General features: G+C 65.3%; 203 protein-coding genes and 6 pseudogenes (2 of these 209 running past the window's edge). 116 read left to right on the forward strand and 93 right to left on the reverse strand.

Annotation, left to right across the window (positions count from 1 at the left end; genetic code table 11):
- Positions 1-797 carry the 5' portion of an IS21 family transposase gene (gene istA, locus BJ997_RS05620; RefSeq protein ID WP_035840902.1) on the reverse strand. It extends 793 nt beyond the left edge of the window, so only the first 797 of its 1,590 coding nucleotides appear in the window; the start codon lies at positions 795-797; the stop codon falls past the left edge of the window.
- Positions 798-976: 179 nt separating this feature from the next.
- Complete coding sequence (locus tag BJ997_RS05625; RefSeq protein ID WP_035840779.1) at positions 977-1,522, reverse strand: hypothetical protein; 546 nt, start codon at positions 1,520-1,522, stop codon at positions 977-979.
- A 273-nt stretch (positions 1,523-1,795) separates the two neighbouring features.
- Here BJ997_RS05625 and BJ997_RS05630 point away from each other — a divergent pair, with 273 nt between their 5' ends.
- On the forward strand, positions 1,796-2,776 hold the full coding sequence (locus tag BJ997_RS05630; RefSeq protein ID WP_052542829.1) for a diacylglycerol/lipid kinase family protein: 981 nt from the start codon (positions 1,796-1,798) through the stop codon (positions 2,774-2,776).
- Positions 2,777-3,074: 298 nt separating this feature from the next.
- On the opposite strand, the gene BJ997_RS05635 is transcribed toward BJ997_RS05630, so the two are convergent.
- The 6 genes from BJ997_RS05635 to BJ997_RS05660 all read right to left on the reverse strand — a co-directional run bounded on the left by BJ997_RS05635 (position 3,075) and on the right by BJ997_RS05660 (position 10,629).
- The gene (locus tag BJ997_RS05635; protein WP_035840773.1) at positions 3,075-3,683 is read right to left on the reverse strand and encodes a hypothetical protein; all 609 of its coding nucleotides are present in this window, start codon (positions 3,681-3,683) and stop codon (positions 3,075-3,077) included.
- The gene (locus tag BJ997_RS05640; RefSeq protein ID WP_052542831.1) at positions 3,670-4,239 is read right to left on the reverse strand and encodes an RNA polymerase sigma factor; all 570 of its coding nucleotides are present in this window, start codon (positions 4,237-4,239) and stop codon (positions 3,670-3,672) included. Before BJ997_RS05640 ends, BJ997_RS05635 begins: the two co-directional genes overlap by 14 nt.
- A 503-nt stretch (positions 4,240-4,742) precedes the next feature.
- Positions 4,743-5,492 carry an ATP-binding protein gene (locus tag BJ997_RS05645; protein ID WP_183323283.1) on the reverse strand — a complete coding sequence of 250 codons (750 nt, stop codon included), beginning with the start codon at positions 5,490-5,492 and terminating at the stop codon, positions 4,743-4,745.
- Complete coding sequence (istA, locus tag BJ997_RS05650; protein ID WP_035841013.1) at positions 5,489-7,039, reverse strand: IS21 family transposase; 1,551 nt, start codon at positions 7,037-7,039, stop codon at positions 5,489-5,491. Before istA (BJ997_RS05650) ends, BJ997_RS05645 begins: the two co-directional genes overlap by 4 nt.
- Positions 7,040-7,681: 642 nt before the next feature.
- Positions 7,682-9,559, reverse strand: a complete 1,878-nt coding sequence (locus BJ997_RS05655; protein ID WP_052542237.1) for a glycoside hydrolase family 2 protein — start codon at positions 9,557-9,559, stop codon at positions 7,682-7,684.
- A 56-nt stretch (positions 9,560-9,615) separates the two neighbouring features.
- A complete protein-coding gene (locus BJ997_RS05660; protein WP_084141204.1) occupies positions 9,616-10,629 on the reverse strand; it encodes a LacI family DNA-binding transcriptional regulator in 1,014 nt (337 codons plus the stop codon).
- 223 nt (positions 10,630-10,852) lie between these two features.
- Here BJ997_RS05660 and BJ997_RS05665 point away from each other — a divergent pair, with 223 nt between their 5' ends.
- From BJ997_RS05665 to BJ997_RS05695, 7 genes are all read left to right on the forward strand, one after another.
- Positions 10,853-12,160 (forward strand): ABC transporter substrate-binding protein, encoded by a 1,308-nt coding sequence (locus BJ997_RS05665; protein ID WP_035836613.1) that lies wholly within the window; start codon positions 10,853-10,855, stop codon positions 12,158-12,160.
- 3 nt (positions 12,161-12,163) lie between these two features.
- The gene (locus BJ997_RS05670) at positions 12,164-13,174 is read left to right on the forward strand and encodes a carbohydrate ABC transporter permease (RefSeq protein WP_084141203.1); all 1,011 of its coding nucleotides are present in this window, start codon (positions 12,164-12,166) and stop codon (positions 13,172-13,174) included.
- Positions 13,171-14,049: a carbohydrate ABC transporter permease gene (locus BJ997_RS05675; RefSeq protein ID WP_236628950.1), complete on the forward strand. Its 879-nt coding sequence runs from the start codon at positions 13,171-13,173 to the stop codon at positions 14,047-14,049. The genes BJ997_RS05670 and BJ997_RS05675 overlap by 4 nt, the downstream gene beginning before the upstream one ends.
- Before the next feature lie 6 nt (positions 14,050-14,055).
- Positions 14,056-15,042, forward strand: coding sequence for a glycoside hydrolase family 43 protein (locus BJ997_RS05680; protein WP_052542236.1), 987 nt, complete (start codon positions 14,056-14,058; stop codon positions 15,040-15,042).
- A 48-nt stretch (positions 15,043-15,090) separates the two neighbouring features.
- The gene (locus tag BJ997_RS05685; protein ID WP_035836612.1) at positions 15,091-16,020 is read left to right on the forward strand and encodes an aldose 1-epimerase family protein; all 930 of its coding nucleotides are present in this window, start codon (positions 15,091-15,093) and stop codon (positions 16,018-16,020) included.
- A 424-nt stretch (positions 16,021-16,444) separates the two neighbouring features.
- Positions 16,445-17,158 (forward strand): GAF and ANTAR domain-containing protein, encoded by a 714-nt coding sequence (locus BJ997_RS05690; protein WP_035836611.1) that lies wholly within the window; start codon positions 16,445-16,447, stop codon positions 17,156-17,158.
- 380 nt (positions 17,159-17,538) lie between these two features.
- Positions 17,539-18,891, forward strand: a complete 1,353-nt coding sequence (locus BJ997_RS05695) for an EAL domain-containing protein (RefSeq protein ID WP_268871364.1) — start codon at positions 17,539-17,541, stop codon at positions 18,889-18,891.
- 127 nt (positions 18,892-19,018) lie between these two features.
- Here the strand turns inward: BJ997_RS05695 and BJ997_RS05700 are convergent.
- A pseudogene (locus BJ997_RS05700) lies at positions 19,019-19,144 on the reverse strand (ATP-binding protein); the annotation flags it as partial.
- Between the two features lie 261 nt (positions 19,145-19,405).
- Here BJ997_RS05700 and BJ997_RS21380 point away from each other — a divergent pair.
- Both BJ997_RS21380 and BJ997_RS05710 read left to right on the forward strand, forming a co-directional pair.
- A pseudogene (locus BJ997_RS21380) lies at positions 19,406-19,783 on the forward strand (transposase); the annotation flags it as partial.
- Between the two features lie 289 nt (positions 19,784-20,072).
- Positions 20,073-20,600 carry a hypothetical protein gene (locus tag BJ997_RS05710; protein ID WP_244962575.1) on the forward strand — a complete coding sequence of 176 codons (528 nt, stop codon included), beginning with the start codon at positions 20,073-20,075 and terminating at the stop codon, positions 20,598-20,600.
- A gap of 299 nt (positions 20,601-20,899) precedes the next feature.
- Here BJ997_RS05710 and BJ997_RS05715 read toward each other — a convergent pair whose 3' ends face one another.
- The 3 genes from BJ997_RS05715 to BJ997_RS05725 form a co-directional block, all read right to left on the reverse strand.
- Positions 20,900-22,801, reverse strand: coding sequence for an ABC transporter ATP-binding protein (locus BJ997_RS05715; protein ID WP_183323285.1), 1,902 nt, complete (start codon positions 22,799-22,801; stop codon positions 20,900-20,902).
- 352 nt (positions 22,802-23,153) lie between these two features.
- Positions 23,154-24,959 carry an acyl-CoA dehydrogenase family protein gene (locus tag BJ997_RS05720; protein WP_052542233.1) on the reverse strand — a complete coding sequence of 602 codons (1,806 nt, stop codon included), beginning with the start codon at positions 24,957-24,959 and terminating at the stop codon, positions 23,154-23,156.
- Between the two features lie 155 nt (positions 24,960-25,114).
- Positions 25,115-25,462, reverse strand: coding sequence for a hypothetical protein (locus tag BJ997_RS05725; RefSeq protein ID WP_035836609.1), 348 nt, complete (start codon positions 25,460-25,462; stop codon positions 25,115-25,117).
- A gap of 432 nt (positions 25,463-25,894) precedes the next feature.
- On the opposite strand from BJ997_RS05725, the gene BJ997_RS05730 reads away from it, so the two are divergent.
- Entirely contained in the window at positions 25,895-26,770 is an 876-nt protein-coding gene (locus tag BJ997_RS05730; protein WP_035836608.1) for a helix-turn-helix transcriptional regulator, read from the forward strand.
- 119 nt (positions 26,771-26,889) lie between these two features.
- Here BJ997_RS05730 and BJ997_RS05735 read toward each other — a convergent pair whose 3' ends face one another.
- The 7 genes from BJ997_RS05735 to BJ997_RS05760 all read right to left on the reverse strand — a co-directional run bounded on the left by BJ997_RS05735 (position 26,890) and on the right by BJ997_RS05760 (position 31,991).
- Positions 26,890-27,579 carry a lipoate--protein ligase family protein gene (locus tag BJ997_RS05735; protein ID WP_152602179.1) on the reverse strand — a complete coding sequence of 230 codons (690 nt, stop codon included), beginning with the start codon at positions 27,577-27,579 and terminating at the stop codon, positions 26,890-26,892.
- 14 nt (positions 27,580-27,593) lie between these two features.
- Positions 27,594-28,481: a DUF808 domain-containing protein gene (locus BJ997_RS05740; RefSeq protein WP_035836607.1), complete on the reverse strand. Its 888-nt coding sequence runs from the start codon at positions 28,479-28,481 to the stop codon at positions 27,594-27,596.
- A gap of 64 nt (positions 28,482-28,545) precedes the next feature.
- Entirely contained in the window at positions 28,546-29,562 is a 1,017-nt protein-coding gene (locus tag BJ997_RS05745) for an NYN domain-containing protein (RefSeq protein ID WP_035836606.1), read from the reverse strand.
- A gap of 136 nt (positions 29,563-29,698) precedes the next feature.
- Positions 29,699-30,133, reverse strand: a complete 435-nt coding sequence (locus BJ997_RS21175) for a hypothetical protein (protein ID WP_035836605.1) — start codon at positions 30,131-30,133, stop codon at positions 29,699-29,701.
- A 6-nt stretch (positions 30,134-30,139) separates the two neighbouring features.
- Positions 30,140-30,658: an alpha/beta fold hydrolase gene (locus tag BJ997_RS21180; RefSeq protein ID WP_052542231.1), complete on the reverse strand. Its 519-nt coding sequence runs from the start codon at positions 30,656-30,658 to the stop codon at positions 30,140-30,142.
- 43 nt (positions 30,659-30,701) lie between these two features.
- Positions 30,702-31,811 (reverse strand): PspA/IM30 family protein, encoded by a 1,110-nt coding sequence (locus tag BJ997_RS05755; RefSeq protein WP_152602178.1) that lies wholly within the window; start codon positions 31,809-31,811, stop codon positions 30,702-30,704.
- The gene (locus BJ997_RS05760) at positions 31,812-31,991 is read right to left on the reverse strand and encodes a hypothetical protein (RefSeq protein ID WP_152602177.1); all 180 of its coding nucleotides are present in this window, start codon (positions 31,989-31,991) and stop codon (positions 31,812-31,814) included.
- 362 nt (positions 31,992-32,353) lie between these two features.
- Between BJ997_RS05760 and BJ997_RS05765 the strand changes: the two genes are divergently transcribed.
- Positions 32,354-33,175, forward strand: a complete 822-nt coding sequence (locus BJ997_RS05765; protein WP_035836603.1) for a TIGR03084 family metal-binding protein — start codon at positions 32,354-32,356, stop codon at positions 33,173-33,175.
- Between the two features lie 4 nt (positions 33,176-33,179).
- Positions 33,180-33,779 (forward strand): TetR/AcrR family transcriptional regulator, encoded by a 600-nt coding sequence (locus BJ997_RS05770; protein WP_052542229.1) that lies wholly within the window; start codon positions 33,180-33,182, stop codon positions 33,777-33,779.
- A 63-nt stretch (positions 33,780-33,842) separates the two neighbouring features.
- Here BJ997_RS05770 and BJ997_RS21910 read toward each other — a convergent pair whose 3' ends face one another.
- Positions 33,843-34,994: an acyl-CoA dehydrogenase family protein gene (locus BJ997_RS21910; RefSeq protein WP_035836602.1), complete on the reverse strand. Its 1,152-nt coding sequence runs from the start codon at positions 34,992-34,994 to the stop codon at positions 33,843-33,845.
- Positions 34,995-35,090: 96 nt separating this feature from the next.
- Between BJ997_RS21910 and arfB the strand changes: the two genes are divergently transcribed.
- The 3 genes from arfB to BJ997_RS05790 all read left to right on the forward strand — a co-directional run bounded on the left by arfB (position 35,091) and on the right by BJ997_RS05790 (position 36,751).
- Positions 35,091-35,513 (forward strand): alternative ribosome rescue aminoacyl-tRNA hydrolase ArfB, encoded by a 423-nt coding sequence (gene arfB, locus BJ997_RS05780; RefSeq protein ID WP_035836616.1) that lies wholly within the window; start codon positions 35,091-35,093, stop codon positions 35,511-35,513.
- 69 nt (positions 35,514-35,582) lie between these two features.
- Complete coding sequence (locus tag BJ997_RS05785; protein ID WP_035836601.1) at positions 35,583-36,371, forward strand: GNAT family N-acetyltransferase; 789 nt, start codon at positions 35,583-35,585, stop codon at positions 36,369-36,371.
- Positions 36,368-36,751, forward strand: coding sequence for a DUF1801 domain-containing protein (locus tag BJ997_RS05790; RefSeq protein WP_035836600.1), 384 nt, complete (start codon positions 36,368-36,370; stop codon positions 36,749-36,751). Before BJ997_RS05785 ends, BJ997_RS05790 begins: the two co-directional genes overlap by 4 nt.
- A 36-nt stretch (positions 36,752-36,787) precedes the next feature.
- Here the strand turns inward: BJ997_RS05790 and BJ997_RS05795 are convergent, their stop codons facing one another.
- The gene (locus BJ997_RS05795; protein WP_035836599.1) at positions 36,788-37,855 is read right to left on the reverse strand and encodes an NAD(P)-dependent alcohol dehydrogenase; all 1,068 of its coding nucleotides are present in this window, start codon (positions 37,853-37,855) and stop codon (positions 36,788-36,790) included.
- Between the two features lie 167 nt (positions 37,856-38,022).
- Complete coding sequence (locus BJ997_RS05800; protein WP_035836598.1) at positions 38,023-39,924, reverse strand: FAD-binding monooxygenase; 1,902 nt, start codon at positions 39,922-39,924, stop codon at positions 38,023-38,025.
- Positions 39,925-40,143: 219 nt separating this feature from the next.
- Here BJ997_RS05800 and BJ997_RS05805 point away from each other — a divergent pair, with 219 nt between their 5' ends.
- From BJ997_RS05805 to BJ997_RS05840, 8 genes are all read left to right on the forward strand, one after another.
- A complete protein-coding gene (locus BJ997_RS05805; RefSeq protein ID WP_052542228.1) occupies positions 40,144-40,917 on the forward strand; it encodes an MOSC domain-containing protein in 774 nt (257 codons plus the stop codon).
- A gap of 68 nt (positions 40,918-40,985) precedes the next feature.
- Positions 40,986-41,306: a nucleotide pyrophosphohydrolase gene (locus BJ997_RS05810; RefSeq protein ID WP_035836597.1), complete on the forward strand. Its 321-nt coding sequence runs from the start codon at positions 40,986-40,988 to the stop codon at positions 41,304-41,306.
- Positions 41,293-43,125 (forward strand): DUF2075 domain-containing protein, encoded by a 1,833-nt coding sequence (locus tag BJ997_RS05815; protein WP_052542227.1) that lies wholly within the window; start codon positions 41,293-41,295, stop codon positions 43,123-43,125. The genes BJ997_RS05810 and BJ997_RS05815 overlap by 14 nt, the downstream gene beginning before the upstream one ends.
- A 147-nt stretch (positions 43,126-43,272) precedes the next feature.
- Complete coding sequence (locus tag BJ997_RS05820; protein WP_152602176.1) at positions 43,273-44,019, forward strand: hypothetical protein; 747 nt, start codon at positions 43,273-43,275, stop codon at positions 44,017-44,019.
- Positions 44,020-44,210: 191 nt separating this feature from the next.
- A complete protein-coding gene (gene malQ / locus BJ997_RS05825) occupies positions 44,211-46,346 on the forward strand; it encodes a 4-alpha-glucanotransferase (protein WP_035838956.1) in 2,136 nt (711 codons plus the stop codon).
- A 176-nt stretch (positions 46,347-46,522) separates the two neighbouring features.
- A complete protein-coding gene (locus tag BJ997_RS05830) occupies positions 46,523-47,014 on the forward strand; it encodes an FBP domain-containing protein (RefSeq protein ID WP_035838959.1) in 492 nt (163 codons plus the stop codon).
- Positions 47,015-47,136: 122 nt separating this feature from the next.
- Positions 47,137-47,337, forward strand: a complete 201-nt coding sequence (locus BJ997_RS05835; RefSeq protein WP_035838962.1) for a hypothetical protein — start codon at positions 47,137-47,139, stop codon at positions 47,335-47,337.
- Positions 47,338-47,365: 28 nt separating this feature from the next.
- Positions 47,366-48,283, forward strand: a complete 918-nt coding sequence (locus BJ997_RS05840) for a pseudouridine synthase (RefSeq protein ID WP_035838965.1) — start codon at positions 47,366-47,368, stop codon at positions 48,281-48,283.
- Positions 48,284-48,291: 8 nt separating this feature from the next.
- Here BJ997_RS05840 and BJ997_RS05845 read toward each other — a convergent pair whose 3' ends face one another.
- A complete protein-coding gene (locus BJ997_RS05845; RefSeq protein WP_035838968.1) occupies positions 48,292-48,915 on the reverse strand; it encodes a LysE family transporter in 624 nt (207 codons plus the stop codon).
- An 84-nt stretch (positions 48,916-48,999) separates the two neighbouring features.
- Positions 49,000-49,887: a 1,4-dihydroxy-2-naphthoyl-CoA synthase gene (locus BJ997_RS05850; protein WP_035838970.1), complete on the reverse strand. Its 888-nt coding sequence runs from the start codon at positions 49,885-49,887 to the stop codon at positions 49,000-49,002.
- A gap of 16 nt (positions 49,888-49,903) precedes the next feature.
- Here BJ997_RS05850 and BJ997_RS05855 point away from each other — a divergent pair, with 16 nt between their 5' ends.
- The 3 genes and pseudogenes from BJ997_RS05855 to BJ997_RS05865 all read left to right on the forward strand — a co-directional run bounded on the left by BJ997_RS05855 (position 49,904) and on the right by BJ997_RS05865 (position 51,029).
- A complete protein-coding gene (locus tag BJ997_RS05855; protein ID WP_035838974.1) occupies positions 49,904-50,134 on the forward strand; it encodes a hypothetical protein in 231 nt (76 codons plus the stop codon).
- Between the two features lie 43 nt (positions 50,135-50,177).
- Positions 50,178-50,535: pseudogene (locus BJ997_RS05860) on the forward strand (ArsR/SmtB family transcription factor).
- A complete protein-coding gene (locus BJ997_RS05865; RefSeq protein WP_035838976.1) occupies positions 50,532-51,029 on the forward strand; it encodes an SRPBCC family protein in 498 nt (165 codons plus the stop codon). The pseudogene BJ997_RS05860 and the gene BJ997_RS05865 overlap by 4 nt, the downstream one beginning before the upstream one ends.
- A gap of 33 nt (positions 51,030-51,062) precedes the next feature.
- On the opposite strand, the gene BJ997_RS05870 is transcribed toward BJ997_RS05865, so the two are convergent.
- Entirely contained in the window at positions 51,063-52,070 is a 1,008-nt protein-coding gene (locus BJ997_RS05870; RefSeq protein WP_035838995.1) for a TerC family protein, read from the reverse strand.
- A gap of 199 nt (positions 52,071-52,269) precedes the next feature.
- Here BJ997_RS05870 and BJ997_RS05875 point away from each other — a divergent pair, with 199 nt between their 5' ends.
- From BJ997_RS05875 to BJ997_RS05885, 3 genes are read left to right on the forward strand one after another with little or no spacing between them, the layout of a single operon-like run.
- Complete coding sequence (locus BJ997_RS05875) at positions 52,270-52,809, forward strand: hypothetical protein (RefSeq protein WP_035838980.1); 540 nt, start codon at positions 52,270-52,272, stop codon at positions 52,807-52,809.
- 44 nt (positions 52,810-52,853) lie between these two features.
- Positions 52,854-53,525 (forward strand): haloacid dehalogenase type II, encoded by a 672-nt coding sequence (locus tag BJ997_RS05880; protein WP_035838985.1) that lies wholly within the window; start codon positions 52,854-52,856, stop codon positions 53,523-53,525.
- Between the two features lie 58 nt (positions 53,526-53,583).
- Positions 53,584-54,261 (forward strand): NUDIX hydrolase, encoded by a 678-nt coding sequence (locus BJ997_RS05885; protein ID WP_035838987.1) that lies wholly within the window; start codon positions 53,584-53,586, stop codon positions 54,259-54,261.
- A gap of 45 nt (positions 54,262-54,306) precedes the next feature.
- On the opposite strand, the gene BJ997_RS05890 is transcribed toward BJ997_RS05885, so the two are convergent.
- Positions 54,307-55,257, reverse strand: a complete 951-nt coding sequence (locus BJ997_RS05890) for a cytochrome b/b6 domain-containing protein (RefSeq protein ID WP_035838990.1) — start codon at positions 55,255-55,257, stop codon at positions 54,307-54,309.
- Positions 55,258-55,354: 97 nt separating this feature from the next.
- Here BJ997_RS05890 and BJ997_RS05895 point away from each other — a divergent pair, with 97 nt between their 5' ends.
- Entirely contained in the window at positions 55,355-57,028 is a 1,674-nt protein-coding gene (locus BJ997_RS05895; RefSeq protein WP_035838997.1) for an alkaline phosphatase D family protein, read from the forward strand.
- A gap of 9 nt (positions 57,029-57,037) precedes the next feature.
- Here the strand turns inward: BJ997_RS05895 and BJ997_RS05900 are convergent, their stop codons facing one another.
- Positions 57,038-57,214, reverse strand: coding sequence for a hypothetical protein (locus tag BJ997_RS05900; RefSeq protein WP_160175908.1), 177 nt, complete (start codon positions 57,212-57,214; stop codon positions 57,038-57,040).
- 295 nt (positions 57,215-57,509) lie between these two features.
- Between BJ997_RS05900 and BJ997_RS05905 the strand changes: the two genes are divergently transcribed.
- The 4 genes from BJ997_RS05905 to BJ997_RS05920 all read left to right on the forward strand — a co-directional run bounded on the left by BJ997_RS05905 (position 57,510) and on the right by BJ997_RS05920 (position 61,213).
- On the forward strand, positions 57,510-57,974 hold the full coding sequence (locus BJ997_RS05905) for a VOC family protein (protein ID WP_052542583.1): 465 nt from the start codon (positions 57,510-57,512) through the stop codon (positions 57,972-57,974).
- Between the two features lie 108 nt (positions 57,975-58,082).
- The gene (locus BJ997_RS05910) at positions 58,083-58,682 is read left to right on the forward strand and encodes a DnaJ family domain-containing protein (RefSeq protein WP_035838992.1); all 600 of its coding nucleotides are present in this window, start codon (positions 58,083-58,085) and stop codon (positions 58,680-58,682) included.
- Positions 58,683-58,968: 286 nt separating this feature from the next.
- The gene (locus BJ997_RS05915) at positions 58,969-59,631 is read left to right on the forward strand and encodes a CG0192-related protein (RefSeq protein ID WP_084141588.1); all 663 of its coding nucleotides are present in this window, start codon (positions 58,969-58,971) and stop codon (positions 59,629-59,631) included.
- Between the two features lie 166 nt (positions 59,632-59,797).
- Positions 59,798-61,213, forward strand: coding sequence for an IS1182 family transposase (locus tag BJ997_RS05920; protein ID WP_152602377.1), 1,416 nt, complete (start codon positions 59,798-59,800; stop codon positions 61,211-61,213).
- Positions 61,214-61,562: 349 nt separating this feature from the next.
- Here the strand turns inward: BJ997_RS05920 and BJ997_RS05925 are convergent, their stop codons facing one another.
- Positions 61,563-63,335, reverse strand: a complete 1,773-nt coding sequence (locus BJ997_RS05925) for a DEAD/DEAH box helicase (protein WP_035840080.1) — start codon at positions 63,333-63,335, stop codon at positions 61,563-61,565.
- A 165-nt stretch (positions 63,336-63,500) separates the two neighbouring features.
- Between BJ997_RS05925 and BJ997_RS05930 the strand changes: the two genes are divergently transcribed.
- The 9 genes from BJ997_RS05930 to BJ997_RS05970 all read left to right on the forward strand — a co-directional run bounded on the left by BJ997_RS05930 (position 63,501) and on the right by BJ997_RS05970 (position 71,676).
- Positions 63,501-63,821 (forward strand): DUF6507 family protein, encoded by a 321-nt coding sequence (locus BJ997_RS05930; protein WP_035840077.1) that lies wholly within the window; start codon positions 63,501-63,503, stop codon positions 63,819-63,821.
- Positions 63,818-64,984 (forward strand): hypothetical protein, encoded by a 1,167-nt coding sequence (locus BJ997_RS05935; protein WP_035840074.1) that lies wholly within the window; start codon positions 63,818-63,820, stop codon positions 64,982-64,984. Before BJ997_RS05930 ends, BJ997_RS05935 begins: the two co-directional genes overlap by 4 nt.
- On the forward strand, positions 64,981-65,289 hold the full coding sequence (locus tag BJ997_RS05940; RefSeq protein ID WP_035840071.1) for a hypothetical protein: 309 nt from the start codon (positions 64,981-64,983) through the stop codon (positions 65,287-65,289). Before BJ997_RS05935 ends, BJ997_RS05940 begins: the two co-directional genes overlap by 4 nt.
- Positions 65,286-65,771 carry a hypothetical protein gene (locus BJ997_RS05945; RefSeq protein WP_152602351.1) on the forward strand — a complete coding sequence of 162 codons (486 nt, stop codon included), beginning with the start codon at positions 65,286-65,288 and terminating at the stop codon, positions 65,769-65,771. The genes BJ997_RS05940 and BJ997_RS05945 overlap by 4 nt, the downstream gene beginning before the upstream one ends.
- Entirely contained in the window at positions 65,771-66,562 is a 792-nt protein-coding gene (locus BJ997_RS05950) for a hypothetical protein (protein WP_035840065.1), read from the forward strand. Before BJ997_RS05945 ends, BJ997_RS05950 begins: the two co-directional genes overlap by 1 nt.
- Before the next feature lie 131 nt (positions 66,563-66,693).
- Positions 66,694-68,340, forward strand: coding sequence for an ABC transporter substrate-binding protein (locus BJ997_RS05955; RefSeq protein WP_035840062.1), 1,647 nt, complete (start codon positions 66,694-66,696; stop codon positions 68,338-68,340).
- Entirely contained in the window at positions 68,337-69,305 is a 969-nt protein-coding gene (locus tag BJ997_RS05960; protein WP_236629137.1) for an ABC transporter permease, read from the forward strand. The genes BJ997_RS05955 and BJ997_RS05960 overlap by 4 nt, the downstream gene beginning before the upstream one ends.
- Positions 69,302-70,147 carry an ABC transporter permease gene (locus BJ997_RS05965; protein WP_035840060.1) on the forward strand — a complete coding sequence of 282 codons (846 nt, stop codon included), beginning with the start codon at positions 69,302-69,304 and terminating at the stop codon, positions 70,145-70,147. Before BJ997_RS05960 ends, BJ997_RS05965 begins: the two co-directional genes overlap by 4 nt.
- Positions 70,144-71,676, forward strand: a complete 1,533-nt coding sequence (locus tag BJ997_RS05970; RefSeq protein ID WP_183323286.1) for a dipeptide ABC transporter ATP-binding protein — start codon at positions 70,144-70,146, stop codon at positions 71,674-71,676. Before BJ997_RS05965 ends, BJ997_RS05970 begins: the two co-directional genes overlap by 4 nt.
- A 27-nt stretch (positions 71,677-71,703) precedes the next feature.
- Here BJ997_RS05970 and BJ997_RS05975 read toward each other — a convergent pair whose 3' ends face one another.
- Positions 71,704-72,576, reverse strand: coding sequence for a hypothetical protein (locus tag BJ997_RS05975; RefSeq protein WP_035839132.1), 873 nt, complete (start codon positions 72,574-72,576; stop codon positions 71,704-71,706).
- A 29-nt stretch (positions 72,577-72,605) separates the two neighbouring features.
- On the opposite strand from BJ997_RS05975, the gene BJ997_RS05980 reads away from it, so the two are divergent.
- The 6 genes from BJ997_RS05980 (at position 72,606) to BJ997_RS06005 (ending at position 76,908) form a co-directional block, all read left to right on the forward strand.
- Positions 72,606-72,794, forward strand: a complete 189-nt coding sequence (locus BJ997_RS05980) for a helix-hairpin-helix domain-containing protein (RefSeq protein ID WP_035839134.1) — start codon at positions 72,606-72,608, stop codon at positions 72,792-72,794.
- Positions 72,794-73,048, forward strand: a complete 255-nt coding sequence (locus BJ997_RS05985) for a toxin-antitoxin system YwqK family antitoxin (RefSeq protein ID WP_236629107.1) — start codon at positions 72,794-72,796, stop codon at positions 73,046-73,048. The genes BJ997_RS05980 and BJ997_RS05985 overlap by 1 nt, the downstream gene beginning before the upstream one ends.
- Positions 73,049-73,194: 146 nt before the next feature.
- The gene (msrA, locus tag BJ997_RS05990; RefSeq protein ID WP_035839137.1) at positions 73,195-73,716 is read left to right on the forward strand and encodes a peptide-methionine (S)-S-oxide reductase MsrA; all 522 of its coding nucleotides are present in this window, start codon (positions 73,195-73,197) and stop codon (positions 73,714-73,716) included.
- A 156-nt stretch (positions 73,717-73,872) separates the two neighbouring features.
- Positions 73,873-74,865, forward strand: a complete 993-nt coding sequence (locus BJ997_RS05995) for a DUF389 domain-containing protein (RefSeq protein ID WP_084141612.1) — start codon at positions 73,873-73,875, stop codon at positions 74,863-74,865.
- 96 nt (positions 74,866-74,961) lie between these two features.
- Positions 74,962-75,984, forward strand: a complete 1,023-nt coding sequence (gene ligD / locus BJ997_RS06000) for a non-homologous end-joining DNA ligase (protein WP_035839140.1) — start codon at positions 74,962-74,964, stop codon at positions 75,982-75,984.
- Between the two features lie 114 nt (positions 75,985-76,098).
- A complete protein-coding gene (locus tag BJ997_RS06005; protein ID WP_035839144.1) occupies positions 76,099-76,908 on the forward strand; it encodes a DUF1206 domain-containing protein in 810 nt (269 codons plus the stop codon).
- Here the strand turns inward: BJ997_RS06005 and BJ997_RS06010 are convergent.
- Positions 76,905-77,786 carry a hypothetical protein gene (locus BJ997_RS06010; protein WP_052542597.1) on the reverse strand — a complete coding sequence of 294 codons (882 nt, stop codon included), beginning with the start codon at positions 77,784-77,786 and terminating at the stop codon, positions 76,905-76,907. The two genes, BJ997_RS06005 and BJ997_RS06010, sit on opposite strands and share 4 nt — an antisense overlap.
- A gap of 56 nt (positions 77,787-77,842) precedes the next feature.
- On the opposite strand from BJ997_RS06010, the gene BJ997_RS06015 reads away from it, so the two are divergent.
- Entirely contained in the window at positions 77,843-79,531 is a 1,689-nt protein-coding gene (locus BJ997_RS06015; RefSeq protein WP_035839147.1) for a long-chain-fatty-acid--CoA ligase, read from the forward strand.
- Here the strand turns inward: BJ997_RS06015 and BJ997_RS06020 are convergent.
- Positions 79,528-79,968 (reverse strand): SRPBCC family protein, encoded by a 441-nt coding sequence (locus BJ997_RS06020; protein ID WP_035839150.1) that lies wholly within the window; start codon positions 79,966-79,968, stop codon positions 79,528-79,530. The two genes, BJ997_RS06015 and BJ997_RS06020, sit on opposite strands and share 4 nt — an antisense overlap.
- A gap of 119 nt (positions 79,969-80,087) precedes the next feature.
- Between BJ997_RS06020 and BJ997_RS06025 the strand changes: the two genes are divergently transcribed.
- The 3 genes from BJ997_RS06025 (at position 80,088) to BJ997_RS06035 (ending at position 84,236) form a co-directional block, all read left to right on the forward strand.
- Positions 80,088-80,501 carry an ankyrin repeat domain-containing protein gene (locus BJ997_RS06025; RefSeq protein WP_035839152.1) on the forward strand — a complete coding sequence of 138 codons (414 nt, stop codon included), beginning with the start codon at positions 80,088-80,090 and terminating at the stop codon, positions 80,499-80,501.
- Positions 80,502-80,592: 91 nt separating this feature from the next.
- Positions 80,593-82,827, forward strand: coding sequence for a glycoside hydrolase domain-containing protein (locus tag BJ997_RS06030; RefSeq protein ID WP_052542598.1), 2,235 nt, complete (start codon positions 80,593-80,595; stop codon positions 82,825-82,827).
- Between the two features lie 2 nt (positions 82,828-82,829).
- Positions 82,830-84,236 (forward strand): glycosyltransferase family 4 protein, encoded by a 1,407-nt coding sequence (locus tag BJ997_RS06035; protein ID WP_236629108.1) that lies wholly within the window; start codon positions 82,830-82,832, stop codon positions 84,234-84,236.
- Here BJ997_RS06035 and BJ997_RS06040 read toward each other — a convergent pair.
- The 4 genes from BJ997_RS06040 to BJ997_RS06055 all read right to left on the reverse strand — a co-directional run bounded on the left by BJ997_RS06040 (position 84,194) and on the right by BJ997_RS06055 (position 87,724).
- The gene (locus tag BJ997_RS06040) at positions 84,194-85,693 is read right to left on the reverse strand and encodes a cellulose binding domain-containing protein (protein ID WP_183323289.1); all 1,500 of its coding nucleotides are present in this window, start codon (positions 85,691-85,693) and stop codon (positions 84,194-84,196) included. The genes BJ997_RS06035 and BJ997_RS06040 overlap by 43 nt on opposite strands.
- A gap of 143 nt (positions 85,694-85,836) precedes the next feature.
- Positions 85,837-86,322, reverse strand: a complete 486-nt coding sequence (locus tag BJ997_RS06045) for a 2'-5' RNA ligase family protein (RefSeq protein ID WP_183323290.1) — start codon at positions 86,320-86,322, stop codon at positions 85,837-85,839.
- 171 nt (positions 86,323-86,493) lie between these two features.
- The gene (locus BJ997_RS06050; protein WP_035840594.1) at positions 86,494-87,060 is read right to left on the reverse strand and encodes an HdeD family acid-resistance protein; all 567 of its coding nucleotides are present in this window, start codon (positions 87,058-87,060) and stop codon (positions 86,494-86,496) included.
- Positions 87,061-87,166: 106 nt separating this feature from the next.
- Positions 87,167-87,724, reverse strand: a complete 558-nt coding sequence (locus BJ997_RS06055; RefSeq protein ID WP_052542806.1) for a flavin reductase family protein — start codon at positions 87,722-87,724, stop codon at positions 87,167-87,169.
- Between the two features lie 177 nt (positions 87,725-87,901).
- On the opposite strand from BJ997_RS06055, the gene BJ997_RS06060 reads away from it, so the two are divergent.
- Positions 87,902-88,900, forward strand: a complete 999-nt coding sequence (locus BJ997_RS06060; protein ID WP_035840597.1) for an LLM class flavin-dependent oxidoreductase — start codon at positions 87,902-87,904, stop codon at positions 88,898-88,900.
- A 9-nt stretch (positions 88,901-88,909) separates the two neighbouring features.
- Entirely contained in the window at positions 88,910-89,227 is a 318-nt protein-coding gene (locus BJ997_RS06065; protein ID WP_035840610.1) for an MmcQ/YjbR family DNA-binding protein, read from the forward strand.
- A gap of 86 nt (positions 89,228-89,313) precedes the next feature.
- Here the strand turns inward: BJ997_RS06065 and BJ997_RS06070 are convergent, their stop codons facing one another.
- A complete protein-coding gene (locus tag BJ997_RS06070; protein WP_035840600.1) occupies positions 89,314-89,607 on the reverse strand; it encodes a putative quinol monooxygenase in 294 nt (97 codons plus the stop codon).
- A gap of 32 nt (positions 89,608-89,639) precedes the next feature.
- Entirely contained in the window at positions 89,640-90,302 is a 663-nt protein-coding gene (locus BJ997_RS06075; protein WP_035840613.1) for a histidine phosphatase family protein, read from the reverse strand.
- Between the two features lie 43 nt (positions 90,303-90,345).
- Between BJ997_RS06075 and BJ997_RS06080 the strand changes: the two genes are divergently transcribed.
- The 3 genes from BJ997_RS06080 to BJ997_RS06090 all read left to right on the forward strand — a co-directional run bounded on the left by BJ997_RS06080 (position 90,346) and on the right by BJ997_RS06090 (position 93,228).
- On the forward strand, positions 90,346-91,320 hold the full coding sequence (locus BJ997_RS06080) for an NAD(P)-dependent alcohol dehydrogenase (RefSeq protein ID WP_201771761.1): 975 nt from the start codon (positions 90,346-90,348) through the stop codon (positions 91,318-91,320).
- Positions 91,321-91,389: 69 nt separating this feature from the next.
- A complete protein-coding gene (locus BJ997_RS06085; RefSeq protein WP_035840604.1) occupies positions 91,390-91,716 on the forward strand; it encodes an antibiotic biosynthesis monooxygenase family protein in 327 nt (108 codons plus the stop codon).
- Between the two features lie 120 nt (positions 91,717-91,836).
- Positions 91,837-93,228, forward strand: a complete 1,392-nt coding sequence (locus BJ997_RS06090) for an IS1380 family transposase (RefSeq protein ID WP_035841060.1) — start codon at positions 91,837-91,839, stop codon at positions 93,226-93,228.
- A 158-nt stretch (positions 93,229-93,386) separates the two neighbouring features.
- On the opposite strand, the gene BJ997_RS06095 is transcribed toward BJ997_RS06090, so the two are convergent.
- The 4 genes from BJ997_RS06095 to BJ997_RS06110 all read right to left on the reverse strand — a co-directional run bounded on the left by BJ997_RS06095 (position 93,387) and on the right by BJ997_RS06110 (position 98,911).
- A complete protein-coding gene (locus BJ997_RS06095) occupies positions 93,387-96,716 on the reverse strand; it encodes a glucodextranase DOMON-like domain-containing protein (protein ID WP_160175907.1) in 3,330 nt (1,109 codons plus the stop codon).
- A 198-nt stretch (positions 96,717-96,914) separates the two neighbouring features.
- A complete protein-coding gene (locus BJ997_RS06100; protein ID WP_052542571.1) occupies positions 96,915-97,361 on the reverse strand; it encodes a hypothetical protein in 447 nt (148 codons plus the stop codon).
- A 39-nt stretch (positions 97,362-97,400) separates the two neighbouring features.
- Entirely contained in the window at positions 97,401-98,417 is a 1,017-nt protein-coding gene (locus tag BJ997_RS06105) for an MAB_1171c family putative transporter (protein WP_035838864.1), read from the reverse strand.
- Positions 98,417-98,911, reverse strand: coding sequence for a hypothetical protein (locus tag BJ997_RS06110; RefSeq protein WP_035838861.1), 495 nt, complete (start codon positions 98,909-98,911; stop codon positions 98,417-98,419). The genes BJ997_RS06105 and BJ997_RS06110 overlap by 1 nt, the downstream gene beginning before the upstream one ends.
- Positions 98,912-99,190: 279 nt before the next feature.
- On the opposite strand from BJ997_RS06110, the gene BJ997_RS06115 reads away from it, so the two are divergent.
- From BJ997_RS06115 to BJ997_RS06130, 4 genes are all read left to right on the forward strand, one after another.
- On the forward strand, positions 99,191-99,826 hold the full coding sequence (locus BJ997_RS06115; protein WP_035838858.1) for a hypothetical protein: 636 nt from the start codon (positions 99,191-99,193) through the stop codon (positions 99,824-99,826).
- 161 nt (positions 99,827-99,987) lie between these two features.
- A complete protein-coding gene (locus BJ997_RS06120; RefSeq protein ID WP_084141573.1) occupies positions 99,988-101,091 on the forward strand; it encodes a FecCD family ABC transporter permease in 1,104 nt (367 codons plus the stop codon).
- The gene (locus BJ997_RS06125; RefSeq protein ID WP_035838855.1) at positions 101,088-101,897 is read left to right on the forward strand and encodes an ABC transporter ATP-binding protein; all 810 of its coding nucleotides are present in this window, start codon (positions 101,088-101,090) and stop codon (positions 101,895-101,897) included. The genes BJ997_RS06120 and BJ997_RS06125 overlap by 4 nt, the downstream gene beginning before the upstream one ends.
- A complete protein-coding gene (locus tag BJ997_RS06130; protein WP_035838852.1) occupies positions 101,894-102,907 on the forward strand; it encodes an ABC transporter substrate-binding protein in 1,014 nt (337 codons plus the stop codon). Before BJ997_RS06125 ends, BJ997_RS06130 begins: the two co-directional genes overlap by 4 nt.
- A 124-nt stretch (positions 102,908-103,031) precedes the next feature.
- On the opposite strand, the gene BJ997_RS06135 is transcribed toward BJ997_RS06130, so the two are convergent.
- The 7 genes from BJ997_RS06135 to amiA form a co-directional block, all read right to left on the reverse strand.
- Entirely contained in the window at positions 103,032-104,681 is a 1,650-nt protein-coding gene (locus BJ997_RS06135) for an ABC transporter ATP-binding protein (protein WP_035838849.1), read from the reverse strand.
- Positions 104,678-106,327, reverse strand: coding sequence for an ABC transporter ATP-binding protein/permease (locus tag BJ997_RS06140; RefSeq protein WP_052542570.1), 1,650 nt, complete (start codon positions 106,325-106,327; stop codon positions 104,678-104,680). Before BJ997_RS06140 ends, BJ997_RS06135 begins: the two co-directional genes overlap by 4 nt.
- Positions 106,327-107,586 carry a hypothetical protein gene (locus BJ997_RS06145; protein ID WP_183323292.1) on the reverse strand — a complete coding sequence of 420 codons (1,260 nt, stop codon included), beginning with the start codon at positions 107,584-107,586 and terminating at the stop codon, positions 106,327-106,329. The genes BJ997_RS06140 and BJ997_RS06145 overlap by 1 nt, the downstream gene beginning before the upstream one ends.
- Before the next feature lie 15 nt (positions 107,587-107,601).
- Entirely contained in the window at positions 107,602-109,005 is a 1,404-nt protein-coding gene (locus tag BJ997_RS06150) for a YcaO-like family protein (RefSeq protein ID WP_052542569.1), read from the reverse strand.
- Entirely contained in the window at positions 109,002-109,895 is an 894-nt protein-coding gene (locus tag BJ997_RS06155) for a CocE/NonD family hydrolase (RefSeq protein WP_052542568.1), read from the reverse strand. The genes BJ997_RS06150 and BJ997_RS06155 overlap by 4 nt, the downstream gene beginning before the upstream one ends.
- Entirely contained in the window at positions 109,892-110,728 is an 837-nt protein-coding gene (locus BJ997_RS06160; RefSeq protein WP_183323294.1) for a hypothetical protein, read from the reverse strand. Before BJ997_RS06160 ends, BJ997_RS06155 begins: the two co-directional genes overlap by 4 nt.
- 97 nt (positions 110,729-110,825) lie before the next feature.
- The gene (amiA, locus tag BJ997_RS21395; protein WP_244962576.1) at positions 110,826-110,930 is read right to left on the reverse strand and encodes a streptamidine family RiPP; all 105 of its coding nucleotides are present in this window, start codon (positions 110,928-110,930) and stop codon (positions 110,826-110,828) included.
- Between the two features lie 121 nt (positions 110,931-111,051).
- On the opposite strand from amiA, the gene BJ997_RS06165 reads away from it, so the two are divergent.
- From BJ997_RS06165 to metH, 3 genes are read left to right on the forward strand one after another with little or no spacing between them, the layout of a single operon-like run.
- Entirely contained in the window at positions 111,052-112,278 is a 1,227-nt protein-coding gene (locus tag BJ997_RS06165; protein ID WP_221243929.1) for a hypothetical protein, read from the forward strand.
- A 12-nt stretch (positions 112,279-112,290) separates the two neighbouring features.
- A complete protein-coding gene (locus BJ997_RS06170; RefSeq protein ID WP_183323296.1) occupies positions 112,291-113,919 on the forward strand; it encodes a prolyl oligopeptidase family serine peptidase in 1,629 nt (542 codons plus the stop codon).
- A 53-nt stretch (positions 113,920-113,972) separates the two neighbouring features.
- Positions 113,973-117,623 (forward strand): methionine synthase, encoded by a 3,651-nt coding sequence (gene metH, locus BJ997_RS06175; RefSeq protein WP_084141823.1) that lies wholly within the window; start codon positions 113,973-113,975, stop codon positions 117,621-117,623.
- Positions 117,624-117,699: 76 nt separating this feature from the next.
- Here metH and BJ997_RS06180 read toward each other — a convergent pair whose 3' ends face one another.
- Positions 117,700-118,767: an IS110 family RNA-guided transposase gene (locus BJ997_RS06180; protein WP_183323240.1), complete on the reverse strand. Its 1,068-nt coding sequence runs from the start codon at positions 118,765-118,767 to the stop codon at positions 117,700-117,702.
- Positions 118,768-119,355: 588 nt separating this feature from the next.
- A complete protein-coding gene (locus tag BJ997_RS06185) occupies positions 119,356-120,798 on the reverse strand; it encodes an HNH endonuclease signature motif containing protein (RefSeq protein WP_183323298.1) in 1,443 nt (480 codons plus the stop codon).
- Positions 120,799-120,890: 92 nt separating this feature from the next.
- Here BJ997_RS06185 and BJ997_RS06190 point away from each other — a divergent pair, with 92 nt between their 5' ends.
- The gene (locus BJ997_RS06190) at positions 120,891-121,820 is read left to right on the forward strand and encodes an ornithine cyclodeaminase family protein (RefSeq protein ID WP_035836119.1); all 930 of its coding nucleotides are present in this window, start codon (positions 120,891-120,893) and stop codon (positions 121,818-121,820) included.
- Here BJ997_RS06190 and BJ997_RS06195 read toward each other — a convergent pair.
- The 5 genes from BJ997_RS06195 to BJ997_RS06215 all read right to left on the reverse strand — a co-directional run bounded on the left by BJ997_RS06195 (position 121,786) and on the right by BJ997_RS06215 (position 127,817).
- Positions 121,786-122,598 (reverse strand): ECF transporter S component, encoded by an 813-nt coding sequence (locus tag BJ997_RS06195; protein ID WP_169743167.1) that lies wholly within the window; start codon positions 122,596-122,598, stop codon positions 121,786-121,788. The genes BJ997_RS06190 and BJ997_RS06195 overlap by 35 nt on opposite strands.
- Entirely contained in the window at positions 122,595-124,676 is a 2,082-nt protein-coding gene (locus BJ997_RS06200) for an ATP-binding cassette domain-containing protein (protein ID WP_052542121.1), read from the reverse strand. Before BJ997_RS06200 ends, BJ997_RS06195 begins: the two co-directional genes overlap by 4 nt.
- Positions 124,676-124,876 carry a hypothetical protein gene (locus tag BJ997_RS06205; RefSeq protein WP_052542120.1) on the reverse strand — a complete coding sequence of 67 codons (201 nt, stop codon included), beginning with the start codon at positions 124,874-124,876 and terminating at the stop codon, positions 124,676-124,678. Before BJ997_RS06205 ends, BJ997_RS06200 begins: the two co-directional genes overlap by 1 nt.
- A 356-nt stretch (positions 124,877-125,232) precedes the next feature.
- Positions 125,233-126,561 carry an O-acetylhomoserine aminocarboxypropyltransferase/cysteine synthase family protein gene (locus BJ997_RS06210; RefSeq protein ID WP_052542119.1) on the reverse strand — a complete coding sequence of 443 codons (1,329 nt, stop codon included), beginning with the start codon at positions 126,559-126,561 and terminating at the stop codon, positions 125,233-125,235.
- A gap of 80 nt (positions 126,562-126,641) precedes the next feature.
- Positions 126,642-127,817 (reverse strand): MalY/PatB family protein, encoded by a 1,176-nt coding sequence (locus tag BJ997_RS06215; protein ID WP_035836118.1) that lies wholly within the window; start codon positions 127,815-127,817, stop codon positions 126,642-126,644.
- Positions 127,818-128,000: 183 nt separating this feature from the next.
- On the opposite strand from BJ997_RS06215, the gene BJ997_RS06220 reads away from it, so the two are divergent.
- Complete coding sequence (locus BJ997_RS06220; RefSeq protein WP_236628892.1) at positions 128,001-128,759, forward strand: DUF4386 domain-containing protein; 759 nt, start codon at positions 128,001-128,003, stop codon at positions 128,757-128,759.
- Between the two features lie 14 nt (positions 128,760-128,773).
- Here BJ997_RS06220 and BJ997_RS06225 read toward each other — a convergent pair whose 3' ends face one another.
- From BJ997_RS06225 to cls, 4 genes and pseudogenes are all read right to left on the reverse strand, one after another.
- Positions 128,774-129,262, reverse strand: coding sequence for a UPF0158 family protein (locus BJ997_RS06225; RefSeq protein ID WP_183323299.1), 489 nt, complete (start codon positions 129,260-129,262; stop codon positions 128,774-128,776).
- Between the two features lie 144 nt (positions 129,263-129,406).
- Positions 129,407-130,789, reverse strand: a complete 1,383-nt coding sequence (locus BJ997_RS06230; RefSeq protein ID WP_052542118.1) for an MFS transporter — start codon at positions 130,787-130,789, stop codon at positions 129,407-129,409.
- A 115-nt stretch (positions 130,790-130,904) separates the two neighbouring features.
- Positions 130,905-131,762: a LuxR C-terminal-related transcriptional regulator gene (locus tag BJ997_RS06235; RefSeq protein WP_035836116.1), complete on the reverse strand. Its 858-nt coding sequence runs from the start codon at positions 131,760-131,762 to the stop codon at positions 130,905-130,907.
- A 69-nt stretch (positions 131,763-131,831) separates the two neighbouring features.
- A pseudogene (gene cls, locus BJ997_RS06240) lies at positions 131,832-133,282 on the reverse strand (cardiolipin synthase).
- Between the two features lie 294 nt (positions 133,283-133,576).
- Here cls and BJ997_RS06245 point away from each other — a divergent pair.
- On the forward strand, positions 133,577-134,284 hold the full coding sequence (locus BJ997_RS06245; protein ID WP_035836128.1) for a FadR/GntR family transcriptional regulator: 708 nt from the start codon (positions 133,577-133,579) through the stop codon (positions 134,282-134,284).
- Positions 134,285-134,318: 34 nt separating this feature from the next.
- Here BJ997_RS06245 and BJ997_RS06250 read toward each other — a convergent pair whose 3' ends face one another.
- A complete protein-coding gene (locus tag BJ997_RS06250) occupies positions 134,319-135,101 on the reverse strand; it encodes an alpha/beta fold hydrolase (protein WP_035836115.1) in 783 nt (260 codons plus the stop codon).
- A 94-nt stretch (positions 135,102-135,195) separates the two neighbouring features.
- Here BJ997_RS06250 and BJ997_RS06255 point away from each other — a divergent pair, with 94 nt between their 5' ends.
- Genes BJ997_RS06255 through BJ997_RS06270 form a run of 4 tightly spaced genes read left to right on the forward strand, consistent with a single transcriptional unit; the run spans position 135,196 to position 141,796 of the window.
- A complete protein-coding gene (locus BJ997_RS06255; protein WP_052542117.1) occupies positions 135,196-136,698 on the forward strand; it encodes a DUF3375 domain-containing protein in 1,503 nt (500 codons plus the stop codon).
- Positions 136,691-137,389 (forward strand): DUF4194 domain-containing protein, encoded by a 699-nt coding sequence (locus BJ997_RS06260; RefSeq protein ID WP_052542116.1) that lies wholly within the window; start codon positions 136,691-136,693, stop codon positions 137,387-137,389. Before BJ997_RS06255 ends, BJ997_RS06260 begins: the two co-directional genes overlap by 8 nt.
- The gene (locus BJ997_RS06265) at positions 137,386-140,751 is read left to right on the forward strand and encodes an ATP-binding protein (RefSeq protein WP_035836114.1); all 3,366 of its coding nucleotides are present in this window, start codon (positions 137,386-137,388) and stop codon (positions 140,749-140,751) included. Before BJ997_RS06260 ends, BJ997_RS06265 begins: the two co-directional genes overlap by 4 nt.
- A 34-nt stretch (positions 140,752-140,785) precedes the next feature.
- Entirely contained in the window at positions 140,786-141,796 is a 1,011-nt protein-coding gene (locus BJ997_RS06270; protein WP_035836113.1) for an isopenicillin N synthase family dioxygenase, read from the forward strand.
- Between the two features lie 11 nt (positions 141,797-141,807).
- On the opposite strand, the gene BJ997_RS06275 is transcribed toward BJ997_RS06270, so the two are convergent.
- Both BJ997_RS06275 and BJ997_RS06280 read right to left on the reverse strand, forming a co-directional pair.
- On the reverse strand, positions 141,808-142,014 hold the full coding sequence (locus BJ997_RS06275) for a DUF6186 family protein (RefSeq protein ID WP_183323301.1): 207 nt from the start codon (positions 142,012-142,014) through the stop codon (positions 141,808-141,810).
- On the reverse strand, positions 142,011-142,598 hold the full coding sequence (locus tag BJ997_RS06280; RefSeq protein WP_152602130.1) for a hypothetical protein: 588 nt from the start codon (positions 142,596-142,598) through the stop codon (positions 142,011-142,013). Before BJ997_RS06280 ends, BJ997_RS06275 begins: the two co-directional genes overlap by 4 nt.
- A gap of 83 nt (positions 142,599-142,681) precedes the next feature.
- Between BJ997_RS06280 and BJ997_RS06285 the strand changes: the two genes are divergently transcribed.
- From BJ997_RS06285 to BJ997_RS06295, 3 genes are all read left to right on the forward strand, one after another.
- Positions 142,682-144,307 carry an MFS transporter gene (locus BJ997_RS06285; RefSeq protein WP_052542115.1) on the forward strand — a complete coding sequence of 542 codons (1,626 nt, stop codon included), beginning with the start codon at positions 142,682-142,684 and terminating at the stop codon, positions 144,305-144,307.
- A 104-nt stretch (positions 144,308-144,411) separates the two neighbouring features.
- On the forward strand, positions 144,412-145,329 hold the full coding sequence (locus BJ997_RS06290) for a magnesium transporter CorA family protein (protein ID WP_236628889.1): 918 nt from the start codon (positions 144,412-144,414) through the stop codon (positions 145,327-145,329).
- Positions 145,330-145,386: 57 nt separating this feature from the next.
- Complete coding sequence (locus tag BJ997_RS06295) at positions 145,387-147,621, forward strand: HelD family protein (RefSeq protein WP_035836110.1); 2,235 nt, start codon at positions 145,387-145,389, stop codon at positions 147,619-147,621.
- On the opposite strand, the gene BJ997_RS06300 is transcribed toward BJ997_RS06295, so the two are convergent.
- The 4 genes from BJ997_RS06300 to BJ997_RS06310 are packed head-to-tail and all read right to left on the reverse strand — an operon-like array spanning position 147,618 to position 151,899.
- Entirely contained in the window at positions 147,618-148,502 is an 885-nt protein-coding gene (locus BJ997_RS06300; RefSeq protein WP_084141136.1) for an MIP/aquaporin family protein, read from the reverse strand. The genes BJ997_RS06295 and BJ997_RS06300 overlap by 4 nt on opposite strands.
- A 34-nt stretch (positions 148,503-148,536) precedes the next feature.
- Positions 148,537-149,055 (reverse strand): hypothetical protein, encoded by a 519-nt coding sequence (locus BJ997_RS21400; protein WP_236628887.1) that lies wholly within the window; start codon positions 149,053-149,055, stop codon positions 148,537-148,539.
- Positions 149,052-150,893: an arylsulfatase gene (locus BJ997_RS06305; RefSeq protein ID WP_236628885.1), complete on the reverse strand. Its 1,842-nt coding sequence runs from the start codon at positions 150,891-150,893 to the stop codon at positions 149,052-149,054. Before BJ997_RS06305 ends, BJ997_RS21400 begins: the two co-directional genes overlap by 4 nt.
- A gap of 10 nt (positions 150,894-150,903) precedes the next feature.
- Positions 150,904-151,899: a formylglycine-generating enzyme family protein gene (locus BJ997_RS06310; protein WP_476695900.1), complete on the reverse strand. Its 996-nt coding sequence runs from the start codon at positions 151,897-151,899 to the stop codon at positions 150,904-150,906.
- Positions 151,900-152,363: 464 nt separating this feature from the next.
- Between BJ997_RS06310 and BJ997_RS06315 the strand changes: the two genes are divergently transcribed.
- Positions 152,364-153,281: an NADP-dependent oxidoreductase gene (locus BJ997_RS06315; protein WP_035836109.1), complete on the forward strand. Its 918-nt coding sequence runs from the start codon at positions 152,364-152,366 to the stop codon at positions 153,279-153,281.
- On the opposite strand, the gene BJ997_RS06320 is transcribed toward BJ997_RS06315, so the two are convergent.
- On the reverse strand, positions 153,271-153,621 hold the full coding sequence (locus tag BJ997_RS06320; protein WP_035836108.1) for a hypothetical protein: 351 nt from the start codon (positions 153,619-153,621) through the stop codon (positions 153,271-153,273). The genes BJ997_RS06315 and BJ997_RS06320 overlap by 11 nt on opposite strands.
- Before the next feature lie 177 nt (positions 153,622-153,798).
- Between BJ997_RS06320 and BJ997_RS06325 the strand changes: the two genes are divergently transcribed.
- Positions 153,799-154,419, forward strand: a complete 621-nt coding sequence (locus BJ997_RS06325) for a biliverdin-producing heme oxygenase (protein ID WP_052542114.1) — start codon at positions 153,799-153,801, stop codon at positions 154,417-154,419.
- Positions 154,401-156,416, forward strand: a complete 2,016-nt coding sequence (locus BJ997_RS06330; protein WP_052542113.1) for a bifunctional diguanylate cyclase/phosphodiesterase — start codon at positions 154,401-154,403, stop codon at positions 156,414-156,416. Before BJ997_RS06325 ends, BJ997_RS06330 begins: the two co-directional genes overlap by 19 nt.
- 32 nt (positions 156,417-156,448) lie before the next feature.
- Here BJ997_RS06330 and BJ997_RS06335 read toward each other — a convergent pair whose 3' ends face one another.
- Entirely contained in the window at positions 156,449-157,780 is a 1,332-nt protein-coding gene (locus BJ997_RS06335) for an ATP-grasp domain-containing protein (RefSeq protein WP_160175855.1), read from the reverse strand.
- A gap of 186 nt (positions 157,781-157,966) precedes the next feature.
- Here BJ997_RS06335 and BJ997_RS06340 point away from each other — a divergent pair, with 186 nt between their 5' ends.
- On the forward strand, positions 157,967-158,365 hold the full coding sequence (locus BJ997_RS06340) for a hypothetical protein (protein WP_035836106.1): 399 nt from the start codon (positions 157,967-157,969) through the stop codon (positions 158,363-158,365).
- Positions 158,358-160,406 (forward strand): hemopexin repeat-containing protein, encoded by a 2,049-nt coding sequence (locus BJ997_RS06345; protein WP_084141135.1) that lies wholly within the window; start codon positions 158,358-158,360, stop codon positions 160,404-160,406. Before BJ997_RS06340 ends, BJ997_RS06345 begins: the two co-directional genes overlap by 8 nt.
- A 54-nt stretch (positions 160,407-160,460) precedes the next feature.
- On the opposite strand, the gene BJ997_RS06350 is transcribed toward BJ997_RS06345, so the two are convergent.
- Positions 160,461-160,961 carry a DUF427 domain-containing protein gene (locus tag BJ997_RS06350; RefSeq protein WP_084141134.1) on the reverse strand — a complete coding sequence of 167 codons (501 nt, stop codon included), beginning with the start codon at positions 160,959-160,961 and terminating at the stop codon, positions 160,461-160,463.
- Positions 160,962-161,024: 63 nt separating this feature from the next.
- The gene (locus BJ997_RS06355) at positions 161,025-162,101 is read right to left on the reverse strand and encodes an AI-2E family transporter (RefSeq protein WP_236628883.1); all 1,077 of its coding nucleotides are present in this window, start codon (positions 162,099-162,101) and stop codon (positions 161,025-161,027) included.
- Between the two features lie 283 nt (positions 162,102-162,384).
- Here BJ997_RS06355 and BJ997_RS21725 point away from each other — a divergent pair.
- Both BJ997_RS21725 and BJ997_RS21730 read left to right on the forward strand, forming a co-directional pair.
- A pseudogene (locus BJ997_RS21725) lies at positions 162,385-162,594 on the forward strand (SulP family inorganic anion transporter); the annotation flags it as partial.
- Between the two features lie 52 nt (positions 162,595-162,646).
- Complete coding sequence (locus BJ997_RS21730) at positions 162,647-164,035, forward strand: SulP family inorganic anion transporter (RefSeq protein ID WP_268871360.1); 1,389 nt, start codon at positions 162,647-162,649, stop codon at positions 164,033-164,035.
- A gap of 31 nt (positions 164,036-164,066) precedes the next feature.
- Here the strand turns inward: BJ997_RS21730 and BJ997_RS06365 are convergent, their stop codons facing one another.
- Positions 164,067-164,441 carry a DUF1622 domain-containing protein gene (locus tag BJ997_RS06365; RefSeq protein WP_035836103.1) on the reverse strand — a complete coding sequence of 125 codons (375 nt, stop codon included), beginning with the start codon at positions 164,439-164,441 and terminating at the stop codon, positions 164,067-164,069.
- A gap of 133 nt (positions 164,442-164,574) precedes the next feature.
- Between BJ997_RS06365 and BJ997_RS06370 the strand changes: the two genes are divergently transcribed.
- Genes BJ997_RS06370 through BJ997_RS06380 form a run of 3 tightly spaced genes read left to right on the forward strand, consistent with a single transcriptional unit; the run spans position 164,575 to position 165,889 of the window.
- Positions 164,575-165,012 (forward strand): DUF6325 family protein, encoded by a 438-nt coding sequence (locus BJ997_RS06370; RefSeq protein WP_035836102.1) that lies wholly within the window; start codon positions 164,575-164,577, stop codon positions 165,010-165,012.
- A 13-nt stretch (positions 165,013-165,025) separates the two neighbouring features.
- Positions 165,026-165,343, forward strand: coding sequence for an SHOCT domain-containing protein (locus BJ997_RS06375; protein WP_035836101.1), 318 nt, complete (start codon positions 165,026-165,028; stop codon positions 165,341-165,343).
- Between the two features lie 39 nt (positions 165,344-165,382).
- Positions 165,383-165,889, forward strand: coding sequence for a DUF1269 domain-containing protein (locus tag BJ997_RS06380; RefSeq protein WP_035836100.1), 507 nt, complete (start codon positions 165,383-165,385; stop codon positions 165,887-165,889).
- A gap of 55 nt (positions 165,890-165,944) precedes the next feature.
- Here the strand turns inward: BJ997_RS06380 and BJ997_RS22050 are convergent, their stop codons facing one another.
- Together BJ997_RS22050 and BJ997_RS06385 are read right to left on the reverse strand one after the other, a co-directional pair.
- Positions 165,945-166,193, reverse strand: a complete 249-nt coding sequence (locus BJ997_RS22050; RefSeq protein WP_420827175.1) for a three-helix bundle dimerization domain-containing protein — start codon at positions 166,191-166,193, stop codon at positions 165,945-165,947.
- Between the two features lie 22 nt (positions 166,194-166,215).
- Positions 166,216-167,615 (reverse strand): IS3 family transposase gene (locus BJ997_RS06385; RefSeq protein WP_183323773.1). Its coding sequence is split into 2 segments (ribosomal slippage): positions 166,216-167,294 and positions 167,294-167,615, totalling 1,401 coding nucleotides; the frame shifts between segments, so codons are not numbered across the junction.
- Positions 167,616-167,879: 264 nt separating this feature from the next.
- Here BJ997_RS06385 and BJ997_RS06390 point away from each other — a divergent pair.
- Positions 167,880-168,380 (forward strand): VOC family protein, encoded by a 501-nt coding sequence (locus tag BJ997_RS06390; RefSeq protein WP_035838014.1) that lies wholly within the window; start codon positions 167,880-167,882, stop codon positions 168,378-168,380.
- A 5-nt stretch (positions 168,381-168,385) separates the two neighbouring features.
- On the opposite strand, the gene BJ997_RS06395 is transcribed toward BJ997_RS06390, so the two are convergent.
- A complete protein-coding gene (locus BJ997_RS06395; protein ID WP_052542474.1) occupies positions 168,386-169,873 on the reverse strand; it encodes a maltokinase N-terminal cap-like domain-containing protein in 1,488 nt (495 codons plus the stop codon).
- A 126-nt stretch (positions 169,874-169,999) separates the two neighbouring features.
- Here BJ997_RS06395 and BJ997_RS06400 point away from each other — a divergent pair, with 126 nt between their 5' ends.
- Positions 170,000-170,836, forward strand: a complete 837-nt coding sequence (locus tag BJ997_RS06400) for an ACT domain-containing protein (protein WP_035838003.1) — start codon at positions 170,000-170,002, stop codon at positions 170,834-170,836.
- Here BJ997_RS06400 and BJ997_RS06405 read toward each other — a convergent pair.
- The gene (locus BJ997_RS06405) at positions 170,833-172,050 is read right to left on the reverse strand and encodes an acyl-CoA dehydrogenase family protein (protein ID WP_052542475.1); all 1,218 of its coding nucleotides are present in this window, start codon (positions 172,048-172,050) and stop codon (positions 170,833-170,835) included. The genes BJ997_RS06400 and BJ997_RS06405 overlap by 4 nt on opposite strands.
- Positions 172,051-172,125: 75 nt before the next feature.
- Here BJ997_RS06405 and BJ997_RS06410 point away from each other — a divergent pair, with 75 nt between their 5' ends.
- Both BJ997_RS06410 and BJ997_RS06415 read left to right on the forward strand, forming a co-directional pair.
- The gene (locus BJ997_RS06410; RefSeq protein ID WP_035838005.1) at positions 172,126-172,734 is read left to right on the forward strand and encodes a TetR/AcrR family transcriptional regulator; all 609 of its coding nucleotides are present in this window, start codon (positions 172,126-172,128) and stop codon (positions 172,732-172,734) included.
- Positions 172,735-172,776: 42 nt separating this feature from the next.
- Positions 172,777-173,283: a MarR family winged helix-turn-helix transcriptional regulator gene (locus BJ997_RS06415; protein ID WP_035838007.1), complete on the forward strand. Its 507-nt coding sequence runs from the start codon at positions 172,777-172,779 to the stop codon at positions 173,281-173,283.
- Here BJ997_RS06415 and BJ997_RS06420 read toward each other — a convergent pair.
- The gene (locus BJ997_RS06420; protein ID WP_035838008.1) at positions 173,280-174,056 is read right to left on the reverse strand and encodes an enoyl-CoA hydratase; all 777 of its coding nucleotides are present in this window, start codon (positions 174,054-174,056) and stop codon (positions 173,280-173,282) included. The genes BJ997_RS06415 and BJ997_RS06420 overlap by 4 nt on opposite strands.
- Positions 174,057-174,216: 160 nt before the next feature.
- Here BJ997_RS06420 and BJ997_RS06425 point away from each other — a divergent pair, with 160 nt between their 5' ends.
- Positions 174,217-175,911 (forward strand): AMP-binding protein, encoded by a 1,695-nt coding sequence (locus tag BJ997_RS06425; protein WP_035838018.1) that lies wholly within the window; start codon positions 174,217-174,219, stop codon positions 175,909-175,911.
- A 20-nt stretch (positions 175,912-175,931) separates the two neighbouring features.
- Here BJ997_RS06425 and BJ997_RS06430 read toward each other — a convergent pair whose 3' ends face one another.
- Together BJ997_RS06430 and BJ997_RS06435 are read right to left on the reverse strand one after the other, a co-directional pair.
- Positions 175,932-176,762: a TIGR00645 family protein gene (locus BJ997_RS06430; RefSeq protein ID WP_084141430.1), complete on the reverse strand. Its 831-nt coding sequence runs from the start codon at positions 176,760-176,762 to the stop codon at positions 175,932-175,934.
- Positions 176,763-176,822: 60 nt separating this feature from the next.
- The gene (locus tag BJ997_RS06435; RefSeq protein WP_035838009.1) at positions 176,823-177,581 is read right to left on the reverse strand and encodes an AfsR/SARP family transcriptional regulator; all 759 of its coding nucleotides are present in this window, start codon (positions 177,579-177,581) and stop codon (positions 176,823-176,825) included.
- Between the two features lie 264 nt (positions 177,582-177,845).
- On the opposite strand from BJ997_RS06435, the gene BJ997_RS06440 reads away from it, so the two are divergent.
- Positions 177,846-179,384: a flotillin family protein gene (locus tag BJ997_RS06440; RefSeq protein ID WP_052542476.1), complete on the forward strand. Its 1,539-nt coding sequence runs from the start codon at positions 177,846-177,848 to the stop codon at positions 179,382-179,384.
- A gap of 29 nt (positions 179,385-179,413) precedes the next feature.
- Here BJ997_RS06440 and BJ997_RS06445 read toward each other — a convergent pair whose 3' ends face one another.
- The gene (locus tag BJ997_RS06445; RefSeq protein WP_035838010.1) at positions 179,414-180,508 is read right to left on the reverse strand and encodes a carboxylate-amine ligase; all 1,095 of its coding nucleotides are present in this window, start codon (positions 180,506-180,508) and stop codon (positions 179,414-179,416) included.
- 143 nt (positions 180,509-180,651) lie between these two features.
- On the opposite strand from BJ997_RS06445, the gene BJ997_RS06450 reads away from it, so the two are divergent.
- Positions 180,652-182,844, forward strand: a complete 2,193-nt coding sequence (locus tag BJ997_RS06450; RefSeq protein ID WP_160175900.1) for a transglycosylase domain-containing protein — start codon at positions 180,652-180,654, stop codon at positions 182,842-182,844.
- Positions 182,845-182,856: 12 nt separating this feature from the next.
- Here BJ997_RS06450 and BJ997_RS06455 read toward each other — a convergent pair whose 3' ends face one another.
- On the reverse strand, positions 182,857-186,273 hold the full coding sequence (locus BJ997_RS06455) for a DNA polymerase III subunit alpha (RefSeq protein ID WP_052542478.1): 3,417 nt from the start codon (positions 186,271-186,273) through the stop codon (positions 182,857-182,859).
- Between the two features lie 9 nt (positions 186,274-186,282).
- The gene (locus tag BJ997_RS06460) at positions 186,283-186,555 is read right to left on the reverse strand and encodes a hypothetical protein (RefSeq protein WP_035838011.1); all 273 of its coding nucleotides are present in this window, start codon (positions 186,553-186,555) and stop codon (positions 186,283-186,285) included.
- A gap of 167 nt (positions 186,556-186,722) precedes the next feature.
- Here BJ997_RS06460 and BJ997_RS06465 point away from each other — a divergent pair, with 167 nt between their 5' ends.
- The 3 genes from BJ997_RS06465 (at position 186,723) to fdhA (ending at position 191,384) form a co-directional block, all read left to right on the forward strand.
- Positions 186,723-188,813 carry a PhoX family protein gene (locus BJ997_RS06465; RefSeq protein ID WP_052542479.1) on the forward strand — a complete coding sequence of 697 codons (2,091 nt, stop codon included), beginning with the start codon at positions 186,723-186,725 and terminating at the stop codon, positions 188,811-188,813.
- Positions 188,814-188,852: 39 nt separating this feature from the next.
- On the forward strand, positions 188,853-190,001 hold the full coding sequence (locus BJ997_RS06470) for a glycerate kinase (protein ID WP_035838012.1): 1,149 nt from the start codon (positions 188,853-188,855) through the stop codon (positions 189,999-190,001).
- 165 nt (positions 190,002-190,166) lie between these two features.
- On the forward strand, positions 190,167-191,384 hold the full coding sequence (gene fdhA, locus BJ997_RS06475) for a formaldehyde dehydrogenase, glutathione-independent (protein WP_183323303.1): 1,218 nt from the start codon (positions 190,167-190,169) through the stop codon (positions 191,382-191,384).
- A gap of 74 nt (positions 191,385-191,458) precedes the next feature.
- Here the strand turns inward: fdhA and BJ997_RS06480 are convergent, their stop codons facing one another.
- Positions 191,459-192,241 (reverse strand): hypothetical protein, encoded by a 783-nt coding sequence (locus BJ997_RS06480; RefSeq protein ID WP_052541995.1) that lies wholly within the window; start codon positions 192,239-192,241, stop codon positions 191,459-191,461.
- Positions 192,242-192,359: 118 nt separating this feature from the next.
- Here BJ997_RS06480 and moaA point away from each other — a divergent pair, with 118 nt between their 5' ends.
- Positions 192,360-193,478 carry a GTP 3',8-cyclase MoaA gene (gene moaA / locus BJ997_RS06485; RefSeq protein WP_052541994.1) on the forward strand — a complete coding sequence of 373 codons (1,119 nt, stop codon included), beginning with the start codon at positions 192,360-192,362 and terminating at the stop codon, positions 193,476-193,478.
- A 5-nt stretch (positions 193,479-193,483) separates the two neighbouring features.
- The gene (gene fdhD / locus BJ997_RS06490; RefSeq protein WP_035835580.1) at positions 193,484-194,314 is read left to right on the forward strand and encodes a formate dehydrogenase accessory sulfurtransferase FdhD; all 831 of its coding nucleotides are present in this window, start codon (positions 193,484-193,486) and stop codon (positions 194,312-194,314) included.
- A 35-nt stretch (positions 194,315-194,349) separates the two neighbouring features.
- Here fdhD and BJ997_RS06495 read toward each other — a convergent pair whose 3' ends face one another.
- Positions 194,350-196,665 carry an FdhF/YdeP family oxidoreductase gene (locus BJ997_RS06495; protein ID WP_035835579.1) on the reverse strand — a complete coding sequence of 772 codons (2,316 nt, stop codon included), beginning with the start codon at positions 196,663-196,665 and terminating at the stop codon, positions 194,350-194,352.
- 161 nt (positions 196,666-196,826) lie between these two features.
- Between BJ997_RS06495 and BJ997_RS06500 the strand changes: the two genes are divergently transcribed.
- The 10 genes from BJ997_RS06500 to BJ997_RS06540 all read left to right on the forward strand — a co-directional run bounded on the left by BJ997_RS06500 (position 196,827) and on the right by BJ997_RS06540 (position 208,782).
- Positions 196,827-198,221: an OFA family MFS transporter gene (locus BJ997_RS06500; protein WP_035835578.1), complete on the forward strand. Its 1,395-nt coding sequence runs from the start codon at positions 196,827-196,829 to the stop codon at positions 198,219-198,221.
- Position 198,222: 1 nt separating this feature from the next.
- Positions 198,223-198,324: an MFS transporter small subunit gene (locus BJ997_RS22055; protein ID WP_420827176.1), complete on the forward strand. Its 102-nt coding sequence runs from the start codon at positions 198,223-198,225 to the stop codon at positions 198,322-198,324.
- 229 nt (positions 198,325-198,553) lie between these two features.
- On the forward strand, positions 198,554-200,758 hold the full coding sequence (locus BJ997_RS06505; protein ID WP_035835577.1) for a glycosyltransferase family 4 protein: 2,205 nt from the start codon (positions 198,554-198,556) through the stop codon (positions 200,756-200,758).
- Complete coding sequence (locus BJ997_RS06510; protein WP_035835576.1) at positions 200,755-202,068, forward strand: glycosyltransferase; 1,314 nt, start codon at positions 200,755-200,757, stop codon at positions 202,066-202,068. The genes BJ997_RS06505 and BJ997_RS06510 overlap by 4 nt, the downstream gene beginning before the upstream one ends.
- Positions 202,069-202,278: 210 nt before the next feature.
- Complete coding sequence (locus BJ997_RS06515) at positions 202,279-203,247, forward strand: acetamidase/formamidase family protein (RefSeq protein WP_338042552.1); 969 nt, start codon at positions 202,279-202,281, stop codon at positions 203,245-203,247.
- Entirely contained in the window at positions 203,240-204,472 is a 1,233-nt protein-coding gene (locus tag BJ997_RS06520; RefSeq protein WP_052541993.1) for an amidase family protein, read from the forward strand. The genes BJ997_RS06515 and BJ997_RS06520 overlap by 8 nt, the downstream gene beginning before the upstream one ends.
- A gap of 71 nt (positions 204,473-204,543) precedes the next feature.
- On the forward strand, positions 204,544-205,314 hold the full coding sequence (locus BJ997_RS06525) for a VOC family protein (RefSeq protein WP_035835574.1): 771 nt from the start codon (positions 204,544-204,546) through the stop codon (positions 205,312-205,314).
- Between the two features lie 164 nt (positions 205,315-205,478).
- Positions 205,479-206,669, forward strand: a complete 1,191-nt coding sequence (locus BJ997_RS06530; RefSeq protein ID WP_052541992.1) for a pyridoxal-phosphate-dependent aminotransferase family protein — start codon at positions 205,479-205,481, stop codon at positions 206,667-206,669.
- Entirely contained in the window at positions 206,666-207,934 is a 1,269-nt protein-coding gene (locus tag BJ997_RS06535) for an allantoate amidohydrolase (protein WP_052541991.1), read from the forward strand. The genes BJ997_RS06530 and BJ997_RS06535 overlap by 4 nt, the downstream gene beginning before the upstream one ends.
- Positions 207,931-208,782, forward strand: a complete 852-nt coding sequence (locus tag BJ997_RS06540; protein ID WP_035835572.1) for a MurR/RpiR family transcriptional regulator — start codon at positions 207,931-207,933, stop codon at positions 208,780-208,782. Before BJ997_RS06535 ends, BJ997_RS06540 begins: the two co-directional genes overlap by 4 nt.
- 3 nt (positions 208,783-208,785) lie before the next feature.
- Here BJ997_RS06540 and BJ997_RS06545 read toward each other — a convergent pair whose 3' ends face one another.
- Both BJ997_RS06545 and BJ997_RS06550 read right to left on the reverse strand, forming a co-directional pair.
- Positions 208,786-211,380, reverse strand: a complete 2,595-nt coding sequence (locus BJ997_RS06545; protein WP_035835571.1) for a hypothetical protein — start codon at positions 211,378-211,380, stop codon at positions 208,786-208,788.
- Between the two features lie 84 nt (positions 211,381-211,464).
- Positions 211,465-212,079, reverse strand: a complete 615-nt coding sequence (locus BJ997_RS06550) for a nucleotidyltransferase family protein (RefSeq protein WP_035835570.1) — start codon at positions 212,077-212,079, stop codon at positions 211,465-211,467.
- A 94-nt stretch (positions 212,080-212,173) separates the two neighbouring features.
- On the opposite strand from BJ997_RS06550, the gene uraD reads away from it, so the two are divergent.
- Positions 212,174-212,665 carry a 2-oxo-4-hydroxy-4-carboxy-5-ureidoimidazoline decarboxylase gene (gene uraD / locus BJ997_RS06555; RefSeq protein WP_035835569.1) on the forward strand — a complete coding sequence of 164 codons (492 nt, stop codon included), beginning with the start codon at positions 212,174-212,176 and terminating at the stop codon, positions 212,663-212,665.
- The gene (uraH, locus tag BJ997_RS06560; protein ID WP_035835568.1) at positions 212,662-213,000 is read left to right on the forward strand and encodes a hydroxyisourate hydrolase; all 339 of its coding nucleotides are present in this window, start codon (positions 212,662-212,664) and stop codon (positions 212,998-213,000) included. The genes uraD and uraH overlap by 4 nt, the downstream gene beginning before the upstream one ends.
- On the opposite strand, the gene BJ997_RS06565 is transcribed toward uraH, so the two are convergent.
- The 3 genes from BJ997_RS06565 to allB are packed head-to-tail and all read right to left on the reverse strand — an operon-like array spanning position 212,997 to position 216,667.
- Positions 212,997-214,421: an amidohydrolase family protein gene (locus tag BJ997_RS06565; protein ID WP_236628825.1), complete on the reverse strand. Its 1,425-nt coding sequence runs from the start codon at positions 214,419-214,421 to the stop codon at positions 212,997-212,999. The two genes, uraH and BJ997_RS06565, sit on opposite strands and share 4 nt — an antisense overlap.
- A gap of 31 nt (positions 214,422-214,452) precedes the next feature.
- Entirely contained in the window at positions 214,453-215,358 is a 906-nt protein-coding gene (gene pucL, locus BJ997_RS06570) for a factor-independent urate hydroxylase (protein ID WP_035835567.1), read from the reverse strand.
- A 46-nt stretch (positions 215,359-215,404) separates the two neighbouring features.
- Positions 215,405-216,667, reverse strand: coding sequence for an allantoinase AllB (allB, locus tag BJ997_RS06575; protein WP_084141074.1), 1,263 nt, complete (start codon positions 216,665-216,667; stop codon positions 215,405-215,407).
- Between the two features lie 29 nt (positions 216,668-216,696).
- Between allB and BJ997_RS21415 the strand changes: the two genes are divergently transcribed.
- The 3 genes and pseudogenes from BJ997_RS21415 (at position 216,697) to BJ997_RS06595 (ending at position 220,293) form a co-directional block, all read left to right on the forward strand.
- A complete protein-coding gene (locus tag BJ997_RS21415) occupies positions 216,697-218,154 on the forward strand; it encodes an ATP-binding cassette domain-containing protein (protein ID WP_236628827.1) in 1,458 nt (485 codons plus the stop codon).
- Positions 218,155-218,467: 313 nt separating this feature from the next.
- Positions 218,468-219,025, forward strand: a pseudogene (locus tag BJ997_RS22060) (ABC transporter permease); the annotation flags it as partial.
- A gap of 113 nt (positions 219,026-219,138) precedes the next feature.
- Complete coding sequence (locus BJ997_RS06595) at positions 219,139-220,293, forward strand: XdhC family protein (protein WP_035835565.1); 1,155 nt, start codon at positions 219,139-219,141, stop codon at positions 220,291-220,293.
- Positions 220,294-220,297: 4 nt separating this feature from the next.
- Here the strand turns inward: BJ997_RS06595 and BJ997_RS06600 are convergent, their stop codons facing one another.
- The 4 genes from BJ997_RS06600 to clpS all read right to left on the reverse strand — a co-directional run bounded on the left by BJ997_RS06600 (position 220,298) and on the right by clpS (position 224,939).
- Positions 220,298-223,072, reverse strand: a complete 2,775-nt coding sequence (locus tag BJ997_RS06600) for a molybdopterin-dependent oxidoreductase (RefSeq protein ID WP_035835564.1) — start codon at positions 223,070-223,072, stop codon at positions 220,298-220,300.
- Entirely contained in the window at positions 223,069-223,911 is an 843-nt protein-coding gene (locus BJ997_RS06605; protein ID WP_035835563.1) for an FAD binding domain-containing protein, read from the reverse strand. The genes BJ997_RS06600 and BJ997_RS06605 overlap by 4 nt, the downstream gene beginning before the upstream one ends.
- A gap of 195 nt (positions 223,912-224,106) precedes the next feature.
- Positions 224,107-224,664 (reverse strand): DUF2017 family protein, encoded by a 558-nt coding sequence (locus BJ997_RS06610; protein ID WP_035835562.1) that lies wholly within the window; start codon positions 224,662-224,664, stop codon positions 224,107-224,109.
- The gene (clpS, locus tag BJ997_RS06615; protein ID WP_035835561.1) at positions 224,661-224,939 is read right to left on the reverse strand and encodes an ATP-dependent Clp protease adapter ClpS; all 279 of its coding nucleotides are present in this window, start codon (positions 224,937-224,939) and stop codon (positions 224,661-224,663) included. Before clpS ends, BJ997_RS06610 begins: the two co-directional genes overlap by 4 nt.
- A 99-nt stretch (positions 224,940-225,038) precedes the next feature.
- Here clpS and BJ997_RS06620 point away from each other — a divergent pair, with 99 nt between their 5' ends.
- From BJ997_RS06620 to BJ997_RS06630, 3 genes are all read left to right on the forward strand, one after another.
- Positions 225,039-226,349, forward strand: a complete 1,311-nt coding sequence (locus tag BJ997_RS06620; RefSeq protein ID WP_035835560.1) for a cysteine desulfurase — start codon at positions 225,039-225,041, stop codon at positions 226,347-226,349.
- A complete protein-coding gene (sufU, locus tag BJ997_RS06625) occupies positions 226,346-226,831 on the forward strand; it encodes a Fe-S cluster assembly sulfur transfer protein SufU (protein ID WP_035835559.1) in 486 nt (161 codons plus the stop codon). Before BJ997_RS06620 ends, sufU begins: the two co-directional genes overlap by 4 nt.
- A 100-nt stretch (positions 226,832-226,931) precedes the next feature.
- Positions 226,932-227,321 carry a hypothetical protein gene (locus tag BJ997_RS06630; RefSeq protein WP_052541987.1) on the forward strand — a complete coding sequence of 130 codons (390 nt, stop codon included), beginning with the start codon at positions 226,932-226,934 and terminating at the stop codon, positions 227,319-227,321.
- Between the two features lie 144 nt (positions 227,322-227,465).
- Here the strand turns inward: BJ997_RS06630 and BJ997_RS06635 are convergent, their stop codons facing one another.
- On the reverse strand, positions 227,466-227,516 hold the end of the coding sequence (locus tag BJ997_RS06635) for an SDR family oxidoreductase (protein WP_035835558.1). The gene runs 705 nt beyond the window's last position; only the last 51 of its 756 coding nucleotides appear in the window; its start codon lies off the right edge, out of view; it ends in the stop codon at positions 227,466-227,468.

Consider the following 227,516-nt stretch of genomic DNA (forward strand, 5'->3'; position numbering starts at 1 on the left):
TAGCCGATGACTCGTTTGTTGACCACGTTCACCGCGTTCTCCGCAGCCGCCTTATCGCGGGGTTTCTTCACTCGGGCCGGGACAATCGCGGTCTGGTAGTGATCCGCGAGCTGCTGATACCTCGCGTTGACGACCCGCTCCGCATCGCCCTTATGTGTCTGGTGAGTGGAGGTCGTCGGGTTGTCCGGCACGACGATCTGCGTCACGCCGCCGAAGAATGCGAACGCTCGAACGTGCGCATCGAGCCACGCCGGGGACTTCATATCCGCGTAAGCTCGGCAGAACAGAAGCCCTGAAAACGGCAACACCGCGACGAACAAGATCGCTCGGACCACCTCGCCGGTGATCGTGTCAACGATGTCCATCGTGTCGCCGGCCCAGTCGACCAGCATCGCCCGACCCGGCTCATGGCGCAGCACCGCGACGAGATCGTGGGTGCGGAGGTAGCCGGTGAACAGGGCGCAGAACTGCGAGTACCCGTACTTTTTCCCGGCGTCCTTGGCGTCGACGTACCGACGCCACGCCAGCAGCAACGTGAAGTGCCGGTTCGCCTTCATTGATGCCAGAACCCGAGACAAGTCGGGCTGGTCATACTCCGCCGACACTTTCCGGCGCCCGTCGGGGAACCATTCCGTCAGCTCGGCGTCGCTGACCGCGACCGCCGAGGTGACACCTCGTTCCTGGACCTCTTGCCGGACCCGGGCGACGTCGCGATGCGAGCACCCAGCGATCTCTACGACTTCGCGGTAGCTCCGCCCCTCGAGCAACAACCCCAATATTTTCCGATAATCCGCCATGACCCGCCCTTAACAATGGAACGACAACGCCTTGCGCGTTGTCCTTCCACAGCCCAGCAGTTCATTAGCGCCAGCGCTACCGTGTTCCCGGAATCCTGCTACCGAGTCGCTGGACTACCGCTACCTACAAGCGCTACTCGCCACAAACGATCTAGGGAGAAACCGTTCTGTCTGCGTTGTTAGTGGTTGGTGAGGCTTTTGAGCCAGCCGGCACGGGGTCGCTGCTGCTCGCCCTGCTGGGCGGCCAAGATCACCAGAACAAAAGTGACGGCTGGGGTAATCCATTGCAGCACTCGCTGTTGCGTCTGAGCAGATGCCAATTCCGCAGAGGTATCCGACGACGGTTCGGTCACGCCCGCGCTTCTTTCGTTCGTGTGCTCGGCCATCCGAGTGCCGAGGATTCCCGAGTACATGGACGACCCAATGGAGACGAGGGTCAGGACTAATTTCACCCCGGTATTAGCGCGGGCGCCTGGTTGTCCGGCGAGTCGGGCCTTGTTTGCCGCGATCAGCCCGGCGCCGCCAATACCGTGCGCAGCCAACGCCGCCAGCTGCACTGGAGCCCACCTCTTCCACCCCACCGAAGCCAAGGCCACTCGTTCGCGAGGATTATTCGCAGCAGCGGCAGCGCCGTTAAGCCCCACAGCCCCCATGAGAGAGCCGCCAAACCATGCGGCCAATCCGATGTCGTGCAGACTGCGTACGAGAGTATTTCGAGATGACATGTACGTGCTCCTTAACTTGTCCATTCCGGGTCGAGTGCTTAAAAATAGGACGTGTTTTCATCCACAAACGTCACGGATATCCCATAAGAATCGCGGCGGCTCGCAGCGTGGCGGCGATAGGCAACCGGCTCTGCGGCACCGAGCGGTTATCTTTTCGTTATCGAGGCGCACTCGGCATGAACGCTTGAACGCGTTTTTTTCGCTTCACTGTGGTTTGTACCGCCGCAGGCCGTGCACCCTGCGGATACGCCGATATGGGCCTACACTGACGCCGTGAGTGAAGCCAAACTGCGGACTGCAGCGGTCATCTATAATCCTGTGAAGGTCGATATTGACGTGCTTCGGGAAGCCGTGAATAAGGAATCGGCTGCCGCCGGGTGGGCGGAGAGCGTCTGGTTTGAGACATCCGTCGACGATGTTGGTCAAAATGTGACCGGCCAAGCGCTTGCCCACGGCGTGGATCTGGTCATCGTTGCTGGTGGTGACGGAACCGTTCGTGCTGTTGTGGAAGCTGTCCGGGGCCATGACGTGGCCGTCGCCCTTCTGCCTTCAGGTACGGGCAACCTTCTTGCCCGCAACCTGAAAATGACGCTGAACGACCTGCCCGATAGCGTTCGTTCCGCGTTCACGGGGGAAGACCGCACCATCGACTTGGGCATGATTCGTCTCGAGCGGGAGGACAAGACTCGGGAAGAGCATGCGTTCGTCGTCATGGCCGGTGCCGGTCTCGATGCAAAAATGATCACTAACACCGACGAAGATTTGAAGAAGAAGGCCGGATGGTTGGCTTATGTCAGAGCGATCGTTGCGTCGTTACGCGACCCTGACGAACTGCATGTACAGTTCTGCCTCGATAACGGCCTCGCCAAGCGAGCCACCGTGCACACCCTGATCCTCGGCAACTGCGGGTCGCTGCCCGCCAATATCTTGCTGATGCCGGAGGCAGTCCTTGATGACGGACTCTTCGACGTGATGATGACTCGGCCAGGGGGCGCACTCGGGTGGATTCGCGTGTGGGTGAAAGTGGCCTGGACCAACGGCATCGTCCGCCGAACCAAAGCAGGCAAAGCCCTCGCCGGAGAACATCAAAACGATACCGACCTCCACTACGAAACCGGAGCGGAATTCACCGCACGCTTCTCCCGGCCCGAAGAGATCGAACTCGACGGTGACGCATTCGGCAAAGCCGTCGCGTTCAAAGCCTGGATCGAGCCCAGCAAGCTCCGCATGCGCATCCCCAGAACCAGCGAATAACGCCATGGCGGCATTGCCCCTTGGGTCGTAGGCATCTCTGAGCAGATTTTTGTTTATGCTGGTCAGAGCAATTTCTGTGTTGGCGTCTCCGCGAGTCACAAGTCACTCAAAGACTTGACTTTAGTCGCCGTGTCGCAGGATCAAATCTACTGAATATGTCTATTACCGGGACTTTTCCATCGGTTGTCGGATTTCTGAATACAGCCGCCACCGACTGTCTTGATGACTTTCTGGGGGAGTGCTGGTCCCTGCCTGGACGATTCCACGCACTCTTTCCGACCGCTCTCGCGGACCTGGATCAGCCGGGGAACGCTGCGTCGTAGACAGCTCGCAGCTCGGCACTGTCGGCCCCGGTCACGCCGCATCCCGTGATCGTTCCATTGATTGCGCCGACGAGGTAGCTCTGGCCGACTTGGAAGGGCACGCCCGAGAAGTCCGAGGCCGTCTCGTCGACCTGCGCCACCTCCACGCGGTCGGCGACCTCGCCGACAAAGCGCTCCGTGACCTCCAGCACAACGGTGTTCCCCTGTATCTGCAGCACCGTCGCTGCGAACGCCTGATCCTGCGCCGCGACGGTAGCCGGCTCGAGCACGAGGCAGCTGCCACTCGCCAGGCCTCCGCCCATGGACGGCTGCAGCGACTCGACAGTGGGTTTCGGACCACCGAGAACGAGGGGCGCGACGATTGCAGCGGCGATGGCGAGGCCCGCGGCGACGCCGGCCACGGGCATCCACCGCCGGAACGCGCGTCGTGGCTCCTCGGGGGTGACAGCCGGGGTGGTGACGGACTGGTCGGTCATGATCTGCTCCATTCTGTGGTCGATCCATGTGGGCGAGGCAGGGGGCAACGCGCGGGCCGGATCGGCGGCGCGCAGCTCATCGCGCAGCGCATGGTCATCGTCGTGCATCGTCGCTCCCTTCGTTGTGAGTTATATGTCCGGTCGGGTGGCCGGATTTCAGTAGCTCCTGCTTGAGGCGCGCCTTCGCTCGGTGTAGGCGGATGGCCGCTGCGTTCGCGCTGATGCCGAGCACAACGGCAAGCTGCGGGCTCGTCAACTCGTCCCACGCCCACAGCCGGAGGATCTCGGCGTCGTTTCGACGCAGGTGGGTGAGGGCTGCGGTCACGCGGGCCGCCACGGCGGTGCCTGCATCGACGGTGGATGCTGCGGGGTTCTCGTCCGCAGTGGCCGGCGGCGGGTCAAGGGCGATGATGCGGCCGATGAGGCGCGTGCGGCGACGCTGGGCGCGTTGGACGTTGCTGAGGCACTGTCGCGCGACGACGATCGCCCACGGGAGAGCGTCATCGGGCACCTCGTCGAGGCGGCGCCAGCACACGAGCAGGGTGTCGCCGATCACGTCGTCGGCCGTCGCGGCGTCGGTGCGGCGGCGCAGATAACGGCGCACAGGGTCGCCGACGAGCACGACAAGGTCACGCATACGCTTCTCGCGCTCGGTGTCGGTCACAACTCTCATACTGAGGCATGTCCGGCACGGGCGCGAGGATTTCAGGCGAGGTTGCTCCCGCACCGTTTCACCTTGTTGGTTTCCGGCCTGGGCCACGTCTATGTCTCTCTACGTGGGCCTTGCAGAAGGGCGTGGTTTGGATGCTGGCTGCGGTGTCGACGGCCGCCTCATCGTGACTTTGTTGCCACCCCTCACTGACATCCGTGCATAGGGAGGTGATTGCTGGTGGTTCATGCGAGCGCGCAGGGCTGCGCGACGCGCTGCGGTCATCCGAATCCCCGCGAAGAAGTGAGTGCTGAATTCAGCGAACGGGAGGAAATTCGCGCGCGTTGCGGAGGAAAATCATTCCCTGGTTCCCTCTCGACCCAAGCCTGACTTGGTTTCGCGAAGGTGAGTATTCGAGCCGTTGAGCCCCACCCGATCGTGCCGTTGAGCCCCACCAGTCGTGCGGAAGAGCACCAGGGGTGGTGTGGCTCAGCCCCACTGGTGCTCCCCGTCACCGATTACGCGGTCGCGAGGGCGGCTTGTTCTCTCATGTTGTAGGTGCCAGTGTCGACCCAGGTCGTGTTGTGGATGATGCGATCCATGATGGCGTCGGCGTGAACGCCGGCGCCGAGGCGTTGGTGCCAGTCCTTCTGCTGATACTGGGTGCAGAACACCGTCGACGTCTCGCCGTAACGGCGCTCCATCAGCTCCAGCAGCATCGTCCGCATCGATTCCGTCGGCTTATCCAGCAGCCACTCATCGATGACCAAGAGCGTGAAGGCGGCATACTTCCGCAGGAACTTTCCCGCCCCACCGGTTGTATCCTGGGCGGCGACCCAAGCTTCCTCGAGGTCGGGCATTCGGACGTAATGGGCGCGGATGCGATGCTCGCAAGCACGTTTGGCGAGAGCGCATCCTAGATACGACTTTCCCGACCCGGTGAAGCCTTGGAAGACGACGTTCTGTTGCCGGGTGACGAACGAGCAGGTCCCGAGCTGGGTCAGCACCTGCCGGTTGAGGCCGCGCTCGTCAAGGAGGTCGATGCGGCGCAGATCCGCGTTCGGATAACGAAGTCCCGCCCGCCGGATCAGCCCGTCAACCTTGGAATGCATGAACGTCGAGTAGGCGTCGTCAACAACGAGCCGGACCCGTTCCTCGAAGGTCAGGCTGATCGAGAGAATCTCGTCCTGCAGGTCGATGGCCTGCAGGAGCTCGCCGGCGTTCATCTCGCGGAGCTTGCGTTTGGTCTCACCGTCCAGAGCGCTCAACGGTTCCCTCCGGCGTAATAAGCGCTGCCACGAACGTAACCGCCATGGTCCGGTTCCGGTTCAGGGGCCTGTCCGGTTTTGTCTTGCCCGGTATCGAGGATCGGTCGCAAATGCGCATAACGCGGAGAGCGGACCGGGCCCCGCAGCGCGAGTGCGCAGGCGGCCTCGACCCGGGCCGACGGGAAACGGCGCGAGAGTTTCAGCACGGCCAGTGCGGCGTCGAAGCCGGCCTCGTCGATGAAGACGGTCTCGAAGATCTTGGCCGTCACGGTGAGTGTTGCCGGCCCGATCCGCGCGGCCCATTCCTCGATCCGAGGTCGGTCCCAGGCCTGGAAGCTGCGCCCCTCGGGCAAGTCCGCATCGTTGGTCCGATACTGGTTGCTGGTCGTTGCTGGCAGCAGCAAATGGCTGGCCAGACGCTCATCGCGCCGATAAACCTCTAACACCGTCTCGGTGAGGCGAAGGTCCACCAGGGCGCCGATGTGGCTGAAGGGAACGGAGTAGAAATTCTTGGCCCAGACCACGTGGGCGTTGGCGTTGACCTTGCGTTTATAGGACCACGTGCTGATTTCAAACGGTGCCGCCGGCAGCGCCTGCAACAACGGCTTCTCCTCGGTGGTGAACACGCTGAGGCGGGACCCGACACGTTTCTGGAAAGGCTCCCGGTTGTAGGCCTCCATCTGTTCCCGGATTCGCCGGCGCAACTGCGCCAGCGAGGTGAACGTCTCCTTCCTCAAACCGGCGATGACCCAGGTCGCGACATGGGCCACCGTGTTCTCAGTGCTACTTTTGTCGCGCGGGTGCCGAACCCTCCCGGGCAGCACCGCCGCCGAGTAGTGCGCCGCCATTTCCCGGTAGGCATCGTTGAGAACGACTTCGCCCTCCTTGGGGTGGGAGATGACTCCGGTCTTCAAGTTGTCCGGCACCAGGCGCGGGACGCTGCCGCCGAAGAAGGCGAACATCGCCGTGTGCGCACGCAACCACGCCTCCTGCCGCATATCCAGGGTCGCTTCAACAAACGCATAGCGGCTGAACGGCAGGCACGCGACGAATAAATACACCTTCGACATCTCGCCCGTCGTCGGGTCGAGCAGTTGCATCGTCGGCCCGGACCAGTCGACCTCGATGCTGCGGCCGGCTTTGTGGCCGACCCGGGATGTCGCCCCCGAGACTGCGGCGTGCTCGGCATAGAGCCGGCAGAACCGGTCGTAACTCATCGTCGCCTGCGCCATCGCTGCCTGGTCGACATACTCCTGGTGCAACAGCTTCAACGTCACTCCCACCCGCGCGAGTTCGGTATGCACCCGGCCCCAGTCCGGCTGCGCGAAGACAGACTCGTGGACGCCGCGGCCGGGGAACAACGTCGAATACACCGCGGCCTCCGACAACTCGGCGACGTCATCCCAGCCGAGCCCGAGCCGCTCTGCAGCATCGAGCACCGCTCGAATGCTGTGCCGGGACATGCCCTGGGCGGACTCGATCGCCCGTCGCGACAAGCCCTGATTACGAAGCTGCAGGATCTGCTTCGCTTTGATCTTCCGTACCATTACCGGTACTCCTTCCACCAGGTGGCGCTCACCTGGTGGAAGGAGCTTTTCAGGTGGGGCTCAACCACGCCGGTAGTGGGGCTGAACGATGCAAGTCACGCATCTGAACAGTGGGGCTCAACCGCACCATAGGTGGTGTCCATCGAAGCCAATATTCAAAGGGCCACAAAAGTGAAAAGCCCGGGTGAAAGATACTTTTTTCGCCGGGGCTTTTCTGCGGTCAGAAAGCGTGTCGCTTGCATGGTTGGAAAATAACCAGAAGCAAGCTGAGCAAACACAAGCGGCGGGAATCTGTAGCGAGCATGTCGTTCCTCTCGCCCACGGACACCGTAAAGGCTCCACCGGACCACGCGGGGCGTACTAGATGCGCGCGACCGGACGCAGGAATGGCGGAGTCGATCCATATCACCAACGAAATCGCCATCTCCGAGCATGACCCGCATTTGAGAACAGCACGGGGGCTCGGCGCGGTCCAGACCGGCTAGAACGGAAACCGGCCGGTGCATGAAGCCGGCGCTCAATCGTCTCGTTTACATCCAATCCAGTCGAGTCGCGATCCTTCGCTGAGCTGGGACAGATTCGCTCCGGTTGTCGGTTCCTAACGTGTGGTTGCTGGGACCGAGTGCGGAGGTGTGGTCATCCTCACTCGGTGGCCGAGTGCAGACTGAACGCAGTGTCCGCCGTCGGTACGGTGAGGGGTGTGTGCTCTCCGGACACAATGTCGCGGATGACGGCGATCGGCAGTTTTGGCTTACGGTTCGCGTCGGTCAGCCCGTTGGTTTCCTGCATCGTGTCCGTCAGCTGGGTGTAACAAAAACCGGAGAGAATTGAGTTGTCCCGAAGACTGCCCACGAGGCCAGACACGCGACGCCTAAAGTCCTCAGGGCTCGTTGCTGTTGTGTAGCCCCAGGAATCATCGACATCATCTAGTGCGAAGCTGACCCCGCCGAATTCAGTGACCATGATCGACTGGCCGTCGATCTCGCGGGGGACGAGCTGCAGGCGACGGCCTGCAGGCCCCATGCCCGAAACAAGGGCACGGACGGCGTCGATGTCTCGGTAGTGCGCGTCGAGCTTTTCGGCAGTGCTGGCATAGTCGTGGATCGTAAGGATGTCAGAAACGGCGTGTTCCCAGCCGTCATTGGAAATAACGGGACGGGTCGGGTCGAGCGCTCGAGTCAAGTGATACAGCGACTGGGCGAAGCTCAACTGCGCGTCGTCGTGTGCGATCTGTTGGACACCCCAACTTTCGTTGAGGGGGACCCAAGTGACGATTGACGGATGCGATCGGTCGCGGCGCACGACTTCGGTCCATTCGCGGGTTACTCGCGACACTGCCTCCGAAGAGAACTCGTAGGTGCTGCCCATTTCTCCCCAAATGAGCAAGCCGAGCCGGTCCGCCCAGTAGAGGAATCGAGGGTCCTCGACCTTTTCATGGATACGCGCGGCGTTGAAACCGAGGGCCTTGATCAGTTCTACCTCGGCTCGGAGAGCTTCCGCCGAAGGCGCAGCGAGGTGCGACTGTGGCCAGTAGCCCTGCTCCAACACTGAACGTACGAAGTACGGCCGGTCATTCAGCAAGAACCTACCGCCCGCGACGCCGACGCTACGAAGCCCGAAATAGGAGAAGGACTCGTCGAGAATGGTCCCATCCTCAGCAATTATCGAGACGTGCGCGTCAATCAGTTGCGGGTTTTCCGGGGACCACAGGAGGGTTTCATAGGACTGGCCGTTCGCCTGTCCAGCAATCTGGATGGTTGCTTGTGATCGCGGTTCCCGGGTCAGGAACGACTGTCGGGCGAGAATTTCGCCTGCAACGGAGAGCTCCACCTGAACGGTTACGCTCGCCGCCGGTCGTCGGATCAGCTCTACCTCGATCGCTACGCTCCCGGCTGGTACGTTCGGAGTCCAGGTCAGTGCCTCGATGTGCTGATCTGGCACGGACTCGAGCCAGACCGGCTGCCAAATCCCGGTGGTGCGGTGATACCAGATGACGTGCGGATCTTCCAGCCAATCCTGCTTGCCTCGTGGCTGAGTGACGTCGTGGGGATCGTCCTCGGCACGAACCACGAGCACGCAGGTCTTTTGGGCCAGGAGAGCTTCGGTGACGTCAAAAGAGAACGGCGTTTGGCCGCCCTCGTGTGACCCGATGAACTGTCCATCGATCCACACGGATGCGCGGTAATCGACCGCCCCAAAATGGAGGATCACCCGGTCACGTGCGCGGGACCGACCACTCGCGGCCACGTCATCGGGTGTGATGAGGCGGGAATACCAGACGACGGGGTGGAAGCCTGGATCTGCAATTCCGGACATCTCGGATTCCGGCGGGAATGGAACCGTGATGACCCGGCCAAAGTGCTCAGCGTTCTCGAACCACTTCTCGCTTCTGCCGAGGTCGTGATCGTCGTGTTCGAATGCCCACTCGCCGGCGAGATCGTGCCAATCCGGGCGAACGAGTTGGGGGCGGGGATAAACGCCACCCTGAGTGCTGGCAGAAATCGGGAGAGATCGGGACATACCGCAATCATGCCCATAAATTACAGCGCTGTAAAGTCTGAGTGATATCTGAGCCCTCAAGGAGCGATGGGAGCGCTCTCCCTCACCTCGAGTGAATGCCCCACGATCATGTGGCGGCCAACGCCCCGATACCCCGCGATTCTTTCCTCGAGGAGGCTGAAGGCAGCCGCGGCAATAGCAGCCTTGTCCGGCGCCACCGAGCTAAGCGTCGGGGACGTGTATGCACCCAAAAAGGTGTTGTCCCAGCCAACCACGGCCACATCTCCGGGTACCGATCGCCCGGAATCGTGGAGGGCTTTCAACGCTCCAATCGCAAACCGGTCGTCGCGACAGACCACGCCGTCAAAAAGTGCCCCACGCTCAGTCGCCTCGACGACCGAACGAAGGCCCGCTTCAGCCGTGAACTCCGACGCCGTGAAAACCAATCCAGGATCGAGTTGAACCCCCGCCTCTAGAAGTCCCTGTTGGTAGCCGAGAAGACGCTGATTCGTCGAGCCCGTGATGTCTGCCGCGACGACTCCGAGAAAAGCGATGCGTCGACATCCTCTCGCTAGGAGATGCCTCGTGGCGTCGAGAGCAGCCGAAACGTTGTTGATCATCACGTGATCTGTCATCACAGGCATAGCCGCCTCACCAAGCAAGACCAGCGGAGTGCCGGAATCGAGCTTCGCAATGTCAAGGGAGTCCATGCGCACGGGGTGAAAGATAACGCCATCGACTAGTCCCGCCTCCCGATCACTGAGTACCGACCGCTCCGCGACGGGATCACTCAAAGTTTGTTCGATCAGGACTCGGTATCCCCGTCGAGTGGCCTCTTCGGCAATGTGACGGGAAAGTTCCGAAAAGTACGGGTGGTCGATTTCGGGGATTGCCAGGGCTATCATTCCGGTTCTTCCGGTAGCTAGACGCCGCGCCGTCAGATTCGGGCGATAGCCGAGCTGGTCGATGGCTGTTTGCACCCTTTTGCGAAGTGCTGGGGCCACGTGGGGGTAATTGTGAACCACGTTCGAGACGGTCTTCATGGACACGCCCGCGAGCTCCGCGACATCAATCAGTCGAACCCTTGCCATGTCTGTCCTGTCCCATCCAGTTTGGTCCTGTCCATCCTAAGGTGGTTGCGGTCAGGCCCTGTTAGAGACATTGGTCGCGGATTCTCGAGGAGTGGACAAACATCTTTCCAGCGCTGTACATTTGCGGAAGGTGCTCACGACCACTCCGAAAGGGTCGGGGATGGGTGGCCTGCTTCGCGCATGAGTCTCGGAGCGTTGTTTTCAATGAGGAGGACGAACGATCATGAACCAGAAAGATTTCTCGGGGCGGCGAGCAATTGGGGTCACCGCTCTTGGTGCCGCACTGATGCTGGTACTTGCCGGATGCTCTGCGGGCGGAGCCGGGCAGGCGGCGAGCGAGCCCTTCACTGGTGAATACACGGGTCCCGAAGTGGAGCTGTCCTACTGGAATGGCTTCACCGGCGGGGACGGTCCGTTCATGGAGAAGATGGTTTCCGAGTTCAATGCGGATCATGACAACATCAAGGTTGTCTCGAATACGATGCAGTGGACCGACTTCTACCAGCGTCTGCCCGCAGCGGTGACCGCCGGTGAGGGGCCCGACGTCGGCGTGATGCACCTGGACCAGCTCGCGTCGAATGCCGCGCGGAACGTCATCGTACCGATCGACGATCTCGCCGAGGACCTGGGTCTGACGGGGGCAGACTTCACCGAAGAAGTCTGGGATGCCGGCGTCTATAAAGACGCCCGATACGGCATTCCCCTTGATGTGCATTCCCTGGCTATGTACTACAACACCGAACATTTCACCGCCGCTGGGATCACAGAAGCCCCGACCGATGCGGCTTCTTTTCAAGATGCGCTCGGCAAGCTCAAAGCAGCTGGCTATGAAACTCCATTCTGGATGCCGACGAGATGGCCTAGTCACCTCATGAACCTCTCCCTTCTGTGGCAGAACGGTGGTGAACCATATGGTGCCGACGGAGCCACGTTTGATTCAGCAGCCGGGGTCGAAGCCCTTGAATGGCAGCGTTCCATCGTGGAGGACGGTTACAGCCCGAGTGACGTCGCCATTGACTCTCAGTACGTTGCCTTCAAGAACGGTGAGACCTCGATCACCTGGGACGGCATTTGGCAGATCAACGATCTCGCGGAGTCTGGTCTTCCGTATGCCGTCGCCCCGGTCCCCACGATCGGCGACACGGATGCAGTATGGGCCAACTCCCATAACTTCTTCCTTCCTCGCCAGGCCAACGCCGACCAGAACAAAGTCAACGCGTCTAAGGTATTCATCGCTTGGATGAGTGAGCAGTCTGCCGAGTGGGCAGGATCGGGCATGATCCCGGCTCGTCAATCTGTGCGCGATGCGGGTGCCCTCGTGGGCCTGCCGCAAAAGGCAATCGCGGAGACAATCGACTCGATGCGCTTCTTGCCGCCCATCCCCGGCATTGGTGGGGTACAGGCCGAGACCCTCGAAATCGCAGTGGCCGACGGGGTTCAGGGAGCGACGTCGTCGAGTGAGGCGCTCAAGAAAGCCGCCAGCACAGCGACGAAACTCATGGACGACAACAAAGCTTCGTTCGGAGAATGACGGATGTCGACGAAGGTTGGTGAGCGCGTCCTCCCCGCGGGGAGGGCGCGCCGCCCCTCGGCTCTCGACCAGGAGTCGCAGAAGAATCGTGGAGTGCGAGCAGGCACTCGGCAGGAAGGAATAGCAACACCCTGGCTATTTCTTGCCCCCTACCTGCTGCTTTTTGGCAGCTTCGTCATCCTCCCGGCAGTTCTAGGCGTGTGGATCAGTCTTCATTCCTGGGACTACACACTTCCAAACAAACCCTTCGTCGGCCTCGACAACTACATCGCCTTGTTCTCGCCCGGATCGACGGTTTTTGGCCCGTTCTGGGGATCCATGCGGGCCACCGGAATCTTCACGGCACTCAGTGTGCCACTGCTCCTGATTGTCCCCCTTGCTGTCGCTCTACTCATGAGCAAGAAGTTTCCGGGACGGGACTTTCTCCGAGCCATCTACTTCGCCCCCTACGTACTCGGCGTCGCTGTCATCTCGGTGCTCTGGCGATACCTGCTCGACAACAACATCGGGCTCGTCAACCACTATCTGGGACTTCTCGGGCTTCCCGACGACACGGCGTGGACAACCACGACGCCCGCCGTATGGGTCGCGCTCGTGGGAGTGACCGTTTGGTGGACCCTCGGATTCAACGCCGTCATCTACCTCGCCGGTCTTCAGGACATCCCGATCGAACTCTATGAAGCGGCACGTGTTGATGGAGCCGGACCGTGGATGCAGTTCCTGCACGTGACGATTCCCGGGCTCAAGCCCATCCTCTCGTTCATCACGATCATCACTCTGCTTGCGTCCGCCAACATGTTTGGCCAGTCCTATCTCATGACTCAGGGCGGCCCCGGACGTGAAACGCGCACGGCCATTTATCAGATCGCTGACACGGGTTTGCGCAACTTTCAAATGGGCAGCGCCGCGGCTATGAGTTACGTACTGACCATCTTCCTCATGGCGATCAGTGCTTTTGTCTTCTACCTGTTTCGCGAGAAACAGCCCAAGAAACGTAGGGGGGTGCGCTCGTGAGCAATTTCACGACCATGATCACTGCCAGATCCCGTGCACGCCGCGCACGCCGGCGGAGTGTCACAATTGCTCGAGTCGTCGTGCTCGGCGCGATCGCGATCGCGTTCATCAGCCCGATCATCTTCATGATCGTGACCAGCCTCAAGACCCGGGCGGACGCGACGGCTATTCCACCATCGTGGATTCCCAATCCGATTTCTCTGCAAGCTTTCGCGGCTATCCTCGCTCCCGGGACCTCGACTCCGGTGCTGCAGTGGTTCGCGAACAGCATGATCGCCGCTGCCCTCAATGCCACGCTTGTCGTCATCACGGCGTCACTGGCGGCGTATCCACTGGCGCGAATGCAGTTTCGCGGCAAGAACTTCGTCTTCGTCATCATCGTCGCGACGCTACTGGTGCCGCCGGTCATCCTGGTCATCCCCAACTACCTCATCGTGAGCGAACTGGGGTGGCTCAACTCGCTCGTCGCGATCATCATTCCACCGGCGGCATCCGCCTTCGGAGTGTTCTTCATGCGACAGTTCTTCGTGGGACTGCCGATCGAGTTGGAGGAGGCCGCCCGGCTCGATGGGGCGAACCGATTCGTTATCTTCATGCAAGTGGTTCTGCCGCTCGCGAAGCCAGCTCTTGCAACACTCGCGCTGCTCGCTTTCCTCGGCAATTGGAATGACTTCCTCTGGCCTGTCTACGTTTTGTTCAGCCCGGAGGTGCAGACACTGCCAGCCGGCCTGTCGACACTTCAATCCGCAAATGCGGTGCGGTACGACCTCCTGATGGCCGGCGCGGTCGTCGCTAGCGTGCCCGTGCTGGCACTGTTCATTTTTCTCCAACGCTTCATCATCGAGGGCGTTTCTCGCTCCGGTGTGAAGGGATAGATTCCGATGAATTCCGCTCGCCGCGCAGCGATAGCGTGGATACCTGTAGCCCTCATCGTTGCCTTCTTGGTCAGCGGCTGCACGGCGGCTGCGAAGCAGCCGGCACCCCCGGTGCCTGCCGTAATCGGCGCCCCGGTGCTCAACGCGAACTTCCCCGACCCCGACGTGGTGGAAGTAGACGGCACGTACTTCGCTTACGCGACCAACGACAACAACCGCAATGTGCAGGTCGCCTCCTCCAGCGATCTTCTCGACTGGGAGGTATTGCCTGACGCGTTGCCGAATCTCCCGAGCTGGGTTATTCCGGGCAAGACCTGGGCACCTGAGGTAACGAGACTCACCGATGATTCTTTCGTCATGTACTTCACGGCGACGAATTTTGCGCCAACGCTGCAGTGCATCGGCGTCGCCACGGCCAGCGACCCGGCCGGACCGTTCACCGTTCAGGGCGACGCCATGATCGTTTGTCCCGAAGACGAAGGCGGCGCGATCGATGCGAGCACAGTGGTCATCGACGGCGTCTTGCACCTCGTCTGGAAAAACGACGGAAACTGTTGCGATCTCGACACCTGGATTCAGACGGCCGCGCTGTCTCCAGACGGGCTCAGCATGACGAGCGACCCCCTCAGAATCTTGAAGCAAACGGAGCAGTGGGAGGGCAGCCTTGTCGAGGCTCCGACCATCATTGCTCGAGGTTCAGGACTCGTGCTGCTTTGCTCCGCGAATTCCTATAGAGACGACAGCTATGCGGTCGGTGCTGCAACGGCAGCATCAGTCGACGGGCCGTGGACGAAGGAAAAGGGTCCGATCCTCTCGACAGAGGGTTCGGGAAATCTGTATCGCGGCCCCGGTGGCCAAGACCTCGTCCAAGGCCTCAGAGGCAAGGATTATCTCGTTTTCCACGGGTGGGACCAGGACTATACGTACCGCGGACTGCACGTGGCGGAAGTCGAATGGAACGCCAACATTCCTCGGGTGGTGATCCCCGAGTAGCTCAGTCTTCGCCCGAAATCCCATGTTCGTCCAGTGAATGGTGTCTCTATGTCTCTCGCTCCGCTGTCGGGAACCCAATTCGTTCTCGAGGGTTACGGCTACACCGCCTCGATCGCGAGCATTGGAGCGAGCGTACGATCGCTTCAATATCACGGACGGAACCTCATCGTGCCGTTCGACGCAAACCAGGTGCGTCCCTTTTTCCGCGGCGCTATTCTCGCGCCGTGGCCGAACCGAGTCGTGGGTGGAAGGTATACATTCGGAGGCGTCGAGCAACAGCTCAGCATCACTGAGCCGTCGAGGGGACACGCTCTCCATGGTCTCGTGTCGTGGTTGAATTTCGCCTTAGTCAGGCAGGCGTCCGATCGGCTCGCTCTGGAGGCTACCGTCGAGGCGCAGCCTGGCTACCCCCACCGAGTTACGTTGGAAGTTGAGTTTGCACTTGACGCCGGGGGCCTTCGAACGGTGGTGACCGCAGTCAATACCGGTGGCAATGATGCCCCTTTTGGCGTCGCACCACACCCCTACCTTGTCGCCGGCGAGGGTCGCGTCAACGACTGGACGCTTGAAATCCCCGCCAGGCGAATTCTGACCGTGACTCCTGACCGTCTCATTCCGCTTCACCTTCGTGACGTCGGTGCTGGAGGTCTTGCTGCCTTTGACTTTCGCGCTCCGCGAACTATCGGTGACACCTTCATCGACCACGCCTTCACGGGTCTCGATCGTGACGAAGAAGGAAAATCCACAGTTCGATTGACGACGAACGCAGGCAGTGGAGTGGAACTGAGCTGGGGTGGCGAATGCCCGTGGGTGCAGGTGCATACGGCTGACCAACTCGAACCTTCGACGGACAGGATTGGACTAGCCGTCGAACCAATGACCTGCCCGCCGGATGCCTTCAACTCAGGGGTCAACGTGAACGTCCTTGAGCCAGCAGACTCCGCGCGCGCCTCCTGGACCATCCGAGCAATTGACTAAGCGTGCAAGGCGGCTGCAGATTTGAAGAGACATGGATCGGACGGATCATTCTGTCTTGATTCCATCCCTCCACGTTGATTCTGGGCACGCAGGTCAAGCCCTTCGCTGCCACATCAGGACGACGTTAACCACCGCCTCTAAAACTGAGCTGCGAAATTCCGGACGAGAATCTTCGGCGCAGGCGCATGTGCCGGGCCCGACAATGCCGCACTTCAGTCTGGTTCGGGAAGGACGCCGCCGCCTGGCCCAACTGCGTACGGTCGAGATACATAGCTTCGAGGCTGCCTCAGCTCAGGCCGAGGTGACAGGGTTGGCCCTCATTGACGGCAGGTGCGTTGCGGCGGCGCGCTGTCCAGCGGCCAAATATTCGCAGGTTTGTCCCATTTGGGTGGTGTGAATGCGAGTTCAGATTTATCATGTTGCCATGAAAAGCAAGAAACATGATGTGCTGTTGAGCACGGCTTTCGTAGAAATTGCTGATCGTTTGGTGTCGAAGTACGACACGTTTGATGTGCTGCGAACCCTTGTCGATCATTGCGTTGCGTTGCTTGATGTCACCGCGGCAGGGATCGTGTTGGCGGACAAATTCGGGGACCTGCAGGTTTTGGCTTCCACGAGTGAGGCGAGCCAGCACGTGGAGTTGTTGCAGCACCGAGCCGGGGCTGGTCCGTGCGTTGATGCGTATCGCTACGGCAGGGTCATCACGTTGAGTGATATCAAGGCGGAGGGCGACAGATACCCTGCCTTTCGAGCGGCGGCGTTGTCTCAGGGGTTCCAGTCTGTTCATGCCATTCCGATGCGGGTTCGTCCCGACACCATCGGGGCGCTGAATCTCTTTCGAAATGACACGGGCTCGTTGACTGTGGAAGACGCGAGGATAGGTCAGGCTCTGGCCGACATGGCGACTGTCAGCATTCTCTACGAGCGAACCGTACGAGAAGATGCCGCGATGAAGGAACAGTTGGAGCGGGCCGTGGGTAGTCGTGCCTTGATTGAGGAGGCCGAGGGCATCATCGCCCAGCGTCACAACGTCGATTTGGATGAAGCTTTCAGGATTCTTCGCGCCTACTCTCATGCACAGGAGCAGACGCTGCACATGAGCGCTGCACAGATCATCACCAACCGCAGTCTGGTCTAGCGACCGCACCGTCCACACGGCCATGAAAAGAAGGCAGTCACAGAGTCGCGAACGGCCCCGTGTGGTGGCTCCCTGTCACGCCGGGCCTGCTGCCGGCGCCAGGGGCCGATGAGGATCGGTACGGAAAACTAGACTCGGTCTCGCCCGGCGCAAAACCGAACTAACGGGCGGGTTTGGTCACGTCCCGCCGGTGGCGTAATTCATCGTCACCGGGCAAATCAATGGCGGGTTGCCCACCATTTACCTAGCTGAATCAACCGGGATCGACCAAGAGTGTCCGGCTATGATCGGAGGTAGTGAGCCGTTCGGTTTGCTGCAAAGACATGGGAACCCGTGAGGTTCCGAGAGACGAGCCGGCGGTCCCGATGATGCGCACCGAGATGTCCTTGCGTACGGCTATGTACAACAACGAGCTCGTCCTGCATTACCAGCCTGTCGTGGACCTGACCCTGGGGGCGGTCGTCGGCGTCGAGGCCCTGGTCCGCTGGATGCACCCGAGCGATGGCTTGATCGGACCCGACCAGTTCATTCCCGTCGCCGAGGCCAGCGGCTTGATCGTCGCGCTAGGCACGTGGGTCTTGGACCAGGCGGCTACGCAAGCGGTGCGTTGGCGGGCCGAGGGTCTCAGTCTTGATATGGCGGTCAACTTGTCCACCCGTCAGGTCGCCCACCTCGACCTGGTCCCAACCGTCGCGCGGGTCCTGCGAGAGACCGGTCTCGACCCCCATCGCCTGGTGTTCGAGGTCACGGAGTCGGCGGTGATGGAAGACGCCGAGGCTGCGGCTGCGGTGCTAAATCGTATTACCGAGATGGGCGTCTCGCTGTCCATTGACGACTTCGGGACCGGGTACAACTCATTGGTCTATCTCAAGCGCTATCTGATCCGCTCACTGAAGATCGACCGCTCGTTCACGGCGGGGATGGGTGTCAATGCCGAAGACGACGCAATCGTCGCGAGCGTCATCGGGCTAGCCAAAGCGGTCGGCGGCTCCTGCATAGCCGAAGGCATCGAGACCCAGGAGCAGTACGTTGCACTGCGCTCCCTCCGTTGCGGTTTCGGGCAGGGCTGGCTGTTCGGCAGGGCCGTGCCCGCAGAGGAGTTGCCTGAGCTCATTGCGGAGTGCGAAGCGAAGCTGGCCGCCCTAGCGCTGACCTTCCCCCAGGAGAACGAGCACCGTGATCAGACCGCTGACCGGCGTGACCAGGTCGCTGACCGGCGTGACCAGGTCGCTGACCAGCGTGACCAGATCGCTGACCAGCGTGACCAGATCGGCGACCAGCGTGACCAGACCGGTGACCAGGCCAGCGACCAGCGCGACGAGCGCGACCAGGCCAGCGACCAGGCCAGCGACCAGCGCGACCAGGCCAGCGACCAGCGCGACCAAGCCAGCGACCAGCGCGACGAGACTGGCGACCAGCGCGACCAGACCGGCGACCAGCGCGACCAGACCGGCGACCAGCGCCGCGACCAGACCGGCGACCAGCGCCGCGACCAGACCAAGAACCAGCGCGACCAGACCAAGAACCAGCGCGACCAGACCAAGAACCAGCGCGACCAGACCAAGAACCAGCGCGACGAGACCAGGAACCAGCGCGACCGGGCCGGCGACCAGCGAAATCAGGCCAGCGACCAGCGCGACCAAGCCAGCGACCAGCGCGACCAAGCCAGCGACCAGCGCGACCAAGCCAGCGACCAGCGCGACCAAGCCAGCGACCAGCGCGACCGGGCCTAGTTGTATTGACCTCGATAGCTCGGGTGGATTGGCCGGCTGATCCTTTCATCGCCCTGACCCTCGAAGGAACGGTGTTTACGGTGGCCCGACCGGCTCCACGATCGAGGTCGACCGGGCCGGTTGGGGGCTATTTCATGAGGGCGCGCTTGACGCGGTAGGACCCGACACGAAACTGGAGAAGCCGGCCGTGGTGCACGATGCGGTCGATGACAGCAGCGGCCATGTTGTCGTCACCGAACACCGTTCCCCAGCGAACTGAGGTTCCCATACGTTCGTCAGGCCGCTGAGTGCCGCAATCCCTGTGGGGAGAAGTCAAGCATGGTCGGCGCGGCGGGGTGCGATCTCCTCGATCGAGGAGCGAAATATGAGGCAACGCCTCACGAATCGAGGCGGGCGGGAGGTATGCGAAATGACGCCGAAAGCCCGGCTGCGCGTGGTGAGCGACAACTCCCCAGGCGAGCGGCTGGCCGATGTCATTGAGACGATGGTATTCCAGCGGCAGTGCGTAGACGGATTCATCGCGAGCCAGGGGGCACGCGGATTCAGCGCCCTGACCATCGACAACGGCACGTGGGCCCACACCGGGCTGAAGAAGGCCATCGGGACGGTCTTTCAAGGCGCCGGCTGGCAGAGATGCCGCGTGCACGTCATGCGCAACGTCCTCGCCATGGTCCCGAAAGGATCCCAAGAGATGGTCGCGTCGATCATCCGCACCATCTTCGCTCGGCCCGACCGTGAGCACATCGAGAAGCAATTCCGTGAGGTCGCTATGATGCTCGGCCGATCGTACCCGAAGGTCGCGGCGATGCTCACCGATGCCCAGCCCGACCTGCTGGCTTTCGCTGCTTTTCCACGGCGTCACTGGCGACAGATCTGGTCGACAAACCCGTTATCTGTTTACCGGCTCTCGAACGACACGTCCCTCTCGGCACTGCGAATGATGAGGGCTCCGCGCTCGTTGGGGTGGAAGCTATTGCAGACCGGCCGACAGATCGTCTCCTAACGGCAGGCATCCGGCGAACAGTATGGCTAGATGGGTCGATCGAACCGGCGGCAGTCCCAAGGGGCGTGTTGTGGGATAGCGTCGCATCTACTTCGCGGTTCGCGGGGCTTGTCCATCTGTGGAGGTGCGCACGCACTTCCATGGCTACGGTTGTAACGAGCAGAGTGATTGAGAGCGCATGATGACGTACAGCGTAATTCGAGTTCCCGCGACGCCTGGTGCCTCGCGCTCAGGGCGCGTCGGTCGCGTGGTCGTGGTTGCTGGTATTGCTGTGGCCGCGTGGATCTCTTTCGGCCGCCACCTCTTCGGGCTCGGTGGCGACCTCACCATCATCTACGCGGCAACGCTGGGTCTGATCTTTGCCGCCCTCCTGGTGTCCACAGGGCTCGCAGTACGACGCACGGCACGTCTAGGATTCGAAACTCGCGTGATGACATACGCGTTTCTCATTGCATCAGGCCTTATCGGAATCTTGTTGGGACTCACGCTTCCAGATTCAACACCTCGCGGTTTGCAGACAATCATCAGCGGCGCCACACAGCCTGGGTTGGATATCGCTATTGGTATCGCGAACCCCCTGGGCGTTATCGGAATCGCGACCGCGATCATTGCGCTCGTGTTTTCGATTCGCGATTCGCGCGGGCGAATCACTCTTGTTGAGTCCTGGAGCGACGAGGACGACGTCGACCTTGTCGAACCCGCGTAGCGGCGATTCGCTGCATCGATGCCGCTTCCGCCCGACCCACGTCCAGCGCGTCAGGCCGGAAACACCGTCCAAGAGACGGCCCCAATTCTTGGACGCCCTGATCGTCGAGCGCGGCCGGCCACGAGACATGCCGAATCATGGTCGCCAGCGAACCTGTCATCGAAGTTAGAGCGTGCCGCCGACAGTATGCAGGAATGCGGCAAAGGCCGCTTGGTGAAGCGCAAATCGCGGAGACCTCCGCCCATCCGGTCACAAGACGGCTTTGCGAGACGCTCGGGGCGGGGCACCGAGCTCAGTTACTAGATCGTGCTCAGCGCTTCCTCATCCGCAGCAACATTCTTCTGCACGGCGAACTGGGTCCGGTGCAATTCCTCGTACCGTCCACCCGCAGCCAGCAGTTCTTCGTGCGTACCGCGCTCCACGATCGAGCCGTCCTCAACCACGAGGATCAGGTCCGCGCTGCGGATGGTGGAGAGGCGGTGTGCGATCACCATCGCCGTGCGTCCCTCGAGCGCTTCGCTGAGTGCCGCCTGCACGGCGGCCTCAGACGTCGAGTCCAGCGCCGCCGTCGCCTCGTCGAGGATGACGACGCGCGGCTGGGCGAGCAGGAGCCTCGCGATGGTCATCCGCTGGCGCTCGCCCCCGGACAGCCGGTAGCCACGCTCTCCCACCATGGTGTCCAGCTGGTCGGGCAGGGAGCGGATGAGCGGCTCGAGCCGCGCACGTCGCACGGCGTCCCACACCTCGTCGTCTGTCGCCTCGGGTCTCGCGAGGCGTAGGTTGGAGAGGATGGTCTCGTGGAACAGGTGGCCGTCCTGCGTCACCATGCCCAAGGTATGCCGCATGGAGGTGAAAGTGACGTCGCGGACATCCGTCCCCGCGAGGCGCACGGCACCGCTGTCGACGTCATACAGGCGCGAGAGGAGCTGCGCAATCGTGGACTTGCCGGCACCGGACGTACCAACGAGGGCAACGGTCTGCCCCGGCTCGATCCTGAAGGACACGCCATGCAGCACCTCCTCGCCGCCGCGGGTGTCCAGCGTGGCAACCTCCTCGAGAGAGGCGAGGGACACTTTGTCCGCGGACGGGTAGGCGAAGCGCACGTTGTCGAACTCGACGGCCACCTGGCCTTCGGGGACGGCGACGGCGTTGGGCTTTTCCTTGATGAGCGGGTCGAGGTCCAGCACTTCGAAGACGCGCTCGAAGCTGACCACCGCGCTCATGATCTCCACCCGTGCGTTTGCGAGGCTGGTCAGCGGCGCGTAGAGGCGGGTGAGGAGGAGCGCCAGGGTGACCACGTCACCGGTATTCAGCTGGCCGGCGAGTGCGAGGGAGCCGCCGAGCCCGTAGACGAGCGCGAGGGCGAGAGCGGAGACGAGCATGAGTGCGGTGAAGAAGACGAACTGCAGCATCGCGGCCCGGACCCCGATGTCGCGGACACGGGCGGCGCGGACGCGGAACTCCTCGGCCTCCTCGTCGGGGCGGCCGAACAGCTTGACGAGGGTGGCGCCGGGCGCCGAGAAGCGCTCGGTCATCTGGGTGCTCATGGCGGAATTGTGATCGGCGGCCTCGCGGCGCAGCGCGGCGAGGCGGCTACCCATGCGGCGGGCGGGTATCAGGAAGATGGGGAGCATGATCACTGCGAGAACTGTCACGAGCCAGGACGTGCTGAGCATGACGATCAGGGTGAGGATCAGCGCTACGAGGTTCGTGACCACGCCGGACAGCGTGCCGCTGAAGGCCTGCTGAGCGCCGATTACATCGTTGTTGAGGCGGCTCACGAGGGCGCCTGTCCGTGTGCGGGTGAAGAACGCGATCGGCATCTTCTGCACGTGGTTGAAGACAGCGGTGCGCAGATCCAGGATCACGCCTTCGCCGATCCGCGCCGAGTACCAGCGCGTCACGAGTGACACGGCGGCGTCGGCCACGGCTACGAGGGCGATGACGACGGCGAGCCAGGCGATTGTGGTGACCTCGCCCTGGGCGACGATGACGTCGACCACCTGGCCGGCGAGTACCGGCGTCGCGACCGCGAGGAAGGCTCCCACGGTGGAGAGTGTGATGAAGATCAGCAGCTTGGACCGGTAGGGCACCGCGAACGTTAGGATCCGCCGAACGGACTCACGGGAGAAGCCGTGCTTGCCGTCCCTGGCGGTGGAGATCTTGTGGAGCGAGCTCCAGGCCGCGCCTTCCATGCTCATTGTGGTTCCTTCCGTGGGTACCAGGCCAAGTTTAGATGGCGAGTTGCCAGAGCTTGGGGTTCTCGCCAGCGGTGGCGAGCCGGGGTCTTTTCATGAAACAGCACGGCCGACAATGAACGTGTGGGCGGTGTTTGCAACGCGGCTGCCGAGCTGCTGCGGGCTGCGCCGGTCAGCGTCGGCAATGACGTACGCTAGCCCAAAGCTGTTCAGAGAGTCATCATTTACTCATCACATTCATCACTGATTAACCCAGGACAAAATTAAGGCCTGAACCTTCAGGGAGTCGCAGGTTGAAATCCTGTCGGCCCGAGCATAGGTCCGGGTCATCCGCCCGGGCTGAGCGGATGACGGATCAACGCTGAGACGACACTGTGCTGCGCCCGGCGCCGGAGAGCTGCGCCACGTCGAGTGCGAACAGGTCGTCGGCGCCGGCGGTCGCGGCGCCGAGCAGACCGGCGCACGCCGGCAGCAGCTGCTGTGCGTAGAACCGGGCCATCACGAGCTGGGTTTCTGCCTGCTCTGAGTCGGCCACAGCTGCGCCGGCGAGAGCCGAACGAGCCAGTAGCCAGCCTCCGACGCAGAGCCCCCACATGCGCAAGTACGGCACGGAACCGGCGAGCACCGCGTTCGGGTCCGCGCGACCGGTGCGGAGCATCCACTCGGTCGCGGTGTCTAGTGCGCCCAGTTGCGCATCGAGGCCGTGACGGATGGACTCGAACTCGCCACCGGCAGCGGCCAGTTCCGGCAGTATGCCGCGCATGGTCGCGATAAGCTCCCGTGCGGAATCGCCACCACGCACCCCCAATTTGCGACCGACGAGATCCGCGGCCTGGATGCCGTTAGTGCCCTCGTAGATCGCCATGATGCGCACGTCTCGATAGTGCTGGGCCGCGCCGGTTTCCTCGATGAAGCCCATTCCTCCATGAATCTGCAGGGCGAGAGAGGTGAGCTCGTTGCCGAGGTCGCTGCCGAAAGCCTTGCAGATCGGCGTCAGCAGACCGGCGAGCTCGTCGGCTCTGGCACGCACCGCGGCATCCGGGTTGTGCGTACTCTGGTCGACGTACACGGCGTTCAGCAGCATGAGGCGGCGTGCCGCGGCCAGGTAGGTCTTCTGCGTCATGAGCATGCGACGCACGTCGGGAAAGTCAATGATGGCCGAGTCGCGTTCCGTGGCGCCGATGGCACGTCCCTGGCGCCGGGACTGGGCAAACTCGAGGGACTGCTGATAGGCCCGCTCACTGATCCCCACGGCCTGCATTCCCACCGACACCCGCGCACTGTTCATCATGACAAACATGATCTGCATGCCCCGATTCTCCTCACCCACGAGGTACCCCGTCGCATCGTCATAGTCGAGCACGCAGGTGGGGGACCCGTGGATTCCGAGCTTGTGCTCGAGTGATAGCGCGGAAACGCCGTTGCGCTCGCCGAGGGACCCGTCGTCGTTCACGAGGAACTTGGGCACGATGAAGCACGAAATGCCCTTGGTGCCGGCGGGAGCGCCGGGCAGGCGGGCGAGCACGAGGTGAACGATCTGCTCAGCCATGTCGTGGTCGCCGTAGGTGATGTAGATCTTCTGACCGGTGATCGCATAGCTTCCATCGTCACGCTTGACGGCCCGGGTGGTGAGCGCGCCCACGTCGGAACCCGCCTGCGGTTCGGTGAGGTTCATGCTGCCGGTCCACTCCCCGCTGACCATCTTGGGGAGAAAACGCTGTTTGAGTTCGTCGCTGCCGGCGTGCAGGAGCGCCTCGATGGAACCCTGTGTCAGGAGCGGGCAGAGCGCGAATGCGACGTTCGCGGTGGACATCAGCTCCTGGATGGCCAGCCCGATCGTGTGCGGAAAGCCACCGCCACCGAATTCCTCGGGCAGCGGCACCGCGCCCCAGCCCGTGTCAACGTACTGGCGGTAGGCGCTCTTGAAGCCCGGGGAGGTGACGACCCTGCCATCCGACTCCCGCCTGGCACCCTGAACATCGCCGGCTCGGTTGGTGGGGCCGACCACCTCGGCCATGAACTCGCCGCACTGTTCCAAGAGATCGACGACTGTGTTGAGGTCTGCATGCTCGAATCCGGGCAATGCGGCGACGCCGGAGTATCCGACCACGTGCTCGAGCGTGAAAGCGATATCGGCTGTTTGTGGGCGAAATTGACTCATGCCTGTCAGCGTAGCCACGGATATCGCTGCCGTGGTGAGACCTCAGAACCTGTTCGGGATTGTGCCGATTCCCTACAAATCTGCCGACAATCCGCCGCGATTGGCGTTGTAATCCTACAAACGCGCTGAGTCGAGAGATCAGCGCGAGGCAAACGTCACCACCAGATCCACAGATTCGCGAAGAGGACAAGAACGCCGCTTATTCCAATCGACGTGAGAACAACCGCGACAACCAGAGCGAGCACGTCCAGCTTCGTCCTTTTCTGCCGGCCATGCTTCTTGAGCAGCAGACCGACGACGGCAGTCACGAGAGCGAAAACGCCGACCGCCAAGGAAACCAGCCAGAGCCCGACGAAGATCAATACGAGGTCGGAAACACCGTCCTGTAGTGCAGTCCAGATGATGAGGACGGCAGCAATCAAAACCGAGACTGCGATGACTCCGCGGCTTATGCCCAGTAGGCCTGAACCCCAACGCCCGATACGAATTCCGTCAGTTTGCATTTCATTTCCCCCTTTTGTCTGGCGGCGGGCTCAGCGCTGAGCCGCTCCCCAGGCTCCAGATTCTTGAGTGTCCCTTGTACTACTCAGTCAGTCCGGCTGGCCGCCGCACCGAGCTTTATTTACGTGCCGGGTCACCTGCCGATTCTTGAGGGACCTTCTTCCACTGTACGAGGCGAGGTCCGCACCCACAGAACTCCGTTGGGTCGAAGCCCGGTCGCGTTATTCGATGGACCCCTCACGCAACTACCGCGAGCCGCGTATCCCGGATGCGCTCACCGCGGTTGAGGTGAACTCGATCCGGGCGCAATCGCAAGGTGGGAGGACGGGATAGACCCTGCATCGGGTCCACGGCCAGACGGACAACTCGGCGCGATCATCGAGTTCATGCTCGATGCGTCAGGTTGGATCGAAGGATTGGCTTAGCGTTAGGTCATGACCAATACGCGTGCAGAGATCCGTGAATTCTTGAGTTCTCGCCGCGCCCGAGTCAGCCCCGAACAGGCGGGCCTCCCGGCCTACGGTGGCAATCGTCGTGTCGCGGGACTCCGGCGCGAGGAGGTGGCGATGCTTAGCGGGGTGTCCGTGGACTATTACGTTCGTTTGGAACGCGGCAATCTGGCTGGCGCCTCGGAAAGTGTGCTCGATGCCCTGGCGAGAACCCTCCGGCTGACCGAGGCGGAGAGCGAGTACCTGTTCAATCTGGCCCGTGCCGCGGGGCCAGGTCGCATTCCGCGGCAACGGACCTCCACCACAGTGCGTCCTGCCGTTCAGCAGATTTTGGACGCGGTATCGGATGCGCCGGCGTGGGTGAGGAACGGTCGACACGACATCCTTGCTGTCAACCGGATGGGGCGGGCGCTGTACGCGCCGGTGTTCGAAGATCCTCGGCGGCCGGTGAACACGACCCGGTTCACCTACCTGAATCCTGCGGCTCGCGAGTTCTGGCGAGATTACGACCAGATCGCCAACGACGCGGCGGCCATGCTCCGACTCGAGGCCGGCCGTACCCCGCATGACCCCGAGTTGATCAAGCTCGTAGGGGAGTTGTCCACGCAGAGCGAGGTGTTCCGGCAGCGCTGGGCGTCGCGGGACGTGATGCATCATCGCAGCGGTCTCAAACGCCTACATCACCCCGTCGTGGGCGATCTCGATCTCAACTACGAGTCGATGGACCTGCCGAGCGAGCCGGGTCTTGTGATGAACGTCTACACCGCGCCGGCTGGCTCACCGACAGCGGATGCCTTGAAACTGCTGGCCTCGTGGGCGGCGACCCAGGAGTCTGCGGTCAACGACCGTCAGCCCCGCTGACCTCACCCGCCTTCTGCCTGTACGCTGCATCTTCCCCGATACCGGCGGATTCCGGACGAGATCGCGCAGCGTGCCCGCTCGTGGATTTCCGTGCGTTGGGCGCACCAGATCCCATGCACTCAACCGAACGGCTCAGCCCATTCTGCGTGCGTCACCGTGAGTCCGTGGGTAATCGCCCATGCCAGCTCGGTCGGGGAGGAGCGCAAGCCCTCGCTAGCCAACGTTCCGAATGTTTGAGGGTCCCAATCGAGCGACATGGCCGCATACACATCATCCACAACGGTTCGGAGCCTGTGCGGGGAACCCAGTGCGATAGACGCCGTAACGAGCCGTGCTCCTCGACTCACCCTCTGGGCGATTCCGACGAGCTTCACCTCGCCGCGGGCATTCACGCTGTGGGGCCCTGCGCAGTATTCGTGTCGGACCTCCCCGACACGTGCGTCGACGCCGAGATCCAGGAGCACCCGCTGCACGGACTCAGACACCACCGTGAAAACGCGCTCATTGGAGATGCCCTGATCCGAGGGAGTTATCAGATCGATGACCAGGCAGCTTTCGTCGTAAGCAACAGCCCTCCCTCCCGCCAGCCGGATAACGGGAGCGAAGCCATTGATCCTCGCTGCCTCCTGTGCGGCTGCAAACGACGGCATGAGGCTTTCCCGGCGGCTGAACGCGACCGTGGGGCGCGGCGCGTATACCCGCAAAGTCGGACGGGGGTGATCGGCGACCTGCATCGCCCGCATGAGCGTGAGCGTATGGTCAATGTCGGATTGCGCTTCGGGACCCACCTGACCGCTCAGCTGAATCATGTCCACGGAACGGTTCACACTCCGCGAGGGGTGCGGTGCTTACGGAGGCGCGAGACTCCGAGAACTGTCACGACACTGAGCAGGCCCAGAAGGAGCCCGAACACGGCGGACATCGCCGTGTCGGTCAGCCAGACAACGACAGGTCCGGCGGCTTCGACTGCGTGAGTCACAACGTGCAGCGCATCGTACGGTGCGTGCCAGAATGTGGCGGCGAGGTTGGCGATCACCAGATGGCCGCCCACCCACAGCATGGCGACAGTCCCGATGATGCCGATCACACTGAAGACGGCCGGCATGGAGGCGACGATACGCACGCCGGTGCGTCGCACCCGTCGAACGGGGTTCTTCATCAGGGTCAGCCCGATGTCATCGATCTTCACGAGCAGGGCGACAGCACCATAGACGAGCACCGTCATGCCGAGGCCGATCACCACCAAAGCGCCCAGAGTCATCCAGATTCCAAAATCGGGGTCGAGGCTCGCCAGCGCGATGAGCATGATCTCTGTGCTCAGGATGAGGTCGGTGCGAATCGCTCCGAAGATGAGCTTTTTCTCGTCCCGCGATTCCGTCTCGCCGGGTGAGTGATGAACGCCGAACCATTCGGTGACTTTCTCCGCGCCCTCGAAGCACAGATAGGTGCCGCCGAGGATCAGCAGAAACGGCAACACCCACGGCGCGAACGCGGACAGGAGCAGGGCGAGAGGAATGATGATGACGAACTTGTTGAACAGACTGCCCAGCGCAATCCGCCACACGACGTGCAGCTCGCGCGCCGGCGAGAGCCCCTGAACGTACTGCGGGGTCACGGCCGCGTCGTCGATGACGACACCGGCGGTTTTGGCGCTTGCCTTCAGGGCGGCGGTAAGGATGTCATCGACAACGGCGAGCAGGCCGACCGACATGTGGTTCTCCTCGGATGGGGCCCCTGGGGCGGGGCGACGGCAGGTGTTTCGGCGGTTGTGGTGCTTAGCGTTTGGTTTCTGCCCCGGGGCGCAGTCGGATGAGCCGCTGCGGGCCATCCTCTTTCAGCTCGGCCAGGTCGCTACGGGAGGAGAGGAAATCGGTGAACGACCGGAAGCCGAGCGGCTTCTCGTTGAAGGACGGGTCCATCCGCCGCATCTGGTTCTTGATCGTGCCGGTGTTGAGCCACTCGTCGGCGTCGCCCTTGGCGTGACCGATCTGAAGCGCGCGCACCAGAAGTTCTGTCGCGACCAACTGGGGGTCGATGTCGTCGGCTTCCGGCTCATCGAACTGTGCGTCGTCGGTGTGCGAGAACATGGGAATCGTGGTGAACTTGCGGGCTTCGACCGGGGTCGGGTCGGGCGCGGTCTCGGCGGGTTCCGGGGCCCTCCTGCCTGATTTCGGCCGCTCCGCAGTGGCGGCAGCCGCCGCCGTCGCGGTGGAATTGTCGATTCCAGGTAGCGAGTCGTAGTCCTCGAACTCGTCGCAGGCAGCCGCCAGCGACGTGCTCGTCGAGCCCGCCACTCCGATGCCCACGACGAAGCGACCCAGTCGTTTCGACTTCTGGGCGAGGGCGATGTAGTCGGAATCGCCGGCGATGATGATCACGTGGGTCAGGTCGGGCAGTCGAAACAGGTCCTCAACCACATCGACGGCCAAGCGGATGTCCGCCCCGTTTTTGGTGCCACGGGTGGTCGTGGTGAAGAGCTGGGTGAGGTCGACGGCCCTCGACATGAGTTGACGCTGGTAACTCGCGTTGACGGGCACGGACCAGTCGGCGTAGGCGCGATTGACGACCAGGGTGCCAAATGACGCGGCGAAGTCGATGATGGCATTGAAGTCGACCGTCGCGGCGGCGAGCTTTGCGGCGACCTCAGGGTCGGCATCCCGCCTCGTTCTGTCGAAATCGCGGATGCCGTCGCGCTGGAAGGCATTGCGCCCGTGTAGCTGCTGGTAGCGCGAGATGACGATGTTGTCGAAGTCGATATAGAGGCCGACGCGTGCATCGTTCGGTTCGGTCATGGTGAGCTCCTTAGCCACAGGCGGAAGACTCAGTCGCGATCCGGTACCTCTAGTTTGATGCGAGCGATTGACGAGGGCAACTCGGGGGCGGTCGGGGCGACCTTTTCTGCGCACTCGACGTGCCAGCGGCCGACCTTCAATTCAGGGGGATTCCGTTCCGCAGGGACTCGACTACCTCGAGGATCGCCTGAGTGGTGGATGCCGCGTACTCCTCTTTCAGGATCAGTGCTGCGTGGCTCGCCCCGTCGATGACCCTGTGCACGCTGTTGCTTGACAGGCTCGCGAGGTGTTCCTGGGCCGCAGAGTGAACAGGGTCGCCCCCGACGCCTGCGGTCAGCACAACCAACGGCTTCGAGCCGAAGTCGTCCAGGGAGGCGGCTTCCGCCCCGGAGGCGCCACCCTGCACGAACTCGTCCAGATAGCTGCGCACGTAGTCGGCTGTGGCGCTGCCAGCGCGAACTTTCTCGCGGGCTCGGGGCGGCAGGGTGTCGTAGTCGAACCCGAGCAGGCCGATCACCTGCGCCACCCCCACTCGTGCGGCGGCCGAGCCGAGCGCCGCGACACGGCCCAAGGCGTCCTACGATCCGCCCGAGTAAGCGGATGCTGCGGTCGGGTTCGCGTTTGATGCCGGGTTGGTGGAGTCCACCAGCACCATCCCGGCCACGTCATCGGGGTAGTGGGCGGCGAAGGTGAGCACGTAGAGACCACCGAAGGAATGGCCAGCCAGCACGTACGGACCGGGAACGTCGGCACTGTGGAGCGCGGCGCGCGGGTCGGTCGCGACCTGCGTGGCGTCCTGGGGAGCATCCGTTGGATCGCTCCAACCTCGACCCGCTCGGTCGTACACACAGACTCGGGTATCAGCGGCCACAGCAGGCGATATCCACGCCATGACCGAGGAGAAGTCGCCCGCACCCGGTTCCAACACGACTGTGGGAGTGCGGGAGCCGGTGCAGTGCACGTGCAAACCGTGTCCATCGACGTCGATCAGCTGACCGGCCAGTGGATATGCGCTCACGTCCACCGCTTCGCGCACCGTCTCGTACCCGCCGCCAATGGCGGCCAGGCCCAACAGTGCCAGGACCGGGTAGAGCAACCATCGACTGCCTCGGCCCGGAAGCCGGCGACGGACGTGTGAATCAGGGCTTGTTCGGCCCGCGCCCAATGCCCAACCACGCGTCGGGACTTTCGCCGCGAGTCTCGGCGCCCACCGGGCTGTCCGAAGAACGAGCGTTCTTCATGGCCTGTAGTTGCCGATCTACGCTGGTTTGGCTAGCGCCGGGGGAGAGCTGACGGTCGAGGTCCGCGTCCGGGGCGGCCGTCACGCCGGTCAGGGCGCCGCTCGCGAGCAGCTCGTCGGTGGCTGCGGCTCTGGCCTGCATCTGAGCGACCCGGTCTTGTGCACGGCGGAGGCTCGCACCCACGTCGCTGAGTTGAGAACCGATGCCGGCCGCGGCCTCGTTGGCCTTCACCCGGGCCTCGGAGGCAGCAAAGGTGGCCTTCATCGTCTCCTTCTCCGTGCGGAAAGCCTTCACGCGTTGCGCGAGGCGCCGCTCGTTGTCTTCAAGCTGGGCCTGCTGGAGCCGGAGTGCGGCGTGCTGGTCGCGCAGGGCGGCGAACTGTCCTTCGAGCACTGAGCGGCGCTCGAGCGCCGTTCGGGCGAAGTCCTCCCGGCTCTGGTTCAGGGCCTCCTCGGCCTGCGCGGTGAGTCGTTGGTATCGGGTGCCCATCTCCTGACCCTGGAGCTCGATCCGCTTGCGAGCCGTCGCCACCTCGGCCAACCCCTGGCGCACCTGCTGGAGCATCTTCAGTTGCTGCTCGTAGCTGTCGTCGAGGGCTTCTCCTGGATCTTCCATGTGTTCGAGGGCGCGAGATGCCTTGCCGCGAAAGACGACACGGAACCGTGAGGTGAGGCTCATGATTTGTTTCCCCTGCGCGGCCGGTCGATGTGTGTGGGCAGGACCGAGCCATCCGGGTGGTTGGCGGTCAGGGAGCGCAACTCTTGAACGCCGGCGGCTCACCATGCCGGCCACCTCCTCGACGCGGCGGCTGGCCACGGGCAGGCCTTCGGCGAGAGTGGCGTAATCGTATTCGCTCTCCATCAACCGGAGTTGCGATTCGAGTGCAAGGCCTTCGAGGTGGATGCGGCGAAAGAGCTGCGGCAGTTCGCCGCGCGGGCCGTCGCTGCGCAGAGACAGGTCACGGGCGGCCTGCGCGCTTTCGAGCACGTCACCCAGCCGGACGCGCAACTAGCGCACCTTACGCTGCGGCCCGGTGCTGAGTTGGGCACGCGTGCGCAGGACCTCTGTGGCCAGGGTACGACTGCGGCGCATCCGTTTGACGAGCATTCGGACGATGAGCACGGCTGTCACGGCGAAGACGAGGACGATCACAGCGAGCGTGATGAGCACTTCGGCGAGAACGCTCACGATGCCCACCGACCCTTGCCTCGGCCGGGGGATGACTCACATTTCATCTGTCCGCCTTTACCGGGCGGATTTGGTGGTGCCGCCCACGCCACACGGCGATCTAGTGATTAAAATACGCCTCCGTTCCTCCACGTGTCACCCCTGAAGCTACGGTTGTCCATATCGCGTTTCCAGGTTCGCATCCGATTGGTGGCGCGATGCGTGCCGGAACTTTCGTTGGACCGCGTGCCCAAGCTTTTCGTGAACCGAAATTCACAACTGGTACTGTGTGAGAAATGGTGGTTCGGCCACGGGCGAAAGCCGCGAATGTCACGGAATCGCTTGCGGCACAGGTGGACAGCCGGAAGAAGAGGAGGCCACACATGCCGATCGATGAAACAGCCTTTCTCGCGCTCCTCGCCGATGTCGAGACCGAAGCCGCCGAGCTGAATGCGCTGCTCGCCCCGCTGACCCTCGACCAATGGCGCACCGCGACGCCCGCCGACGGCTGGGACATCCACGATCAGGTCGTGCACCTCGCTCACTTCGACGACCTGGCCGCACTCGGCTTCACCGATCCCGCGGCCCTCACCCTGCGAGTAGCGGATCTGCTCGCAGCGGGAGACGACTGGATTGACCAGATCAATGTCGAAAGAGTCGACCTGGCGCCAGAGCGGACGCTTGAGTGGTTCTCCGCAAGCCGTCGAGGCGTCGTGGCTGCGCTCGCCGCCGGAGGACCCTCGAGCCGCACACCGTGGTTCGGGCCCCCGATGAGCGCGGCGTCGGCGGCGACGGCGCGCCTGATGGAGACGTGGGCGCACGGTCAGGACATCCGCGACGCCCTCGGCGTGCCAACAGTTCCGTCCGACCGACTGCGACACATCTGCCAGCTCGGTGTGCTCACTCGAAGATTCTCCTTCCAGATCAGGGGAATGTCTGCGCCGACCACAGACATCCGGGTGGAACTGGAGTCGCCCGGCGGCGACACCTGGGTGTGGGGGCCAGCGGATGCCGAGCAGCGCGTGGGGGGCAGCGCACTCGACTTCGCTCTTCGGGTCACCCAGAGGCGCCACCTCGACGATCTGTCCCTCACCGGCACCCCGGGTGCCGCCCAGGAGTGGCTCGCGGTCGCCCAGGCCTTTGCCGGCACGGTGGGTGCGGGGCGCGCTCCCGGGCAGTTCGACCGGAATCGGACGTCAGGGTAAGGGAATGAGCATGCTCATGTCCAAGTCCGCCCGCGGTCACGAACGGCGCGAATTGATTCTGCGTTCGGCCGCCGCGCTCATGGCTGAACGCGGGTATCCCGCGGTGACAATGATTCAGATCGGTGCCGCCGCCGGCATCGTGGGTTCCGGCGTGTACCGGCACTTCGAATCGAAACCGATGCTGTTGAGCGCACTGCTCGACCGGGTGGTCAAGGCAATGCTGGCGGGCACGCGGGAGGTGGTGGCCCGCGAATTCACCGGCCCCGCCCTGCTCGACGAGCTGATTCGCACGCAGGCGAAAATCGCGATCGACAACCGTGCTCTCGTGGCGGTCTACCTCCGGGATGCGGGCAACCTCCCGGCGGAGGGACTCCGCACGCTGCGGCGACAGCAGCGCCAACTCGTGGAGGAATGGATCTTCCAGGCAGAAGCAGTGGCGCCGTATGCGGGAGAGGTGCAGCTCCGCACTGTCGTTCAGGCGGTTTTCGCCCTCATCAACTCTGTCTGCACCTATGACAATCCGCTTCCCGCTCCCCGCCTCGTCGAATCGATTTCGACGATGGCGCGGGCCACGCTGCGCGCAGGGCTGGCACTTCCCGCCTAAGCCGCGGGTGCGACTCGAATACGGCTCGGGGTGTGAGGCTCGAGCCGTGCGCGAGGCGGGCGCTCAGTACGAGCGGGGCAGGCCGAGGCTGTGCTGCGCGATGTAGTTGAGGATCATCTCGCGGCTCACCGGAGCGATCTTGAGCAGCCGCGCAAGTCCCCAGTAGGGCAGCAGGCCGTATTCGCTGGTGAGCCCGTTGCCGCCATGGGTCTGGATCGCGGCGTCGATGGCCGAGACTGCAGCCTCGGCCGCAGCGTACTTCGCCGTGTTCGAGGCTTCTCCGGCAGGCAAGCCATTGTCGTGCAGCCACGCCGCCTTGCGCATCATGAGCGCCGCGAGCTCGGTCTCCATGCTCGCCTGGGCGAGCGGATGCGACAGGCCCTGGTGCGTGCCGATCGGAACGCCCCACACCTCGCGTTCGCTCGCGTAGCGGGCGGCCTGGGCGAGGGCGTATTTGGCGATGCCGATACAGAGGGCAGCACCCGTGATGCGCTCGGGGTTGAGCCCGTGGAAGACCTGCTGGAAACCCTTGTTCTCGGCGCCGACGAGGGAGTCGGCGCCGAGCCGCACGTCGTCGAAGAACAGGGTGAACTGCTTCTCCGGCAGCATGACGTCCATGTTGATCGGCGTGCGCTCGAGGCCGGGGGCCTCCGTGGGCACGATGAAAAGTGACATGAGGGATCGGCCCTTTTCGTCGCGGCCCGTGCGAGCGACCACGAGCAGCGCATCGGCCTCGTCGACGCCGGAGATGTAGTACTTCGAGCCGGTGAGCACCCAGTCGTCGCCGTCTCTGGTGGCAGTGGTGGTGATGCGGTGGGTGTTGCTGCCCGCGTCGGGTTCGGTGATGGCGAAGACCACCTTCGACGTGCCGTCGGCGAGGCCGGGGAGCCACGTTGACTTCTGCTGATCGGTTCCGAATTCGCCGATCACCTCGGCCGAGATGGCGGCAGAGACGAGAATGAGTAACAGGGGCACGCCCTGGGCAGCCGATTCCTCGCAGACCAGCGCGAGGTCAAGCATTCCGCCGCCGCCTCCGCCGTATTCCTCGTCGATGTTGACGCCCACGAAGCCGGCCTCGCCGAGGGCAAGCCACACTTCCTGGCACGGCTCGCGGTTCTTCGCGTGCTCGGCGTAATACTTACCACCGAACGGCGAGACGATGGACGCGACGGCGGCCCGAAGATCGGTGTGCTCGGATGATTCAGAAAAGTCCACGGTGACCTCAATTGTGATTTGGTATTAACTATGGGCACTCTACCGCTGACGACGACATTCGCGCTGCTGCGCAGCGAATCGTGGCAAGCTGGGAGCATGGATCTGGAGGTGTCGCCCGCGCTCACTATTCCAGCTTCCGAACTCGGCTGGAGGTTCTCGCGCTCGTCAGGTCCTGGCGGCCAGCACGTGAACACCTCTGACAGCCGGGTGGAGCTGTCCTGGGGAGTCTTCGACTCTGCCGCGCTCGACGACGACCAAAGGACCCTGCTGCTGGCCCGCCTCGACCGCCGTCTCGTCTCTGGGGTGGTCACCGTCGCAGCCTCCGAGCAGCGCTCCCAGCTGCGCAATCGTGAGATTGCGCTGCGCAAGCTCGCCGAGCTCGTGGCCGCGGGTCTCGCCCCCGACGGGCCTCTCCGCCGTGCGACGAAACCGACGAAGGGCTCGGGTCGGCGGCACCTCGCCGCGAAGCAGCAGCGTTCGGCCACGAAGCGCAACCGGCAGCGTCCGCCGGCCGAGTAGCGGGTCCGACGCCGCGGCATCCGTTCTCGGCGGTTGCCGTGTCGTGGCAGCGCTGTCAGGATGAACCCAATGACTCACGCTGACGACTACCTCAACGCCTACGACCAACAACTCCGAACCGATGCGGAGACCCCGAGTGCACTCGATGTTACCCGGCTCGGGCCGCTTCGGCTCGTGACCTTTGCCGGTGGTCGCGGCTTCATCACCTACCGGGACCTCGACAATGCCGACGAACCCGGCATTGTGGAGCTTGTGGCGGGCGCGCTGGATCACTTTCGAGAGGACCCGCTGATCACCCGGGTGGAATGGAAGAGTCGCGGCCACGACCACGCGCCGGGTCTGCACGCGGCGCTGCTGGCACGGGGGTTCGTTCCCGACGAGCCCGAATCGATCATGCTCGGGCCGTTGGACGGACTCTGCACGGATGAACCGGTGCCGGCCGGCGTCACCCTCCGCCGCATCAACTCCGAAGCCGACGTGCGCGCCATGAGTGCAATGGTCGACGAGGCGTTCGGGGAACCGGTGGACACGCGCACGCCAGAGGCACTGCTCGCGCGCCTCGCCTTCAACGACGGAATGGAGCTCTGGGTGGCCGAGTCGGAGGGGCGCATGGTCAGCGGCGGCCGCCTCGAACCGGTACCGGGCACCGACTTCGTGGGTATTTGGGGCGGCGCGACCCTCGAGGAGTATCGCGGCCGCGGTATCTACCGCGCTGTGACCGATGCCAGGGCCCGCTCGGCTTTGGCTCTGGGCAAGCGGCTCGTGCACAGCGACTCGACGGAGTATTCGCGCCCCATCCTGGAACGGTGCGGGCTCCTCGCCGTGTCGACGACGACCCCGTACGAATGGACCCGATGACGAACCGATCGGCCGAGGTCGACGCCTTCATGGCCGCCCTCGATCATCCCAGGGCGGCGCTTGTTCAGCAGATCCGGCTCGCGATCCTGACTGCAGAACCCAAGGTGACCGAGCGGATCAAGTGGAACGCGCCGAGTTTCTGCCGCGACGGCGTGGACCGCGTCACGTTCAACCTCCGACCCGCCGATCGCGTACACTTGATCTTCCACCGCGGTTCAACGGCCAGGCAGGACCCCGCACCGTTCCACTTCGAGGACTCGACAGGTCTGCTCGTGAAGATCACCGAGGAGCGCGGGCAGGTGACCTTTTTCGACGCCGACGCCGTGCGCGCGGGTAAGGCGTCTCTGCTCGCCCTGGTGCACGCCTGGATTCGAGCCTGACCAGCGGACTACTGCCACCCCGGGCGTTCCACGTTCCTAGGCGTCGGCGCGGGTCTCGTTCCCGAAGCTCGCCGTGTCGATCACGAAGCGGTAGCGCACGTCGCTGCGGATGACGCGCTCGTAGGCCTCGTTGACCTGGTCGACGGAGATGATCTCCACGTCGGCGCCGATGCCGTGAGCGGCGCAGAAGTCGAGCATCTCCTGCGTCTGGCGGATGCCGCCGATCTTCGACCCGGCGATGGAGCGGCGCTGCGACGCGAGCCAGAACATCTTCACTTGGTCGGGTTCGGTGGGAATGCCCACGTGCACGAAAGTTCCATCGAGCGCCAGGAGGCCGAGGTAGCGCTCCATGTCGAGGTTCGCGGCCACCGTGTTCACGATGAGGTCGAAGTGGTTCTCGAGCTCGGTGAACGTGGTCGGGTCGCTGGTGGCGAAGTAGTGGTCTGCGCCGAAACGCAGGCCGTCTTCCTGCTTGCTGAGCGTTTGGCTGAGCACTGTCACCTCGGCGCCGAGCGCATGGGCTATCTTTACGCCCATGTGGCCGAGGCCGCCCATGCCGAGGATGGCGACCTTCTTGCCGGGGCCGGCCTGCCAGTTTTTCAGCGGCGAGTACAGGGTGATGCCGGCGCAGAGCAGGGGAGCGGCCTCGGAGAGCTCGATGCCCTCGGGGATTCCCAGCACGTAGTTCTCGTCGACGACGACGGCGGTGCTGTACCCGCCGTTGGTGGCGGTGCCGTCGTAGTAGCGGGCGTTGTAGGTGCCGACTTCGCCCTTCAGGCAGTACTGCTCTTCGCCGGCGAGGCAGTTGGCGCACTCGCGGCAGGAGTCCACGAAGCAACCCACGCCCACGCGGTCGCCCACGCGGTAGCGGGTCACGTCGCTGCCGACGGCCGAGACGATGCCGGCGATCTCGTGGCCGGGAACCATGGGGAACAATCCAATGTCCCACTCGTCGCGGGCCTGGTGAATGTCGGAGTGGCAGATGCCGGCGAACTTGATGTCGATGGCCACGTCGTTGGCGCCGGGGGTGCGCAGACTGATGGTGGTGCGCACGAGGGGCTGGTTGGCCGCGGGAGCGGCGAGAGCGGGAACTGTGATGGTCATGAGAACGTCCAATACGGTTGGGAATGCGGGGCGCCCCGTGCCGTGGCACGTGTCGGCGGCGAGATCCGCTTCTCTGACGCTACGTGGTGCGCCCCCCGTTCTCATAACCTGAAGGGGGTCCTGATTGACCCCCCACGGCATCCGCTCGCGTGTCGCTCCGGCCCAACCTACCGGGCCAGCAGGTGCTGCCTGAAGAACGCCGCGAGCTGGTCGGTCGCGGTGAGAGGCAGCACGTTCGCCACGTACTGGTCCGGGCGTACCACCACGACCACGCCCCCACGGTCGAGTGCGCGGAGCTCGAAGATGTCGTGCTCCGGGTCGGCCGCGTAGACCTTTTCGTAGTCGATGAGTGCGTACGGGCCGGTCCTCGGCAGGAACGCGCCCGGAACTCGGCTGATGTCACACTCGGTGTGCGGCTGCTGGTAGATCACCTTCACGTCGAAGATGCTGTCGATGTCGACGCCCGCGGGAGTGTGCACGAGCAGCGGCGACTCGGACGAAGTGTGCAGCCAGTCTGCCCAGTTCGCCAGGGCAGACCCGTCAGCGGATGCCGCGGTGTTGGCGAAAGCGTCGGTGTCAGCAAAAACATAGACGCGCCAGCGTCCGTCGGCGCGGTGGTGGTGCCCGAGCTGCACGGGGTTGGCATCGGCGACCCGAACCACAGGAGCCGACTTGAATCGCTTGCCGATCGGGAAGCCGGTGGCGAGATGCTGGTGGGTCGCCTCGCCGATCAGCATCGACGGCGGGTACTGGGTCATAAAGCCGGACGGAAACTCTGCCGTCTTCGTGTAGAACTCCTCGAGCGGAACCTTCAGGTCCTCGGGCTTCGTGGCCATCAGGGTCGACCACTCCTTGTCGAAGTCGATGAGGTTCTTGGCGATCACCTGGCGCTCGGCGGAGTAGGTGCCGAGCAGGGTCTCGGGGCTGCGGCCCTCGAGCACATAGCCGAGCTTCCAACCGATGTTGAAACCGTCCTGCATCGACACGTTCATGCCCTGGCCGGCCTTGGCACTGTGCGTGTGACAGGCGTCGCCGGTGATGAACACCCGCGGCGTGCGGGTGCCAATCTCCGCGGGGAGCACGTCGTCGAAGCGATCGGTGAGACGATGGGCAACCTCGTACACGCTGTGCCAAGCGACGTTTTTCACGTCGAGAGTGTACGGATGCAGGATCGCGTTCGCCTTGGCGATGATCTGCTCGATCGAAGTCTGCCGCACGGCGCCGTGGTCGTCGGGAGAGACCTCACCGAGGTCGACGTACATGCGGAACAGGTAGCCGCCCTCGCGCGGGATCAGCAGGATATTGCCGCCGGAACCGGACTGGATGGCGCACTTGGTGCGAATGTCGGGGAAGTCGGTGACCGCGAGCACATCCATCACTCCCCAGGCATGGAAGGCCTGGTCGCCGGCGAGCGTGCAACCGATCGAGTCGCGTACCCCGCTGCGGGCTCCGTCGGCACCCACCACGTACTTGGCGTGAACTATGCGCTCCTGGCCCTGCTTGTCTCCCGTGGTGTGCGCGAGCGTGACCGTGACGGGGTACTCGCCCTCCTGTGTGTTCGTGAGGCCGCGGAACTCGAACCCGTAGTCCGGGGTCATGCGGGTGGGGGAGAAGGCCATCACCTCGGCGAAGTAGTCGAGCACCCGTGCCTGGTTCACGATGAGGTGCGGGAACTCGCTGATGCCTGTGGTGTCGTCGAGCGCACGTGCCGTGCGGATGATGCGCGAGGCATCCGCTGGGTCAGGCTTCCAGAAGGCCATCTCGGTGATGCGGTAGGCCTCGGCGATGATGCGCTCCGCGAAGCCGAAGGCCTGGAAGGTCTCCACGCTGCGGGCCTGGATGCCGTCGGCCTGCCCGATGGCGAGGCGCTCGCCGCGACGCTCGACGATGCGGGTGGTGATGCCCGGAAATTGGGAGAGCTGGGCGGCGGTGATCATGCCAGCAGGGCCCGTTCCCACGATGAGGACATCGACGTTCTCCGGCAGTTCGTCGGGACGATCGATGCCGACCCCGACGGCGTCCTGGATGCGGGGGTCTGTGGACACGTATCCGTGGTGGTGAAACTGCACGGCTTCCTCACTTCTCTGTGTGGGCGAACGCTGCTGTGATGCGTGTTCGATAATAGAACGTGACGTTCGATTATCGCTTTTGTCGAATCATATATCATTCGCCCAGTCCAGAGCTACTCTGACTTCGTCGCCCGGGCCATCGGACAACAAAGAAAGAGGGATACCCAAGTCAGGCCGGAGTTGGATACGTTTGAGAGAGGTCGTATTCTGCGGAGGGGGATGAAAATCATGCACGTGAGGGACATCGGCTTATCCGCACTCAAGAGTGGTCGCCACCAGCCTCGGGAACACCTTCGCCTTGCCGTCGATGGACCGGTCGGGGATCGTGTGTTCGCCATCGTAGATCTCGACAGCCGCCAGGTCTTGAAGACCGTCGAGCATCCGCTGCTGCTGTCGTGTGAAGCGCACTGGGCCGATGGGGTGTTGTCGGTCGAGATTGACGCCAGGCAGTTCGCCGCCGAGCCTGTGCTCACGGGCGAGTGCCTCGAGCTGGACTATTGGGGTCGAACTACGTCGATGCAGGTGGTCGAGGGCCCCTGGGCCCGAGAATTCTCCCGCCTGCTGGGACGGAGGGTGGTCCTCACGCGCAGCGTCGTTGCGGGAGGCGTGGTATTTGGTGATTCCGTCGCACTATCCACGACGAGTTCATTGGAGCGTCTCGCCCGCGAGGCAGGAATCGCCGTCGATACGCGTCGGTTCCGGGGCTCGTTCACGATCGACACGGGCGAGGCCGAGGCGCATATCGAGGACTCTTGGGCCGGCCGCGAACTGGAGCTCGGGGGAGCGCTTGTGCTCGTCAAAGGTGGCATCCCGCGGTGTGCGGTTATCGACCTCGATCCCGACACAGGCGCCCGCGGAACCACCCTGCTGAAGACCCTCGCCGGGTATCGACTGCGCGGTCAGGACATCATGTTCGGCGTCTACGCCGAGGTCATCCGCCCCGGCGTCGTCTCCGTCGGCGACACCGCGGTTCTACACGCAGTCAGTGCGTGAAGTGCGGTGCAGCGGATCACGTTGTGACTGCGAAATTCGGCGCAAGTCGGTACTGGTAGATTGACCGCATGGGCGAAATTTCAGTGCGCGACGAGCTCGCGGCGTTCGTCGCCGAGAGGGACTGGGCACAATTTCATAGCCCAGAGAACCTAGCCAAAAGCATCGCCGTCGAAGCCGGCGAGTTGCTTGAGTGCTTCCAATGGGGTGCCGAAGCGAGCACGGAGCGTGTCCGCGAAGAACTGGCCGATGTTTTGACTTATTGCATGTTGCTGGCTGACCGGATGGGCGTGGATCCGAATCAAATAGTTCTCGACAAGCTTGCTCTCACTCGAGAGAAGTATCCGGTCGATAAGTCGCGGGGGCGCAGCGAAAAGTATGACGTCCTTTGAGATAGAACGGCTCGATTTCACGAAGGCTGCCGTCAAGGTTTGGGCGCCCCTCGATCGTCGCAACACGAACTGGCCCGTTGTCTACGTCCTGGACGATGCCAAGATTGCCCGGGGGCCCGCTCTCAGCGATGTCTATGTGGGCGAGTCACGGAACGCGGCCGCTCGAATGCTGCAACACTTCGAATCACCCGAGAAGACGCGCCTGAGCACGATGCGGGTCATCGTGGACTCCACTTTCAACAAGTCCGTGTGCCTCGACTTGGAGTCGTACCTGATCCGCATGCTCGCTGGCGACGGCTCCTACCGTGTGCTGAACCGGAACGATGGCATGACGGATGCGGACTACTACGAACGGGACGTCTACCGCGAAACCTTTAGGGACGTCTTCGACGAACTCCAGCGTGACGGAGTCTTCACTCGCACGATTCCGGAAATCGAGAACAGCGACCTCTTCAAGCTCTCGCCCTTCAAAGCGCTCTCACTCGACCAGGCAATCGCTGTTGAGGAGATCCTCGATGGACTCTTTCAGGACTTAGTAGCCGGTGGCCGGAGCACCACGGTCGTACAGGGTGACCCGGGCACGGGCAAGACCGTTGTCGCTATCTACCTACTGAAACTTCTTGTCGACATCGCGACAACTGCGACGGCTGAAGACCTGGATAGTGATTCCCTGTTCTCGGAGTTCTTTGTTGAGGGCTATCGAGAATTGCTGACAGGTGTGCGAATTGGTCTTGTCGTGCCGCAGCAGTCGCTGCGCGAGTCAATCAAGAAAGTCTTCCGCAAGACGCCCGGCCTCCACCAAAATATGGTGATGACGGCGTTCGAGGTGGGATTGGCCGTCGACAGCTTTGACCTGCTCATCGTTGACGAATCCCACCGCCTCAACCAACGCGCCAATCAGTCGTCCGCTGCGCAGAACAAGAACTTCCGCCTCATCACCGAGAAGCTCTTCGGTCGCGACGACAAGACGAAGACCCAACTCGACTGGATCACGGCACAGAGCGCGCACCAGATACTCCTGCTGGATGAAGCCCAGAGCGTGCGGCCGTCCGATCTGCCTCCCGAAGTGCTCATGGAACTCGTGCACACGGCGAAGAACGAGAGACGACACCATCCGCTGACGTCACAGATGCGCGTGCAGGCGGCATCCGACTACGTCGGTTATGTCAGGCGCATTCTCGGAACAGCCGGGGGCAACGGCATGACGCAAGCGGTGCCCGCTGAGACGTTCGACGGCTATGACTTCCGGATGTTCGACAGCGTGAAAGAGATGCGACACGCGATCTGCCGCAGGGACGCCGAAGTGGGGCTGTCGCGCGTCGTCGCGGGCTTCGCCTGGCCGTGGAAGTCAAAGACTGACAAAACGGCCTATGACATTGAAATCGGGGGGTGCCAGCTGCGTTGGAACAACACGCAGACCGACTGGATTGCATCTCCTACGTCGCTCGGGGAAGTCGGTTCGATTCACACGGTGCAGGGATACGACCTTAATTACGCAGGGGTCATCATCGGGCCGGACCTCCGTTTCGACACACTGAAGGGGAGCGTCGTCGTCGATCGGGGGTCCTACTTCGACAAGAAGGGTAAGGAGAACAACACTGTTCTCGGAAAGAAGTACACCGACGACGACCTGCTTCGATTCGTGCGCAACATCTACGCCGTTTTGTTGACTCGGGGCATCCGTGGAACGTACGTCTACGTTTGCGATCCGGCCCTTCGAGAGCACCTGCGGGGGCTCATTCCGGCCAACGTGATGTCGACAGCCGCCCGTGAGGACAGCCCCGTCCTCGGCAGGGAAGTCGGGCTGCCCGGGGTGTAGGCGTGGCTCGCCGAGAAAACCCTGAGGCGGTCCGCTGAGACAGCGCCCAGCACGAACACGCCTGGATGATGGGTCGGTTACGTCATGCTCGTGAAGTTCGCCGTTTGTTCACCCCGCCGCTCTCGCGGCGTTGCTACCCTGAGTGGCATGACAGCCATCTCCAGCCCTGAACAGGAAACGCCGTCAGTTCGGTTCCGTCGGGTTTCGGCCGGCTGGTCGCTCGCCGCAGCGGGGCTGTTTGTCGGTTCCGCAGTACTGCAGCTCCTGGCATCGCTCCAGCGGTGGGTCGGACTGAGTGGCTCGGGAACGCTCAGTGATGTCTCGATCGAAGACCATCGATTCGACTACTTCTATCCGGCGGATCCGTGGGAGAACGTCGGCACGGCGGCCCAGCTCTTCGGCGCGGGATTGCTGTTGCTGGCACTCGGTATTCTGGTCATGACCCGCGCCGCAGCGCCGCGCGACGGGCACCTTGAGCGGATGCTTGCCCTGCTCGTTGCGAGTTCGTTCGGGATCCACGGCGCGCATGCCCTCGTCTCGGGGGCCATCGGGGCGCCAACTCCCCTGCAGTACCTCCCTGTGCAGATGCTGCTGAGTCTGATCGGGTTCGTCGGATTGGTCGCTGTGGGTGCGCGTCTTCTGCGTGTCTCCAGGGCCGCATCCGTTGCGTGCGTACTGTTGGTCGCCGTCACCTTGCCGGGCTACATCGTCGCCACCTTTCAGATCGCGCCTGTCATCGCCGGCTACCAGTCGTACGATACGACCCCGTGGACGGAGACGATCCTCGCGGCGTCGACGGCCGCCGCGGGTGTCGCCCTGGCCATTGCGGCAGGGCGGGCTGGTTCTTCGCATCGGCGTGCGGCGCGCGGTTCGGCGTCGGGCCCGCCCCAATAATTGGGTCGCCCTGTAGAGGTGGCATCCTCTCACGCCCCGGGGCTCGCGGCACTCGTTTAGCGAGGCAGCACTCGTCTGGACGAGTGCCAGCTGACCAGACGAGTGCCACGACGGCGCAAGAGGCGGGTGTCACCCCATCGGGGCCGCCCGAAACCGGGCAGGGGCAGTGTGCTCGCCCATAGAGTGTGGGCATGAACAACGACGACGTTCACGAATCTTCCGACGAACTGCTCAGCCTGGCGACCGAACTCGGCGTCGACACGTGGTTTTGGGGCGACGGCGGCACCAAGGTTGCGGTGAGCCGCAGCACCCTTCTGGCCGTTCTGCGCGCCCTCGGTGTGGCGGCCCAAACTGCCGACGAGGTGGGCGCCTCCCGCCGGGAACTGCAGCTCGCGCCATGGCGGCGGCTGCTCCCTCCGGTGGTCGTGCTGCGGGAGGGGCACGACTTCAGGCTGCCTGTGCATACGCGGCAGGGGGCATCCGTCGTGGTCACACTGTCGAGCGAAGAGGGTGCCCGCCAGGAACTGCTCCAGATCGACGAGTGGTGGCACACCGAGACCGTCGACGGTGAGACCGTGAACCGCCGGATCTTCGGTATCCCGGCCGATCTCCCACTCGGCTGGCACACGCTGCACGCCGAATGCGAGGGGCACACCGCATCCGCCTCGCTCGTGGTCACGCCTCGGCGGCTGGAGAACCCGCCCGCGCTCGCCGGGCACAGGATCTGGGGGCTGATGGCTCAACTGTATTCGGTGCGGTCTCGGCGGTCCTGGGGGATGGGGGACCTCGCCGATCTTGCCGAGCTGGCGACGATCTCAGCCTCGCAGTATGGGGCCGGCTTCCTGCTTGTCAACCCGCTGCATGCCGGCGAGCCGGTCCCGCCGGTAGAACCGTCGCCGTATATGCCGAGCAGTCGGCGCTTCTTCCACCCCAGCTACCTGAGGGTGGAACACGTTCCGGAATATGCCGACCTCCCGGCCCATGCCCGCACCCACGTCGACGCACTCGCCGCACAGTTGCATGCCGCCAACGACGACCCCGAGCGCATCGCCCGTGACGCCTGCTACGCCGCCAAACTCGAGGCCCTCACACTTATTCACGACGTGCCGCGAACCGCGGCGCGCGAGCAGCGGTTCGCTGCGTTCCGAGCGCGGCAGGGAGAGGCGCTGGAGCACTTCGCCCTGTGGTGCGCCCTGGCCGAAAAGTTCGCACCGGACGCCCCGGAATGGGCCGTCGAACCGACGGGCCCGCGCAGCGCCTTCGCCCTGGGCCACAGGGTCGCGCTCGCCGCCCGCATCGACTTCCACTGCTGGCTGCAGTGGCTCTGCGACGAACAGCTCGAGGTGGCCCAGCGGGCCGCGATCGTGGCGGGCATGGCTCTCGGCATCGTGCACGACCTGCCCGTGGGAGTGCAGGGCCGGGGAGCGGATGCCTGGACCCTCCGAGACGTGCTCGCCGCCGGTGTCACAGTGGGCGCGCCGCCCGATGTGTTCAACCAGCTCGGCCAGAACTGGTCGCAGCCGCCGTGGCACCCGGGCCAGCTTGAAGAGACCGGCTACGCGGCCTACCGCGACATGCTGCGCAGCGTGCTTCGCCACGCCGGCGGCATCCGGGTCGATCACGTGCTGGGACTCTTCAGGCTGTGGTGGATTCCCGTAGGTGCCGACGCGCGCGAGGGCACCTACGTGCACTACGACCACGAGGCGCTCATCGGTATTCTGGCGCTTGAGGCTCAGCGCGCCGGAGCCGTCGTGATCGGGGAAGACCTCGGCATCTTCGAACCGTGGGTGCGGGACTACCTGACGGAGCGCGGCATCTTCGGCACGTCCATCCTGTGGTTCGAAGGCTCCGACGGCGTGCCGCTGCCGCCAGAACAGTACCGGCGGCACTGCCTCACGAGCGTGAACACGCACGACCTGCCGCCCACCGCGGGGTACCTCGCCGGCGACCACGTAACCCTGCGCGAGTCGCTCGGCCTCCTCACGCGCCCGGTCGACGAGGAGCGGGCAGCGGATGCCGCCGAGCAGGAGGCCGTGCTGGGGCTGCTGCGCGAGAGGGGGCTGCTGGCAGCTGCCGGCGCATCCGTTCAGGAGACCGTGGAAGCCCTGTACGCGTTCACTGCGCTCACACCCTCGACGCTCGTGGGCGTGGCCCTCGTGGACGCCGTCGGCGAGCGCCGCACCCAGAACCAGCCCGGCACGATAGACGAGTACGCGAACTGGCGTGTTCCACTTGCCGGACCCGACGGACGTCCGGTGCTGCTCGACGACCTGGCCGCCAACGCGCGGTTCGCCTCCCTCGTGAGAGTAGTACGCGGCATCCGCTGACGCCCGCGGTAGGGCTGCCGCAGCGCCTCCGGGGCGGGATTCGCGCCCGCCGTGCCTCGGACGGTTAGGCTGAAATCTCGCGGTCACGATTGCTCGACACCCGCGACCGAGTGTGAACCAGCGGCCGCCGGCGTGACGGCATCCCCGTCCCGAGATCATCAGACAGGCAAGGCGCTATGCTCCAGCTCACCGACCAAGACATTCGGGCGTCCCTCGTGAACGTTTCCCTGCGGGAGCGAAAGGGCCTGACCCTTCCGGCAAACTTCGCCGACCTCTGGTGGGAAAAGCTGGACTACCTGGGTTGGCGAGACCCCAAGATCCCGGGTATCGGTTACGTGATCGTCGAGCTGGAGAGCGGCCCGGTCGGCATCCTGCTGAGCCAGGCGAAGGGGCGAATGCAGACGCGTCCCCAGTGCTCGTGGTGCACCGACGTGCAGCTGCCTAACGAGGTAGTCTTCCTCAGCGCCAAACGCGCCGGGCCGGCAGGGCGCAACGGTGACACCATCGCGACACTCGCCTGTGCCAATTTCGAATGCTCGGCCAACGTTCGCAAACTCCCCTCCATGGCCTACATCGGCTTCGATGTCGAGGCCGCCCGTGTGCGCCGCATCGACGCCCTGGGGGAGCACGTTCGCAACTTCGTGAAAGACGTGCGCGACGGCAGCTGAAACGCCGTCGCCGTTGTCTGTGACCGGTCCCGCCCAAGGATCCCGGAAGCCGGATACCCTGTCACAATGACGCACGATCATCCCGCGCTGCTTCGCTGTGGGGACGGAGAGGTGGGCGACGCATGACGACAGACGGCCGAGCGAGGGGGATCGTGCGCGAGGGACCGTGGGGCTTCGTCTTTCTATTGGCCTACATCGGAGCGGCCATCTACTTCGTGTCGGTGTCGGATGGATCCTTTTGGGGCGTCATTCTCGGGTTGCTCCAGGCGATCGTCTGGCCCGTCTACGTCGTGTACAACGTGCTGCTGTCGATGGGCGCCTGACCCCGGCACAGCGACGTACGATCAAGGGATGCCTCCGCGTTCACCCCTCCCGCAACGACACGGGCTCGACGCTGCGTGGGTGTGCACTCCGGAGCGCTCTCCGCACGAGCCCTGGGCGACCATGGGGGACTGGCTTCAGGAGCGGATGTCGCACGTCGTCGACGTGACAGGTTTCCTGGCCCGGGAGCGTTTTGTTTCTGAGGCGGGAGAACCGGTTCTCCCGTGTGACCCCTACCGGCCGAACACCTTCGTATGGTTTCATCGCGATCTGGCCGAGGAAACTGTGGTGCCGGGACTCCTTCACGTGGTTTACCGTGATGAACGCATCGTGGTGATCGACAAGCCGGCCTTTCTCTCGACGATTCCACGTGGCCGGCATGTGGTGCAGAGCGTGGTTGTTCGCCTGCGCGCCCAGCTCGAGCTTCCCGAACTCTCGCCGCTGCATCGCCTGGACCGCGTAACGTCGGGGTTAGTAGTTCTGGCGACCGAAAGACGCTGGCGTGGGGCGTACCAGTCGATGTTTCAACGCCGGGACGTTGGCAAGACCTACCACGCTCTGGCTCCGCTGCTACCCGGCCTCGAGCTGCCCGTGACCGTTCGTAACCATCTGGCCACGCGTCGCGGGCAGTGGCAGGCCGAAGTCGTGCCCGAGGCGCCGGCCAACGCGGAGTCGCTGATTGAACTCGAGTTGATGCTGGGCGAGATGGCACTCTACAGGTTGACGCCGCGCACCGGTCGCACTCATCAACTTCGCATGCACATGCTGGGCCTCGGGATTCCTATCAACGGTGACCCGCTCTACCCCGTCGTGCAACCCGTCGCGATCGATGATTTCTCCCGCCCGCTCCAGCTCTTGGCGAGCCAACTGCGGTTCACAGACCCCATCGACGGTGGAGAGCGGCAATTCGACAGCGCACGCACGCTCCCGATCCATAGCGAGTACTAGGCCATCAGTCAGTGGATCACGGCGAGCATCACCGCGACTGCTATGAACAGGCTTCCGAACGTGCGGTTGAGGACCTTCTGCCCGCGTGCCGTGTTCGTGAAACGCTGGAAGGACTTCGCGGCTGCTGCGAAGAACAGCCACATCACCACGATGTCGATCAGGACCACCGTGATCGTGAGCACCACATACTGGGGGATCAGGGGCTCGTCGGGACGGATGAACTGCGGCATGAACGCGAGGAAGAACACGAGAGCCTTGGGGTTGAGCATGTTGACCCAGAGGCCCCGACGGAACATCGACCAGGCGGGCTCGCGGGTGAGTGGCACCGCCAGATCCCGGTCAGGGTCTGGCCTGTGCAGGAAGAGCCGGATGCCCAGAAATACCAAGTAAGCCGCTCCGGCGTACCTGATGATGTTGAAGAGTACGGGCGACCCGGCCACGAGCACCCCGACGCCGAGGGCCACAACGATCACGTGCACGATGAGGGCCACCTGCTGGCCGAAGATTCCCCAGATGGAGCGGCGAAACCCTGAATTCAGCGAGTTGTTCATGGTGTTGATGGCCCCCGCGCCCGGGGTAAAGCTGATCAGGACGCCGGCACCCACGAGGGCCAGCCAGAGAGAAAGTTGCACACGCCAGCGTAACGCGCCACGACGCCCGAGCGCGTCCGCCCGAGGTTCCAGCGCCCTCAGGAGGCTGAGTGGTGAGGGGCCGGGCTAGAACTGCCAGGGAAAGGGGGACCAGTCGGGCTCGCGCCGTTCGAGGAACGCGTCCTTGCCTTCCACGGCCTCGTCGGTGCCGTAGGCCAGACGGGTGGCCTCGCCGGCGAACAGCTGCTGACCGACCAGGCCATCGTCGACGGCGTTGAAGGCATACTTGAGCATGCGGATCGCCGTCGGCGACTTCGTCATGATGGTGTTGGCCCAGTCGAGGGCCGTCGTCTCCAGCTCGGCATGCGGAACCACCGCGTTGACAGCGCCCATCTCGTAGGCGCGCTGGGAGTCGTACGGTCGGGCCAGGAAGAACACCTCGCGCGCGAATTTCTGCCCCACGTGCTGTGCGAAGTACGCGCTGCCGTAACCGGCGTCGAAGGACCCGACATCGGCATCCGTTTGCTTGAACATGCCGTGTTCCTTGCTGGAGATCGTGAGATCGCACACGACGTGCAGGGAGTGGCCGCCGCCGGCCGCCCAGCCGGGAACGACGGCGATGACGACCTTGGGCATGAAGCGGATGAGGCGCTGCACTTCGAGGATGTGCAGTCGCCCGGTGCTAACGGTGCCGTCCCGGTATTGGTAACCGTCGCGGCCACGGATTCGCTGGTCGCCGCCGGAGCAGAACGCCCAGCCGCCGTCCTTGGGGCTCGGTCCATTGCCGGTGAGGAGCACGACACCGATCTTGGTGTTCTGCCGGGCGTCATCGAGCACGCGGTAGAGCTCATCGACCGTTTGCGGGCGGAAGGCATTGCGCACCTCGGGCCGGTTGAAGGCCACCCGGGCCACTCGGCCGGCATTGTCGTGATGGTACGTGATGTCGGCCAGTGAGGAGAAGCCTTCAACGGGCTTCCACACGGACGGGTCAAAGATCTCGGAAACCTGGGTCATGACTTCAGCTTAAGGCGTGGCGACCGCGCGCGAACCGACGGCGGGGTGGGGTGATCGCGCACGCCACCAAACTCGGTGTGCCGTTCCTGGTTCGGGCCGGGCGGCCGACTTCGACGGCTATGGAACGTCGCTCGTGATTGGGGGAATCGTGGAATTGATCGGTATCCCGTTCCTGCTGGCCAGCCGCCGCCAGCGCGACCCCGCCGATCGCATAACCGCACAAGCGGATGCCGATGGCATCCGCTGATTGGTGCTTGCAGCGTGGATAGACCAGCGCAAAATGCAACCAAATGGTTGTATATGACGTGCTGGATGAGCACATCGATCGCATCTTCCATGCGCTCGCCGATGCGACGCGCCGCGACATCGTCATGCGCGTCGTGCAGGGGGGAGCAGTCGGTGTCGGCGCTCGCGGCGGGCTATGCCATGAGCTTTGCGGCGGTTCAGAAACATGTGGCGATACTCGAGCGGGCCGCGCTCGTGGTGAAGGAACGCCGAGGGAGGGAGCAGCTCGTGCACGGAAACCTGGACGCCGTTCGCCGGGCAACCCTCCTGCTCCAGCATGTTGAAGACCTCTGGCGCTATCGCGCGCAGAGCATCGGTGAAATCCTGTCGGAAGAAAAACTTGGAGAAGGAGAGAAATCATGACACTAGTCAGTTCGCACACAGACCCGGAGGCGCTCACCCTCACATTCGTGGCCGACTTTGACGCGAGCGCGGAGCGCGTGTGGCAGACCTTGGAGGATCCGCGGCAGCTGGAGCGCTGGTGGGGGCCGGAAACCTGGCCCGCCACGTTCCAGCGGCACGACTTCGTTCCCGGTGGCCGCTCGTGGTACTACATGACCGGCCCCGAAGGGGACAAAGTGCATGGCTGGTGGGTGACCGGGGCGATCCAGCGACCGCACCGCCTGGAGTTCGAGGACGGCTTCGCGGACGAAAATGGGGAGCCGACCGGCGAACTGGGGGCAACCCGCGCCGTGATCACCCTGGAGGAAATCGACGGACGCACTCGCATGACCATCGTGAGCACCTTCACGAGCACGGAGCAGCTCGAGCAGATGTTCGCGATGGGCATGGAGGAAGGTATGCGTGAGGCAGTGAGCCAGATCGACGCGATCCTCGCCGACGATTACATGATCTGAGCCGCCGCCTGGTGCCCGTCCTTCTGCCGGCAGTTAGTGCCTGGGGACTGCCGGGTCGATCCGGTCCTGCTTGTTCTTGGCAGCGTCGCCGCGCGTTTTCGCGAGGCTCGCGACGGTCGCCACGGCGATGGTTGCTCCGATGAACACCAAGGAGAACCAGATCGGGATCTCGGGCACCCACAAGACGGGGTCGCCCCCGTTGATGAACGGCAGCTCGTTCACGTGCAGGGCGTGGAAGACAAGTTTCAGGCCGATGAAGCCGAGGATGACGGCGAGACCCTGCGACAGGTACACGAGGCGCTCCAACAGGCCGCCGATCAGGAAGAACAGCTGGCGCAGGCCCATGAGAGCGAAGGCGTTCGCGGTGAACACGATGTAAGCCTCCGACGTGAGGCCGTAGATCGCCGGGATGGAGTCGATCGCGAACACCAGGTCGATGAAGCCGATCGCGATGATTGTGAGGAGCATCGGGGTGATGAACCGCTTGCCGTTGATCTTCGTCGTGAGGCGATCGCCGTCGTACTCGTCGGAAACGGGCAGAACGCGTCGCGCCACTCGTACGAAAAGGTTGTTTGCCGGGTCACCACTGTGGCCCTTCACCTGCATGTACGCGAGAACGAAGAGAAGAGCACCGAAGAGGTAGAACACCCACGAGAAATTCTCAATGAGGGCGGCTCCCACCGCAATGAACCCACCGCGCATGATGAGCGCAATGATGATGCCGAACATCAGCACCTTCTGCTGGTAGGCCTTCGGCACGGAGAATGCCGCCATCACGATCAAGAACACGAAGAGGTTGTCGATCGAAAGCGCCTTTTCGGTGAGGTATCCGGCGAAATATTCGCCGCCATACCGCCAACCGGACACGACGCCGACGCCGACTCCGAACAGCAGCGCCAGGCCGATATAGAAGGCGGACCAGCGCGCGGATTCACCGACCGTGGGCTCGTGGGGCTTGCGCACGTGCGCGAAAAACTCGTAGGCGAAGAAGGCGATCGTCACACCAATGGTGATGATCCAGATGAGGGGAGTGATGTTCACGGTGAGCTCCAGGGCATGGGGGGATGGACGGAGATCAAGGTCTCTTCCACCCGGTACGCCGGTGAGGGCGATCGAGCCGACTTCCCGGGACACTGCGTTGAGTCCGTATTGACGAGTAAGCCGCGTGGGAGTACTCCCCTTGCTTAGCCAATGTTAGGTGAAAGTAGCTGGGAAGTTGCCTGCGCCGTAGGATCCAGTCATGCCTGATTCGTCGTCACCCCGCCTGCCGCGCTGGTTGCGAAGCACTGAGGAGTTGCCGGTCGCGCGGTCACGCAGCCGGATTTCGTCGTATCTCTACGGGAACATCCTCGTGCTCGCGGCTGTGTTCGCGTCGACGCCTGACAGCATCCTGAATTGGTCGGCAGAGGTCGTCGTTGCAGCAACCACGCTGACAACGTTTCTCGCCCACGTCGTCGCCCACGGGGTCGCCCAGCAACTGGGTCGAACTGACGAGGACGCGCAACTGCACCTGCGGCGCGAACTTCGAGACGCCGTGCCGATCCTCACGTCCGGTACGCTGCCGATCGTGATGCTGACCCTCGGGGCGCTCACAATTCTCCCGCCCGCAGTGGCAGAACTGAGCGCGGCGCTGATTCTGGTCGTGCGGATCGCCCTGACCGGAATCCTTGTGGAACGCATGTCGCACAACAAACTGTCCCTCGGCGTAGTGTGGACGGGGATTGCCCTGGCGGGCCTGAGCCTCGTGATCGTGGCACTGAAACAACTGCTCATTCACTGACCGATATGGACGCTCGCCCCTCGACCTCAACAAAGGAATCACCTGTGACTAGCACGCCGTCCCTGATCGTCTTCGATGTCAACGAAACCCTGTCCGACATGGCGCCACTGCAAGCGCGCTTTGACGACATCGGCGTGCCCGGACATCTCGCACACGTCTGGTTCGCCGCACTCTTGCGCGACGGATTCGCGCTTGCGGCCGCCGGAGGCAGTGCGCCGTTCGCCGTGATCGGTGCCGATCTGCTGGGGAGGATGTTCCGCGATGTTCCCCTGAATCGGGATCTCGACGAGGCCGTGCAGCACGTCATGTCCAGTTTCCTGGGGCTGAGCCTGAATCCGGACATCGCCGAGGGAATCCACGCACTGAAACGCGGTGGCCTCCGTCTCGTGACCCTGTCCAACGGCTCCGCGCAGGTCGCGCAGGCACTGCTGAGCAGCGGGGGGCTCCGGAACGACTTCGAGGCGCTCTTGAGCGTCGATGACGCCCCCGCATGGAAACCGGCCCCGGCCGCCTATGCCTACGCAGCGGATGCCTGTGGCGTGGCCGTCGCGGACATGCTCCTCGTCGCCGTGCACCCCTGGGATATCCATGGTGCCGCGCAGGCCGGGCTGCGCACGGCTTGGCTGAACCGCACTGGTGAGGCCTACCCCGGGTACTTCAGGGCACCGGACCACACGCTCCGAGAGTTGAAGGACCTCGCCGCCGCCCTCGCGTAGCCCGCAGCATCCGTAGCGCGCCATCACCCCGACGCGGGCGAGTCCGTAGGCTGAGGCAATGACTGCCGTCCCCGCCGATCCCCGCTCCGAGCTCGCAGCCCTGTGTCGGCGCGGTCTCGACTGGGGCACCGACATCACGCGTGTGCTGCCCAATTCGTCGACCGCGCGGAGGGCGGCCGTGCTCGTGCTTTTCGGCGTGCTCGACTCCGTGCCCGCCCGGTCGGCGAGCCTGGTGGCGCCCGACCTGGATGTGCTGCTGCTTCGCCGGGCGGCCACGCTCGGCAGTCACCCCGGGCAGATCGCGTTTCCGGGCGGACGGCTTGAGGCAACGGATGCCGGCCCCGTCGCCGCCGCTGTCCGCGAGGCCGCCGAAGAAACCGGGCTGGACCCGGCCGCGATCGACCCGCTCGGCACCCTGCCCGACCTTGCGGTGCCGGTCAGCAACCATGTCGTTACGCCCGTGCCCGCGGGGTGGACGCACCCCTCCGAGGTCGCGGCCGTCGACCACGACGAAACCGTAGAGGTGTTCCGCGTCCCCGTGGCGGACCTGCTCGAGCCGGCCAACCGGTCCAGTACCCTGCACCGGGTGGGGCACCGCACGGTCCGGGCACCGGCATTCACCGTGGGGGGCCGCCTCGTCTGGGGCTTCACCGCGATCGTTCTGTCGCGGATGTTCGATGAGCTGGGCTGGGCCGGGAGCTGGGACGCCAGCAGAGTCGTTCATCCCGACAGCTGACCGCACGACGCCGCGAGGCATCCGTGGCGGCCCAGGCGGCGCCGGTCAGCGCGAGACCGTGCCGGTGAGGGAGGCGATAGCGCGGAGCACGACAGGGCGAGCGGCGAACCAGGCCAGGATCATCAGCACCAGGGCACCGGCGAAGATCCAGAACCCGAGCCAGCCGTCGTCGTTCCGTGCCGCGTACATGTGATTGAGATTGCGAAGCGCGCCCGTCGCGAACACCAGGATGACGTGCACGACGATGAAGGCCACGAAGAAGATCATGACGGGAAAGTGCACGGCACGGGCCAGACCGATGGGAAACACTCGGCTGAGCCGACGCGACGTCCACGCCGGGGACATGCGCAGGCCGGTGGCCAGCGCCAGGGGAGCGGCCACGAACACCACCAGGAAGTAGCTGATGGTCTGCACCGCGTTGTAGTTGACCCAGCCGCTTTCCACGGGCCAGTCCAGTGAGGCGTATTGCAGCATGGCGGAGAGCGCATTCGGGAAGATGTCCCACGTGACGGGAACGAGGCGCAGCCACTGCCCGGTCGCGAACAGAAGGATATAAAACAGCACACCGTTCGCGACCCACAGGGTGTCGAACGTGATGTGCAGCCACACATTGAGGCTCATGCGAGTCGACGGCTTGCGCGTACGGAGCAGTCCTGTGTTGTTGCGCTTCCAAAACATCGTCGGACGCTTCGTGGTGCGAATCTGCCACCCGGAACGGATCACAAACAGAATGAAGAACGCGTTCAGGCCGTGCTGCCAGTTCAGCCAAGCCGGAAAGCCGACGGGCGCCGACTCCGGCAGCGTGGTCGTGCCCGGGTACTCGCCGAGGAACGCCTGCACGTCGGGCAGAGAGCGGATGCCGCGGGCGGCGAGTACGACGCCCGCCAGCACCAGAATTGCCAGCGGAATGATCCAGACGAGCGTGAACCACCGGTTTTCCCGGAGAGCGGCGAGGCGGCTGCCAGTGGCCGGCGTGGGTGACCGCGTCGTTTTCATGATGTGTCTCCTGCGTGCATTTTCAGTGATCCGTCTGTCTGGAAGCCTAGCGCCCGGTGCGGGTGGCGCCGTGGCTCGCAAGCTGCCAGCATGGGGCATGCCGAAATCATCGCTCGTGCTTGGTCCCCTTCTCCGGTACGTCGACGAGGTATCGGCGAGCATCTGGGTGGAAACCCGGGCCTTCTCCCACGTCACCGTGACAGCCGGGGAACGGTCCTGGACCACCCGCACCTTCGCCGCGCACGGGCACCACTATGCCCTGGTGGCGGTCGAGGGGTTGCAGCCGGGCAGCGTCACTCCGTACACCGTACAGATCGATGGCGCGCAGGTGTGGCCCCCGGCGAACTCCGCCTTTCCGGCATCCGTTATCGCGACCCTCACCCACGAAAAGCCACTGCGTATTTCGTTCGGCTCGTGCCGAACCAGTGTGCCGCACGACAAGAAGACCAATCGAACGCACGGAGTGGATGCCCTCCGCGCGTACGCCATGCATATGGCGGCGCAAGACGGCAGCCTGGCCTGGCCCGACCTGATCCTCTTTCTCGGAGACCAAGTTTACGCCGATGTCACGAGCGAGGCGATGCGGCAGTTCATCAGTGCTAAGCGCGACATCACCCAGTCGCCGGGTACCGAGCTGGCCGATTTCGAGGAATACGCGCAGCTCTACAATCTCGCGTGGTCGGACGAGGCTAACCGCTGGTTGCTCTCGACCGTGCCGACGGCGATGATCTTCGACGACCACGACATTCGTGACGACTGGAACGCATCCCTCAGCTGGAAGAGGGAGATGGAAGCCACGGCCTGGTGGAAGGATCGCATCGTCTCGGGACTCGGGTCGTACTGGGTGTACCAGCACCTCGGCAATCTCTCTCCGGGCGAGCGAGCCGACGATGACATCTGGCAACAGATCATGGCCCACGAAGCGGATGCCGGCGCGGGGGCTGAGCTCGACCTCACCGCCACCCTCGACGCGTTCGCCGAGCGGTGTGACCAGGAGCCGACAACGTACCGGTGGAGCTATTGCCGCGACTTCGGCGACGCGCGGCTGATCGTGATCGATTCGCGCGCCGCACGGGTGCTCGATCCGGAACGGCGGTCGCTCCTGGACGACTCGGAGACGGCGTGGCTCGACGCACACATGCGCGGAGGGTTTCGCCATATCTTCGTAGCCACGTCGTTGCCGTTCCTGCTCCCCACAGGACTGCACAACATGGAGTCCTGGGATGAGGCGATCTCCGAGGGAGCGTGGGGTCCCCGCGCGGCCCGAATCGGGGAGAACCTGCGCCAAGCGTTCGACCTGGAACACTGGGGCGCCTTTCAGAAGAGTTTCCGCGAGGTGGCGGGCATGGCATCCGAAATCGCGGATGGTGTGCGCGGCACCGCCCCGGAGTCCGTCGTGTTTCTCTCCGGCGACGTGCACTTCTCCTACGTCGCAGAGGTCGAACGTACGTCGGGGAGCCGCATCGTGCAGGCCGTCTGCTCACCGATTCGCAACCCGCTGCCCGTTGCGATGCGCTCGTTCGCCGCGATCGTGGCCTACGGGATCGCGAACCGGCTCAGCAGAAGGCTGGCCCGATCGGCGAAGGTGGCGCCGCCGCCCATCACATGGACCGGGCTCAAGGGGCCGTGGTTCGAAAACGGTCTCGCCACCCTGGCCGTCACGCCGCTGGGACTGCGGATCTGGTGGATGACCGGCATCATCGACAACGACGACCTCGAGCATCCGAGGATGCGGGAGATCGCCGCGATCACGGTTGGCGGGCGTCCGTAGGGCGGGCCGTCAGCTGCCCGAGGTGGGCTCCAGCGGGCCGCCGGGAGCCCACTCGACCTCGCTTTCGGATTCGCGCTGGCGAAAGATGTCGAGCTGGCGGCGCCGTGAGTCGCTGAGGACTCCGGTCAGGTCGCGCTGTGCGGAGTGTTCAGGGGACGATGCGGGGAGAAGGGTTTCCGAGTTCATGGCGTGACCACGTTTCTGTCGGGGGAGGGGAGGGCCGCTGCGAGGGAGGGGCCGTCGGGGGCCGTTCCCTGTCGAGGGCCGACGAGGCGGGAGCCTGTCGCCGGGGTCTTGCTCGTCGTCGTCCGCCGTGACGGACTCGCACGTTCGCACGCCTTTTTCGAGAAAAGTGGGTGCCTGAGAGGAATAGTATTGGAATCCATCGGGGATGTCAACGAAGTTCTGTCGTCCACTACCCCAATTCGCGGGCCCGGTCGATAATCGCTGGATACACACCCATCACTGAGGAGGCAGACCCATGACCAACACACGGCTCAACCCCTACCTGGGCTTCCGTGACACCGCAGAGAAGGCGATGGATTTCTATCAGTCAGTGTTCGGAGGAGAGCTGACCAAGAGCACGTTCGCCGAGTTCCACGCCAGCGAAGACCCGACCGAGCAGGACAAGCTCATGCACTCCGAACTCAAGACAGCCGCTGGCCTCACTCTGATGGCCGCCGACACGCCGAACAGTATGGAGTTCACGATCGGCTCCAACTACTCGGTGTCTCTCAGCGGCGACGACGAGGCAGAACTGCGCAGCTATTGGGACAAGCTGGTTGCCGACGGAACCGTCACGGTGCCGCTGGAGAAGGCGCCCTGGGGCGACAGCTTCGGCATGTGCACCGATCAGTTCGGCGTCAGCTGGCTCGTGAACATGGCGAGCCCCCAGGGCAGCATGGCCGAGCAGTCCCGCCCGGAGAGCGAGGCCGATACTGTGTGACGCGACACGCCACCCGCCGTCGCCCCCCTGAGGGGGCGATCGTTCGATGTGGCATTCCTGCCCGTCTCCCGGTCGACGGACGAAGCGCCGCGACCTAGGCTGGCAGTCATGACCGGCAAGCAGGAGCCCAAGGATTCGCGCCTGAACGCGGCGCGCTACCAGGTCGAGCGGATGTCACCCGCGGCACCGCAGAGGCCTGAGAGCGACCCGAACACGGCCGGCCAATCCGGCATGGACGCCCGGGAGCACTTCGTCGAAATGGCCATTCAGCAGGCCATTCGTCGGGGGGAATTCGACAACCTTCCCGGGGCGGGTAAGCCGCTCGAGAACCTGCGGCATGGCTATGACCCGGACTGGTGGATTCGCCAGAAGATTGAGAGCGAGAAGATCACCGGGCTTGGGCCGCCCGCGCTCACGCTGCGCGCCGAGGACGCGGCCCTCGACATCCGCTTAGCTAGAGCCAGTTCGGAAGCCGGTGTGCGCGAGATTCTCGAAGACTTCAACAAACGGGTGATCGCGGCCAGACGCCAGCTGCTGGGCGGGCCGCCGGTCGTCACGCCAACCCGTGACGTGGCCGAGGAGATTCGCGAATGGCGGGAGCGGCGGGCTGCTCGCGGCCACGAGCTTGCTCGCCAGCGGGAACGTGAGGCCGCGGAACTCGCGGCGATGACGTGGCGGGAACGACGCCGAGCACGCCGACCCCGGTAGCAGGCGGCCTGCCTCTGGCGTAGTGACCGCTTCCATGCACTGCCGCACCTTCACCGGTTGGTCCCCCCAGCCCCTGACTCGACGTCGACATGCCCGGTCCGTGGCCAATTCAGGAGATTCGTCGGTGAGTAGCGCCAGGACCGCGGAATCCGTGGGGTGGCAGTGTCATCAGACGTTGAGACTCCTGAGTTGGCTACCGCCGGGGGCTGGCGGTAGCCCCCGCGAAGGCTCAGTCTCCGGGCATAGACCAGCTGAGCGCCGGCGCGAAACACTCTAGGCTTGCTCCATGGCACTCTTGTATCAGGCCGAATTGCGGCCGACAAAGACCGAGCTCCTCTCCGAGTGGGCACCGACCCAGCCGTGGTTTGTAGGGGAGGCAGCCGTGGGTGTCACAAGCGTCACGGCCTTCCGCCTCGATGATCCCGCCGGCGAGGTCGGGCTCGAAACAATCCTCCTCCAGGCCGGAAGCGGCCCGGTCATGCACGTGCCGGTGACCTATCGCGGGGCGCCGCTCGAGGGCGCCGAAGCCTGGCTCGTGGGCACCATGGAGCACTCTGTTCTGGGGCATCGCTGGGTCTATGACGCGACCGGCGACCCGGTCTACCTGGCCGCCGTGGCGACGGCCGCGCTCACCGGGAGCGGCCAGGCCGAGCAATACGTCGAAACGAATGGGCAGCGAGTTCTCCGCGCATCGACGGCGATTGTCGCCGGCAGTGGCCAGCCGGGCTCGCCCGTTCCGTCGGTGACCTCGCTCGGCGCGGTGTCGACTCGCTCTGAGGGCGGCGCGACAAGGGTGGCAGCAGGCGCGCTTCGCTTCGCCGTTGCCCGTGAGGTCGGCACGCTTGACGCCGATCTCAGCGGTGACGCGCCGCACGGCATCCTGACAGTCGCCTGGGCGGGCCAGCCGGAACCGCGAACGCTCGTTCAGGTCTGGGGCGCCGCGCCCTAGGAGCGTGGGTCAGTAACACCAAAGTTTAAAACGCCGGTCGATTTCCCGGGCTTGGGGTGTTGGTCTGGGAAAATTGCGTATGAGCGATTCTGATGGCCTCTTCCCCGCGACGGAACTTGAGCACGTTGACGTGGTCGTGGATGACGGTGTTGAGGCGGGGGCCGGTGTGAACAAACGGTTCCGGGCATTTGAGCCGGCGGCGGTGATGTTGGTGCCGCCGTCGTTGGATGAGTGGTTGCCGCAGAATCACCTGTCTCGGTTCATCGCGGATATCGTTGAAACTCAGCTGGATCTGAAGAAGTTCTACGCCTCTTACGCGAAGTCGAAGGGGCAGCCGCCCTATGACCCACGGTTGATGGTCCGGGTGCTCCTTTACGGGTATTGTGTCGGAGTTCGCTCGTCACGGGAGTTGGAGCGGGTGTGCGTGGACGTGGTCGCGTTTCGCTGGTTGGCGGCGCAGCAGGCACCTGATTTTCGTTCCATCGCCCGGTTCCGAAAACGCCACCTCTCCAGTCTGGGGAACGTGTTCTTGCAGGCGTTGGAACTGTGCCGTGCGGCCGGAATGGTCTCGCTCGGGCAGGTCGCGTTGGACGGCACGAAAGTGCGCGCGAATGCCTCTCGGCGCAAGGCGATGAGTTACGCCCGCCTGACGGAGAAGCAGAAAGTCCTCGCCGACGAAGTCTCTGCGCTGCTGGCGGAGGCGGACGCGATCGATGACGCGGAGGACGCTCGTTTCGGAAAGGACAAACGCGGTGATGAGTTGCCGCCGGAGCTTGCCCGGCGGGAGTCACGCTTGGTGAAACTGGCCGAAGCGCGCGCTGGCTTGGAGGCAGCTGCAGCGGCGCGGGCGCGGAAAGACGCGGAGAAGAAGGCCAGGGACAAGGGCGACGATGACGATACTGTGGCGCAGAAGGGTGACGACGCGGCGAAGAACGCCGTTGTTGCTCCGAAGGCTCAACGCAACTTCACCGACCCGGATTCACGGATCATGAAGACCGCCGACGGATCGTTCCACTACGCCTACAACGCACAGGCCATCGTTGATGCCGACCATCAGATCATCGTCGCGACGACGCTGACGAATATTGGCGTGGATGTTGAACAGGTCGTGCCGCTGGTCGAGAAACTCCACGCCACGACCGGCGTCCTGCCCCGGCAGGTCCTGGCGGATGCCGGGTATTGTTCCGCAACAAATCTGGACTACGCGAAGACTGTTGAAGATGGCAGCGACGGCCGGACCGAGTTTTTCATCGCGACCGGCCGGGTCAAGCACGGCGAGCGTGTTCCTGAAGTTCCTCGGGGCCGGATCCCGGCCAATGCGACGCTGCGGGAACGCATGGCGCGGAAGCTCAAGACGAAGAAAGGCCGCGCCGTTTATGCGCGGCGCAAAGCGATCGTGGAGCCCGTGTTCGGTCAGATCCACACTCGGCAAGGCAAATTCGTGTTGCTGCGCGGGTTGGAGCAAGCCGCCCACGAATGGGACCTGATCGCGGCTTGCCACAACCTGATGAAGCTACACACCATGCAAACTAAAGCGCTGCTGGCCGCGCCAAGCGCCCTAACAGCCCGAACGGCCACCTAAACATCAAGGCGGGACTGCCCCGGCGGGCGGCAACGGCCCCGGCCTGCGCCGTCAACGCAGCACTGGCCCTATTTTCAGTCGGCACACGAACAACGCCAACCCGAACGACTCAACCACCGGACAAGAAACCCCCGACCGCACAGACGGTCCTGAACGGCAATTCCTCACACCAAGGTCGAATAGGCGTTACTGACACACGCTCCTAGGCTTTGTGGTCGCTTTCCCTCATGGCACTTGTCGGTGAGGCGGGCACTCGTCTGAACGAGTGCCGGCCTGCAGAACGAGTGCCACGAGGGCTCGGGTTAAACTGCTGACGCCCCACCCGGAGGCGGGGCGTCAGCCGGTCGAGCTACGCGCCGTGCGGGCGGCGCTCGGGGCCCTGGCGGCTTGCGCCGCCGCGGTCGGCCTTGAGCTCAATGAGCTTGCCGCTGATGCGGGTGCCGGAGAGCTTCGAGAACACATCGCTCGAGAGGTCAGCCGGAAGTTCGACCAGGGAGAAGTCGGGCAGGATCTTGATGTGCCCGAAGTCGTCGCGGCTCAGGCCGCCCTCGTTCGCGAGGGCTCCCACGATCTGGCGGGGCTCCACCTTGTGACGCTTGCCCACCTCGATGCGGTACTGCGACATCGGCTTGCCGCTCGAACGCACGGGGCGTTCGCTGCGCAGCGGGCGATCTGCGTCGCGGCTGTCGCGACGGTCGCCGCGGTCACGGTCGGGGCGGTCGCTGCGTTCCTCACGGGCGAAGCGCTGCGCGCGGGCATCTTCGGGGGAGAGCAGCAGGGGGGTCTCGCCCTGGGCGACAACGGCGAGGGCCGCGGCCACGTCGGCCTCCGGCACGTCGTGGTGTGAAACGTAGTGGCCCACGATGTCGCGGAACATGCTGATGCGGTCGGACTGGCCGAGCGCCTCGGTGATCGCGTCGTCGAAGCGCGCGAGACGTGTGACGTTCACGTCTTCCACGCTCGGCAGCTGCATCTGCGTGAGCGGCTGGCGGGTGGCCTTCTCGATGGCGCTGAGCAGGCGGCGCTCGCGCGGCGTCACGAAGCTGATCGCAGCACCGCTGCGTCCGGCGCGGCCGGTGCGGCCGATGCGGTGCACGTAGGACTCGGTGTCAATCGGGATGTCGTAGTTGACTACGTGGCTGATGCGCTCCACGTCGAGGCCGCGGGCCGCGACATCCGTTGCAACGAGAATGTCGAGCTTGCCCGACTTGAGCTGGTTCACGGTGCGTTCACGCTGCACCTGCTGAACATCGCCGTTGATAGCGGCGGCCGAATAGCCACGGGCACGCAGCTTTTCGGCGAGCAGCTCTGTCTCGTTCTTGGTGCGCGTGAACACGATCATGCCCTCGAAGTCCTCCACCTCGAGGATGCGCGTGAGGGCGTCGACCTTCTGCGGGTACGAGACCATCAGATAGCGCTGCGTGGTGTTCGCGGAGGTCGTGGTCTTGTTCTTGACCGTGATCTCTTCGGGGTCGTTCAGGTACTTCTTCGAGATGCGGCGGATCTGCGCGGGCATCGTGGCCGAAAAGAGCGCGACCTGCTTGTCGTTGGGGGTGTCGGCGAGGATCGTCTCGACGTCTTCTGCGAAGCCCATCTTGAGCATCTCATCGGCCTCGTCGAGCACGAGGTACTTGAGCGCCGAGAGGTCGAGGGTGCCCTTTTCGAGGTGGTCCATGATGCGGCCAGGAGTACCGACAACGATGTGCACGCCGCGGCGCAGCGCGGAGAGCTGCACGCCGTAGCCCTGTCCGCCGTATACGGGAAGCACGTGCACCCCGCGCATGTGGGCGCCGTACTTCTCGAACGCCTCGCACACCTGCAGCGCGAGCTCGCGCGTGGGGGCGAGCACGAGGGCCTGCGGGGTCTTCTGCGCCATGTCCAGGCGGGAAAGGATGGGCAGCGCGAACGCGGCCGTCTTTCCGGTACCCGTCTGGGCGAGTCCGACTACGTCGCGGCCGGCGAGCAGCGGGGGGATGGTGGCGGCCTGAATGGCCGACGGCGTCTCGTATCCAACGTCTTTGAGTGCTTTGAGCATCGCATCATTGAGCCCGAGGTCAGCAAAGGTCTTGGTTGTGCGGGCAGTGTCTGCCTCGGTCTGTTCTGTGGTGTCTTGCGGCGTCATACTACCAATGGTATTCCCTCACGGGCAGCGCCCTGTTCGAGGGACTGCAATTGGAAGTTATGAGCGGATGCTGCAAGCACCGGCTCGGGGATATTGGCCCCTGACGGGGGTGCTGTACGTTTTGAGTAAGAGATTTCTTGAACGTGCACGGTTGGGGAGCGATTGATGGGTGCGGGCGACGGGCGCTGGTCGATCGATATTGCAGCTACGCAGCACATTTTGGCTGCCGTCGACGCCACGATTGAGGACTTCGACACGGATGCGCGCAGGCTGTCCGAGGCAATCCGGGCGGCCAGTGAAACCGCCGGCGCGTCCAAGACGGGTGCCGCTCTGGTGAACGTCGTGAATGAGCTGTTGATGTCTGAGATCGTCGCTGCCAAGACGCATGCGATGAACGCCTCCACGCAGACATCCGCTGCTGTGAACGCCTACATACAGGGGGACCTCGAGATGGCGCAGAACATGACGACGACGATGGACCCGTGATCGCCCTGTCGTCGGTCGCCACCCTTCCCGATGCGGGGGCGCTTGAGGCCAATGCGGACTCCATCGGCACTCATGCCGGCGACGTTGCATCCACTGCCGAGACCTGCAAGAGCCAGTGGGCTGGAATGTCCACGGCTTACAGCGCGCCGGAAGAAGGCATCGTGCACGGCGCGATGGATTCGGTCGTGACCATCAGCGCTCGGGCCGTCACCGCGGTAGAGACGGTGAGGACGGCGCTGCGCACCTATGCCACCGAGCTCGCCATGCTCGAGACGCGGCGTGCTGTGCTGATCGAGGACGTCATTGACCACAATGCCAGCCCCGAGGCGTGTCTCGCGGACCCTGTCGACGAGGCGGCGCGGGTGGAAACGGCGCGCCTGGCAACGTCAGGCCTCGTGGCCCGGGTGAATGCGTTCAATGCCGCCGCCTTGCAATCCGATACCGACTGCGCGTCGGATCTGGCGCGCCTCACGACAGGGGTTCCCACTCTGCTCACGACCGGTGCCGGTGGCATCGTCGGCGGTGTCGTAATCGGTCTCGGGGCCGTTTTGTTGGAACGGTATCGCCGATTCCTGGTGCCTGGGGCCAACTTCCGTGTGCCCACCGACCTACGCGTTGACACCAATCTCACACACTTTCGCGGAGCGATGTGGGCGACGACCGCGAGCGGGCTTTTCATTCCACCCGGCTCTCGGCCCCCACTCGACCCAACGGGTCGTCAGTTCACCGGCTTCCAGTCCAAGGGCTCCCTGACCCCGACTCCCGGCTCCGCCTTTTCCCCCGCAGCGGCCGGACAACCCGGCCTGGTGAAATGGGGTGCACGCGGCCTCGGCGGCGCCGGAGTGGGCTTGACCCTCTGGGGCGAATACAGCTCTCAGTACAACTCCGACCAGGCCGAGCATCCGGAGCGGTCGGAGGAGAAGCTCCAGACGAACGCGGTCACGAACGCGGCCGTCGTGGGCGGGGCATCGGCCGCGGGCGCTTGGGGCGGAGCGGTCGGAGGGGCCAAGGCCGGTGCCATCATCGGGACTTTCTTCGGTCCGGGTGTCGGCACCGTAATCGGTGGCGTCGTTGGTGGCGTCGTGGGTGGAGTCGTTGGAGGACTAGTGGGCAAGAGTGCCGGCGAAGGCATCAAGAACGTGTGGGGAAAGGTCTTCGGATGAGCTGGGTATTGCTTGCAGCCACCATTGCGATGGGAGTGGGCGGCATCCTGGCCTATCGAGGTGTGTGGACATCATGGGCGTCCCGCCCGCTCGGGTACGGCGTCGGTTTCATGCTGCTGTATGTCGCTATCGGCGCTGGCGCGATTCGACTGGCCGAGGTGTTTGTGGACGTCGCCAGCGTGGAGTGGCTGGCCGTCGTGCTTCTCTTTGTCGGGATCGCGGCGATGGTTCTCGCCGTCGTGAGCCTGGTCTGGCTTCCCAAATTTCTGACTCCCCGATGGTTCAATGCGGTGCGTGGACGATGACTGACAGGAGTGTGCCCTCCGGCTATGTTCGCGACGACGCCGGTCTTGTGGCCGTGCTGCGCGCAGAAAGCTGGGAGAGGCCCGCTGCGGATGATGTCGGCGTTGACCTGGCCGCCGTGGATTACGTCGCTCGACTCGTCGATCCCGAAATCCCGTTTCATATGAACGTGGTCGTCACCCATGTCGCGAGCAGCGCGCCGATTGAAGAGGCGTCGAGCCTTGTCATCGCGGCGGCTTACGAGCAGCACCCCGGTGCACTCGTCATCGGCTGCGACAGCTGGATCTGGGCACCATTCCCGGCCCGGTGCATCCGATTCAGCTACCCGGCGGGGGACCTGTCGATCGTCGTGACACGATGGGTGTTCGCGACGGGGCGACACCAGATTCACCTGGTCGCGAGCCGGTCTGCGGAGCAATACGTACTGTCCGACGAGTTCTTCAACGCAATCGCGACCTCGCTCATCTTCTCCGAGGCGGCCTGATGTACCCGAAACTTGATCAGCAGGCCTCCGCGCAGGCGGGCGAGCCCCTGGAGCTGTTGACGCGCATCCGCTCCCAGCAGCCGTTCGTTCCGGCGGGACCTGGTCTGAGTGAGGCGGCCGTCGAACTGCTGGCGGAGGCCGTGCTGAGCGGTCGGTGGTCGAGGTTCAACCTCAAGAAGAGCGGTTCCGAGGAGCTGATCGCGGCCGGCCTGATGGCGGAGAAAGGCATCATCGCTCCCGCGGGCAAGGCCCTCGGTCGTGTCTGGCGCGACCCCCGCGGCATGGTCACGGCGGTGGCGACATACGGCGCCCGCACGACCCTGCTGCGCGCCTGGATTGGTGATGACGCCGCGGTGATCGAAGCCGGGCCGTCCCTCGCCGCGCAGGAGGAGGCATCCGCTCCCGACGACCTGCGTACTCTGCAGATGGTCGGCGTCGGGCACGTGATGGACGTCTTCGCCCGGTGGATCGGCATCGCCCCGGCCTGGGCTTTCGAAATCGAGCCGACCGAAGTGCCGCTGGAGCTCTTTGAGGCGCGCCGGCTTGATGCGAGCGTTGCGCCCCCGGAGAACGCGAACGACTTCCTGGGCCGGCTGTGGGCCGAACCGTGGACGATCTGGATCGTGGGATTCGGGCTCAAGGACGGACCCCGCCTGGCGATGGTCTCGGCCGGGTCGCTCGGCTACCTGCGCTGCGCTGTCGATGAGGAACGCGGCGTGGTCACGTTCGAGATCACGCCTCCCGCGAAGCTCTACTGGGAGCTGTACTCGCTCTTCGGGAACTCCCTGTAGGCGTCCCTCGTCCCAGGCTCCGGAAATCGGCGTATCACGAGAAAGACCGGTTTTAGGGGGCAGGCGGGTACGTTTGACGGGCGGGGTCAGTTCTTGTGCCCGTTCGATTGGCACCCCTGAGAAAGAGAACTATGCGCGCTCGCGCCCATGCATCATCCTGGCTGCGCGCAACTGTCGCTGTCGTCGCCGTCGCCGCCCTCGTCACCGGATGCAGCGCCACGGCGCCGAGCAGCGCGACGAACACGCTCACCTACGCCATCAACGGCGGAACTCTCAGCGGGGGCAAGATGGACATTCACTCCTCAGCGTTCCAAGCCACCGCCCTCGTGATGCGCAACTCCTTCGACTCCCTCGTCTACCAGAAGGCCGACGGTTCGTTCGTGCCGTGGCTCGCCACCTCGTGGCAGGTCTCCGACGACGGCCTGCAGTACACATTCGACCTGCGCGACGACGTAACCTTTCACGACGGCGAACCCTTCAACGCCGAGGCTGTGAAGGCCAACTTCGAGCACGTCGTCGCTCCCGAAACGGCGTCAGCGGATGCCGCGAGCCTTATCGGGTACGCCGAAACCGGTGGGTTCTACGCCGGCACCACCGTCGTGGACGAGTTCACCGTTCGGGTGGACTTCAACCAGCCCTACGCCCCGTTTTTGCAAGCCGTGAGCACCGCCAAGCTCGGCTTCTACTCCCCGGCGACGCTCCGCGACAACGCCGCCCAGCTGCCGGCCGGCGGACCCGGTGTCTCGGTGGGAACCGGCCCGTACGTGCTGAGCAAATACACGCCCGACCAAAGCATCGTCTTCACCGCGAACGAAGACTACGACTGGGCACCGGAGGGCAGCACCCACCAGGGTGCGCCCGCGATCGAGACGCTCGAGTTCCGCATCCTGCCCGAATCGTCGGTGCGCACCGGCGCCCTCACGAGCGGCGAGGCGCAGATCGCCAGTGACATCACGCCGAACACGGTGGGCCAGATCGGCGACGACTTCACGATCGAGAACGTGACGATGCCCGGCCTGCCCTACACGCTGTTTCTCAACAAGGGGCACGGCGTCTTCGCTGACGAGAACGTGCGACGCGCCTTCGCGCTGGGTGTCGACATCGGCCCGGCCGTGGAGAGCATTTACCAAGGGCAGGCCGAGCGGGCCTGGAGTATCCTCTCCCCGGCCACCCCGAACTCCTACGATCCGAGCCTCGAAGACAGCTGGGCCTTCGACCCCGACGAGGCCAATTCCCTGCTCGACGCGTCTGGCTGGACCGAGCGCGACTCCGAGGGCTACCGCACCAAGGACGGCGTGCGCCTGAGCGCCCAGTGGCTCGCCTACACCCCGGTCTCGGACGCCAACGCGAGCCTCGGCGACGTGGTGCAGTCCGACCTGCGCGACATTGGCTTCGAAATCGTGCGCGAGAACGTCGAGATCGCCCAGTACTACGAGGCCTTCGACGCGCGCGACTACGACCTCTCGGACTGGAGCTTTCCGAGCGTCGACGCCGACGTGCTGCGCGCCCACCTGCACAGCGGCGGCTACAAGAACGGCTCGTCCACAGCCGACCCGGTGGTCGACCAGCTGCTCGACGACGCGATCGCCACGAGCGACCCTGCCGAACGTGAAGCGCTCTACGCACAGCTGCAGCAGTGGAACGCCACCCACGTGGCGATGGTGCCGATCACAGTGCCCACCGCGATCACCGCGTACAGCCCCGTCATCGAGAACCTGAGATTCGACCTGTACGGGCAGCCGCTCTTCTATGAGGCCTCCCTCACACGCACGCCGTGACCGAACGCCCCGAGAACCCTGCCCGCCGATCCAACCGACCGGGCACCCGCCTGGCCGGCCGGCTTGGCGGCATGCTCCTCGTGGTGTGGGGCGCCGCCACCGTGGGCTTCTTCTCACTTCGGCTGATCCCTGGCGACCCGGTGAACGTTCTCGTGGGCCTGGGCAACGTGTCGCAGCAGGTGCGTGACCAGATCCGTGAAGACTGGGGCCTCGCCGATCCGCTGGTTGTGCAGTACGTCGGTTATCTCGGCCGGCTTGTGCGGGGTGACCTCGGCACCTCCTACCGCATGCAGCAACCGGTGGGCGATGTGATCGGCCAGCAGCTCGCGCCTACCGTGCAGCTGATGGCCCTCGCCATCGCGTTCGCCGTGCTGCTCGCTCTCGCATCCGCGATCCTCGGCCGCAGTCGTCGCACTGCCCCTGTCGCCGGCCTGCTCGAACTCGTCGCCGTGTCCTCGCCCACCTTCTGGATCGGGCTCGTACTGATCAGCGTGTTCGGCTTCGGGCTGGGCTGGTTCCCGGTGGTGACCACGACAGGGTTCGGCACCCTGGTGCTGCCCGCCGTGACCCTCGCCATCCCGGTGGCCGGAATCCTCAGCCAGGTGCTGCGCTACGGCCTCGACGACGCGGCGGCCCTGCCCTTTGTCGACACCGTGCGGGCCCGCGGTGCCAGCCGGACCCGCCTCGTGCTGCGCCACACCCTCCGTCACGCCGCCGCGAACAGCGTCACCCTCACCGGTTACATCGTGGGGTCCCTGCTCGGCGGCTCCGTGCTCGTGGAGACGGTCTTCGCCCGTCCCGGGCTCGGACGGGTTGCCCTGAACGCCATCGTCGACCGCGACGTGCCCGTGGTGCTCGGAATCATCGTGCTCGCCGCCGTGGCGTTCTCGCTGGTCAACCTGCTCGTCGACCTCGTGGCCGACCGCCTCGATCCCCGCCTCACGACCGAGCAGGCCTACGCATGAGCATTCTCGCCGCCGCCCAAGCCCGACGGGTGAAGCGGATGCCGACCCCGGCCCTCTGGGTCGCCGCCGGCTTCCTCCTACTCCTCGTGGCGTCCGCTGTGATGCCCTGGCTCTTCACCGACGCCGACCCGCTCCGCACCGACATTGGGGAGGCGCTGCTGGCGCCCAGCCTCGGGCATCCGTTCGGCACCGACCAGGCCGGTCGTGACGTGTTCGCGCGGGTGGTCTACGGCTCGCGGTACTCGCTCGCGATCGGGTTCGGCGCGACCCTGATCGCCCTCGTGGCGGGACTACTGATCGGCTCGGTCGCGGGGCTGATGCGCCGTGTCGGCGACGGAGTGCTGAGCCGAGCGATCGAGATCGTGATGGCCTTCCCCGAGTTCCTGCTCGCGCTGATCGTGATCGCGATTATCGGTCCGGGGGAGGCGAGCCTGCTCGTGGCTGTGGCCATCGCGGTGATTCCCTCGTACGCTCGAGTCGCCCGGGTGCAGACGCTCGTCGTGAAGCGAGCTGGGTACGTGGAGGCCGCGCGCACCCTCGGTGTCTCGCCCGCGGTCACCGTGCTGCGCCACGTGGTGCCGAACGCGCTCGGGCCGCTGCTCGTGATGGCCACCATGGGAATCGGCACGGCCATCACGGCCGCCGCCGGCCTCAGTTTTCTGGGCCTCGGGCCGAAGCCGCCCACGCCGGAGTGGGGACTGATTCTCGCGGAGGGGCGCAACTTTCTGGCGACAGCCTGGTGGATCGCCGTTTTCCCTGGGATCGTGATCACGGCCACCGTCGTCTGCACGAGTATTCTCGGCCGGCACCTGCAGGCCCGCGCGGCGGGACGGCAGCGATGAGCGTCGTGAGTGTGCGCAACCTGCGCATAGTCATGCCTGGGTCAACGACCGCCGTGGTTGACGGGGTGTCGTTCGGCATTGAGGCGGGGGAGTGCCTCGGCATCGTGGGGGAGTCCGGAGCCGGCAAGACCCTCACTGCTCGCAGCCTGATCGGGCGCGCGGGGCACGGAGTGACGGCCGACGAGCTCACGGTGGCCGGAGTCGACGCGCGCGGCCTCACCGATCGAGGCTGGCGTGGCCTGCGTGGCGGCCGTGTGGGACTCGTGAGCCAGGACGCGCTTGTGTCACTCGACCCGCTGCGACGCGTGGGCGCCGAGGTGGCGGAGCCCCTCGAGGTGCACGAACCGGGGCTCGGCCGCGCTCTGCGTTCGCGCCGCGTGCTGGAGTTGCTCGGGCAGGTCGCCATGCCCGAACCGGCCCTGCGCGCGCAGCAGTATCCGCACGAACTCTCCGGCGGGCTGCGCCAGCGGGCGCTCATCGCCTCGGCCATCGCCGCGTCACCTGGCCTGCTGATCGCCGACGAACCGACGACCGCCCTCGACGCCACCGTGCAGGCGCAGATCGTGCGGTTGTTGCGCGAGCTCAAGGAGTCGGGCCTCGCTCTGCTGTTGATCAGCCACGACCTGGGCGTGATCCGCGAGCTCGCCGACCGGGTGGCCGTGATGAAAGATGGACGGTTCGTGGAGGTGCAGGACGCGGGTGACCTCTTTGCCGCGCCGCGGCATCCGTATACTCGCGAGTTGCTCGCGGCTGCCTCTCTGGGTTCCGCTGCGGTGCCGGTGCCCGGCCCCGTGGTGTTGGCCGCGCGTGACCTGGCCGCGTCATTCGGAACCCTGCGGGCCGTCGACGGTGTCTCGTTCGAGCTGCGCGCCGGCCACACCGTGGGCATCGTGGGCGAATCGGGCTCCGGCAAGAGCACCGTGGCACGGATGCTGCTGGGTACGCAGTCGCCCACCCGCGGCTCGGTGCTGCTCCGCGGCGAACCCTGGAGCGAGGTGCCTGAACGGCAACGCCGCGGTCGCCGCGGCGGGATCCAGATCATTCACCAGGACGCGCTGAGCGCCTTCGATCCCCGCGCCACCGTGCTGCACATTCTGTCTGAGGCGATTGCCCTCGGTGGCACGGGTCGCCGGCTGCGGAGGGCCCGGGCCGTGGAGCTGCTCGCGCAGGTCGCGCTCACAGACACGCTGCTCGGGCGGCGCCCGCACGAACTCTCCGGCGGTCAGCGGCAACGAGTGGCGATCGCCCGGGCGCTCTCGCGCGAGCCGAGCATCCTGGTGTGCGACGAGCCGGTGTCGGCGCTCGACGCGCAGGTTCAGGCCCAGGTGCTCGAACTGCTGGCCTCGCTGCAGGCATCGACGGGGCTCGCGATGGTGTTCATCTCGCACGACCTCGCCGTGGTGCGCGCCCTCAGCCACGAGATCCTCGTGATGAAGGAGGGTGTTGTCGTGGAGCAGGGGCCGGCAGCCGAGCTGTTCGCCGCGCCGCGGCATCCGTTCACCCGTGAGTTGCTCGCCGCCCACCGCTAGAACCGGGGTTGTGCGAGGGGGAACGAGTCAGGCCTCGGAACCGTTCGGTCGCTGGTTGATCGCGTCGCCACCACTGGTGAGGTCGGCGCCGTCGGGCAGCTCCAGAACCTCTATGACGCCGGTCGCCCCGAGTGCGAGCAGCTCGGCGATGAGAGCCGGGCTTCCGCCGACCACTGTCGAGTTGAAGTCGATCTCGCTGGCGAGAAACCACTCCCGGCCTTCCGGCCACAGCAGCTGCGGGGTGAGCACGCTGACCCCGTACTCGTCGGCCCAGCCGGACGCCCACGCCCAGCCAAGATCAGCCAGAACGCGCACGTCGAGTTCGAACAGCAGGGACTTGCGCTGGGGAACCTCTAGTCGGGGGTTGGCCCAGGCCTCGAGAATGGCGGCATGCCGTTCGATGCTGCTTTCGAACCCTCCCTCGTCGCCCCGGGTGAGCCTGACCGCCGAACCGTTTATCTCTCCGAACCCGGCCCACAGCGTCGCCAGGCAGGTGTCGGCCGTCGCCGTGTGCCGCGCCAGTACCCGGGCGACGGCCGCGAGTTCGGGCAGGTCCATGCGTCCCCAGGCGGGCTCGCCGTACTGCCAGCCGTCCTCGCCGAATGCGGGCTGGCGGTAGCCGTCGGTCAACGATCCCCACTGGGCCAGCGGATGCATCACGGTGCCCTCCCGCTCGGCCGCCTCGGCCCACCGCACCACGTGTGTATTCTCCGACCGCGCCTGATCCCCGGTCCAGAGCAGGTACTGCCCGTCGGACGGGTGGAAAATGCGCGCATAGGCCTCATATCGGGCGGGAAGCAGGCCGGCGATTGTGGCCCAGGAGCCCAGAGCGTCGATGACCCATTGGCCCCGGTGGATCGCGGCGGTGGGTCGCACGGGCCAGATCGGGGAATCACTCATTTCTTCAGGTTATCGAGTAGATTCCACTCATGACCGAGTCCGCCGAAGCGCTTCCGAAAATCGGGGCTCCGGCGACCCGCGCCCTCGCCGCCGCCGGAGTCACTTCGCTGGCCGACGTGCGTCGGTCTTCTCTCGACGACATGGCCGCGCTGCACGGCGTGGGGCCGAAGGCGATCCGGCTGCTGCGCGAAGCTCTTGACCACACGGAGGCGACCTGATGCCCGAGATGAACAACGACACCACACCAGAAGGCGAACACACCGAGCGGTATGCCGACGGCGCAGTCAAGGCGCGCGGGCTCCGGATCGACGGTGAACTCGAGGGGTACTGGGAGTGGTTCCGCAAGGACGGCTCCAAGATGCGCGCGGGCAGCTTCGCCCACGGCGAGCAGGTGGGCGAATGGATCACCTACGACCGCGCCGGGGCGCCACACAAGATTACACAGATGAAGGGGCCAGCTGCCGAGGGGTGATCGTTGTGCGGTGGCGGATCGCAGGCTGAGAAATCCCTGACGGCCGCGGTATCGTGGAACATTCCGTGGCGCTCGGGCGTTTCACCGGGCGAGGGTTTCAGCCCGTGACGTGATTTTGATAGTGACTGCAGCAGGGAGAACATACGATGACTGGCACAACGGAAAAGGCGATACTGGCCGGCGGCTGTTTCTGGGGAGCCCAGCAGCTGCTGCGCCGACGCGCTGGCGTGATTTCCACCCGGGTGGGCTATTCAGGCGGCGACGTCCCCAACGCCACCTATCGCCACCACGGCACCCACGCCGAGACAGTGGAGATCGTCTTCGATCCCACGGTCATCTCGTATCGCGAGGTGCTCGAGTTCTTCTTCCAGATCCATGACCCCTCGACGCGAGACCGCCAAGGCAATGACGTGGGAGTCAGCTACCGTTCGGCGATCTTCTACACGAGCGACGAGCAGAAGCGCGTCGCTGAAGACACCATCGCGGACGTGGACGCCTCCGGCATCTGGCCGGGCAAGGTGGTCACAGAGGTGAGCGCCGCCGGCCCGTTCTGGGAAGCCGAGGAGGGGCACCAGGACTACCTCGAGAAGTACCCGTCCGGATACACCTGCCATTTCGTGCGCCCGGGCTGGAAGCTCCCGAGTCGTAACGCGGAGCCCGCCCGCTAGTCAGCCCGGGCAGTATCCCCGCGGCACGACAGCACGCGCGTTTTCCGGTCGGCCGAGTGCCGACCGGGGACGGGTGCGGTCTCCGCCGCGAACCCTCGGCAAGCGACGGCATCCGGGTATCATGACCTCGCGGATTGAGCCGGGAGGGTGACATCTATGGCACTGAGGCCGGCGCGTCTGGCGATGAATGACCTCGCCGACATGCGCGAATCCGTGTTCTTTGACGGGCCCCGGGCCCGTGAGCGGACCACCAGATTCTGGATCCTGCTCGTGCTCTCCTCGATCATCGCTGCCGCGGGCGTGGCGGCCGATTCGACCGCCACCGTGATTGGGGCGATGATCGTCGCGCCGCTGCTGCTGCCGATCCAGGCGACGATGCTCGCTACCGTGCTGGGGGACCGGGGCAACCTCGTGCGATCGCTGGCGCTCGTTCTCGGGGGCGCGGCGCTCGCGATCGGCATTGGCGTGCTGCTGGGTCTGATCGTTCCCGTCGATGTCGTGGCTGAAAGCAACGTGCAGGTCGCGTCGCGGGTGAGCCCGCGGCTGATCGACCTGCTCGCCGCGCTGGCCACCGGTGCGGTCGGCTCGATTGCCCTGGTGCGCCGGGACATTTCCGACACCCTTCCGGGTGTGGCCATCGCGATATCGCTCGTGCCGCCGTTGTCGGTGGTCGGACTGACACTCGAGGCTGGGGCCTTCGCCGAGTCCCTCAGAGCCCTTCTCCTGTTCGTGACGAACGTCGCGGCGATCCTCGCCACCGGCATCGTGGTTATGGCGCTGTACGGCGTCAACGGCCTGCTGTCGAAGCCGGCCACGCCGCGTGAGCGCCGGGCACGGCTGCGGCGGGGAATCCTGGTCTCGGCCATAATGGGGCTGGTCATCCTGCTGCCGCTCACGGTGGCGAGCGTCACCGTTGCACAGTCGTCGTCGCGGGAGGCATCCGTTCAGTTGGTCGCCGAATCCTGGGCGACAGATGCCGGTTGGGAGCTTTTCAGCGTGGCCACGGACCGGGGCGAGGTTACAGTGCGGGTGGAAGGAGCCCTCCCGCTCCCCAACACCGAGGAGCTGGAGCGGCGACTTCGCTCTGCCGGCATCGACCCCACGGACGTACATGTCGACCTCGTGCCCGTCTACTCCGTCGACTTCTGACGTTCGCTACGTTTCGCGGCCTGGCACTCGTCTCAAGGAGGACCACGTGGCGAAACAGGTGCCGCGAGGCAGGGGAGACCTGAGTAGGGTGTCGGCATGCCACACGAAGCAGCCATCCTGTCAGTCGACGGCCCGCACGGCCTGCGCGAGATGCGCCTCTCGAGCCCGAGCCGCGTGCTGTGGCCCGCCGTCGGACTCACCAAGCTCGATTTCGCCCGCTACATCGTGGCCGTCGGCGAGGCCTTCGTGGCAGCGAACGGCGACCGCCCGATCTCCCTCCAGCGGTTCTCCGACACGATCGACGACGAACAGTTTTTCTCCAAGAACCCGCCCCAGGGAACCCCCGACTTTGTGCGGGCGGTGGATGTTGTCTACCCGAGCGGGCGGAGGCATCCGCAGCTCGTGATCGACGAGCCAGCGGCCGCCGTGTGGGCCGTGCAGATGAACACCGTCGTATTTCACCCGTGGCCCTCGCGTGCCGAGAACACCGACAACCCCGACGAGCTGCGCATCGACCTGGACCCGCAGCCCGGCACTGACTTCGACGACGCGATCCCGGTGGCCATCGAACTTCGCGAGCTGCTTGCCGAGGCTGGCCTCACGGCGTTCGTCAAGACGTCCGGCAACCGAGGTCTGCACGTGTTCGCGCCGATCGAGGCCACCCGGGAGTTTCTCGACGTGCGCCACGGCGTGATCGCAGCGGCCCGAGAACTCGAACGACGGATGCCGAAACAGGTCACCACGGCCTGGTGGAAGGAGGAGCGCGGCGAGAAGATCTTCGTGGATTTCAACCAGGCCAATCGGGACCGCACCATGGCCGGCGCGTACAGTCCGCGGGCGCTCGCCCACGCACCCGTGTCGTGCCCGCTCGAGTGGGAGGAACTCGGCGACGCCGACCCGCGCCGATACACGATCGAAAGCGTGCCGGACCGGCTGGCCACGGTCGGCGATCCGTGGGCGAGCCTGCACGCACAGTACGGCACCCTGGATGTGCTGCTCGCTTGGTGGGACCGTGACGGGCAGGCCGGGCTCGGGGAACTGCCCTTCCCGCCGGACTTCCCGAAGATGCCGGGGGAGCCGCCCCGCGTGCAGCCGAGCCGCGCGCGCAAACCGGACTGACCGCATCCGCTCGCCAGGACCGGTGAAGCCGAGACGCGCCGGTCACCGCTGAGCGGCGTGTCGCGAAAGACACCGGGTTGCGCAGGGCGGGCTCGCCGGACTTAGTCTTAGGCAGTGACCCCCGACTCGCCCACCGACGCAGCCCGCGCAGCGAAGGGCAGCGCCGCCCTTCAGGCACTGGCCCGGCTCGGCTTCGCCGTGAACGGTTTGCTGCACATTCTTATCGCCGCAATCGCGGTTACCGTCGCGATCGGTTCCGGCGAGGATACCGCAGACCAATCCGGAGCCCTCGGACAACTCGCGGCCAACCCCGGTGGCGTATTCATTCTCTGGACCGTTGTCGTGGGCTTGTTCGCCCTGGGTGTCTGGCTGCTGCTCAGTGCCTTCCTCATGCAGGGCTCCGACCCCAAGCGCCGGTGGTCGCGCCGAGCCGCGAACCTCAGCAAGGCGGCGGTCTACTTCGTTCTCGGCGGGACCGCGGCTACCTTCGCGCTTGGGGGAGCCACGAGTTCCGGCGGTAGCGCCCAAGACGCGACCGCGGCCCTGCTCGGGGCCCCTGGCGGCGTGGTCCTGCTCGTTTTCGCGGGCCTGGTCGTGCTGGCCGTGGCCGGATATTTCGTGTTCAAAGGCGTCGCCAAGAAATTCACCACCGATATCGCGGTTCCGAGCGGCCCCACCGGGAAAGCCATCATCGGCCTCGGCGTTGTCGGGTACATCGCAAAAGGCATCGCGCTGGGCGTCGTCGCCGTGCTCATCCTGTACGCGGCGTTCACGCACGACCCGAGCAAGTCCTCCGGCCTCGACGGAGCGCTCAAGGGCTTGGCCGCGCTACCCTCCGGAGGTCTCATCCTCGGGGCCGTCGGGATCGGACTGATCATGTACGGCGTGTACTGCTTCGCACGGGCCTGGCGCGCCCGGTTCTAGGGCGCTGGCACAGCCGCGATGTGAGTCACCAGCGAGACCACGCGCTCGCGCAGGGCCGTGCTGCGCACGCTGAACCCCTTCTGCAGCCGCACGTATTCGGCCTTGCCGGCGGGCGTCTCCACGGCTACCGGCGCGTAGCCCCAGTCGGACAGATCATAGGGTGATGCCTGCATGTCGAGCCGGCGAATGTCGCGAGCCAGCTCGAACGAGTCAAGCAGTACCTCTCCGGGCATCAGCGGCCCGAGCTTGATCACCCACTTATATACATCCATGCCGGCGTGCAGGCAGCCGGGCTGCTCAAATGTCGGCTGGTTCTCGCGGGTGGGCTGCAGCTCGTTGAGCGGCAGCGCTTCGGGAGTGAAGAACCGAAACGCGTCGAAGTGACTGCACGTAATGCGGTTGGCCTCCACGACCTCGTCGGTGTCGCCCTGCCCGAGCCGCAGCGGCGCTACATGTCGATGCTCGCCCTGCCGGTACACCATCGCCCACTCGTGCAAACCGAAGCACCCGAAGTTGGCCGGACGCAGCGCGGTCTTCGACAGCAGCGACGCAATGAAGCGGACGCTCCGTCCCTTCGCCGCCACAAACCCCGCCTCGTCCACGGCCACGTCCGCCCCCTCTGACGTGTACCACTTCCAGGTGGCCCGATCGAGCCCCGCCGCGCCCTGCAGGACGACTCGCGCACCAGGGTGCCACCGGCGCAGCAACCCCGGACGGAACGGATAATACGTGAACAGAAAATCGTCAACCGGATGCGACCGGCCGCTGGCCGCGCGCAGCCGACGTTCCAGAGTGAGTGCGTCCGCCCGGTCTTGGTGGGTCTGCTCGAGGGCGGTCCACTCGGCGGACTCGAACACGCGCTGTTCAGTGAATTCCACGCGTCAAGAATACCTTCCGGTTCACCGCAACACCGGAACCGGGGCAGGATGGAGTCATGGCGAATACCGAACAACAGCCCTGGATCAAGAACTACCAACCCGGGGTTCCTGCCGAAATTGAGCTTCCGTCCGAATCGCTGGTGCAGATGTTCGAACGTAGCGTCACGGAGGCCGGCGACCACCCTGCGCTTGAGTTCTTCGGGCGTCGCACCACCTACGCCGAACTCGGCGAGCAGGTCGACCGGGCCGCGGAAGGCCTGCGGCACCTCGGCGTGCAGGCCGGCGACCGGGTGGCGCTGATCCTGCCCAACTGTCCCCAACACGTGGTGGCGTTCTACGCGGTGTTGCGCCTCGGCGCCGTGGTCGTGGAACACAACCCGCTGTACACCACGCGGGAGCTGCGCCACCAGTTCGAAGACCACCAGGCGCGGGTCATCATCGCCTGGGACAAGACCGCCGAAGCCATCCGCGAGTTCCCCGCGGATATCGAGATCGACCACGTCATCTCGGTCAACCTGCTCGAGGCCTTCCCCGCCGTGAAGAGGCTTGCACTGAATCTTCCGGTGAAGAACCTGCGCGCATCCAAGGCCGCACTCACCGGCAAGGCACCCGGCACCATCCCCTGGAAGCAACTGCTCACCCACGCCCCGATCGATCCCGAACACCCGCGGCCGGGCGTCGACGACCTCGCGGCGATCCAGTACACCTCGGGGACGACCGGCCGTCCCAAGGGCGCGATGCTCACCCACTTCAACCTGTATTCCAACGCCCTGCAGGGCGAGGCCTGGATGCACGGCGCCCAGTATCGCAAGGAGGTGTTCTACGCGATCCTGCCCATGTTCCACGCCTTCGGCATGACTCTCTACCTGACCTTCGGCATCCGCAAGCAGGGTCTGCTCGTGCTCTTCCCTAAATTCGAGCCGGGACTGATTCTCGATGCCATGAAAAAGTCCCCGGCCACGGTGTACTGCGCGGTGCCGCCGATCTACGAGCGCACCGCCCTCGCGGCGAAGGAGAAGGGCGTGTCACTGAGGTCATGCACGTACTGCATCTCCGGGGCGATGAACCTGCCCGACCACGTCGTGGAGTTGTGGGAATCCGTCTCGGGCGGCCGACTCGTGGAGGGCTACGGCATGACCGAGTCCTCTCCCGTGGCGCTCGGCAACCCGTTCCACGACACCCGTCGCACGGGCACGATCGGAGTGCCCTTCCCCTCCACGCTCATGAAGGTCGTCGACCTCGACGACCCCACACTCGAGGTCGCCGAGGGCGAGCCGGGGGAGCTGCTGCTGAAGGGCCCGCAGGTGTTCCAGGGCTACTGGAATAACCCCGAGGAGACGGCGAAGACCCTGCTCCCGGGGGGATGGCTGCGCACCGGGGATGTTGTCACGGTCGACGTCGACGGCTTCACCACGATCGTCGACCGCGCCAAGGAGCTCATCATCACCGGCGGATTCAATGTGTCGCCCACCGAGGTCGAGACGGCGTTGCGGCTGCACCCCTCCGTCGTGGACGCGGCGGTCTTCGGCAAGCCGCTCGAGCGCGGCGGCGAGATGATCGTCGCCGCGATCGAGCTCAAGCCGGGCGCCGCGCTCAACGAGCAGGAGTTGCGCGAGCACTGCCGCGAGCACCTCGCCGCCTACAAGATTCCGCGGCGCATCGTGCAGATCGAGAACACGCCACGGTCCCTGTTGGGCAAGATCCTGCGCAAACAGGTGCGCGAGCAGGTGTTGCCGACCCTCTAGTTCCGCGCGACGAGCACAGTTTCCATCGCGTCGAAGAAGGCGTTGTACCCGATCACTGTCTGCGCGTACTGCTCCTCGCTGAGGTGCCCGCCGGTCTGAACGAGCGTCATCTCAGCCCCGCCGTCAACCGCGGTCACGTCAACGGTCACCGGCTCCCGCGCCGGGTTGGCCGGGTCGTCGGTCATCGTGAAGGCCAGTCGCTGAGGCGGGACAACCTCGGTGTATTCACCCAACCACTGGATCGTCGTGCCGTCGGGCAGGTGCATCACGGCGCTCCAAACGCCGCCGACACGCACGTCGAGCACCAGGGTGTCGAGCGGAACGGAGACGGCCTCTGTGCCGAACCACACCGAGAACTGCTCGGGGTCAGTCCACAGCGCGTAAGCGCGGTCGGGGGAGGCCGCGAAACGGCGGGTGACGGTGATTCCAGCGGTCATGGATGTTCTCCTCGGATCGTGTTTTTCTGTGGGCTACGACGGTATCGTGCCAACCTGCGTCTGTTCCATGCTTTCCTTATATCTAAGCAGCGGATGCCCGCGGCGCGAGGGAGGACCCCATGACAGACCAGGCCGCACAACCCGCGAGTACTCCGAGCGCCGAGGTCGTCGAGGGCGTCTTCGCCCTGGCACGCGACGGCCTCACCGGCCCGCTCGGCGAGATGCTCGACGCGGGAGTGCCCCTCGACATGCTCAACGGACGAGGCGACTCGCTGCTGATCGTGGCGACCTATGCGCAGCATCTCGACACTGTGACCGCGCTTCTCACCCGCGGCGCCGACACATCCGTTGTCAATGCCATGGGCCAGACGGCTGTGGCCTGCGCGGTGTTCCGCAACAACGAAGCGCTGCTGCGGGCGCTTCTCGAAGCGGATGCCGACCCCCTCCTCGGCGCCCATCCGGCGGTGGCCATCGCCGACCAGTTCGGTTTTCCCCGCATGCGTGAGGTCACCGAATCGTACGACTGCCCGTAGCCACCCGAGAGTTTTCACAACGGTAACCTGCGCATCACATCGTTGAAAAGCGGCAGATTTAACCTGAATCGATGGTTCGGGACAACACAGCATGATCGACAGGGTCGACCCCTTCATCGGGACCGACGTCACCAGCCTGCCTCCGCGCAACGGCCTCGCCGCGACGTGGTGGTGGCCGAAGCCGCAGATCGGCAACACGCACCCAGGCGCCACGTTTCCGCTGGGCATGGTGTCGGCCTGCGCGTATTCCGGCGCGTACCCCACCGGGTACGGACGCCATGACCTCAGCCTCGAGGGCATCCCCGCGCGCTTGCACGACCAGCAGCTCGCCTCGGGCTTCACGCATTTCCAGCAGTCCGGAACCGGGGCTATCCGCAAGTACTACAACTACTTCAGGGTCACCCCGATGATCGAGCCGCTCGACGAGCTCGGACGCACGTGGCAACTCAGCAAGGAGCAGGCGCAGCCCGGCTGGTATTCCGCCACCCTCGACTCGGGCATCACGGCGGAGCTCACCGTGGGTCCGAAGAGCGCCGTGCACCGCTACACCTTTCCCCAGCATCGCAACGCGCGCATCGTGATCGACTTCTCGATGGGCGGACTCTCGATTCCGTACGGTGCCACCATCCCCTTGCGCGCGCACATCGAATGTCTCGAGCCCGGTGTGGCGTGCGGTCAGATCGTGGCGGAAGGCGTGCCGCTCTCGGTCTATATCGAGTGTGACACCCCGCAGTGGCGGCAGATGCTGTGGTACGACCGCCGGCTCATGCCCGGAGGTACGCGCCTCGACTTCGACCGCATCCGCCCCACCACCCTGCGCACGTTCGGGCTCATGTGGGCGGGACCGAGCGAACAGGGCGACACCATTGAACTGCGCATCGGCTTCTCGCTGCGCGGCGTCGAGCAGGCCAAAGCGAACCTCCTGGCCGATTGCGGGCCAAAGCCAGCCGGTTTCGCGGAGCGACGCGCTCTCACCGCGGATGCCTGGCGCAGCCAGCTGGAAGCCATTACCGTGGTCACACCCTCGGTCGAGCGACAGACGATCTTCTCCACCGCGCTCTATCACTCGCTGATCAAACCCTGCCTCGCGCCGTCCGAGAGTCCATTCTGGCCCGACGACGGCCCCTTCGCATTCGATGTCACGACCATGTGGGACATCTACCGCACGCAGCTGCCGTTGCTCACGGCGCTGATGCCTGAACGCGCCATCGAACTGGCGACCGCACTGCTCACGATCTGCGAGGAGGAGGGCAACTTTCCGATCGGCTACCGCATGGCGCGGGGGAGCGACCGCTTCTCCCGGCAGGGCAGCGCGCTCGTGCACACCTTCCTCGCCGACCTGTGCCAGCTCGGGCTGCCGGGCATCGACTGGGACTGGGCCCTCGTGCACATGTCCGACGACCTGCGCCGCACCTACGGCGAGGAATTTCTGCTGCGCGGCGTGGCGCATCCGATCACGCACACCCTCGACCTCGCGTTCGGCTATTGGTGCACGGCCAAGGTGGCGGAGCACCTCGGCGACACGGCTCTCGTGCGCCAGTTCACAGCCCTCGCCGAGCAGTGGTCGAACGCGTACGACCGGCAGACGGGGCTGCTCCTGGACTCGACTTTCTATGAGGGCAGTCGGCACAACCACTCTTTCCGACTGCAGCACGACATGGCCGGCCGGATTGCCCTGAGCGGTGGCGCCGAGCGTTTCACCAGGCAGCTCGACACATTCTTCGGCTTCGGGGCGGGGCCCGTGGCCCAGCTCGGCGAGGCGCCAGCGGCATCCGTTGTGCTCGCCGGGTACGACCTGGGGCGCTTCGAAGGGCTCAACAATGAACCCGACATGGATGCCCCGTGGGCCTACCACTACGTGGGTCGCTGCGACCGAACGGCCGAGGTTGTGCACAACGTGGTGCACCAGCAATTCGGCATCGGGCGCGGCGGGCTTCCCGGCAACGATGATTCGGGCGGCCTGAGCTCCTGGTACGTCTGGGCTTCGCTGGGTCTCTTCCCGGTCGCCGGACAGAACGTGTTCCTGGTGAATGCGCCCTCGTTCGTGGAGTCGACGATGGCCGTCGGGCGCAACACCCTCATCATCCGTACCCGCGGCTTCGTCGAGCCCGTCGCGGGCGGGCCCGTGCAGTATGTGCAGGCCGCGCGTTTCAACGGCGAGCCGCTCACCCGCAGCTGGCTGCGCGGCACCGAGGTACACCGCGGCGGCGAACTGCTGGTTGATCTGGGCCCCCGGCCGAGCGACTGGGGAACCATCGGCCTCCCCCCGAGCGCCGCCCCCAAACCTCCGTTGACCCTCCTCAATCCACCTGCGTCAGGAGACTGAAAATGGAATCCATGCAATCCGTCGAAAAGAAGGCGACCGAAAACCGGCTCGTCATCGTTGTCAGGGCCGACCCCGTGATCTGCGGTCATTCGGTCGAAGCGCGCAACCTCGCCGAAACGGCGCTTGAGCGCGGGTTCGATGAGGTGCGCATCGTCACCTGGCCGATCGAGCAGCTGCAGAAGTCCGGGCTGCCGTTGAAGCCGCTCGACTCCGTGCTGCCCTACAGTCCCGGCATCGTCGTCGACCGGCCCGAGCCCGTAGGCGATTACAAGATCATCGACGGCCGCTACCTTGCCGGGCTCACCGGACGCCTGATCGAACTTTTCACCGACGGCGTGCCCACGGTCTGTCTCTCGCTTTATCTGTGCCCGCACACTCTCGCGGTCTCCGATGCCATGCGCGCAGCCCTCGGAACGGGTCTGCCGGTAAACGTCACGACGATAGCCGAGGCCGTGGGCTCAGACGTGACCAACGTTGTGCGCACAGCTGTAGACGAGGGGCGGCTCGGCGCCGCAGCCCACATCCTGTCGAGCTATCTCAGCCAAGACCACTGCGTGGCCGTCTCGGAGTACACGCGCGGTCTGATCCTCGCCGAGGCGGAACTCGTAGACGCGCAGTTCGGAACCCGCTATGCGGCCCAGTGCCACGAGCGTGTCTCCATCTCGTACCCCGCCATCGATTCGGATTCGTACCTCGACCTCGACGACGCAGTGCTTGCCGATGTTCTCACGGCACGGGGACTCGAACGCAATGGCTACATACTGTTCTTGTCCAGGCTCACGGCTGCCAAGGGCGTTGACGACCTCATCGCGGGCTACGAGCTCAGCGCCGCAAACTCCTCGGCGATCCTCGTGATCGCCGGTCGCGGACCGGAGGAAGCGGCCCTGCGCGAAATTGCGGCGCGCTCACCCCTGGCACACCGCATCCGCTTCCTGAACGATGTCGGCGACGCCGAGAAGCCGTACCTGATGGCCGGGTGCGCGGCCTTCGTGTTGCCGAGCAAGCCGCGCCCCGAGTTCGTGGAGACCTTCGGCATCGCCCTGGCCGAGAAGATGCTGGCCGGTGGTGGCCCGGTTATCACGACGCTCACCGGGGGCATCGGGGAGGCCGTTGGCGGGTTCGCGCTCATCGTTCCCGTGGAGGACCCGTTGGCGATCGGCGCCGCCATCGATCACGCCGTGCTCGAGACAACGGATGCGCAGCGGCACGCGTGGGCGCTGCGCGCCCGTGACTACGCGATGCAGTTCGACCGTCGCACCGTCTTCGACCGCATGTTCGCCCTCATCACGCGAGACGTCGGCGTGGCTCGTCAGCACTGGGGAACGGTGAATTCGGGACGCGCTGACAGGGAGTGCGTCCCGAGGGGCTACTTGCTCGCGGCCACGAACGCCCTGGAGAACGACCACTGAGGGTTGCTGACGCCCGAGCACATGTAGGCGGGGATGCCGCCGGTGCAGGGTTGGTCGCGGGTCAGCTCCCACCAGCTCAGCACACCGAGGGAGTTGGCCTTGGCGAACTGCGCCAGCGCAGTGGCGTCGGTGACCGTGAAGATCTCACTGGGGAGGTCGTTCTGGCCGATCATCGGGGTGACGCCGATCATCGAAAGACGCTGGGCGCTGCTTAGCCCGGCGTAGGCCGGGATGGCCCCGAGCTGGGCGGCGGTGGCCTTCGCGGCGGAGATGGCAGCCGCCCCCATTGCGGTGGTGCCGTCGCCGTAGTCCATTGCCATTACGTTCACGGCTGAGAGCTTCACACCGGCGGCAGCGAACTCGCTCACTGTGCGCGTTCCGCTCGCGATGAGACCGTACGGCATCACGGGCAGAGTAATTGATACCTGCACTGGGCGCCCGGCAGCGGCGCGCTGGGCCTGGAGCGTCGCGACCACGGCGGCGCGGCGATTGTTGGACGTCGAATCGGAGACATCGGTGCCCTCGAGGTCGAAGTCGATTCGGGTCAGGTTGTAGCGAGTGACGACCTTTGTGTACGCCGCCAGCAGGGTCGCCGAGTTGGTGCAGACCCGGGCGAGTTCGTCGTTGATCGCGCCGCCGAACGAGGCAACGACCTGGCCGCCACCCGCCTGGAATGCGGAGATGTTCGCGAGGTTGTCCCCGGCCGTTCCCACGGTGTACTCCGTGTAGCCGGCCCAGGTGGGGCTGCAGGCGTTTGACCGGTCGGCCACGATGAATGCTGCGGTGACGGCCTTGACGCCGGTGGCGGCGGCGAATTTCGTGAGGTCGGCGGTCGGCCACAGCCCCATGTCCACATACGGAGCTACGAGGAGCGAGCCGGTCGGGCCCGGCGTCGGGGTTGGAGTTGGAGTTGGGGTCGGAGTGGCCGTTCGTGTTGGCGTCGGCGTCGCGGTCGGCTTCGGAGTGATGGTCGGCGTGGGCGTGGGCGTTGGAGTTGGCGCGGCGCCGTTGATCGTGCACGGAATCGCCGTGGCCCCGACGCTGAGCCCGATGACCTTGCACGCGGTGGGAAAGAGGGCCGCTGTCCCGACTCGATAAGACGTGAGGCCGAAGGACGTGGCGGCGCCGGGTGCGAGCGCGGGTGCCCACGACGGTGCCTTCACGGCGAATCCGCCGGGGGATGCCGCGAGCACCCCGTTCCAGAGCGTGTTGACCCTGTGTGCATAGGTGAAGGAGATCTGCCACGGGCTCAGCTTCGTGGTCGAGCTGTTGCGCACGCCCACTTCCGACTGGAATCCGGTCGTCCACACGTTCGTGTTCGTCCAGGTCACCGCAAGGCTCGGTGTGGCCGCCGCGGCTGGCAGAACACTCACGGTTCCGAGACCCAGTGCCACATTCACGGCCGTGCTCAAGGCGATCGCGAGCGGGCGGATTCGTCGGGTAGCTGAAGTAGGCACTCGGTATCCTCTGTGGGTGGCGTATGGCCGCAGCTCGGTCGCCCGCCCGAAGGGCCGACGCCCATAATGGCCCCCAAAAAGGGGGTTAACTACCGGGTGAAACTGATCGTACCCTGTATGTCCATCGGTTCGATCAAAAACTTTTAGCGCGCCGCGGGGAGATTGATTGTTGCGAGGACCGTTCGGCCGGTCGAGGCCGCCCGCGGTGCCATGTCAACGAGGGCGATCTGCTGCAAGGCGAACGCCGCACCCACTGCGATCCGCGCATGATTCTTGATCGTGATGTGCGGTCGAAACTCTGCCCCGGTGAAGGCCGGCTCATCGGGTGACGCACCGAGCGGACGCAGGGTCTCGATGAGAAGCTCGTGCAGCTGTGACAGGGCCTCGGTTGGCAGCACGATCGTCACCGGCACGTCCTGGCGCCGGCCGAACAACTCGTCCTCGCCCGCCACAGCTGGCAGGGCGGAGTGAGCGGACGTCGCGGCTACGATCGCCGACGCAATCACGCCGGGTTCGGCGTCCGTGAGGAACGGCGGCAGCACCGTGACGTGCAACGGCCAGTCGTGCACCGCAAAGCTGTCGCCCTCGTGGAGCGGCGTGAGGGGGAGAACAACGACGAGGCGGGGCATGGGCCGATCCTACGGGCACGCGAAACCGAGATGCACGTTCGGACGACCTTCCTGCGCCACGTTCGACGGAGATTTCGCCCGCTTCATCGCTGGGAAGCGCCGAATTGGGTTTTTCCCCTCTGCGTCAGGCTGGTTGTGAGTCAGTTCACGATCAGTAGGAGGCAGGGAACGCTACAGGAGGTAGGTGTCGGCGAACGCGCGCTTGGGCGGAAGGGTGAGGAGGGTTGAAACGCTCACGACGATTAACAGGATCGAGGCGACGATCACGAACGCGGCGAGAGCGAGTGTCGGCAGCACGAACATCACGAAGCCGGCCACGATCGACAGGGTACCGCTGACGAAAGCGAACCAGCGTGGTTTCACGACACTCCGCACGCCGCCGACGATATCGATGACGCCTTCGGCGATCCAGCCGATCCCGATCACGAAGGCGAGGACAGTGAGTGACGCCACCGGATCCGCAATGCAGAAGATGCCGGCGGCCACGACGAAGGCGCCGAGAATACCCGACAGCCAGCGCATGCCAGCCGTGACCTCATCCTGCATGAACGCGGCGGCGATGCGAAAGATCCCGGACGCGATCAGATAGATCCCGAAGATGATTGCGACCGTGAACAGGGTGGCCTGAGGCCACACGAGACCAATGGCACCGAGCACGAGCCCGATGATCGAAATTGTGATGAGTGCGCCCCTATGAGCCCGGCGCACCCCGACGTAGACGCTGGATACGTTCGACATGCCGACATTATGGCACCGCATGTGCCGCACAACCAGCCCAATTGGACCTGGCCCGCGTGGACTTATACGCGAGGCCAGGAGGGACGAGAACAGGCAACACTCCGGGTCAGATAAGGTATTCGGGCGGACCCGCCACGGTTCCGAACGCGCGCTTGTGGTAGAGCAGTGGCTCATGGTTTTCGCTGAAGCGCCCCTCCTCGATGTCGAGCACGATCAGGGCGTTGAGGTCGATCGGCACCTGCCGGTTGACCCGGGTGACGAGCACGCCGATCGCGTCGCGCAGGATGGGCAGGCCGAGGTCGTTCACGTACCAGTGGTCACCCGAGAAGCGCTCCGACGTTGTGCCGGCGAAGCGCTGGGCGAGGCCCTGCGACTCCTTGGCCAGGAAGTGCACCGCGAGCAGCGAACCCTCGGCGACGGCGGGCCAGCTGGAGGCGGTCTGGGCGATGTTGAAGGTCGCCCGGGGCGGGTACGCCGAGAGCGAGGCGAGCGAGGTGGCCGTGAACCCGACCGGCTGGCCGTCGGGCGTTGTGCCCGTGATCACCACGACCCCGCCCGGGTGGTTGCGGAAGGCTCTAATGAAGGATTCCTCCACGGTCTCAGTCATGGTGGCGAGGGTGGAGACGTCGGCGGGGGCGACCGGGGCGTTGATCTGACTGGTCATGGGGTGCCTTTCCAAACTCGGTTGCTGAATCACGTCATCGATCGGCTACTGCCACGAAACCGCACCCGGCGTCGTGGAGCAAAAGACATGACGCCGTGTGTCAGCGAAAACGGCGCAGATAAAATTGCGCTCCGGGCAATCGGGTAACGATTCGCGCGGGAAGCGGTTGCACCTGATATGACGATTCCGCTGTCCATCCTTGACCTCGCCCCGATCGCACCGGGACAGACCGCCCGGGAGAGCTTCGCGGCCAGTGTCGCGCTCGCCCAGACGGCCGAAAAACACGGCTATACCCGTGTCTGGTACGCCGAGCACCACAACATGCCCACGATCGCGTCGTCGGCCACCGCGGTACTGGTGGGCCATGTCGCGGCCCAGACCCGCAGCATCCGTCTGGGCGCCGGCGGCGTGATGCTGCCCAACCACTCGCCACTCGTGATCGCCGAGCAGTTCGGCACCCTCGGCGAACTGTACCCCGGTCGCATCGACCTGGGTCTCGGCCGTGCCCCCGGCAGCGACCAGACCACGGCGCGCGCCATGCGGCGCGACCCGCGGGCGAGCGACCAGTTTCCGCAGGACGTGATGGAACTGCAGGCGTACCTGAAGGGTCAATCGATCGTCGCCGGAGTGCAGGCCGTGCCCGGTGGCGGCACCAACGTACCGCTCTACATTCTCGGCTCGTCCCTGTTCGGCGCCCAGCTCGCCGCGGCGCTCGGCCTGCCGTACGCGTTCGCGTCGCACTTCGCGCCCGATTCCCTGTTTGAGGCCGTCGCCACCTACCGCCGTGACTTCACGCCCTCGGAGCAGCTCGACAAGCCGCACGTGATCGTGGCGGCCAATGTGGTCGCCGCCGACGACTCAGCGGATGCCGTGGCGCAGTTCGAGACGATCCGTCGCACCCGAGTGCGCGGCATGATCTCCCGCGGTCCGGCCGCACCGGACTACACAGACGAGCAGATCGACAACTTCCTCACCACCACGCAAGGGCAGCAGATCGCGAACATGATGCGGTATTCGGCGGTGGGAACGCCCGCCGGGGTGCGCGCGTTCCTCGAGGACCTCGCGGTCACCACGAAGGCCGACGAGCTGATCCTCGCGCACCAAGCGACCGACATCGCCGACCGCCTGCACTCGGTCGAGCTGACTGCCGCGGCCATGAACGGTGCCCTGGTCTAACATCGAAGCATGACTCCGGATGCCCTCGTCGACCTGTGCCTGAGTCTGCCGCAGGCGGTCGAGACCTTCCCGTTCGGTGAGGAAACCAGCGTCTTCAAGACGAGCGGCAACGGCAAGATTTTCGCGCTCAGCGCCCTGGCCGGAGAGCCGCTGACGGTATCGCTCAAGTGCGATCCGGAGGAGGGCCGGGCGTTGCGTGAGGAATTCGTGCAGATCACGCCCGGCTATCACCTCAACAAGAAGCACTGGATCACTATCGTGCTCGACGGCAGCGTTCCCGACGAGCTCGTGGAACAACTTCTCCGCGACAGCCATGCCCTTGTGTGACCGAAGGCGCCCCGCGCGAAATAGGTGCGCTGGTCGAGGCGCGACGCAGGAGTGATCGAGACACGCCCGCCGACACTGAAGAGTGCCTAGATGTCCGAGGCTGTCTCGAACTTCGTGAGCACTGGGGCCTCAGCGAGGATGGCTCCGAGGCCTGACGCACCGGGTCCGGCGCGCCAGGTGCGATACGCCGCATCGTGCTCGAGCGATGCCCACTTTTCCAGGAGCACGAAGTGGGTGGGGTCTGCGGTGTCCATGAGAACGTCGACGCCGAGGCATCCATCAAAAGTGCGAGTGTCGGCGAGGGTGTCCCGCAGTACCGTGGCCACCGTCGCGAGGGACTCGGCTTTCACATGTATGTCGAGGATTGCGGTGATGGGCATGTGTGCTCCAAACGGGTTGTGGTTACAGGTGGTTACAGGTGGTCGCCGGGGTCGGTGATCGGGTCGTCAGAGGAGTGGTCGGTGAGCTGCCCGCCGCCCACGGGCATGCCAGCCCACGACACGAGGGTCCAGCCCGCCTGTTGTGAGCCGGTCAGCTCCACAACGCCAGTGTTGTCGAGGTCGTTCTTCACGGCGAAACTCGGTGCCATATTGACGGTGCGGGCCGCGGTCCACACCCGGATGGCGGCGCCGTGGCTGAAGACGACGGCTGCCTCGACGCTGGCCGTGGCGGTCTCGATGTCGGCATCGAAACGTCTGAAGAAGGCGTGACCGTCGAAGGCCCCGGGCATCGTGGTGCGCAGGTCTCCGGCGCCCCACGCGAAGATCGTCTCGAGATACCGGCGAACGGACGCGCGATCGCTCAGTCCTTCCAGCGCCCCCGCCTCGATCTCGTGTAGTCCGTCCGCCACCTGGATCTGCAGGCCGCGGTCCGCCGCGAGCGGACTGGCGGTGAGCTGCGTGCGAACGAGCGTCGAGGCGAAGATGGCTTCGATCGGCTCCGCGCGCAGCGCATCGGGGATGACGGATGCCTGACGGGCGCCGAGATCGGTCAGGCCGGGGCCGGGGTGGGCCGTGTCGAGCTGGCCGAGAACGTTGGCGGGAGTCTGGCCGTGGCGGATCAGAAAGAGTCGCATGTTCACTCCAGCATAGGCATCGAAAATCTTCGGAGGTAACATCATGCGCATGAGGGCAGCCGCGCACACGAGATATGGACCCCCCAGCGTTCTCCGACTCGTGGAAACACCGACTCCCGTGCCGCGGGACGACGAACTCCTGGTGACGGTCTTCGCCTCGACCGCCAACCGCACCGACGAGGGATTCCTCCGTGGCAGTCCGCGGATCGTTCGACTCTTCAGCGGACTGACCAAGCCCAAGAAACAGATCCTCGGCAACGAATTCGCCGGGCGGGTGGAGGCCATCGGCGCGACGGTGAGCACCTTCAGGGTGGGCGACCGAGTCTTCGGCTACGACGGCGCGAACTTCGGCGGCCATGCGGAGGCCAAGACCGTGCGGGAACGGGGACTTGTGGCGGTGATACCGGCGAACATGTCATATGAGGAGGCCGCTCCCGGCGCCGAGGGCGCCCACTACGCCGTGAACCTCATCCGCGCCGCCCGGATCGGGGCTGGGCAGAGGGTGCTCGTGAACGGTTCGACGGGGGCTATCGGTTCCGCAGCCGTGCAATTGCTCAAGGATGCCGGCGCCAACGTCACGGCTGTGTGCGACACGAAGAACGTCGGCCTTGTGCAGTCACTGGGGGCCGATCGAATCATCGACTACCTGCGGGAAGATTTCACGGACATCGATGACGCCTTCGATGTGATCATCGACGCTGTCGGCAAGAGTTCATTCCGGCGTTGCAGGGCCCTCCTCAAACCCCGAGGAATCTATCTGTCATCTGACCTGGGCTTCCTCGCACAGAATCCCATTCTTGCCCTGACCACGCCCCTATTCCGTCGAAAGCGGGTGATGTTTCCAATACCCTTCGACAGGAAGGAAGACGTACTGCTTCTCAGTGATCTCATGAAGTCAGGAAAGTTCCGGCCGGTCATCGACAGAACGTACCCCCTCGACGACATCGTCGCGGCTTTCGACTACGTCGAAACGGGGACGAAGGTTGGCAACGTCGTCATCCGCATCCGCGAAGGGTGAGTCCCAGCAGACAGTGCGACCATGGGTGCACAGGTACGTTCCCCGCCCAGCCCAAGAGAGAGAAGACCGATGACGATCATCAAGATTAACGCAATCACCGTGGCCGATGACAGTGGCGACGCCCTCGCTCACCGCTTCGCCGCGCGTGCCGGCGCCGTCGACGGGAGCGCCGGTTTCGAGGGTTTCGAGCTGCTCAAGCCCACAGATGATCGCACGACCTGGCTGGTCGTCACGCGCTGGGCCGACGAAGAGTCCTTCCAGGCCTGGGTATCCTCGCCCGCGTTCGGACACGGCCACCGCAGCGAGGCGCCCAAGGAAGGCGAACCTGCCGCCAAGCCCGTGGGCATGAGCAGCGAGCTGTGGTCTTACGCGATCGCGGGTGGCTCCACCGTTTAGCCTGAATCCACCGATCGGGATCGAGATCTGACGGCGCGTTAAACCGAGAGTGCCCATCTGATCAGGTAAATTAGGACTTGTCAAGAGTTCAGATTTACCAACCAGAGGAGCATCTCGTAGATGCAAGTTTCCCACACCAACCGCGCCGTTTCTGCATCATTCACCGACCCGAATCTCGTGTCGTCGGCGGGCTTGGTCCCGATCATGAAATTAGCCGCCCGTGCGGGGTTGGCGACCTTGGCCGATCAGTGGCTGAGCGTCCCCACCGACAAGGGCGCCAACGCCGGTCTGAAAGTCACGTCTCTGGTCGGCGGCATGGTCGCCGGCGCGGACTCCATCGACGACCTCGCCATTCTTCGTCACGGCGGCATGCGGAAAATCTTCAGCAACTGCTACGCGCCGTCAACGTTGGGGTCGTTTCTGCGCGCGTTCACGTTCGGTCACGTCCGGCAGCTCGACGCCGTCGCTTCCCGCTTCGTGCGGGGCCTGGCCGCGGAAACTCCGTTGCTCGTGCACGACACCGACGGCTACATGTTCCTCGACGTCGACGACACCATCATCGAAGTTCACGGCCACCAGAAGGAAGGCTCCGGCTACGGGTACTCCGGGGTGCGCGGCCTCAACGCGATCCTCGCGACAGTCAAGACGGACGTATCGGCGCCGATCATCATCGGCCAGCGACTCCGGCGCGGTGCCTGCGGATCACCGCGCGGCGCGGCCCGTCTGATCCGTGACGCCCTCGCCACGATCAAACGGCTCCGCGGAGCGGGAAAAGCACGCGTGCTCTTTCGTGCCGACTCAGCGTTCTACGGGCACGCCTCCATCAGCGCAGCCCTCAAAGCCGGCGCCGACGTTTCGGTCACTGCCCGGATGGACCCCGCCATCAAACGAGCGATCGGAACGATCCCCGGCGCTGCCTGGACCGCAATTGAATACACCAACGCCATCTATGACGAAGGCAGCAAAACATGGATCAGTAACGCCGAAGTCGCCGAGGTCCCGTTCACCGCGTTCACCTCGCGCAAGAAGAGCGAGCACATCACCGGGCGCTTGGCCGTGCGGCGGATCCCGGAACTGAACAAGAAAAACCTCGACCAGCCAACCCTGTTCGACACCCACCGATTCCACGCCTTTTTCACCACCAGCACCCTCGACACCGTCACCGCCGACAAAACCCACCGCGCCCACGCGGCGATCGAGCTCGTGAATTCCGACCTCAAAAGCAGCGCCCTGGCGCACCTACCCTCCGGTGTATTCACCGCCAACGCCGCCTGGCTGGTCATGGCCGTCATGGCGTTTAACCTCACCCGCGCCGCCGCGACGATCGCGGGAAACGGTCTCAGCCGATCGACCACCGCAACGATCCGCCGGAAACTTGTCAGCGTCCCCGCACGAATCTCAACCTCGGCGCGGCGCGTGACATTGCACCTGCCCGAACACTGGCCTTGGGAGAAACCCTGGACGGCCCTGTTCACAAAGAACTTCCGGCCCCAACAACCCGCCCCCACCTGACCAACCAGCCGACACCGACATCAACAGGAGCACCAGTGGAACACCCGGGCCGCGAGACCCGGACCACAACCACGCCCGAAACTCCGAAAGCTCGCCGAAACGAAATCAGGATCCGATCAGAGGTCGACCGGTGGATTCAGGTTTAGACCCCACGGGGGCTACGGGATCACCACTGCCGGGAGCGTCACAGTATCGCGCGCCGTGTAGTCGAGTACGTCGGACTGTGCGACGCCGTGCGGAGTGAGGGCGTCCATTATCTTTGGCACCGAATTTGGGTCGGCGGAGCACAGGGCATTCGCCTGCGCCGAGGCGCAGACGCCGAAGGTGTATGCCCCGGGCGTGTTGGTGAATCCACGAGTCTGGTCGGAGCCATGCGTGCCGTCCTGCCCGGTTAGTGCCACGGCGAAGCCCCATCCGCTCGTGGGCAGACCGCCGAGCGCTGCCTTGTTCACTCGGAAGGTGACAAAGCCCGCGGCAGAGTTCGCTCGCACGGCGACCGAACCGACGCTGCGGCCTGCGGAATCCAGGAAGAGATTGTTGCCGAAACCCTGCACCTCGACCAGCTTGCTCCAAGGCTCGGCGACCTCGTAGTTCAGGCCGGGATAGGAGGCCGCCGTCGAATCGGATGTCGCGGCCGGGTCGCGCACGTACACATCGAGGAGCTGCGCGCCGTTCGATGAGCCGAACGTGGGGGTCAGGTCCCGCGTCGTCACCCGGAAAGTCACGCTCGAGCCGGTGTCGTAGACGTCGAAGCCCGTCAGGTCGAACGCGCCCGCCGTAAAATCGCCTGACGTGGGATAGGCGTAGTTACCGGGTCCGTTGTCGTCGCCCAGCGGGTCTTCATGGCTGAAGATCAGCGCGCCGTCGATGGCGTCGCTGACGATCGTGCGCATCACCTGCGCAGTGCCGCCTCCGGCCGCGGTACTCGTGATCACGAGCACGTTGGTTCCGAAGGCCGACGCGAGGTTCAGAGTGAACGCGCCGGAGGCATCCGCTGTGCCGTACGCCGTCGCCGTCTGGCTGTCGTCGTCGATGGCAACCCGCGCGATGGCGATGGCGGCGCCCGGCTCGGCGGTGCCCGATACTGTCGTTGTCGCCTCGGCCTCCGCGCTGTCTGCGGGCGTTGTCACGGTCAACGGGGTCGTGCCCTGCGTGTGGGTCACGTAGCGGTCGAGAACTTCGGCAGGCTGCTCCAGCGACGTGCCGGCACCGACGGCGGCGGTGAGGCGCACCTGCGCGGCAGACGCCCACGTGAGGGGAGACGCCGACCCCACCGACTGACCGTTCACGAAGCCGATCGATGCGGTGGCCGGATCACTGCCGAAGGGTGACGCGGGCACGTCGGGCTGGTCCCAGACCTGTTCGGGCACGAGCCCAGGACCGGACGTCATCGTGTTGATCGCCACGAGCTGGGCAGCCGCCTCGTCGGACTGCCCCTGCGCGAGATACTGCTGTGCGCGTTCGACGCCGAGCACCGGCCATGGGTGGCCGAGCCCAGAGAAATTGTTCGTCCAGGGGGCTCCCGTCACGGAGCAATTCGTCGCCACGCCCACGAAGCAATCTCCGTAGCCGTCGCCGTTATAGCGCAGCCAGCCGGGCCCGCTGGCGGTGGCTCGTTGCAGCGTCGCGTCTGTGACCACGAGGGAATCGAGGATGACCTGGTCGGTCGCGGGAAGTATTCCCAGACGCACATATTCGAGAAAACCGGCGTCCACGATTGCGCGCTGGTCGAGTGTCGGCCCGCCGTTACCCACGTTGTAGCTGATCGCAGCGTTCGGATCCCCGGTCTTGGACAGTCGGATGAAATACGGCGAGCTGGACAGCGGGCCGGTCGTGGTGACGCCCCATGAGGTGATGGAACGCTGATACTGGTCCGCCGTCGCGCGCCACACCGCGGCGCTGGCCGGGTCATCGTGCCGGTCTGCGATCGCCGCTGCGGCGACCAACCCCGCGATCTCGGCGGCGATTGTGGAGGGGGAGTAGCCGGGTTGCTCCTCCCAGCGCTCCACACCGAAGCTCGGCCCGCGACTGATCAGAAAATTCGCCGCGAGCTTCACGTGTGGCCAGAGGTCGTCGTCGTCCGCGAGCCCAGACTGGAGGGCCATCAGCAGTGGATACGCTGTTTCGTCGAGCTGGTCGTTGAAAGCGTCCGCTGCCTTCGTGCCGTCGAGGAGTGAATTGCGCGGCTGTGACCCGTTCGCTTGCTGGCTCGACAGCAGCAGATAGCGCACGGTGTCGCGGGCTGTCGCGATGTCTCCGGCGGTGTACAGGGCTGTCCACGCCTCGTAGAGGTCGCGGGCAAACACTTCGCGGTATCCGGCCACGAAGAGGTTGCTTGGATCGTTGGCCGGGATGGACTGCCCCCACGGGGCGTTGACGCCTGCCACGATCGCTCCCGGATAGGTCTTGTCCTCGGAGGCCTTCACGACATTCGCGGCGCGATAGTAGCTTCGCCCGGCCGTTGCTGTTTCGGCGGGTGTGAGCCCGGTGGCCGACAGAGCCGGTGCGATCAGGCCGCGATCGTAGCTCGCCCAGCCCGCGATGTAACTGGCCTGCATGCGCGCCAGAGGCGTACCCGCCGTGGCGCGTGCTGTCTTCACCGCCGACGCCTGGGTCGTGCCGAAGCCCAGCACGAGCGTGGCGTGGTTGGACGCATCGCGCTGCACACCCACAGTTTGCGCCACGTTGCCGCCCGTCGCTGTCGTGCCTGTCGCGGTGAGGCCATGCGTGGAATCGAGTTGCACGAGACCATCGCTCGGGGATCCGACGAATCCGCTGCCGATTCCGTCGAAAGCCTTGTTGGCCGTCAAGGCCAGGAAGGACGGCACAGCATATGCGGAGCGGTCGGCCTGACTTTCTGTTGCGGTGTCGAAGGAGACCGGCACACCGGTCGAGGTCGAGGTATCGATGACTGCAGAATCGGCCCCGCCGTTTGCCGAGCCACCGCCGCCGTTGCCACCTGCGTTCGCGTCGAGCCGCACGAAGAGCTTGAACCTGCCCGGGTTCTTCTTCGCGTCGGCAGAGAGCGGCACGAACCTGGTGCGCACGACCACGCTATCCCGGAGCGAATCGGTGAAGTAGCGGTTCACGAGACGGTACGCACCACTCTTGGCGGTCGAGGTCACGGTGCAGACCATGCCCGTGGCATCCGCAGACACCGTGTAGGTCATGTCCCGGCTCTGCAGGTCGGTGAAACTCGTTCCATCGGTGACGATGTACTGCATGGTTTCCACGTTGGTTGCATCCACCGTGGGGGCGTAGACATCGGAGAGAATGCCATTGGCGACCGTGAACCAAATCTTTGATGTGGCGTTGCGGGCCGTGCCGATGCAGTCCTTGCGGGACTGGCCCTGATGGCTGACAGCCCCGGGAGAACCTGCAGCTTCCACAGTTGAGGCCGTCCTGGCTGATGCCGCGCACCCTGTGGGGAGTGCCAACAACGTAAGCACCACGAGGAACGAGGGCAGGAGAAAGCGCGGTCGCGTCACGGTGTGTCTCCTCAGGTTGGCCACTCGAACCTTAGGGCGAGCAATCGAGCCGGTCAACGCCCCATCCGCGCGAGCCGCGGAGGGTCGGCGTCACTCCCACGAGGGCGCGAACCAGGGGTCATCATGGCTGAGTAACGACATCGGGTGGTTCACCCGCAGCCCCGTGCCGCCGCCGGGGCGGCGCTATGGGCGCCGCGCTTAGGGCTGGCGCGGGGGAGCGTCCTTTTCAATGAGCTCGGTGATCGAACGCAGAATCTCGGGTGATACGTCGCCCAGCATGCGCGCCGCGAAACTGACGACGCGCTTGGCCCTCAGGCTCTTCACGAAGGCCAGTTGGGAGTCCACGCGTTCGGGCAGGTCGCCCTCCGAGCCCAGCAGATACTCCGGTGGGATGCGGAAGAATTCGGCGATTCCGGTCAACAGGGCCTCGTCTGTGACAAGGGGGCCTTCACCGGTGATCATGTACGCCCACCGTGCCCGAGAAAGGGGAATTCCCTTGTCTTCCAGTCCCTTCTCGATCTGTTTGTAGGTGTACGGCGCATTGCCTTCGGCCACGACGACGTCGAGCAGGAGATTGATTTTTCTTGCCAGCTCCACCTGCGGGCTAACCGGGGGGTGTTCGCCGGCGCCCGGACCTTCAGTCATGCCTCCATTGTCCCATCCCTCAGGCTGACCGTTCACAGGTCAGACGAGCGTGGCAGTCGGTGCTGCGGGCTTCGCGCCGGTGCGCGCCAGCGTCTGTCGTTCGACGTGCGCCATGAGCAGCCGTTCTGCCGGCGACACGGGCTGGCCCGGGCGAAGCAGCAGGCTGTCCCTGATCTCCACGTGGCGTCGATAGAGGTGCGGCCCCGGCTTGCGAGTGAGGAGGAGCTGCATCGCGGTGAGACGGCGTTCGAGGCTGAGTTCGGGGCTGTCCGCGATCAGGCGACTCCACAGTGGTGTGATGCGCCAGAGCAACCTGCGGTCACGGGCATTCTTGACGCCTGAGGCCACCGCGTCCACGGCGGCCGTGAGCCCGAGGCCGACAACGAGAGCGATCGGGGCGATGAGCAGGGACAGGGTGTAGGCGATACGCCCCCAGCCCACGAGGAGGAAGTCGGCGTAGAGAACGGCCAGGACAGCGCTCACGAGGCTCACGACCGCATAGGTGAGCACTCCAACGCATCCAAAAATCATCATGGCGAGGGAAATTCGCGTGACGGTCCGTCGCTGCTGGCGTATGTCCGACAGGCAGGCGAGGGCGAGGGAAACAGCGAAAATTCCCAGGGCGATCCACGTCGTGGCCGCATAGGCTGTGAAATCCCAGCGGGGTATGAACGACGCGGAAATGTCGTCGGTCACCCGCCAGTCGCTCCCGAAGAACAGCACAGCCTGCGCGATGATGATCGCCCCGGTGACCAGAACGGTGGCCCGTTTTCGAGCGCGAGTCAAGCCGTTGGGTGCCTTGGCTTCTTGAACGATCACGTCAAGGAGGGCGACGGCCACGATGGTGAGTGCGTGAAAGATGAAATAGGTCACGTTGCCGTTGCCGAGAAGCGCATCCACCGGACGGTAGACCGGCTGCGGCATCAGGGTCATCGTGAGGGCAAAGACGATTAGGAACAACAGGAGGGGGCGTCGCTGTCCGCGGATGGCCGACGGAATGCAGAATGCGGCGGCAATCCAGAACACTGCGGACAGTGTGAAGAGGATCGTCTGCACTACAGCACCCGCCCAAATCCGGTTCGGGGGCCCCGAACGGCCGCCGGGCCGTCCTCGAGCATGAGCAGGGCCAGCCTATCGCCGATGGCTTCGGCCATCGCTTCTTGATCCTGGCTGAACTGGCTTCGAGCCAGGGCATGAGCGATGGCGTCGAGGGGAATCAGCGGTGCCAGGAGTGCCACGCGTTCTGCGGACAACAGCTCTTTGTCTTGGTTCAGAATCATGTGGCCGAACTCGTGGTTGATGAACTGTTGTCTGTGCACGGCAGATTCGGTGGGCGCGTAGTGGATACGCTCAAAGCTTTCGCCGGCCACCTCGAGCCAGAGACCACAGACGCCGATTTCGAGCATGCGGGGTGTGGCGGCCTGCATGACGATGCGTTTGCCGCGTAGGAACTCCATGTGGGCGTGGAGCGTCTCGGCGGTCAGCGGGCGTGGGAGGGCGAGATCCGCCACCAACTCACGTGCCCGCTCCGTGCGTCGCTCGTAGTTCACGTGCTCCCCCCAACTGACGCAATCGCCCGCCCCCGGTTGCGGGAGTAGCGCGTGGGCGTCACAAAGGTCTAAGGTACCGCGTTCAGGCGGCTCTTGAGAACGACAGCCGAGCGAATGTTACGCAGCGGCACGCGACATTCGTCGCGCAACGCTAAGATAGACATGTCTAATGTGAACCTTGGGGGAGGAGCAGTCGTGGCTTTACTGGATCAGGGTCGTCTTCCGGGGGGACGTGCCCCCGCGCTGTGCGCGAGGTGCAACCGACCGTTGATCGAGCGAATGTCCGACTCCACATGGAACCTGTGCGGGCGGTGTGTCTCGGGGGAGACCACCGCCCCGCAGGGCAGGCTGCCGGCCAGGATCGAGCGCGTCGCACGCCGACTCGGCAACATTCTGCCCAGCCGGCCGCCACGGGCCCGCCCGGTGGAAGCGGCGCGACAGGATCAGAGTGACGACGATTTTGTGCGCCGCTGGCTTCGACGGATGCTCACGGCGGATGCGAACCAGCGCGCCGTGATGACCTTCGACAGCTGGCACAATCCCCGAATGTCCCTCGAGGTCATCACGGACGAGCTCGGCAATCTGGTGACCACGCATCGACGGGTGGTCCTGGAGGCGCTGCGCATCATTGAGTCAGGCGACACTCTGATGGTGCAGGTCTGCTCCGCACAGGGGGGCGACGAGGCTCCTTCTGAATCCGAGTCGACCACGAGAGTGTGGATCTTCGATCGCGGTGGCGCGCGTGCCGTGGACGCGGAGACCCTCCAGGGCAATCTGCTGCCGGAGGAGCGCAGCGCACGGGCGGCCTGCGGGGCGCGCTTCGAGACCGGCTGGGTTTTGTCCGGCGAACCAGGTGGAGCGGTTGCTCGCGCCGCCAGGGTCGCGGAGCGCCACCGCGCTGCCTGGTCCCGCTAGGTGTACTGCCGAGGGTAGGCGGCTCCGTCGGTGGCAGAATGCGCGGACGGCTCAGGCTGTGAACTGGCAGTCGTGGGCGTCCGGCTTGGGGGAGACGCATTCGCGCTTCTTATTGAGAATTATTATGATTAAGGCATGTTGCTGCCGCTTGATTCCCTCGCATGACCCGCGCTCTCCTTGTTCCTCGCCCCGCTCGCCGTGCGGCGGTCCGCCGTCAGGGTGCACTCGGGTCTCTCGGACTCCGCCTGATTCTGGGTCTGCTCATCGTGGTGACAGTTCTCGTGTCGAGCGGCACCGGACCCGTCGACGTGTCGCCGTCAGAGGCGCTGCGAATCATCGTCGGCCATCTGGTGCCCAACATGCCCTGGATGCTTGACGGATCGATCACCCTGCTGCAGGACCAGGCCGTGTGGCAGTTTCGACTGCCCCGAGTGTTGATGGCTCTGCTCGCCGGGGGCGGCCTCGCCCTCGCCGGCACTCTCATGCAAGCTGTGGTGCGCAACCCGCTCGCCGAGCCGTACATTCTGGGGGTCTCCGCCGGAGCCGGCGTCGGAGCCGTACTCGTGATCGTGCTCGGCTCCGCCGTCGTCGGTGGGCTTACCCTGCAGGCCGCAGCCTTCGGCGGCGCGCTCGTGGCGACGACCGCCGTGTACCTGTTTGCCCGACAACGCGGCGCCATCTCACCCACCAGGCTCATCCTCGCGGGAGTCGCCCTAGGCTCGCTCTTCAGCGCGATCACGAGCTACCTCACCATCACGACGGACGCCCAGAATGTGTTCAGCGTGCTGTTCTTCCTGCTCGGGAGCGTCTCCGCCGTCACCATGAACCAGCTCGCCGCTCCGGCCGTCGTGCTGGCCGTCGTGCTCCTGCTCGCGCTCACGCAAGGTCGATCGCTCAACGCTCTGCTGATGGGAGACGAAGCGGCCACCTCGCTCGGCGTCTCTGTGCAGCGCCTCCGAGGCGGGCTCCTCGTGGCCACCGCACTGCTGACCGGCACGATCGTGTCGGTCGCCGGTGGGATCGGGTTTGTCGGTCTGGTGATTCCCCATGTGTGCCGCATTCTGGTGGGCAGCGACCATCGACGGATGCTGCCGGCCGCGGTGCTCGCGGGCGGCCTGTTCCTGGCGTTGGCTGATCTCCTTGCCCGCACGGTGGCCGCCCCCACCGAGATCCCACTCGGCATCCTGACTGCCCTGGTCGGAGCACCATTCTTCCTGTGGCTGATGCGCCGAAAACGTGCCGGCCGAGCGGGGCTGAACCGATGAGAGTCGTCTTCGACCGCGTGAGCATCGCCCTCGGCGGCACGCCCGTCATCCGTGAGGCGAACCTTCGGATCGAGCCTGGACACACCGTGGGAATCCTCGGCGCCAACGGCAGCGGAAAATCGACGCTCCTCAGGAGTCTCTATCGAGTGACGAGGCCTACAAGCGGCGCCGTGCTGCTCGATGGCGACGACGTCTGGACCATGCCGCTGCGAACGGTCGCCAGAAACGTGGCCGTGATGGCCCAGGAATCCGAATCGGAATTCGACCTCGACGTGCTCGACGTCGTTTTGCTGGGCCGGGTGCCGCACCGAAGGGGATTCGGTGCCGATACCGAGCAGGACCTGCGCCTGGCCGAACGGGCGCTGACGGATGTCGGATCCCTTGACGTCGCCGCGCGCGCCTTCTCCGGGCTGTCCGGCGGGGAAAAGCAGAGGGTGTTGCTGGCCAGGGCGCTCGTGCAGCAGAGCCGGGTACTCGTTCTCGACGAACCGACAAACCACCTGGACATCGCGTTTCAGCTCGAGTTGATGCACATCATCTCGAGCCTCGGACTCACCACGATCGCGGCCCTGCATGATCTCAACCTCGCGATCGCGCACTGTCACGAAATCGCCGTCATGCAGTCCGGCCGCGTCGTTGCGTTCGGATGCCCGGAAGACGTGCTGACGACCGAACTCATAGGCGACGTCTTCGGCGTGCGTTCGCACCGCATGCGCCACCCCGAAACCGGGCAGCTCCTCATCGCCTACAGCTCACACCGTTCTCCCCACCCCTCACCCGAAAACGAAAAGGTAGTTCAGCAATGATGACTCGTATCCTCACTCGCACCTTCGCCGCCACGGCGGGCGCCACCGGACTGGTGCTACTCCTCGGCGCCTGCGGCACCGCAGTCGGGGCTTCGCCCGCTCAGACGAGCGGGTCCGGCGCCACCGTGGCGATTGAGAATTGTGGCCGTACCCTCGAGTTCGCCGGGGTACCGACATCCGCTGTGGGACTCAGTCCGTCACAGACCGAGCTGTTGCTGCGCCTCGGCCTGGCCGACAGCCTCGTGGGCCAGGCGCAGGTGGCAACGGCCGACCTGCCCGCTGACGTGGCAGCTCAGGCCTCGGACATTCCGGTGTTGAGCGAGGATGCGCCGCCTACCCGGGAAGTGCTGCTGAGCGCCGAACCAGACTTCGTCTATTCACCTACGGGCTACGAGTTCACCGCGGAGCAGGGCTTCGCGAGCATCGCCCAGCTCGACCAGGCCGGCGTAAACGCCTACACGGCGACCGGCGGCTGCCTGGAGCGCCGCAATGCGGGAACAGTTGACGACATCTTCACGGACATCGACAACCTCGGGCGCATCTTCGACGTGCCGAACGACGCGACGGCCCTGATCGACGAGGGCCGTGCCCAGCTCGCCGCAGTCGAAACCGCCATCGCAGTCGAGCCCCGGCTGAGCGTCGCCCAGCTGTTCGTCGATGGCACATCGCTCTCCGCGATCGGCGCCGGCGTCGAATACGACATGATCCTCCGCGCAGGCGGCGACAACGTGTACTCGCCCACCGATGCGGCCTTCGCCGATTTCTTCGCCGCGAGCATCTCGCCGGAATCCCTCGCCGCAGCCAACCCAGAGGCCATCGTGTTCGCCGTGAGCACCGAGGAGCAGGCCCTCGAGACCGAGGCGTACCTGCGGGCCACATTCCCGAACCTGGCCGCCGTGCAGAACGACCGGCTGATCGCGATCAGCGCCTCTGACGTGTTTCCTGGCACTCTCGGAAACATTCGCGTGGTGCAGCAGCTCGCCGCCGAACTCTACCCGGCCGCCTTCTAGCCGCTCGACGATAGTCTGTGGCCAATTCAGGAACGTGACACCGCGACCCGGCCGGTCCCGCCGAACTGCGGGTCAGTAGATGCGCTGGGCCGCACATTTCCTGAATTGGCCACGACCGATCAGGCTAGACCGGGCGACGGATGTCGACGATGCGTCCCGAGGCCGCCAGCGTTGCCGCCCGGTGTGCGATCGTGATCACCGTCACGTCGCCGGGCAAGCCTTGCACCAGTCTGGTCAGGTGGCGCTCGGCGAGCGGATCGAGACTCGCCGTCGTCTCGTCCAGAATGAGGATCCGCGACCGCACGAGCAACGCCCGCGCCAGGCAGAGCCGGGCCTGTTGCCCGCCGGACACAGCCGTGCCTCGCTCGCCGACCACCGTATTCGAACCGTCGGGCCAGGCCTCGATGAAGGCGTTCGCGCCAACATCGTGGAGCGCCTGCATGATCTGGCGGTCGGTCGCCCGCGGCGCGGCCAGCCGCATGTTGTCCATCACGGTGCCATGGAAGAGCAGGGCGTCCTGGCCAACCACGGCCACGGCGTTCCGGAAGTCGGCATCGGAGATCGCCTCGAGGTCCACGCGGTCGCCGGTGGCCGTGACGAGGTCGATCTGACCGCTGTCGGCGGCCCACAGCCTGGACAGCAGCAGCGCGAGGGTCGTCTTTCCCGCGCCCGATATGCCACGAATCGCCACGCGTTCCCCCGGCGCGATCGTGAGATCAAAGCCATCGAACACCCGGGTCCCCGCAGTATAGGCAAAGGACACGTTGACGAGATCGAGCCCGAGTGGGCCTGCCGGGAGAGGAAGCGGTACCGCGGCATCCGCTATCTCGGTCTTACCTCCGATGCCCGCGAGCACCCGCCGCGCGCTCGCGCGATGGGAATGCAATTGACCGAGGGTGGACCCGGCGTCGGCCACCGGCCCGAGCACGGCGAAGCAACCGGCCACGAGCGGGGGCAGCGCCGCAAGGCTCAGGCCGGGCGTTTCCATGGCGATGAGGAACAGGGCCACGGCGGTGCCCACGATGGTGACGTCGCGCAGCCCCGCGGCCAGCACGGTCGTGTGGTCGAGCTGCCGTTGCAGTCCGGCAGCACGGCGGGTGAACCGGTCGAGCTCGCCCTGCACCCGGCTCTGCAGGCCGAAGCCGATGATTTCCCGTCGCCCGGTGAGGCTTTCAACCACCCGGGCGGAGAGCGCCGAGTTGCAGTCCTGGATGCTGTCGCCCAACCGGCGTGACCGTGCCACGTGAACTCGACTGCAGGCCAGGAGCAGGAGCACAGCCAACAGCACCGCGCCGGCCATGAGCGGTTGAACGAGGAAGACCAGCGCTGTACCGACGCCAGCCACGACTGCCGTCGCGGCGAGCTGGGCGATCGTGTGCGCGTAGAAGAACTCCAACCTTTCGATATCACCCATGGCCGCCGCGGCCTGGTCGCCGCTGTGCTGACGGTTCTCCCTCGCCGGCGTGCTGCGAGCGAAGCCGTCGAACAGGCTCATCCGCAGTGCGGCGAGCACGCGGTAGGCGAGGCTGTGCGACACGTCCATCTCGTGCCAGGTGAGCCCCGCCCGAAGAAGCACGCCCACGCCCAGCAGTACCCAGAATCCGGAGGGAGGAACGCGCTGTTCGACGACGGCGAGGCCGACCGCCCAGGCCGTGCCCACCATCAGGGCCGCGAGGGTGAGGGAGCTGAGCACGCTCACGGAGAAGGCCCAGGCGAGGCCCCGTTTTTCTCCGCTCAGGTACGGGACCAGTCCGAGTATCGGGTGTCGAATCATGCGCGAACCGGCACGTCGTGATCGGCCACAACGACTTCGGCAAGGCGGCCGCCGTCGAGATGCAGCACCCGACCGGCGTAGTCAAGGGTTTCAGTGCGGTGGGCGATCATCAGAACAACCTTTGTGCGGGCGACGGACTGCAGAGCGGTCATCAGCTGGCGAGCGAGCGCGTCATTGAGGGCGCTCGTGGGCTCGTCGAGCAGCAGAACCGGGCGGTCGGCCAGGAGCGCCCTGGCCACCGACAGTCGTTGCTTTTGGCCGCCGGAGAGCGAATCTCCGCCCTCGGCAAGCTCGGCGTCATAGCCGCCAGGCATCGCGAGGATCTCCTCGTGGATACCGGCGGCGCGGGCGGCCGCGTGGAGGTCGGCATCCGGTGCCCCTGGGCTGGCGACCGCGAGATTGTCCCTCACCGAGCCTGAGAACAGGTAGCTGTGCTGGGAAACCACGCTCACGTGCGCGGCACCGGCGCCGTGCCCGGCGACGGAGATCGTGCCGCTCTCGGGTTGGAGATAGCCGAGAATCAGATCGAACAGTGTGCTCTTGCCTGCCCCGGATGGCCCGGTGAGGGCAGTGATCGCGCCGGGGCGCAGGGTACACGTGGCGCCGCGAAGCACGGGGCTCCCTTCGGTATAGCCGAAGGCCACCTCCGTGATCGTGACCAAGGCCGTGCCGGGAACGCCCGGGTTCGCCGGGGGTGCCGCCGCGGTGCCGCCACGCAGAGCTTCGATGCCGGCGACCGCGGACAGGCCGAGGTAGCCAGCGTGCCAGTGGCGGGAAAGTTCCCTGATGGGGCGGAACAGCTCCGACGAGAGCAGCAGCAGCAGGTAGACGTCTGCGGTAGGCTGGCCGGTGCCGGTGGCCGCGAGAACGGCGGCAGCGGCGGCGCACACGATGCCGGCCTGGATCGCGAGATCCACCAGTGCGGTATCGAACAGGGAAGTGCGCATCGTGGCGACAGTGGCCCGGTGTAACTCGTCGGAGCGTCCGCCCAGTCGAGAACGCGTGCGCCCGACCGCGCCGATCAAGCGCAGGGTCTTCATGCCCTGGAGCGATTCGAGAAAATCGGCCGCCAGACGTTCGTAGCTGTCCCAGTGGATGGTTCCGCGCCGGCGCAGCACGCGGTGCCAGAGGCGCGGGGCCAGCACGGCGACCGCGAGGCAACTGCCGAGCACGACCGCGAGCCACGGATTGAGCAGTGCAATAGCCACCAGAATTGTCGGGCAGAGCATGAACACCTGCAGCACGTGGCCCACGTACTTGCTCACGTACACGTCGACGCCGTCGATGCCGTCAGTGATCGTGAGGCGTGCCACTCCGGCTCGTTCGGACGCGTCGTGAAGTCGTCCAGGGGAGAGAGCAGCCGCCGCAAGCTCGCGACGAAGGCGCACTCGCACGGCCGTGCCGAGGCCGCTCGCGACCTGGGCCTGAACGAGGTTGACAAGTACCCGCAGCACAGCGACGGCCACGATGCCGCCGAGGAGGCCGAGTGCGGCCTGACCGCGACCGGCAACGAGCGCGGCGAGGGCATGGGCAGTGAACCACGCCTGGGCGAGATAGGTGCCGGCGCCGAGCATCAGCAGCACCGTCGTGCCGCAGAGGCGGAGGGGATGCCGCAGTGTGAGCGCCCACAGGGTTCGGTTGAGCATCACGAGGCGGCCCCTCCCTCGTGAAAAAGGGCGACCGCGTGCAGGATTCGTTGGCCGCTCAGCGTCGTTTCTCGCGCTGCCCCGCCGTGCGCATCCGTCCAGCCGGCGACCGGACGCGAGCGCGTACGCATCCGCTCGTCCGTCGCCTGAAAGACGAGGTTCGCCGCAGCGAGAGTCGCCCACCAGAGACAGCTGACCAGGTGGGCCGGCGTCGAGCCTTCGCGCGCCGTAAACAGCACGAGAAGATCGCTCATGCGTAGCCACTCCTGCGCGCTCGACCTCTCGACAGCCTCGGCGAGCGCGGCGTGGTCGTGCGGTGTCACGAGGTGAAGGCTGCACCCGGTCGGCCGGGCGCCCTCGGCGATCTCTAACGCGACCTTCATGAGCCCCGCCGACCAGGCCGGAGTCGGTGGTCGCCGAGCGCTGCTGTGCATATCGGCGAACGGCATACTGCGACGAGCGGCGAGCGCCGACGTGCTGATCGCGGGCACCGACAGGGCAGCAGCTGCCGTTCCGCCGAGTCCGGCGGCCTCGCCGAGCGCTTCGGCGAGCGAAGACACGTCGGGCGATGAGCCGTGGGAGCGCAATTCCGCGGGTGCCGCCGCGGTCGAGGTCAGACCTTCGAGCGCCGGGACCGCACCGTTTCCGAGATGCAGCGCAGTGATGGCCAGTTCGGGTGCCCTGCCCCGCCATCCTGTCGGCCACGCGCCGTGTCGAGTCCCGTGCCGAGGCAGCCCAGCCATGTCCGCCAACCCGTGCGGGGTCAGGTCATCGAGTCGGGTGGCCGCGAGGCCGTGTCGAGCGGCGACGGCGGCGATCGCCGTGAGCGCGTAGGCTGCGTCGGCGATCAGTCCAGGCCAGGCACGGTGGTGATACTTCCCCGCCGCTCGCTGCGGCAGCACGGTGAGGATGACGAGTGTGCCGGAGCCCAGAGTGCAGCGGCCCAGGCGCACGAGACGGTTCGTCTCGTGGTCGTACACCGCACGGGTGCCCCCCGCCTCGCCGTCCTGGCCGCAGAGCACGTGCGTCTGCACGGGATAGCACGCCCCGGCGGAGGGAATTGCACGGTGACGGATAGCTGTCGGCGCGCCCGTTCGCGGCGACGGGTGGAAGGAATCGCTCCACCAGACCTCCTGCAGGATGGCGCCGATTCGAGTGGCCGCGAGCGTGGGGCCGGCCCACGCGTTCATCGCCGGTCCGCGCGGCTCGGGGGGACCGGGAGCGATGCGCGACCAAGCGTGGTCAGTGGAATCGAGCAAGGAAGGTATCCGTTCTCACATGTGGGGCGGGGGAATGAGCGTGAAGTCGTCGGGTTTCACCGGATCGCGCCTTCGCCAGCCGCGCGACCGCGCCGCCGCGCGAAACCGCTCGGAGCCGAGATAGGCGAAGGCCGCGGGCGCGTTGGGCACGAGCCCGGTCACGAACACGCGCTCAACGCGCAGGGCGGTGCGGGCCACGTCGGATGTCGTGAGGTCTCGCGAGAACACGCGGTGACCTCCGGCCGCCAGCCGCGCCGTGATCTGCTGCTGTGTGACCGGCGCGATCTCGCCGACGCTGATGGTGCCGAGCGCGGGCGCGGTGAAACGCGTGGCGAGATGGTGCACCCGGGGATCGAGCCAGACCTGTACGTGCGCGCCGAGGTCGCGCACCGTGCAGAAGTTCTCGCCCACGTCGTCGAGGTATCGGAGATCCTCTCGGTGATCGAGGTACAGGCCGCGGGCCATCAGCCCGGCATCCACGGCCTGGAATACCCAGCCGGTGCTCGCTTGCAGCCCCGAGGAATAGATCCAGGTGTGCACGGCCTCGAGCACGGCCTTGCGGGCGGCTTCGGCGGGGTCGAGCTTGCAGGCGAATCCCGCGGCGTAGAGGCCCGTGTCAGGGTCGTAGATCAGGGCCGCCATCGCCGGGGCCAGCTCGGAGGGCATCTCCACGATCCAGTACCGGAGGTTGCAGCCGGACATGTGCTCGCTGAGGCCGGGCACGCTCGCCGGGTCGATGCCGCGCGTGGGGCCGTCGAGGTGCCACCAGAGCTCGAGGGCGTCGCGTTCGATGCACTCGAGGACGGCGCGGTCCCGGGCATCCTGGTTTCCCTGCCCGGTGGCGATTCCGGCGTAGTTCAAGTGGTGGACGCGATCAAGGTGGCGAAAGCGGCGCTGCCGCCAGTTGAGGTACACGAGCGACGCCGGCAGCCAGACATCCGACGATGGAGCGTCGGCGCGGCGTTCCCGGCACCTGGTCCACAGCGTGCGCACGTGGTCGGTGAGCTGTCGGTACGGAAACCCGGGGGAGGAGAGCTGCCAGGGCGTGAACTGCGGCAGGGACTCCACGTCGATCACAGTCAGGCCGCGCTCGCGCAGCTCGGCGGCCGTTCCCTCTTTCTGTTCCCCTGGGTGCAGTTCTGCGGGCAGGAAATTGCCACAGTAGCGTTCTATGCCCTCCGCGACGGCCGCGATCCAGGCTTGCCTGTCGTCGCCGAACGTGGTTCCGAGCGAAACCCGGTCGGCGGGCCAGTCGCCGAGTTCGCGGGCGTTCGACACCTCGGCGGTCATCGACGTGTAGGCCGGGGGAGCCGCATCGGGACGTAGGACCGGGCGCACCGAGCGGATGATGCCCATCTCCCCGTCGACGAGGGATGCCAGGTCGAACTCGGGCGGGACAGCGGTGGTGGGGGTGGTCATGGCGTCCTCGATACGAAGTGGGCGGGGTGGTAAGGGGTGGAGGGGCGCTGCATCCACGCGAGCACCCGTTCTCCGATGCTGCCGGCAGGGTCGGGGCGCTCGGCCGTGAGCCGGTGTCCCCATGGGCCGTTGATCAGGCTCACGGGCGCCGGCCAGGAGTCGTGCAGGTCGAGGGCTTCGAGAATAAAGAAGTCCTGGGCGCCGGTGACGACCAGCAGGGGAGACGTGGCCCCGGCATATCGTGCGTGCAGGTCGGTTGGCCCCGCAGCCCAGAGCTCCCGCCACAGGTCGGCTTGCCCGGCTGTGGGATCTTCGAGCGGATGCGTCGCCTCGGGGCCTGCATCGACGGCGCGCGCGAGCAGGTCGGTCGCGCGGCGCTCGCCGAGCGGTGGCCCGCTCCGACGTTCGAACCCGTGCTCGAACCACCAGCCGAACCGGTCGGCGAGGCGTGGGCATCCGTTCGGGTCGCGTGCGGTCTCGAAGCGTCCGAGGGCCGGCACGAGCGCCACCACGGCGTCGATCCGGGCTGAATGCTCGGGCACGCCGGCCAGGGCACGGGCGGTTTCGAGGGCGCAGTGCGCCGCGTACGACGAACCGAGCAGCGTGATGCCGCCCCGATGCCACGTCGAGTTCAGCACCGCCCGAACGGTGGCGGCGCCGTCTGCGCCCTCGGAGGAGTAGGGGTGCCAGTGGCCGGCGGAGGCGTATCGGCCACGGACATCCGCTACCAGGCAGGTGTAACCGCGGGCCTGCCACGAGCGAGCCTGCGCGGTATGAACCTCGCAGTCGTAGGGCGTTCGAATGACGACTGTGCCGCGCGGCTCGGCGGCCTCAGCGACGAATCCAGAGAGGGTGACGCCGTCGGGCGCCTGAACGGCGAAGCGCCTCATGGGAGCGGTGCCGGCTCTGGATAGGCCAACACTGTGTGCTCGCTCGCCCGCAACGATCGGGCATTGAACTGCCACGCTCGGGTGCGATAGATGCGAAGACGCTCGGCGTCGAACGCCCAGGCCTGGGCCATGTCGAGCAGCCGGAGCCCCACCATCCGGCCGGCGAGGTCGCTCATTGCCGTGGGAACATTCGTGCGTGCTTCCAGCCACGACGCGAGCTCTTCTGCCGTGCCGGATGCGGCGAGGCGTCGCTTCATCACCTGGGCGCTCGACGGGTCGGTCATGTCGAGCGAGAGCGGGTCGACCCAGAGCTGGCTGCCTTCGCGGTGCACCCGCAGCCAGGCGACGCCTCGGAAGGGCAGGGTGTCGAGGTTGTCCCAGAGGGCCCGCGGCGGTAGGCCGCCGGCCAGCCAGATCACGAGCGCCGGCCTGAATTCCGTCAGCGCCTGGGTGATCTCGATGACGCTCCCGAGGTCCACACTGTCATACACCCCGGTGACATCGAGCGAGCGAACATCGGCGCCCAGCTCGGCGAGGTCCGCAGCCAGGTGTGCGAGAGCTGGCTCCGTGCACACGATCAGAACCCGGCTCTTCGGCGTGGGCCATGTCGGGGCCGCATCGTGTTCGTGCCGGGTGGTGACGGCTGAGTGCACACGCTGCCAGGAGGCCTGCCCCGCGGCATCGAGTGCAACGTCGCGGCCGCCGGCCAGTGCGTGCAGCTGCCATACGGGAATGGGAGAGCCCGTGAGCCGGAGGAATACACCGTCGCTCGTGCGCACGGCGGTTCCGTTGGCGGTGTCGATGATGTCGAAGGGGATGCGGGGGGTCGTCATCTGGCTCGATTCGGTTGCGGGGACGTTAACGGGTGGTGCGCCCCGCAGAATTGGCCATTTGCGGGGCGCACCGAAGCCCATGGGGGGGTGTCAGCTCCTAGTCGAAGGGATTCTCGACGAGTGCGTTCGAGTGCGTGGCGGAGAGGTGTGCCAGCTGCTCGGTTCCTGCGATTTCTGCGACGACGGTGTTTTCGGATTCCATGAGGAGTCCTTCCTGTTGTGTTGTTGCACGACCTCCCGTTTGGGTGGTCAGCTAGACTCTAACCGACAATGACAATCATTATCAATAAGGAGCGATTATCAGCGAGTCGCATGAATCCAGGTTGGTCGTCGCCGACCAGAAAGCGGGCGCCCTGTATGTCGTCGATCCACGCACGTGCCAGATCCTGCGGCACGACACCGAAACCGTGCTGGCCGAGCACGCTGGCTTCCTGCCGCTGCCGCACGGTCGGCTCGCGTACATTGACGACGGCGCCGGCGAGCTCGTGGTGCTCAACGTCTTCACGAACAGCCAGGACTGGCGAGAGAGCGCGGTCTCGGTCGCCATTCCCGGCGAGCACCTGGCCGCGAGCAGTACCGGCCGATTCATCGCCGTGACGACAGGCCTGGGCCGTGATTGGCAGCCGTGGAGCGACCTCGTCACCCTCGTTGACAGGCACGGCGCGCGCCCCCGCAGCCGCCGCATTCGCACCCGCCGCGGCGAACCCGGCGTCGTGATTGCGCGGGATATGGGCGAGGCGGACGCATCACCCGCTCTCGTCATTCGCCATCGCGAGCCGGGCTCCCTCGAAATGATCGGCGTCGCGGCCGTCCAATCGGCGGATGCCCACGGCCCCGTCCTCCGCGGCGATCTCACCGAGCTGCCCGACGACGGCCATGGCGATGCCTACGATCCGCTGACGGGCATGATCTTCAACGCCACCGGTTCCGGTGTGTACCGGCACACCCTCGAGAACGGGGTGCTTGTTGCGCACCCCACGGTGCCGTGGAACGTCCCGGGGAGGGCCTACTTTGTGCGCTTCTGCCCCCGCGACCGCTGCCTCTTCGCCGTGGTGCGCGGCGGCGACCCGGATCCGAAGAACTGGCAGGTCTGGACCAACCATCTCTGGCGCTACAGCCTGGACACCCACAGCATCAGCACCGCCCCGATCGGCCCCGGCCTGGTATTTCGACTGGGCCTCACCCGCGATCACGCCGTGGTCACGCGCATCCGTCCCGACGGCGACGAGGCGGTCAGCTATCGTCGGCGTCCGGGTGCGGCACTGCAGGTGCACGGTCGCAGTGCTCTCCCGCCGATGAGCGACGCCCCGCGGCCCGGACGCGAGCCCTGGGATCGGGCGGAACGCCGGGCCATAGCCGCGTCGTCGGCGGGCTCCCTGTTTGCCGTGACGCGTGGTGGCCACGGCGAGCTGCACATTCTGGATGCCGCAGACGCTGGCGCCACGATGCGCACGGTTAGGCTGCCGACGGCTCTCAACGAGGGCGGACACCTCGCCTGGCTCACCCGCGGCGAGGGAGACGCTCACGGTCACGACCTGGTGGGCCGCTAAATGACGGGCGCCATGCACCGCAGCTTTGAGCACGCGGCCGGCTCCTGGCCCGCCCGGACGCGTCTCACGGCCGCCCTCGTGCGAGCCGAAGACTACGAGGCGCCGGGACTCCCCATTCTGCGCGGGAGAACGGCGTTCTATCGAAATCGACGGGCGGGGGAATCAGACTTCTGCCTGCGTCGGGCCGACATCGACCGGCTGTCAAGCCGCTTCGCAGCGGAACGGGTTTTGCTGGACCCTGCGGTATTCCACCCCACGGGAACAGCGGTCATCAACGCTTTCTCGGTGAGCCCCGACGGCACCAACGTCGTCGCCGAGGTCGCTCTCGACGGGCGAGAGACCGGCCAACTCGTCGTGATCGACGCCGTCACCGGCACCCAGCACCGAGTGCCCCGGCTCGAGGTGAGATACAGTGCGGCGGTGTGGTTGCCTGACAGCTCGGGGTTCTCGTGCACGGGACGCCTCGACATCGAGGAGGACTCGTCGTACCTGTGCATTCCGGGCGCCACTGCCGTTGTGGTGCGCGAGCAACCCGCCGCGGCGCGCGCGGCACCCGCGCGCGCCGCGACATCCGTTGCGATCGGTGAGCGTCATCTTTCGCTGCGTACTGACGGCGGATCGAGCGTCTTGGAGATCGGCGGCACACCGCCGGCGCGGCTCGACCTCGGGCTCGATCGCCTCATGCACGTGGACCGGTTTTCGGCCAATACCGTCGGCACCGGCCACGAGGCCTGGATCGTGGCCTCCGACCCGGGTACGCCGCCGCGGCTGTACCGTCTCGACCCCGAGACCGGGCAGACACAGGTCTTCTCCCCGGCTGGCGGCGGGATTGGCGGGAACCTCGCTCACCAGCGACTCACAGCCCCGATGAGTGACGGAGCAGAGGTGGACCTGCTCGTGACCGCCCGTCGCGACGATCTGGATCCGTCTGGCCTGCCCCACACGCCGCGTGCGCTCATTCTCACGTGCTATGGCGGCTTCGGGGTCTCGAGCGGGCCGGAGTACGAAGCGAGCGTTCCGGCGTGGCTCGAACTCGGCGGCGTGTTCGTGACGGCGCAGATCCGCGGCGGCGGCGAGAAAGGCCCCGCCTGGCACGAGGCGGGTCGCCGGGCGAATAAGCTGCGCTCGATCACCGACCTAATCGAGTGCGCCGTGTACCTCCAGCGCACCGGATGGTGCACTTCGGCGTCTCTGTGCCTGATGGGTGCCTCGCACGGCGGTCTGGTTGTGCTCGCCGCCGCGCTTCGACGCCCGGGCCTGTGCGCCGCCGTGGCCTGTACCGCGCCTCTGCTGGACATGACGCAATTCCACCGCGAGGGCCTGGGAGCCCGCTGGCTGACGGAGTTCGGCCACCCAGACGACCCCACAGAACGGGCGCGCCTGCTGAGGTATTCACCGCGACATCTGCTGGAGGCACTGCCACTGGACGCCCCGCTTCCGGCGGTGCTCTGCGCAGTTTTTGAGGCGGACGAACGCGTGCCTGCGGCGGGAGCCGCCGAATTTGTGAAGTCCCTGCGGCGACGCGGTGGCCGGGCATGGCTTCGCAGCGAAGCCGCCGCCGGACATGGGCCCAAACCGCTCGACCAGGTGCGCCGGTTCTCGGCCGATGTGCTGAGCTTCGCCGCCGCCCACACAGAATAAGAAAGGTTACACACCCGTGTGAGGCGAGGCAGCCGCGCAGTTAAGCTGTCCGAATGAAACCTGCACGCGTCGGCGCCTCCCAGCACGTCAATTCGAGCCCCGGGGCGGCCACGCCCGGTGCGGCGGATGCCGCCAGGCCGGCCCGCTCGCAGGCACTGCTTGACGCGCTTCGCACCACGGTCGTGATCGCCGACGGCGCCATGGGCACCATGCTGCAGGAACACAACCCCACCCTCGACGATTATCAACAGCTCGAGGGCTGCAACGAAATCCTCAACGTCAGCCGCCCCGACATCATCGCGGCCATCCACGACGTCTATCTCGAAACCGGCATCGACGCCGTGGAGACCAACACGTTCGGCGCTAACTGGTCCAACCTCTCCGACTACGACATTGAAGACCGCATCGAGGAGCTCGCCCGCACCGGCGCCCTGATCGCCCGCGAGCGTGTGGAGGCCTTCGAAGCCCGCGACGGCCGGGTGCGCTGGGTTCTCGGTTCGATGGGCCCGGGCACCAAGCTGCCGAGCCTCGGCCACACCACCTATGCCAACCTCAAATCCACGTTCGCGGAGCAGGCCCTGGGGCTCATCCGCGGCGGCGCCGACGCGTTCCTGATCGAGACCTCGCAGGACCTGCTGCAGACCAAGTCCGCGGTGAACGGATGCAAGCAGGCCGTCGCAGAGACCGGCATCCGCTTGCCCATTTTCGTGGAAGTGACGGTGGAGACCACCGGAACCATGCTGATGGGCAGCGAGATCGGCGCGGCACTGACAGCCCTCGAGCCGCTCGGGATCGACGCGATCGGCCTGAACTGTGCCACCGGGCCCACCGAGATGAGCGAGCACCTGCGGCACCTGTCCAAGTTCTCGCGCGTTCCCGTGATCTGTATGCCCAACGCCGGTCTGCCGCAGCTCACCAAGACCGGCGCGAGCTACCCGCTCACGCCGGAGCAGCTCGCCACCGCCCACGAACAGTTCGTGAAGGAGTTCGGCCTGGGACTCGTGGGCGGATGCTGCGGCACGACCCCGGAGCACATGAAGGCCGTCGTCGATCGGCTGCGCGGCACCCCGGTGAAGGCCCGCACGCTCGAGGTCGACCCCGGCGTCGCGAGCCTGTACCAGCACGTGAGCTTCGACCAGGACAGCGCGTTCCTCGCGATCGGGGAGCGCACCAACGCCAACGGCTCCCGGGCGTTCCGCGACGCGATGCTCGCCGAGAACTGGGACGACTGCGTCGACATCGCCCGCGCCCAGGTACGCGACGGCGCCCACCTGCTCGACGTCTGCATCGACTACGTGGGCCGCGACGGCGTTGCCGACATGAAACAGGTCGTCTCCCGGCTTGCAAGCGCGTCCACCCTGCCGCTCGTGATCGATTCCACCGAGCCGGCCGTGCTTCAGACCGGCATGGAACTCATCGGCGGGCGGCCCGTCGTCAACTCGGTCAACTTCGAAGACGGCGAAGGTCCCACCTCGCGCTTCGGACTCATCATGCCCCTGGTGAAGGAACACGGCGCCGCCGTGATTGCCCTCACCATCGACGAGGAGGGCCAGGCTCGCACGGCCGAGCACAAGGTGCGCATCGCCACCCGCCTCGTCGACACTCTCGTGAACGAGTGGGGCATGCGCGTCGAGGACATTATCGTGGACGCCCTCACCTTTCCGATCGCCACCGGCCAGGAAGAGACCCGCCGCGACGGCATCGAGACCATCGACGCCATTCGCCAGATCAAGGCCAAATACCCCGGCATCCACACCACCCTTGGCGTCTCCAATGTCTCGTTCGGGCTCAACCCGGCCGCGCGGTCCGTGCTCAACTCGGTGTTCCTGCACGAGGCCACCGAGGCCGGCCTCGACTCGGCCATCGTCAACTCGGCCAAGATCGTGCCGCTCGCCTCGGTTCCCGATGACCGTCGCAAGGTGGCTCTCGACCTCGTCTGGGACCGCCGCGAGTACGACGCCGACGGAACCCTCACCTATGACCCGCTCGTGGCCCTGCTCGACCTGTTCGCGGGCGTTGACTCCGCCGCTTTGAAAGACGAACGGGCCGCGGAACTCGCCGCTCTGCCGGTGGGGGAACGGCTCGAACGCCGCATCATCGACGGCGAAGCCAAGGGACTCGAGGCCGACCTCGACCTCGCCCGTGCTGGGGGCCTCTCCGCCCTCGACATCGTCAATGTGCACCTGCTTGTGGGAATGCAAGTGGTGGGTGCCCGGTTCGGCAGCGGCGAGATGCAGCTGCCCTTCGTGCTGCAGTCCGCCGAGGTGATGAAGGCCGCCGTGGCTCTGCTTGAGCCGCACATGGAGAAGTCCGAGGCGGCCGGCAAGGGCACTATCGTGCTCGGCACGGTGCGCGGCGACGTGCACGACATTGGCAAGAACCTCGTGGACATCATCCTCACCAACAACGGCTACGACGTGATCAACATCGGCATCAAGCAGCCGATTGCCGAGTTCATCAGGGTGGCCGAGGAGAATAATGCGGATGTGATCGGCATGAGCGGCCTGCTCGTGAAGTCCACCGTGGTGATGAAAGAGAACCTGCTTGAGCTGAACTCCCGCGGGCTCGCCAAGACGTGGCCCGTGCTGCTCGGAGGTGCCGCCCTCACCCGCTCCTACGTGGAAGACGACCTCGATAGCGTGTTCGACGGGCAGGTGCGCTACGCCCGCGACGCCTTCGAAGGCCTCGCTCTGATGGAACCTCTCGTGGCCATCGCGCGCGGAGCCGACCCGGACTCCGTGGGCCTGCCTGCCCTGAAGAAGCGCATCCACAAGAAAAGCCTGCTGACCCTTACCGAGCCAGAAGAGATGCCGAGCCGCTCCGACGTGGCCTCGGACAATGCGGTTCCCGTTCCGCCGTTTTGGGGCACCCGCATCGTCAAGGGCGTAGCCCTCGCGGAGTTCTCCGCCTTCCTCGACGAGCGAGCCACATTCATGGGGCAGTGGGGCCTCAAGCCGAGCCGCGCCGAAGACGGCGCGAGCTACCAGGAACTCGTAGACACCGTGGGCCGGCCGCGGCTGCGCTACTGGCTCGATCGCATTCTCGGGGAGGGGATGCTCGACGCGTCCGTGGCCTACGGCTATTTCCCTGTTGTCGCGGAAGGCGACGACATGGTCGTGCTGCACCACGGCGACGACCCCACCGGGCTGGTGGGCCCGGCCGGGCTGCTCGCTCCCGACGGGGGATCGGGTGCCCCGGTGGGCACCGAGCGATTGCGGTTCGCCTTTCCGCGCCAACGCCGCGACAAGCACCTCTGCCTCGCCGACTTCGTGCGGTCGAGGGAGAGCGGGCAAACGGATGTCGTGGCTGTGCAGCTCGTGACGGCCGGGTCCAACGTGGACTCGGTCACCGCAAAGCTCTTCGCCGAGAACAAGTACCGCGACTATATGGAGCTCAACGGGCTCACCATGCAGCTCACGGAGGCCCTCGCCGAGTACTGGCACTCCCGCATCCGTGCCGAATTCGGTGTGGGCGCGGAAGACCCCTCCGACGTGGCCGGCATGTTCAAGCTCGAGTACCGCGGCGCGCGCTTCTCGCTCGGCTACCCGGCGTGCCCCGAGATGGAGGACCGCCGCAAGGTCGTCGAGCTGCTGAAGCCAGAGCGGATGGGCGTGGTCTTGTCGGAGGAGTTACAGCTGCACCCGGAGCAGTCAACGGACGCCTTCGTCTTCCACCACCCCCAGGCCAAGTACTTCTCCGTCTAGCGGTCTCCCAGCCCCAATCAAACCGTTGGTCGCGCCACCTCGTTGGTCGCCCCTGATCTCGATGCTCCTATAGATGTCAAGCTGAGATTGCGGCTTGTTGGTGGCGTTCTCTGATGGTGATGAGGATTTGGAATATCTCTCGTGCGACGTAGCGTTTGAGGAGGCGCATGGCCTCGCGTTTGGTCTTTCCGCGGGCGAGGGCTTTGACTACGTAGTCGCGGGTTTTCTCGTGGGATTTCATCCTGACCATGACGATTCGGTAGGCCGCTGAGTTGCCTTGGCGGTGGCCGCCGCGGTTCAATCGGTGTCGGTTGGTCTTGCCGGATGAGGCTTGGATTGGGGCGGTGCCGATGAGGTGTGCGAAGGCGGATTCGTTGTTGAGGCGGTCGACGTTTTCGCCGGCGACGATCAGCATTGTCGCGGCGACGTCCGGTCCAACGCCGTGCACGGCGAGCAGTTCCGGGGCGTGTTCTTTTACGATGGCGCCGAGGCGTTTCATCAGCCGGTCGGCTTCTGTGAGCAACTCCAAATAGCGTTTGCCGAGGGAGCGGAGGACATTCTTCGTTTCGGTCATGACGAGGTCGTCGGCCTTGCGCACGGGGAGTTTTGAGCAGCGCAGAGCCAGGTTCTTCGCCTTGAGCTTCGCGAGGCTCACGCGCAGGTCTGCGGGGGCGCTGACGATCAGGCCTTGCAGCTGGTTCATGCTCTCGGTGCGCTGTTTGACTAGCAAGCGGCGGGAGGTGCGGAGCACGCGCAGGGCCTCCACGAAGCCGTCCTGGGTCTTCGGGACGGCGGTGGCGAGCTCGTTGAGGACGGCGCGGGCCGCGTTGTAAGCGTCGATCTGGTCGGTCTTGCCGCGCAGGCGCCGCAGCTGCTTATCCGGCGCGATGACGTCGATGACGGGGATGCCACGGCGGGTGAGTTCGCGGGTGAGGCCGGCGCCGTAGGACCCGGTCCCCTCGACGCCGGCGCGGCCGATCCGGCCGACGCCGGTCGCCCAGGCGATGAGGTCGGAGTAGCCGGCGGAGGTGGCGTCGAACTTCCGGTCGGCGATCGATTTTCCGACGTGGTTGATCACCGCCGCGTGATGAAAATCTTTGTGCGTATCGACGCCGAGGATCAGATCCTTGCGGGAATAGGTCATGCTGAATACAGCCCTTCTGTTTGAGGGTCAGTGTTCAGGGGCACCGTCAGACAAGTCAGTGAAGAGGCTGGAGTCAAGCTCCTATTAAGTCATGGTGGTGCTCCCGAACGCGACAATGCGTTCGGGGGCTGGACACCGGTCGACGCATCGAGACCAAGACAACCAAAGCGTCAGACAGGCTCTGAGTCAGACCGGGCCAACCCCCTGTAACCATCATCACTGACAGGCTCGATCCAAGCGCTGCTCGGCCCCCACCTGCTGGTCGAGGAGCGAGGCACGAGCGTCTACTAGGGAAGCGCATCGTGTTCCCCATCCCGTTGGTCGAGGAGCGAGGCACGAGCGGCTCGAGACCGCGCGAGCCGACTCTCAGATTCGGCTCACCCGGTCTCGAGCCACGCCGTAGACGGCGTTCCTCGACCAGCGGAGGGGGGAAACCGCGACGCATTCCGCATCCCACGATGGCGCGAAGCGCCTCCTCAGCTCGAGACCGCGCGAGCCGCTCTCCGGACGCTCGCGTCTCACTGCCATTGCGGTGCGGCTATGCCGGGAGCCGGAGCGGCGACCCCAACTTCAGTGGCGATTTGCTGACTAGGTGGATGGGCGTTTGGGTCGGATCGGCCGCTGTCGGGGGCACCAGCCAGAACCCCTCACCAATGCGGATGATCTTCCACCCCCTTGGATCGAGCCTGTCGAGATTTCGTTATGGAGGCGGAGGTGGTGGGGGCTGCAGAGCAGGATGCCGTCCTCGAGGTTGGTGAGTCCGCCGTCGGCCTTCCACTGGTGCAGGTGGTGTGCTTCGGAGAAGCTGGGTGGTTTCAGGCAGTCCTTCCACATGCACCCGCCGTCCCGAAGCGCCAACGCAACGCGTTGCGGCTGCGTAAAGAGCCGTTGCTCCCGTCCGACGTCGAGCACCGATCCGTCGCGGCCGAACACCACCGGGGTGAATCCGGTGTCGCACAGGGCCCTGTCGATCGTGGCGGCGGTCGCCGCATTCGAGGTTCCTTCGATGAATCCGTCTCCAAGGAACTCCAGCGCCGAGGAAGGTGTTACGGGCGCCGGTGCCTCCATCACCACGAGCTTCACAGACGGCCGAATGCGGCCGAAGATTGTGCCCGGGTCGGCGCCGGCTGCGACCTTGATGGCCTCGATGAGTGATTCGGCGGCGATCTGGTCGGTGGACCTCGGGTCGTCGATGATGCGTTGCGCTCGTTCCTTCTCGCCCTTCTCCACGAAGCGGGGTCCTCCGGTGCGCGGACCGATGACCTGCTGCAGGAAGTCCTTGAAGTACGCCCCGTTCTCCGGATCGAGCTCAAAGCTGCCGTGGAGCATGCCGTCGGGCTTGTCGAAAACCTTCAGGTACTGCCGGGCCCGCATGGCGTCGGCGCGGGAGGCGATCCCGGCAGCGTCGATCGAGTCCCGGCAGTGCCTCGCGGCCTTCGCGGCCTGGTCGGCGTTTACAGTGCGGCACTCGGTAAGGAGATGCGCAACTGCTTCGGCCAGCATCTCCTCCGTGACACCGATGGCCGGTTCTCCGAGGCCCCGGCGAATGGCCGTGGCGGCTTCGGCGCTGAGCGTGCCGTCGGTGACGGCGTCGCCCAGGGGAGCGAACCACGGCCGGTGCACCTCCACCGGCGGGGCCTCCGGGTGCTCGAGAGCCAGCACATCGGCTTGCTCTTGCCTGTCCCTGGCGGCTTCGGCTTCGGTGGCCATGGTGCCGGCCTCGATGAGGCGGCGGGTGTCTGCCTTGGTGCCACCGCCTCCTCCGCCGAGGGCTTGTACGTAGTCTTCGGGGCTGTTGTATCCCTTCTTTCGTGACAGTCCTTCTCTGCCGAGTGTCCAGTCGGATCGGTTGGCCATGTTGGCCGCCGAGAGGGCGTAGGCCGCGGTGACTTCACGTAGGTGGCGGGCGATGGCCCGGTGGGTGCTCTCCGACCCGTCGTCGGACAGCTCCGCGAACGCTTTCGCGGACGTATCTGACCGGGCTAACGCCCCGGCCAGATCAACGAAAACGACTTCGATAGGGGTTGTCATGAGAGAAGTGTGACAGGCACCACCGACACTGGTCGATGCCGCGGCGTGCGCTGATTCTTCCGTCGCGGACCCAGGCAGGAAGAATGGGGACCATGTCCATCCCACAGCAGATTCCCCTCATCTCGGCTGACCAGGTGCACACTGGCCTGTCCCTGGCCGATGCCGTTCGGGCCCTCGCGACGGCCCTGCGGGCGGGACTCGACCCCGGGGCGGCGGCCGAACGCAGTTCTGTTCCCCTGGCTCACGGCAGCTTTCTGCTGATGCCGGGGGAGTTCGAGGCATACGCGGGGGTGAAGATCCTCACAGTGTCCCCGGATAACCCTGCACGGAACCTTCCGAGCATCCAGGGCAACTATCTGCTCTTCGACTCGAGCACCCTGAGCCCGGTCGCGGTCATCGACGGCATCGCCCTGACCCTCCTGCGCACGCCGGCCGTCTCCGCCCTCGCCATCGATCTGCTGGCCGGGGCCGACGCGTCCACACTGCTCGTCTTCGGCACCGGGCCGCAGTCCCTGTTCCATGTGCGGGCGGTCTCCGCCGTGCGGCGCCTCACGAGCGTCAAGATCGTCGGGCGCTCGGCCGACGCCACGGCGCGGCTCGTGGCGACGCTTCGCTCGGAGGGCTATCCCGTGGCGGAAGGGACGGCCGCGGATGTCGCCGACGCCCGCATCGTGGTGTGCTGCACGAGCGCACGCGAGCCGTTGTTCGACGGCGCCCTCGTTCGCGACGATGCCGTTGTGGTTGCAATGGGGTCCCACTCTCCGGACGCCCGCGAGATCGACGACGCGCTGGCCTCTCGAAGTGTCATCTATGTCGAAGACGTACCCACGGCACTGCGGGAGGCGGGAGACGTCGCGATCGCCATCGACAACGGATGCGCCCAGGTCGCAAACCTCAGGTCACTCGCCGACCTTGCGTGCAATGGTGCCGAGGCCCGAGGCGTGCCGGCGTTTTTCAAGAGCGTCGGCATGGGCTGGCAGGACCTCGTTATCGCGAGCGCACTGCACGCCCGCTCGCTGTAGGGACGTCGCGGCGTCGAGGTGACATCTTCGCGCGGCGCAGCGCGGCGAGCACTGTGGGGCCCACGAGAACGATGCCGACAGTCGTCGTGACGGCACGCACAGTGTCCCAGGTGAGGGTAGACGTCACGAGGGAATACAGGGCGAAAGACGCCAGGTTCTGGCCGGGGTCGGCATCCGCTGCGTAGGAGATGCCGGTGCCGGACCCCACCGCGAACGGCCAGAACCACAGGTTCATCATGAGCCCGAACAGGTACGATGCCGCGATTCCGTACGCGGCCAGCACGGCGATCTCCATGCGTGCGCGCACTGGACCGCCCGATCCGCGACCGTGCGGAAGCAGGCCCGCTCCGGCGCCCACCCAGCCGCACGCAAACATCTGGAACGGCGTCCAGGGGCCGAAACCGCCCCACAGGATCGACGACACGGCGATCGTGAGCAGTCCGAGCAGAAACCCGAACCTGGCGCCATAGGCCCGCCCGGCGAGGATCAGCAGCACGAACACAGCCTCGACTCCGCCCACGCCGGTGCCGGCGATACGCACAGCGGCGCCCACGGCAGAGAGCACGCCGAGCAGCGCGACTGTCTTGGCCGTGTACATCTCGCCGTCGAGGGCGAGCGCGAGCGCCACGACAAGGGCGGGGACGAGCGCGAACGCCACGATAGGCACGGCGGCCTGCGCATCGGCCGGAACCGCCGACACGAACAACGGCCACGCGAACGCCGCCGCGGCGAGCGCGCTGCCGCCGCCGAGCACCCATGCCCTCCAGCGGCCGTTCATGCGCACACGTCCGCCGGTGCGTCGAGCAGACGCGACTCGTGCATGTGGATCGTCTGCGTCGTGAGGCTCTCCGCGAATTCGTGGTCGTGCGTTGCGAAAATCACGGCCGAGACCATCGCCGTGTCCCCGACCGAAGCGTCGACTGACGTGCCCTGTGCGGCGCGGAGCAGCGCGGCACCCACGAGGGCGCGGGCCTGCGCATCCAGACCACGGGTCGGCTCGTCCACGAGTAGCAGCGCGGGATTGGCAGCGAGTTGGATGGCGATCACGAGACATAGGCGCTCACCGGCGGACAGGTCGCGGGGGTGCCGCCGCAGGAAGCCCGCGGCGGACGCCGCGTCGAGATCGAGGAGGCGGGTGAACGTCTGGGCGGTGTCGCCCCCGTTCGCTCGAGCCGTGCGGTCGGCTCTCCGGCATTCCTCCGCCACCGTTATCGCGAAGAGCATGTCGTCGAAATTCTCGGGTATGAGAGCGACGGCGCTCCGCCGCAGGCGCCCCGTCAGGGCGTGCACGTCGTGGCCGTCTACCCGCACCTCACCGGAGCCCGTTGGCAGCGCAATCGCTTGCAGCAGGCTGCTTTTGCCGGCACCGTTGTTGCCCCGCAGCGCAATCACGTCGCCGCGGTCGATGCTCAGCGACACGTCGTCGACGACTGTGCGGCCCGCGTGAACGACAGACAGGTGACGGATGCCCACGAACGGCTCCGGCGGACGAGCCTGGTGCGTTGGGCGAGCCAGCTCCGTCGGGCGAGCCTGTGAAATGGGGCGAGCCGGCGAGATGGGGTGAAGCAAAGCCGGCGTGGGGCGAGCCGGATCGGGCGGGCCGCCGCCCTCAGCGGGGCCGTCCCACACGCCCGGCGCCCGGTCACGAGGCCGAACGTGCACGCGGCGGTCGCGAATCGCGAGCCAGGCATCCGCTATCGGCTCGAAATCTCGCGTGTTGTGCTCGGCCACGACCACGCACACCCGCGCTTCGTGTGCGAGCTCATCGAGCACCCGGCACACTCGAACCCGTGCCGAGGAGTCGAGGTCGGCGAGGGGTTCGTCCACGAGCAGCACGATAGGCCGGGAAATGAGCGCCGCGCCGATGGCCACGAGGCTCGCCTCGCCAGCCGAGAGGGCCTCGATCGGGCGGGCAAGCAGGTGACCGATCTCCAGCCGGGCGGCAACCTCGAGCACGCGCTCGCGCACGATCACCGCAGCGACGCCGCGAACAGAGAGGGCGAACCCGATTTCGTCGTGCACGGTCTCGGCGGCGAATCCGAGGCGCACGTTCTGGCACACGACCCCGACGAATCCGGCGGTTTCCCGCGGCGGCGTCGTGGCCCGGTCGGCGCCGGCGATTTCGATCAGGCCGCGGTGCGTGCCGTCGTGGAAGTGCTGGAACAGCCCGCTCATACTGTGCAGCAGGCTCGTCTTGCCCGAGCCCGTGGGGCCGGTGATCACGGTGAGCGTTCCAGGGTCGAGCGCGAACGTGAGGTGTTCTAGACCCCAGGCGCCCTCGAAGCCCAGCGAAGCCTCCGTCAGGACGACAGGCCGTTCGCACACCCCTTCAGCACGGCTGGAGGCCGCGAACCCGCGCGCCTCCATCGACGCGGCGAGGGCCAGGGCGCGCTCGATGGTCTGTTCGAAGACCGGCACGAGCAGGGCTGCGATCGAACGTTCGCCGCGCAGGGTGCCCGCCACGCGCACGCGGCGCACCGACTCGAGCAGCGCGGGAAAGGTGGCCCACGCGATCACGAGTGCACGCGACACCGTGCGCAGTGGGCCGCGACCGGCGCCCCGGGCGAAGAGCCGGCGCACGTCCACAAGGGAGTTCAGCACGCCGAAGAACAGGATGAGCGCGGCGACGGGCAGGGCGCTGAGCGCCGCATTCCAGAGCCCCGTTGTGCTGATGGGACCGAGGAGAACCACATGGCTGAACGGTCCGCCGAGGTGGAACAGGGGTAGGTCTATGAAAGCCGGAGCCGCCCCACCGCCCGCCCCGCCGAAGACCACACGATAGACGACCCGCAGCAGCACGAAGCTCACTGCGAAGAGGGCGGCGGCGCGCAGCGGACCGAGGCGCAGCCGAAACACTAGCTACCGGGCGTGGGAGTATCGGTGCCGGTCGTGTACCGGAGACCGACGGATGCGCCGGGCGCCAGCTGAAGCGTGCCCAGACCCTCCTGGGCGTATTCCCAGTCGGCGTCGGCGGACGACTTCACCCAGAGGGACCAGTACGCGTATGCGGGCGGCATCGAGTCGCACGATTCGGTGAAGCTCTCTTCGCCCTCCACGTCGACGGTCTCGTCGGGTGCAGGGCGGTCGTTGACGCGGCAGACGATCTGGTCGCCCCACTCCGCGCTGCCCTCGGTCGTGCTGCCGAGGTCTTCAGCACCGCTGTCGCCGCCAGTTTCTCACTCGTGTCCACGCACTCGGAGATGGTCATAGAGTCAAGGGTGCCGTAGTCGACCACGACTGTCACGCCGGCGCACTCGCTCACGGCGGATGTGCTGGTGTCGGTGGGCACAGCGGAACCGGCCGTTCCGGGGGCCGCGGAAGCCGTGCATCCGCTCAGTGCAAGCGCGGCAGCGAGAACGAGGGCGCCGACGGAGGAACGTGAAATCTTCATAGTGTTCAGAATACCCAGCCGTTAGAGGATGCCGGCAACCCGGTCCAGGCCCCCGCGCAGATCGGAAATGAGGTCGTCGACCGACTCGATGCCCACGGAGAGGCGCAGCATTCCGGCGGTGATGCCCAGACGGGCATTGAGATCGTCGGCGAAGCAGACGTGGGTCGTGGTGAGCGGATGCAGCACCATCGACCGCGTGTCGCCGATGCCTGTCATGCGGCTGAAGATACGCAGGCCGTTCGTGAACGCGCGCGCACCGTCGCTGCCGCCTTTCACAGTGACGGCGAAAACCGAGCCCGTGCGGCCGTTGTAGTAGTGCTGGGCGATGTCGTGCAGGGGGCTGCTCTCGAGTCCTGCGTAGTCGACGACCTCGACCTCGGGCTGCTCCTCCAGCCAGTGGGCGATGGCGATCGCGTTGTCGACGTGGCGTTCCATGCGCAGCGACAGGGTTTCGATGCCCTGGTGCAGCAAAAAGCCGTTGAACGGGGAGAGAGACGGGCCGATGTCGTTGACGACGGCTTCCCGCACGTACTGTGCGTAGGCGGCTGGCCCGAATCGCTCCAGCAGCGAGGGAAGACCGCGCCGCAGCGAGTCGGTGAGCAGCGGATACCGGCGCGAGCTGGCCGCCCAATCGAAGGTTCCGCCGTCGATCACCGCACCAGAGACTCCGGCGCCATGACCGCTCAGGAATTTCGTCGTGGAGTGCACGACGATGTCCGCGCCGTGTTCGAACGGCCGGATCAGGTACGGGGTCGCGACTGTGTTGTCGACCACGAGTGGGATGCCGTGGCGACGGGCTACCGCGGCGATGCGTGCGATGTCGACCACGTCGTTGCGCGGATTCGGGATCGTTTCGGTGAAGATCGCCTTCGTTTCCGGACGAATCGAGGCATCCCACGCCGCGTCGTCGTCGGTGTCCCACACGTAGTCGACCGACACACCGAAGCGCCGGAAGCTGCGGCCGAGGAGAATGCGGGTGCCGCCGTAGATGCTCGCCGTCGATACGATGTGCTCGCCCGACTCAGCGAGCGCGAAGAGGGCGGCGGTGATGGCGGCCTGGCCCGAGGAGACGACGACAGCTGCCGAGCCGCCCTCGAGCGAAGCGAGGCGCTGTTCGGCAACGGCGTTGGTGGGGTTGCCCTGGCGCGAATAGATGGGTTCACGGGAGTCGCCGTTGAACCGCGCGGCGCCATCGTCGAAGGAATCGAACACGTAGCCCGCGCTGAGGGTGAGCGGGGGAATGCGGGCGCCGCGGTTCTGGTCGGGGTATTCGCCCACGTGTACCTGGCGCGTGTCGAAACTGAACTCGGTCCAGTCGGTGATCGGAGCGGCGACGTCGGACCTGGGCATGGTTTTTCCTGTTGCTTCCGGAGCGAAGTGGGTGGGTGTATCCGTCGGGGCGGTGGACGAAGTGGGGGCCGAGGACGGCATCAGGCGGCGGTTTCGACGGAGCTGACCCGGGCGACGAGGGCCGCGATGCGGGCGACAGCCTCGCGCAGGGTGTCGGGGGAGCAGGCCAGATTGAGGCGGGCGAAGCCGCTGCCGCCCAGCCCGAAGCACTCGCCGTCATTCAGGGCCACGCGTGCCTCGTCCAGGATTCGACGGTACGGGGATTCCCCGAGGCCGAGCTGACGCAGGTCGAGCCAGGCGAGATAGCTGGCCTGGGGCCGGTGATAGACCACGGCCGGAAGGTTTTCGCGAAGCAGGGAGTCGAGCAGGCGGTCGTTGTCGACAATTTGCTCGATGGCATTGTCGAGCCAGTCGCTACAGGAGAAGGCCGCGATATTGGCGTGCAGGCCGAGGATGCTCGTGCGACACGCGACTTCCTCCGGCAGGCGATTGAGCAGCTCGTTCACGGCGTCGTCGGCCGCGATGATCAGGGCGCACTTTACGCCGGCGACGTTCCAACCCTTGCTCGCGGACGTCACGGTGACGGCGCGCGCGCCTGCCTCGTGCGCCAGGGGGGCGAACGGGGTGAACGTGACCCCGGGGTGCGTCAGCGGGGCGTGGATTTCGTCCGAGATGACGAACACGTCGTGCGTGGCCGCGAGTCGGGCCACCCGAACGAGCGTCTCGTGGTCGAACACAATCCCGTGCGGGTTATGCGGATTGCACAGCAGAAAGGCATCGATGCCGCTTGCGAAGGCGCGCTCGAGGGCCAGGAGATCAAGGGCCCAGGCGCCGTCCACCTCGATGAGGGGGGCCTCGACGACAACCCCGGCGACCTCGTCGACGAGCTCGTAGAAGGGCGGGTACACCGGCGGTGTAATGGCCACGCGTCCTCCGCGGGGAACGACCAGACGCAGGGCTTCGACGATGCCCACGCTGACATCAGTGGCGAGGTGCACGTGTGTCGGGTCGACCCGCCAGCCCCAACGGGCCAGCGCGAAGCCGGCGAAGGCGGGGGCCAGCGGGCCCGGTCCGTCGAGGTATCCGGTGTCCGAGGCCTGCACACGCTCGACGAGGGTCGCGACGATGTTCGGAGCGAGGGTGTAGTCCATCTCCGCGACAAACAAGGGGAGTACGTCGGCGGGGAACCGAGTCCACTTGATGCTGCTGCGCTCACGTCGAATATGTTCGAGTGGCGCCACGGGGAATTCTGACATGACCACAGCATGCAGGATCTATCGGCCTTGCGCGAACAACCAGGTAAATATTCGACACATGGGGCGGTTGGGGAGGGTGAATCGAAGAATAAGCGTCGGGGCCATGATCTTCTCTGTCGGAGCCGGGCGGCGTATATTGCCCGATGACACGCGTGGTGCCCGCCCGAGTCGACAGGAGCCGAAATGACGCACATGCTAGCCTCGACTGCTATTCCCCTGGGACTGCGCCGAACCACCGGCGTGCTGTTCGTGATCGGGGCCGTTGCCTTTGCGGCGTCGGCTTCCGTGCTCTCCGCGACCTTCGACTGGCCGGACATCCTTCGAGAACCGGCCGCCGTTGTGCTGCCGTCCTTCACGGCGGGTGGTGGCAGCCTGGTCTGGACGTGGTTGGCCACGGCCTGGACCTACGCCATCCTCGCCGTGCCCTTGCTGCTCCTGCTCACGGCCATCGGACGGAGGGACGACCCTGTGCTGCGCGTTGCCACCGCGATCGGTGCCGCCTCAGTGCTGCTTGCGCTGATCGGGTTCTTGCGCTGGGTTTTCGTGGTGCCGCCGCTGGCGGTGAGTTATGACGCGGGCAACCTCGTGACGAGGGCCGCCGTGGAAGCGGCCTGGACGGCCCAGCACCAGTTCGGCGGGGCGCTGCTCGGCGAGCATCTCGGCCAGGTGCTCGCGATTGCCTGGTCGGTCACCGTGAGCATCATCATCGTGCGAACGCGAGTGCTTCCACTCTGGCTCGGTGTGACGGGGCTGGTCGTGAGCGCTCTCTACCTCCTGACGCAGGGGGATGTTCTCGCCACCGCTGTGCCGCCATTTCCCGTCTGGGATCTGGCCGGTCTGCTGGGCAGCTCGGCGTGGGGGCTCTGGATTGCCACCCTCGGCGTGACCCTGCTGCTCGTTCGGCCGCCCAGCCAAGGCCGAGTGACGTCAGACTCGGATTGACCGGTCTGTCGTGATCAGGTGACCTGAGGCCAGAGGGCGGCCGCCTGCAGGGCGCGGGCCTCGATGGCCGCACGGGCCTGAATCGCTTGGGTTGCCTCCGTCGCGTCGCAGATATCATTCTCGACGAGCCATTCGATCGCTCTCGTTTCGGTGCGAGCATCCTGGAAGCTGTGCCAGACCCTACCGATATCCGGGTCCTGCTCGAACACGGTGTCGCGGAACCGTCGGAAGACGCCGCGCCCTTCCAGGGCTCGGAGAAGACGGTCGGACAGCAGATCATCCGTGACGGAGTTCGCAAAATCCAGCATGTCGAGGAACTTAACCCGCGAGTCGTCCGGCTCGATCCCGATCCAGTCAACCTCGTCGAGGTCAACCTCATCGTCTTCGCCGGTTATCACGTCGCCGTCTATGACAATGAACACCTCATTGTTGACCTCGTCGTAGTAGCCGCCCTCGCCGTTGGACATGGCTATGGTCACGGTCTCCAGGTCGATCTCAGCCAAAGGCCGGTGGGAGGGTGAGGAAGGATTGGCCTGCTCGCGTGATGGCATGCCCCATTGTCGCGGGAAAAGCCGCTGCCGCCAAGACGCACGATGGGGCACCATCGGGGGGGGGAGTCCCGATGGTGCCCCATGCGCAGTGAGCGCCTAGCGCAGCGACTTCACCTTTGCCTTGGCGACCGTATCCAGGTGCACGCCGCGGGTCTCCGGCAGTCCAAACGTCGCGAGCAGACTGATGATGCTGACTCCGGCGAGCAGCAGCCCGATGGAGTAGCTGCCGAGGCTTGCCCCGATGGACGCGGCAATGAGCGGGGTGATGCCGCCGCCGACAAGTGCACCGAGGTTATAGGCCATGCCCGCTCCGGTGTAGCGGTACTGCGTGGCAAAGAGCTCCGGCAGGAAGGCGCCGACCGGGCCGTAGATGCCGGCCACGATGAGGAGTGTGCCGGACAGGCCCACACCGAACGCGAAGGTGGTGCCGATGTCCAGGATCGGGAAGAGCATGAGCGACCACGGGATGGCCACGATGCATGACGTCACGATAACCGCGCGGCGGCCCACCTTGTCGGAGATGACGGCGCTGGCGATGGTGCCGACGGCAAAGAACAAGGCTCCGATGATTCCCAGCGACAGGATCGTCGGGCGAGTGTGCGCCAAGCCTTCTGGATTGGTGCCGTAGGCGCTGAGGAACGCCGTGCCGATGTAGAAGAAGGCGAAGAGCATCATGGTGGAGGCGCCGCCGAGCAGAATCTGGCGCGGCTGGTTACGCACGGACTCCCACACGGGGAGCTTGCGGGGCGGGGTGAAGGTCTCGCCCGTGCGGTTGGCCTGGCGGTCGTCGAGGGTCTTCTGGAAGACGGGGGTTTCCTCGATCTTCAAGCGGATGTAGAGGCCCACGACAACGAGAAGGGCGCTCGCAATGAACGGGATGCGCCAGCCGTAGGTGAGGAACGCTTCGGACTTGTCGCCGAGTGAGAGGTTGATGATCAGGAAGGTGCCGCTCGCGAGGGCGAAGGCAATCGACGGACCAAGCTGCGGGAAGGCGGCGTAGAGGCCGCGTCGCTTCGGCGGCGCGTATTCGGCCGCCATCAGGGCTGCACCGGCCCATTCCCCGCCGACCGCGAACCCCTGGAGGAATCGGAGCAGCACCAGGATAATGGGTGCGGCGACGCCGATCATGCTCGCATCGGGCAGCAGCCCGATCGAGATGGTGGCGATGCCCATGATGAGCAGCGTGGCCACGAGAGTCTTCTTGCGGCCGAGCTTGTCGCCGAAGTGTCCGAAGAGGATGGCACCGAGAGGACGCGAGACGAAAGCGACGGCGAACGTACCGAATGAGGCCAGGGTACCTGCGGCCGAGCCGAGTGCCGGAAAGAACACCTGCGGAAAGACGAGGGCGGCGGCCGTGCCGTAGATCAGGAAGTCGTAGAACTCAATTATGCTGCCCATCGAGCTGGCCACGGCGACTCTGGCCATCGAGGTCTTGGGCTTGCCGGGCCTCACTGTGCGTGTGGCGGTGCTTTCGAGCATTCGATATCTCCTTTGACATCGTTCGTGAAGGCGCTGTTGCCTCCTCGGGAGGTCATCAGCGTGGCAGCGCGTGGCAGCGGCCACTACCTCCCGATGGAGGTGGTTCGCTAGTGAGTCACGGCAGAAGGCGAAGAGTCCGAGCCACGACGACGGCCTCCGTGCGGCTGTGCACGCTCAGCTTGCCCATGATCGCCTGCATGTAGCTCTTCACGGTGACGGCTTGGAGGGCCAGTCGCTTTCCTACCTCGGCGTAGGAGCAGCCGAGCGCCACCTGGGCCAGCACATCCGTCTCACGACGCGTCAGGCGTGGCGCTCCACTCTGAGCAGTGCCCCCGCCTTCGAGCCGGGCGGTCACGGCGAGAATGCGTTCCGAGAGCTCCGGGTCGTCGGTTGTGCGGGCGAGCGCGAGAAGTTCGGCATGGGCTAGGCGAACGACCTCGAGCAGGTCTCGGTCGGATGATTCGGCTGCCGTGCCGTGCACCACCCGAAGAATTGACACCCGGCTGTCGACTTCGTCGCGAATGATCAGCTCACGGGAGATCAGCGAGGCACTGGCCGAGAGCTCGGTGATCACGCGCTCGCCGAAGGTGGTGCGTTCTCGCGTTGACGCATAGAGGATGCCTCTCGCGCGACCGTCGACGACAAGGGGGAGGGCGACCATAGCGTGCAGTCCTTCGATGCGCACGGCCTCATCGTGCTGATGGGTGATCCGGTCTGATTCAAAATAGTCGTTGACGCCGACCGGACGTGTCTGGAACAGGGCACGCCCTCCCACTCCCTCGCCGGGGTTGACCCTGAGATTCTTCAAACCCTGGGTGGTCGTGCCGTAGAACTCCGTGATGGTCAGCTCGGACCGATCGACGAGGCCGGCGAAGATCACGCCGATGCCCGATTGGGCAGCGATCTGCCTGATCGCTCCCTTCAGAAGTTCGCGATCGCTCGGCCGGTAAACGTCGTTGCCGTCCACAAGCATGCGCCCCTCCCATGTCAGCTGGGTTAGCGGGATGCTATCAGTCCGGGCCTCAGGGCAACATGCGGCGACCTACTGCAGGCCCGACGTCAGCCGGGCAACGCCGTCCAGAACCGTTGAGCGTCGCGGGAGGGAGTTCAGCTCCTCGAGGGTGAGCTCGCGGCTGATGGCGCGATAGCCGTCCTCCACTCGGCGCATGTCTGTCACGAACGATGCGCCCCTCACCATGAGGCAGGCCTCATAGTTCAGGCTGAACGAACGGATGTCCATGTTGCTCGACCCGATCACCGCCACATCGTCGTCGATGGAAAAGTGCTTGGCGTGCAGAATGTAGGGCGACGGATACAGCCAGATGCGCACACCAGCCGTGAGGAGAGCGCCGTAGTACGAGCGCTGGGCGTGGAACACGGCCCCCTGATCGCCCAGCTCGGAGACGAAGAGTTGGACGTCAAGGCCACGCTGGCGCGACGAGGTGATCGCATACATCATTGCCTCGTCGGGCACGAAGTAGGGACTCGTGATGATGATGCGCTTCTGCGCCGAATACAGCAGGGCGAGAAAGAGCCTGAGATTGTTCTCGCCTTCGAAACCGGGGCCGCTCGGAACCACCTGGATGTCCAGGGCATTCGCCGAGGTGTCCCTGGATACCTGGTCGGCCGGTACTCGCTCGGAGAGCAGCAGCTCGTCTGTTTCGCTGTACCAGTCGCCGAGGAACACCACGTTGATGCCGCTCACCACAGGTCCGGTCACTCGCGTCACCAGCTCCTGCCACTGCAACCCGCGCTTGAGGTTCTTGGGCGAGTTGTAACTGCGGTCGATCAGGTTTTGTGAGCCCATGTACCCCACCCGCCCGTCGACGACCACGAGTTTGCGGTGGTTGCGGAGGTCGGGGCGCTGGTACTTGCCTTTGGTGGGTTGCACGGGAAGTAGGAAGCGCCAGGTGACACCGATGCGGTCGAGTTCCGCAAAGGTGGACTCGTGGCCCGCGGTGCGCAGCGAGGAGATGTGATCGAGCAACACTCTCACGGTCACGCCGCGTTTCACGGCGGCCTCCATGGCAGAAAAAACACCTTCGTCGTGGCGTCGAATGAGACGATGTAGAACTCGACGTGCACGAATGTGGTGGCGGTGTCGATGTCGGCGGCCATGGCCTCAATAGACCCCTTGTAGTCACCGAGCAGGTGGGCGGTGTTTCCTCCGACGAGCGGCACGGCCCCGAGACTGGTGTTGAGGGCTACAACGGATGCGAACCAGGCCGGCCACTCGGCGCTGTCTGAGACCAGATCCATGTCGCCCATTCCCTCGGCGATCAGTCGGTTGATCTGCACTTGCTTCGCGCGACGTCTCTTGGGCAACCGGGAGCTGCCGAGCAGCAGGAAAAAGATGATTCCTGCGAAGGGGATCAGGAAGATTGCGAGGAGCCACGCCATGGCTGCGCTCGGCTTTCGGTTTCGGGGGATGATGATGATCGCAGCGATGCGGATCGCCAGGTCGATCAGACCGGCAATCACCACGATGAGCATCGTTATCTGTTGCGAGTTCACTGAAGCCACGCTTCCACTCAGAGGGCCATACTGGCTCGAATGTAGCGCGGGATGGCCCGTGCGTGTGGCGGGCCGGAAGATTGCGTGACCGAGGCATGTGACGATAGCGGCGCCACTCGGGCGCTCACCCGCGATCGTCGCTACTCCGCCCAAATTCTCAACGGTGCTTCTTGTTCTCGTGCTGCCGCTCGTGCTGAGCCGGGTGAAAATAGCGCTGTGGTATTTTGAGTGAACAATATACGGTTCGCGTTTCGCGAGGCGGGGGAACAGGTCATGGCTCGAAAATCTCTCGTTGACGTTGTCGTTGACCTGCTGCTCGAACAGATTCTGCGCGGGGAGATTGCGGCTCACGAAGCATTACCGCCCGAAGCTGAAATTGCCCGGACGTCCGGCGTCAGCCAGCTCACGGTGCGTGAGGCCCTCAAGAGCCTGCAGGCCCAGAACATTATCTCCGTACGCCGCGGCCTGGGGACCTTCGTGAATCCCACCGATGTCTGGACGGGCATCGACGCCATCCTGCTCGCGGCCTCTCGCGACACCAGCCCCGACGAGGCTGCCACGCGGTTGCTTGAGGTGCGCCGCATGGTCGAAACTGGCGCGTCGGAGCTGGCGGCGACGAACTACACTGCGGACGACCTGGAGCGCATGGATGCGGCGATCAGGGAGATGGAATCGGCGCACGGTGCCGACGACGTGGAGGCGCTGGTGACGGCGGATCTCGCCTTTCATGACGCCGTTCTGCGGTCCTCCGGTAACCCCTTCGTCCTGGTGCTGATGAGCCAGCTGGGTCGGCTTCTCTACGACGTGCGTCGGCGCACATCGGCGCACCGCGAAGTGCAGCGGCATGCGATCGAGCATCACCGCATAGTGCGCGAGGCGATCTCCGGCGCCGATCCGGAAGCGGCGCGCAAAGCCATGGAGGCCCACCTCGACCAAACCTTCGAGGACTACGCGCGCTACATTCGGGTCACCGACCGCTAGGTGGTGGCCGTCGGCTACTGGCCGGGCCCGTCCGCTACTGGCCGGATGAGAGAAAGGCGATCGCCGCATCACGGAAGGAGCGGGAGGTGGGAGCGTTGAAATGGTTTCGGCCAGGGATCTCGAAGAATGTGCCCAGAGGGGTCGCCGCAGCGAGCGCCCGGGACGCAGCCAGTATGCGGTCGTCGCTGCCCGTGGCGAAGAGCAGACGCTGCGGCGGAGCATTCTCGCCGTTGGGCTGTGGCCCGCCACGCATCCCTTCGACCAGGGCCACGAGCGCCTCGAGGTCATTGCCGGGCAGTGACCGGGCCATCGTCAGGTAGGCACCCGTCAGACGGTCGCCCACCTCGACACCGTGCTCGATGTGTGCCCGGGCATCCGCTATGTCGAAGCGCTTGAGCGGATCACCGTCGGGGATACCGCCGAGCACCGCGACCGTGATGCGGTCCGGCAGCTGTCGGGCGGCCTGCCAACCGACCCGCGCACCGAGCGAATAGCCCACGAACTCAACTTCATCGAGCAGGTAGGCATCGAGTACCTGCAGCACGTCCGATGCGAGCAGATCCATCGTGTAGGCGTCCGCCGAATGCGGCTTGTCGCTCGCTCCATGTCCACGCTGATCCATCGCAAGCACACGGAAGCCGGCTCGCGTGAGATCCCGCACCCATCCGGTGGCGTGCCAGTTCGCGATCGCGCTTGACGCGAACCCGTGAAGCAGAAATACGACAGGGGCCTCGGGGTCGCCGAATTGGTAGGTGGCGAGTTGGAGGCCGTCTGCTGAATAGACGATCTGGGGTGAAGGCGCGGCGGGAGTATGCATCAGGCTCTATTTCATCATGAGCAGTTCCCCGTTGAGGCCTGCTGCGCGCCCGTGTGCGGCTACGGTTGATGAGGTCTAAGGAAGGAACAACCATTTGAGTGACATTGCGGGCGAACTGGCGCGGGTGCGTGAGGCCTTCGACAAACCCACGCTGCGCCTGCTCGATCGCAAGTGGGCTCCCTTCGTGCTTGCCGTCTTCACCTCGTCGTTCAGCCGAGACCGACGCAGCGTGCAGGCCGATCTGCTGCACACCCAGGTCGACGCCTATCTGGCCGACCTGCGTTCGGTCGGCAGAGACGTGCCGTCCAAGAACGGCCGTGCCCTCTGTGTGCAGTGGATGAACGACCAGTGGCTCTACCGCGAAACGGGTGACGGCGGAGACGAGCAGTACTCGCTCACCTCGCACGCCCTCGAAGCCCTGCTGCTCGTGGCCAGCCTGTCCAGGGATCGCGCGCTCATCAGCGAAAGTCGCCTCACCACCATCGTGGACACCGTTCGTCACCGCGCCACGCAGGCGAACCCCGACCGCGAGGACCGCATCCGTCGCCTCGACCGGGAGATCGCCGAAAAGAAGGGCGAACGCGACAGGCTTGCCGACGGGGGCGAGATCGCGGCGGCGTCGAACGAACAGATGCACGAGGGCTACGCGAACCTTGTCGACCTGATCAACCAGCTGCCGAGCGATTTCAAACGTGTCGAAGAGTCCGTCGCTGGCATGCATCGCCAGATCGTCAGTGATTTCCGCGGTGAGGAGCTCCCCATCGGAGAGGTTCTCGACGAATACCTGACGAAAACCGATGCTCTCATGTCGGCGACCCCCGAGGGGCGCGCCTTCGAGGGAGCCTTCGCCCTGCTGCGCAACGACGCGCTGATACAGGAGCTGAAGAACGATCTCGAGACGATCCTGCTGCATCCGTTCGCCCTCGAGCTGAGCGCACACGATCGGCGCAGCCTGATGGGCACAGTCAGCCTGATTCGCAAGGGCATTGACGACGTGCTCACGCAGCGGAACGGGCTGACCACGACCCTGCGTGAGCACATCGTTAACCACGACGTTGTGCAGGACCGCGAGCTTGAACGTCTGCTGCGCGAGATCAATCGGGAACTCGCCACCTGGATGCAGACGGCGGGCCCGCGTTCCACGGTAACGGCCGAGCTGATGCCGGGAACGCTCGACGTGGATCACCTGCGGGAGCGCTTCTACGACCCTGCCGCGCACGCGGCCCCGCCCGCACTTGAGGACGTCTCCGACGAGGCACCGCTACCGGCAACTCTTGGCGACATGCGCCAGCAGGGCGGCCCCCTGCTGGAGGAACTGCGTCAGGCCCTGGTGATGGCGTTCACATCGGGGGAAGCCGCCTCCGTCGGCGAGGCCTTCAACGGCCTCGAGGCCAACCTGCGTCGGCCCGTAGAGATCCTGGGGATGCTGCAGATGGCCACCCAGATCGATGCGGTCCACCGCGCGGACGCTCTCGAGACGTTCGAAACCGTCAGACCCGACGGCTCGCATCAACGCTTCTCTGTGCCGCGAATTCTCTTGAACGAGGACGAAACCGCGGCTCTGGCCGCCCTGAACTCTGGATCTGACGATGACTGACGCTCCTGCCCCGACGACCGACACCGATTCCGAGAACTTCTCGTTGTTCGAGGGCGACGAGGGTGGACTGACCATCGAGCAGCGCAAGACACTCGTGCTGCTGATGAAGCACCGCTACATCTCTTCCGCGCTTCAACCGGCCGAGTGGCGAACCCTCCTGCGGTCGCAGAGCCTGCTTAAGTCCCGCCTCAACGACGTATTTCTCGACCTGCACATCGACCTGAACTACGAGATCGCGTTCAAGCGACAGGCTGTGGCCGAGGGCGGGGATCGCTTCCCGACCCTGCTTCACGACGTCTCCTATTCGCGAGAAGAGACGATCCTTCTTGTTCTGCTGCGCCAGCGTTTTCGCAGCGAGCGCGCCAACGGCCAGGACATCGTGATCGTGGACCGGGACAACCTCGTCGACAACGTGGCGCACTTCCGCCCGGAGAACGCCACTGACAGATCGGGTGACGCGCGTCGTGCCGTGGCCGCCGTAGACAGCCTCGCCAAGGCCCGGGTGCTGCTCAAGACAAGCGATCCGGACCGCTTTCGAATATCGGCCGTTATCGAGGTGTTGCTGCCCGTCGAGCGTCTGGCGGAGTTGCTGGAGTGGCTCGTGGCCCAGAACGGCGAGCCGGCCGATTCAGGTCCCGCCGAACCGGAGATCGCTTCGCCCGCCGAACTGGAACTGGAGACCCTGTCTTGAGCGATTCCCCTCTCTTCTATATCGACGGGTCCACCGAAGGCACCACGCAGTGGCGTGCCGAGTCCTTTCAGATGGTCAACTGGGGAGGGTTCCACGGCCACCACGAGGTCGTTTTCGCCGCCGGGGCGACTCTCGTTTCCGGCGCGTCGGGAACCGGCAAGAGCAGCCTGCTCGATGCATATCTGGCGCTCATGATGTCGTCGGACACTCCGTTCAACGGCGCGTCCAACGATGCCGGCTCCGGCCGGGCGCGCAGCGTCGACCAGCGCAACCTCATGACCTATCTGAAGGGCAAGACCGACTCCACTCGTGAGGCCGAGACGGGTCGGCTGCACGACCAGGTGCTCCGCGGCGCGGACTCCGCCACCTGGGGCGCCGTGGCCATGACCTTCCGCGACGACAATCAGCGCCGGTTCACCGTGCTGCGGGCCTACTTCGTTCCGCGGGGTGCCCACAAGTTCGCTGACATCAGCATGAAGATGGCGACGACCGACGGATCGCTGGACCTGCGAGACCTCGCGGAGGTCACCGAATCCCGTTTCGACAAGCGCGCCATGAAGACTCGCTTTCCCGAGCTGGATGTCTTCGATACCTACGCGGCGTTCGCCCAGACCCTCTACGCCCGACTCGGCATCGGCGCCAACGGCGAGGGCGGCAAGGCACTCCGGCTCCTCGCCCGCATTCAGGCCGGGCAGCAGGTGAAGACCGTCGACGGATTGTACAAATCCATGGTCCTCGAGCAGCCGTCCACCTACGCCGCGGCCGACAAAGCCGTCGACCACTTCGAGGACCTCGAACGCTCCTACGGGGCGATGGTCACGGAGGCCCAGAAGGCCCAGGTGTTGGAACGCCTGCCCGATCTCTACCGTGACTTCGAAGAGGCGGATGCTCAGGCGGCCCTGATCGACACGTTCGGTGTACACCGAACGGGCGACACCCCATTCGTGCTGTGGAAGCTCCAGTCCGAACGGGAACTTCTCGAACGGGCCGCCGACACGAACCGGGTTGAGCGCCGCGCTGGACACGTCGAACTGACCCGCACGCGGGATAGCGAAGCGGAGCTGAAATCCAGTTTGGCCGAAGTGCAGCACCAGCAGCGCGACAACGGCGGTGACGCACTCGTCGGCCTGCAGAACGCGCTGGACCAGCTCGGGGACTCGCGTGACGGCACTCGGGCGAACCGGGAAAAATTCGAGGAGCGCACGCGTGACCTCGACATCTCGATTCGCACAGAGCCCGAATTCCGCACGGCCCAGGTCGCGGCAGAGGTCTTCCTGACGGGCTTCGCCTCAGCGGAACAGGCCCTGGACGACCAACGCACGGCGCTGCACGCGCGGTCCTATCCGGTCGAGGAGCAGATCCGCACGCTCAAGCACGAGCACGGGTTTCTGAGTGGGCGGGCGAGTCTGGTGCCGCAGCACCTGCACAACGCGCGCGTGATGATCGCCGAAGCGGCCGGCATCCCCGCCGAGGAATTGCCCTTCGTCGCCGAACTGATCGATCTGGCCCCGCATGAGCACGACTGGAGGCACGCCGCCGAAGTCACGCTCGCATCGGTCGTGCGGGTCATGCTCGTCGACGAGACGCGCCTCCGGGCTCTGGGTGAGGCCATCGATCCGCTCAGAATCCCCGTGCGCATCCACTTCGAAGGCGTGCCGCTCAAGCCCTTCGCGCCGGTCGAACGTGATGGGCGCTTCGTCTCGGGCAAGCTCGTGCACAAGGATTCGCCTTTCAGCGGCTGGGTGCAGGACCGCGTACGCTCAGCGACGCTGGACGCGCTGTGCGTGGAGGGACCGGCGGAACTCGCCGGGGACGGCCCGCGGGTGACCCGCAGCGGCCAAACACGAAACGGGGCGCGCGGCGCGCACGGGTGGAACAAGGACCAGAAGTCCATCATCGGTTTCTCCAGCCGCACACGGCTCGACGACATCGACGCCGAAGTGCTCGAGCTGACCGGCACCGCGGATTCTGTCGCGCGAGAGGCGGCGGCGCTGGGCACGCAGATCAGCGCGCTTCGCGGCGGCAAGGTCGCCCACCAGTTCATCGTCGATGCGCTCTGGGCCACCATCGACGTGGACGGAGCAGAAGCCCGAATCGCAGGGAAGACAGCAGAATTGGAGCGGATGCTCGCCAGCAGCGACGTTCTACGCGGTCTGAAGGACCAGGAAGAGCGACTCCTCAGGGAGTTGGAGATCGCACAGAAACTCAAGCACTCGACCGAACGAAACGCGGAGGCCCTCGCCGCCGAACAGGCCCGCATAGTGGATGCCCAGGACGCCGTCAGCGACGGCCTCGACAGGATCGAGAGGGCAGAGGCGGTGACGCTGTCGCCGGAGAGCGCCAAGCACCTGGATGAACAGTTTGCCGCCGTCAGCGACCGGGGCGACCTCGCCGCCTTCGAAGGCGGGGTGCGGCGCCTCCAGGAGCGCCTCACCGAACAGTCCACCCGTGACCGCGATCGCGCGACAAGCGCGCGTGACTCCCTCCTCCGTATCTTCGAGACCTTTCAGAGCAGGTGGCCCGACCCGAATATCGGTGTGTCGATGGAGTCCTTCACGGGCTACCGCGACATCCTCGACGCGGTCTACACTCTCGGGCTGCACGAGCGGCGTCAGGAGTGGAAGCGTCGTCTGGCGGCCTGGAGTGGCCAGGACCTCGTGCCGCTCGCCGGTGCCTTCACAAGTTCGATCGAGGAGATCGAAGACAGGTTGCGGCCGATCAACGAAATCCTCACAACGCTGCCCTTTGGCGCCGGGCGCGATCGCCTGAAGATCTCGCTCCGTCGGCTGCATCGCGACGACGCGAGCGCCTTTCGCACCGAACTCAGAATGCTGTCCTCCGGCGCGACGGAAGATTTCACCGACGAGCAGACCGAGGACCGCTTCATCCGTCTGCGGGCGTTCATGAATCTGATCCGCAGGCCGGAAACTGAGTCTCGAACAGAGTCCTCGCGTGATCTGCTCCTGGACGTGCGAAAGCACGTGGAAATCACCGCGGTGCGCACCACACCCGACGGCGAAGACGTGAGCACATACTCATCCCTCGGAGGCAAGAGCGGTGGGGAATCGCAGGAACTTGTGGCCTTCGTCGTGGGCGCAGCGCTCCGTTTCCAGCTCGGCGACGAGAGCCGCACACGCCCTCGCTTCGCGCCGGTCTTCCTGGACGAGGGCTTCGTGAAGTCAGACTCCGAATTCGCCGGCCGGGCCGTCGCTGCGTGGAAGGGACTGGGCTTCCAGCTCATCATCGGCTCCCCGCTCGATAAGGTGACAGCGCTCGAACCCCACATGGAGCTCGTGCTGTCGGTGACGAAGAACAACACCACGGGCTATTCCTACATCACGCCGCTCGTGGCGTCACAATGATCGTGATGCACGCCGGGGGTGCCAGACTGGAAGCATGACCGGCTCACCAGCATCCGTTACCCTTCCCGTGCTCGACCTCTCCAGGCTGGACGGGGATGCCGCTGACGCAGCGGCGTTCCGCGTGGAGCTGCGGGAGGCGACCCACAACTACGGCTTCTTCTACCTGACCGGGCATGGCGTTCCGGCTGAGCTGATCGAACGTGTCATGCGCACGGCGAGGAATTTCTTTGCCCTGCCTGAAGACGCCAAGATGGCCATCGAAAACCTGCAGAGCCCCCATTTTCGTGGGTACACCCGGGTGGGCGGTGAGCTCACGAAGGGCGTCATCGACTGGCGGGAGCAGATCGACATCGGACCGGAACGCCCAGCCGTGGCGGAGTCCGTCGAGACACCCGACTACATGAGGCTCGAGGGCCCCAACCAGTGGCCGGCGACGCTCCCGGAATTGCGCGACGTGATGACTCAATGGCGGGAAGAACTGGGCGCCGTGGCGTTGCGGCTCATGCAGGCCTGGGCGATCTCCCTCGGCGCCGACGAGCACGTGTTCGACGCGGCGTTCGCCGACAAGCCATTCACGCTGATCAAGATCGTGCGCTACCCGGGCAAATCAGACCCCACGCCCCGGCAGGGCGTTGGCGCACACAAGGACTCCGGCGTTCTGACCCTGCTGTTCGTGGAACCGGGCAAAGAGGGACTGCAGGTCGAGAAGGACGGCGACTGGATCGACGCGCCTCCGCTCGACGGCGCTTTCGTCGTGAATATTGGCGAACTGCTCGAGGTGGCAACGGATGGCTATCTCAAGGCCACTGTGCACCGCGTGATTTCCCCACTGATCGGTCAGGATCGCATCTCCATCCCGTTCTTCTTCGGGCCTGCCCTCGACGCCACCATTCCGTTGCTCGAACTGCCGGATTCCCTGCACGCGCCGGGAATCACCGTCGACCCTGAGAACCCGATCTTCACGACCTACGGCGAGAACGCGTTGAAGAGCAGACTGCGCGCGCATCCGGATGTCGCGGCCATCCACCACGCAGACCTGGTCTGATCGACCACCCGTCACATCGTCTGTGAAAAGAAGAAGTGCCACCCGAACCACCACCAGGCCGCGATCAGGCCGATGCGGATGGTGCGTGAGGCCATAGCGTCGGCGAGCATGTCAGACAGCGGCGCGACGACGTCGGGCTTGCGCCGCGCGTAGAGCTCCAGCAGCACCATGGAGCCCACGATGGCGAGGTAGCCTCCAATTGTGATGATCCGAGTCATGGTCGGCTCCAGAGGCGCAAGAGCCCGAGCCCGGCGAGCATCCAGCACCCCACGAAGAACGTCTGCCCCACCCAGGACTGCAGGAATGGGTCGAGCAGCACCGACACCGTGGGAAATGCCTGAAGAGCGATCGTCGCGGCCAGGGGGGAGGTTGCGCTGATGACCAAAGCGAGAGCCTCCCATACGCACAGAGAAATTGCCAGCAGTGCCCAGATCGTGGAGGACCGGCGCACGGCAGTGTCCGGTCGTACGTCGCGGACGCGCTGCGGATCCCAAGCCAGCAAGGTCACTCCCGCGCCGGCGATGATGACTCCGGCGAGGGCGAGCCATCCGTTGCGTGGTGTGACGACGAGGGTGACGCCGACGAGCGCGGCACAGGCCAGGATCACACCGCGCGGCACCGTGTGACGCCGGATGAAGGGTTCCACGAGGCTGCCTTTCACGAGGTCGACCACAACGAGGATCACCGCCACAGTGAACAGCACGCCGTCGATGCGGGCGCCACGCCACCATTGGAAGCCGGCCATGATCGCCAAGGCCAGCAACCAGAGCAGCGTGCTTCTTTTCCAGATGATTCTTCTCACGCGCACACAATAGACGGACTCGCTCATGCGCGCGATGGGTTGAATTCGCACATCATGGGCGGGATGGGTGCATACTCGGCGCCATGAAGAGTTGGACCGCGGTCGCCATCCTCGGCAGTGCCCAGTTCGTCATGGTGCTCGACAGCACGGTGATGAACGTTTCGATCTCGACGGTCGTCGCCGACCTCGACACCACCGTCGGAGCCATGCAGACGGCCATCACCTTTTACACCCTGACAATGGCGGCCATGATGCTGCTCGGCGCAAAACTCGGGGACGTGTGGGGGCGCAGGCGCGCCTTCGTCATTGGCGGGATCGTCTACGCATGCGGCTCCCTCACCACGGCGTTGAGTCCCAACATCGTCGTGCTCTTCATCGGCTGGTCCGTGATCGAGGGTCTCGGTGCCGTCTTGGTCATTCCCGCCATCGCGGCCCTGATCGCGAATAACTACACGGGTCGCGACCGTGCCACCGCCTACGCGGCCATCGGCGCGGTGTCCGGTGCCGCGGTGGCAGCCGGCCCGTTGATCGGTGGCTATGTCACCACGTACCTGAATTGGCGCTACGTGTTTGCCGGTGAGGTGGTCATCATGCTCGTCGTGCTCCTGCTGGCCGGCCGCATTAGCGACACGAGCAAGCCGCAGAGCATCAAGATCGACGTTGCGAGCGTGCTGCTCTCGGCCGCTGGCCTGGTGCTCATCGTCTACGGCATGCTGCAAAGCAAGACGTGGGGCTGGGTTTTGCCCAAGAGCGCGCCTGAAATCAACGGGGTTCCGATCGAACCTCTCGGCTTGTCGCTCGTGCCCTTCCTCATCATCGGGGGGGCCGCACTGATCTGGGCGTTCTTCGACCGGCAACGCCGGCTGGTCGCGAGTCATCGTCCACCCTTGCTTAACGTCGAGATGTTCTCCATCGTCCGGCTGCGCGCGGGACTCACCGTGTTGGCCTCGCAATACGCGATCACCGCGGGGCTCTTCTTCATCATCCCGGTGTACCTGCAGATGACGCTCGGGCTCAACGCCCTCGACACCGGGCTGAAAATCTTTCCCCTTTCAGTCGCCCTGATCCTCTTCTCAATCGTGGGAACGCGCCTGTCGACACGATTCTCACCCCGCCGAATCGTGCGTATCGGACAGGTGATCCTCGTGGTCGGCTCCCTCGCGCTTCTGGGTTCAGTGTCCCTCGAGCTGAAGAGCGCGCTCTTCGGCGCCGGGATGTTCCTCGCGGGTGCGGGGCTGGGGCTCCTCGCATCCCAACTCGGCAACGTGAACATGTCGAGCGTGGGGGAAGACGAAACCAGCGAGGTCGGTGGTTTGCAGGGCGTTTTTCAGAACCTGGGTTCTTCCCTGGGCACGGCCCTGATCGGCTCGGTACTCATTGGTGCCCTAGCCTCATCGTTTGTGGGCGCGGTCGATGCGAGCGACCTTCCCTCGAGCGCGAAATCACAGGTCAACACCGCGAGCCAATCCGGCATCGCCATCGTTCCGGTGACAAGCGTGGCCGGTATCGGCGAATCGGCGGGGCTGACAGCCGATCAATCCCAGGAGCTCACCACGCTCTACGCCGATTCTCAGGTCTCATCGCTGCGCGCCTCCTTCTTCGCCCTGGCCCTGTTCTCGATCGTCGCCTTGCTGTTCTCCCGAAACCTCCCCGTGGAGGCCATGGGGAAGAAGCAGAAGGCTCAGAGACGAAACCAGGACGACTCCTGAGCCCGGTACCGGCAGAAACCTCAGGAATGCTGATTTACTAAGGCGTGCTCACCTTCCAGACTCGCTGTTACCGAGACGGTATTCTGATCGATGAAGGCTTCGCCGTGGCCAATGTCTCCGAGCATCTCGAAGCGGCCGGTGCGGTGGTCTGGGTGGACCTATGCCAGCCCGACCTGGCGGACTTGGCCCGTCTCGCGGAGGAGCTGGGGCTGCATGAGCTCGCCGTCGAAGACGCCATCACCCTGCGCCAGCGGCCGAAACTGGACCGGTACGCCGACCATTTGTTTCTCTCGGCGTACGCAGTCGGCTTCGACCCGGAGACTGCCCTCGTGACCACAAGCGAGATTGCGGCGTTCGTCACGGATCGGGCTTTCGTCACGGTGCATCAGGACGAGGATTTCGACCTGGCGTCGGTCATAGCCCGCTGGGACTCCTCTCCGGACCTCGCCGGGAACGGGGTGGCTTTCCTGCTGCACGGCCTTCTCGACGTGCTCGTCGACGGCTATTTCGAGGCTGTCGAAGCCCTCGACCAGGAAATTGAAGAGCTGGAAAACCTGCTGTTCCTGCCGAAGTCCGACCAGGCGCAGGTTCAACGGCGTTCGTTCGCGCTGCGTAAAAGCCTCGTGGTGCTGCGCCGGGTGATCCTCCCGATGCGCGAGGTCGTCAACACCCTGCTGCGTCGAGACCTGCACCTGAAGATGGATGAGATGGGGCCGTACTTTCAGGACGTCTACGACCACGTCCTGAGGGTGATGGAATGGACCGACAGCCTGCGGGATCTCGCCACCAGCATCCTCGAAGCCAACCTGGCGATCCAGGGGAACCGACTCAATGTGATCACCAAGAAGGTCACCGGGTACGCGGCGATCATTGCGGTCCCCACTGCCATCACCGGATTCTATGGCCAGAATGTGCCGTATCCGGGTTTCGGGCACCTCGATGGCTTCTATGCCTCGTCCGCCGTGATAGTCGGTCTGTCGGCCCTGCTTTTCGTGCTGTTCAAGCGCAATGACTGGATCTGACAGCATGCCCCATGCTCACCGCGACTAAACTGGAGCTTTCGCTTCAGGGGAGTTTGAGTGGTCGATCAGGAGCTTGTGCGTGAACAGGACTATGTCGCGATTCTCTATGCACGACTCGATGCTCTGCAGAGTGAGGCCGAACAGCAGCTGACGGCGGTTCGGCGGCTCGACGTCGGGGGCAACCATCAGGCACGCTCCGAGCGCGACAACTTCGCCCGGCTGTATGAGGACCGCATCGCGCAGCTCCGGGAGGTCGACGACCGGCTCGCTTTCGGACGTTTGGAGACCGCTCCTGACGCGTCGACCGGCGATGCCGTATACCGATACATCGGCCGAGTGGGTTTGCGCGACGCAGATCTCCAGCCCATCCTGCTCGACTGGCGGGTACCGCAGGCGAGCCCCTTCTATCAGGCCACCGCCGCGACTCCCCTCGGGGCTCGGTCTCGTCGTCACCTCCTGTCCCACGGACGCACCATCGTGCGCATTGAGGACGAGATCCTCGATGCGTCGCTTCTCGAGAACGCAGATGCCACCCTGCACCAGGGGGAGGGCGCGCTGTTGACGGCTCTGACGGCACAGCGCACCGGGCACATGAACGACATCGTGTCGACGATTCAGGCCGAACAAGACCGCATCATCCGCTCTGATCTGCCGGGGGTGCTCGTTGTGCAGGGAGGTCCCGGCACGGGCAAGACCGCTGTCGCCCTGCACCGCGCGGCGTACCTGTTGTACACCCACCGCGACCGGTTACGCGATTCAGGTGTGCTGATCGTTGGGCCGTCGAGATCGTTTTTGCAGTACATCGAAAACGTCCTACCCTCCCTCGGCGAAACCGGGGTCGTGTTGGCATCCGTCGGCCAACTCTTCCCCGGTGTCGAAGCGACGACTGAGGATGCCCCCGCCGTGGCCGCGATCAAGGGCAGGGCGTCGATGGCCGACCTGATCGCCCGCGCCGTGCGCTCGCGCCAAAAGGCCCCCGACCGCCCCCTGCGACTCAGCGTCAACGGCGACAGCCTGACACTTAATCCCCAGCTGGTCGCCAACGCCATCGCGCGGGCGCAGGGCAGCGGTAAGCCTCACAACGAAGCTCGGGTCGCCTTCGCGAAGCACTCCCTCGGGGCGCTGGCGCGCGAGTGGCTCACGCAGCTGAAGGCGCAGGGACGGTCGATGGACGATACCGACCTGCCGATGCTGCGCGAAGACCTGCGCCTGGCCGACGACGTGCGTGTGGCGCTCAACACGGCCTGGCTTCCCCTGACACCAGAGAAGCTGCTGCAGGATCTGTACGCCCGCCCGCAGTGGCTCGCCGAAATCACTCCGGGCTGGACCCCCGAACAGCGCGCTCTCCTGCACCGGTCGCGCAACGCTCAGTTCACCGTCGCCGATGTCCCGCTCCTCGACGAAGCGGCCGAACTTCTGGGCGAGTACAACGTCATCGACGAAGCGAAGAGACGTGCGGCGAAGGAACAGCGCAAGCGGGACGTGGAGAACGCCGAAGCCGCCATCTTGAATATGGAGGTCAAGGGTCTCGTCAACGCCAAGGCCCTCGCCGACAGCTTCGCGGAACTCGGCGACCGGGCCACGACGGCGGAGCGGGCCAGTCGCGACCGCACCTGGACCTACGGGCATGTGGTCGTCGACGAGGCGCAGGAGCTCTCGCCGATGCAGTGGCGCCTGCTACTCAGGCGCGGCCCACGTCGGTCGTTCACCGTTGTCGGTGACATAGCCCAGGCGGCCTCCGCCGCGGCGGCCCGCAGTTGGAAGGACGCTCTCAAACCGGTTCTCGGCTCTTCGCTCGAAGTGAATCGGTGGCGCTTGGAAGAGCTCACCGTGAACTATCGCACGCCAAGCCAGATCGCTGCCGTCGCCGAACGGGTTGCACTCGCGCACAATCTGCCCATCACCGCGTCTCGAACCGTTCGGGCGAGCGAGTGGCCGGTGGAGACCGTGACGGATGTCGGCGAAGCCGTGCGGCGGGACCGGGCGCTCGAGCGTGAAGGCACCCTGGCCGTCATCGTCGTCGATGCTCAGATCACCGCCGTGCTACAGAGGCTGACGGCGGAGTTCGGCGACGTGGTCGGACGGGGTGAGTGGGGACTTACTCGGGAGATCACAGTCCTCACCCCGCAGGACGCCAAGGGACTCGAGTTTGATGCCGTTGTGGTCGTCGATCCGACAGCTATCCTGGCCAGCTCCGAGCGCGGGGCGGGCGCGCTCTATGTCGCCATGACGCGAGCCACCCAGCGCCTGTACCTCGTGTCAGACGGACCGTTGCCGCCAGGCTTGGCCTAGTCCGTATCCGAGTCGGCCGGCGGGGAGGCCGCCTTGACGACCGGTGCAGTCTCCGTGCGCACGTCGTCAAGGCGACCCTGGGCAGCAAATACCCCGCCTCGATCGCCGCCGGGTCCCCGAAGTACCCAAGCGATGCCGACGGCAACAAGTGCGCCCGCCACCGGCCCGACAACGTAGGCCCAGTAGCTGCTGAAGTCCAGCAGGACGAGATCGGGGCCGAAGGATCTGGCCGGATTCATGGACGCTCCGCTGATCGGGCTGGACCACAGACCCGCAAGAACGATGTAGCTGCCGACACCGAGGGCGCCGAAAACTCCCACGTTCTGGGCACCGGAGGCGGTGCCCAGAACAGTGCTGACGAGCCCGACGGTTAGCACGAGTTCCATCAGCATGGCCTGCCAGTCGGAGATGCCGGCGCCCGGAGTGGTCGCACCGAGGTCGCCGATCTTGCCGAGCAGGGCCCACAGAACCAGGCACGCGAGGGTCGAGCCAGCCAGCTGAGCGATGATATATCCAGGCACGCGGCGCCACGGAAAATCACCCCGGGCCGCGAAGGCAAGGGTGACAGCGGGATTGAGATGAGCGCCGGAGACCGCCCCCATGAACAGAATGATCGCTACGACCATCAGTCCCGGGGCAGTGACCGCCGCCGCGCGCTCAATCGCACCGTCGGACTGGGCGTTCACGACGGCACCGCCCGCACCCACAAGAACGAGGAAGAAGGTGCCGAGCCACTCCGAGAAGAGTCGCCGCCACTCATACCGAGGGTCGTCGAAGTCGAACGATCGGCCGAACTCCAATGCCAAATGTGTGGATGCGCGTCGGCCGGCCTGATCGACGTTGCCGCCAGCCCCTGGCTCGTCCCTCTGATGATGTGCCATGTCCTTCTCCCTTCGTCCGCACTGGTGGGTGGGCCTACTCGCGCATGAGCATGGCCTGGGCTTCACGTTCGAGGTCGACGTACGGCTCCCCGCTCACGTCGACAGCGACGCGACGGATGGCTCCACAGGTGAAGGCCCATGGGGATTCACCCGCGTACTGACCGGTCACGGGCTCGCCGCCATCGCGGCCGACGCACAGGCCTTCGCCGGCGATAGAGAACTTGCCCGGCTGAGTCTTGATCCGACCTTCCCCGACTTTCCTGTCCCCGTAATACAGGGACAGGATGCCCGTTGAGACGTGCGGCGGATCCTCGCCGTCTTTGCTGAAGGATGCGGAGAGGAGCAACTTCTCACCGGTCGGGAGGTCCTCCGTGGCATCGATGGTCTGTTGGAACAGGCCCACGAAGTTGTAGACGTAGTGCAGCCGATTGTTCTTCACGAACAGGGAGTGACCCCCGAACCGCGATCCCTGGGCGAACAACACGCCCTCGGCATCCGCTGTCGGAAGGTCGACCAGGGCACCGATGACGTAGGACCGGTTACGGATGCTCACGGCCTGGGACTCCGGAACCTCCGACGTATACGGGTAATAGACGTTGCGGTTGCGGGCCGCTGACAAGACCGGCCGGGGGGTGAGCATGATTTCAGGGCGGAGCGGTCGTCGAGGGGGAAGGCCTCGTTTGCTCCAGCCTCGGCGAACCATAGGTTCACCAGTTCGCGCACCCGGTCGGGATACTCGGCGGCGAGATTCCGGACTTCGGCCGGGTCGTCGTCGGTGTGGTAAAGTTCCCACTCGTCGTCATTGAAGTGGCTCCAGCCGCTCAGCGTCGGGTGATTGGTGATGGCCTTCCACCCGTCATGCCAGATCGCCCGTGAACCAAGCATGGAGAAGAACTGCGTGCGCCGCGTCGTCGGAGCTGCGGCGTCGTCGAAGCTGTACCGCATGCTGACGCCGTCGAACCGGCTCTGTACGTGGCCCTTGATGCGGGTCGGCGGAACCACCCCGAGCACATCCAGGACCGTGGGAACGATGTCGACCGCATGATGGTACTGAGTGCGGAGCTCGCCCCTGGCCTGCGAACCCGTCGGCCAGGAGATGATGCAGGGGTCGCACGTGCCGCCATTGAACTCGTAGCGTTTCCACATCTTGAAGGGCGCATTGAAGGCCATCGCCCAGCCGTTGGGGTAGTGGTTGTATGTGCGCACCCCGCCGAGTTCGTCGAGTCGTTCGAGGTTGTCGGCGATTTCGTCGGGGATCCCGTTGGCGAACTTCATTTCGTTGACCGAACCGTTCGGCCCGCCCTCGCCGCTCGCGCCGTTGTCTGACACGACGATCACCATGGTGTTCTCGCGCTCGCCGATGTCGTCGAGGTAGTCGAGTAGTCGACCGATCTGATCGTCGGCGTGGGAGAGGAATCCGGCGTACACCTCTGCCATTCGACTGAAGAGCCGCTGCTCATCCGTCGACAGCGAGGCCCAGGGCCGGGTCTCGTCCAGCAGGGGGAATGGCAGTCCATCGGGACCGGTGCGGGTTTCGTAGGTTCCAATCGGGTTGATCGCCGGGAGCACGGTGTTCTCGGGCACGATACCGAGCTCCTTTTGGCGCGCGAGCGTCTTCTCCCGCATGGCTTCGTACCCATCGTCAAACTGGCCCCGGTATTTGTCGGCCCATTCCCGGGGCGCGTGGTGCGGTGCGTGTGCGGCCCCGGGCGCGTAGTAGAGGAAGAAGGGTTTGTCGGGCGCGATGACTTTCGAGTCCTTGATGAACTCGATCGCCTTGTCGGTGATGTCCACGGAGAAGTGGTATCCCTCCTCCGGGAGTGTGGGCTGGTCGACCGGGTGGTTGTCGTGCACGAGGTCGGGGTACCACTGGTTCGTTTCCGCGCCCAGAAATCCGTACCACCGTTCGAAACCGCGGCCGGTTGGCCAATTGCGCCGAGTCGACGCGACGTTCATCTCGTCGTCGGGGCAGAGGTGCCACTTGCCCACCATGTAGGTGTTCCAGCCGAGCTCGCCGAGGATTTCCGAGAGCATTCCGTTTTCCGGCGGCACGGTGCCGCTCGCATTCGGAAAGCCGATGGCGGCCTCGGTGATGCACGCCATGCTGTTGCGTGTGTGATTGCGTCCGGTCAGCAGGCACGAGCGGGTGGGGGAACACAGGGCAGTCGTGTGCCACTGGGTGTACCGGACGCCGTCGTTGGAAATGCGGTCGATGTTGGGCGTTGCGATCGGGCCGCCGTAGCTTGAGATCGCGGAGTACCCCACATCGTCCAAAACGATGTAGACCACGTTGGGTGAACCTTTCGGCGCCTGGGGTGGTTCAAAGGGGGCCCAGTCCGGCTTGGAGTCCCTGATGTCTACGTTGATCGTGCCCTTGAACGGTGTTGGCATGGTTCTTCTCCTATTCGTTGCTTCCGTGTTGCGCAATCCCGACGGTTCTGAACCCGATGTTTGCCGCGGATGAGTCGGGCGTATTCGAGGCGCGGGCCGAGTTTCGGTAGCGGTTGCAGTACGAGTCATGGCAGAGGAATGAGCCTCCCCGCATCGTGCGACGCGCCCCGGCAGGCGGGCCCGATGGGTTTCGATTCGGTGAGTAGGAGTAGTAGTGCTCATCCCACCAGTCCGAGCACCACTCCCAGACGTTTCCGACGCTTTGCCACACTCCGAACGCGTTCGGCGCGAATTCCCTCACTGGAGCGGTGGTGAGCCAGCCGTCGTCCACCGTGTTGAGGGTGGGGAAGACGCCCTGCCAGGTGTTGCAGCGGTAGCGGTCGCCCCACTCGTCGCCCCATGGGAACGCTCGCCCGGGCAGACCGCCGCGGGAGGCGCACTCCCACTCGGCTTCGGTGGGCAGTCGCCTGCCGGCCCAGGCGCAGTAGGCCAGCGCGTCATTCCAGCTCACATGCACCGCAGGGTGGTCGTGAACGCCTTCGAGGGTCGACCGTGGCCCGGCAGGGTGTGTCCAGTCGGCACCGCGCACCCCCAGCCACCAGGGAATCTCGGGAGGTTGCCCGAGGATGTCCTCGGGATCGGCGGCCACCGCCAGGTGGAACACTGCCGAATATCCGTAAGTCTCTGCTTCCGTTCGATAACCGGTCTGGGCGACGAACCTGGCGAAAGCGGCATTCGTGACGGTCGTCGCGTCGATCTGAAAGTTGTCCACCCAGACTTCGTGTACGGGCACTTCGCCGTCGCCCCGGTTGCCGGCGCCGGTGGAATCACCCATCAGAAAGCGCCGACCCGAGACCGTGGCCTGCTCGAGCTCGTGACGTGCCGGGTCGGGTGGGCGCGTGCGAACGTCGGCACCCGGTTGCGTGGGCCGGTCGTGGCCGGGTCTGGTTGGTGAGCAGCACGATCCGATGGGCGGTATGCGCTCAGGGCGGCTGTCATCGCTGATCACTCCGCCATATCACTCCGGACCGGCCGATCTGTCAACCGTCCCGATCCCGAAACCATGTTGGCTCTACACAGACCCGGACGGGGGACGTAGCATTGATTCACCAAGAGCAATAGGTGGTATCTGATGCTTGTCGTCATCCTCGCACTGTGCAACAACTGTGGGTTCAGGACGGCGCATCCGACGCGGTCCCGGGCCGTAGCCTCCCTCGAAGCACATGAAAACGAAACAGGCCATCTGCAGCAGTTGTATTCCACGCCCGGCGATGGGTGGATTCGCTTCCGGATCCTGGATTTCACGCGAGCCACCCTCAGGCCCGCGGAGTAGCAGGTGTGCGAGATTGCGCCGGACGCCCGGGTGCGGTGAGGTGTCAACCCGGCCGAGACCATGGAATGAGGCTGGCAGTGCGCTCCGAGGATCTGGGGGTGCGGAATATCCGCTTGTCGGGTAACGTTTTTCTCCCCATGCGAGCAATGACCTACAACGAATATGGAAGTCCCGACGTTCTGGAGCTCACCGAGCAACCCGTACCCAAGGTGGGCCCTGGCATGGTGCTCATCAGGGTGAAGGCCGCCGCGGTCAATCCGGTCGATTGGAAGGTCATGGCCGGATACCTGGACTCGATGCTCGACATCGACTTTCCGGTCATACCGGGATGGGACGTCGCTGGGATCGTCGAGGCCGTAGGTGTCGATTCGCCCCTGTTTCAGGTGGGCGATGAGGTGATCTCCAACGGGCGCAAGGACTACGTCCACGGTGGCAGTTTCGCCGAGTTCATTGCCCTTCCGGAGCGCCTCGTGGCGCGAAAGCCGGCTTCGCTGAACTGGGAGCAGTCCGCAGGTCTGCCGCTCGCCGGGCTCACAGCATTCCAGGTGCTCACCCGTCTGGCGGTCGGAACCGGCGACACCGTTCTCATCCACGGTGGCGCCGGGGGAGTGGGCTCGCTCGGAATCCAGATCGCTGTCGCTCGGGGCGCCCGGGTTATCGCCACCAGCTCGGCGGCCAACCACGACTTCCTCCGCGCTCTGGGGGCCGAACCCGTCGCCTACGGCGGCGGCCTGACCGAGCGCGTACGTGCGCTGGCTCCGGGAGGCGTCGACGTGGTGGCAGACTTCGTCGGTGGTGTCCTTGACACGACTCTGGCCGTGCTTGCGCCGGGCGGCCGACACGCCTCCGTCGCGGACGGAGAGGTCGTGGCTCACGGCGGCACGTGGATGTGGGTCGACCCGGCCGGGGCGGACCTGAAGCGGCTCGCGGATCTGGTCGACGAGCACGGGTTCAGCGTTGAGGTGGCGCGCAGCTTTCCCCTCGATCAGGCAGCGGATGCCTACAGGCTGAACATGCTCGGCCACACCCGCGGCAAGATCGTCGTCACGCCCTAGGCGTCAGGGGCTCTGGCGAGTCCCGCGTGGCAGTCAGCTTGACCTGGGCGGCGATCTCGGCATCGGAACGGGCGTCGAAGACGCCCCACATGAAGTGCGTCGGTCCGCTCCCGTCGCTGCGTGCAGCGGATGCCCGCAGCGCCCAGCCGGAGGCGAGTGCGGCCGTTCCTAGCTCGGCGAGGGAGCCTGCTATGCGCTTTTTCACCACCTTGCCCGCCATAACGCTGCCGTTGTCGGCCAGACGCCAACCACGGTGATGCGCCAAGTGGTGCCCCACCTCTTCCTCGCTCAGCCACCACCGAAAGGACCGAGCGGGAGTCTCAAGCACTGTGATCGCCATGTGGCTCACTGTACCTGCGGGAAGCCCGCCCAAGCTGGACGCCCTCTGCGGGTCGCAGAGCTCAGAATTGCCAGCATATTCTCAGGATCAGCGCTCAGAGTTATCAGTGTTGTGAGTCGGTGTCGCAGTACGCACCGGATCGAGTTCATCCTTCAGACACCACATTAGGTAGCAGCCATGCTCTCCAGCTCCTCGTCGGTACGAGTCTCCGTGCGTCGGGCCGATCTCCCCGCCCGGCTGCGTGACGAGACCTCGGATCTCCACCATGCGGTCGAACTGCGGATGGGACTCCCTGAATCGGTGCGGTCCCGCGGAGACTACAGCCGACTCTTGGCGCGCCTTTTCGCGGTTCATTCGGCCATTGAGACCAGGCTTGACGCCCCGTCTTGGAGCGAAGAGTGGCGCGCCATCGGCCTCGAACTCGTCGACCACCAGAGGGCCAGCCTGCTGCGTGACGATCTACACAACCTGGGAGTGTCGCAGATACCCCCACCCGCACTTGCTCCGGAGCTGACAACTTTCGGACAGGCACTGGGTTGCCTGTACGTTGTTGAGGGATCTGCGGTGGGCGGACGTGTTCTCGCCCCCGCGATCCAGACAATCTTGGGACGGGTTCCCACAGCGTTCCTCGATGGGGAGACTCGTGGGCACCCGCACCCTTGGCAGGCCACACTCACGGCGCTGCGGCGCTTCGAGGATGGCCATGGTGACGGCGACGACGTGATTTTGGGCGCCCGCATCACCTTCCGCATGTTCGGACACAATGTAGCCCGGTCTACGTGGACCACCGCCGCCTGATCCGCAGCGCACCCGATACTGTGGAGGGGGAGCGGGAGCGCCAGCAGGAATGTGTCAAGGAGCCCCTCCACATTCCCGGCGCGATCCAGCCGTACGGGGTGCTGCTCACGATGGATCCGACCACCTTCGAGGTCGTGCAGGTCAGCGAGAACTGTGCCGCTGTTCTCGGGGCTGATGTGCAGGCCGTTCTGGGCCAGTCCCTCGATGCTCTGGTCGGCCCCGCTGCGGCAGGCGAACTTCGGGATGTGCTCGCCGGCACGGGAACGGCCGTCAATCCCGTCGTGGTCGACGTGGGTGGGCGACGCTGCGACGCAATCATCCATAGATCCTCGGGACTTGTCGTCCTGGAGTTCGAACCGGCGGGTGACCCGGTGGCCGGCGGCCCGATCCCCGCCATCTATGCCGCCATCCAGCGGCTTTCCGCGTGCGAGAGCGTGGAGGAGTTGCGTGCCGCAACCGCGTTCGAGATCCGCAGAGTGACCGGCTATGACCACGTGATGCTGTACCACTTTCACCCCGATGGCCACGGAGAAATCGTCGGGGAGGATGTCGTCGATGGCGCGCACAGCTATCTCGGTCTCCACTTCCCGGCCTCCGACATCCCCAGCCAGGCGCGTCGGCTCTACCTGGGCAAGGCCTCACACATGATCGTGACATCCGAGTACGCACCGGCGCACCTCATTCCGGCTGCGAACCCGCGCACCGGCCAACCCATCGATCTGAGCGCCGCCGTGCTTCGAAGCGTGTCGCCGCACCATCTCCATTTCATGCGAAACATGGGCCAGGCGGCAACCCTGTCGCTCTCCCTCGTTTTCGACGGGGCGCTCATCGGAATGGTCACGTGCTCGCACCGGACCCCCCACCGCGTGCCCTATATCTATAGGCAGGCTTTCGAGATTCTCGCCAAGCAGGTGGCCTTGCAGCTCAGCGCCATGACCGAGATCGAGCGTCTGAAGCGACAACTTCAAATCCACAGTATTCGTGAACAGCTGGTCGAACGACTCGTGACCGGGGAGGCACCCGTGCAGGCGCTGCTACAGGGTTCTCCCACCATTTTGGATCTCCTCCCCGCGAACGGAGTCGTTGTGTCGCTGGATCGGCAGACCTTCTCACTCGGGGACGCGCCATCCGCGGCATCGGCGGCGGCGGCCGTCGACCTCCTCGCGGCTGATTGGTCACGGCTCCCGTTCGTCTCAGATTCCTTGGGTGTGGACCATGCCGCCCTCGCCCGCATCGTGCCGTCGTGTGCGGGACTGGTCATGCTGCCTTTCGGCGGACGGGGAGGATACGTCACCTGGTTCCGCGGCGAAGTCGCCCAGGGCGTGAACTGGTTGGGAGATCAATCGCCGGACAACCGGGATACCCCGTTGTCTCCCCGGAACTCCTTCTCGCAGTGGCGCAGCAGCGTGAGTGGGCGAAGCCTGCCGTGGGACGCGCTGGAACTGGAGGAAACCAAGGAACTGCTCAGGGACCTGGACAGCGCGCTGCTGCGACGGGCCGAATCAAAGTTGGCCCACCTCGGGTTTCATGATCCTCTGACGGGTCTGCCCAACCGACGATGGCTGATGGACCGTTTGGACGGGTTACTGGCCTTGGGCACAAACTCCCCGTCGATCGCCGTGCTCTTCATCGATCTTGACAAGTTCAAGCTCGTGAACGATTCTCTTGGCCACGAGATCGGGGACCTGGTGCTCGTCGCTTCTGGCGAGCGGATTGTGTCGGCCATTCGCGGCCAGGACCGGGTAGCGCGACTCGGCGGCGACGAGTTCATTGTGGTGTGCAGTGATGCGGATGCGGCCAGAGCCAGGGTGGTTGCGGATCGAATCGTCCACGCCTTCCGGCGTCCGTTCGACCTTGCTGGACAACACGTCGTCATGACAGTTTCTGTGGGGGTGTCTGCAGCCGGGATCGGCGTCAAGGCAGCCGACGTGCTGAGGGAAGCCGATGCGGCGATGTACAGGGCCAAACAGGGCGGCGGCAACCAGACAATGCGGTGAGCACCGGCTCGTGGGCGCGGCCCCTACCTCACTCAATCCGAGTGCGCGAGCCGGTGGATCTCCCGGAGGAAGAACCGCTGTGCCGTTCCGGATGAATCGTCGTTCACGAAGACGAACCGGCAGGGGCCGACGGGATTCAGACCCTGGGGGAGGGCGAGCACACCGTAGTCGGACTGAACCTTTTCGACGAGCGCTCGGAGTCGGCCATCATTAACGGAGTCCACCGGAACCCTCACGTGCGTGTGCACGTCGATCTGGGAGATGCCGAAACCGCTGCCGCGGTAGGCGGAGATCTGAGGCTCGCGCTGGAGGAGGTGCGCGATAGGCGCGCAGGCGGTGACGCGCGGATTCACTTCAATCACGCGGCCGTCGATGAGGTCGAGGCACACAAGCCCCGCGAGCGCCAGTGTGCTGTTGCACGTGAGTCGATCATAGATTGCCTGTACTGCCGCCAGCTGACTGTTCTCGATGGCGGGCGTCCACCGTGCGCCGATACACCTCCCCGCGGAATCCACGACCTGCTTGTGCGCTTCAAGAATGTGCGCAGTGCCGTCGCCGGGGAGGTACGCGGAAACACCGTGCGGCGTGCCGGCGAGAAACTCCTGCACCTGGAAACGCCGGGGTACACCACCGGTGCGAGCCAGCACATTCAGGTGGTGGTCGATGTCCCTGACGCCGGACCCGCTGCCGGGGTGGAAATAGACGCCGATTCCGGCCGCCCCGCCGGCAGGCTTGAAGACATAGCGACCGCTAGAGGGAAGGTCCTCAAGGTGTCTGGCCCGCCACTCGTTGCGAGTCAAGGTGAGCGTTCTCGGGATCGGCACACCGCTGCTCCGCAACACCTCCATGGCGTTGTTCTTGTCCATCAGGACGGAGGTTGCGCGGGCCTGGCTCGCCAGGGGGTCGTCCAGCACGCCCAGAGTGCGGGCGAATTCTTCGTCGAGTACAAAAGCCAGCAGCGAGGCGCTGCCGGCGCGGTAGTGAGCTGCCGCGGCGTCTGACAATGTCCCGACGTGCCAGCTCATGTCGCCTGGGAGCGAGACGGCTGTATCCGCCGCGTGATCAGCGGTGAGCACCATTCGGCTCTGCGACGTTGCCAGGCTGATGCCGGTGAGGGCGGCCCAGATACCTGCGTTCACGTCGAGACACCGGGAGAGGTGATCGATCGCCGCGGAGCTGTCATGCGGCATCCGGATGATAAAGATATCGTCAGGGCTCGTGTACAGGTGACCCTGGATTCCGCTGTCAATCCCGCCCGGGTCGGTGCACCAAAAGGTACGCAGCAGCGAAGCGTCGCCGAATACCGCGGAGGTTGACAGGGCGATGATGAGCCCGCCCGGGGCGTGTCCGACTACCGTGCCCAAGTGAGCGGTGTCGGAGCGAGTGGCCGCTGAGACGGTCCTGATGACTCCGTGGAACGCGTCTACGTGTAAGCCGGTTGGAGCCATGGTTCATCGTAGCGACCATTCCCGCGGCGGTCGCTCGCGATAACGCCGCGGTAACGCCCGTCGTTGTTTACTCATCGGCACGAGCGTAAAGGAGCAATCGATATGGAAAGCAACGTCAGACTACTGATTCTCGACCTCGGCCAGCAGCGGCCTGAGTCGGGAGCCACGAGCTCGGTGGGGAGGGCCCTCGATTCCGTTCTGGCCTCCGGAGCCACCTTTCGCCACAGCAGTGGCCGGATCGTGGTTGTGGAGGTGGCCGGGGATCAGGCGTCCCGGCTCACCGGTGACTTACCCGGGGCACGTGTGGTTCCCCTCGACGCGAACGTGTCGGAGCTGATTCCAGATTTGGACACCAACGAGTTGCTGTTCCTCGAGGCCGTGCGCATCCGGCACTCGGCCGCGTATCAGGCGGAGAAGGCTCAGCAGAAGCCCGGAGAGTCCCCGGAGGAACAGCTCATGTTTACCGCGCCCTGCATCCCGGGAGGACAGTCCAATGGTTAACGAAAGAATGATCAACCGCGTTTCGGCCGGAATCGTGTTCGTCGCGGGGCCCGGTCAGTATGCCATCAGCGATGCCGAGAAGGCGCATGTCCTCGCGGAGGTGCAGAACGGACTCGGCGCCCTGGCCGGTGATGAGCCCAGAGCCCGACTCAATTGGGTCTATTCGTCGTTGAGCGTGGACCTTCCCACCTTCACCGCGTGGCAGGGTGCCAACTGGCCCGGACTCACCGAGCCCTTCTACCGCCAGATCAGCGACGCGCTGTGGACAGAAACGAACCAGAAGATCTACTTCTTCAACGGAAGTGAGTACATTCGTGTCGACCCGAACAACGGGTGGACTGCCGACCCGGGCTATCCGAAGCCGATCGCCGGCAACTGGCCGGGCTTTCCCGCCGATTTCGCGCAGGGGATTGATGCGGCTCTGTGGAGCGGCACAACCCAGCAGATCTACTTCTTCAAGGGCAGCCAGTACATCCGCGTCACCCCGGCCAACGGATGGACCGTCGATCCGGGTTATCCGAAGGCGATCGCCGGCAATTGGCCCGGCTTCCCGGCTGATTTCGCCACGGGTGTCGACGCGGCACTGTGGAGCGGCACGACGCAGAAAATCTACTTCTTCAAGGGTGACCGCTACATTCGCGTGGATCCGAACAACGGCTGGCTCGTGGACGCCGGCTATCCCCTGCCGATAAAGGACAATTGGCCGGGCTTCCCCGACGACTTCACCAAGGGTGTCGACGGGGCGTTGTGGAGCGGCACGACCCAGAAGATCTATTTCTTCAAGGCCAACCGCTTCTACAACGACTACATTAGGGTCGACCCTGCCAACGGGTGGAACGTGGACCCTGGGTACCCGAAGCCGGTGGGCCTCGGGTGGGACGCCGAGGACAAGTGGCGTGATCCCGCGCTCGTGCAGTTGGGATTCCCCGCGGGCGATCCCGGGTACACCCAACTGGTCCAATCGCTCCAGACGTCCACTGGATCCCAGTACGGCTATGTCGGGTTCTTCACGAAGATGCCGACCGCGTGGTTCGCGTACGCCAATGGTTTGAATGCCCTCAAGGTCGTGATGCGCACCACCGGTGCGTCCTTCCTGACCTGGACATCCATTGACCGGGTGTACGCCCACGAGACAGGCCACATCTTCGGTGCCTTCGACGAGTACTCCGCGTCCAACTGTTCGTGCACGGACTCGCGTACGGGATTCTTCACGGAGGTGAACGGCAACTGCCAACTCTGCGCCGTGAACCCGACGGCCTGCCTGATGATCAACAACGTGAATGTCACTTGTCCGTTCACGGAAGCGCTCATCGGGTGGAAAGCGTTCCTGTCGAGCATCGATACCGGCGTGCACACATTCGTGAATAACAAGCTCTACCTCTTCTCGGGTGAGTATTACGTTCGCTACACCGGGTACACGATGGATCCCGGCTACCCGAAGCTCATCGCCGGCAATTGGCCGGGGTTCCCCGCGTCGTTTGCTTCTGGCGTCGATGCGTCTCTGTGGAGCGGGCCGACGCAGAAGGTGTACTTCTTCAAGGGAAGCGAATACCTGCGGGTGGACCCGGCGAACGGGTGGGCGGTCGAACCGGGCTATCCGAAGCCGATCGCCGGCAACTGGCCGGGGATGCCTGCATCATTCGCTGCGGGGGTGGACGCGGCGCTGTGGAGCCAAACGACATCGAAGATCTACTTCTTCACGGGCAACCAGTACGTGCGAGTGGATCCGGCGAACGGATGGGCCGTTGAACCGGGCTATCCGAAGCCGATCGCGGGCAACTGGCCAGGGTTCCCGGCGTCGTACGCGGGTGGAGTGGATGCCTCGGTGTGGGGTGACCCCAACCAGAGGATCTACTTCTTCAAGGCGACCGGGTACGTCCGTGTCGATCCTGTCAATGGCTGGAGTGTCGAGTCGGGGTATCCGCGACAGATCAACATCAATTGGATGCCCTTCCCAACTGCTCCGCTCCTGCGCGAACGGGCGGACGAGGGGGTGACAGGGGGAGAGGCACCTCGCACGCAGACCTCGGACACAGACTGATGATCAGAGTCAGCTGACGTCGAGGTAGCTGATGGACGCGCCAGGTACCTGGGGCTACCAGCCCCAGGTACCGGCTGCGCCCTTGAAGGGGCCAACGATTCTGGCCGTTATCCAGCCGCCGTAGAAGTCGCCCTCCTGAGCGGTGACGACCTCGCCGTCGACGGTGCACCGGGTCATGGCGCTCGGGTACACGGCCACTCGATCGGTGAGATCTTCGAATCCGCGAGTCGGCTGGGGGTAGAACCAAGCCGCGCCCTGCGCGCTTCCCACCGAAAGATAGCTCGCGGCTCCCTTGAATTCGCAGAATGTCTGCCCGGGAGCGGGGCACAGCACGCCAGGGGTGAACGCGGAGCGGGGAAGGTAGTACACCGGCGGATGGCTCGTCTCCAGCACGCGAACGACGTCGGCGGTATCCACCACTCGCTGGCCATCGATTTCCACGGTGACGCGCTCGTTCGTGTGTTCCACACGCGGCGGTCGAGGATAGTCCCAGACTGACTCCTGCCCGGGACCGGGGGTCAGGCGTGCGCGCGCGGGGTTTCGGTCGGGGGTCATGCGCTCCATGTTAGGTAGCCCGCCTGAGTTCTGGCCGGAAACCCACTGGCTGGGCGTGCGCCCTCAGGTCGCCGTCCGGCGCGGACGCGCGGTAGTGTGCTTGAGCGCGCGCTTGTCCTTGCGGTCCTGTTTCGCTGTGACGTCGAAGGCTTTCAGAATCTCCCGAGTTTGCGCCGTGGCGCCCACGGCCGGTCGCCACCAGTGCGCGGGCGGGTGCGCGTCGATCAGGATGGTGCGAGCCAACAGCGTAAGGGGTATCGCGACGATGGCCCCGATAGGGCCGATGATGGCTGCCCAGAACAGAACGGAAAAAAACGTCAGCGTCTGGCTGAGCGCTACGGCGTTGCCGACGACTCTCGGCTGGATGACGGACTGCACAACGGCGTTGATGATGCCGTAGATCACGATCACCTCGATCATCGTGGTCCAGCCGCCCACCAGCAGGCCGAAGAACGCGGGTGGGACCAAGGCGAAGAAGTAGCCAACATTGGGGATGAAGCTGCAGAGAAACACCAGCAGGCCCCAGAGCAGGGCTGCGGGAACCTGTAAGAGGATGAGTGCGATCGTGCTCAAAGCGCCCTGAACGATTCCGAGGACTGTCGTGACAACCATGTATCGCCGAACATCGTGCGCGTAGCCGAGCATGGCTACGACGAGGTCAGGCTGTACCGCTCCGAGCTGACGCAGGATGGTGGGAATGTACACGGCGTCGGCTGACATCAGGATGAGCATGGTGAAGACGATCACGAGGGCGCCGGTGAGGCTGAAGACGTTGCCGAGAACACCCGAGAAGAAGGTGACGATGCGTCCTGGGGTGAAGCTCGATGTCACCTGCTGGATTTGCGCCTGGTCGATTCCCAGCCCGGCGAGCCAACTCGTGAGGGATGCGCCGACATCGGCCAGTTGCGCTGAGTACTCGGGCAGCATGGCGACAAACTGCGAGAACGCGATGACGAGCGTATAGGCGAAGCCGGCCAGCAGAAAGAACACGACCAGAATCACCGAACCGGTGGCGATTCCGTGCGAAACGCCCCGCCTCTCGAGCTCACGGCGCACGGGGTGAGCGCAGATCGTGAGAATGAGGGTCAAGAGAACCGGCGCGAGAATCCAACGGATGGCGCTCATCCCGATGGCGGTCACGGTGATAGCCGCCGCCGTGAGGAGAATTACCGTGGCACGGGGGTAGCGAGGAGCGTCGCTTGCCGCCCCGTCACGTGAGAGGGGTTCTGCAGTCTCGCCAAACTCACCAGACCCGGTGTGTTCGGCCGTATCCGGATGGGCACCGTGTGCTCGTCGTGATCGGCTTCGTCTCTTCATGGCGTACCCCTCCTGGAAGGTCGACTGCGTTGGCCCCCACGCTTGCGTGCCGCCCGCCGTGGCATACTCACTGCGGCCGTGACACGGAAGAAGGCGGGTAACGAAGATGAGGGTACTCCCAGGTCTGACAGTGCGGAATGCCACACGGGAGGTTCTGGCTGGCGTCACGCTGCTGGCAATTGCAGTACCCCTCAACATCGGCTACGCACAAATCGCCGGTTTGCCGGCGACGGCGGGGCTCTACGCCATGATCGTGCCATCGATTCTCTATGCCCTCGTGGTCTCGTCCCGGCAGCTCGTCGCCTCGCCCGATGCCGCAGCGTCGGCGCTTGTCGCGTCATCGATCGGCGGACTCGCCCTCGCCGGCAGTGAGAACTATCTCGTCACTCGCCCAAGCCATCGTCTGCGGGGTGATCTTCCTCCTGTGCTCCGCCTTCAAGCTGAGGTTCCTGGCCAATTTTCTGTCAAAACCGATTCTCGTCGGCTTCGTCAGCGGGCTCGCCTTCGACATTTTGGTCGGCCAGCTCGCAAAAATGTTCGGAATCAAGATCTTCAGTGGAAGCGAATTCTCTGAGAAACTCGGTGAGTTCTTGGCCGGCCTGCGCACCGCGAACGTCTGGTCGCTGCTGCTTGCCGCCGCATCGGTTGCCGTCCTCGTCCTGGGACTGCGACTCTCCCCGGGCGTGCCCTGGGCCCTCGTCGTCTTGGTCGGATCAAGCGTCCTCGTCGCCCTGACGAACCTTCAAGCCGCCGGTGTCTCTGTTCTCGGGACCATCGAAGCCGGCCCGCCCAGCTTGAGCTGGCCCATGCTGGACTGGCGAACCTGGCTGCAGCTCGTGCCCTCTGCCCTCGCGCTCGCCATGGTGGCTATGGCGGAGGGACTGCTGATTATTCGCCGCTACGGAGAGAAGAACGGCTACAGCACCAATCCGAACCGTGACCTTTTCGCCCTCGGCGTCGTCAACATCGCGTCGGGTGCCACTGGAGGATTCTCGGTGGGGTCGTCGGCGTCGCGCACGGCGGCAATGGACCAGACGGGATCGCGCACTCAGCTTCCGAGTATCGTTGCGGCATTGGGCACACTGGTGCTCGTATTGTATGGAACCACCCTGCTAGCCGACGTCCCAGCGCCTGCGATCGGAGCGATTGTCGCCGTCGCTGTCGTCCCGCTACTGGGAGTCGCGGACTTCGTCTCGCTGGGAAGACTGCAGAAGTTCGAATTCACGGTTGCCGTCGTCTGTTTCCTCGGTGCCGTCCTGGTCGGACCCATCGCGGGTATCGGCCTGGCCTTTGTCCTCTCTTTCGTCAATCTCGCCCGGCGGGCGGCGGCCCCGGCGATCGACATCCTCAGTGCACAGGAGGCGCCGGCCCAATCGCTGCTGCCGGCCGAGCCGGCCATCACGCTGACAGCGCCGGGCGTGCTGGTCTATCGCTTCGCGGCACCGTTGTTTTTTGCTAACGTGCAGGTCTTCGTCGACACGATTCGCAAGGCCGTCGCGCCCGTCGCCTCGTCATCCGCCGCGCGGGAGCCGCTGAACCTGGTGATTGATCTGGAGGCCGTGACCGACGTCGATGTCAGTGGGGCGGAGGGCTTCGGCGCGGCGCTTGAGTGGCTCCGGCGACGCGACATGGTCGTGCATGTCAGTCGGCTACGGCCGGACCTCCGGCAGATCTTCGTGCACTACGGGCTCCTCACGGGAGTGCGCGGCTTCGCGAGCAATCGCGACGCAATCGCCGAGCTTGCCGGCGGGGCCTGACCGGCTGTGCCTTGTGTCCATTCCTCTGCGGTCAGCGGGGCGCGCGGTCGGCCGTGTTCCCGAGGCGCCAGCGTGCCCACGGCCAGACACCGTCCATCTCGACTTCGAGCGAGAAACTGAGCAGCACGCGGATCACGACGATTGCTCCCAGAACCAATACGCTCTGCGGCGTCGGATCGACCAGGATCGTGCGAATGATGTCCGCCACGATGAGTACTTCGAGACCGAGGAGTATGGAACGACCGAGGTTGGTGCGCAGAGCCGTATACGTCCCCTGCCGTGACGTTGGACGAAGCATTCCCGGGATCGAAGACAGGATTGCGGCAGCGCCGCCCAGTACCATAATTGCCGCACCGGCAGCCTCGACGAAGCGCACAACCGTCGAGATGACGTCTTCGAAGTTCATGAGGTTCTCCCGTTGCTCGAAGGCGACGATAGCACCGCGGTCGTTCCGCCGCAGGAGGACACTTTCGAGATGACGGAGGCCGCGCTATGATCCTGCCGTACGTTCGGTGGCACCCACACGAAAGAGGAATCTTGTGAGCGATTTCGAGTACGGTCCAGTTGAGTTGGTCCTGATTGGTTTTGATGGCGACAGGCCTGGACCGGAGGTGGGGCAGGCGGTGTTGGACCTGGTCGAAGAGAAGACCATCAACCTCCTGGACTTGGTCTTTGTCAGCAAGAACCTTGATGGTGAGCTCAGGGTTCTGGAGATCGACGAGCTTGAGCGGGGGCCGCTGTCGGGTCTGGCGCTTCTGGAACGGGGCCTCACGGGCCAGGAAGATGTGGAGGCACTGGCGGAGGCGGTTGCCCCCGGCGCTTCGGCGGCCGTCCTGGCCGTGGAACTGGTCTGGGCCAAGAATTTAGCGGAAGCCCTGTTCCGATCCGGGGGGAGGGTGCTCGATTCCGTGCGGATTCCGGCACTCGTAGTGAATTCAATTCTCGGTGACACCGTCACCGATACCGTGACCGACTAGCGAGGAGAACACCATGCCGCTTCGTAGAATGGGGCGCCCCGGTCTCATCGGGGTTGCCGCCCGCACCGCCGTGGTCGCCGGAACGGCATCAGCCGTCGTCGGCCACCAGCAGAGAAAGACGCAAGCCGCGGCGGCCGATGCGCAGGCGCAGGCCGATGCACAGTACGCCCAACAGTACGCCCAGCCCGCTCCGCCGCCGGCCCCGGCCGAGGCACCAGCGGAGGCTGCCCCTGACCTGACCCAGCAGATAGAGCAACTTTCCGGATTGCACACCGCTGGCGTGCTGACGGACGAGGAGTTCGCGGCGGCCAAGGCCAAGCTTTTTTCCTGATCCAGCACATAAGCATCACCGATAACGGAGGTACTACCTGTGTCCAAAGAACCTGTCTTCCTTTTTCTCGGCGTTTACAACGATCCCGACATCGCCTACGACGATTTGGAAGTGGTACATGACCTGCATTCAGCCAAGGTCATCGGTACCTATGACGCGGGGGTCGCGGTGAAAGAGGCCGACGGCACCATCAGCCTCAAACGGGCCAGCAGCAAGCACGCGGCCTGGACCGGAGTCGCGGCCGGTGCCGTCATCGGCATCCTGTTCCCGCCGGCGATCCTCGGCATGGCTGCCGCCGGCGGCGCAAGTGGAGGCATCATCGGTCACTTCTCCCAGGCGCTGTCCCGCTCGGACCTCAAGGAACTGGGCGAGGTTCTCGACTCCGGTCAAGCGGCCCTCATCGTGATCGGTCGGGACAAGCTGGGTGCGGAACTGGATAAGGCCGGGCTGCGAGCACATGAGAGAGCGGAAAAGGAGATCAAGGTGGATGCGGGTGAGCTTGATGCTCAGCTTTCCACTGCCGCGTCCGAGCTGGACACCCAGTAGCGCAGCTCAACACACTAACGAACGGGTGAGACCGCAGCCACCGTGTTCCGGGCTCTCACTCGATCGGCTGAATCGGGTCTCCCACGGTGTGTGGGAGGCCCGATTGGCTGTTTGAATCCAGGCTCAGGCAAGGTCCGGCTACGTCCCGCGAGATGGTCTGAAGGCGCGTCCTCAGACGGCGCTCCACAAGGTTTGGGACATACGCTCGTACGGGTCGGCCGTCGAAGATGCGGTGTTCCGCTTGCACGGCCGATTCGATACTTTCGCGCGACACGTGAGGAAAGCGGCGGGCGGAATTTGTCAAGGTGGATGAGGCCAGTGGGAGTTTAGGCGGCTAGTCCGAGCCCTTCATTCTCGATAGGTTTGGGGGCTGGTTTATTGATCCATGCCGTCTTGGGAATGGACAGGATCTGCGGCGCCTTGTTGGTGCTGAATCGCTCTGGGAAGCGTGCGCGTGCCGCGTCCAGCGTCGCTGCCCGTTCGATGGCCTTCGCCTCGGCGAGGCCGTAATGAACGTCGGCTGGCGTGTTGAGGCCGATCCCGGAGTGGCGATGCTCGTGGTTGTAGCCGTCGACGAACGAGGCCATGAACGTCTTCGCGTCGGCAAGGGAGCCGAAGCGTTCGGGGAACGTCGGTGCGAATTTCAGTGTCTTGAACCAGGCCTCGCTGTAGGGATTATCGTTACTCACCCGAGGCCGCGAGTGCGATTTGGTGACCTCCAAGTCAGACAACAGCGCAGCGACGGTCTTGGATGTCATCGATGTGCCGCGGTCGGCGTGAACGACCTGCGGGACGCCGTGAATGCCGAAGATCTCCTTCATCATCTCCACCGCCAGCTCGCCGGATTCCGACGCGTGAACATAGGCGCCGACGATGTAGCGGGAGTAAATATCGATCATCACGTAAGCATCGAAGTACTTGCCCTTGATCGGGCCGGCGAGTTTCGTAATATCCCAGCTGAGTACCTGGCCGGGTCCCGTCGCCGTTAGTTCGGGGAATGCCCGGGCCGGGTGGCGTGCCTGTCGGCGGCGGTCCTTGACCTGCTGGTTCTCGTTCAACACCCGATACATCGTTGATATTGAGCACAAGTACGTGTCCGCGTCGAGCAGTTGGGCGTAGATCTGGATCGGCGGCAGGTCAACGAACGGCTGTGAATTGACGACGTCAAGGATCTCGCGGCGGCCTTCATCGCCGATCTTGTTCGCCGGAATCGGGGCCGGGCCACGGACGGGAATGCGTCGTTTCCGGGTGGCTGTCGCTCGAGGGATCCCGACCAGGTCGGCCGCGACGCGAGTCGAGATCCCTCGACTGGCCAGTTCGCGGTACGCGGTCATTACGGCAACGCGCACGGTGTTTCGTCCCGCGAGCTCTTCGAAAGACTTTCGAGTAGCTCGTGCATTTTTGACATGATCTCCAACGCCACCCCCGTCGTTTCCAACCGCTGCTCGGTCTTGCTCAACTGGCGGCGCAGCCGGGCGATTTCAGCTTGCTCCGGAGTTAACCGGCCAATCTTTTCACCGGGCTTCTTGCCTGCGAGGACGCCCGCGTCGCGCAGTTTTCGCCATTCGGTGATCTGCGAGGAGTAGAGCCCTTCGGTGCGCAGATAAGTGCCGCCCTCGTTGTTCTTGATGGCCGTGTCATACGCGGCGAGGTACGCAAGCTTCTGCGCTGGGGTGAACGACCTTCTCGAGGTCGGACCACCAGCTCGGGGTCCGGGACTACTCATATGACTATCGTCGCGCACTGCGCTCAAAGACGGACTGGACATGGTGATGATTCCTGATTCTCGCCCTACGTCAAACGGCGGACTTGCTCTGAGGTACTGGCCTCACCCAACCCTGACACGTAGGGGGGCGAGCCGTTCCGCCACTTGAGAGAGAACTCTCACTTCGTCTTCGAAGCTCACGCGGCGATTGTGGCTCTCCTCGCCCGTCTCGTCAAGCGGGAGTATTTTGGCCCTGTCAGTGTCGCGTCCAACGAGGAGTGTGCCATGCAGAAGATCAGTCCCTTTCTGTGGTTCAACGATCAGGCGGAAGAGGCCGCGGAATACTACGTGTCGATTTTCACGAATTCCCGGATCGTCAACGTGTCTCGATTTCCGTCCACCACACCGGGGTACGCCGGCAGGCCGGGCCACGCGATGTCAGTCACCTTCGAGCTCGACGGGCTGGAGGTTCAGGCACTGAACGGAGGGCCGAGTTTCTCGTTTACGGAAGCCATTTCGCTTTTCGTGCACGCCGAGACCCAACCGGAGATCGACGATCTCTGGGCCAAGCTCTCCGCCGGGGGACGGGAATCGCAGTGTGGGTGGTTGCAGGACAAGTTCGGACTATCCTGGCAGATTACTCCCTCGGTCTTGGAGCAACTCCTGAGCGACCCGGATCCGGCCAGAGCCGGACGGGTCATGCAGGCCATGCTGGCGATGTCGAAGATTGACATTGCCCTGCTGAGAGCGGCTGCCGATACAGAGAAGCCGAGCGATTCAGAGTAGCCGGCTCAGTCGTGGTCATTGCGACTGCGCGCATACGAGGTGGCAAGACGCTGAACGGCCCCGAGGGGGAGCGGCAGCCAGTCCGGCCGATTACGGGTCTCGTAGACGGTCTCGTAGATCGCCTTGTCGAGCTCGAAGGCGTCCAGGAGAGGATCGTGGTCGTCACAGATGCGCTGGGAGGTCTCGCCGTAGCCCTGCAGGAATGCACGGCGCGACGCCGAGGCCCATGCTGACAGGCGCGCGGGATCCTGCTCTGGGTGCGCACGCGTAACTGTGCCCGCGACGTACGAGAACGACCGCAACATGCCGGCCACATCTCGAAGTGGGGCATCGGGAAGGCCACGATCGGCGACGGTCCGTAGCGGTTCGCCCTCGAAGTCGAGCATAATCCAGCCGCGTTCGGGCACGTCCAGCACCTGCCCCAGGTGCAGGTCGCCGTGAATGTGCTGCAGCCGGGGCCACGGCACCGTGAGAGCACGCGCAAAGATGCTTTCAACATCCGTTCGGAGCGCAGCGAGGTCCGGCACGTCGGCAATTGCGCGGCGAAAGCGGTCGAGCATGCCCGTCACCAGAGCCACCATGATGCGGGGGGTGGCCACAAAGGTTGGCAAGGCCGCTGCGAGGTCGGAATGCACGCCGGCTGTTGCCCGCCCCAGCCGTCGGGCCTCGTCGGTGAAGTCCTCGCCCGCGGTTGCCGCAAGCAGGGCCGTGCGCCAGGCGTCGGGGACGTCGGGGAAGAATTCCTGGGCGAAGACCAGATGACCGGATGCCCGGCCGTCGAATCGGATGGAATCCGGCCACTCCGCGGCCACGTACCCCATCGGTTCTGGAATGAAGCGGGACCCCGCACGTGCGAGAGCTGACTGCACGACGACGTCGGGGTTGTCCCCGTGATGGATGGCCCGGAAGACCTTGCAGATGACCGGCCGAATGAGTTCGAGCTCGTCATCAACGAGCTCGAAGATAATCGATGTGTTCGACTGCTCGCCGACCAATACGTGACTGCCGATCACCGTGGGGTGTGCAGCCGAGATGTTGCCATGCTCAATCGTCTTGCCCTGCACGACAGTTGTCGCGGATACATCGACAAAGTCCGGGGCAGACTCCTGCTGCAGCATGAAGCGGAGCAGGGCGCTGGCGTACGCCGGGTCGTGGGGTGCGTCATAGACGAACCGACTCGTGCCGTCGCGGTGTGCCTTTATCGCTATGAGAGCATCCGCGAGACTCGGCATCGAAACGGTTCGCTCGGTGAGGGGAATCTGGTGGAGCGCACGCTCTTGTCCGGCGGTGTCTCGCACGAGGAGGCACTGAATCTCAACGCCGGGATGGGGAGTGGGCAGCGTCCACCGCCCGACAATGCGCAGCACAGGGGAGCGGCTCGCGCTCGAAAACCACCGCTGAGAGAGCACCCATCGGTTCAGGTATTCTGGAGCTTCTTCGCCCACGGAGTCATTCTTCTCGCGCCCATTGTCTGGCGTGCTGTCATCGCTCATGCCGACAGCGTACGCGCAGCCACGAACCGTTTACAGGGTCTTTGGTCATCAGTCCGATCGGCACATTTCGCCTGCGCGTGATCTGGCCGCAACACGTGCGAAACGATCGGTATGCAGACTCGATGCATGACGCGATTTCAGGCCTCCACAGCGAAGACACCGACCGCCGAACTGCGCTGCGACGACTGTGGCCAGTTTCCGGAAGTCTCCAAGCTCAGGCTCACGGCGGCAAATATTGTCACGATCCTGCCCATCGAGTTGGCCGTGCACGCGGCCGTTGTGCACACCGAGCTGCCCTACCTGGCCAAGGTGCTGGTCCTTACTCTCACGGCGACGTCGCTCGTGATCTGGGTGGCCGAGCCCGGTGCCCGCCGTCTGCTGCGTCGGTGGTTGCACGCCCCGGCGCTGAAGCGCCGGTCCACGCTGCATTCATCACCGACCCTGTGGCGCGTGCGCACCACTCTTCCCGATGAAAGCGGCACTTTGCAGCGGGTAGCGCGCGGGCTCTCCCGATTGGGCGTGAACATTCTCAGCATCCATGTGCATCCCGTCGACGGCGGGGTGATGGATGAGTTCGTACTGAGCGCTCCCGGTGAATTGACCGACGAGGACGTGCTGGAGAACATTGCGGCGAGCGGCGGGCGTGGAACGCACGTGTGGCCCACCACCCCGCTCGCCCTGACGGATGGTCAGACCAAGGCGTTGAGTCTGGCGGCGCGTGTCGCGGCAGATCCAACCGAGCTCGGGCACGCCATTGCCGAGTTACTCTCGGCCCGGGTTGTCGGCGCCGGCGCGGACGTTTTCGACGACACCATGCTCAAGATTCCGACAGCATGGAATGAGCCGCTCGTGTTTTCCCGAACCGGGGAGCCGTTCACTCCCGCCGAATCCGCGCGCGCTCACCACCTCGCCGAGCTGGCCGAGGTCGTGGAACTGAGCTACCGGGGGCATAATCCGATCTAAGCGATCGCCGAGATGCCGGTGATCGCACGGCCGACAAGGAGGGCATTGATTTCGTAGCTGCCCTCGTAGGAGTAGATTGCTTCGGCGTCGGCGAAGACCTTGGCCATCTCGTAGTCCGTGCTGATTCCGTTGCCGCCTAGGATGCCGCGTCCGAGTGCGACGGTCTCCCGCATCCGGGCCGTGCAGGTCGACTTGGCGAGTGCGGCCTGGTCCATGGTCAGTTGGTCCGTCTCCTGCAGGCGCGCCATCTGAACCATCAAGGTGAGGCAGAGCGTGGCATTGCCGATCATTCGGGAGAGTTGCTCCTGGATGAGTTGGAACGAGGCGATCGGCCGCCCGAACTGTTGGCGATCCAGGGCGTAGGCGCGTGCAACATCGAAGGCGGCGAATTGCTGGCCGACGGCCTGCCAGGACACCCAGACGCGCGAATTGCGCAGCAGCACGTTTGTGTCCCGAAAGCTGTTCGTGCCGGGAAGTCGGTTAGACACCGGAATGCGCACGTTCTTGAGCTCGATGTTGGCGTTCTGCACGATGCGTACCGCGATCTTGTTCTCGATGATGGTGGTGCTGAAACCGGTGCGTTCCTTTTCAACGATGAATCCTTTGATCTGGCGGTCGGAGGTGTCCCGCGCCCAGACGAGCACGTAGTCGGCCATTGCGGCGTTGCCGATCCAGCGCTTCCGGCCGTTCAACACCCACTCGGTGCCGTCGAGCGTGGCTGTGGTTTCCATCTCACGGGAGATGTCGGAGCCGTGCTGTGGCTCCGTGAGGGCGAACGCGCCCACCTTCGTCAGAGCGAGGAGATCTGGGAGCAGACGCTGACGCTGCTCGTCAGAGCCGAGTTGCTCGATGGACGCGGCGAAGAGTTCGTGGTGAACGCCGAAGAACGTCGAGATGGATGTGTCGGCCCGGGTGAGTTCCAGCTGGAGCAGCCCCGTGAGGAGATGGCTCGTGACGTGGGAGCCGATGCCGCTGAGGTTCTGTGCGGCGAGTTTGGGCAGTAGTTCAAAGGGAAACTCGGCGCGGTTCCAGTAATCGACCGCGATGGGGCGCACCTCGGCCTGGAAGAATGCCCGCGCACGCGCAAGGCGCTCCTGTTCCTGCTCGGACAGCAAATCGGTCACGAAGAGCAGATCACCGGTCGGGTATGGCGTTTCATCGACTGAGTCGATCACGTCGGTGTGGCTGGCAGGGGTGGTGGGGCTGAACGTCATTGTGTCCCTCGCGCAAATTATTGGTACGATTTCGAGTACGAGCGTACACCACAAGTCTCAGGAAAGGCGGATCGAATGAGTGCTCCCGTCGCCGTCCGACAGCCACGTCAACGCTGGTCTGCACGGCAGGATCAACTGTTCAGCCAGCTCGTCGACCTCTTCCTCATGGAGGGCTTCTCGGACATCACCCTGGCTGCGGCCGCGAACCGACTGCACTGTTCCAAATCGACCATCTATTCCCTCGCCAGTAGTCGCGAACAACTCGTGCAGAAGGCAGTCGTCTACTTCTTCAAGGGGGCGGCCGACCGAGTGGAGCGCAAACTCGGCGGAACCGTCGACCCCACTGACCGGATCGCCGCCTACCTCCGCGCGGTCGGCGACGAGCTGCGACCGGCATCCGCTGCCTTCATCGACGACGTGGCAGCCTTTCCGCCCGCCAACGCCATCTACGAGCGCAACACCCATTTTGCCGCCGCCCGCGTGCACGAGCTGATCAGCGAGGGCGTCCGCGACGGGGCCTTCCGCGAAGTGCCCGCCGCGTTCATCGCCGAAGCCGTGTCCGCCGTCATGGTGCGTATCCAACAGCGGCATATTTCCGAGAGCACGGGTCTCACCGCGGCCCAGGCCTACGACGAATTAGCAGCCCTCGTGGTGCAGGGAATTCGAGTGTCCGACCGTGCATGAGAAGATGAAGCCGACCATCCCGGCCAGAGCACAGGAGAGAACGTGACCCCGTCAGCCTTGCCGGTAGACCCGATAGCCGAGGCGCGTCGTCAGTGGGTGGAGCACGGCTGGGACGATGCCGCCGACGGCATGGCCGCGGTGACCGCCATCATGCGAACCCAACAGATCATCCTGGCCCGCATCGAAGCTGTGCTCAAACCGCTCGGTGTCACGTTCGCCCGCTATGAGCTACTCACGTTGCTGAGTTTCACCCGCAACGGCGCCCTCCCCATGAATAAGGCGAGCGCGCGGTTGCAGGTGCACCCCACGAGCGTGACCAACGCCGTCGACCGGCTGCAGGCCTCCGGATTCGTGCGTCGTGTGGCGCACCCGAGTGACGGCCGGGCAACACTCGTGGAGATCACGCCCGCCGGTCGGGCCGTTGTGCTCACGGCCACCGAACGGCTCAACTCCGAGGTTTTCGGCACCCTCGGGCTGGCACCGAGCGAGGTCGGAAGCCTGATCGGCATCCTGGCGAACTTTCGCCGGGACGCCGGCGATTTCGCCTAGCGGTTCGTGAAGGCCGGCGTGCGCTTCTCCACGAAAGCGGCCATTCCCTCCTTCTGATCTTCGGTGGCGAAGGTCGAGTGGAAGAGGCGGCGCTCGAAGCGGATGCCCTCGGCAAGGGTCGTCTCGAATGCTGCGTTGACCGCTTCCTTGGCCAGCAGTGCAATGGGAAGCGAACGGGAGGCTATCGCGGTTGCCGTGGCGAGAGCATCGGCGAGCAGGTCCGCGGCGGGTACGATCCTGGCCACGAGGCCGCAGCGCTCTGCCTCCTCCGCACCCATGGTGCGTCCGGTCAGAATCATCTCCATCGCCTTGGCCTTGCCGATGGCGCGAGTCAGGCGCTGCGATCCTCCGATGCCGGGAATCACCCCCAGCTTGATTTCGGGTTGACCGAACTTCGCTGTGTCTGCGGCGAGGATGAAATCACAAAGCATCGCGAGCTCGCAGCCCCCTCCAAGCGCGTGCCCGGCGACGGCGGCGATGACTGGCGTACGCACCGCAGCGAGATCCGCCCAGCCGGCAAACCAATCGGCGGCATACATGTCCATGTAGGTTTGCGGGGCCATCTCCTTGATGTCTGCACCCGCGGCAAAGGCCCGCTCGGAGCCCGTGATGATGATCGCACCGATACGGGTGTCGCGATCCAGACTCGTTGCGGCGGCGACGACGTCGTGCATCAGGGCGTCGTTGAGGGCGTTGAGGGCTTCAGGCCGATTCAGTGTGATGACGCCGACGCGGCCGTGACGCTCAAGCAGAATATTCTCGTAGGTACTCATCCGACCAACGTACTAGGAAGTCCTAGTAATCCCTAGTGCTTTACGAGTAGGTTGAATCGACGACCAGTGTCGGGTGCCGCCTCACAGCCGAGGTGGGCAACCGTTCGCTTCCAGGAGATGAAACTTCATGACCCACGCCTCACACACCTCCACCAGCAGCATGACCAGTACCGACAATTATCGTGCTGCGCGTGACCAGCTCCTGCGTCTGCGCGAGGGCCATGCGCAGGCGTCCGCGGAGTTTGTGTGGCCGGATGTGGGACCGAATTTCAACTGGGCGGTGGACTGGTTCGACGTCGTCGCTCGCGGCAACGACAACATCGCCCTGTGGATCGTCGAGGAAGACGGGAGCGAGCAGAAGATCAGCTTCGCCGAGATGTCCAGGGTGTCCGACCAGGTCGCTACCTGGATGACGCAGCTCGGTATCAGGCACGGCGACCACGTGATGCTCATGCTCGGCAACCAGGTGGAGCTGTGGCACGCCATGCTTGCCATCATGAAGATCGGGGCCGTCATCATGCCCACGTCGACGGTGCTCGGCGCCGCCGACCTCGAAGACCGAATCGTTCGCGGTGGCGTCGACCACGTGCTCGCGAATGCGGTGGATGCGGGTAAGTTCGACTCGATCCCCGGCACCTACTCGCGAATCTGCGTGCAGGGGAAGGCAGACGGGTGGCTGGACTTCTCCGATGCCTATCAGGTCGCACCGGAGGCGATTGTCGCTGTCGTCGGCTCCCACGATCCGTCGCTTGTGTACTTCACCTCCGGCACCACCAGCAAGCCGAAGATGGTCATGCACACCCAAACGTCATATCCGGTGGGTCACCTGTCGACGATGTTCTGGCTGGGGCTGCGTCCAGGAGATGTGCACCTGGCCATCAGCTCGCCAGGTTGGGGCAAGCACGCCTGGAGCAGCTTCTTCTCTCCCTGGATAGCCGAGGCGACAGTGTTCGTCTTCAACTACGCGCGTTTCGACGCCACGGCCCTGCTGGCACAGCTCGAAAGGGCTGGAGTCACCACCTTCTGTGCCCCGCCCACCGTTTGGCGCATGCTCATCCAGTCTGATCTCACGGCGAGGCCAACGGCCATGCGTGAGCTTCTCTCGGCCGGAGAGCCACTCAACCCCGAGGTGATCAAGCAGGTCGAACGGCACTGGGGCCTCACTATCCGTGACGGTTTCGGGCAAACCGAAACGACCGCGACCATCGGCAACGCGCCCGGATCACGCCTCAAAGCCGGATCAATGGGGATGCCACTGCCTGGCGTTACGGTGCAGCTCATCGACCCGATCACGGGACAGCTCGCCGACGAGGGCGAAATCTGCCTTGACCTCTCGCTCAACCCGGCCAACGTGATGGCCGGGTACCACGGAGACCCAGTGGGAACGGCGGAGGCGACCCGCGATGGCCTCTACCACACGGGCGATGTCGCCAGTCGGGATGCCGACGGGTACATCACGTTCATCGGCCGCACGGACGACGTCTTCAAATCCTCGGACTTCAAGGTCTCGCCTTTCGAAGTCGAGAGTGTGCTGCTCGAGCACCCGGCTGTGGCTGAAGCGGCCGTTGTGCCCGCTCCTGACGAGACACGCTTGAACATTCCCAAGGCCTACATCTTCCTTGCACCGGGCTGGGAGCCCACGAGCGAAACGGCCCTCGCCGTGCTGAGCCATGCGCGCAGCAACCTTCCGCCGTACATGCGCGTGCGACGGGTGGAATTCGCCGAGCTACCCAAGACGAGCTCCGGGAAGATCCGCCGGGTCGAGCTGCGGGCACGAGAGGATGAGGCCGCCACGGCCGGTGCCGTGCTGCCAGATGAATGGCGGGACGACCACTTCCCGGAGCTCAAGCGGTAGGCAGTCGCCTCGAGTTGGGTCTAGATGCGGGCGAGGAGTTCGGCTTTCTTCACGTCGAACTCGGCGTCAGTGACGACGCCAGCATCGCGCAGCTGGCCGAGCTGCAGCAGGTGGCCGGCCGCGTTGAGGCGCGCATCCCCGAGCGCCGACGGGGCTTCGAGGATGAGCGGCGGCGTCACGGTAGGGACAGGTTCGAGAACGGCCGGTGCCGCGGGCCCGTGGCCGGCTCCCTGGGACATGCGGTCGATCCAGGCGAGCGCGATGGCCGAGAGAATGAAGACCATATGGATAACGACCTGCCAGAGCACGCCGTCCCACGTATAGACGTTTCCGGTTATCGATTCCTCGCCGGTATCGATGACAGCCCCGCGAGCGGCGAGGTCACCGACCTCGATGAAGGTCTTGAGCAGGTGGATCGACGAGATGCCGACGATGGCCATCGCGAGCTTCACCTTGAGCACGTTGGCGTTGACGTGCGAGAGCCACTCGGGCTGGTCGGGGTGCCCGTCGATCTTGATGCGCGAAACGAAGGTTTCGTAGCCGCCGATGATGACCATGATGAGCAGGTTTGCGATCATCACAACGTCGATCAGGCCGAGGACGGCGAGCATGATCTTGGCTTCCTCAACCTCGATTCCGTCGGGACCCGGGTGCGCCATGGAGTGCCAGACCCCCTCGCCGAGGTGCAAGAGTTCGACCATGAAGACGATCACGTAGATGATCTGCGCCACGATGAGACCGATGTAGAGCGGCGCCTGCAACCAACGGCTGAAGAAGATCATCGTGCCGACACTTCCCACCCAACGGGACTGGGGACGGAACTGACGCGGGGTTACGGGGGATTGGCTCACCGGGCAAGCATAGGTGAGGCCACCCTGAGCAACCGCCTTGCGGCGCACCGCCGCGAACACCTACCGGGCCCGAAGGGACGCACGCCGACCCGCCGTGGAGGTGGCGCGCCCGGCGACCGGGAGCTCGTGACTGAGCAGGGCAGCAAAGCGCGGCGAGGGCGCTACGCCGAGTTCGCGACGAAGGGTGGCGCAGAAGTCTTGATAGACCCGAACGGCCGAAGCCTGGTTGTCGGCGGCGAGGTGCGCGCGCACCAACAGGAGCTGCACGCTTTCCCGCAGTGGCTCGATAGCCGCTGCAGCACGGGCAGCACCGAGCGCGTGTCCACTATCGCCGTGCGCGAGATAGCGCTTGGCCACAACCTCGAGGGCGTCGACTCTCTCGTGCTGGAGTAACTCCTGCTCGCAGACAACCCAGTCCTCGTACCAGCCGGGCAAGAGCTCGGCAGTACGCAGGTGTTCCATGGTCGTGCGGGGCACCACAGTGTCCCGCGAATCCATGATGGTTCCGATCAGTCGGCGCAGCCGGTGCACGTCTACAGCGACATCATCCCCCAGACGAAGCGGCTCCGTTGTGCAGAGGAGGGACGGGAGCTCATGGGAAATGCGAAAGAGACTGGCACGCAGATTGCCTGCCGCTTGTATCTCGGACCCGTCCGGCCACAGCAGGGTGGCGATGAAGTGCCGGGGCCTCACTCCCAGCAGTGCCAGGGACGTGATCACGCGTTGCTGCCGCGCGCCCACGTCCATGGCTTGGCCCTCGTGGTTCAGCTGCCAATACCCCAGCAAGGTCAGATTCCATCGGGGAACAATCGTGTGCATCGTTGCCCTCCTCGCATTGAGTGCCGAGTAAGAAGAGTCTGGGTCTGAGCGCACGAAGGCGCTTCATATTCGTGCGCTAGAGACAGGATGGCCAGTGGCGCGCGTCTTGTCAATGCATGAGCCGGCATCAATCTGCGCCAAAGGGCCGTGCCTCGTCTGGGGGCGGGGTCCTCGCATCTCTGCGAAGATGGCAGGGTAACGCCGCGCCCCGGCTCGACCGACCGACGCGTGTCAGACTCGCGCTCCGGCGCCGGAAGGACCTCAATGTTCGACGTGTTCAGCAGCCCACTTCCCGGAATCATCGGGATGATTGTCGTGATTCTGGTCGTGGCACTTATCTACGCCCGCACCATTTACAAGAACGCCGGCCCGGATGAAGCCCTGATCATCACGGGCAAGAAGTCACGCAAGACCATCGTTGACGGTGCCACTCTGGAAGAGTCGGGCCAGCGGGTCGTACACGGGCAGGGCGTCTTCATCACGCCGTTCTTCCAGAAGGCGTTCAAGATCAGCCTCCGCAGCCGTGCGATCGAGATCACTGCCGTCGCCCAGGACCGAAACGGAATCACCCTGTCCGTCGAAGCTGTTGCCATTGTCAAGGTCGGAGACTCGCCGAAGTCCATCCGCGCCGCGGCCCAGCGGTTCCTCGGACAGGACAAAAACATCGATGGCTTCGCGCAGGAGGTGCTGAGCGGCTCGTTGCGATCGTCGATCGGGGCCACCGACGTGATGACCGTCATCCAAAAGCGGGACGAGCTGGGCTCTGCGGTGCTCGCGACCGCCAGGGAATCCCTCGCCAACCAGGGTCTCGACGTGGACTCCTTTGAAATCAAGGGCATCACCGACGAGAACGACTATATCCGCGACATCGGTCGTGCCGAGCAGGCGAAGGTGCGCCGCCAGGCAGAGGTCGCCGAGCACTTCGCCAACCGCGAGTCGCAGGAAGCGCTGATCACCGCGGAACAGGCCATCGCTGAGGCGCAGAACACTCTCGCCCTACGCCGGGCCGCTCTCCAGCTGGACACCGACAAGGCCGCCGCCGAAGCAGCAGCGTCGAAACCTCTCGCCGAGGCCAAGGCCCAACAGGCCATCGTGCAGGAGCAGGAACTCACCGCTCAGCGCCGAGCAAGCCTGCGAAAGGCCGAACTGGAGTCGGAAGTGAATGCCATCGCCGACGCGGACGCCTACCGAATCCGCGTCACCGCGCGCGCCGCAGCCGAGGCATCCGTTGCGAAGGCGACAGCCGACCGCGACAGCCGTGTCGCGAACGCGGAAGCTACCAGGGCGGAGGGCCAGGCAGAAGCCGACGCCATTCTCGCTCGCGGTACGGCAGAGGCGACAGCGACCCGCCTCTCGGCCGAGGCCGTGGCGCAACAGTCCGAAGCGCTCATCCAGCTGCGACTCGTGGAGATGCTGCCGAAGATTGCGCACGAACTGGCGGCGCCCATGGGCAATATCGATCAGCTCACGGTGATTTCCACCGATGGGGCCAGCCAGCTGAGCAAGAACGTGGCGTCAGGCTTCTCGGAGGTTGATGCGGTCCTCAACTCCACCATGGGGGTCGGGATCAAGGACCTGTTGAGTGGGCTCGTCGGCGGCAGCGCGATCGGGGCTGCACTGGCCAAGACGACTCGAACGGAGTCTGTGACCGAGGACGACCGCATCGAACCGGCCTATGCCGAAACGAACGGTCCGTCGGCCGAGGACATCGACCTTGATGTTCTCGCTGCCAACGTCGGCGCAGACGCGGCAGATGCCGCTCGCCATGCGGCCGACGGCTTCCTGGGGGGCCTGCAGAAATAGCCGAACGGATTTTGGGGGCAGCGGTCCGGCTAGCAATGTGCGGTGGCTGAGCGTTCGAAGAGAGCGACCAGCCCCGCGCGGCCGCCCTCGTGCAAGGCGGCTCGCTGGCGCTGGGCGCCACTCCCGAGTCGCCGAAGCCGCTCCAGAAGCACTCGCACCCTGTCGCCGTCGCCCGCCTGGTCCAGAGCATGATCGACCGTGTGCAGCAGCGCAGCCACGACGTTCGCCGCGGGTTCGAGGGCGCCGGTGACGGGATTCAGCAGTCCGTCGCGCACGCCGTCTCTGGCCGCGTGCCAGAGAGACGCATCCAACAACTCCTGATCGACGTGGATCGGCGGCGTGCCGCGCTCGGCGTCCGCGAGCGCGGTTGAGACCAGAGCGCGAATAAGAGCGGTCAGAAGCAGGGTGCCGGCCGCATCCAACTGTGCATCGCACACACGCACTTCCACCGTTGGGTAGCGTTCGGCCAGTCGCGCGCTCCACCAGATCGTGTGCAGGTCATACGTTCCGCCGACGCCGACCAGGCGGCGTGTTCGACTGTCGTAATCGGCGGCGGCGGTGGTCGGCGGCGGGCAGCCCGCCGTCGGCCACCGCCGGGCATGCAGACTCCGCCAGCTGGAAAATCCAGTATCCCTGCCCTGCCAGAATGGCGAATTCACGGAGAGGGCCAGCAGTGTGGGCAGCCAGACCCGGATCCGGTTGAGCGTCTGCACGCCGGCCTCCCGGTTCGGAATGCCGACGTGCACATGGAGACCATTGATGAGGTGATCGGGAACAAGCCCGCGGAACTCTTCCCCTACCCGGTGGTAGCGCGCCGTCTCGGTGATCTCGGGCCAGCCCTCGGCCTGAAAGGGCGTACCGACGCCGGCGGCCACGGCCTGGTACTCGGTGGCGGCGGCGGCAAGACGCGACCGAAAGGTCAACAGGTCAGCCTCTGCCTGCGCCAGGTGCGTGAATACAGGGCTGGAGCGTTCAATCTGGGACGCGAGGAACTCGCGGTGCACAAAATGGGACGGCCGTGGGGTGCCGCGCAGACGGGCGAGCACCTGCGAGCCGACGTTCAGCGGGCGCAGTTGCACCCGGTCGAGGAACATGAATTCCTCCTCCAGGCCAAAGGTACGCATGTCGGTCTCCGTTCTGGATGGGATGGTAGCGGGTTTCCGCCCCGGGGCCGAGAAAAGATCGCGCAGATCAGTTCGGCGCGCCCCTAGCGATTGGCGAAAAGTTGATGTTCTATAGAGCGCACGAAAGGGACAAAGGAGCAACCATGGTCAGCAGCGCGACGCCCCCAGTCGGCTTTTCGGAGCGTCGAACTCTTCGGGGAGTCGTGGGCGGACTGGTGGGATTCGTGGCCATGAGCGCAGCCGTCGGCGTGCTCGTCACGGCGAGCGTGACGCCGGTGCTGGCCGTCTCCGCGTTAGCGGCCACGAATACCATCAACGTGTTCGAAGGTCTCCCGGATTTCGTGGCCATCGACGCCCTATCCCAGAAGAGCAACATCTACGCGAGGCAGACCGACGGGACCCCGGTACTCCTGGCCTCCTTCTACGACCAGAACCGCATTGAGGTGGGCTGGGAGGCGATTAGTGCCTACGCCAAGGACGCTGCCGTCGCGGGTGAGGACCCGCGATTCTACGAGCACGGCGGCATCGATCTGCAGGGCACTCTGCGTGCCACGGCCTCGACAGTGTCGGGCGGGGCCACGCAGGGAGGGTCCTCGATCACGCAGCAATACGTGAAAAATGTGCTGATTCAGAAGTGCGAGCTGATTGCCGACACCCGGACGCACGACGACTGCTACACGAATGCCACAGAGACGACCCCGGAGCGCAAGCTCAAGGAAATGCGCCTGGCGATCGGGGTGGAGAAGGTCATGAGCAAGAACGATATCCTGCGCCAGTACTTCAACATCGCCGGGTTCGGTGGAACCGTGTATGGCATCGAGGCCGCGGCCAACTACTACTACAACGCGACGGCGGCAAACCTGACGCTGGCCCAGGCCACGAGCCTTGTCGCGATTGTGAATAATCCGGTGAAGTTTCAAATCGACAAGCCGGCCAGCGAGACCAACGGAGCCGCAAACGGCTACGCGGCCAACAAGCAGCGGCGGGATTACCTGCTCGGTGCCATGCTCGAACACGACAAGATTTCCCAGGGCGACTACGACGCTGCGATCGCGACGCCGATCCAGCCGATCATCACGGAACCCAGCACCGGGTGCCAGACGGCCGCCGCAAACGCCTTCTTCTGCGACTACGTCACGAAGATTCTGCAGAATGATCCGGCGTTCGGTGATGATGCCGGCGCTCGAATGCTCAACTTCCGGCGCGGCGGCTACGACGTGTACACGACCCTCGACCTCGACGTGCAGCAGGCGGCCGTGGACACTATGAACGCCCAGGTGCCGAAGACCTACGCGCGAGGCGACCTCGGGGCAGTGATTTCGAGTGTGCAGGTGGGCACCGGCCGGGTCCTCGCCATGACGCAGAACAAGGACTACAGCCAGGACCCGGCCGTTCAGGCCACCGGCGCGAACTACACCGGAATCAACTACAACACGGACTTCGCCTATGGCGGTTCGAGCGGGTTCCAGCCGGGTTCGTCGTACAAGGTGTTCACGCTGGCCGAGTGGCTCAAGGAGGGTCACCAGCTGAGCGAACGCGTTGATTCCCGACGCAAGTCGAACTGGGGCACGTTTCAGGACAGTTGCCTGGGGCCCCAGAACTATGACAGACAGCGCTGGAACCCTCGGAACGACCAGAATGAGGCCGGCGGAAATTACAGCGCCCTCGAGGCCACCATCCGTTCGATCAACACCGGTTTCATCGGCATGGCGAAGAAGCTGGACCTGTGCGGCATTCGGAAGACGGCGGAGAGTTTTCTGGTGCACAGGGCCGACGGTAGGCCACTCTTGCAGACGGCCGCGACAGTGATCGGCACGAACGAGGTTGCGCCGCTCAGCATGGCGGTGGCGTTTGCGGGAATCGCCAACAAAGGGGTGACGTGCAGTCCGATTGCGATCGACAGCATTGTGGGCCCGGACGGCACGGAGCTGCCGGTTCCGAAAACTGAGTGCACTGCGTCGGTGGATCCCCTCGTTGCGGCCGGAATGACCTACGGGATGCGGCGGGTGATGACCAATGGCACGGCGCAGCAATCCAATGCCGCGACGAAGCCGTGGGTGCCGATGATCGGCAAGACGGGCACGACGGATGGCGCAAAGGACACCTGGATGAGCGGGGCTAGTTCCCAGGTCGCGACAGTGGTGGCAGTTGTCAACCTCACGGGTGCTGTCAACCAGCGTCGGCTGAGTTTTCCGAGCGGCGCTGTCGCTACGGCGCGGCACCGCATGTGGCCGGCCGTGATGTCGGTGGCGAACGCCAAGTATGGCGGTGAGGATCTCGTTGAGTCGGGGGGGCCGGCAGGGGCATCACCCGCGCCCGTGGCACCTCGTCGCTAGTGGCGCGGGGAGTCAGGCCCGTCTCGCGGAACGGAAGTCCAGCAGGTTGGCGGGGGCAACCGCAGCCGCGGAATCGGCAAGTTGCCGGTTGTGGCGTTCCCGCGCTTCTCGTGCAACATCGAAGAGATCCCAGAGGTTTTCCCCGGTGACGGACACCCCCTTTGCGCCCGAGCGGCGGGTGCGGCCGCGCACGAGCATGTAATTGGTGTGGAATATCCGCCCGCCGATGCGGTCCTGAGCGTCATGGAAGAACACGACATTCGAAACGGGGCCGGTGCCGTCATCGAGGCTCACAAACACCACCCGGCGTCCACCGCGCATGGGCGGAGTGTTCGTGGCCCGGCGTACGCCTGCAAGGAGCACCTCAGTGCCGCCGGGAAGGGAGCCGAGTGCGGAAGCCGGAGTGACGCCGAGTTCGGCGAACAGGGAATGGAACCTGGTCATCTGGTGATCTGTAACAGCGAGGTTCAGGTCAAGCAGCTCGAGATCTGTCTGCGTTCGTCCGCGTAGCTCGAGGGATGTCACTGCTCCGCCGAGACCGTTCACTGTGCCATAGGTATGCACCGGAAGTTCGACCTCGAAGGCGAGTTGTTCGGCCGTGATGTCCACGGCCGTGCCGCGCAGGGACTGGATGTGAGCGAGCAATTCATGGCGGCGCGTTCGGTCATAGTCGATGAAGCAATCGAGGGCTCCGACCCTGGCGAGTGCCTCGAAGGAGCGGCGGCGCGGTCTCACCCGATCGCGAAAGTCCTGCAATGAGCTGAAGGGTTGGTGCCGAACAATGCGGGCGCGTTCCACTTCACTGCTGCCGACCAGTTCGGGCAGTGCGAGGCGGATGCCCCGGCTGCCGTCAGGCAGCTCTTCGACTCGATAGTCGAGAACGCTCCTCTGCACGTCGAGGCCCAGCACGGGCACCCCCAGGGTTCGCGCCTCCGCCACGATGAGGTCTTTCGGCCACATGCCGGGGTCATGGGTGAGTAAACCGGCTAGAAACTCCGCCGGATGGTGGGTCTTCAGCCACGCCGATTGGTAGGTGGGAAGAGCGAATGCGGCACCATGGGCCTTGGCGAAGCCGAAGCTACCGAAACCGGCGAGCACGGTCCACACCCGGGTGATGACCTCGTCAGGGAACCCGCGCCGGAGCGCTCGCTCTCGAACGAATTCCTCGATCTGCGGGAGCTCTTCAGGCTTGCCGAGGTGACGGCGAAAGACGTCCGCTTTGCCCAGTCCGCACCCGGTCAGTTCGTCGAACAGGCGCATCACCTGCTCATGGAAGATCACGACACCGTTGGTTTCTTCGAGGATGTGGCGAAAACGCGGATGCAGATAGTCGGGTGTCGTTTCGCCATGCCGGGCTTGCAGATAGGTGAGCGGCATGTTGTTTTTCATGGGGCCGGGCCGGAACAGCGAGATTTCCACGGTCAGGTCGTTGAACACCTCGGGTTGCAGCTTGCCCACGAGTTCCATCTGCCCCGGTGACTCGAGTTGGAAAATACCGAGCGTGCGGGTGGACCGGATGAGCTCGTAGGTTTTCGCGTCGTCGAGGGGAACCCTGTCGAGATCGATACTCTCCCCGGTGAGTCGATGGTGCTCTTCGACGGCATGCGCCATAGCCGATTGCATGCGCACGCCGAGAATGTCAAGTTTGATGAGCCCCATCGGGTCCATGTCGTGCTTGTCGAACTGGGACATCGGCAGCCCCATGCCCGAGGCCTGTACAGGGGTTCGGTCGAGAAGGCTCGCGTCGGAGAGGATGACACCGCACGGATGCACTGAGATGTGCCGAGGGAGCCGGTCGAGCCTCGCAGTGAGATCCACCAACAGGTCGAGCTGTTGTGACTCACGGACCTCGGCGGCGAGGGCGGCGAGTTCGGGTTTTTCCTCAAGGGCGCGGCGGAAGTCACGGGCGTTGAAGCGCCACATCTGTTTGGCGATCGATGCAATCTGGTCGTCCGGCATGCCGAGGGCGAGGCCGGCGTCACGCACGGCGCCACGCCCACGGTAGGCATTGGTCATCGACATGAGGGAGACGCGGTCGCTGCCGAAGGTTTCGAAGACCTTTCGGTAGATGTCATGACGCCGAGCCGACTCCACGTCGAGGTCGATGTCGGGAAGTGTCTGCCGTTCCGGTGACAGGAAACGCTCAAAGAGCAGACCGTTCGACATCGGTTCGACGGACGAGGTGCGAAGTGCGTAATTGAGCACGGAACCCACGCCAGACCCTCGGGCTTGAATGCGAATCCCCATGTCGCGGATGATATCGGCAACCCGTGCCACCGTGAGAAAGTAGCTCGCGAAACCCAGATGCTCGACCGTCTTCATCTCCCGTGCCAGCTGGGCGTGCGCGGCGTCCGTGGCCGCCGCGCCGGTGTCGGAGTAGAGGTCCGTGATGCCGTGCCGTGCGCGGCTCCACAATTCCTGCACCGGATCAGTGGTGACGCCGATGATGCGGGCTTCGGGCATGCGGGGGCGGCCGAGGCCGATATCGGTGTCAGGATCGAGGCTGCACTGGTCGGCGAGCTGGTTGGTGTTCTGGAACAGGCGTTCGATTGCGCCGTGCTCGTGGGAGCCGGCATCGACGACCATGCGCGCGACTTGGTGCATGGGTGCTGTCGGCTTGAGCCAGGCCTGTCCGTTGCTCTGCAGCGTGTCGTGGGTGTCGAGTTCGGAGAGGGGGGTGAGGTGTCGGGCGGCGTCGGCCAGATCGGCGGTGACGGCATCGCCCGCCGTTCCGTAACGCACGGCGTTGGAGAGCACCGCGGGCAGGCCGGAGTGTTCGGCGAGTGAGAGCATGCGCGTGGCCGGGGCTACGCTGCCAGGGGTGCCGGGTTCGGCCAGATGGCACACGATCTCGAGTTGGACCGAGCCTTCCGGCATTATCCGCAGCCAGGCGGTAAGGCGAGCCTCGGCATCCGTGCTGTCGCGTGCTTGGATGGCCATGCCCACGTCGGAGGAGGGCCCCAGTAGAACGGTCAGCGAGCGCAGCTGGGCAAGGTCGGCGAGCTGCGCGCGCGAGATGCTCGGGGCGCGGCCGGCACGGCTGTTATGGCCGGCGCTGCCGGTGTGACTGGCGCTGCCGGTGTGGCTGGCGCTGCCGGTGTGGCTGGCGCTGCCGTTATGGCTAGCACTGACGGCACGGCAGAGCGCTGCATACCCACGGCCGTTGCTGCTGCCGTGCGCGAGCACCACTATCCGTCCGAGGGAACGATATGCGTCGTCATGCACGGCCAGTTCGGCGCCGAGACCCGGTCTAATTCCGGCTGCCACGCAGGCTCGCAGGTGCTTGACGGCGCCGTAGAGACCATCGACATCGGTGACAGCGAGAAAGGTTGCGCCCTGACCTGCCGCCTGCTCAACGAGGGACTCCGGAAGGGTGACTCCGTAGTGGGTGGAATAGGCGCTTGCGACATGGAGATGGGGGAATGACATTGTTCCAGCTCACCCCCAGTCCAAAGCGAGAGTCCAGGTGCCGTCGGCGCCTCGGCGCAGATCGTAACGGCGCTGTTCCTCGCCGCCACGTGACGCGTCGAGGCGCCAGAGTTCGGTGTCGATGCGGGTGGGGGAGCCGGCGTTCTCCCACCAGCGGGTTCGTTTGAAAACAGCCTGGGGCTGCCCGATAACGGTGTGTTCGAATCGGTTCCACACGAAGGCGCGTGGGTCTCCGTCGCTCGTGAGCTCTACGTCAACCGGTGCGTCAATGATCTGCGGCATGGCCGGACTCCTTCACTAAAAATAGAATAAATGTTCTATAAGAAAAGTGTATGCCACCCTACCGACACTCGCCAGAGGGGGGCGTGAAAAACTCTGGGTGGGGCAGCGGCACGCGCTGTTCACCTCACCGCCAGCTCCCATTTACCTGCAGCTCGCAGGGTGGAGACATGACACCGGCACCCCGTCCACATCGTCCGCTGCTTCCCCTGCTCCCCATGGAGGGCCACACGAGCGGCAAGCGCAGTGCGGTGACCTGCCACCTGAAATGTGCGGACGCCTGCTTTCATCCAGTGCCGAACCCGACCGCCAACGAGTACTTTCGCGACATCGTCGGCGCGGCGCTGAGCCGGCGGTCGCTGCTCATCGGTGCGGGAGTGGGAGCTGCGGCAATTGTCCTCGGCAGCGGCAGCCTGAATGCTCCGCCGGCTCTGGCCGCCCCGCCGGTCGGGCCGATGGGCCGCGGGCTCGCGTTCTCGCCGATTGCCCCAGTGCCCGCCGCGGTCGACGCCTTCGTCGTGCCGCAGGGGTACCGCTGGAGCCCGATCATCCGCTGGGGCGACCCGATCTTCTCGGCCGCGGATCGTTTCGATCCCGAACACCAAACCGCACAGCTGCAGTCGCGCCAGTTCGGCTACAACAACGACTACCTTGACATCATCCAGCAAGACGGTCGCCACAGCCGTAAGGCCGTACTGGTGGCCAACCACGAATACACGAACGAGGGCATCATGTTTCCGCCGGCCGCCGATGACGCGCAGGCCGACGAACAGCGCCACATCGCCATGATGGCGCACGGCCTGTCCATCGTCGCGCTGCGCCGCAAGGATGCCGGCCAGCCATGGGTCTACAGGGTGGGAGATCGCGTCAACCGGCGTATCACGGCAACCACGCCCTTCACCCTCACCGGACCGGCGGCCGGTGCCGCCGCGCTGAAGACAGCGGCCGACCCTGACGGCCTCACCGTGCTTGGCACGCTCGGCAACTGCGCCGGCGGTACGACACCATGGGGCACAATCCTCTCTGGCGAAGAAAACTTCAACGGGTACTTTCGCTCACCCGGAGTGTCCGCTGCCGATGCACGCTACGGGCTCGCCGACAGGGCCACAGGTCGCGGCTGGGAGCGCATCGATCCGCGCTTCGACGCCACGACGCCGGGCTATGAGAACGAGCCGAACCGGTTCGGCTGGATCGTGGAAATCGACCCTGAGGAGCCGAATTCAGTTCCGGTGAAGCACACCGCTCTGGGCCGGTTCAAGCACGAGGGCGCCAACGTCATCGTGGGCACAACCGGTCACGTAGCGGCCTACATGGGCGACGACGAACGCTTCGACTACCTGTATAAGTTCGTCTCCACCGACACGTTCGACCCGAGCGGCAAGCCGAGGGCCCGCACGCACAACAAGACCCTGCTCACCCGCGGCAGCCTGTACGTCGCCAGATTCGCCGGCAACTCACCGCAGAGCGAGATCACCGGCACCGGACAGCTGCCCACGGACGGCCAATTCGACGGAACCGGGCGGTGGATCGCGCTCGTAATCGACGGTGTGAGCCAGGTGCCCGGCTTCACTGTGGAAGAAGCCCTCATTAACACCCGGCTGGCGGCGGACGCGGTGGGCGCGACCAAGATGGATCGCTGTGAAGACGTGGAACCCAGCCCCCTCACCGGTAAGGTCTACGTGGCCTGCACGAACAACACCGACCGGGGCAAGATCGGCAGGGAGGGCGCGACAGAACCGAACCCCCGAACGGCGAACCGCGACGGCCACATCGTGGAAATCACCGAAGACGGCAGCGACGCCACCGCGACAACGTTCACCTGGAACCTGTTGCTCGTGTGCGGCGACCCCGCCACGAACACGTCGACCTACTTCGCGGGATTCCCGGCGGACCAGGTCTCCCCGATCTCCTGCCCCGATAACGTCGCATTCGACGTCGAGGGCAACCTGTGGATCTCGACGGACGGCGCTCCGAGCACGATCGGGCTCTGCGACGGGCTCTTCAAGGTGCCGCTCGAGGGCCCCGAACGCGGCCGGGTACAGCAGTTCCTCTCGGTGCCGCGCGAGTCGGAAACGTGCGGCCCTGTCATCCGCGCCGAGGAATCGATGGTGTACGTGGCCGTGCAGCACCCCGGCGAGGGCGGATCCTGGGACGCACAAACCAGCCGGTTCCCCGACTACGTTCCGGCCGGAACGACGCCCGCCGAGGGGGCGTGGGCCGGACCGCGCCCCGCCGTTGCGCAGGTCTGGAAGGTGTCCTAGCTCCCAGGGCCAGAAATGCGTCGCCTGTAGCATGAGCGGATGAGTACCCTCGCGGCGAGGACGCCGATCACCGTGGCCATCGCGCCCGATTCCTTCAAGGGCAGCCTGAGTGCCGCCGAGGCTGCGGCCGCCATGGCGGAGGGAGCCCGAGCGGTCTTCGGACCTGATGCTGTCATCGTGGAGTGCCCCATGGCCGACGGCGGCGAGGGAACTCTCGAGGCCATCCTCGCCGTCTGGGGTGTGCCGGCACGAGTGTTGTCCACGTTCGACGCGCTGGGGAGACCTCGACAGGCACGCGTGGGGGTGTCGGCCGATGGCCGCACCGCCGTGATCGAGGCGGCAGAAGCCAACGGGCTGCCGGCCGTCATGGACGTGAACCTCCAACCGCTGCGTGCCGACACCTTCGGTGTCGGAATCCTTGCCCGCGACCTGCTCGACGAGGGCGTCGACGAGATCCTGCTCTGCGTCGGAGGTTCGGCGAGCACCGACGGAGGCACTGGCCTGCTGACCGCGCTCGGAGCCAGATTCCGGGATCGCGAGGGCCGAAACGTCGCTGCAGGCGGCGCCGGTCTGGCCGACATCAGATCGATCGATGTCTCCGGCCTGCATACGCGTGCTCGGGCCGTCCTCTGGCGTGTTGCCGTGGATGTCACCAACCCGCTGTGCGGTGCGCGGGGGGCCGCATCCGTTTTCGGACCGCAAAAGGGCGCATTGCCCGCCGACGTCGCCCTGCTCGACACCGGGCTCGCCACCCTGTGCGCGGTCGTGCGCGACGCCACCGGCATCGACATGCTCGAGGAGCCCGGCGCGGGTGCGGCCGGCGGCATGCCGGCCACGCTCGTGCCCCTGCTCGGGGCCGAGATGATCCCGGGCTCCACGATGGTGGCGGATGCCGTGGGCCTGGCCGATCGGCTGGCCGGCGCCGACTTCGTGCTCACGGGCGAAGGGCGCTTCGACTCGCAATCGCTCGACGGCAAGGTCGTCGAGGCGGTCACGAGGCTGTCGCCCCCCACGACCCCGGTGATCGTGATTGCCGGCAGCGTCGGTCTCTCGGCAGAGCAGACGCGTGCTGCCGGTGTGGCAGCCGCATTCTCCATCGCGAACGGCCCCGCGATGCTGGCCGAGCTGCAGGAGCACGCCTATCACCGGGTGAGGGATACGGCCGCGCAGGTCTGCGCGCTGATCTAATCCGAGTGGGACCTGCGGGCGCCGTGCGGGTTGCGTGTGCAAGGGCTGGGAATCCCGGTCCCGGATCGAGAGACCGCCCTATAGTGAAGTTGTAGTGCTCCAACTAGACAATTCACGTGCCGACCGGCTGCCAGCGGGTCGGCAAAAATACTAGGAAGGTAGTTCATGACGGGGAACAGAGCAGTTGCCTATAAGAGTGCGGGAGAAGTCGAGGTCATCGACATCGACTATCCCACGTTCGAACTCAAGGACGGACCGGGAGTCAACCCGGCCAACGTGGGCCGAAAGGTGCCGCACGGAGTCATCCTGCGCACGGTCACCACCAATATCTGCGGCTCCGACCAGCACATGGTGCGAGGACGCACCACGGCGCCGAAGAACCTCGTGCTCGGTCACGAGATCACCGGCGAAGTGGTCGAGGTGGGCCCGGACGTGGAATTCATCAAGGTCGGCGATATCGTGTCGGTGCCCTTCAACATTTCCTGTGGCCGTTGTCGCAACTGTAAGGAACGCAAGACCGGCATCTGTCTCAATGTGAACCCGGACCGTCCGGGAAGCGCCTACGGCTACGTCGATATGGGCGGTTGGGTCGGCGGGCAAGCCGAGTACGTGCTTGTTCCGTACGCCGATTGGAACCTGCTCAAGTTTCCCGATCGGGACCAGGCGCTGGAGAAGATCATGGACCTCACCATGCTCTCCGACATCTTCCCCACGGGGTTCCACGGCGCGTACACGGCCGGCGTCGGCGTCGGTTCCACGGTTTACGTGGCCGGGGCCGGCCCCGTCGGGCTCGCGGCCGCCGTCTCGGCGCAGCTGTTGGGCGCGGCCGTCGTGATCGTCGGGGACATGAACCCCGAGCGGCTCGCGCAGGCACGCAGCTTCGGGTGCGAAACCATCGACCTCACCCAAGGCGAGCCTGGGGAGCAAATCGAACAGATCCTCGGTGTGCCAGAGGTTGACGCCGGCGTCGACGCAGTGGGCTTCGAAGCTCGCGGACACGGCAAATCCGCGGGCGAAGAGGCTCCGGCCACGGTGCTGAACTCGCTCATGACGGTGACGGCAGCCGGCGGAGGCCTGGGTATCCCCGGGCTGTACGTGACCGGTGACCCTGGCGCGAAAGACGCCGCCGCGCAGGTCGGTTCGCTGTCGATTCGCCTGGGGCTCGGCTGGGCCAAATCGCTCACCTTCGCGACGGGCCAATGCCCGGTGATGAAGTACAACCGCCAGCTGATGATGGCGATCCTGCACGACAAGGTACAGATCGGAAAGGCGGTCAACGCCAAGGCGATCAGCCTCGAGGATGCCCCGCGGGGCTACGCCGAGTTTGATGCAGGCGCGGCCACGAAGTACGTGCTCAACCCGAACGGTTACGTCAAGGCGTAAGCACGAGCAGCGCGGCAGTCAGCGCGAGACGACAGCGGATGCCCCTCCCGGCGGCATCCGCTGTTCCTCGTGAGTCAGGTCCCTGCGCGGCCGGTGAGGTACTCGAGCACCAGTTGGGTTTTGGTCTCCGGGAGCCCGTCATACGGGATTCCGGTCGACCTGAAGAGATTTTCGAAGCGTTTCTGCGCCGGCGGAGCGTCCACGGGGGCGACCCTGATCGAAAATTCCAGAAAGCGCATCTCATCCGTCACATGCCATAGCTCCGCGGCAATCTCGTGGTCGTTTTCGTAGGGCAGAGTCCACTTTGTTGCGGTGATGGGGCCGAGGATCTCCAGCCCGGGCAAGTCCACCGGCTGAACCGCGCAGTCCTCAAGGAAGTCTTCCTGGCGGGTCGTGAGGTCTACTCCGCGAGCCTGGTCGACCATTTCCGCAATCTCACGGTCCCGAGCGGCTGTCTCCAAGGATGCCGCGAGCGCTTTGTTCTGGCCCGCCCAATCCTCTTCGACGCGAAACTTCCAGGAGTCGCCCGAGTCGGCCTTCAGCCACTGAGGGGTCAGCTGCCAGCGGTGACATGGCCGAAGTTTGACAGTCACATCGTCGGCTCCGCCCTTGTTCTTGCGCAGCCGGATGATCACGCCCTGCCGGAAGAGCGGCAGCGCCGGCGTATCAGGGGTGGCAGGACTGTCGCAGAAATAGATGGTGCGACGCTTGGGCTCGTGCAGGGCAAGCGCGAAGAACGATTCAGCGGACGCTATCTGATCGCTTCCCACGCTGACTTTGATCTCAACGCCGTCGAGCCGCAGCGCGTCCTCCGTCTTGGCCTCCCGGCGTCTCGTATCCACTGCGCTTCTGTCCATGGCCGCGCCCCTTTCTGATACGAATTCACTCCCGTGACCCTATTCGGGCGCGCGTTACCCGGGTGTTACCGGGGCCGGGCTGGAGCGCGCACTCAGGCACGAGGCTTAGGCTGGTTAAATGACAGGCGTCGATGCAACCGCACCCATCCCGCGCTTCTACAGCCAGCTGTCGGACATCCCACTGCTTGCCGAAGAACCCACGGGAGTCGTGACGGACCCCCGAAATCGAGCGCTTCAGGACCTTCGCCTGTCGGTCACGGATCGGTGCAACTTTCGGTGCGTCTACTGCATGCCCAAAGAGGTTTTCGGCAAGGATTTTGCGTTCATGGAACGCGACGAGCTCATGACCTTCGAGGAAATGACCCGCCTGGCTCGGATCTCCGTGGCGCACGGCGTGGAGAAAATTCGTCTCACCGGCGGCGAACCTCTGCTGCGGCGGGGACTCGAAGAGCTTGTGGGGATGCTCGCGGCTCTCCGGACCCCAGACGGGCGAGAGATCGACATCGCCCTGACCACGAACGGTTCGGCTCTTGCCGCCAAGGCGCAGGCCCTGAAAGACGCCGGTCTCAAGCGCGTCACCGTCTCCCTCGACTCACTGGACGACGCCACGTTTCGTGCCATGAACGACGTGAACTTCCCGGTGGACCGGGTACTCAACGGCATTGATGTGGCGCACGAGGTGGGCCTGGGCCCGATCAAGATCAACATGGTGATGCAGCGCGGCAAGAACGACCAGGACATCGTGGCGATGGCTCGACATTTCAAGGGCACTCCCTATATTCTGCGATTCATCGAATTCATGGACGTGGGCACGAGCAACGGCTGGGAGATGGGTGCTGTGGTGCCCTCCGCGGAGGTCGTGAGCCGCGTGCACGCCGAGCTGCCCCTGGAAGAAGTGGCCCCGAACTATGACGGCGAAACATCCAGGCGCTGGCGTTACCAGGACGGTGGCGGGGAGATCGGCGTGATCTCGAGCGTCACCCAGTCGTTCTGTCACTCTTGCTCGCGAGCACGCGTGTCCACGGACGGCAAGCTCTTCACCTGCCTGTTCGCGACAGATGGCCACGACCTGCGCGCCCTGATGCGTGGCGGGTGCACAGACGAGCAGCTCTCCACGGTGATGGCGCACATCTGGCGCGAGCGCACCGATCGGTACTCGGAGCTGCGCAGCTCGCAAACAAGCGAGCTGCGAGCGTCCGGCAGGAAGAAAATTGAGATGTCCTACATTGGCGGCTAAGTAGCATGGGCAGAATCACGGCACGACGAAAGATCACCCGCTTGACCGTGGGGGAGAGCCGAATCACCCGCGAAGACTTCCTCGCGGTCGAGGAACCGCTCGAGATGCGCGTCAACGGCCGCTCACTTGCGGTCACGATGCGCACTCCGGGCAACGATTTCGACCTCGCTGCCGGCTTTCTCGTATCAGAGGGTATCATCACCCGTGGCGCTCACTTCAGCGCCGCGCGTTACTGCGCAGGTGCGACAGTTGACGGCGAGAACACCTACAACGTCATGGACGTGACGCTGGCGGCGGGGGTGGCAGCGCCAGACCCCAGTCTCGAACGATCCTTCATCACCACGAGTTCCTGCGGGCTGTGCGGCAAGGCCAGCATCGACGCGGTGCGCACCAAGTCGATCTACGACCTGACAGCGGATGAGCTGCGGCTTGATGCCGCGCTGCTCACGACGTTCCCGCACGAACTTCGGGCCGGCCAGGATGTGTTCCACAAGACAGGGGGATTGCACGCCGCCGCCCTCTTCGATGGCGCCACCGGCGAATTGCTCGTGCTGCGGGAGGATGTCGGTCGACACAACGCCGTCGATAAGGTGATCGGCTGGGCCGTGAAGGAAGACCGGCTGCCGCTTCGTGGAACCGTGCTCATGGTCTCGAGCCGTGCGAGCTTTGAACTGGCTCAGAAGGCCCTGATGGCCGGAATCCCTGTGCTCGCGGCGGTGTCGGCGCCGTCGTCACTCGCTGCGGAGTTCGCCACCGAGGTAGGTCTGACCCTCGTGGGCTTCCTGCGTGGGGATTCGATGGTCATCTACGCCGGTGAAGAGCGAATCACCGAGTAGTCGGTGGACGCGGCCGTCACCGGCGGGTGACTGCGCTAACTGAGCTGGGGCGTTTCGTCCTCTGCCCGGGGAATGAACCGCACGGCCATGGCCTTGTAGCCCGGTGTGTTCGACTCCCGGGCCACGAGCTCGCGATGCATGAGCGCGTTCGCTTCCGGGAAATAGGCCGCAGCGCACCCGCGCGGTGTGGGGTACACCACAAGCCTGAAATTGTCGGCGCGGCGTTCCTCGCCCTGGAAAGTACTGATCACGTCGACCAGATCACGGTCCTGGAAGCCCATGTCGACGGCGTCGTCCGCGTTGATGAGGATGACGCGGCGCCCGTTGGAAATGCCGCGGTAGCGGTCGTCGAGGCCGTAGAACGTCGTGTTGTACTGGTCGTGGCTGCGCATCGTCTGCAGGATCAGGTGTCCCTCCGGCGGCGTCAGGTACTCAAGAGGGCTCACCGTGAACCGGGCCAGACCGATGTCGGTCTTGAAGCTTCGGGAGTCACGGGGCGGGTTGGGAAGCACAAACCCGTTCTTGGTTTTCAGACGCTTGTTAAAGTCCTGGAAGCCCGGCAGCACCCGTGAAATATGGTCGCGAATAACGTCGTAGTCTTCGGCCATGGACTTCCAGTCCACGGCGTGGTCGTCGCCGAGAGTGGCCCTCGCCATACGCGCGATGATCACAGGTTCGGCGAGCATGTGCTCGGACACCGGGTCGAGACGACCCTGTGTGGTGCGCACTACCGACATGGAGTCTTCGACAGAGAGCACCTGGCGTCCGCCGGGATGCTTGTCGTCGGTATCGGTGCGACCAAGCGTTGGCAGGATAAGCGACGTTTGGCCGTGCTTCACGTGTGAGCGGTTCGGCTTGGTCGAAACGCTCACGGTGAGGCCCACGCGCTGCATGGCTCCCTCCAGAAGCTCGGTGTCGGAACAGGCCAGGGCGAAGTTCCCACCCATCGAGACGAAGACGTCGACGTTGTTGTTCACGAAGGCGTCGACCGTGTCCACAGAGTCGAGGCCGTGCGCACGCGGCGAATCGATGGAGAATTCTTTGTCGAGGGCCGCCAGCATCCACTCCTGTGGCTTCTCCCACACGCCCATGGTGCGGTCGCCCTGCACGTTGGAGTGACCGCGCACGGGGCACGCGCCGGCGCCCGGCTTGCCGAAGTTTCCCTGCAGCAGGAGCAGGTTGATGATCTCCTTGAGAGTGTTGACCGAGTGCGGCTGCTGGGTGAGTCCGAGGGCCCAGCAGATGATCGTGGCCTTGGACGCCACCATCATCTGGGCGACCTTGGCGATCTCGAGGCGGGACAGGCCTGTTGCGGCTTCGGTCTCTTCCCAGTCGATGACCTTGCGAGCGGCGCGGTAGGCCTCGATACCGTCGGTGTTCTCCGCCACGAAGTCATGATCGACGACGGAGCCCGGCACGCGCTCTTCTTCTTCGAGGAGCAGATGGCCGAGCGCCTGGAATAGGGCCAGGTCGGCGCCGACCTTGATCTGCAGGAACTCGTCGGCGAGGTCGACGCCCTTGCCCACGAGCCCGGTCGGAGTCTGAGGGTCGCGGAAGTTGAAGAGGCCGGCTTCGGGCAGCGGGTTCACGGCCACGATCTTGCCACCGTTGTCTTTGCACTCGGCCAGGGCAGAGAGCATGCGGGGGTGATTCGTTCCCGGGTTCTGGCCCACGACGAAGATGAGTTCCGCTTGGTGGATGTCCTCAAGGGACACCGTGCCCTTGCCGATTCCGATTGTGGGGTTGAGCGCCGACCCCGACGACTCGTGGCACATGTTCGAGCAGTCGGGGAGGTTGTTTGTGCCGATGGATCGTGCGAAGAGCTGGTACATGAACGCGGACTCGTTGGCCGTGCGGCCCGAGGTGTAAAACACGGTTCGGTCGGGCGTCGACGCCCGAATCTTCTCGCCGATGAGTTCGAAGGCGTCATCCCAGCTGATCTGGGAATAGTGAGTGTCGCCCGGGCGGATCACCACCGGATGCGTGATGCGACCCTGGTTTCCTAGCCAGTACTCCGTCTTGGTTTCAAGTTCGGCAATCGAATGCTCGGCCCAGAAGTCGGGCGTGACGGTGCGGAGAGTGCTTTCCTCGGCAACGGCTTTGGCGCCGTTCTCGCAGAACTCGGCGGTCTTGCGGTGGCCCTGGGATTCCGGCCAGGCGCAGCCCGGGCAGTCGGTGCCGTCGCGCTGGTTGAGGCGCAGCAGCGACTTCGCGGTGCGGGAGACACCTGCCTGGGCAATGCCGCGATCGAGCGCCACGACAACGGCTTCGAGCCCCGCGGCATGCGTTTTGGGTTTCTTGACGACCAGGCTGTTCTCGTTGATGTCTTCGACCGGTGCTCCACGTTTCATGGTTCCATCCTGCCTTGGATTCGGCCCGGAACTGGGATTCCGGGGAAATCACAGGAAAGAAAACCTTCGATACGTTCGTATAGTCTTTCCCCCTGGCTTTTTTCTCCCGTCGAATTCGACAGCAACGTAGCTATGCCCCCCCGGCAGCAAGGAATTCACTCATGACTTGGCTTGACCGCGACCGCACCATCGCCCCACCCGGATTCAATCGTTGGCTGATCCCGCCTGCGGCCCTTGCCGTTCACCTGAGCATCGGGCAGGCATATGCCACCAGTGTCTATAAGACCGCACTCGTGTCGCATTTCGATGCGAGCCTCACCCAGATCGGTGTGATTTTCTCCATCGCAATCGTGATGCTTGGTCTGTCGGCCGCGGCGCTCGGCACGTGGGTTGATACCAACGGACCCCGTAAGGCGATGTTCGTCTCCGCCTTGTTCTGGTCCGGCGGGTTCCTGATCGGTTCCCTGGGAATCTTCAGCAATCAGCTGTGGCTCGTGTACCTGGGGTACGGCTTCATCGGCGGCATCGGCCTGGGAATCGGTTACATTTCGCCGGTTTCCACTCTGATCAAGTGGTTCCCGGACCGCCCGGGGCTCGCCACAGGAATGGCCATCATGGGTTTCGGCGGCGGTGCCTTGATCGCTAGTCCCGTTTCGACGGCGCTGCTGAGCGCCTACGACCCGAATTCGGGTGCAACCGATTGGGTGGCCAGCGGCGATGCCGTCGGCAAGCTGTTCCTCACCTTCGCCGTGGTGTACCTCGCGTACATGATGTTCGGCGCGTTCACCATCAAGGTTCCAGCCCCCGGCTGGACTCCGGCCGGCTTCGACCCGTCGACGGTCAAGGCCAAGCCTCTCGTGACGAGCAATCACGTCTCCGCCAAGAACGCCATCAAGACACGCCAATTCTGGCTCATCTGGGTTGTGCTGTTCTGCAACGTCACCGCGGGGATCGGAATCCTCGAACAAGCCGCACCGATGATCCAGGACTTCTTCCGGCAGCCCGATGGCAGCTCGCTCGTGACGGCTCTGGTCGCTGGCGGTTTCGTGGGCCTGCTCTCGATCGCCAACATGGGCGGCCGATTCGCGTGGTCCGCCACATCCGACTTCACTGGACGTAAGAACATCTACATGGTGTATCTCGGTGTGGGAACCGTGTTGTACCTCGTGCTCGCCCTCGTCGGCTCGGCGACGACGGCCCTCTACGTGATCCTGGCCTTTGTCATCATCTCCTTCTACGGCGGCGGCTTCGCGACGGCGCCGGCCTACCTGCGCGACCTCTTCGGAACGTTCCAGGTGGGGGCAATTCACGGTCGACTGCTCACGGCCTGGTCCGCAGCCGGCATCGCCGGTCCCCTGATCGTCAATTCAATCCTCGACGCTCAGGGAACTCCCGGGCAGCTGACCGCGGCCGACTACCAGCCGGCCTTGCTGACCATGGTCGGCATCCTGGTGATCGGCTTCCTGGCTAATCTCTTGGTCAAGCCCGTCGCGTCGAAATTTCACGAGCCCGCTGCGACGCCGCCGGCCGTTCGCGTACCCGCAATGGAGGTCTGACATGAAGATCGCAAAACTCGTCCTCGGCTGGACCCTGGTCGGTGTCCCACTGATCTACGGCGTGAGTCAGACGCTAATCAAGGTCACAGCTCTGTTCGGCTGACCGCAGATTAGCTGGTGGGTTGCTGAGAGAGGCCCGCGACCGTGCACAGAACAGCTCCGTTATGGGAAGATTCCACGGATGAGCAATCCAAACCGCTCGTCCGTTCCGAAGCGTCTCTGGTGATCTGTGCTCGGTCGGAGCCACGGCCGCGCAGCACGTGAGAGAAATCGACGCGGAACAAACGTATTCGCCGGACCATTCGAGAGATCGCCCCGAGGGGAGAACCACCATGGGACCGCACACAGCCCTGGACGTTATGCGTGAATCCGGGTCAATTCTGGCTGGCATCCGCTGCGCCGATGATTTGACCGTAGCCTCGAGCCGAGACGCGGGATCCCGAGCCGTGCGCCTGTTGGCGGCGGCCGCGCTGGACGGGTCGGACCAGCTCACGGCCATCGCTGCAGTGCATGCTCTCGCGCGTATCTTCGATGATTCCGCCGACGACGTGCTCGTGCCGCTTCTCGCCCACGAATCCGGGTTCCTCCGCGAGCATGCGGCCTGGGCCTTCGGTGTGCGGTTGCCTCGGCTCGACGCTTTGGCCGGTCTCGTGAGCATGGTCATCGGGGGAGGATTCTCCGGCATGATAGCCCAGCGCACCCTCGAGCAGTGGAGCGCGTCGGCCGCGGATTCGGTGGCTCTCGCGGTGGAGGGAGCGCTGCTGGGCGTTCGAGAAGCGGATGCACGAGCTCGCCTGGTGGAGACTCTCGGGCTCGTTCCCGGCCGCATTCCCGAGCGGTTGCTGCGTTCGGTGGCGGTCGACGACACCGAGCCTCCCGAGGCCAGGGCGGCGGCGGTGGCCGGGCTCGGGGACCGGGTGGCTAACGACACCAACATTCGCCTCGTCACCGATCTGTCCTTCGGCACGGACGAACTGGCCGACGTGGCCAGGCTCGCGCTGTTCGACCTCACGTCGGCGAGCTACTCTCGCCCGCCGTGGAGCCACGGCACGACCATCGCGCAGTTGTTCCTGCATGCCGACATTGACGGCGAACTCTCCAGGGTGGGCTCCGGCGACAACGGGGGCATCGCCACGCTGCTCGTGCGGCTGGGTGACGCGCTGGTTGCCGGCCACCGCGCCGGGGGAGCTGACTTCAACAGTCGTTCCGACCTCAACGCCACCGACCAGGTGGAACGCGTGCTGACGCTCAGCCGAGGCACACACGGCACCGCGCTGTCCTGCCTGAGCGCGGTGTCGTCAACGCTGTCCGGGCATGCCTTCGCCGCCGTGCCGTTCCTCGGAGGCGTCGTGCCGGCGGCCGACGCGTGGCCGCGGCGAATTGCCGCCCAGCGCGGCATTCGGCGTGTGCTGCGAGCCGCTGGCGGCGTCGACGCGATCCACCTGCGGATGGCCGATGTGGGCAGCCTCGCCGCCGCGACTGTGGCCCGGGAGATGGACATACCGATCGTTTTCACGGTGGCACCAGACCCGCACGCCGTCATCGATTCCCTGGAGCGTTCCGGTTCGCTCACCCGCAGTAATTTCGGCACCGTCGATGAGGCCGAGCATTTCTGGTTTCGTGCCCGCCTCGTTCAGCGTCTGGCGGCGGATGCCGCCCACACGGTTTTCTTTCCCCGCCCCGACCTGGAACGCGACATGCGTGAGCTCGTCGGGATCGACATCACCGCGCACCCCGAACGCCACACGGTTGTGGCCGAAGGTATCGACCTCGCCGTGATCGAGAAGTCTCTCGCCGAGGCGCTGGAGCCGCGCCAGGGGGCATCGCCCGTGCCGGCGACAGGTGAACTCGACGACCTGCTCCGCACGCTGCCGGAGCACCGCCGTGGCCTCCCGCTCCTCATCTCCGTGGGTCGCTTGCACCGTGTCAAGGGCATGGCCACTCTGGTCGAGGCGTGGGCAGCAGACCCTACTCTGCACCAGGGCAGCAATCTGCTCATTGTGGGAGGCGACCTCGAGCATCCGTCGCCCGACGAGTTGGAGCAGTTGCGGCGCATGGAAGCGGCACTGCCGCTCGCGAAGGCCTCCGAGCACGGGCTGCTGCTGGCCGGCCATCGTGCCAACGACACGGTGGCGCGGTGGCTTGTCGCGGCCCGATTCGGCCGTGATGGGCTGTGCGCGCCGCACGGGGCCTACGTCTGCGCGAGCGTGAAAGAAGAATTCGGCCTCGCTTTGCTCGAGGCGCTGGCCACGGGGTTGCCGGTCGTGGCCCCGAACGCCGGCGGCCCGGCCACCTACGTGGAAAACGGCGTGACGGGATTTCTGGTGGACACGGGGAGCCCGAGCGCGCTCGCGCGCGGGATCTCCTCGGCGCTGGACACCGCGATCGGGCCGTTCGGACTCGAATACGCGGAACGCGGCAGGGACATGGTGGCGCACAACTTCACCATTCAGGCCATGGCTCGCTCGCTGACCGACGTCTACCGCGACGTTGCCGAAGCCAACGAGACGGCGACCTGGGCGCTGAACGCTTCATGACGCTCCTGATCATCAGCCCGGACTACGCCTCGCACCTTTTTCCCCTCGCAACGCTCGGCACGGCCTGGCAACGGGCCGGCGAACGCGTCGTCGTGGCAAGCGGCCCGGCCACTGCCGATATCGTGTCGGCTTTCGGGTTCGAACGTGAAAACCTGCAACTCGGGCGCGGATCCAACCCGGGCACCATCCGTGCCGAGGCGCAACCGAAGGGCGAGGACGACGCTCTGCGGGGATTCTTTAACGCGACCCGTCTGGGTATGGTGGAAACCCTGCGCTTCCAGGCGGAAGCGCGCAGCAGCGACCTGTTGTGGAATCCGGTCGAGATCGCCCGCACGGTTCAGGCCCTCGTGGAGCGCGTGCGGCCCGATCAGGTGATTGTCGACCACCTCGCTTTCAGCGCTCGTCTCGGTTTGATGACCGCCGGCATCCACCATGCGGATGTCGTGCTCGGGCATCCGTCGGCACTGCCGGTTTTCGGCGAAGTGTATGGATACCCGCCGGCGTGGTCTCAGGTTTTCCGGCCCGGCGCCACCGAGCTGAGCGACCTGCGGCTGCTCTGCGAAATGGTGCGGGATTCGTTCACCGCCCAGTGGAATGTTGCCTTGGCCGAGCTGGACCCGAATGCGGCGCCGAGCGTTGACGCGTTCAAGGAGACCGGCGATGTGCTGCTGCTCAATTACCCTGAAGAGCTGCACTCCGCTGCGCGCACTCTCCTGCTGCCCGACCATGCCTTTCTGGGGTCTTCGGTGCGCTCGGAAGCTCCCGATGCCGAGGTGGAAGCCTGGCTCAGCGCCGGTGAACAACCGGTCGTGTACGTGAGCTTCGGAAGCTTCCTGTCTGTGCGCGGCGATGTGCTGGAGCGTGTGGCGGCCGCCCTGCACGGCCTCGGAGTGCGTGTCGCCCTTGCCACCGGATCGACGGATCCCGGCACTCTCGGACCGATCCCGGACAGTTGGCTGGTGCGGGGATTCCTGCCCCAGGTGCGCCTGCTGGAGCACGCGGTTCTCGCGGTGAGCCACGGCGGAAACAACAGCGTGACCGAGTCCATGACGGCCGGGGTTCCCCTGCTGCTGCTGCCGTTCTCCACCGATCAGTTCGCCGGTGCGGCCGCCCTTGACCTGGCCGGATTCGGGGAGACCCTCGACCCGAACACCGCCACGTCCACCCAGATCCGGGCCGCAGCCGTACGCTTGCTCTCGATGGCCGGGGACCCCCGCGCGCGCCTGCGGATGCTCGGCGCATCCCTCTCGGGGGGTGCCGGTCCGCGGCGTGCCTTCGAAGCACTGACTGCGGCCCCCATCGTCGGCTGATCGCGAGGATCCGGTACCGCAACCCGTGCAGCGGACGATAGCCTCAAGCACACGTACCGCTGACCTGCACCGCTGACACGGAGGCACACCCTGGATACCCTCATCGACGTTCTCCAGCCCGCACTGGGTAAAATCCGCTCCGCGCACTACCTGCCTGCCACTCCGGAAACCGTGCTCTGGGGACGCTTGCCGTGTGCGACGGATGCCGCGGTGCTGACGATAGACTCCGGCACCGAAGTCACGATCGATACGATCAGCCATGAGGGAATTCACGAGGATCAGGGCCGCGATCCGGCCGCGTTCTTTGCCGGATTCGGGGTGGAACGCCACCGTGTGCTCGACGACGCCGTCGCCGTCGCCGCGAGCGGATACACGCGAAGCCCGCTGCTCGACGGCCCGCACGTGATCACCGGCCCGATCCATGTTCGCGGGGCCCGGCCGGGCGACCTGCTGAAAATGACGCTCGTGGACGCGACTCCGCGGGTGCCGTACGGCATCATCTCCAACCGCCATTCCAAGGGTGCCCTGCCTGGCGAATATCCTCTCGGTGCCGACAACGTGAGCGTGTTCGCCACCGTTGAGGAGCACGACGGAGTGTCTGTCGGAACGCTCCCTCTCGTGCTCGGCGGGCCACGGAGCGTACGGTTTCCCCTGAACCCTTTCCTGGGAATCATGGGTGTGGCCGTTGCGGGGACGGAACGACCGCACTCGGTTCCGCCAGGGTCCCATGGCGGAAACATCGACATCAACCTGCTGACCGAGGGGAGTTCGCTCTACCTGCCCGTCCAGGTGGACGGCGCCCTAGCCTTCGTGGGCGACCCGCATTTCGCCCAGGGTGATGGTGAGGTGGCGCTCACGGCCATGGAGGCGAGTCTGCGGGTGACGGTGCGATTCGACGTCATTGCGCAGGAGCGGGCAGAGGCGCTCTTCGGTCGTCTCGCCGGACCGCTCGCCGAAACCACGGATTTCCTCGTGCCGACCGGCCTCAACGTGCACCTCGACGAAGCGGTACGAGAGTGCGTTCGAGCGGCGATCGCCCTGTTGGGTGCCCGCTACGGAATGGACCGCACTCTCGCCTACGCCTACCTGAGCGCGGCGACCGATTTCAACATCTCCCAAGTAGTCGACATCGTGTGCGGCGTTCATGCACGCATCAGAAAGGCGGATTTCCATGGTTGAAACGGCTCTCGAAGCGCGGGACGACGTTCTCAAGGCACTTCCAGTGCCGACTCCCGCATTCGACGCGAGCGTGTGGCGCATTCTGGGAAGCCCTCTGCTGTCCGGGGCAGACGACGGCCCCCTCGCGGGCGAGACAGTCGCCGTGAAGGATCTGTTTGAGGTGGCCGGCTTCGCGGTTGGCGCGGGTGTACCCGAGTATCTGCGCCACGCGGTGCCGGCCACGACGACCGCGCCTGCGGTGCGAGCGATGCTGGACGCCGGCGCATCCGTGCACGGCATTGCCCGCACGGACGAATTCGCTTACAGCCTCGCCGGGACCAACGAACACTACGGCACTCCACCCAATCCACGTGTGCCGGGCGGACTCCCCGGCGGATCGTCGAGCGGCCCGGCCGCCGCCGTCGCGCTGGGCCACGCCAGCATCGGTTTGGGCACGGACACTGCTGGCTCGACCAGGGTGCCAGCCTCCTACCAGGGCCTCTGGGGACTGCGCAGTACCCACGACGCGGTCAGCCGTGAGGGGCTGCTCGCCCTGGCCCCGAGCTTCGACGCCGTGGGCTGGCTGACCCGCACGCCCGAACTTTTGGGACTGGTCGCTGAGGCCTCCCTCGCCGGTGACGCGCAGGTGTCCGCGCCGACGGACTACGCCGTGGCCGTTTCCCTCGTCTTTGCGGCCGAGGAGGGAGTGCAAGCCGCTTTCGTTGACTCTCTTGACCGGCTGGAGAGCGCCGGGCTCATCCCCGAGCCGCACATCGTGGACGTCGGCGACCTGGTCGAGCTGTCCGCCGCATTTCGTACCGTGCAGGCGGCCGAGGCCTGGCGCGAACACGGTGCGTGGGTGGGCGACCACGCCGGAGCCCTGGGCGGCGACGTTGCTCGGCGTTTCGACTGGGCACGGCAGGTCAGCGAGAGCGAAGAAGCGGATGCCCGAGGTCGGCTCTCCGAGGCCCACGACCGGCTGAATATAGTGCTCGACGGGCGCATCCTCCTGCTGCCGAGCACGCCGTCGGGAGCGCCCGACCGCGGCGCGACAGGACGCGTCGTTGATGCCACGCGCATCGACACCGTCTCGTTGACGTGCCTGGCCGCGATCGGAGGATATCCGGCGGTCTCCGCGCCGCTGCTCAGCGTCGCCGGGCGCCCCGTGGGGCTCGGGCTCGTGGGTCCGCGCTTAAGTGACGTCTCGCTCGTGGCAACGGCCGCGCGCCTCGTCGGTATCGACTGATCTGACTTGCCGGTGTCGCGGCGTCGACATACACTCGCTACACCCGCACGCCCACGTCAAAGGAGACTGTCATGCCTGTAGCCGAAACGGCCCCCATCGGTGCCCCCGTCTGGTTCGACCTGTCCAGCTCGGACCCGAAGGGAGCCCAAACGTTCTACGAAGGCGTCTTCGGGTGGACGTCTGAGGAGATGGGCCCCGACTACGGCAACTACGTGAATTTCTGGAAGGACGGCGCGCGCATCGCCGGCATGATGCAGAATTCGGGCCAGGGCGGTCCGGACGGATGGACGACGTATCTGAAAAGCGCGGACGCCGCAGCCACCGCCGCGGCGATCACGGTGGCAGGTGGCTCAGTCATGGTCGAACCGATGGACGTCATGGGCCTCGGCCGGATGGCCATCGCTGTGGACCCCGCCGGGACTGTCGTCGGAATTTGGCAGCCGGGCACCATGAGCGGATATGGTCGGGCCGACGAGGCGGGGACGCCCGTCTGGCACGAGCTGCAGACGCGTGACTACGGCACGGAGGTGTCCTTCTATGAAAAAGCGTTCGGATGGCACACCGAAGTGATGAGCGACACCGACGAGTTTCGGTACACCCTGCTGAAAAGCGGTGACGTCGACTACGCCGGGCTGATGGACGCGAGCGGGTTCCCCGCTGAGGCGCCGACAGGCTGGGAGATCTACATCGGCGCCGCAGACGTGGACGCCACGGTGGCGAAGGCCCTTGAGCTCGGGGGAACTCTCGTGCTGCCGGCCGAGGACACACCGTTCGGGCGGATCGCGAAGATCGCCGATCCGACAGGGGCCACCATCAAGCTCTCCTCGGTCGCAGTGCACTGACGTCTCTGTGGGCACTCGCGCCATCGGTCACGGCCCGACCGCTCCCGGAAACATGGCTGAAACGTCTGTTGCGTAAACTCGGTACCTGAAACACCTGATTCACCCATGCCGAGGGAGTGAAACACATTTCCAGTCTTCCGATCAATCCGCCGCCACGCCTCCTGATGGGTCCGGGGCCCATCAATGCCGACCCGCGCGTGCTTCGCGCCATGTCGGCACAGCTTCTCGGCCAATACGACCCGGCGATGACGGCGTACATGAGCGAGACCATGGCGCTGTACCGCACAGTGTTCGACACCGCCAACGTGCAGACCCTGCTCGTAGACGGCACGTCGCGGGCCGGCATCGAGGCGGCTCTCGTCTCCCTGATCGAGCCGGGTGACCGGGTGCTCGTGCCCATTTTCGGGCGCTTCGGCCATCTGCTGAAGGAAATCGCCGAGCGCGCCGGGGCAGAGGTGCACGTGCGCGAGGTGGAATGGGGGCAGGTCTTCACTGCGGCGGCGATCGAGCAGGCCATCATCGAGACGCGGCCGGTGCTCCTCGCCGTGGTGCACGGCGATACGTCGACCACGGTGATGCAGCCCCTTGAGGAACTCGGGGAGGTGTGCGCGCGGCACGGCGTGCTCTTCTACACCGACGTCACGGCCTCGCTCGGCGGCAATCCGGTCCACACGGATGCCTGGGGCCTCGACGCCGTGACCGCCGGGCTGCAAAAATGCCTCGGGGGTCCCTCCGGCAGTGCGCCCGCGACGTTCTCGAGCCGCGCGACCGACGTCATTCGCTCACGATCCAGCGTGGAAGCCGGCCTGCGTGACCCCGGAGAGACAGCGGGACGCAGCCCGATTCGATCGAACTACTTCGACCTCGCCATGATCTTCGACTACTGGGGCCCCCGGCGCCTGAATCATCACACCGAGGCCACGACCGCCCTGTACGGCGCACGCGAATGTGCCCGGTTGCTCGTGTGCGAGACTCTGCCGGTCGCCATCGAGCGACATCGACTGCACGGAGCGGCGATGCTCGCGGGCGTGCGCGGCCTGGGGCTGTCCGTGTTCGGCGACCTGGAACACAGGATGAACAACGTCGTGGCGGTGGTCATCCCGGACGGAGTCAACGGGGACGCCGTTCGCGGCGCGCTGCTGGGCGATTTCGGAATCGAAATCGGAACATCGTTTGGCCCCCTGCAGGGCAAGATCTGGCGGATCGGCACGATGGGCTACAACGCTCGCCGGGACACCGTGCTGACCACGCTCGCGGCTCTCGAACAGGTGCTTCGACGGCTCGGTGCGCCGGTGACCGGTGGCGGGGGAGTCGGCGCGGCGTGGGACGTCTATTCCGATCAGGAGCCATCATGACGGTCTCAACCGCTGCCCTCATCCTCGACCGTTGCGACGAACTCGCCACCCACAGTGCGCTGCCGGGGGGTTTGATCGAGCGGGTCTACCTCTCGCCGGAGCACGCCGCCGTCAACGCGCTCGCGGCAGATTGGATGAAGCAGAGCGGGCTCACCACATGGCAGGACGCCGCCGGCAACCAGTGCGGTCGGCTCGAGGGGGCAACCCCTGGCCTGCCCGCGCTGTTGCTCGGCTCCCACCTCGACACCGTGCCCTGTGCCGGCCGGTACGACGGGATTCTGGGAGTCTTGCTCGCGATCGCGGTGGCCGACCGTGTGCGTGTTTCGGGCCGTGTCCTGCCCTTCGCACTGGAAGTTGTGGCCTTCGGTGACGAGGAGGGCACGCGTTTCGGCACCACCCTGTTGGGCAGCCGTGCCCTCGCCGGAACGTGGCAGCCCGAGTGGTGGCGGTTGAGAGATGCCCACGGCGTCACCCTGCACGAAGCCTTCCTGGCCTTCGGCCTCGACCCGGCGCGCGTGGCGGAGGCGGCGCGCAGTCCCCAGGACCTGGTTGGATACCTTGAGGCGCACATCGAACAGGGCCCTGTTCTCGACGACTCAGACCAGCCGCTGGCCGTGGTTACATCCATCGCTGGAGCGCGTCGGTTTCAGATCACCATCGACGGGGCGGCCGGGCACTCCGGAACGCCCTGGTCGCTGCGCCGAGACGCCCTCGCCGGCGCGAGCGAAGCGATCTTGGCTATCGAAGACATCGCCCGCAGGGCGAACCTGATCGCCACGGTCGGGCACCTGCGGGTCTTTCCCGACGCTGTGAACGTGATTCCCGGTCGTGCCGAATTCAGCCTGGATCTGCGCGGGCAATTCGATGCCGAACGCGATTCGGCCTGGGAGGGCATTGAGGCAGCCCTGTCGGATATCTGCTCGCGTCGACTCCTCACCGTGCACAGCGTGCAAACGCATTCCGCCCCGGCCGCGCACTGCAGCACGCGGCTTCGGGAGGCCGTTGCCGACGGCATCCGCTCCTCCAGTGTGGCCGGATCGGTATCCACGGATGCCCCCTCCCTGTTGTCCATGGCCGGCCACGACGCCATGGCGGTTGCCGCCGTGACCGAGATCGGCATGCTGTTCGTGCGCTGCGCGGGTGGGGTGAGCCATCACCCCGACGAATCGGTGACCGAAGCCGACGTGGACGCTGCGCTCGAAGCCGTCGAAGCGGCCGTTCTCGCTGTGGTGGACGCGCAGCCGTTCGAGGGGAGCGCGGCATGACACACGCACTCAACATCGGGCAGCGCATCGACGGACGGTACGGTGAACTGTCACCGCAGGAGCAACGCGCGGCAGATTTCATCCTCGACCACCTCAGCGATCTGGCCGTCTACAACGCCTCGGAACTGGCCCGGCTGAGCGGCGTGTCGAAGGCGACGGTGTCGCGGCTGTTTCGGCGTCTCGGTTTTCAGGACTCGGCGGAGGTGCGGGATCACGCTCGTGCCCTGCGGAGCCATGGGTCCCCGATCGGTGGCCCGGGGGCGTCTGCGGGCACACCGTCACGGCTTGCCGCTCACGCGGATGCTGAGCACGACAACCTGCGACGTCTGCTCGAGAGCCTCGATGATGGTCGGTTGGATGCGGCGAGTCGACTGATCGTGACGGCTGGCACTGTGGTGGTGATCGGCATGCGTAACAGCTACCCGCTTGCCCTGCACCTGCGGGAACAGCTCGTGCAGGTGCGCGACCGCGTGAGGCTCGCGCCCCAGCCCGGGCAGTCGCTCGCGGAAGACCTCGCGGGTCTCGGCCCGCACGACGTTGTGGTGCTGCTGGGATTCCGACGGCGGGCGTCCGGTTTCGGCGCCCTCGTGGCGGCGATCCAGCGACGGGGGATTCCCCTCGTGCTCATTGCCGATTCGTCCGCCCGGCGGCATGCCGACTTCGCCACGCACTGGCTCGAGTGCCCGATAGACAGCGTGTCGGCCTTCGACAGCTACGCAACGGCCATGAGCCTGATCAACCTGCTTGTCACCGGTGCGATGGGTGCGAACGTGCGGGAGAGCCGCACGCGCATCGCGGCAATCACGAGTGTCTACGAAGACCTTGAAGAGCTTGAGGTTCCCTGGTGAGAGTCACTTCGTCGACTGGTTGGTCTGCTGCTGGGGAGCGGTCGGCGGGGTGAGCCTGGTGATGAGCGCCGCCGTGCCCGTGCTGAGCACTGTGGTCAGCAGCACGGAGACCAGGGTCAGTGCGATGCCGGAAGACCACAGCGTGAGGCGATTGCGGTTGTAGAGGTCACCGAACTGGTCGATCCCGAAGCCGGCTTTGACCAGTGACCGGTAATCAAAGGCGAGCCCGAGCGAGAGGCAGAGCACGCCCAACTGCACCCCGCGCAGGGCGAGGAGGCCCGCGATGTCGCCCGACGAGAACGGAAGCAGAACGGCGGCGGTTTCGCTCGCCGCGAGAACGACGAGCAGACGCAAGCACTTCTCGATCCCGCCCGTGCCGCGCAGCATGGGGAAGAAGAACCCGAAGGCAAATCCATACAGGGGAAATCGAAAGGCCACCAGCGGCGTCACCACGGCGGCAAAGCGGCTGCCCGCACCCGGATCCGTGATTGACTCGACGATGGGGGCGATGAGCGGAATGGAGAACGGCAGGGTCACGAAGAAGGCCACTGCCGCTCCGAAGAGGCCGCGCCGCAGTGGCGTGCCGGTGCCGCCCCAGCCCAGACCGGTCGATCGAACGACCGGTCTGGTTCGAGCCCCGCTTTGCGCCGTGCGGACGAGTCCCTGGATCGTGGGGATGTCGGCGGGTTCCGTTGCTCCCGATGTCAGCTTCTTTCGGAACGCCCCCGCCATCTCCCGATCCAGGCGGGCGCCATTCGCCGCGATGAGTAGGCGACGCGTTCCGCCAACCACCACTGAGGGGTCTGGGTCGAGGGTGAACTCCGCGCTCACCAACTCCACATCGGGTTCGGGCACTAGGAGCACGCCCAGCACCAGCACAATTCCGATGAGTGCAGACACCGGAACGCCCAGGTACAGGAGGTCTGTGCGAAACATCAGCACGGCCATGCCCACGAGGCACGCGAGTCTCGCCGTGTTCTTGCTCCACCAGTAGTGAGAGCCGAGGCTCGCGAGCAGGATCGCCAGCAGGGCGAAGGCGAGCACTTGCAGGAGGGGACCCGCCCAGCCCGTCAGCGATGAATAACCGAAGAACTCCCATGTTTGCGGCCAGAGGAGTACGCCGAGCACCAAGGCGATGAACCAGCCCGCCCAGCCCGGCAAGGCCGAGGTGCCGTCTTCGTGACGGGTGGCACGGAAGACGTAGAGAAAGACAGCGGCCAGGATCCCCAGGCTTATCGCGTAGGTGACGGCATCTTCGACGCGGCTGGCCACAACCGAGCCTGTCGTGGAGCGGGCCATGGCAAGAATCAGGGGAGGGACCACGGCGAACACCAGCGTCGGAAAGGTCGGTCGCCGAACCGCGGCGAACACAAAAGCAACACCGGCGCCCACGTACAGGATCGTGAAAACCAGCGCGGCGACCTGGTCCTCGGTGGCGCGCACGATCGGAAGCAGAACGACGGCAGCAAGAGCGAACGCGAGCACGATACCGGCCACAAGGGTGCGCACACGCGAATGCACGCCGGTAGGCCCCACGTATTCCATCGCGCACGCCGCCACCAGAATGAGCGGCGTGACGACGGCGGGCACCGTGATTCCGTACTGCAGAACGTACTGCAGCGGTGAGCCCTCCAGGCCCGTCGAGAGATCGAGGAGGGTGAAGTCGAGTTGGTTCACTGCGGTGAGCACGCCCGCGGCGAGGGCCATCCACACCAACACATGGCCGCGATGCAGAAACCAGGCGGCTCCGCCGGCCGGGCCGGGGATGGCGGGCGTCTCTGTTCCGTTCCGTGTTCGGCGGCGCAGCAGGAAGACGAGGAATACCCACGGTGCCAGGGTCCAGAGGGCGCCGAGGAGGAGTTGCAGAAAGGTGATGGCGGCGGGCTGGGTGTATTCGGCAGGTGTCGTCTCCGGCGCCCCGCCGGAGTTGACTTCCACGGTGACGAAATCCTGTTGCTCTGGCGTCGTCGTGGCGAGGTCGACGGTGGTAGCCGAGCTCGAAGAAATGGATGAGGCCGACGACTCCGGATAGAACGAGATGATGCTCAGCGTGTCTTCTGTGGTGCTGACCGTGGCAACCACCGGTGACAGGATGGGCGACCACAGGTCTATCCACAGTGTTGTGGCCAACTTCGTGTTCCGGTCGGCTTCGCCGTGTTGTCGAATCACGCCTTCGGTCGCTCCCACGGGCCGGTCGACGGTGGGCGGATCCCAGACGATGCCGAGCTGACCGGTTCCCGACAGGATCACGTCGCCGAAGAACGCGGCGAACGTGCCGGGTCTCGCGGCGTAGGTGCCTTCCATGGCAGCCAGGAACAGGGGGTCAGTGCTGTCGGTCGTCACCGTGCGATCTGCCGTGACCTGTGCGCCCACGGTCAGGGTGAGCTGTGTCGTCCGGCTCTCGATGTCACCGGGCGCATCGAATCCTCTCGCGTCGATGGCGGGAGCCGGTGCCTCGAGGAAGACCTCGCTAGCGGGACCCGCCGTCCAATCTGTGTAGGTGGAGACGCCCAGACTGGCCACGAGAAGCACGATGAACGCCGTCGCCGCCAGCACGACGCGGATCGTGGTGTCGCGCCGGGTACCCGTTGTCGCCATCGCGCCCCGTTTCTCTGTCGGGCTTGTTGCGAGGCATAGTACTCCCGCCCGGATCGGGACTCCGCAGCAGGGGTGAACATTCTCCTACACCGGGTTCGAGGGCCGATCGACGTCGAGACCACTGCCGAGATCGCCGCACTCGACCGAGAGCGTAGCGTGGGCGGCCAGATAGGCGCGGGCCCCGGTGTCCCCGTTGAGGCACGCGGCGAGGTCCTCCCAGTGCGCCCGGCCCAGCACCACCGGATGTCCGGGAGCTCCGCCGAACCGTGCCTGGCGCAGCGTGTCGGCGTCGACCGGGTGGCGACCGCCGGCATCCGTGCGCTCGCTGATCATGCGGGTCACCGTCGCGGTGCTGAGGTCGGGCACGTCGACCGGAACCACCACGAGTGCAACCGCCGGCAAAGTCTGCGCCGCTGCCAGGCCGGCCCTGAGGGACGCTGAAAGTCCGCGCGCCCAGCCGGTGGCGTGCACGATGATCGCGTGTGCCCCCGAATCTCGCAACCGGGCCTCCGCCTCGGGGCCCCCGGCACCGAGCACCGCGATGACAGGTCGGCATCCGCTTGCGTGCAAGGTTTCCACGGTGTGCACGAGCCAGTCAACGCCATCGGCGTCGCGCACGAGGGCCTTCGGCCGGCCGTAGCGAGTGCCGGCACCCGCGGCCAGCACGAGACCGGCAATCGACTGGGAAGCGGCGGGCATGTTCGCATCGTATGGTCTATCTGGTCTCGGCATGGCCCGAGGCCATAGGCTGATCGAAAACAGGCACACTTCACGATTCACCGCAGGGGAGACCATGAAAACGTTGCCGAACACCGAGTTGCGAGAGTGGCTCGGTTCCTGCCTCGCTGTTCCCCGTTGGATAGACGACGTGATGGCCCGCGCGCCGTTTGCGAGCACCGCAGCGCTGTTGCTGGCTGCACGAGAGGCTGCGACGCCGCTCAGCCGGGCCGAGGTCGACGAGGCTCTCGCCGGGCATCCTCGAATCGGGGACGCGCCGCGGGGCGATTCCCAGGCCGCCCGGTTCTCCCGCGGGGAGCAGCGCTCGGCCGACGCGCACGATGAGGCACTCGCTGCCGCGATCGCCGAGGGAAATCGGGCGTATGAGCAGAAGTTCGACCGGGTATTCCTCATTCGGGCCGCCGGACGCTCCCGCACGCAGATTCTCAACGAGCTCAACCGACGGCTTCAGCTCCACGACGAGGCCGAGGTACGCATCGTGGAGAGCGAGCTGCGAGACATCGCTCTGCTACGCCTCGCCAGCCTCGCAGGCAAGGCCTCGGAGTGACCAGTCGCATCACCACACATGTTTTGGATGCGGTCACCGGCCGCCCCGCACGCGGCCTCGCCGTGAATCTCGAGCACCGTGGGGACGACGGCTGGGCACTCCTCGCGACCGGGGAAACGGATGCCGATGGCCGCGTCGCGGATCTCGGCCCCGCCGCGCTGCCCGTGGGCCGGTACCGCCTCGATTTCGACACGGGGACCTGGTTCGAAGCCTCTGGCCGACCCACGTTCTACCCCGAGGTGCAGATCACCTTCGAGCTCGCCGACGAGGCCGCGCACTGCCACGTGCCCCTGCTGCTCAGCCCGTTCTCCTACTCGACCTACCGCGGCAGCTAGATGTAGTCGGGCGTGACGCGGCGGCCTCGCACAAAGACGCCGGAGATGGCCGGCTCGCGCAGAGCCATCAGCAGCGTGAACAGGGTCTGCTCGGCGGCACGCTCGGCATCGTCGGCGCGGATGCCGTTGTCAAGCACGATGGCCAGGGGTTCCCAGCGGTCAGGTTCGATTACGAGGAAGTCCGCATCCTTGCCCACATCGAAGTTGCCGTAGCGCTCTTCCATGTCGAGTGCCCGAGCGCCGGCGAGGGTGCCGGTGAACAACATTTCGGCCGGATGCAGTGAAACGCTTGCCGTTCCAGGCTCCGACAGATGGACCTTGAACGCGTCGTTGAGCACCCGGGAAATCAGCCACTCATCGCCAGCACCCACATCGCTGCCGATCGCCACATTCACGCCGAAGTCGGCGGTCCGACGCCACGGCATCGTGCCGGACGCGAGGAACTGCTGCGACGTGGGGCAATGGGCGATCGAGCTGCCGGTCTCGGCCAGCCGCGAAAGCTCGTGGTCCGTGCAGTGCACGGCGTGTGCGACAATACTGCGCCGCCCGAGCAGGCTCGACCCGCCGCGCGCCGACCCCGGCCGAAAAAGCCCGTCGTAGGTGTCGAGGTATCTGCGAGTGTCGTAAACCGACTCCACAGCGGCAATTTCGCCCACGTTCTCGCTCAGGTGGCTGTGGAAGTAGACCCCGCTGGCTCGAACGTCGTCGTAGAGGTCGCCGAGCCCGGCGAGCGTCGTGGGCGTCACCGACAAACTGAACCGCGGCACGAGCGCTACCTGCAGCAGGGCGTTGGCGGCGTCGCCGGTGTCGGCGGCGTGCCAGCGGGATATCTCGGCGGCCGAGAGCTCCAGGGCGGTCGCCTCCGTGGTGAGCAACTCCGCGGATGACTCCGGTCCCACGGTCTGAATACCGCGGCCACTCACGATCCGCAGCCCCGAACGCTCCGTCGCCTCGAACAGCTCGTGCTGCGCCTCAGGAAATGCCGAGCCGAACACGAGCGCGCTCGTGGTGCCGGCCGCTACGCGCCGGCGGGTGAAGTCCCGCGCGATGCGTGACGCGAAGGCGGTGTCCTGCAGTCGCGCTTCGGCGGGAAACACGCACGAGTCGAGCCAGTCCAGTAGCTGACCGCCGCCGAAGGCATCCGTCGAGTAGGTCTGGGCGAGGTGGACGTGCGCGTCGACGAACCCGGGTAGGAGAAAGTGGCCGGCATCTCCGGAGACGCCCCACGAGGCGAACTCCGCTGGCAGCTCGACGAACGGCCCCCGCCAGGCGATCGTGCCCTGTGCGCGCACCGCCAGCGCGCCGTTCGGGATCGACCGGAGCTGGGAGCGGGCCTCGGCGAGGGTCGGCGAACCCGCAATGTCGAAGACGTGGCCACGGTAGACGTGGCCGGGTGAGACGCGGCCCTCATTTCTATGCACATGCATACGATACACACCCGTGGATGTGAGTTCAGACCAGCCCGGTGTAGGAGTCCCAGGCGGGCCCCGCGTCCGGCGCGTCGTCGTGCAGCACGGTCGTCTGGATGAGGCCGTAGGGACGATCCGAGGCATAGAACACCTCATTGGTGTTCTCCACGCCGAACGGGGACAGGTCGTAGAGAAAATGATGCTTGTTCGGCGCCGACAGCCGCACCTCCGTTATGAACGGACACGCCTCGAGGATGGCCTTTCCCATCTCATAGAGCGTCTGCTGCAGGGCGAGGGAATGCACCATCGCGAACTGCTTGATCAGGAGCTGCCTGATCTGCGCGTAGGCGTCTTCCCACTCCACGTCCGTGCTGCTGAAGCGCCACTCCGCCGTGAGCGATGTGGCCATCACGCGGTCGTTAGTGGGCTGCAGGAGTGTGTACTGGTCCTGCATGAATCCAGCAAACTCGGACCCTGTCGACTTGAGAATGACCAGGTCCTTCAACCCACCGATCACCCAGGTGCGCTGCGCATCGCCCGTGCCGTCCACGGTCACGCTGGCCGTGCGCGTCTCCTGTCCGCGGCGCACCCAGGTGTGGTCGTGTTCAGTGCCGTCCAGGACCACGCGTTCCCAGGCGAATTCCTCCACCTCGATGCGCGCGTTGTGCACGGGCGCGATGTGGTCAACGAAGTGCGTGGCGAGGTTGAGGGCATAACTCTCGATGGACAGCAGGCCCTTTTCCTTCGCGAACGAGTACGCGGTCTGCTTCTGCGTGTCCGTCGGCAGCACCTGGGACTGATCGCCGGCGAGATGGGCGGCGGCGAAATCGCCGCGCAGGGCCGTCGACACGCTGATGTCATGAATCTCATGACGGGGCGTGTCGCGGTAGATGCGCACGATGCGGTTCTCCGCCTTGCCGTAGCGGTTTGATCCCAAAACGATCGACATCTGTGGTGCTCCTTGCTGCTGAAAAGTCATGGCTCGTGCTGCGGGGTTATCCGGTGAGGAGGCTTCCCGCGTGTCCAGGGGAGCGGACGTCGTGGGCTGAGTACACGGAGCGACCGGCGACCCAGGTCTCGTGCACCCTTCCGTGGAGGCTCACACCATCGAAGGCCGTCACCGGGTTTCGGTGCCTGAGCTCGTCCGCCCGCACCAGAAACGTCTCGTCCGGGGCGAAAGCGACGAGGTCGGCAGCCGCTCCCACCTCGATTCGACCCTTGGTCGGTAGGCCGACAAAATCTGCTGTGGCGCGGCTCATCCACCCGGCGACTCTGTCGAGGCCGATGCCGCGCTCCTTTGCCCCCGACCACACTGCCGCGAGGCTCAGCTGCAGGCCGGAGATGCCGCCCCAGGCCAGGGCGAAGTCTCCGCCATGGCCGAGCTTGAGTTCTTGGGTGGCCGGCGAGTGATCGGAGGCCACCAGATCGATGAGGCCGTCGCTGAGCCCCTGCCAGAGCAGCTCGCGGTTGGCCGCCGAACGGATCGGCGGGCAGCATTTGAACTGCGTCGCACCGTCGTCGATGCCCTCTACGGCGAAGCTGAGGTAGTGCGGGCAGGTCTCCACGGTGATCGGCAGGCCTTCTCGGCGCGCCGCAGCGAGTTGCGGGAGAGCGGCTGCCGACGACAGGTGCAGAACATGCGCGCGTACCCCGGTGCGTCGCACCGCGTCGATCACGGTCGCGATCGCACTCACTTCGGCCTCGTCTGGTCGACTCATCACGAAATCGGCATATGTCGGGCCGTCCGGATATGTCGCTCCCTCGAGAACACGCGGATCCTCGGCATGAACGAGAAGCAGACCCCCGAAAGCGGCGATCTCCAGTGCCGCCGTGAGCAGCTCGTCGGCGCTGAGCTCCGGGAACTCCTCGACACCTGAGGGGGAGAGGAAGGCCTTGAAACCAAAGACGCCGGCGTCGTGCAGCGCCCGCAGCGAACCGAGGTTTTCCGGCACGACCCCGCCCCAGAAGCCCACATGAACGGATGCCTGCGGCGCGGCCGCCGCCCGCTTGAGGTCGAGCGCTGCCACGGTGGTGGTCGGTGGAATGCTGTTGAGGGGCATATCGATGATCGTCGTCACGCCACCGGCCGCTGCTGCCGCGGTGGCGCTTGCGAAGCCCTCCCACTCGGTTCGCCCCGGTTCGTTCACGTGCACGTGCGTGTCGACGACCCCGGGCAGAAGTACCTGAGTGGCCGGGAGGCGCACCTCAACCGATCCGGCGACCGTCGAATCGAGGGGTAGCAGCCGTGTGAAGCCCATCGGGGTGCGGCAAATCCACCATCCTGCGCATCCTCGCCGGCCTCGACACAGCCGCGAGCGGCACCGCACGGGTCGACGGGCAGACGCCGGGCGAACTCCGGAAGAAGCACGGTCTCGGCATCGCGTTCCAGGACGCGGCCCTGCTCCCGTGGCGAAGCGTGCGCGGCAATATCAGGCTTCCCTTCGAGGTGGCCCGGCTGCCCGTCGACGAGGACTATGTGACCGAACTGATCTCTCTGGTGGGGCTGACCGGATTCGAGAGGGCCAGGCCGGCCCAGCTTTCTGGTGGCATGCGCCAACGGGTGTCGATGGCTCGTTCGCTCGTGCTTAAGCCCGAGGTGCTGCTGCTCGACGAACCCTTCGGCGCCCTCGACGATATGACGCGGCAGCGGCTCAACCGTGAGTTGCTGCGCATCTGGACTGCGAAACCGGCCACCACGCTCATGGTGACGCACGGCATCTCTGAGGCGATCTTCCTCTCCGACCGGGTGGCTGTGATGAGTGTCCGGCCCGGGCGCATCAAGGAGATCATCGAGATCGACCTGCCGCGGCTGCGGCACCCCGAGATGATGCGCACGCCCGCCTTCCATGGCCTGCACGACAGGGCGTCCGACCTGCTCTTCGGCAGCGACGACCCCCCGAGGTGCCCTGGCGACAGGCGACGTGCCCGTATCCGTGGCGTCCGGCATCTCGTGACGGTGCGCGGCCTGCCCGGGTGGGCCACCGGCATCGTCGGTGTCGTGCTGGTGATCGTGCTGTGGTGGCTCGGTGCCGCCACGGTTTTTAGCGGACTGGGCTCGATGCCCGGCGGCGCGATCCCCACGCCGGGCGATGTCTGGCTACAGCTGTGGGCCGACGGCCCCGCCTTTTACTGGCCGCACGTCTCCGTCACCGTTCAGGAGGCCGCGCGCGGTTTTCTCTGGGGTAACTCCCTCGCCCTGCTGCTGTCCGGCATCGTGCTCGTGCTGCCCGGGGTCGAGAAGATCGCACGGCAGATCGCCGTCATCACCGACTGCATTCCCATCGTGGCCATTGGCCCGATCGCCTACATCGTGATCGGCGCCCCGCAGAGGGGAGACCCGTCCGGGACCGCCGTTTTCCTGGCCGCCATGTCGGTGTTCTTCACCACAGTCGTCGGGTCGCTCGTTGGATTGAAGGCAGCGGATACCGCGAGCCTTGACATTGTGAGGGCCTACGGGGGCAGCCGGTTCACCCAACTCCGCCTGGTGCGCGTCGTCGCCGGCCGGCCGAGCGTGTTAACTGCCCTCCAGGTGGCCGCGCCGGCCGCGTTTCTGGGCGCGATTCTCGGGGAATACCTCGGCGGCTTGGAGCGCGGACTGGGCTTCGCCATGCTCGTGGCCGGGTCGTCCGCGAACGTGGACCGGGTGTGGAGCCTCGCCCTCGTGGCCGGACTCGTGGCCGGGCTCGGTTGTGCGGTGTTCGCGCTGATCGCCCGGGTGACCACCCCCTGGTCACGGGCGGCCTGAGATGAGGAGAATCTACTCGCCGGCGGCGCCGGCAGCGACCGATCGCACGGAGCCTCGGGCCGCGAGCGCGGCGGCGCGCGGAATGGTCGGCACGCTCGCACGCGGCCTGCTCACCGGCCTCGGCACCCTCGTGCTCGTCGTGCTCAGCTGGCAGGGCCTGCTGATGGTGCTCGGTGTGTCGCCGTTTCTGGCCAAGGGCCCGGTAGACGTGTTCACCTGGCTGGTCACGGTGCCGGCCGCGGCCGAGAACCGGGCCGGGATCGGCGCCAACCTCGTCGTGACGCTCGGTGACGCCTTCCTCGGTTTCGTCGCCGGGCTGGTGGCGGCACTCGTGCTCGCCACGGTGTTCACGCTGTCCAGGGGTATCGAGAACGCCCTGATGCCCCTCGCCCTGCTGTTGCGGTCTGTGCCGCTCGTGGCGCTGGCCCCGGTGATCAGCCTGATCACCGGCCGCGGCATTATGACAGTGGTCGTGATGGGCAGCATCGTGGTGCTGTTCCCCGCGCTGGTCAACATCGCGTTCGGGCTCCGGTCCGCCTCTCCGCACATGAGCGATGTGATCGCCGTCTACGGTGGAAACGCTTTCACCGCGCTGCGGCTGGTCGCGCTGCCGAGTTCGCTGCCGTCGTTCTTCGCTGCGGTCAAGATCTCGATTCCGGCCGCGATCACCGGGGCCCTGCTCGCGGAATGGCTGTCCACCGGGCGGGGACTGGGAAACGGCATCGTCACGGCCGCGGCACAGGTGCGAAACAACGAGGTCTGGGCATCCGTGGTGGTGATTACCGTCGTATCGCTCGTGCTGTACGGGGTTGCCCAACTCGCGGAAACACTCGTGCTTCGCCGCATGGGAATGCCCGGACATGCCCGTTAGGAGCACGGATGTTCATGGGGAATACCACCCGGCGTTCCCCGGGTACGGCAGCACCTCACGGTATTCTGGACCGGTGGGAGCGCCCATGACGTGTGGGGCCGGAGGAGTGACTCGTGCTTGAAATTGCCGGTTCGCTGTTGGATGCCCTCGATGACGGCCGACGGGTGGCTGTGGCCACCGTCACCCGTGTTCTTGGCAGCGCGCCGCGCACCCTCGGCACCTCGATGGCCGTGGACGAGGCAGGAGTCGTGATCGGCAGTATCTCGGGCGGATGCGTGGAAGGTGCCGTTTATGACCTGTCTGAAACAGTGCTGCACGATGGCCGCGCTGCACTGACCGAATTCGGCGTGAGCGACACGGATGCCTTCGCCGTGGGCCTGAGCTGCGGTGGCCAGCTTGAGGTGTTCGTGGCCGAGCTCGCCCCGCCGGGGCAGCGCAATGCGCTCAATCCTGCTGTGCGCGCAGAGCTTGAGGCCGCTCGGCGGGGGGAGCCCGCCGCGCTCGCCATCGTCGTGGCGGGACCGGGCGTGGGACACATCGTTCCGCTGGGCGCCGAGCGACGGCGCGTGGGGCGCGCCGCTGTGGCGGCGCGCGGAGCCACGACCGAAGCCACCGATTCCACCGGAGAACCAGACAGGGAGACGCTCCGGCGCATTCGTTCAGAGCTACGGTCGCGCATGGCGGCGGGCAGCACTGCAACCGAAACGATCGAGTGCAACGGGGCCACCTCCCGCGTGCTCTACCTCGTGTCCGCCGCACCGGCGCGGTTCATCGTCTTCGGCGCCGTCGATTTCTCCGCCGCCGTCGCCGACGCAGCCTCGCTGCTCGGCTACAGAGTCACGGTCTGCGATGCCCGCGCTGTCTTCGCCACGGCGGCGCGGTTCCCTTCCGCCCACGACGTTGTTGTCGAATGGCCCAGCCAATACCTCGCCCGCACCGAGGTGGACGTGCGCACGGTGATCTGCGTGCTCACGCACGACGAACGCTTCGATATTCCGTTGCTCACCCTGGCGCTGCGCATGCCCGTGGGGTACGTGGGGGCCATGGGGTCGCGGCGCACGCACGACAAACGGATGCGCAGCCTCACCGAGGCGGGGCTGACCGCCGACGAGCTCGGCCGGCTCCACTCCCCGATCGGCCTCGACGTGGGTGCCTGCACCCCACAGGAGACAGCCGTCTCGATTCTGGCGGAGGTGCTCGCGGCGAGAACCGGGGCATCCGGTGCCGCTCTGCGCGGCCTGGCCGGCCCCATCCACGCCACCGTCTGATCGGCTACGGCTGCAGGAGCCGCCAGATGCGGTCGCGGCTCATCGGCAGTTCGGTGGGACGAATGCCGATCGCGTCACGCACCGCATTCGCGAGCGCCGGAGCCACCGGGTTGTAGGTGGACTCGCTCATGGACTTTGCCCCGTACGGACCGAGGTCGTCGCTGGTCCGCGCGAAGTAGACCTCGGTGACGGGCAGGTCGACGAGCTGCGGAACGTGGTAATTACGCAGCACCCGCGTGGTCACCGTGCCAGCGCCGTCGAGGGCAACCTCCTCGAAGAGAGCGGTGCCGATGGCCTGCGCCACCCCGCCTTCCACCTGCCCACGCGTCTGCTCGGGGTTCATGACAAACCCCGCGTCGGCGGCCTGGATGGACTGCAGAATACGGATCTCTCCGGTGAGGGTGTTTACGGCCACGCGGAAGGCGTGCACATTGAAGGCCAGCGAGCGGCGTGCGCCGGTCTCGTTGCCGACGGCCCGCAACCCGTCGGGGCCGGCTGCGTCGGCGATCTCGGCGAGCGAGAGGAACACGTCGTTGGAGCGCAACCCGTCGCTCTCGAGCAGCCAGGTGCCGGGTCGGCCGCGCAGCCTCTCGGCAGTGCCTGTCATCAGGCGCGCCAACTGTTCGGCCGCGCCGAGCACGGCCTTACCGGCGACGACGACGCCCGCCGAACCGTAGGCCCCGGTGTCATAACCGGCGGCATCCGTGTCGGAATGGCGAATATCGACGCGGTCGGGCGTGGTGCCGAGCACGGTCGCGGCGATCTGCGCGTGCACCGTGGTGGTGCCGTTTCCGAACTCGGTCGTACCCACCCGCACGGTGTAGCGTGCGTCGCCGGTGAGGGTGATCGAGGCCTCCGAGAAGTGCCCGCGCGGGGGAGTCGTGGCGATCATCGCGGACGCCATGCCCTCGCCCACCCGCCACGCGGAACCGATCGGCGCCGCCCGGCCGTGTCCGCGGCCGAGGGCAGCCTGAGCGAGGTCGAGGCACTGGTCGAGGCCGTAGCTGCCGAAGATCAGGTCGTCGCCCTCCACGTGCGTGACCACCAGTGGGTCGCCGGGCAGCACGGAGTTGAGACGCCGCAGGTCGAAGGGGTTGATGGCCAGCTCGCGCGCGAGCTCGTCCATCGCGGATTCGACCGCGAAGATCACTTGGCCCAGGCCGTAACCGCGGAACGCGCCCGAGGGAGGATTGTTCGTGTACACACACTCGGCATCCACTCGCTTGTTCGGCGAACGGTAGAGCGCGACCGACTCGGACGTGCCGTGGAACATGACGCCGGGCCCGTGGTTGCCGTAGGCGCCTGTGTCGGAGAGCACCCCCACGGTCAGGGCGGTGAGGTGGCCGGAGTCGGTCGCGCCGAGCGTCACGTCGATGCGCATTGGGTGTCGAACGGGCGTCACGGTGAACTCGTCAGTGCGGGTGAACTCGTACTGCACAGGGCGGCCTGTGCTGAGCACGGCAAGCGCGACCACGTCTTCCGTGAGGATTTCCTGCTTGCCGCCGAAGCCGCCGCCCACGCGGGCGGTGAAAACCCGCACGGCGTCGGGCTCGAGGTCGAAGAGTCGACAGATTTCGCGGCGCACGAGGAACGGCACCTGGGAACTCGTGCGCAGCACGAGCCGGTCCTTCTCCATCCAGCCGATCGTGCCGTGCGTCTCCAAGGCCATGTGCGCGATGCGCTGGGTCTGCCACGTGCCCGACACGACGGTCGTGGCGTCGCTGAGTCCCACGGCCACGTCGCCGTATTCGCCGTGCAACTCGGCCACGAGGTTACGGCGCGGGTCGGCAATGCGCGAGACCACGGCGTTCTTGTCGTCGTGAACGAGGTGCGCTCCCGGCAGCACGGCCTCCGCCGGGTCGAAGACGGCGGGCCGGAGCTCGTACTCCACCTCGATGAGCCGACAGGCGGCCTCTGCTATCGCTACCGACTCGGCGACCACCGCGGCGACCCGCTGCCCGCGAAAGCGCAGCACGGTGTCGAAGACCCTGGTGTCGTCGGGGTCGTCGAGGCGGTCTTCGTGCCGTGCGGTGGAGTACAGCAGGTCTGGGGAGTCGAGGTGGGTGAGCACCGCGTGCACTCCCGGCAGTGCTCGCGCCGCGCGGGTGTCCAGGGTGAGGATTCGAGCGGATGCGTGCGGGCTCGGCAGCACGCTCAGGTGCAGCAGCCCGGCAACTGCCACGTCGAGGGTGTAGGGCTCCCGGCCGGTCACCACCCGCTCGCTCGCGAGGGCACGCAGCGAGGTGCCGACTCGTCCCGACTCGTCACGGGGCCGGTCGGCCGCCCGGCGGGTGCGCAGGATCGGACCCATCGTTGACTCGGGTGTGGCAGGCGGGGCCCCGTCGCTCGGAGTGTGCGTTCCGACAATGGCGTCGTGGATGGAACGGTACCCCGTGCAGCGGCACAGGTTTCCCTTGAGCAGCCGCGGTAGCTCGTTCTGGTCGTGCTCGTCGAAGGTCGACGCCGTCACCACCATTCCGGCGGTGCAGAACCCGCATTGAAAGCCGGCAGCGTCGACGAACCGCTGCTGCACCGGGTGCAGGGCGCCCGGCTCCCCGAGGCCCGCGGCCGTCGTGATGGCCTTGCCCTCCGCGCGGAAGGCGGGGTAGATGCAGGAATGCACGGGCAAGCCGTCGAGCAGCACGGAACAGGCGCCGCAGTCTCCGGTGTCGCAGCCCTTTTTCACCTCGAAGTGCTCCTGGGCGCGCAGCAGGCTGCGCAGGGTCTGGCCGGGCGCAGGGCTGACCTCTGTGCTCTCGCCGTTCACGTCGAGGATCATGCCCGGGCCTCGGAGTTCTCGGCCGGCGCGCCGTGGGTGAGCTCCTCGAGGATTTCCCTGGCGAGCACCGCGCTCACCGCTTGGCGCCAGTCCGCTGCGCCGTGGGCGTCCGTGAACCAGTCGTCGATGGCGTCGATGCGGGAGTGCACAGCGTCCGCGGAGGGCAGTGCCGCAAAACGGAGCTGCACGGGCCGAACGGTGCCTGCCGTCACGGTGAGCACGAATGTGCCGTCGGTGTCGAGGCGTCCCACGAGCACGGCGCCCGAGCGGCCGAGTGGCGAGAGGGCGATCTTACGGTACGCCGTTCGCGAGCCGAGTCGTTGCGCGGACACATGGATGGACCGCAGCACGTCGCCCTCGTCGAGCACCGTGGTCATGTTGCCGGTCACGAAATTGGCCGCCGGCATCCGCTCGTCGCGGCCGTCGGCCCGCCACACGAGCAGCTCGGCGTCGAGGGCGACCGCGAGGGTGATCATGGGCCCGGCCGGCAGGGCCGTGGCGAGGTTGCCGCCCACCGTGGCCACGTTCCACACCTTGAATGAGCCGAAGAGCGCCGTGCAGCACTGAAAGAACAACGGATGCGCCGTCCAGTCCGGCCGGGCAGGCAGCCGCGACAGCTGGGCGAGTGTGCAGGTCGCGGCGATCTCGAGGCCGTCGTCGTCGGTCACCGTGAGGGCTGGCCACTCGAAGGTCTGCAGGTCGACGAGGCCGCTGAGGTGCACGCGCGGGTCGGCGAAGAGTTCAGAGCCGCCGGCCAGGGGCACCACGCCGGGGCCGAGGGCTCGCAGATCGTCGCGGTGGCGGGCCGGGATGATGGTCGTCACGGTGTTGAGGTCCATGGATTCCTCCGACGGATGCCGGGACCGCCGGGTGAAGAGCGGCTCGGGAGCGGGTACGGTGAACGAGCCCGGTGAGCGCCGCTGGGCACCGGATGAAGACAAACTAACGACAAGCTGCTGTGTTCAGATGTTACGCGACCGGGAGCGTCTCGCCGACGCCGACGCGACCCCCGTGTGAGGAGTGGCCGCTGCAGACTATATGTCGATCGAGTAGACGAGGGATTCCTGCACGCTCCCGAGCCATTCGTAGAGTTCGCGAAGGAAAGGCTCTTCGTCGCTGCGGAGGTGCATGGTGCCATCGGGGGAGATCAGCAACCGCTCCGCGAGCGTAAGCCGGAGGTCGGTGAGGGTGCGCAGCCAGGATTGCACCGCCTCGGGGTCGAGGTCGAGGGTCACGGCCTCTCGTTCGGCGGGCTCGTCGATGTCGTGCCGCAGGTGCGCGGCGTCGGCCTGCGGCGGGTCGGCGAGGGCCGCACCGAGCGTTGCAAGCACAACGCCGGCGTTGAAGGCTTTGCCGTCGAGCAGGTCCCCGGCGGTGAACCGCCGGAATTCAGCGCTGGCCTCGTCGTCGTCGGGGTAGGCGTCGGGAAGCATCCGGCGAAAGGCCGGGTCGGTCGAGGCCGCCGGCACGTTCTCGCCCGCGTCTTCGAGCATCTCCACGAGTTGCGTGACGACGAGTTTCAGCAGGTCGACCTCGATCGGCTCGAACCGCCCCAGCAGCGAGCCGGCGGCGTTGAGTCCGAAGCGGTTCATGCCTCGGCCTTGGCGAGGGTGGCCCAGAGACCGTAACCGTGCATGGCCTCGACGTGGCGTTCCATGGCCTCCCGGTTGCCGGTGGAAACCACGGCCTTTCCGTTGTTGTGCACCTGCAACATCAGCCGCTCTGCTTCCTGCGGCGTGACGCCGAAATACCTCCGGAAGACATACGAGACGTACGACATGAGGTTGACAGGGTCGTCCCACACGAGCGTGATCCAGGGTCGCTCGAGCGCCGCCTCGGAGCGCAGATCGAGCAGGGGGTCGGTCATAGTCACCCTTCAAGAGTGACACGGCTCCCCGGCGAATTCCACCGCTCGCCGTGTTACGTGGCCGGGAACGCGAGCGGCAGAAGGCAATATCCTTGAAGCATGACGTCTCTTGTTCCACCGACCTCGGCAGCGCCCACACTGACCGCCGTCGAGGTTGACCGCATCCGCAATGATTTTCCCGTGCTGCACCAACTGGTGAACGGACATCCGCTCAATTATCTGGATTCCGGCGCGACTTCGCAGAACCCGATCAGTGTGATGGAGGCCGAGCAGGAGTATTACGAGCAGCGCAACGCCGCGGTACACCGGGGTGCGCACACTCTAGCGGTGGGAGCCACCGAGGCCTTCGAGGCCGCCCGTGAGACCGTGGCGGCGTTCATCGGGGCGCAGACCGACGAGGTGGTCTGGACCTCCAACGCCACAGAGGCAATCAACCTCGTGGCCTATTCGTTTTCCAACGCCTCGCTCGGGCTGGGGGGATCCGCGGCGAAGCGGTTCGCCCTCGGCACCGGCGACGAGATCGTGGTCACCGAGATGGAGCACCACGCCAACCTGATTCCGTGGCAGCAGCTTGCGTTGCGCACAGGCGCGACGCTGCGCTACCTTCCGATTCACGACGATGGCACGCTCGACATGGCGGCGGCCGGCGAGATCGTGGGCGCCCGCACGCGGGTGCTGGCGTTCACACACGCCTCAAATGTCACCGGAGTGATCAACCCCGTCGCCGACCTTGTGGCCCTCGCGCGCCGCGTCGGCGCGCTCGTGGTGCTTGACGCCTGCCAGTCGGTGCCGCACCGGCCGGTGAACGTCGCCGAGCTCGACGTGGACTTCGCCGTGTTCTCCGGGCACAAGATGCTCGGGCCCACGGGAATTGGCGCGCTCTTCGGCAAAGCGGAGCTGCTCGCCGGCATGCCGCCTTTCCTGACCGGTGGGTCGATGATCACCACTGTCGACATGCAGGGTGCCGAATTCCTGGCGCCGCCCCAGCGTTTTGAGGCTGGCACGCAGCGCATCTCGCAGGCCATCGCCCTCTCCGCGGCCGTCGACTACCTCCGGGAGACCGGCATGGAGCGCATCGGCGCACGCGAGGCCGAGTTGGGGCAGCGGCTGGTGGCCGGTCTCGGTGAGATTCCGGGCATCCGCCTGCTCGGTCCCGGGCTGGGTGTGGAGCGCCTCGGCCTGGCGTCCTTCGACGTGGCGGGCGTGCACGCCCACGACGTGGGGCAGTTCCTCGACGATGCCGGAATCGCCGTGCGGGTGGGGCATCACTGCGCCCAGCCGCTGCACCGGCGCCTCAGCGTGACGGCGTCGACCCGCGCGAGCACGTACCTGTACACGACGACCGACGAGGTGGACCAGTTCCTGTCCACCCTGCGTGAGGTCGCGCCCTTCTTTGGAGCAACCCGATGAGCAACCTGCAGCAGCTGTACCAGACGATCATTCTCGATCACTCGAAGGCCCGGCACGGTGCCTCCGCGGAGCCCCTGGCGGACATGCCCGCGCCTGTGCACGGCGAGGCGCGCGTGGCCGAGTCCCACCAGGTGAACACGACCTGCGGTGACGAGGTGACCATGCGGGTGACGCTGAGCCCGGCCGGGGCAGAGGCGCGCGTCGAACACCTCGTCTGGCGCGGCGAGGGCTGCTCCATCTCCGTAGCATCCGCTTCGGTGCTTAACGACGAGCTGCGGGGGCTCACCGTGGCGGAGGCTCGTGCGATTCTCGACACCTTTCGCGAGATGCTGCGCTCCCGTGGGACGATCGAACCCGACGAAGAGGTGCTCGGCGACGCGGCCGCCTTCGGGGGAGTCTCCCGTTACCCAGCCCGGGTGAAGTGCGCGATGCTGCCGTGGGTTGCCTTCGAGGCCGCCGTGCTCGAGGCTGAATCCAGTTAAGGGGACATGGGGGCCAAAAGGCCCTTCTGTTACTGAACGGCCGTCCGGTACGTTGAGGGAACGAGCCAGTTTTTCACGGGGTTAGCAGGAAGAAGCGTCAATGTCGACAGCGATCCCGAGTGCGGTCATCGAAGCAACAGCCACGCTTCGGGGCAAGGGCTGGGCGATCGATATTCCCGAGCTCGGCACCGGCGGCCAGGCCTCGACCGTAAAGCGGATCGACGCGACCGCCACCGAGGTCGCGGCGCTGTGGCTGCACCGGTCGCCCGAGGACGTCGACGTGAACGTGACCCTGCAGATTCCCGACGAGACACTGGTGATCTGGGGCAGCGCGCAGGAGCTCTGCGAGGTCGCGCGAGCAGCCACCCTGGAGGCCGCCGTGCTGCGCAAGCGCGCCGTTCAGGGGCTGCGCGAACAGGGGTACACCCTCGACGCCGTGGCTCGGGCCTTCGGAATCTCCACCCAGCGCGCCCACCAACTCACCCAGTAGCCCGCCGATCCCGGGGGCCAATTCAGGTAAGCCGATGGTAGCGGCCACGGCTGGCCCCGAAACGACGCGGATCCTCCTCGCGGCTTGGGAGTTTCTCCTGAATTCGCCATTGGGAGGCAAGGCGGCCAGCACGGCGGCGCGGGATCAGACGGGGAGGCCGGCGAGAAAGTCGTCGTAGGTGCGGGTGCCGAGGCG

It is taken from the genome of Cryobacterium roopkundense, assembly GCF_014200405.1.
Taxonomy (GTDB): domain Bacteria; phylum Actinomycetota; class Actinomycetes; order Actinomycetales; family Microbacteriaceae; genus Cryobacterium; species Cryobacterium roopkundense.

Excerpts from the sequence above, each read along its gene's own strand:
- BJ997_RS05985 (WP_236629107.1), top strand. The coding sequence starts at position 72,794 with ATGCCCGAGATGAACAACGACACCACACCAGAAGGCGAACACACCGAG.
- BJ997_RS05930 (WP_035840077.1), top strand. The coding sequence starts at position 63,501 with ATGGGTGCGGGCGACGGGCGCTGGTCGATCGATATTGCAGCTACGCAG.
- BJ997_RS06230 (WP_052542118.1), bottom strand. The coding sequence starts at position 130,789 with ATGCTCGAAAGCACCGCCACACGCACAGTGAGGCCCGGCAAGCCCAAG.
- BJ997_RS06320 (WP_035836108.1), bottom strand. The coding sequence starts at position 153,621 with ATGGCGATCACAGTGCTTGAGACTCCCGCTCGGTCCTTTCGGTGGTGG.
- BJ997_RS06115 (WP_035838858.1), top strand. The coding sequence starts at position 99,191 with ATGTCCGACTCCACATGGAACCTGTGCGGGCGGTGTGTCTCGGGGGAG.
- BJ997_RS05910 (WP_035838992.1), top strand. The coding sequence starts at position 58,083 with ATGACCGGCAAGCAGGAGCCCAAGGATTCGCGCCTGAACGCGGCGCGC.
- BJ997_RS05715 (WP_183323285.1), bottom strand. The coding sequence starts at position 22,801 with ATGAGCATGGAAGGCGCGGCCTGGAGCTCGCTCCACAAGATCTCCACC.
- BJ997_RS05765 (WP_035836603.1), top strand. The coding sequence starts at position 32,354 with ATGCCGATCGATGAAACAGCCTTTCTCGCGCTCCTCGCCGATGTCGAG.
- moaA (WP_052541994.1), top strand. The coding sequence starts at position 192,360 with ATGACAGGCGTCGATGCAACCGCACCCATCCCGCGCTTCTACAGCCAG.
- BJ997_RS06445 (WP_035838010.1), bottom strand. The coding sequence starts at position 180,508 with ATGCGTACCTTTGGCCTGGAGGAGGAATTCATGTTCCTCGACCGGGTG.
- BJ997_RS05895 (WP_035838997.1), top strand. The coding sequence starts at position 55,355 with ATGCCGAAATCATCGCTCGTGCTTGGTCCCCTTCTCCGGTACGTCGAC.
- BJ997_RS05965 (WP_035840060.1), top strand. The coding sequence starts at position 69,302 with ATGAGCATTCTCGCCGCCGCCCAAGCCCGACGGGTGAAGCGGATGCCG.
- BJ997_RS06500 (WP_035835578.1), top strand. The coding sequence starts at position 196,827 with ATGACTTGGCTTGACCGCGACCGCACCATCGCCCCACCCGGATTCAAT.
- BJ997_RS06185 (WP_183323298.1), bottom strand. The coding sequence starts at position 120,798 with ATGACAACCCCTATCGAAGTCGTTTTCGTTGATCTGGCCGGGGCGTTA.
- BJ997_RS05735 (WP_152602179.1), bottom strand. The coding sequence starts at position 27,579 with ATGATTCAGCTGAGCGGTCAGGTGGGTCCCGAAGCGCAATCCGACATT.
- BJ997_RS06020 (WP_035839150.1), bottom strand. The coding sequence starts at position 79,968 with ATGACCGCTGGAATCACCGTCACCCGCCGTTTCGCGGCCTCCCCCGAC.
- BJ997_RS06215 (WP_035836118.1), bottom strand. The coding sequence starts at position 127,817 with ATGTCAGAATTCCCCGTGGCGCCACTCGAACATATTCGACGTGAGCGC.
- BJ997_RS05635 (WP_035840773.1), bottom strand. The coding sequence starts at position 3,683 with ATGCACGACGATGACCATGCGCTGCGCGATGAGCTGCGCGCCGCCGAT.
- BJ997_RS06245 (WP_035836128.1), top strand. The coding sequence starts at position 133,577 with ATGGCTCGAAAATCTCTCGTTGACGTTGTCGTTGACCTGCTGCTCGAA.
- BJ997_RS05810 (WP_035836597.1), top strand. The coding sequence starts at position 40,986 with ATGGGCGAAATTTCAGTGCGCGACGAGCTCGCGGCGTTCGTCGCCGAG.
- BJ997_RS05850 (WP_035838970.1), bottom strand. The coding sequence starts at position 49,887 with ATGACCCAGGTTTCCGAGATCTTTGACCCGTCCGTGTGGAAGCCCGTT.
- BJ997_RS06620 (WP_035835560.1), top strand. The coding sequence starts at position 225,039 with ATGACGTCTCTTGTTCCACCGACCTCGGCAGCGCCCACACTGACCGCC.
- BJ997_RS06045 (WP_183323290.1), bottom strand. The coding sequence starts at position 86,322 with ATGCCCCGCCTCGTCGTTGTTCTCCCCCTCACGCCGCTCCACGAGGGC.
- BJ997_RS05950 (WP_035840065.1), top strand. The coding sequence starts at position 65,771 with ATGTACCCGAAACTTGATCAGCAGGCCTCCGCGCAGGCGGGCGAGCCC.
- BJ997_RS05680 (WP_052542236.1), top strand. The coding sequence starts at position 14,056 with ATGAATTCCGCTCGCCGCGCAGCGATAGCGTGGATACCTGTAGCCCTC.
- BJ997_RS06125 (WP_035838855.1), top strand. The coding sequence starts at position 101,088 with ATGAGAGTCGTCTTCGACCGCGTGAGCATCGCCCTCGGCGGCACGCCC.
- BJ997_RS06075 (WP_035840613.1), bottom strand. The coding sequence starts at position 90,302 with ATGCGACTCTTTCTGATCCGCCACGGCCAGACTCCCGCCAACGTTCTC.
- BJ997_RS06030 (WP_052542598.1), top strand. The coding sequence starts at position 80,593 with ATGATCGACAGGGTCGACCCCTTCATCGGGACCGACGTCACCAGCCTG.
- BJ997_RS05945 (WP_152602351.1), top strand. The coding sequence starts at position 65,286 with ATGACTGACAGGAGTGTGCCCTCCGGCTATGTTCGCGACGACGCCGGT.
- BJ997_RS05670 (WP_084141203.1), top strand. The coding sequence starts at position 12,164 with ATGTCGACGAAGGTTGGTGAGCGCGTCCTCCCCGCGGGGAGGGCGCGC.
- BJ997_RS06315 (WP_035836109.1), top strand. The coding sequence starts at position 152,364 with ATGCGAGCAATGACCTACAACGAATATGGAAGTCCCGACGTTCTGGAG.
- BJ997_RS05655 (WP_052542237.1), bottom strand. The coding sequence starts at position 9,559 with ATGTCCCGATCTCTCCCGATTTCTGCCAGCACTCAGGGTGGCGTTTAT.
- BJ997_RS06540 (WP_035835572.1), top strand. The coding sequence starts at position 207,931 with ATGACACACGCACTCAACATCGGGCAGCGCATCGACGGACGGTACGGT.
- metH (WP_084141823.1), top strand. The coding sequence starts at position 113,973 with ATGAAACCTGCACGCGTCGGCGCCTCCCAGCACGTCAATTCGAGCCCC.
- BJ997_RS05995 (WP_084141612.1), top strand. The coding sequence starts at position 73,873 with ATGGCACTGAGGCCGGCGCGTCTGGCGATGAATGACCTCGCCGACATG.
- BJ997_RS05875 (WP_035838980.1), top strand. The coding sequence starts at position 52,270 with ATGCCTGATTCGTCGTCACCCCGCCTGCCGCGCTGGTTGCGAAGCACT.
- BJ997_RS06520 (WP_052541993.1), top strand. The coding sequence starts at position 203,240 with ATGGTTGAAACGGCTCTCGAAGCGCGGGACGACGTTCTCAAGGCACTT.
- BJ997_RS06235 (WP_035836116.1), bottom strand. The coding sequence starts at position 131,762 with ATGCTTGTGGACGGCAACGACGTTTACCGGCCGAGCGATCGCGAACTT.
- BJ997_RS06375 (WP_035836101.1), top strand. The coding sequence starts at position 165,026 with ATGCCGCTTCGTAGAATGGGGCGCCCCGGTCTCATCGGGGTTGCCGCC.
- BJ997_RS05745 (WP_035836606.1), bottom strand. The coding sequence starts at position 29,562 with ATGACCGAACCGAACGATGCACGCGTCGGCCTCTATATCGACTTCGAC.
- amiA (WP_244962576.1), bottom strand. The coding sequence starts at position 110,930 with ATGGAATCCGAAAACACCGTCGTCGCAGAAATCGCAGGAACCGAGCAG.
- BJ997_RS06250 (WP_035836115.1), bottom strand. The coding sequence starts at position 135,101 with ATGCATACTCCCGCCGCGCCTTCACCCCAGATCGTCTATTCAGCAGAC.
- BJ997_RS06210 (WP_052542119.1), bottom strand. The coding sequence starts at position 126,561 with ATGCCCAGGTCCGACGTCGCCGCTCCGATCACCGACTGGACCGAGTTC.
- BJ997_RS06135 (WP_035838849.1), bottom strand. The coding sequence starts at position 104,681 with ATGATTCGACACCCGATACTCGGACTGGTCCCGTACCTGAGCGGAGAA.
- BJ997_RS06285 (WP_052542115.1), top strand. The coding sequence starts at position 142,682 with ATGAAGAGTTGGACCGCGGTCGCCATCCTCGGCAGTGCCCAGTTCGTC.
- BJ997_RS05915 (WP_084141588.1), top strand. The coding sequence starts at position 58,969 with ATGGCACTCTTGTATCAGGCCGAATTGCGGCCGACAAAGACCGAGCTC.
- BJ997_RS06450 (WP_160175900.1), top strand. The coding sequence starts at position 180,652 with ATGGTCAGCAGCGCGACGCCCCCAGTCGGCTTTTCGGAGCGTCGAACT.
- BJ997_RS06420 (WP_035838008.1), bottom strand. The coding sequence starts at position 174,056 with ATGAGTACCTACGAGAATATTCTGCTTGAGCGTCACGGCCGCGTCGGC.
- BJ997_RS05710 (WP_244962575.1), top strand. The coding sequence starts at position 20,073 with ATGATGACGTACAGCGTAATTCGAGTTCCCGCGACGCCTGGTGCCTCG.
- BJ997_RS05625 (WP_035840779.1), bottom strand. The coding sequence starts at position 1,522 with ATGTCATCTCGAAATACTCTCGTACGCAGTCTGCACGACATCGGATTG.
- BJ997_RS06390 (WP_035838014.1), top strand. The coding sequence starts at position 167,880 with ATGCAGAAGATCAGTCCCTTTCTGTGGTTCAACGATCAGGCGGAAGAG.
- BJ997_RS06440 (WP_052542476.1), top strand. The coding sequence starts at position 177,846 with ATGTTCGACGTGTTCAGCAGCCCACTTCCCGGAATCATCGGGATGATT.
- ligD (WP_035839140.1), top strand. The coding sequence starts at position 74,962 with ATGCCACACGAAGCAGCCATCCTGTCAGTCGACGGCCCGCACGGCCTG.
- BJ997_RS06400 (WP_035838003.1), top strand. The coding sequence starts at position 170,000 with ATGACGCGATTTCAGGCCTCCACAGCGAAGACACCGACCGCCGAACTG.
- BJ997_RS06170 (WP_183323296.1), top strand. The coding sequence starts at position 112,291 with ATGCACCGCAGCTTTGAGCACGCGGCCGGCTCCTGGCCCGCCCGGACG.
- BJ997_RS06395 (WP_052542474.1), bottom strand. The coding sequence starts at position 169,873 with ATGAGCGATGACAGCACGCCAGACAATGGGCGCGAGAAGAATGACTCC.
- BJ997_RS06260 (WP_052542116.1), top strand. The coding sequence starts at position 136,691 with ATGACTGACGCTCCTGCCCCGACGACCGACACCGATTCCGAGAACTTC.
- BJ997_RS06070 (WP_035840600.1), bottom strand. The coding sequence starts at position 89,607 with ATGCCCATCACCGCAATCCTCGACATACATGTGAAAGCCGAGTCCCTC.
- BJ997_RS05955 (WP_035840062.1), top strand. The coding sequence starts at position 66,694 with ATGCGCGCTCGCGCCCATGCATCATCCTGGCTGCGCGCAACTGTCGCT.
- BJ997_RS06055 (WP_052542806.1), bottom strand. The coding sequence starts at position 87,724 with ATGACCAGTCAGATCAACGCCCCGGTCGCCCCCGCCGACGTCTCCACC.
- BJ997_RS05830 (WP_035838959.1), top strand. The coding sequence starts at position 46,523 with ATGCTCCAGCTCACCGACCAAGACATTCGGGCGTCCCTCGTGAACGTT.
- BJ997_RS06535 (WP_052541991.1), top strand. The coding sequence starts at position 206,666 with ATGACGGTCTCAACCGCTGCCCTCATCCTCGACCGTTGCGACGAACTC.
- BJ997_RS06300 (WP_084141136.1), bottom strand. The coding sequence starts at position 148,502 with ATGGCACATCATCAGAGGGACGAGCCAGGGGCTGGCGGCAACGTCGAT.
- BJ997_RS06130 (WP_035838852.1), top strand. The coding sequence starts at position 101,894 with ATGATGACTCGTATCCTCACTCGCACCTTCGCCGCCACGGCGGGCGCC.
- BJ997_RS06470 (WP_035838012.1), top strand. The coding sequence starts at position 188,853 with ATGAGTACCCTCGCGGCGAGGACGCCGATCACCGTGGCCATCGCGCCC.
- BJ997_RS06505 (WP_035835577.1), top strand. The coding sequence starts at position 198,554 with ATGGGACCGCACACAGCCCTGGACGTTATGCGTGAATCCGGGTCAATT.
- BJ997_RS06085 (WP_035840604.1), top strand. The coding sequence starts at position 91,390 with ATGACGATCATCAAGATTAACGCAATCACCGTGGCCGATGACAGTGGC.
- BJ997_RS05885 (WP_035838987.1), top strand. The coding sequence starts at position 53,584 with ATGACTGCCGTCCCCGCCGATCCCCGCTCCGAGCTCGCAGCCCTGTGT.
- BJ997_RS06120 (WP_084141573.1), top strand. The coding sequence starts at position 99,988 with ATGACCCGCGCTCTCCTTGTTCCTCGCCCCGCTCGCCGTGCGGCGGTC.
- BJ997_RS05770 (WP_052542229.1), top strand. The coding sequence starts at position 33,180 with ATGAGCATGCTCATGTCCAAGTCCGCCCGCGGTCACGAACGGCGCGAA.
- BJ997_RS06435 (WP_035838009.1), bottom strand. The coding sequence starts at position 177,581 with ATGCACACGATTGTTCCCCGATGGAATCTGACCTTGCTGGGGTATTGG.
- BJ997_RS06365 (WP_035836103.1), bottom strand. The coding sequence starts at position 164,441 with ATGAACTTCGAAGACGTCATCTCGACGGTTGTGCGCTTCGTCGAGGCT.
- BJ997_RS06155 (WP_052542568.1), bottom strand. The coding sequence starts at position 109,895 with ATGAGGCGCTTCGCCGTTCAGGCGCCCGACGGCGTCACCCTCTCTGGA.
- BJ997_RS06455 (WP_052542478.1), bottom strand. The coding sequence starts at position 186,273 with ATGTCATTCCCCCATCTCCATGTCGCAAGCGCCTATTCCACCCACTAC.
- BJ997_RS05975 (WP_035839132.1), bottom strand. The coding sequence starts at position 72,576 with ATGAGTGATTCCCCGATCTGGCCCGTGCGACCCACCGCCGCGATCCAC.
- BJ997_RS06060 (WP_035840597.1), top strand. The coding sequence starts at position 87,902 with ATGACGATTCCGCTGTCCATCCTTGACCTCGCCCCGATCGCACCGGGA.
- istA (WP_035841013.1), bottom strand. The coding sequence starts at position 7,039 with ATGGTACGGAAGATCAAAGCGAAGCAGATCCTGCAGCTTCGTAATCAG.
- BJ997_RS05940 (WP_035840071.1), top strand. The coding sequence starts at position 64,981 with ATGAGCTGGGTATTGCTTGCAGCCACCATTGCGATGGGAGTGGGCGGC.
- BJ997_RS05660 (WP_084141204.1), bottom strand. The coding sequence starts at position 10,629 with ATGGCAAGGGTTCGACTGATTGATGTCGCGGAGCTCGCGGGCGTGTCC.
- BJ997_RS06350 (WP_084141134.1), bottom strand. The coding sequence starts at position 160,961 with ATGACCCCCGACCGAAACCCCGCGCGCGCACGCCTGACCCCCGGTCCC.
- BJ997_RS05805 (WP_052542228.1), top strand. The coding sequence starts at position 40,144 with ATGAAAATCATGCACGTGAGGGACATCGGCTTATCCGCACTCAAGAGT.
- BJ997_RS06220 (WP_236628892.1), top strand. The coding sequence starts at position 128,001 with ATGACGCACATGCTAGCCTCGACTGCTATTCCCCTGGGACTGCGCCGA.
- BJ997_RS06410 (WP_035838005.1), top strand. The coding sequence starts at position 172,126 with ATGAGTGCTCCCGTCGCCGTCCGACAGCCACGTCAACGCTGGTCTGCA.
- BJ997_RS05980 (WP_035839134.1), top strand. The coding sequence starts at position 72,606 with ATGACCGAGTCCGCCGAAGCGCTTCCGAAAATCGGGGCTCCGGCGACC.
- BJ997_RS06065 (WP_035840610.1), top strand. The coding sequence starts at position 88,910 with ATGACTCCGGATGCCCTCGTCGACCTGTGCCTGAGTCTGCCGCAGGCG.
- BJ997_RS06495 (WP_035835579.1), bottom strand. The coding sequence starts at position 196,665 with ATGAAACGTGGAGCACCGGTCGAAGACATCAACGAGAACAGCCTGGTC.
- BJ997_RS06425 (WP_035838018.1), top strand. The coding sequence starts at position 174,217 with ATGACCAGTACCGACAATTATCGTGCTGCGCGTGACCAGCTCCTGCGT.
- BJ997_RS06600 (WP_035835564.1), bottom strand. The coding sequence starts at position 223,072 with ATGATCCTCGACGTGAACGGCGAGAGCACAGAGGTCAGCCCTGCGCCC.
- BJ997_RS06275 (WP_183323301.1), bottom strand. The coding sequence starts at position 142,014 with ATGACTCGGATCATCACAATTGGAGGCTACCTCGCCATCGTGGGCTCC.
- BJ997_RS06340 (WP_035836106.1), top strand. The coding sequence starts at position 157,967 with ATGGAAAGCAACGTCAGACTACTGATTCTCGACCTCGGCCAGCAGCGG.
- BJ997_RS05820 (WP_152602176.1), top strand. The coding sequence starts at position 43,273 with ATGACAGCCATCTCCAGCCCTGAACAGGAAACGCCGTCAGTTCGGTTC.
- BJ997_RS05890 (WP_035838990.1), bottom strand. The coding sequence starts at position 55,257 with ATGAAAACGACGCGGTCACCCACGCCGGCCACTGGCAGCCGCCTCGCC.
- fdhD (WP_035835580.1), top strand. The coding sequence starts at position 193,484 with ATGGGCAGAATCACGGCACGACGAAAGATCACCCGCTTGACCGTGGGG.
- BJ997_RS06405 (WP_052542475.1), bottom strand. The coding sequence starts at position 172,050 with ATGACGTTCAGCCCCACCACCCCTGCCAGCCACACCGACGTGATCGAC.
- BJ997_RS06270 (WP_035836113.1), top strand. The coding sequence starts at position 140,786 with ATGACCGGCTCACCAGCATCCGTTACCCTTCCCGTGCTCGACCTCTCC.
- sufU (WP_035835559.1), top strand. The coding sequence starts at position 226,346 with ATGAGCAACCTGCAGCAGCTGTACCAGACGATCATTCTCGATCACTCG.
- BJ997_RS06195 (WP_169743167.1), bottom strand. The coding sequence starts at position 122,598 with ATGAACGGCCGCTGGAGGGCATGGGTGCTCGGCGGCGGCAGCGCGCTC.
- BJ997_RS05900 (WP_160175908.1), bottom strand. The coding sequence starts at position 57,214 with ATGAACTCGGAAACCCTTCTCCCCGCATCGTCCCCTGAACACTCCGCA.
- BJ997_RS06090 (WP_035841060.1), top strand. The coding sequence starts at position 91,837 with ATGCAAGTTTCCCACACCAACCGCGCCGTTTCTGCATCATTCACCGAC.
- BJ997_RS06465 (WP_052542479.1), top strand. The coding sequence starts at position 186,723 with ATGACACCGGCACCCCGTCCACATCGTCCGCTGCTTCCCCTGCTCCCC.
- BJ997_RS06325 (WP_052542114.1), top strand. The coding sequence starts at position 153,799 with ATGCTCTCCAGCTCCTCGTCGGTACGAGTCTCCGTGCGTCGGGCCGAT.
- BJ997_RS05685 (WP_035836612.1), top strand. The coding sequence starts at position 15,091 with ATGTCTCTCGCTCCGCTGTCGGGAACCCAATTCGTTCTCGAGGGTTAC.
- BJ997_RS06550 (WP_035835570.1), bottom strand. The coding sequence starts at position 212,079 with ATGCCCGCCGCTTCCCAGTCGATTGCCGGTCTCGTGCTGGCCGCGGGT.
- BJ997_RS05970 (WP_183323286.1), top strand. The coding sequence starts at position 70,144 with ATGAGCGTCGTGAGTGTGCGCAACCTGCGCATAGTCATGCCTGGGTCA.
- BJ997_RS05865 (WP_035838976.1), top strand. The coding sequence starts at position 50,532 with ATGACACTAGTCAGTTCGCACACAGACCCGGAGGCGCTCACCCTCACA.
- BJ997_RS05840 (WP_035838965.1), top strand. The coding sequence starts at position 47,366 with ATGCCTCCGCGTTCACCCCTCCCGCAACGACACGGGCTCGACGCTGCG.
- BJ997_RS06610 (WP_035835562.1), bottom strand. The coding sequence starts at position 224,664 with ATGAACCGCTTCGGACTCAACGCCGCCGGCTCGCTGCTGGGGCGGTTC.
- BJ997_RS05795 (WP_035836599.1), bottom strand. The coding sequence starts at position 37,855 with ATGACCATCACAGTTCCCGCTCTCGCCGCTCCCGCGGCCAACCAGCCC.
- allB (WP_084141074.1), bottom strand. The coding sequence starts at position 216,667 with ATGGGCTTCACACGGCTGCTACCCCTCGATTCGACGGTCGCCGGATCG.
- BJ997_RS06160 (WP_183323294.1), bottom strand. The coding sequence starts at position 110,728 with ATGACGACCCCCCGCATCCCCTTCGACATCATCGACACCGCCAACGGA.
- BJ997_RS05925 (WP_035840080.1), bottom strand. The coding sequence starts at position 63,335 with ATGACGCCGCAAGACACCACAGAACAGACCGAGGCAGACACTGCCCGC.
- uraD (WP_035835569.1), top strand. The coding sequence starts at position 212,174 with ATGAAAACGTTGCCGAACACCGAGTTGCGAGAGTGGCTCGGTTCCTGC.
- BJ997_RS05815 (WP_052542227.1), top strand. The coding sequence starts at position 41,293 with ATGACGTCCTTTGAGATAGAACGGCTCGATTTCACGAAGGCTGCCGTC.
- BJ997_RS06015 (WP_035839147.1), top strand. The coding sequence starts at position 77,843 with ATGGCGAATACCGAACAACAGCCCTGGATCAAGAACTACCAACCCGGG.
- BJ997_RS06525 (WP_035835574.1), top strand. The coding sequence starts at position 204,544 with ATGCCTGTAGCCGAAACGGCCCCCATCGGTGCCCCCGTCTGGTTCGAC.
- BJ997_RS06530 (WP_052541992.1), top strand. The coding sequence starts at position 205,479 with ATGGGTCCGGGGCCCATCAATGCCGACCCGCGCGTGCTTCGCGCCATG.
- BJ997_RS06100 (WP_052542571.1), bottom strand. The coding sequence starts at position 97,361 with ATGACTGAAGGTCCGGGCGCCGGCGAACACCCCCCGGTTAGCCCGCAG.
- BJ997_RS06510 (WP_035835576.1), top strand. The coding sequence starts at position 200,755 with ATGACGCTCCTGATCATCAGCCCGGACTACGCCTCGCACCTTTTTCCC.
- BJ997_RS06035 (WP_236629108.1), top strand. The coding sequence starts at position 82,830 with ATGGAATCCATGCAATCCGTCGAAAAGAAGGCGACCGAAAACCGGCTC.
- BJ997_RS06545 (WP_035835571.1), bottom strand. The coding sequence starts at position 211,380 with ATGGCGACAACGGGTACCCGGCGCGACACCACGATCCGCGTCGTGCTG.
- BJ997_RS06050 (WP_035840594.1), bottom strand. The coding sequence starts at position 87,060 with ATGTCGAACGTATCCAGCGTCTACGTCGGGGTGCGCCGGGCTCATAGG.
- BJ997_RS06605 (WP_035835563.1), bottom strand. The coding sequence starts at position 223,911 with ATGGACCTCAACACCGTGACGACCATCATCCCGGCCCGCCACCGCGAC.
- BJ997_RS06025 (WP_035839152.1), top strand. The coding sequence starts at position 80,088 with ATGACAGACCAGGCCGCACAACCCGCGAGTACTCCGAGCGCCGAGGTC.
- BJ997_RS06345 (WP_084141135.1), top strand. The coding sequence starts at position 158,358 with ATGGTTAACGAAAGAATGATCAACCGCGTTTCGGCCGGAATCGTGTTC.
- BJ997_RS22055 (WP_420827176.1), top strand. The coding sequence starts at position 198,223 with ATGAAGATCGCAAAACTCGTCCTCGGCTGGACCCTGGTCGGTGTCCCA.
- BJ997_RS06180 (WP_183323240.1), bottom strand. The coding sequence starts at position 118,767 with ATGACCTATTCCCGCAAGGATCTGATCCTCGGCGTCGATACGCACAAA.
- BJ997_RS05720 (WP_052542233.1), bottom strand. The coding sequence starts at position 24,959 with ATGAGTCAATTTCGCCCACAAACAGCCGATATCGCTTTCACGCTCGAG.
- BJ997_RS06150 (WP_052542569.1), bottom strand. The coding sequence starts at position 109,005 with ATGACCACCCCCACCACCGCTGTCCCGCCCGAGTTCGACCTGGCATCC.
- msrA (WP_035839137.1), top strand. The coding sequence starts at position 73,195 with ATGACTGGCACAACGGAAAAGGCGATACTGGCCGGCGGCTGTTTCTGG.
- BJ997_RS05690 (WP_035836611.1), top strand. The coding sequence starts at position 16,445 with ATGAAAAGCAAGAAACATGATGTGCTGTTGAGCACGGCTTTCGTAGAA.
- BJ997_RS05905 (WP_052542583.1), top strand. The coding sequence starts at position 57,510 with ATGACCAACACACGGCTCAACCCCTACCTGGGCTTCCGTGACACCGCA.
- fdhA (WP_183323303.1), top strand. The coding sequence starts at position 190,167 with ATGACGGGGAACAGAGCAGTTGCCTATAAGAGTGCGGGAGAAGTCGAG.
- BJ997_RS06190 (WP_035836119.1), top strand. The coding sequence starts at position 120,891 with ATGTCCATCCCACAGCAGATTCCCCTCATCTCGGCTGACCAGGTGCAC.
- clpS (WP_035835561.1), bottom strand. The coding sequence starts at position 224,939 with ATGACCGACCCCCTGCTCGATCTGCGCTCCGAGGCGGCGCTCGAGCGA.
- arfB (WP_035836616.1), top strand. The coding sequence starts at position 35,091 with ATGGATCTGGAGGTGTCGCCCGCGCTCACTATTCCAGCTTCCGAACTC.
- BJ997_RS05730 (WP_035836608.1), top strand. The coding sequence starts at position 25,895 with ATGACCAATACGCGTGCAGAGATCCGTGAATTCTTGAGTTCTCGCCGC.
- BJ997_RS06305 (WP_236628885.1), bottom strand. The coding sequence starts at position 150,893 with ATGCCAACACCGTTCAAGGGCACGATCAACGTAGACATCAGGGACTCC.
- BJ997_RS06140 (WP_052542570.1), bottom strand. The coding sequence starts at position 106,327 with ATGCTCAACCGAACCCTGTGGGCGCTCACACTGCGGCATCCCCTCCGC.
- BJ997_RS05725 (WP_035836609.1), bottom strand. The coding sequence starts at position 25,462 with ATGCAAACTGACGGAATTCGTATCGGGCGTTGGGGTTCAGGCCTACTG.
- BJ997_RS06480 (WP_052541995.1), bottom strand. The coding sequence starts at position 192,241 with ATGGACAGAAGCGCAGTGGATACGAGACGCCGGGAGGCCAAGACGGAG.
- BJ997_RS05785 (WP_035836601.1), top strand. The coding sequence starts at position 35,583 with ATGACTCACGCTGACGACTACCTCAACGCCTACGACCAACAACTCCGA.
- BJ997_RS05695 (WP_268871364.1), top strand. The coding sequence starts at position 17,539 with ATGTCCTTGCGTACGGCTATGTACAACAACGAGCTCGTCCTGCATTAC.
- pucL (WP_035835567.1), bottom strand. The coding sequence starts at position 215,358 with ATGTCGATCGTTTTGGGATCAAACCGCTACGGCAAGGCGGAGAACCGC.
- BJ997_RS06630 (WP_052541987.1), top strand. The coding sequence starts at position 226,932 with ATGTCGACAGCGATCCCGAGTGCGGTCATCGAAGCAACAGCCACGCTT.
- BJ997_RS05740 (WP_035836607.1), bottom strand. The coding sequence starts at position 28,481 with ATGTCGGTCGGCCTGCTCGCCGTTGTCGATGACATCCTTACCGCCGCC.
- BJ997_RS06080 (WP_201771761.1), top strand. The coding sequence starts at position 90,346 with ATGCGCATGAGGGCAGCCGCGCACACGAGATATGGACCCCCCAGCGTT.
- BJ997_RS05835 (WP_035838962.1), top strand. The coding sequence starts at position 47,137 with ATGACGACAGACGGCCGAGCGAGGGGGATCGTGCGCGAGGGACCGTGG.
- malQ (WP_035838956.1), top strand. The coding sequence starts at position 44,211 with ATGAACAACGACGACGTTCACGAATCTTCCGACGAACTGCTCAGCCTG.
- BJ997_RS06460 (WP_035838011.1), bottom strand. The coding sequence starts at position 186,555 with ATGCCGCAGATCATTGACGCACCGGTTGACGTAGAGCTCACGAGCGAC.
- BJ997_RS05665 (WP_035836613.1), top strand. The coding sequence starts at position 10,853 with ATGAACCAGAAAGATTTCTCGGGGCGGCGAGCAATTGGGGTCACCGCT.
- BJ997_RS05790 (WP_035836600.1), top strand. The coding sequence starts at position 36,368 with ATGACGAACCGATCGGCCGAGGTCGACGCCTTCATGGCCGCCCTCGAT.